165 protein-coding genes, 12 pseudogenes and 2 riboswitches (1 of these 179 running past the window's edge) are annotated in these 230,686 nt (G+C 73.5%); of the genes and pseudogenes, 60 read left to right on the plus strand and 117 right to left on the minus strand.

Features of this window, described 5'->3' with window-relative positions; genetic code table 11:
• Positions 1-633, plus strand: a pseudogene (locus C2142_RS31280) (hypothetical protein); the annotation flags it as partial.
• A gap of 181 nt (positions 634-814) precedes the next feature.
• Here the strand turns inward: C2142_RS31280 and C2142_RS31285 are convergent.
• Together C2142_RS31285 and C2142_RS31290 are read right to left on the minus strand one after the other, a co-directional pair.
• Positions 815-1,425: pseudogene (locus C2142_RS31285) on the minus strand (transposase); the annotation flags it as partial.
• A gap of 264 nt (positions 1,426-1,689) precedes the next feature.
• The gene (locus C2142_RS31290; RefSeq protein ID WP_148646185.1) at positions 1,690-2,814 is read right to left on the minus strand and encodes an IS701 family transposase; all 1,125 of its coding nucleotides are present in this window, start codon (positions 2,812-2,814) and stop codon (positions 1,690-1,692) included.
• Positions 2,815-2,947: 133 nt separating this feature from the next.
• Between C2142_RS31290 and C2142_RS31295 the strand changes: the two are divergent.
• Positions 2,948-3,348, plus strand: a pseudogene (locus tag C2142_RS31295) (hypothetical protein).
• A gap of 79 nt (positions 3,349-3,427) precedes the next feature.
• Here the strand turns inward: C2142_RS31295 and C2142_RS31300 are convergent.
• Positions 3,428-4,417 carry an alpha/beta hydrolase gene (locus C2142_RS31300; protein WP_148646186.1) on the minus strand — a complete coding sequence of 330 codons (990 nt, stop codon included), beginning with the start codon at positions 4,415-4,417 and terminating at the stop codon, positions 3,428-3,430.
• A gap of 447 nt (positions 4,418-4,864) precedes the next feature.
• Here C2142_RS31300 and C2142_RS31305 point away from each other — a divergent pair, with 447 nt between their 5' ends.
• Positions 4,865-5,386, plus strand: coding sequence for a hypothetical protein (locus C2142_RS31305; RefSeq protein ID WP_148646187.1), 522 nt, complete (start codon positions 4,865-4,867; stop codon positions 5,384-5,386).
• Positions 5,387-5,699: 313 nt separating this feature from the next.
• On the opposite strand, the gene C2142_RS31310 is transcribed toward C2142_RS31305, so the two are convergent.
• The 11 genes and pseudogenes from C2142_RS31310 to C2142_RS31355 all read right to left on the minus strand — a co-directional run.
• Positions 5,700-7,322: a sulfatase-like hydrolase/transferase gene (locus C2142_RS31310; protein ID WP_148646188.1), complete on the minus strand. Its 1,623-nt coding sequence runs from the start codon at positions 7,320-7,322 to the stop codon at positions 5,700-5,702.
• 214 nt (positions 7,323-7,536) lie between these two features.
• A complete protein-coding gene (locus C2142_RS31315) occupies positions 7,537-8,250 on the minus strand; it encodes an IclR family transcriptional regulator (protein ID WP_148646189.1) in 714 nt (237 codons plus the stop codon).
• Between the two features lie 200 nt (positions 8,251-8,450).
• Positions 8,451-8,591, minus strand: a riboswitch (SAM riboswitch).
• A gap of 183 nt (positions 8,592-8,774) precedes the next feature.
• On the minus strand, positions 8,775-10,388 hold the full coding sequence (locus tag C2142_RS31320) for an amidohydrolase (RefSeq protein WP_148646190.1): 1,614 nt from the start codon (positions 10,386-10,388) through the stop codon (positions 8,775-8,777).
• A 50-nt stretch (positions 10,389-10,438) separates the two neighbouring features.
• A complete protein-coding gene (locus tag C2142_RS31325; protein ID WP_148646191.1) occupies positions 10,439-11,356 on the minus strand; it encodes a PaaX family transcriptional regulator C-terminal domain-containing protein in 918 nt (305 codons plus the stop codon).
• A gap of 48 nt (positions 11,357-11,404) precedes the next feature.
• On the minus strand, positions 11,405-12,277 hold the full coding sequence (locus tag C2142_RS31330) for an Asp/Glu racemase (protein ID WP_277347284.1): 873 nt from the start codon (positions 12,275-12,277) through the stop codon (positions 11,405-11,407).
• Complete coding sequence (locus tag C2142_RS31335; RefSeq protein WP_148646192.1) at positions 12,274-13,227, minus strand: fumarylacetoacetate hydrolase family protein; 954 nt, start codon at positions 13,225-13,227, stop codon at positions 12,274-12,276. The genes C2142_RS31330 and C2142_RS31335 overlap by 4 nt, the downstream gene beginning before the upstream one ends.
• An 11-nt stretch (positions 13,228-13,238) precedes the next feature.
• Positions 13,239-14,351 carry a cupin domain-containing protein gene (locus C2142_RS31340; protein WP_148646193.1) on the minus strand — a complete coding sequence of 371 codons (1,113 nt, stop codon included), beginning with the start codon at positions 14,349-14,351 and terminating at the stop codon, positions 13,239-13,241.
• The gene (locus C2142_RS31345) at positions 14,348-15,391 is read right to left on the minus strand and encodes a carbon-nitrogen hydrolase family protein (protein ID WP_148646194.1); all 1,044 of its coding nucleotides are present in this window, start codon (positions 15,389-15,391) and stop codon (positions 14,348-14,350) included. Before C2142_RS31345 ends, C2142_RS31340 begins: the two co-directional genes overlap by 4 nt.
• Before the next feature lie 11 nt (positions 15,392-15,402).
• Complete coding sequence (locus C2142_RS31350) at positions 15,403-18,030, minus strand: FAD-dependent monooxygenase (protein WP_148646195.1); 2,628 nt, start codon at positions 18,028-18,030, stop codon at positions 15,403-15,405.
• Between the two features lie 53 nt (positions 18,031-18,083).
• A complete protein-coding gene (locus C2142_RS40635; protein ID WP_241003306.1) occupies positions 18,084-18,485 on the minus strand; it encodes a thioesterase family protein in 402 nt (133 codons plus the stop codon).
• A gap of 21 nt (positions 18,486-18,506) precedes the next feature.
• A pseudogene (locus C2142_RS31355) lies at positions 18,507-20,111 on the minus strand (AMP-binding protein); the annotation flags it as partial.
• 239 nt (positions 20,112-20,350) lie between these two features.
• Here C2142_RS31355 and C2142_RS31360 point away from each other — a divergent pair.
• Both C2142_RS31360 and C2142_RS31365 read left to right on the plus strand, forming a co-directional pair.
• Complete coding sequence (locus tag C2142_RS31360) at positions 20,351-20,857, plus strand: carboxymuconolactone decarboxylase family protein (RefSeq protein ID WP_241002888.1); 507 nt, start codon at positions 20,351-20,353, stop codon at positions 20,855-20,857.
• Positions 20,854-21,057 (plus strand): hypothetical protein, encoded by a 204-nt coding sequence (locus C2142_RS31365; RefSeq protein WP_148646197.1) that lies wholly within the window; start codon positions 20,854-20,856, stop codon positions 21,055-21,057. The genes C2142_RS31360 and C2142_RS31365 overlap by 4 nt, the downstream gene beginning before the upstream one ends.
• Before the next feature lie 174 nt (positions 21,058-21,231).
• Here the strand turns inward: C2142_RS31365 and C2142_RS31370 are convergent, their stop codons facing one another.
• From C2142_RS31370 to C2142_RS31410, 9 genes are all read right to left on the minus strand, one after another.
• Positions 21,232-22,845 (minus strand): glycogen debranching protein, encoded by a 1,614-nt coding sequence (locus C2142_RS31370; protein ID WP_148646198.1) that lies wholly within the window; start codon positions 22,843-22,845, stop codon positions 21,232-21,234.
• Complete coding sequence (locus C2142_RS31375) at positions 22,845-23,684, minus strand: carbohydrate ABC transporter permease (RefSeq protein ID WP_148646199.1); 840 nt, start codon at positions 23,682-23,684, stop codon at positions 22,845-22,847. The genes C2142_RS31370 and C2142_RS31375 overlap by 1 nt, the downstream gene beginning before the upstream one ends.
• A 9-nt stretch (positions 23,685-23,693) precedes the next feature.
• Positions 23,694-24,659 carry a sugar ABC transporter permease gene (locus tag C2142_RS31380; RefSeq protein ID WP_148646200.1) on the minus strand — a complete coding sequence of 322 codons (966 nt, stop codon included), beginning with the start codon at positions 24,657-24,659 and terminating at the stop codon, positions 23,694-23,696.
• Positions 24,656-25,975, minus strand: coding sequence for a sugar ABC transporter substrate-binding protein (locus tag C2142_RS31385; RefSeq protein ID WP_148646201.1), 1,320 nt, complete (start codon positions 25,973-25,975; stop codon positions 24,656-24,658). The genes C2142_RS31380 and C2142_RS31385 overlap by 4 nt, the downstream gene beginning before the upstream one ends.
• 92 nt (positions 25,976-26,067) lie before the next feature.
• A complete protein-coding gene (locus C2142_RS31390) occupies positions 26,068-26,817 on the minus strand; it encodes an SDR family oxidoreductase (protein WP_148646202.1) in 750 nt (249 codons plus the stop codon).
• Complete coding sequence (locus tag C2142_RS31395; RefSeq protein WP_148646203.1) at positions 26,814-27,920, minus strand: NAD(+)/NADH kinase; 1,107 nt, start codon at positions 27,918-27,920, stop codon at positions 26,814-26,816. The genes C2142_RS31390 and C2142_RS31395 overlap by 4 nt, the downstream gene beginning before the upstream one ends.
• Positions 27,917-29,554: an aminomethyl-transferring glycine dehydrogenase subunit GcvPB gene (gene gcvPB / locus C2142_RS31400; protein WP_174315794.1), complete on the minus strand. Its 1,638-nt coding sequence runs from the start codon at positions 29,552-29,554 to the stop codon at positions 27,917-27,919. The genes C2142_RS31395 and gcvPB overlap by 4 nt, the downstream gene beginning before the upstream one ends.
• Positions 29,551-30,963, minus strand: coding sequence for an aminomethyl-transferring glycine dehydrogenase subunit GcvPA (gene gcvPA, locus C2142_RS31405; RefSeq protein ID WP_148646204.1), 1,413 nt, complete (start codon positions 30,961-30,963; stop codon positions 29,551-29,553). Before gcvPA ends, gcvPB begins: the two co-directional genes overlap by 4 nt.
• A 9-nt stretch (positions 30,964-30,972) precedes the next feature.
• The gene (locus C2142_RS31410) at positions 30,973-33,012 is read right to left on the minus strand and encodes a beta-galactosidase (protein WP_148646205.1); all 2,040 of its coding nucleotides are present in this window, start codon (positions 33,010-33,012) and stop codon (positions 30,973-30,975) included.
• 118 nt (positions 33,013-33,130) lie between these two features.
• Here C2142_RS31410 and C2142_RS31415 point away from each other — a divergent pair, with 118 nt between their 5' ends.
• Complete coding sequence (locus tag C2142_RS31415) at positions 33,131-33,775, plus strand: GntR family transcriptional regulator (protein ID WP_148646206.1); 645 nt, start codon at positions 33,131-33,133, stop codon at positions 33,773-33,775.
• Between the two features lie 45 nt (positions 33,776-33,820).
• Here the strand turns inward: C2142_RS31415 and C2142_RS31420 are convergent, their stop codons facing one another.
• Genes C2142_RS31420 through C2142_RS31435 form a run of 4 tightly spaced genes read right to left on the minus strand, consistent with a single transcriptional unit; the run spans position 33,821 to position 43,116 of the window.
• Positions 33,821-35,032 (minus strand): hypothetical protein, encoded by a 1,212-nt coding sequence (locus C2142_RS31420; RefSeq protein ID WP_148646207.1) that lies wholly within the window; start codon positions 35,030-35,032, stop codon positions 33,821-33,823.
• 14 nt (positions 35,033-35,046) lie between these two features.
• The gene (locus C2142_RS31425) at positions 35,047-40,095 is read right to left on the minus strand and encodes a hypothetical protein (protein ID WP_148646208.1); all 5,049 of its coding nucleotides are present in this window, start codon (positions 40,093-40,095) and stop codon (positions 35,047-35,049) included.
• A complete protein-coding gene (locus C2142_RS31430) occupies positions 40,092-42,269 on the minus strand; it encodes a CHAT domain-containing protein (protein WP_148646209.1) in 2,178 nt (725 codons plus the stop codon). The genes C2142_RS31425 and C2142_RS31430 overlap by 4 nt, the downstream gene beginning before the upstream one ends.
• 19 nt (positions 42,270-42,288) lie before the next feature.
• Positions 42,289-43,116: a hypothetical protein gene (locus C2142_RS31435; protein ID WP_148646210.1), complete on the minus strand. Its 828-nt coding sequence runs from the start codon at positions 43,114-43,116 to the stop codon at positions 42,289-42,291.
• 604 nt (positions 43,117-43,720) lie between these two features.
• Here C2142_RS31435 and C2142_RS31440 point away from each other — a divergent pair.
• Positions 43,721-44,539, plus strand: coding sequence for a universal stress protein (locus C2142_RS31440; protein WP_148646211.1), 819 nt, complete (start codon positions 43,721-43,723; stop codon positions 44,537-44,539).
• Positions 44,540-44,616: 77 nt separating this feature from the next.
• Here the strand turns inward: C2142_RS31440 and C2142_RS31445 are convergent, their stop codons facing one another.
• The 3 genes from C2142_RS31445 to C2142_RS31455 form a co-directional block, all read right to left on the minus strand.
• Positions 44,617-45,606, minus strand: a complete 990-nt coding sequence (locus C2142_RS31445) for a hypothetical protein (RefSeq protein WP_148646212.1) — start codon at positions 45,604-45,606, stop codon at positions 44,617-44,619.
• 242 nt (positions 45,607-45,848) lie between these two features.
• A complete protein-coding gene (locus tag C2142_RS31450; RefSeq protein WP_148646213.1) occupies positions 45,849-46,682 on the minus strand; it encodes an ABC transporter permease subunit in 834 nt (277 codons plus the stop codon).
• On the minus strand, positions 46,679-47,680 hold the full coding sequence (locus C2142_RS31455; RefSeq protein WP_206671059.1) for an ABC transporter ATP-binding protein: 1,002 nt from the start codon (positions 47,678-47,680) through the stop codon (positions 46,679-46,681). The genes C2142_RS31450 and C2142_RS31455 overlap by 4 nt, the downstream gene beginning before the upstream one ends.
• Before the next feature lie 333 nt (positions 47,681-48,013).
• Here C2142_RS31455 and C2142_RS31460 point away from each other — a divergent pair, with 333 nt between their 5' ends.
• The 4 genes from C2142_RS31460 (at position 48,014) to C2142_RS31475 (ending at position 52,609) form a co-directional block, all read left to right on the plus strand.
• Positions 48,014-49,021: an acyl-ACP desaturase gene (locus tag C2142_RS31460; RefSeq protein ID WP_241002889.1), complete on the plus strand. Its 1,008-nt coding sequence runs from the start codon at positions 48,014-48,016 to the stop codon at positions 49,019-49,021.
• Between the two features lie 284 nt (positions 49,022-49,305).
• A complete protein-coding gene (locus tag C2142_RS31465) occupies positions 49,306-50,664 on the plus strand; it encodes a beta-lactamase family protein (protein ID WP_241002890.1) in 1,359 nt (452 codons plus the stop codon).
• A 291-nt stretch (positions 50,665-50,955) separates the two neighbouring features.
• On the plus strand, positions 50,956-52,254 hold the full coding sequence (locus tag C2142_RS31470; RefSeq protein ID WP_174315795.1) for an MFS transporter: 1,299 nt from the start codon (positions 50,956-50,958) through the stop codon (positions 52,252-52,254).
• Positions 52,255-52,384: 130 nt separating this feature from the next.
• Positions 52,385-52,609 carry an acyl-CoA carboxylase epsilon subunit gene (locus tag C2142_RS31475; RefSeq protein ID WP_148646215.1) on the plus strand — a complete coding sequence of 75 codons (225 nt, stop codon included), beginning with the start codon at positions 52,385-52,387 and terminating at the stop codon, positions 52,607-52,609.
• A gap of 87 nt (positions 52,610-52,696) precedes the next feature.
• Here the strand turns inward: C2142_RS31475 and C2142_RS31480 are convergent, their stop codons facing one another.
• A complete protein-coding gene (locus tag C2142_RS31480) occupies positions 52,697-53,356 on the minus strand; it encodes a hypothetical protein (RefSeq protein ID WP_148646216.1) in 660 nt (219 codons plus the stop codon).
• 280 nt (positions 53,357-53,636) lie between these two features.
• On the opposite strand from C2142_RS31480, the gene C2142_RS31485 reads away from it, so the two are divergent.
• Together C2142_RS31485 and C2142_RS31490 are read left to right on the plus strand one after the other, a co-directional pair.
• The gene (locus C2142_RS31485; RefSeq protein ID WP_241002891.1) at positions 53,637-54,305 is read left to right on the plus strand and encodes a TetR/AcrR family transcriptional regulator; all 669 of its coding nucleotides are present in this window, start codon (positions 53,637-53,639) and stop codon (positions 54,303-54,305) included.
• Between the two features lie 239 nt (positions 54,306-54,544).
• On the plus strand, positions 54,545-55,234 hold the full coding sequence (locus C2142_RS31490) for a response regulator transcription factor (protein WP_148646218.1): 690 nt from the start codon (positions 54,545-54,547) through the stop codon (positions 55,232-55,234).
• A 131-nt stretch (positions 55,235-55,365) separates the two neighbouring features.
• Here C2142_RS31490 and C2142_RS31495 read toward each other — a convergent pair whose 3' ends face one another.
• The 15 genes and pseudogenes from C2142_RS31495 to C2142_RS31565 all read right to left on the minus strand — a co-directional run bounded on the left by C2142_RS31495 (position 55,366) and on the right by C2142_RS31565 (position 71,974).
• Positions 55,366-56,544 (minus strand): acyl-CoA dehydrogenase family protein, encoded by a 1,179-nt coding sequence (locus C2142_RS31495; RefSeq protein ID WP_148646219.1) that lies wholly within the window; start codon positions 56,542-56,544, stop codon positions 55,366-55,368.
• Between the two features lie 253 nt (positions 56,545-56,797).
• Entirely contained in the window at positions 56,798-58,099 is a 1,302-nt protein-coding gene (locus C2142_RS31500) for a LuxR family transcriptional regulator (protein WP_148646220.1), read from the minus strand.
• 34 nt (positions 58,100-58,133) lie between these two features.
• A complete protein-coding gene (locus tag C2142_RS31505; protein WP_148646221.1) occupies positions 58,134-58,778 on the minus strand; it encodes an antibiotic biosynthesis monooxygenase in 645 nt (214 codons plus the stop codon).
• Between the two features lie 151 nt (positions 58,779-58,929).
• Entirely contained in the window at positions 58,930-59,523 is a 594-nt protein-coding gene (locus tag C2142_RS31510) for an NAD(P)H-dependent oxidoreductase (RefSeq protein ID WP_148646222.1), read from the minus strand.
• Positions 59,520-60,776 (minus strand): MFS transporter, encoded by a 1,257-nt coding sequence (locus tag C2142_RS31515; protein ID WP_148646223.1) that lies wholly within the window; start codon positions 60,774-60,776, stop codon positions 59,520-59,522. Before C2142_RS31515 ends, C2142_RS31510 begins: the two co-directional genes overlap by 4 nt.
• A complete protein-coding gene (locus tag C2142_RS31520) occupies positions 60,773-61,735 on the minus strand; it encodes an LLM class flavin-dependent oxidoreductase (RefSeq protein WP_148646224.1) in 963 nt (320 codons plus the stop codon). The genes C2142_RS31515 and C2142_RS31520 overlap by 4 nt, the downstream gene beginning before the upstream one ends.
• 85 nt (positions 61,736-61,820) lie before the next feature.
• Positions 61,821-63,392 (minus strand): acyl-CoA carboxylase subunit beta, encoded by a 1,572-nt coding sequence (locus tag C2142_RS31525; protein WP_148646225.1) that lies wholly within the window; start codon positions 63,390-63,392, stop codon positions 61,821-61,823.
• Positions 63,393-63,441: 49 nt separating this feature from the next.
• Positions 63,442-65,520 (minus strand): annotated as a pseudogene (locus C2142_RS41745) (SDR family oxidoreductase).
• A gap of 14 nt (positions 65,521-65,534) precedes the next feature.
• Entirely contained in the window at positions 65,535-66,473 is a 939-nt protein-coding gene (locus C2142_RS31535) for an aromatase/cyclase (RefSeq protein WP_148646226.1), read from the minus strand.
• Positions 66,474-66,530: 57 nt separating this feature from the next.
• On the minus strand, positions 66,531-67,316 hold the full coding sequence (gene fabG, locus C2142_RS31540) for a 3-oxoacyl-ACP reductase FabG (protein WP_148646227.1): 786 nt from the start codon (positions 67,314-67,316) through the stop codon (positions 66,531-66,533).
• A gap of 12 nt (positions 67,317-67,328) precedes the next feature.
• Positions 67,329-67,601 carry an acyl carrier protein gene (locus C2142_RS31545; protein ID WP_148646228.1) on the minus strand — a complete coding sequence of 91 codons (273 nt, stop codon included), beginning with the start codon at positions 67,599-67,601 and terminating at the stop codon, positions 67,329-67,331.
• Between the two features lie 68 nt (positions 67,602-67,669).
• Positions 67,670-68,890 carry a ketosynthase chain-length factor gene (locus tag C2142_RS31550; RefSeq protein ID WP_148646229.1) on the minus strand — a complete coding sequence of 407 codons (1,221 nt, stop codon included), beginning with the start codon at positions 68,888-68,890 and terminating at the stop codon, positions 67,670-67,672.
• On the minus strand, positions 68,887-70,167 hold the full coding sequence (locus C2142_RS31555; RefSeq protein ID WP_148646230.1) for a beta-ketoacyl-[acyl-carrier-protein] synthase family protein: 1,281 nt from the start codon (positions 70,165-70,167) through the stop codon (positions 68,887-68,889). The genes C2142_RS31550 and C2142_RS31555 overlap by 4 nt, the downstream gene beginning before the upstream one ends.
• On the minus strand, positions 70,164-70,490 hold the full coding sequence (locus C2142_RS31560) for a TcmI family type II polyketide cyclase (RefSeq protein ID WP_148646231.1): 327 nt from the start codon (positions 70,488-70,490) through the stop codon (positions 70,164-70,166). Before C2142_RS31560 ends, C2142_RS31555 begins: the two co-directional genes overlap by 4 nt.
• Positions 70,491-70,492: 2 nt before the next feature.
• The gene (locus tag C2142_RS31565; protein WP_148646232.1) at positions 70,493-71,974 is read right to left on the minus strand and encodes an FAD-dependent monooxygenase; all 1,482 of its coding nucleotides are present in this window, start codon (positions 71,972-71,974) and stop codon (positions 70,493-70,495) included.
• A 459-nt stretch (positions 71,975-72,433) separates the two neighbouring features.
• Between C2142_RS31565 and C2142_RS31570 the strand changes: the two genes are divergently transcribed.
• From C2142_RS31570 to C2142_RS31590, 5 genes are all read left to right on the plus strand, one after another.
• Positions 72,434-73,120 (plus strand): response regulator transcription factor, encoded by a 687-nt coding sequence (locus C2142_RS31570; RefSeq protein WP_148646233.1) that lies wholly within the window; start codon positions 72,434-72,436, stop codon positions 73,118-73,120.
• Positions 73,121-73,224: 104 nt separating this feature from the next.
• Complete coding sequence (locus C2142_RS31575; protein WP_148646234.1) at positions 73,225-74,829, plus strand: ABC transporter substrate-binding protein; 1,605 nt, start codon at positions 73,225-73,227, stop codon at positions 74,827-74,829.
• Between the two features lie 52 nt (positions 74,830-74,881).
• Positions 74,882-75,847, plus strand: a complete 966-nt coding sequence (locus C2142_RS31580) for an ABC transporter permease (protein ID WP_148646665.1) — start codon at positions 74,882-74,884, stop codon at positions 75,845-75,847.
• Complete coding sequence (locus C2142_RS31585) at positions 75,844-76,764, plus strand: ABC transporter permease (protein ID WP_148646235.1); 921 nt, start codon at positions 75,844-75,846, stop codon at positions 76,762-76,764. The genes C2142_RS31580 and C2142_RS31585 overlap by 4 nt, the downstream gene beginning before the upstream one ends.
• Positions 76,761-78,440: an ABC transporter ATP-binding protein gene (locus C2142_RS31590; RefSeq protein WP_148646236.1), complete on the plus strand. Its 1,680-nt coding sequence runs from the start codon at positions 76,761-76,763 to the stop codon at positions 78,438-78,440. Before C2142_RS31585 ends, C2142_RS31590 begins: the two co-directional genes overlap by 4 nt.
• A 113-nt stretch (positions 78,441-78,553) precedes the next feature.
• Here C2142_RS31590 and C2142_RS31595 read toward each other — a convergent pair whose 3' ends face one another.
• Both C2142_RS31595 and C2142_RS31600 read right to left on the minus strand, forming a co-directional pair.
• Positions 78,554-79,381, minus strand: a complete 828-nt coding sequence (locus C2142_RS31595) for an SDR family NAD(P)-dependent oxidoreductase (protein WP_148646237.1) — start codon at positions 79,379-79,381, stop codon at positions 78,554-78,556.
• 547 nt (positions 79,382-79,928) lie between these two features.
• Entirely contained in the window at positions 79,929-80,600 is a 672-nt protein-coding gene (locus tag C2142_RS31600; protein ID WP_162002600.1) for an ABATE domain-containing protein, read from the minus strand.
• A gap of 216 nt (positions 80,601-80,816) precedes the next feature.
• On the opposite strand from C2142_RS31600, the gene C2142_RS31605 reads away from it, so the two are divergent.
• From C2142_RS31605 to C2142_RS31615, 3 genes are all read left to right on the plus strand, one after another.
• Positions 80,817-82,259 carry a DHA2 family efflux MFS transporter permease subunit gene (locus tag C2142_RS31605; RefSeq protein WP_148646239.1) on the plus strand — a complete coding sequence of 481 codons (1,443 nt, stop codon included), beginning with the start codon at positions 80,817-80,819 and terminating at the stop codon, positions 82,257-82,259.
• Between the two features lie 129 nt (positions 82,260-82,388).
• The gene (locus C2142_RS41750; protein ID WP_148646241.1) at positions 82,389-83,714 is read left to right on the plus strand and encodes an alpha/beta hydrolase-fold protein; all 1,326 of its coding nucleotides are present in this window, start codon (positions 82,389-82,391) and stop codon (positions 83,712-83,714) included.
• 9 nt (positions 83,715-83,723) lie between these two features.
• On the plus strand, positions 83,724-84,245 hold the full coding sequence (locus tag C2142_RS31615; RefSeq protein ID WP_148646242.1) for a MarR family transcriptional regulator: 522 nt from the start codon (positions 83,724-83,726) through the stop codon (positions 84,243-84,245).
• Positions 84,246-84,323: 78 nt separating this feature from the next.
• Here the strand turns inward: C2142_RS31615 and C2142_RS31620 are convergent, their stop codons facing one another.
• Positions 84,324-85,511: an acyltransferase gene (locus tag C2142_RS31620; protein ID WP_148646243.1), complete on the minus strand. Its 1,188-nt coding sequence runs from the start codon at positions 85,509-85,511 to the stop codon at positions 84,324-84,326.
• 268 nt (positions 85,512-85,779) lie between these two features.
• Between C2142_RS31620 and C2142_RS31625 the strand changes: the two genes are divergently transcribed.
• A complete protein-coding gene (locus C2142_RS31625) occupies positions 85,780-86,559 on the plus strand; it encodes an SDR family oxidoreductase (protein WP_148646244.1) in 780 nt (259 codons plus the stop codon).
• A gap of 55 nt (positions 86,560-86,614) precedes the next feature.
• Here the strand turns inward: C2142_RS31625 and C2142_RS31630 are convergent, their stop codons facing one another.
• Positions 86,615-88,231, minus strand: a complete 1,617-nt coding sequence (locus tag C2142_RS31630) for an ADP-ribosyltransferase domain-containing protein (RefSeq protein ID WP_148646245.1) — start codon at positions 88,229-88,231, stop codon at positions 86,615-86,617.
• Positions 88,232-88,481: 250 nt separating this feature from the next.
• Between C2142_RS31630 and C2142_RS31635 the strand changes: the two genes are divergently transcribed.
• The gene (locus tag C2142_RS31635) at positions 88,482-89,159 is read left to right on the plus strand and encodes a macro domain-containing protein (protein WP_148646246.1); all 678 of its coding nucleotides are present in this window, start codon (positions 88,482-88,484) and stop codon (positions 89,157-89,159) included.
• Positions 89,160-89,249: 90 nt separating this feature from the next.
• Here C2142_RS31635 and katG read toward each other — a convergent pair whose 3' ends face one another.
• The 3 genes from katG to C2142_RS31650 form a co-directional block, all read right to left on the minus strand.
• Positions 89,250-91,481, minus strand: coding sequence for a catalase/peroxidase HPI (katG, locus tag C2142_RS31640; RefSeq protein WP_148646247.1), 2,232 nt, complete (start codon positions 91,479-91,481; stop codon positions 89,250-89,252).
• A gap of 289 nt (positions 91,482-91,770) precedes the next feature.
• Positions 91,771-94,365, minus strand: a complete 2,595-nt coding sequence (locus tag C2142_RS41755) for a helix-turn-helix domain-containing protein (protein ID WP_148646248.1) — start codon at positions 94,363-94,365, stop codon at positions 91,771-91,773.
• Between the two features lie 572 nt (positions 94,366-94,937).
• Positions 94,938-97,763: a BTAD domain-containing putative transcriptional regulator gene (locus tag C2142_RS31650; protein ID WP_148646249.1), complete on the minus strand. Its 2,826-nt coding sequence runs from the start codon at positions 97,761-97,763 to the stop codon at positions 94,938-94,940.
• Between the two features lie 489 nt (positions 97,764-98,252).
• Between C2142_RS31650 and C2142_RS31655 the strand changes: the two genes are divergently transcribed.
• Positions 98,253-101,126, plus strand: a complete 2,874-nt coding sequence (locus C2142_RS31655) for an AfsR/SARP family transcriptional regulator (protein ID WP_148646250.1) — start codon at positions 98,253-98,255, stop codon at positions 101,124-101,126.
• Between the two features lie 24 nt (positions 101,127-101,150).
• Here the strand turns inward: C2142_RS31655 and C2142_RS31660 are convergent, their stop codons facing one another.
• From C2142_RS31660 to C2142_RS31670, 3 genes are all read right to left on the minus strand, one after another.
• On the minus strand, positions 101,151-101,816 hold the full coding sequence (locus C2142_RS31660) for a sigma-70 family RNA polymerase sigma factor (protein WP_241002894.1): 666 nt from the start codon (positions 101,814-101,816) through the stop codon (positions 101,151-101,153).
• Positions 101,817-102,115: 299 nt separating this feature from the next.
• On the minus strand, positions 102,116-102,466 hold the full coding sequence (locus C2142_RS31665; protein WP_148646252.1) for a hypothetical protein: 351 nt from the start codon (positions 102,464-102,466) through the stop codon (positions 102,116-102,118).
• Between the two features lie 214 nt (positions 102,467-102,680).
• Positions 102,681-103,085 carry a hypothetical protein gene (locus C2142_RS31670; RefSeq protein WP_148646253.1) on the minus strand — a complete coding sequence of 135 codons (405 nt, stop codon included), beginning with the start codon at positions 103,083-103,085 and terminating at the stop codon, positions 102,681-102,683.
• Between the two features lie 233 nt (positions 103,086-103,318).
• Between C2142_RS31670 and C2142_RS31675 the strand changes: the two genes are divergently transcribed.
• Positions 103,319-104,521, plus strand: coding sequence for a hypothetical protein (locus C2142_RS31675; protein ID WP_148646254.1), 1,203 nt, complete (start codon positions 103,319-103,321; stop codon positions 104,519-104,521).
• 281 nt (positions 104,522-104,802) lie between these two features.
• Here the strand turns inward: C2142_RS31675 and C2142_RS31680 are convergent, their stop codons facing one another.
• From C2142_RS31680 to eccCa, 6 genes are all read right to left on the minus strand, one after another.
• Positions 104,803-106,128, minus strand: coding sequence for a S8 family serine peptidase (locus tag C2142_RS31680; RefSeq protein WP_162002601.1), 1,326 nt, complete (start codon positions 106,126-106,128; stop codon positions 104,803-104,805).
• A gap of 5 nt (positions 106,129-106,133) precedes the next feature.
• Positions 106,134-109,499 (minus strand): right-handed parallel beta-helix repeat-containing protein, encoded by a 3,366-nt coding sequence (locus tag C2142_RS31685; RefSeq protein ID WP_148646256.1) that lies wholly within the window; start codon positions 109,497-109,499, stop codon positions 106,134-106,136.
• A 100-nt stretch (positions 109,500-109,599) separates the two neighbouring features.
• Positions 109,600-110,943: a hypothetical protein gene (locus tag C2142_RS31690; RefSeq protein WP_148646257.1), complete on the minus strand. Its 1,344-nt coding sequence runs from the start codon at positions 110,941-110,943 to the stop codon at positions 109,600-109,602.
• A gap of 127 nt (positions 110,944-111,070) precedes the next feature.
• The gene (locus C2142_RS31695) at positions 111,071-111,514 is read right to left on the minus strand and encodes a hypothetical protein (RefSeq protein WP_148646258.1); all 444 of its coding nucleotides are present in this window, start codon (positions 111,512-111,514) and stop codon (positions 111,071-111,073) included.
• 11 nt (positions 111,515-111,525) lie between these two features.
• Complete coding sequence (locus C2142_RS31700) at positions 111,526-114,120, minus strand: hypothetical protein (protein WP_148646259.1); 2,595 nt, start codon at positions 114,118-114,120, stop codon at positions 111,526-111,528.
• A 136-nt stretch (positions 114,121-114,256) separates the two neighbouring features.
• On the minus strand, positions 114,257-118,192 hold the full coding sequence (eccCa, locus tag C2142_RS31705; protein WP_148646666.1) for a type VII secretion protein EccCa: 3,936 nt from the start codon (positions 118,190-118,192) through the stop codon (positions 114,257-114,259).
• A gap of 218 nt (positions 118,193-118,410) precedes the next feature.
• Here eccCa and eccD point away from each other — a divergent pair, with 218 nt between their 5' ends.
• Complete coding sequence (gene eccD / locus C2142_RS31710) at positions 118,411-119,796, plus strand: type VII secretion integral membrane protein EccD (RefSeq protein ID WP_148646260.1); 1,386 nt, start codon at positions 118,411-118,413, stop codon at positions 119,794-119,796.
• Positions 119,797-119,879: 83 nt separating this feature from the next.
• On the opposite strand, the gene C2142_RS31715 is transcribed toward eccD, so the two are convergent.
• From C2142_RS31715 to eccB, 8 genes are all read right to left on the minus strand, one after another.
• On the minus strand, positions 119,880-139,103 hold the full coding sequence (locus C2142_RS31715) for a protein-glutamine glutaminase family protein (RefSeq protein WP_241003310.1): 19,224 nt from the start codon (positions 139,101-139,103) through the stop codon (positions 119,880-119,882).
• A gap of 77 nt (positions 139,104-139,180) precedes the next feature.
• Entirely contained in the window at positions 139,181-139,480 is a 300-nt protein-coding gene (locus C2142_RS31720) for a hypothetical protein (RefSeq protein WP_148646262.1), read from the minus strand.
• Positions 139,473-139,919, minus strand: a complete 447-nt coding sequence (locus tag C2142_RS31725; RefSeq protein WP_148646263.1) for a YbaB/EbfC family nucleoid-associated protein — start codon at positions 139,917-139,919, stop codon at positions 139,473-139,475. The genes C2142_RS31720 and C2142_RS31725 overlap by 8 nt, the downstream gene beginning before the upstream one ends.
• Before the next feature lie 139 nt (positions 139,920-140,058).
• Positions 140,059-142,344: a hypothetical protein gene (locus C2142_RS31730; RefSeq protein ID WP_148646264.1), complete on the minus strand. Its 2,286-nt coding sequence runs from the start codon at positions 142,342-142,344 to the stop codon at positions 140,059-140,061.
• 91 nt (positions 142,345-142,435) lie between these two features.
• Entirely contained in the window at positions 142,436-142,795 is a 360-nt protein-coding gene (locus C2142_RS31735) for a hypothetical protein (RefSeq protein WP_148646265.1), read from the minus strand.
• A gap of 19 nt (positions 142,796-142,814) precedes the next feature.
• Entirely contained in the window at positions 142,815-143,114 is a 300-nt protein-coding gene (locus C2142_RS31740; RefSeq protein ID WP_148646266.1) for a WXG100 family type VII secretion target, read from the minus strand.
• 33 nt (positions 143,115-143,147) lie between these two features.
• Entirely contained in the window at positions 143,148-143,474 is a 327-nt protein-coding gene (locus C2142_RS31745) for a hypothetical protein (protein WP_148646267.1), read from the minus strand.
• Positions 143,475-143,564: 90 nt separating this feature from the next.
• On the minus strand, positions 143,565-145,025 hold the full coding sequence (gene eccB, locus C2142_RS31750) for a type VII secretion protein EccB (RefSeq protein ID WP_148646268.1): 1,461 nt from the start codon (positions 145,023-145,025) through the stop codon (positions 143,565-143,567).
• Positions 145,026-145,325: 300 nt separating this feature from the next.
• Between eccB and C2142_RS31755 the strand changes: the two genes are divergently transcribed.
• The 3 genes from C2142_RS31755 (at position 145,326) to C2142_RS31765 (ending at position 150,132) form a co-directional block, all read left to right on the plus strand.
• The gene (locus C2142_RS31755; RefSeq protein ID WP_148646269.1) at positions 145,326-148,223 is read left to right on the plus strand and encodes a BTAD domain-containing putative transcriptional regulator; all 2,898 of its coding nucleotides are present in this window, start codon (positions 145,326-145,328) and stop codon (positions 148,221-148,223) included.
• Between the two features lie 108 nt (positions 148,224-148,331).
• On the plus strand, positions 148,332-149,186 hold the full coding sequence (locus tag C2142_RS31760; protein WP_148646270.1) for an MBL fold metallo-hydrolase: 855 nt from the start codon (positions 148,332-148,334) through the stop codon (positions 149,184-149,186).
• Positions 149,187-149,349: 163 nt separating this feature from the next.
• Entirely contained in the window at positions 149,350-150,132 is a 783-nt protein-coding gene (locus tag C2142_RS31765; RefSeq protein WP_148646271.1) for a class I SAM-dependent methyltransferase, read from the plus strand.
• Positions 150,133-150,634: 502 nt separating this feature from the next.
• On the opposite strand, the gene C2142_RS31770 is transcribed toward C2142_RS31765, so the two are convergent.
• Positions 150,635-150,988 (minus strand): nuclear transport factor 2 family protein, encoded by a 354-nt coding sequence (locus C2142_RS31770; protein ID WP_148646272.1) that lies wholly within the window; start codon positions 150,986-150,988, stop codon positions 150,635-150,637.
• A 185-nt stretch (positions 150,989-151,173) separates the two neighbouring features.
• Between C2142_RS31770 and C2142_RS31775 the strand changes: the two genes are divergently transcribed.
• The 3 genes from C2142_RS31775 to C2142_RS31785 all read left to right on the plus strand — a co-directional run bounded on the left by C2142_RS31775 (position 151,174) and on the right by C2142_RS31785 (position 153,003).
• On the plus strand, positions 151,174-152,067 hold the full coding sequence (locus tag C2142_RS31775) for an IS982 family transposase (protein WP_148646273.1): 894 nt from the start codon (positions 151,174-151,176) through the stop codon (positions 152,065-152,067).
• 85 nt (positions 152,068-152,152) lie between these two features.
• The gene (locus tag C2142_RS31780; protein ID WP_153882836.1) at positions 152,153-152,317 is read left to right on the plus strand and encodes a hypothetical protein; all 165 of its coding nucleotides are present in this window, start codon (positions 152,153-152,155) and stop codon (positions 152,315-152,317) included.
• A 299-nt stretch (positions 152,318-152,616) separates the two neighbouring features.
• The gene (locus C2142_RS31785; RefSeq protein WP_148646274.1) at positions 152,617-153,003 is read left to right on the plus strand and encodes a hypothetical protein; all 387 of its coding nucleotides are present in this window, start codon (positions 152,617-152,619) and stop codon (positions 153,001-153,003) included.
• Positions 153,004-153,044: 41 nt separating this feature from the next.
• Here the strand turns inward: C2142_RS31785 and C2142_RS31790 are convergent, their stop codons facing one another.
• Genes C2142_RS31790 through C2142_RS31810 form a run of 5 tightly spaced genes read right to left on the minus strand, consistent with a single transcriptional unit; the run spans position 153,045 to position 158,935 of the window.
• The gene (locus C2142_RS31790; RefSeq protein WP_148646275.1) at positions 153,045-153,824 is read right to left on the minus strand and encodes a 3-oxoacyl-ACP reductase; all 780 of its coding nucleotides are present in this window, start codon (positions 153,822-153,824) and stop codon (positions 153,045-153,047) included.
• 5 nt (positions 153,825-153,829) lie between these two features.
• Positions 153,830-155,203 (minus strand): aldehyde dehydrogenase family protein, encoded by a 1,374-nt coding sequence (locus C2142_RS31795; RefSeq protein ID WP_148646276.1) that lies wholly within the window; start codon positions 155,201-155,203, stop codon positions 153,830-153,832.
• Positions 155,200-155,928 carry a gamma-glutamyl-gamma-aminobutyrate hydrolase family protein gene (locus tag C2142_RS31800; protein WP_148646277.1) on the minus strand — a complete coding sequence of 243 codons (729 nt, stop codon included), beginning with the start codon at positions 155,926-155,928 and terminating at the stop codon, positions 155,200-155,202. Before C2142_RS31800 ends, C2142_RS31795 begins: the two co-directional genes overlap by 4 nt.
• A complete protein-coding gene (locus tag C2142_RS31805) occupies positions 155,925-157,283 on the minus strand; it encodes a glutamine synthetase family protein (protein WP_148646278.1) in 1,359 nt (452 codons plus the stop codon). The genes C2142_RS31800 and C2142_RS31805 overlap by 4 nt, the downstream gene beginning before the upstream one ends.
• Positions 157,280-158,935, minus strand: coding sequence for an amino acid permease (locus C2142_RS31810; protein WP_241002895.1), 1,656 nt, complete (start codon positions 158,933-158,935; stop codon positions 157,280-157,282). The genes C2142_RS31805 and C2142_RS31810 overlap by 4 nt, the downstream gene beginning before the upstream one ends.
• Positions 158,936-159,146: 211 nt before the next feature.
• On the opposite strand from C2142_RS31810, the gene C2142_RS31815 reads away from it, so the two are divergent.
• The 3 genes from C2142_RS31815 (at position 159,147) to C2142_RS31825 (ending at position 162,595) form a co-directional block, all read left to right on the plus strand.
• On the plus strand, positions 159,147-159,896 hold the full coding sequence (locus tag C2142_RS31815; RefSeq protein WP_241002896.1) for a GntR family transcriptional regulator: 750 nt from the start codon (positions 159,147-159,149) through the stop codon (positions 159,894-159,896).
• 68 nt (positions 159,897-159,964) lie between these two features.
• Complete coding sequence (locus C2142_RS31820) at positions 159,965-160,324, plus strand: zinc ribbon domain-containing protein YjdM (RefSeq protein WP_148646279.1); 360 nt, start codon at positions 159,965-159,967, stop codon at positions 160,322-160,324.
• Positions 160,325-160,534: 210 nt separating this feature from the next.
• Entirely contained in the window at positions 160,535-162,595 is a 2,061-nt protein-coding gene (locus tag C2142_RS31825; RefSeq protein ID WP_148646280.1) for a discoidin domain-containing protein, read from the plus strand.
• Positions 162,596-162,736: 141 nt separating this feature from the next.
• On the opposite strand, the gene C2142_RS31830 is transcribed toward C2142_RS31825, so the two are convergent.
• The 5 genes from C2142_RS31830 to C2142_RS31850 all read right to left on the minus strand — a co-directional run bounded on the left by C2142_RS31830 (position 162,737) and on the right by C2142_RS31850 (position 165,830).
• Positions 162,737-163,102 carry a hypothetical protein gene (locus tag C2142_RS31830; RefSeq protein ID WP_148646281.1) on the minus strand — a complete coding sequence of 122 codons (366 nt, stop codon included), beginning with the start codon at positions 163,100-163,102 and terminating at the stop codon, positions 162,737-162,739.
• Positions 163,102-164,082, minus strand: a complete 981-nt coding sequence (locus C2142_RS31835; RefSeq protein WP_206671060.1) for a S8 family serine peptidase — start codon at positions 164,080-164,082, stop codon at positions 163,102-163,104. The genes C2142_RS31830 and C2142_RS31835 overlap by 1 nt, the downstream gene beginning before the upstream one ends.
• 76 nt (positions 164,083-164,158) lie before the next feature.
• The gene (locus C2142_RS31840; protein WP_148646282.1) at positions 164,159-164,395 is read right to left on the minus strand and encodes a hypothetical protein; all 237 of its coding nucleotides are present in this window, start codon (positions 164,393-164,395) and stop codon (positions 164,159-164,161) included.
• A 38-nt stretch (positions 164,396-164,433) separates the two neighbouring features.
• The gene (locus C2142_RS31845) at positions 164,434-165,489 is read right to left on the minus strand and encodes a hypothetical protein (RefSeq protein WP_241002897.1); all 1,056 of its coding nucleotides are present in this window, start codon (positions 165,487-165,489) and stop codon (positions 164,434-164,436) included.
• A 98-nt stretch (positions 165,490-165,587) separates the two neighbouring features.
• Complete coding sequence (locus tag C2142_RS31850; protein WP_148646283.1) at positions 165,588-165,830, minus strand: hypothetical protein; 243 nt, start codon at positions 165,828-165,830, stop codon at positions 165,588-165,590.
• Positions 165,831-166,255: 425 nt separating this feature from the next.
• On the opposite strand from C2142_RS31850, the gene C2142_RS31855 reads away from it, so the two are divergent.
• Positions 166,256-166,552: a hypothetical protein gene (locus tag C2142_RS31855; protein ID WP_148646284.1), complete on the plus strand. Its 297-nt coding sequence runs from the start codon at positions 166,256-166,258 to the stop codon at positions 166,550-166,552.
• A 163-nt stretch (positions 166,553-166,715) separates the two neighbouring features.
• Here the strand turns inward: C2142_RS31855 and C2142_RS31860 are convergent, their stop codons facing one another.
• The 5 genes and pseudogenes from C2142_RS31860 to C2142_RS31880 form a co-directional block, all read right to left on the minus strand.
• Positions 166,716-168,320: an MFS transporter gene (locus C2142_RS31860; protein ID WP_241002898.1), complete on the minus strand. Its 1,605-nt coding sequence runs from the start codon at positions 168,318-168,320 to the stop codon at positions 166,716-166,718.
• A 186-nt stretch (positions 168,321-168,506) separates the two neighbouring features.
• Positions 168,507-168,677: pseudogene (locus tag C2142_RS31865) on the minus strand (alkaline phosphatase); the annotation flags it as partial.
• A 99-nt stretch (positions 168,678-168,776) separates the two neighbouring features.
• A complete protein-coding gene (locus C2142_RS31870) occupies positions 168,777-168,971 on the minus strand; it encodes an MbtH family NRPS accessory protein (protein ID WP_148646286.1) in 195 nt (64 codons plus the stop codon).
• 126 nt (positions 168,972-169,097) lie between these two features.
• On the minus strand, positions 169,098-174,713 hold the full coding sequence (locus C2142_RS31875; protein ID WP_148646287.1) for a non-ribosomal peptide synthetase/MFS transporter: 5,616 nt from the start codon (positions 174,711-174,713) through the stop codon (positions 169,098-169,100).
• Positions 174,710-178,069 carry an amino acid adenylation domain-containing protein gene (locus C2142_RS31880; protein ID WP_241002899.1) on the minus strand — a complete coding sequence of 1,120 codons (3,360 nt, stop codon included), beginning with the start codon at positions 178,067-178,069 and terminating at the stop codon, positions 174,710-174,712. The genes C2142_RS31875 and C2142_RS31880 overlap by 4 nt, the downstream gene beginning before the upstream one ends.
• A 259-nt stretch (positions 178,070-178,328) precedes the next feature.
• Here C2142_RS31880 and C2142_RS31885 point away from each other — a divergent pair, with 259 nt between their 5' ends.
• From C2142_RS31885 to C2142_RS31900, 4 genes are all read left to right on the plus strand, one after another.
• Positions 178,329-178,895 (plus strand): TetR/AcrR family transcriptional regulator, encoded by a 567-nt coding sequence (locus C2142_RS31885; RefSeq protein WP_148646289.1) that lies wholly within the window; start codon positions 178,329-178,331, stop codon positions 178,893-178,895.
• Between the two features lie 207 nt (positions 178,896-179,102).
• Positions 179,103-179,411, plus strand: a complete 309-nt coding sequence (locus C2142_RS31890; protein WP_241002900.1) for a hypothetical protein — start codon at positions 179,103-179,105, stop codon at positions 179,409-179,411.
• A 144-nt stretch (positions 179,412-179,555) separates the two neighbouring features.
• On the plus strand, positions 179,556-179,999 hold the full coding sequence (locus tag C2142_RS31895) for an SRPBCC family protein (RefSeq protein WP_148646290.1): 444 nt from the start codon (positions 179,556-179,558) through the stop codon (positions 179,997-179,999).
• A 137-nt stretch (positions 180,000-180,136) separates the two neighbouring features.
• Positions 180,137-181,498, plus strand: coding sequence for a carotenoid oxygenase family protein (locus C2142_RS31900; protein ID WP_148646291.1), 1,362 nt, complete (start codon positions 180,137-180,139; stop codon positions 181,496-181,498).
• Positions 181,499-181,599: 101 nt separating this feature from the next.
• On the opposite strand, the gene C2142_RS31905 is transcribed toward C2142_RS31900, so the two are convergent.
• A complete protein-coding gene (locus C2142_RS31905; RefSeq protein ID WP_148646671.1) occupies positions 181,600-182,268 on the minus strand; it encodes a TetR family transcriptional regulator in 669 nt (222 codons plus the stop codon).
• 104 nt (positions 182,269-182,372) lie between these two features.
• Between C2142_RS31905 and C2142_RS31910 the strand changes: the two genes are divergently transcribed.
• Positions 182,373-183,314, plus strand: a complete 942-nt coding sequence (locus tag C2142_RS31910; protein WP_148646292.1) for an oxidoreductase — start codon at positions 182,373-182,375, stop codon at positions 183,312-183,314.
• 342 nt (positions 183,315-183,656) lie between these two features.
• Positions 183,657-185,030 (plus strand): FAD-dependent oxidoreductase, encoded by a 1,374-nt coding sequence (locus C2142_RS31915; RefSeq protein WP_148646293.1) that lies wholly within the window; start codon positions 183,657-183,659, stop codon positions 185,028-185,030.
• Positions 185,031-185,108: 78 nt separating this feature from the next.
• On the opposite strand, the gene C2142_RS31920 is transcribed toward C2142_RS31915, so the two are convergent.
• From C2142_RS31920 to C2142_RS31950, 7 genes are all read right to left on the minus strand, one after another.
• A complete protein-coding gene (locus C2142_RS31920; protein WP_148646294.1) occupies positions 185,109-185,981 on the minus strand; it encodes a hypothetical protein in 873 nt (290 codons plus the stop codon).
• 252 nt (positions 185,982-186,233) lie between these two features.
• Positions 186,234-187,103, minus strand: coding sequence for a nuclease (locus C2142_RS31925; RefSeq protein WP_148646295.1), 870 nt, complete (start codon positions 187,101-187,103; stop codon positions 186,234-186,236).
• A gap of 571 nt (positions 187,104-187,674) precedes the next feature.
• Positions 187,675-188,304: a DUF899 family protein gene (locus tag C2142_RS31930; protein ID WP_148646296.1), complete on the minus strand. Its 630-nt coding sequence runs from the start codon at positions 188,302-188,304 to the stop codon at positions 187,675-187,677.
• Positions 188,305-188,351: 47 nt separating this feature from the next.
• Positions 188,352-188,840, minus strand: coding sequence for an NUDIX domain-containing protein (locus C2142_RS31935; protein WP_148646297.1), 489 nt, complete (start codon positions 188,838-188,840; stop codon positions 188,352-188,354).
• Positions 188,841-189,001: 161 nt separating this feature from the next.
• Positions 189,002-189,250, minus strand: coding sequence for a hypothetical protein (locus C2142_RS31940; protein WP_148646298.1), 249 nt, complete (start codon positions 189,248-189,250; stop codon positions 189,002-189,004).
• Positions 189,250-189,453: a hypothetical protein gene (locus C2142_RS31945; RefSeq protein WP_148646299.1), complete on the minus strand. Its 204-nt coding sequence runs from the start codon at positions 189,451-189,453 to the stop codon at positions 189,250-189,252. Before C2142_RS31945 ends, C2142_RS31940 begins: the two co-directional genes overlap by 1 nt.
• 623 nt (positions 189,454-190,076) lie before the next feature.
• Positions 190,077-191,090: an IS110 family transposase gene (locus tag C2142_RS31950; protein ID WP_148646300.1), complete on the minus strand. Its 1,014-nt coding sequence runs from the start codon at positions 191,088-191,090 to the stop codon at positions 190,077-190,079.
• A gap of 83 nt (positions 191,091-191,173) precedes the next feature.
• On the opposite strand from C2142_RS31950, the gene C2142_RS31955 reads away from it, so the two are divergent.
• Together C2142_RS31955 and C2142_RS31960 are read left to right on the plus strand one after the other, a co-directional pair.
• Complete coding sequence (locus tag C2142_RS31955) at positions 191,174-191,950, plus strand: helix-turn-helix transcriptional regulator (protein ID WP_148646301.1); 777 nt, start codon at positions 191,174-191,176, stop codon at positions 191,948-191,950.
• On the plus strand, positions 191,947-192,159 hold the full coding sequence (locus tag C2142_RS31960; protein WP_148646302.1) for a DUF397 domain-containing protein: 213 nt from the start codon (positions 191,947-191,949) through the stop codon (positions 192,157-192,159). The genes C2142_RS31955 and C2142_RS31960 overlap by 4 nt, the downstream gene beginning before the upstream one ends.
• 127 nt (positions 192,160-192,286) lie before the next feature.
• On the opposite strand, the gene C2142_RS31965 is transcribed toward C2142_RS31960, so the two are convergent.
• Both C2142_RS31965 and C2142_RS31970 read right to left on the minus strand, forming a co-directional pair.
• Positions 192,287-192,808 carry a hypothetical protein gene (locus C2142_RS31965; RefSeq protein WP_148646303.1) on the minus strand — a complete coding sequence of 174 codons (522 nt, stop codon included), beginning with the start codon at positions 192,806-192,808 and terminating at the stop codon, positions 192,287-192,289.
• Between the two features lie 1,065 nt (positions 192,809-193,873).
• Positions 193,874-194,446, minus strand: a complete 573-nt coding sequence (locus tag C2142_RS31970) for a TetR/AcrR family transcriptional regulator (RefSeq protein ID WP_148646305.1) — start codon at positions 194,444-194,446, stop codon at positions 193,874-193,876.
• A gap of 103 nt (positions 194,447-194,549) precedes the next feature.
• On the opposite strand from C2142_RS31970, the gene C2142_RS31975 reads away from it, so the two are divergent.
• Both C2142_RS31975 and C2142_RS31980 read left to right on the plus strand, forming a co-directional pair.
• Complete coding sequence (locus C2142_RS31975; protein ID WP_148646306.1) at positions 194,550-194,858, plus strand: YdhR family protein; 309 nt, start codon at positions 194,550-194,552, stop codon at positions 194,856-194,858.
• 84 nt (positions 194,859-194,942) lie between these two features.
• Entirely contained in the window at positions 194,943-195,665 is a 723-nt protein-coding gene (locus tag C2142_RS31980) for a VOC family protein (protein ID WP_206671061.1), read from the plus strand.
• Positions 195,666-196,356: 691 nt separating this feature from the next.
• Here the strand turns inward: C2142_RS31980 and C2142_RS31985 are convergent.
• The gene (locus C2142_RS31985; protein ID WP_148646307.1) at positions 196,357-196,866 is read right to left on the minus strand and encodes a hypothetical protein; all 510 of its coding nucleotides are present in this window, start codon (positions 196,864-196,866) and stop codon (positions 196,357-196,359) included.
• Positions 196,867-197,187: 321 nt separating this feature from the next.
• On the opposite strand from C2142_RS31985, the gene C2142_RS31990 reads away from it, so the two are divergent.
• Positions 197,188-197,934 (plus strand): alpha/beta hydrolase, encoded by a 747-nt coding sequence (locus C2142_RS31990; protein WP_148646308.1) that lies wholly within the window; start codon positions 197,188-197,190, stop codon positions 197,932-197,934.
• Between the two features lie 221 nt (positions 197,935-198,155).
• Positions 198,156-198,626, plus strand: coding sequence for a hypothetical protein (locus C2142_RS31995; protein ID WP_241002902.1), 471 nt, complete (start codon positions 198,156-198,158; stop codon positions 198,624-198,626).
• A 111-nt stretch (positions 198,627-198,737) separates the two neighbouring features.
• Here C2142_RS31995 and C2142_RS32000 read toward each other — a convergent pair whose 3' ends face one another.
• The 5 genes from C2142_RS32000 to C2142_RS32015 all read right to left on the minus strand — a co-directional run bounded on the left by C2142_RS32000 (position 198,738) and on the right by C2142_RS32015 (position 201,964).
• Complete coding sequence (locus C2142_RS32000; protein ID WP_148646309.1) at positions 198,738-199,508, minus strand: GNAT family N-acetyltransferase; 771 nt, start codon at positions 199,506-199,508, stop codon at positions 198,738-198,740.
• A 170-nt stretch (positions 199,509-199,678) separates the two neighbouring features.
• The gene (locus C2142_RS41760) at positions 199,679-199,813 is read right to left on the minus strand and encodes a hypothetical protein (protein WP_277347285.1); all 135 of its coding nucleotides are present in this window, start codon (positions 199,811-199,813) and stop codon (positions 199,679-199,681) included.
• A gap of 75 nt (positions 199,814-199,888) precedes the next feature.
• A complete protein-coding gene (locus C2142_RS32005; protein WP_148646310.1) occupies positions 199,889-200,428 on the minus strand; it encodes a GNAT family N-acetyltransferase in 540 nt (179 codons plus the stop codon).
• A 48-nt stretch (positions 200,429-200,476) separates the two neighbouring features.
• A complete protein-coding gene (locus tag C2142_RS32010) occupies positions 200,477-200,644 on the minus strand; it encodes a hypothetical protein (RefSeq protein WP_153882837.1) in 168 nt (55 codons plus the stop codon).
• Between the two features lie 354 nt (positions 200,645-200,998).
• Positions 200,999-201,964, minus strand: a complete 966-nt coding sequence (locus C2142_RS32015) for a DUF5937 family protein (RefSeq protein ID WP_148646311.1) — start codon at positions 201,962-201,964, stop codon at positions 200,999-201,001.
• Positions 201,965-202,041: 77 nt separating this feature from the next.
• On the opposite strand from C2142_RS32015, the gene C2142_RS32020 reads away from it, so the two are divergent.
• On the plus strand, positions 202,042-202,896 hold the full coding sequence (locus C2142_RS32020; protein ID WP_148646312.1) for an alpha/beta hydrolase: 855 nt from the start codon (positions 202,042-202,044) through the stop codon (positions 202,894-202,896).
• 179 nt (positions 202,897-203,075) lie between these two features.
• Here C2142_RS32020 and C2142_RS32025 read toward each other — a convergent pair whose 3' ends face one another.
• On the minus strand, positions 203,076-203,510 hold the full coding sequence (locus C2142_RS32025) for a VOC family protein (RefSeq protein WP_148646313.1): 435 nt from the start codon (positions 203,508-203,510) through the stop codon (positions 203,076-203,078).
• A 419-nt stretch (positions 203,511-203,929) separates the two neighbouring features.
• On the opposite strand from C2142_RS32025, the gene C2142_RS32030 reads away from it, so the two are divergent.
• The gene (locus C2142_RS32030) at positions 203,930-204,133 is read left to right on the plus strand and encodes a hypothetical protein (protein WP_206671062.1); all 204 of its coding nucleotides are present in this window, start codon (positions 203,930-203,932) and stop codon (positions 204,131-204,133) included.
• Positions 204,134-204,443: 310 nt separating this feature from the next.
• Here the strand turns inward: C2142_RS32030 and lanKC are convergent, their stop codons facing one another.
• The 4 genes from lanKC to C2142_RS40680 form a co-directional block, all read right to left on the minus strand.
• On the minus strand, positions 204,444-207,056 hold the full coding sequence (lanKC, locus tag C2142_RS32035; protein WP_162002603.1) for a class III lanthionine synthetase LanKC: 2,613 nt from the start codon (positions 207,054-207,056) through the stop codon (positions 204,444-204,446).
• A gap of 782 nt (positions 207,057-207,838) precedes the next feature.
• Positions 207,839-208,510 carry a hypothetical protein gene (locus tag C2142_RS32040; RefSeq protein WP_241002903.1) on the minus strand — a complete coding sequence of 224 codons (672 nt, stop codon included), beginning with the start codon at positions 208,508-208,510 and terminating at the stop codon, positions 207,839-207,841.
• 375 nt (positions 208,511-208,885) lie between these two features.
• The gene (locus C2142_RS32045; RefSeq protein ID WP_241002904.1) at positions 208,886-209,317 is read right to left on the minus strand and encodes a hypothetical protein; all 432 of its coding nucleotides are present in this window, start codon (positions 209,315-209,317) and stop codon (positions 208,886-208,888) included.
• Positions 209,318-209,322: 5 nt separating this feature from the next.
• Positions 209,323-209,814, minus strand: coding sequence for a hypothetical protein (locus C2142_RS40680; protein ID WP_241002905.1), 492 nt, complete (start codon positions 209,812-209,814; stop codon positions 209,323-209,325).
• A gap of 150 nt (positions 209,815-209,964) precedes the next feature.
• Here C2142_RS40680 and C2142_RS32055 point away from each other — a divergent pair.
• Positions 209,965-210,898: pseudogene (locus C2142_RS32055) on the plus strand (hypothetical protein).
• Positions 210,882-211,651: pseudogene (locus C2142_RS32060) on the plus strand (alpha-ketoglutarate-dependent dioxygenase AlkB). Before C2142_RS32055 ends, C2142_RS32060 begins: the two co-directional pseudogenes overlap by 17 nt.
• Positions 211,652-212,124: 473 nt before the next feature.
• Here C2142_RS32060 and C2142_RS32065 read toward each other — a convergent pair.
• Positions 212,125-213,357 carry an MFS transporter gene (locus C2142_RS32065; protein ID WP_241002906.1) on the minus strand — a complete coding sequence of 411 codons (1,233 nt, stop codon included), beginning with the start codon at positions 213,355-213,357 and terminating at the stop codon, positions 212,125-212,127.
• Between the two features lie 157 nt (positions 213,358-213,514).
• On the minus strand, positions 213,515-214,096 hold the full coding sequence (locus tag C2142_RS32070; protein ID WP_148646315.1) for a TetR/AcrR family transcriptional regulator: 582 nt from the start codon (positions 214,094-214,096) through the stop codon (positions 213,515-213,517).
• Positions 214,097-214,171: 75 nt separating this feature from the next.
• Here C2142_RS32070 and C2142_RS32075 point away from each other — a divergent pair, with 75 nt between their 5' ends.
• The 4 genes and pseudogenes from C2142_RS32075 to C2142_RS32090 all read left to right on the plus strand — a co-directional run bounded on the left by C2142_RS32075 (position 214,172) and on the right by C2142_RS32090 (position 217,892).
• The gene (locus tag C2142_RS32075) at positions 214,172-215,188 is read left to right on the plus strand and encodes an alpha/beta hydrolase (RefSeq protein WP_148646316.1); all 1,017 of its coding nucleotides are present in this window, start codon (positions 214,172-214,174) and stop codon (positions 215,186-215,188) included.
• A 346-nt stretch (positions 215,189-215,534) separates the two neighbouring features.
• The gene (locus C2142_RS32080) at positions 215,535-216,641 is read left to right on the plus strand and encodes an IS630 family transposase (protein WP_241002907.1); all 1,107 of its coding nucleotides are present in this window, start codon (positions 215,535-215,537) and stop codon (positions 216,639-216,641) included.
• 144 nt (positions 216,642-216,785) lie between these two features.
• The gene (locus C2142_RS32085) at positions 216,786-217,127 is read left to right on the plus strand and encodes a hypothetical protein (protein ID WP_174315796.1); all 342 of its coding nucleotides are present in this window, start codon (positions 216,786-216,788) and stop codon (positions 217,125-217,127) included.
• A 7-nt stretch (positions 217,128-217,134) separates the two neighbouring features.
• Positions 217,135-217,892, plus strand: a pseudogene (locus C2142_RS32090) (transposase).
• Positions 217,893-217,956: 64 nt separating this feature from the next.
• On the opposite strand, the gene C2142_RS32095 reads toward C2142_RS32090, so the two are convergent.
• From C2142_RS32095 to C2142_RS32110, 5 genes and pseudogenes are all read right to left on the minus strand, one after another.
• Positions 217,957-218,856: a GNAT family N-acetyltransferase gene (locus tag C2142_RS32095; RefSeq protein ID WP_148646317.1), complete on the minus strand. Its 900-nt coding sequence runs from the start codon at positions 218,854-218,856 to the stop codon at positions 217,957-217,959.
• A gap of 332 nt (positions 218,857-219,188) precedes the next feature.
• Complete coding sequence (locus tag C2142_RS40685; protein ID WP_241003355.1) at positions 219,189-219,335, minus strand: hypothetical protein; 147 nt, start codon at positions 219,333-219,335, stop codon at positions 219,189-219,191.
• 88 nt (positions 219,336-219,423) lie between these two features.
• Positions 219,424-219,669, minus strand: a pseudogene (locus C2142_RS41765) (ATP-binding cassette domain-containing protein); the annotation flags it as partial.
• 146 nt (positions 219,670-219,815) lie between these two features.
• A riboswitch (SAM riboswitch) is annotated at positions 219,816-219,927 on the minus strand.
• Between the two features lie 239 nt (positions 219,928-220,166).
• Positions 220,167-220,631: a rhodanese-like domain-containing protein gene (locus C2142_RS32105; protein ID WP_148646319.1), complete on the minus strand. Its 465-nt coding sequence runs from the start codon at positions 220,629-220,631 to the stop codon at positions 220,167-220,169.
• Between the two features lie 243 nt (positions 220,632-220,874).
• Complete coding sequence (locus tag C2142_RS32110) at positions 220,875-222,332, minus strand: helix-turn-helix transcriptional regulator (protein ID WP_162002604.1); 1,458 nt, start codon at positions 222,330-222,332, stop codon at positions 220,875-220,877.
• A 330-nt stretch (positions 222,333-222,662) separates the two neighbouring features.
• Here C2142_RS32110 and C2142_RS32115 point away from each other — a divergent pair, with 330 nt between their 5' ends.
• On the plus strand, positions 222,663-225,839 hold the full coding sequence (locus C2142_RS32115) for a M28 family peptidase (protein ID WP_148646678.1): 3,177 nt from the start codon (positions 222,663-222,665) through the stop codon (positions 225,837-225,839).
• Positions 225,840-225,943: 104 nt separating this feature from the next.
• On the opposite strand, the gene C2142_RS32120 is transcribed toward C2142_RS32115, so the two are convergent.
• Positions 225,944-226,474: a hypothetical protein gene (locus C2142_RS32120; protein ID WP_148646321.1), complete on the minus strand. Its 531-nt coding sequence runs from the start codon at positions 226,472-226,474 to the stop codon at positions 225,944-225,946.
• Positions 226,475-227,206: 732 nt separating this feature from the next.
• Here C2142_RS32120 and C2142_RS32125 point away from each other — a divergent pair.
• Positions 227,207-227,410 carry a hypothetical protein gene (locus C2142_RS32125; RefSeq protein ID WP_208693243.1) on the plus strand — a complete coding sequence of 68 codons (204 nt, stop codon included), beginning with the start codon at positions 227,207-227,209 and terminating at the stop codon, positions 227,408-227,410.
• Positions 227,411-227,931: 521 nt separating this feature from the next.
• Positions 227,932-229,176: a cytochrome P450 gene (locus C2142_RS32130; protein ID WP_241003311.1), complete on the plus strand. Its 1,245-nt coding sequence runs from the start codon at positions 227,932-227,934 to the stop codon at positions 229,174-229,176.
• Between the two features lie 54 nt (positions 229,177-229,230).
• Here the strand turns inward: C2142_RS32130 and C2142_RS32135 are convergent.
• Positions 229,231-229,980 (minus strand): annotated as a pseudogene (locus C2142_RS32135) (coagulation factor 5/8 type domain-containing protein); the annotation flags it as partial.
• Between C2142_RS32135 and C2142_RS32140 the strand changes: the two are divergent.
• A pseudogene (locus C2142_RS32140) lies at positions 229,960-230,226 on the plus strand (family 1 glycosylhydrolase); the annotation flags it as partial. The pseudogenes C2142_RS32135 and C2142_RS32140 sit on opposite strands and share 21 nt — an antisense overlap.
• A 48-nt stretch (positions 230,227-230,274) precedes the next feature.
• On the opposite strand, the gene C2142_RS32145 reads toward C2142_RS32140, so the two are convergent.
• Positions 230,275-230,686, minus strand: partial view of a MarR family winged helix-turn-helix transcriptional regulator gene (locus C2142_RS32145; protein ID WP_148646323.1) — the 3' portion only. Its footprint extends 86 nt past the window's final position; 412 of the gene's 498 nt are visible here — the last part of the coding sequence; its start codon lies off the right edge, out of view; the stop codon is at positions 230,275-230,277.

The following is a 230,686-nucleotide window of genomic DNA, read 5'->3' on the forward strand; positions in this document are numbered from 1 at the left end:
GCCTCGCCTTCGGCACCGGCCTCGCCCCCCGCCACCCCGACTCCCACCCCCGCCCCGACCTCGGCTCCCACCCCCGCCCCGACCGTGACGGCCACGGTCACCGCGACCGCCTCCCCGGCACCGGCGACCCCCGCGCCCGCGACGCCTGCGCCGGCGACCCCCGCGCCCGCGACGCCTGCGCCGGCCCTGCCCGCCGCCCCCGCCGGCTTCCACTGGGTCGACGACCCGGCCGGGTTCCGGGTGGCCGTCCCACAGGGGTGGTCGCGTTCGGAGCACGGCGGCCAAATCGACTACTCGCCGGACGGCGGGGTCCACCTGCTCCGCTTCGGCGTGACCCCGGGGGCCGCGCAGTCCTCCCTGGACCACTTCGTCCAGCTGGAGCAGACCGTCGGCCAGTTCCCCGACTACGTGCGGATCGTCCTGCAGGGGAACGTCTACCAGGGCCGCGACGGCGCCGTGTGGGAGTTCACCTACACCGATCCCCAACGCGGCCCCCGGCACGCGATCGACCAGGCCTTCATCGCGTCGAACGGCACCGAGTACGCGATCTACATGTCCTCGCCGGCGCAGGAGGACTGGACGACCACCCAGCAGCGCTTCGACACCGTCTTGAACACCTTCATGGTGAAGTGACGGAGCGGGGCGCGAACGCCGAAGGGGCAGGCCCTCCCCGAAGGGAGGGCCGGCCCCTTCGGGCGTTGACCGGGTCGCGGCCGACCGGGCGCTGGCGGAGCGGGTGGAAGCGCGCAGCGGGGCGGTGCGCGACCTGCTCGCGGAGACGGACCTTCTTCAGCACGGGGATGAACTGCGGGCTGTCGGCGGCTTGTCCCTCGGTCAGGATGAACGCCAGCGGGCGGCACTTCCGGTCGCCGGCACAATGGATCTTGCTGGTCTGTCCGCCTCTGGAGCGTCCGAGCAGGGCGGCTTTCAGCCGGAGCTTGCGCCGGCGCCGGATTCGTCGCCGCTCTTCCCGGTCCTGGTCGTCAGAGACGTCCTGCCCGTCTTGTCCTTCCGGGCCGCCCCCTTTTGCCGGGCCTTCTCCGCCTCGTCGGCGGCCTTCTCCAGGGCGGCCAGCGCGTCGGGGGCCAGGTTCATCCCGGCGGCGTCGTGGTGTGCCCGCACGGTGGTGGAATCCACGCTGACCAGCGACAAGTCCACCTCACCCCGCTTCGCGGCCTCCGCGATCAGCCCCTCCAGCAGGGCTTCGAAGACGCCGGCGTCCCTCCAGACCCGGAAGCGACCGTAGACGGTCGGCCAGGGACCGAACTTGGAGGGCATCTCCCGCCACTGGGCGTCGGAGCGGAACCGCCAGATCACGCCCTCGAACTGATCCCGCAGCCTCTCGGGGTACGGGCCGTACTCGCCGATCGGCAAGTACGGCTCGATGAACGTCCACTGCTCGTCGGTGAGTTGCCTACGCGTCACACACAGCGTCCTACCGGATTCCACCCTCGGGCGGGCACGAAACCGCAATGTTGATCACGACATCACACAGCCCCTAGTACTGCAATCACAGTTATGGGGTGTGACCTCGGCGTTTGTAGTGGCTGAGGCGGGCTCGGGTCTGGCTGAGGCGTCGCCACCATGACCAGTGCAGATGATGCGTCGGAGTGAGGTGGTGGGGGTGGAGGAGCAGGCCGATGAGGCGGCGAATCTCCGCGACAGACAGCGGGATCAGGTCGTTTTGTCCTAATCGGCAGCCCCTTTTTCCAGCTCGTGGGCGCGGATCGCGGTCAGCGCGGCGAGGGCGGCCATGGACAGGGTGATGTGTCGGTACCAGGCGTCGTAGCGGCGGACCTGGTAGTGGTCCAGGCCGCACTCATTCTTCGCGACCTGGAACGACTCTTCGATCGCCCACCTCGCCGCGGCGACCTTGACCAGGTCTTTCAGTCGGGTGGCTACGGGTCCGTAGCACACGTAGTGGGCGATCTCGGTTGGGTCGCTGACCGAGCGGCGGGCCAGGACCCAGTGCCCGACGCCGTCCTCCCACACCGGTCGGATCGCCACCCGGGCCCAGTCGTAGACCCGCTCGCCGTGGGAGCCCTTGCCGCCGGACAGGCGCTTCCACGCCTGCCGCGGCAGCGAGGCGACCAGCTCGTCGACCCGGACCTCACGCCACCGCGTCGTGATCACGGTGTCGTTGACCCTGGTGGCCAGCACATACCCGATGCCGCGTTGTTCTAGCCAGACCCGTAGGTGCTTGACCTGCCCGTAAGCCTCGTCCGCGGTCACCCACGCGAACGGCACCCCAGCGTCGATCGCACGCTGCAGCATCCACCGAAAATGCTCGTTCTTCGTCGCGAACGGCACCTCATCGGGCACGCCGGCCGCCCGGCAGCGCTCGCGGTCGTCCGTCCACGATGCCGGCAGGTACAGCTCCCGATCGATCAGCGCGCGGCCCTTCGCCGAGGCGTAGGCCAGGAACGTGCCGATCTGGGAGTTCTCCGTCCGCCCCGCAGTCCCCGTGTACTGGCGCTGGACCCCGGCCGACCGCGAACCCTTCTTCAGGAAGCCGGTGTCGTCGCCGATCAGGATCCCGTCCTTGGTACCGATGGCCTCCACGACGAAGTCCCGCACATCGTCACGGACACCGTCCGCGTCCCAGTCCGCCTCACCCAGCAGACGCTGCATCCCGATCGGATGCCCCTCACCCGCACGCTCCGCGAGCGTCCACCCGTTCTTCCGCTCCAACGGCGCGATCAGCCCCGCCATATACGACAGAGCACGCGAACGCGGCTCCGACCTGGAAAAACGCCCAGCGAACCGCGCGTGCAGACCACCCAACACTTCACGCCAGGCCTCGACCTGACCCACCCCGAGATCCACAGACACGAGCCAACCCAATCACAACGAGCCCACCCATAACTGTGATTGCAGTACTAGGAACCCGCCGCCGGCCGGCGACGCCGGGTGAAGCGGCCCTGTTGGCCGTGGCAAGGGAGATACCGTGTCCGCCGTCGTGCTACTGCCGACCGGGAAGGCGCTGACGGTCCGAACGGCGGCCGACGCCTTCCTCGACTCGCTCGCCAACCCGAGCACTGTCCGGAACCACGGCATCGCCGTCGGGAAGACCGCCGAACGGATCGGCGAGGGCCGGCCGCTCGTCCCGGTGGCGGACGACGAGATCGGCGAGGCGCTGGAGCCGCCGTGGGGCGGCTCGGCCGGGACCTGCACGAGTGGCGGCACTCTTCACCGACCCGCCTCGGGGAGCAGGGTGCGTCCCTGCTGATGCCGATGGCCGAGTCGAGGCACAAGAAGGCGGAGAACGTCCGACGGTACTTCAAGCCGTCGGCGGAGGCCATCGCCGAGGTGACCAGCCTGCTCGCGCCGGCGGACGCGCGGCGCTGAGCGGGCGTGAGGTCCGGGCGCTGCCCCGGGTGTGCCGACCGGGGTCCTCCTGCGACGGAGGCCAGGCACACCCGCCGGTTCACTCCTGGAGGGAGGCGAGCCAGGCGGTCAGCAGGCGGTTGACCTCCTCGGGACGCTCCTGCTGGATCCAGTGCCCGCAGCCGTCCAGGATGTGGGTGGAGGCCAGGGCGGGGAGGGTGGCCGGGTAGGCGTCGATCGCGTCGGCCATCCAGGTCGTGGAAGCGTCCAGGGCGCCGCCGATGAACAGGGACGGCTGCTTGATCGGGGCTCCGCCGTACTGGGCGAGGTCCTCCCAGTCGCGGTCCATGTTGCGGTAGCGGTTGAGGGCCCCGGTCATGCCGGTGCGCTCGAACTCCCCGGCGTACACGTCGAGGTCGTCCTCGGTCAGCCAGGCGGGCAGCCTGCCGCCGGGGAAGCGGTCGCGCAGCCGGCCGCCGGCGCGGGCCACGAAGTGCGGGTCGGGCTCGCCCTGGGCGGGCATGGTGTCGGCGGACATGGCCGCGTAGAAGCCCGCGAGCCAGCCCCGGAGGTCGGGCTCCATCTCTGCTTCGGCCCGGCCGGGCTCCTGGAAGTACGAGACGTAGAACTCCTGGTCGCCGCCCATCTGCGCGAAGACGTCGGTGGGGCGGGGGCCGCCGGGCGGCGCGTAGGGGACGCTCAGCAGTCCGACGGCGCGGAAGACCTCGGGGTGGAGCAGGGCGGAGGCCGCCGCGATGTTGGAGCCCCAGTCGTGCCCGACGACCACCGCCCTCTCCTCGCCCAGGGCGCGCACCAGGGCGAGGTTGTCCTCCACCAGGTCGAGCATCCGGTAGGCGTCCGTCGCGGCCGGCTTGGAGGAGCGGCCGTAGCCGCGCACATCGAGCGCCACGGCCCGGTACCCCGCCGCCGCGAGGGCCGGGAGTTGGCGGCGCCAGGAGTACCAGGACTCGGGGAAGCCGTGGACGAGCAGGACCAGCGGTCCGGTGCCCTGCTCGACCAGGTGCAGGCGCCCGGCGGGTGCCTCGATGGTGCGGTGGCGCAGGTCGGCGGACGGCGCGGGCTGGTGCATCGCTTCTCCTCGGTTCACGGGCGGCCGCGGTTACCCACCGATCATGCGGCGCGGCGGCCGCGCGACGCGAGCACCCTTGCCATCCTGGCAAACTGGCAGGACAGGGCGGTGGAGGCGGCACGGCCGGAGGGAGCGGGGCGACGGTGACGGACGACGGCACAGCCGACACGCTGGCGGCCGACCTGCGCGAACGGCTCCGGGCCCAGCCCCACCCGAGCGCCGAGACCCGCAGTTGACCGCCACGATCAAGTGCTTGGCGCCAACGGCTGTACCGCGGGTCCAAGGGCATATTGACGTCCAGTCGGAGGACCTGAAAACTGGCACCACCCTGGCGCGGCATCATCCCCGGCGCCGCCGCCCCGGAGTGTTCGGCTCGTAAATGTCCCTTCTTCGCAGCCCGCCACCGGAGCATCCGGCTCCCCAGGCGGCCGGTCCAAGGAAGCAGTCATGAGCAACGACACCCACCCCTTCATCCGACGCGCCGCCCTCGGCGCCTGTGCGGCTGCCCTGGCCGCCCTGGTGGTGCCGAGCACCACCGCGCACGCGGCCACCGCGCGCCCGGCCGTCACCCTGGCCAAGCCGGGCAGCGGCGCCACCGTCCTGACCCTCACCGTCCCCGCCACCCGCGCCGGGGCCGCGCCGCAGACGATCAACTGCACCGTGACCCCGTCGACGCCCTTCCGCTACTACGGGGGCCCGTACGGCGGAGGGGAGGAGGGCCTGGCGAGCGTCAGCTGCACGGCCCCCGTCTACAAGATCCAGCTCGGTGTGGCGCTCTACTACAACGGCTCCCAGGTCACCTACAACTCCACCACCGTGTACAACGCGCTGAGTTCGAGCGCCGACACGGAGTACCCGCTGAACCACGGCACGTACCAGACCGGCGCGCAGGCGACCATCACGACGGCCTACGGCGGCACCCCGGTGACCAGCCCCGTCTACGGAAGCTCGACCGTCACCCTGCCGTGAGCCCGGATCCGATCTCCCGCACGGCGCCGTGCCGCTGACCGAGCGGCGGCCCGCGACCCCGCTGGGCGCGACCAGGGCCCGTGACAGCAGCCGCCGGTGCGGGCCCCACCGGCGGCTGCTGTCCGGCCCGCTGGTCACCGACCCGCCTCAGGGCAGGGCGGTTCGGGCCGGACGAGGTTCCACCGACCCTCCGCGCCGCGGCGACGCCGCCGTCCGACGGGCCCGCGTCCGGCACCGGGTAGACCGCGCCACGGGCTGCACCCGACCCGCCGTCCCGACCGCCGTCACGACCCGCCCCAGGTTCGACGTGGGTTCAGCGCCGGGCCGTGCCGGCCGCCGCTGCGGGCTGGTCGGTGTCGCCGTGCCAGGTGGGCCAGCCGAGCAGACGGGGGCGCTCGGTGACCCAGGCGCGGGTGTCGGTGCCGATCTCGGCGGTGATGAGGTTCTCCAGCAGCGTGCTGTACCGGGCGACGAGGTCGCGGTGCGCGGGGTCGGCGGCGAGGTTGCGCGTCTCGGCGGGGTCCTCGGCGCGGTCGTAGAGGACGACGTCGTTCAGCGCGTACAGGGCCTCGGGGCTGGTCGGGCGGTTGGGGCTGAGCGGGGAGAAGTAGCGGCCGAAGGTGTACCGGCCGTCGGTGTAGCAGCGCAGGAAGCCGCGCTTGGTCCAGTCCGGCCGCAGGTCGCCGGACTGGATCCGCCCGGGAGCCTCGGGGTCGGCGAACTCGAACCAGAAGGAGGCGTCCAGGGCGGTGACCGACTCGATGGCGGTGAGCACACCGTCGCGGACGGTGCCGCCGTCGAGCACCGGACGCAGGGAGCGGCCCTTGAGCGCGGGGTGGCGGGTGGCCAGCCCGGACGGGTCGACGCCGGCGAACTCCAGCAGGGTCGGGGCGATGTCGACGGCGGAGGCGAGGGCCTCGGTGCGCACCCCGCGCGGGAAGTCGGGGTGGCTGAGGATGAAGGGGACGTGGAGGTTCTCGTCGTAGACCAGGCCGCCCTTCTGGCGCAGCCCGTGCGAGCCGGCCATCTCGCCGTGGTCGGAGGTGAAGACGACGACGGTGCGGTCGGCCTGCCCGGAGGCCTCCAGCGCGTCGAGGACCAGCTCGATGCTGCGGTCGACGTCGCGGATCGCGTTGAGGTAGAAGTTCAGGCCGTCGTACCAGTGCTGGTCGTCGGCGACCGGGCCGAAGACGGTGTCGAGCATCCGCGCGAACTCGGCCACCGCCGGGGCCGCGCCGGACAGGTCGTCGTGCAGGCTGGCGGGCAGGTCGAAGTCCCAGCGGCGCCGGTACACCGGGATGTCGGGGGCCGGCCTGGTCACGACGGCGTGGGCGAGGCCGAACGGGAGCTGCACCTGGGACGAGCCGCCGTAGTCGAAGCTCATGATGTCGTGCGGATTGACGAAGTTGACCGCCATGAACCACGGCTGGTCCGCCGCCACGACCGGGGCCCGGTTGCGCAGCCACTTCACCGCCTGGCCGGCGATGACCGGGTCGATCTTGAGCCCGGCCCAGGCGCCGCCGTCGATGTCGCCCCAGTCGTTGAACTCGCTGAATCCGTAGGGCTCCAGCGCGTCCGTGGTGGGGCCGGGGTTCTGCGGGGTGACGTAGGCGTTCGACAGGTGCCACTTGCCCTGGTAGGTGGCGTAGTACCCGGCCTCGCGGAGCATCGTGCCGAGCGTGCCCAACTCGGGCCGGAGCGGGCGGATGTAGGGCATGTTGTCGTTGTCGTAGATCTCGGTCAGCGGCAGGTGCTGTCCGGTGTAGAGGACGGACCGCGCGGAGCTGCACATCGCCGACGCGGTGTAGTACCGCTCGAAGGTCGTGCCCCGCTCGGCGAGCCGCTCCCGCGCGGGGAGCGCGAAGCCCTGCGGCCGGGGGATCGTGGCCCGCTCCTCGTCGGTGACGATCAGCAGGATGTTCGGACGACGTGTCATGGCCACCTGTCCTTCGGGGAGATGCCCCCACGTGCGCTCCGGGGCGCACGGGGAGGACGCGGACGGCACGGAAGGTGCAATTCACCCGAATCTAGGTTCTGCTCCCGCACGGCGTGCGCGAGGACACGGCCGGCCGGGGCCGTCCGGGTGAGCCACGCCGCCGGGTCGCGGTCCCGGTTCCCCAGTGGACCGGCCGGTCGGGGACACCGGCCGGTCAGGGGTGGCACAGGGCTTCGGTGAGGAGCTTGGCCGCCTCCGTGACGGCCTGGGAGAGGTGCGCGCCGGGGTGGCGGGTGAGCCGTTCGATCGGGCCGGAGACGGAGACGGCGGCCACGACCCGGTTGGACGGGCCCCGGACGGGCGCGGAGACGGAGGCGACCCCGAGCTCGCGTTCGCCGATGGACTGCGCCCAGCCGCGGCGCCGTACGCCGCTGAGGGCCGTGGCCGTGAAGCGGGCGCCCTGGAGGCCTCGGTGGAGGCGCTCGGGCTCCTCCCAGGCGAGCAGGATCTGGGCGGCGGAGCCCACCTTCATGGGGAGGGTGACTCCGACGGGAACGGTGTCCCGCAGGCCGGAGAGCCGCTCGGCGGCGGCCACGCAGATCCGGATCTCGCCCTGCCGGCGGTAGAGCTGCGCGCTCTCGCCGGTGACGTCGCGCAGGTGGGTGAGGACCGGGCCGGCGGCGCCCAGCAGGCGGTCCTCACCGGCGGCCGCCGACAGCTCGGTGAGCCGGGGGCCGAGGACGAACCGGCCCTGAAGGTCCCGGGCGACCAGGCGGTGCTGTTCGAGTGCGACGGCGAGCCGGTGGGCCGTGGGCCGCGCCAGGCCGGTGGAGGCGACGAGTCCTGCCAGGGTGGCGGGACCGGCCTCCAGGGTGCCGAGGATCGAGGTGACCTTGTCGAGCACGCCGACGCCGCTCGTGTTTTCCATGAATGGGTACTCCGTCTCAAATCCCGCGAGCAGCGGGTGGGCGCTGCTCACGGAGGCTCCGGGCGGGGAGCCGGGGGGTGTGGTCAGCGAGGGCAGGCCGAAGAGGTCGGCCGATAGCCTGCGCCGGGCACGAGACGGGTACGCGGAAGGGCCGGGGTGGGAAGCGCCCGGGCGAAGGACAGCACAGAGAGCACCGTGTCTCCTCATCTTTCCCGCGCCACAGTGGCGACAGGCCGGAGTTGGCACTGATCCCGGTCGGTGCGGCGCACTTTGGACGCCGGGTCGACCGGGGAGTTGCCGGGGCTTCGTAGGGCCGGTCCCTCCACCCCTCTGGATGATTCGCGAGGAACGATACAAGACTCCCGGGGCAGCCCGCCAAACGGCCCCCACCCCGCACGCGGGCGCTTCACACCCACCGGGATGCCTGCCCGGCGGGCCGGCCACCGCGGAACTCCCCACCCCGCCGCCCCGTGACCGCGCCCCGGTGGCCGTCCGACCGTCAGATCCGGTGCACTGTCCGACCGTCAGGTCCGGTGCACCGTCCGGCCCCCGAGCACGACGCGGACCGGCCGCAGCCCCGGCAGCTCGTCCGGGGGGCAGTCCAGCGGGTCGGCGGGCCAGAGGGTCAGGTCCGCCAGCGCGCCGGGCCGCAGGCTGCCACGCGTTGCGCTCTCGCCGACCAGCCGGGCCGCGTCGACGGTGTGCAGCGCGATCGCCTCGGCCCGGGTGATCGCGTGCTCGGCGCCCTGCGCACCGGCCACGGTCTGCCGGGTCGTCATGCCCCACACCGAGACCATCGCACCGTAGGGCCCGACGGGGAAGTCGGAGCCGGCCGCGAGCAGCGCGCCCTCGTCCAGCCACTCGCGCAGCGGGAAGATTCCGCGAACCCGCTCGGCGCCCCAGGCCCGGATCTGGGCGGTCGCCGCATCGTGCAGCAGCGGGTGCTGGACGGTGACCGGGATGCCGAGCGCGATCGCGCGCGATCGCTGGTCGGGGCGGGCCAGTCCGCCGTGCTCGACCACCAGGGTGCCCGGGGCCAGGCCGGGGCGGTCCTTGAGCACCTGCTCGAAGACGTCCAGCAGCGTACGGAGTCCGCGGTCCCCCCACGCGTGCACGCCGACCCGCCAGCCGCGCGCGACCACCCGGTCGACCGCCGCGGCCAGCTCCTGCGGTTCCCAGAGGAGGGTGCCGTGGTAGCACGGGCGGCCTTCGTACGGCTCGTCCAGCGCACCCGCCTCGATGCCGCCGTCGATGCCGAACTTGACGCCCCAGACGTTCAACCACGCGTCGCCCTCGGCGCGCCAGGGCTCCATCCGGGCGAGCAGTTCGTCCACCTGCCCGGGCGTGCGGGCGCCGAAGCCGGAGACCAGGGCGCGCACCCGCACGCTCAGTGCACCGGCCTGCCGGGCCGCGCGCAGCACGTCGAGGTCCTCCACCGGGACCAGGCAGTCGCGGACCGTGCCGATCCCCGTCGCGGCGTAGTCGGCCGACGCGGCCCGCAGGCCCTCGATCCGGTCGGCGAGCGCGGGGCGCGGCAGTACCCGTTCGGCCAGTGCGACCGCCTTGTCGACCAGCCGGCCGGTCAGCCGGCCCTGCTCGTCCCGCTCGATCACGCCGCCGGGCGGGGGTTCGGTGGCGGCGGTGATGCCGGCCAGTCGCAGCGCGGGCGTGTTGAGCACCATGTTGTAGGCGCCGCGCCGCACCAGCACCGGGTGCCGGTCGGTGGCCGCGTCCAGCTCCTCGGTGCGGGGCAGGCGCTGTTCGGCGAGGTTGACCTCCTGCCAGTTGATCGTGGTGCGGATCCACTGCCCGGGGGGCGTGTGCGACGCCCGCTCGCGGATCAGGCCGAGGAGCTCGCCGAGGTCGCGGGCCCGGTGGACCGGCACGTCGTGGACGCTGTGCGCGGCGAGGATCAGATGGGTGTGGGTGTCGTCGAAGGCGGGCAGCACGGTGGTGCCCGGCAGGTCCAGTACCTCCGTCCCCGGGCCGGCCAGGTGGTCCAGGCCGTCGGCTGCGGCGGACAGTGCGGTGATCCGGTCGCCGGTGACGGCCAGCGCACGACGCGGCGCCTCGCCGGGGACGAGCGTGTGCACGGTGCCGGAGCGGATCAGCAGGTCGGCGGGGGCGTGGTCGGTCACGGCGGCGTCTCCTCCGGCGTCATGGCGCCTGGTCGGGCTGCGGGTTGGGGCTACGGCTGCGGACAGGTCTCCGGCTCGGGCTGTGCGGTGAGCGCCGGCTCGGGCTGCATGATGAGCCCCGGCTCGGGCTGCGTGCTGAGCCCCGGGCGCGACAGTCCGGTGAGCTGCTCGACGTGCCGGAAGCCGGGTTCGGCGAGCAGCCCGTGCAGTTCGGTGAAGACCGCGCGGGCCGCGACGGCGTTCCACTCCGGCGGCAGCAGCGGCGTCGGCAGTCCCGGGTCGAGGTAGGGCAGCCGGCGCCACTGGGTGAGCATCGGCACGTAAGCGCGGAACGCCTCGACCGGCTCGATCCGCGGGTGCGGGCGCAGGCCGGCGGCCACCTGCCCCCAGGCCTCGGTGAACTCGGCGTACTGTGCCTCGATCGCCGGGAAGTCCCACCAGGAGCCGACCGCCGAGCGCAGTTCGGCGAACCCGGCGTACTCGGACAGGAAGAGGTGGACGTACGCACTCAGCCCGAGCCGCTCCAGCAGCCGCCGGGCGTCCGGCAGCACCCGGGCGGGCGCCAGCCAGACCCCGGGGGCGGCGTTGCCGAAGCCGAGCCAGCTCAGCCGCGAGCGCAGCTGGTGGCGGCTGGCCCGCTCCGACTCGGGGACGGAGAAGACCGCGACCACCCAGCCATCGGCGAGTTCGGCGGGCGCCAGGCTGTGGAAGATCCGGCGGTCGCCCTCGTCGAAGACCGGGCCCATCTCCGGGCTCAGCCGGTAGCCGGTGCCCTCGCGCCGCTCCTGCAGCAGGGTGCCGGCCTTCTTCAGCCGCGAGATCGCCGACCGGACGGCGGGCGCGTCGACGTCCAGTTCGGCCATCAGCGCGATCAGGTCGGCTATCGAGATCCAGCCGCCGAGCCGCCGGACGAACTCGCCGTAGATCGTGTGGATCAGGGAGCTGGGGCGTGACGTGTTCTCCGGCATGGCGGCCCTCCTCCCGTCGTGGCCGCTCCAGCCGGCCGTCCGGCGTGATCATACTGTCGGAGCGCAGCCAAGGGGTCCGGACGGCGGCGCGGCGGGCGGCTGCGGGACGGCTGCCGGTGTCCGGGACACCGGTGCGGCGGGCGTCGGCCCCTGGACCGGTGACGTGCTCCCGGCGTAGGCACCGGAGAGCAACGCCCCCGCCCCGGGAGCGAAGGCGGGCAGCCCGAGCGCGCGCAGCAGCTGGTGGACGGTGCAGATCGCCGCGGAGACCACCGGCTTGCCGAGCTGCTGCTCGGCCTCCTCGACGGCCGCCAGCGAGGGCATCTGCACGCAGGCGGAGAGCACCACGGCGTCCGCGTCGGCGTGCGCCAGGCGGGCGGCGATCCCGGGCAGCCGGGCCGGGTCGTGGGCGGCGACCGCCAGGTTGTCGGGGATCTCCAGGGCCGCGTGGTCGGTCACCGTGATGCCCTCGTGCGCCAGGTAGTCCACCACCGTCCGGGCGAGCGGTCGCAGATAGGGCGCGACCAGCGCGACCTTCTTCGCCCCGAGGACGTGCAGCCCGGCCACCAGGGCGCCGGCACTGGTCACCACCGGCGCCGGTGCGCCGTTCTCGACGGTGCGCCGGTGCAGCCGCTGTTCGGACTCCCGGTGGTAGCCGGGCCCGGTGCTCATGACCGCCACCAGGCAGGCGTAGCCGAGCACGTCGACCCGGGCGTCGGAGAGTTCGAGCGCACAGCGGTCCGAGTCGGCGTCCATCGCGCGCAGTTGCTCGGGGGTGACCCTGGTCATCCGCATCCGGCTGGAGTGGAAGGTGAAGCGCTCGGGGGCGACCCTCTCCCTGGCCCGCAGCAGGGCCGGGACCTCGGTCTCCATGGTGACGTTGGAGCTCGGGACGATCTGGCCGATCCGGTAGGTGGTCATGCGCCCGCCCCTTCGTCGTCGGCCTCGTCGTCGGCCTCGTAGCCCGCCTCGTAGCCGCGGGCGTCGACGACCGGGTTGGCGAGCGTGCCGATCCGCTCGACGGTGGCCTCCACCAGGTCGCCGGGCTGCAGGAACTGGGGCGGGACCAGGCCGGCGCCGACGCCGGACGGCGAGCCGGTGGCGATCACGTCGCCGGGCTCCAGGGTCATGCCGGAGGAGATGTCGGCGATCAGCCGGGCGACGCCGAAGAGCATGTGTCGGGTGTTGGAGTCCTGCTTGGTCACGCCGTTGACCTTGAGCGAGAGACCGAGGTTCTGCGGGTCGGGGATCTCGTCGGCGGTGACCACGACCGGCCCGAACGGGCAGTAGGAGTCCTGGCCCTTGGAGAAGAACCACTGCCCGGAGCGGCGCTGGTCGCGCGCGCTGACGTCGTTGACGATGCTGTAGCCGAAGACGTGCCGCAGCGCGTCGGCCTCGGTGACCCGGCGGGCGGTACGGCCGATCACCACGGCCAGTTCGCACTCCCAGTCGAGCTGCTTGGTCAGGTCGGCGTTGTGCAGGATCGGCCCGCCGGGTCCGGTGACGGCGGTGGCCGGCTTGCCGAACAGGACCGGGCGGTCGGGCAGTTCGCGCTCGGTGTCGAGCGAGCGGTGCGACTCCTCGACGTGCTCGACGTAGTTGAGGCCGACTCCGACGATCTTGCCGGGGCGCAGCGGCGCACAGAGCGTGACCCCGGCGAGCGGCAGCCACGCGTCGGCCGGTGCCGCGGCCAGCAGCGCGCGGGCGGTGGCCAGGGCGGGTTCGCCGGCCCGGATCAACGCTGCCAGATCGCCGGGCAGAGCGGCGCCGGCGGCGGTGGCGAGCGCCGCCAGGTCGGCCACGCGCTCGCCGGTCCGCGCGCCGAGGCGCGGCGCGCCGCTGCCGCCGGTGCGGTAGCTGAGCAGGTGCATCGGAAAGCTCCTTACGAGAGGACGGCCTGGTGGCCGCCGTTGTCCGGGTGGGCCTCCTCGCGGTACATGCCGAGCGAGCGCATCACCGGGAAGTCGTTGAACGAGAAGAGGCAGGCGTCCTCGCCCGGGTCGGAGTTCGCGTGCTCGTGCCAGGCCCAGGACGGGACCACGAAGATGTCGCCCTGCTGCCACGCGAAGCGCTGCCCGGCGATCACCGAGACGCCTCGGCCCTTGGCCGCGGTGTAGACGACCGAGCCGGTGTGCCGGTGCGCCAGGGTGGCCTGGCCCGGGCGCAGCAGTTGCAGGTGGGCGCTCATGGTCGGCATCACGGAGCCGCCGGTGACGGGATTGGCGTACTCCATGATCACGCCGTCGTACGGGGACCCTTCGCCCGTCCGGGCCAGCCGGCACAGCGCCTCGTAGCTGGGCTCCCAGGGCCAGCCGAGCAGGGGGGAGTAAGGGCGGCTCCACTGCTCGGCTCCGTACGGCAGCAGGGTGCCTGCGTAGCGGAGCAGCGAGGAGTTCACCACCGTGCCGGGCTGCTGGTAGAGCTCGGGATGGACTTCGTAGAAGCCGGCGTCGAGCGCGTTGACCAGCGGGATGTCCAGTCCGTCCTGCCAGATCACCGGTTCGTCCGAGGCCTCGTTGCCGTGCTCGTGCCAGGTGTTGTTGGGCGTGATCGCGAAGTCGCGCGGCCCGACCTTGAGCTTCTGGCCGTCCACGATCGTCCAGGCGCCGGTGCCCTCGTGGACGAAGCGCAGTGCGGCGGCCTGGTGGCGATGGGCGGTCATCGCCTCGCCCGGGCCCATGATCTGCAGGCCGGTGTACAGCAGGCCGACGGCCGCGCTCAGTTCACGCCGGCCGGGGTTGACCAGCATCACCACCCGGCGTCCGGCGTCGTCCGCCCGGACCAGCGGCAGCGCCTTGCGGACCAGCGGTGCCAGGTCCGCGTAGCGCCAGAGCACCGGGACGGACTTGGGCTGCGGGTACCAGGGTTCGATCTCGTTCGCCACCGTCCAGAGCGCGCCCGCCTCCTGCTTGGCCAGCTCCTCGTAGTAGGCGGCGAGTTCGGGGCTGTCCCCGACCCTGGCCCGGCCCAGCCGGGTGTCGTCGTAGTCGTTCACACTTCCTCCTGTGGGGTGCCGCTCTGCTGCACGGGGTAGGGCCGGTGGCCGTCGGGCCGGGGGCCGTAAAGCCGGTGGCCGTCAGGGAGGTGCACGGGCCGGTGCGGGCGGTTGTCGACGTGCAACCGGAAGACGTCGAACCGGTTGTAGTGGCCGACGATGTCGTGCATCTGCTTGGGCTGGACGCATCGCGCGAGGTCGACCTCGGCGTAGACGATGCCCTCCTCGTCGACCAGCGGCTCGGTGACCGGGCGCCCGTCCGGGCCGAAGACGCCGGAGAGCGCGGCGCGCGGACGGGCGAGCTGCTTGCGCACCTGCTGGTCCTCGCCGGCCACCAGGTCGATGATCTCGGGCGAGATCGTCGAGCAGGACACCACGGTGAACACCTTGCCCTCGAAGCAGTGCGCGGCCGCACGCAGCGCGATGGCCTCCGCCATGTCGTAGTCGTCGGGCGCCACCGGCAGCGCGATGTAGCTTGCGGCGTGGACGAGTTCGCCCTGCGCGAGCAGGGTGAAGCGGGCCAGCGGGTTGGTGTTCTCGCCGCAGGCGAGCGCTCCCAGCGGGCCGACCGGCGTGCGGTGCACCACCAGTGAGCTGCCGTCACCCGGGGCCCAGGTCAGCTTCTCGGCCCAGGTCGGCACGAGCTTGCGGTGCACGCCGAGCAGCCGGCCGTCCGGGCCGATGGTGAGCAGCGTGTTGTACAGCGTGCCCAGGCCGGGCCCGCCGCGTTCGTTGACGCCGATCACCAGGACCACGCCGGCCCGCCGGGCGGCCGCGCACAGCGCCTCCACCTGCGGGCCGGGGACATCGACCGAGGCCAGGTAGAGGCGTTCGAACCAGGGCGAACCCTGGACGGGGTTCATCGTCCAGTTCCAGTAGGGGTAGCCGGGCACGAAGACCTCGGGGAAGACCACGAGTTCGGCGCCGTGCTCGGCCGCCTCGGTGATCAGGGCGACGGCCTTGTCGACGGTGGCGTCCGGGTCCAGGTAGACGGGGGCGGCCTGGACGGCGGCGGCGGTGAAGCGGGGCAGGTGGGGCATCCGGTCCTCCCTCAGTTCGGCCAGTTCGGCACGGCTTCGGTGGGCTTGTGGCCGTCCCGCTCGTCCGGGCGGTGCGGCGGCAGCCCCGGCGGGCCGTCAGGACGGCCGGTGTCAGGAGGGCCGGCGTCAGGAGGGCCGGCGTCCGGGCGGTGCGGCGGCAGCCAGCGGCGGTGCACCGGTGCGGCCGCCTCCGGCAGCAGCCGCAGCCGGGGCGCGACCCGGTCCGCGCCGGGCCCGGGCGGCCGGCGGCTGCCCGGCTGCCAGGGCTGCGGCCAGCGCGCCCCGGGGCCGGTGTAGCCCTGCTCGGCCGCGGCGTGCAACGTCCACAGCGGGTCGTACAGCTGGGCCCGGCCGACCGCGACCAGGTCCGCCCGTCCGGCCAGCAGGACGGAGTTGGCGTCGTCGTGGCCGGAGATCGCGCCGACCGCGATGGTCGGGATCCCGGTCGCATGGCGGATCAGGTCGGCGAACGGCACCTGGTAGCCGCGCCCGTACGGCACCTCCTGGTGCGCGACCACCTCGCCGGTGGACACGTCCAGGGCGTCCGCGCCCGCGTCGGCCAGTGCCCGGCAGATCGCCACCGCCTCCGCCTCGGTGGTGCCGCCCGGCGCCCAGTCGGCGGCCGAGACCCGGACCACGACCGGCTTGCCGGCCGGCCAGACGGCCCGCACCGCGGCGAGCACCTCCAGGGCCAGCCGCAGCCGGTGCTCCAGCGGGCCGCCGTAGCGGTCGGTGCGCTGGTTGGTCAGCGGCGAGAGGAACCCGGAGACCAGGTGTCCGTGGCCGAACTGCAGCCCCAGCACGTCGAATCCGGCCCGGTCGGCGCGGGCCGCGGCGGCCGCGAAGTCGGCGGCCACGCCGGCCAGTTCCGCCGGACCGGCCGGGCGCGGCGGCGGGCCCGCCGCCTCCCAGGGCAGCGGCGAGGCGGCCAGCGTCGGCCAGCCGTCCGCGAGGGGGCGCCCGATCCCGTCCGGGCCGGGCACGGTGCTCGACGCGCGCCGCCCGGCGTGTGTCAGCTGGATACCCAGCGGGGTGTCGCCCAGCTCGCGGACCGCGCGCACGACCGAGCGCCAGGCCGCCTCCTGGGCGTCCGTCCACAGGCCCGGGCAACGCTCGGTGGCCCGGCCCTGCGCGCTGACCGCGGTCATGCCGGTGAAGACCAGGCCGGCGCCGCCGAGGACCTGTGCGGCGAGCTGGGCCCGGTCGAAGCCGCTGGGCAGCCCGTCCACGGCGGTGAAGGTGGCCAGCGGCGGTACCACGATCCGGTTGCGCAGCCACAGCCGGCCCAGCCGCAGCGGCCGGAACATCGGCGGAACGCCCGCCCTGCCACCGCCGCCGCCGGGGGCCGTACCGCCGGGGGCCGTGCGGGCAGCGGTCGCATCGCCGGACGTCACGTCGCCGGACGTCGAGCCGCGGCCCGCCGGCTCGCCGCCCGCATCGCCGCCCCCCTCGTCCTCCGCAGCGCCGCCGTAGGCCGCGTCGACGGCGTCCACGAAGGCGGCGTCCCGGGCGCGCAGGTTGCCGTAGGTGACCCGGCGGCTGCGGGTGAGCAGGTTGAAGGCGAACTGCTCGGCGCCCTGGCCGGTGTGCCGGCCGACGGTCTCGAACCACTCCAGGCTCGCCTGCGCCGCCCGCTGCGCGGACTCCACCACCGGCCGCCGCTCGGTCTCGTAGGCCGCCAAAGCGCCTTCCAGCGTCGGGGTCTCCTGCAGTGCGGCGGCCAGCGCGAGGGCGTCCTCCAGGGCCAGTTTGGTGCCCGATCCGATCGAGAAGTGGGCGGTGTGCGCGGCGTCCCCGAGCAGCACCACGTTGCGGTGGTGCCAGCTCGCGTTGCGCACGGTGGTGAAGCGGATCCAGCGCGAGGCGTTGGGGATCAGCCGGTGCCCGTCCAGGTGCGGTGCGAGCAGCTGCTCGCACCGCCGCACGCTCGGCAGGTCGCTCTGCCCGCGCCCCGGCTCCCGCCCGGCCGGCTCCTCGAAGCCCGCCTTGCGCCACGCCTCCTCGGCCATCTCCACGATGAAGGTCGAACGCCGGTCGCTGTACGGATAGGCGTGCACCTGCAGGGCGCCGAAGTCGTACTGCTCCACGATGAAGGTGAAGGCCTCGAAGACCTTGTCGGTGGCGAGCCAGATGTAGCGGCAGTGCCGCTCGTCCAGTTCGGGCCGGAAGGCCTCCGCGAGGGCTGCCCGGCTCGCCGAGCGCACGCCGTCGGCGGCCACCACCAGGTCGTACCCGGCCGCCAGCCGGGCGACCGGTGGCGCGGGTGTCCGGTAGCGCACGTCCACTCCCAGCTCGGCGCAGCGCTGTTGCAGGACCGCACGCAGCCGGTTGCGGTCCAGTGCCGCGAAGCCGTGCCCGCCGCAGGTGCGCACCTGGCCGGCGTACCGGACGTCGATGTCGCTCCAGCGGGCGAACTCGGCGGACAGCGCGGCGAAGACCGGCGGGTCGGCCTGGGCGATGCCGTCCAGCGTCTCGTCCGAGAAGACCACGCCGAAGCCGAACGCGTCGTCGCGGGCGTCGCGCTCCCACACCGTGATCTCCCGGTGCGGCGCCAACTTCTTGGCCAGTGCGGCGAAGTAGAGTCCGCCGGGCCCGGCGCCGATCACCGCGACCCGCTGCGCCGCGGAGCCTGCCGGCACCCCTGCGCCGCTCGCCGGTCCTCCTGCGGCACTCGCCGGCGCCGCTCCCCCGGTCACCGGTAGCCCTCCGCCTGCTGCGGCCCGGACTCGGCGAGCGCCCGGCGCACCTCGGCGGGCCAGGGTTCGGTGCCCTTGGCCTGCGGGGCGGCGTGCACCACGGACATCCGCCCGGCGGCGGCCAGGCCCTGCGGCCCGTGCACCTCGAAGGCGTAGTGCAACGACGAGCCGCCGACGCGCAGGACCCGCAGCTCGGTGCGGACCTGGTCGCCGAACCAGAGGCGTTCGCGGTAGTCGGCCTCGAAGTGCACCCGCGGGATCCGGCCGAACAGCCCGGCCAGCCCGAGCCGGCGCAGCAGCACCGCCTCGGCGGCCTCGACCCAGCGCTGCACCGCCGAGAAGTGGTAGTGCCCGGCCGCGTCGGTGTCCGACCACTCCACCCGCCGCTCCACCGCCACGCTGGCCGGGTGCGCGGCCGCCCGGCGGCGCAGCTCGGCCCGGTGCAGCTTGCCGGTGGCGGTGCGCGGCAGTTCGGTGACGAACTCGACCTCGCGCGGGTACTTGTACGGCGCGATCGTCCGTTTGACGTGCTCCTGGAGTTCCCGGACCGTCTCCGGCCCGGCCGGCACGCCCTCGCGCAGCACCACGTACGCCTTGACCACGCTGCCGCGCCGCTCGTCGGGCGCGCCGACCACCGCGCTGTCCAGTACGTCCGGGTGGCCGGCCAGCACCTGTTCGACCTCGGGCCCGGCGATGTTGTAGCCGGCCGAGACGATCATGTCGTCGGTGCGCGCCTGGTACCAGAAGTAGCCGTCGCGGTCGCGCACACAGGTGTCGCCGGTGAGGTTCCAGCCGTTGCGCACATAGCCGGCCTGGCGCTCGTCGCGCAGGTAGCGGCACCCGGTCGGGCCCTTGACGGCGAGCAGGCCCGGGGTGCCGTCGGGCACCGGCGCGCCGTCCGCGTCGAGCACGGCGGCCCGGTAGCCCGGGACCGGCCGGCCGGTCGCGCCGGGGCGGATGTCGCCGTCGGCGGCGGAGATGAACACGTGCAGCAGCTCGGTGGCCCCGATGCCGTCGACCAGCCGCTGCCCGGTGGCCGCGTGGAAGGCCTGCCAGACGGAGACCGGCAGGTGCTCGCCGGCCGAGACGCAGCGCCGGACGCCCTCCAGCCGGCCGGCCAGCCCGGCGGCCAGGATCGCCCGGTAGGCGGTCGGCGCGGTGAACAGCATGCTGACCCGGTGCCGGGCGACGTGCTCGGCGAGCTCCTCCGGGCCGGTCCGCTCCAGCAGCAGCGCGGCGGCGCCGGCCCGCAGCGGGAAGACCACCAGCCCGCCGAGGCCGAAGGTGAAGGCGAGCGGCGGAGTGCCGGCGAAGAGGTCGTCCGGGGTGGGCCGCAGCACGTGCCGGGAGAAGGTGTCGGCGTTGGCGAGGACGTCGCGGTGGAAGTGGAGGGTGGCTTTGGGCCGGCCGGTGGTGCCGGAGGTGAAGGCGATCAGCGCCACGTCGTCGGCGGCGGTGGGCACGGCGGTGAAGCGGCCGCGCCGGGCGGCGCAGCGGGCGGTCAGGTCGTCCGGTCCGGGGCCGCCGTAGGCCAGGACGGTCAGGCCCGGCGTGGCGGCCCGTTCCAGCTCGGCCAGGTTGCGGTGGTCGCACAGTGCCGCCACCGGGAGGCTGATCTCGTGCATCGCGGTCAGCTCGGGTGCCCGCAGCAGCGGCATGGTGGTGACCGCCACCAGTCCCGCCTTCAGCACCCCGAGCCAGCATGCCACCAGCCAGGGGGTGTTGGGGCCGCGCAGCAGCACCCGGTTGCCGGTGGCCAGGTCGAGGTCCTCGGTCAGGACCCGGGCCACCGCGTCCGCGTTCTCGCGCAGTTCGCCGTAGCTCCACTGCTCCGTCGGAGTGAGCAGGCACCGCCGGTCGGGGCCGAGGCGCTCGATCGTCTCGTCGAGCAGCGCGTGCGCGCAGTTGAGCCGGTCGGGATAGGCCAGCTCGGGCAGTTCGAAGAGGAGTTCGGGCCACTGGTCGGGCGGCGGAAGGTTGTCGCGGCAGAACGTGTCCAGATGCGCTGAGGGTGTGAGCTCCATGGGGCGGCACCTCTTCGGCGAGCGGGGAGTGAGGCCAGTATGGCGCTCTGGTGACGCCAGTCAAGAGAGCGATACAAACTTCGGGGCGCCGGCGGGCGCGCGCCTGCGGGGCCGCCTCCGCATCGGACCGCCGGGGCGCGGCCGGCCGCCCTTGACGCCAAACGGCACCGGTCGGTACCGTCTTGCTGTCGGTACCGATCGGTACCGTTTCCGGGGGGCGCCACACATCGGGGGAAGCCGTGCAAACATCCGTGGACAAGGGCGAGTTGCTCGACCGGGTGCAGAAACAACTGGGGCGGGTGCCGAACCTCTACGCCTCGATGGCCGAGGCGCCGGCCGCCCTGGAGGGCTACCTGGCGATGCGCGACCAGCTGGGCCGCGGCGTGCTGCGGGCCAGGGTGCGCGAGCAGCTCGCCCTCCTGGTCGCCCAGGAGAACGACTGCACCTACTGCGTCAGCGCCCACTCGCTGCGCGGCGGCACGATGGGACTGAGCAACGAGGAACTGCTCGCCACCCGCGACGCCTCGGACGCGGACCCGCACACCCGGGCGCTGCTGGCGCTGGCCCGCGAACTCATCCGCACCCGCGGGCGGATCGGCGACGAGACCCGCGCGCTGATCGACGCGGCCGGCGTGACGGACGCGGAGGCCGGCGAGGTGGTGGCGCACGTGGCGCTCAACACGCTCTCCAACTACTACAACCACCTGGCCCGTCCGGAGCTGGACTTCCCCGAGGTGAAGGCATGAGCGAGGACTGGGCCGAGGCGGCGGTCGAACTGAACGCCGGCTACACGGTGGTGGACGCGGACGGCACGGCGGTCTCGTCCGTCCCCCGGGCGCTGGTGGCCCTGCAGGGCGGCTTCGCCAAGCTGCGCCTGCCGGGCACCGGGACGGTGCAGGTGGTCTCGGCCCCGGCCGTCCGCCTGATCACTCTCGCCACCGCGTGACCCCCTGGCGGTCGGGCTCCGACCGCCACCGCGTACTGGACGGCTGCACGGCCGCCCGGCCCGGGACGCCGGGCAGCCGTCGGCCTTTTCGGCGCCGTGCCGCGGGCCCGGGACCGGTCCGCCGTCGTGGGGAACGCGGCCGGGCGGGCCGTCCGCATCACGGGGCCCCGGACATCATCGCCGGTCGGCCGTGGGCCGGATGGCGAGGTCGAGGAAGAGGGCGGCCGACCAGCCGAAGCCCGAGGTGGCGCGGGGGGCGCGGGCGCCGGTCAGGGGGTTCCAGTACTCGTAGAGGCCGCCCGCGTCGCGGACCATGGCGAGGGTGCGGTCGCGGAGCTCGTCGGCCGTGTCCGGGAAGCCGGAACGGCGCAGGCCCTCGACGAGCAGGTGGTTGATGTTGAGCCAGACCGGTCCCCGCCACATCGTGTCCGGGTCGAAGGCGGGGTCGTCGAAGGCCACGGTCGGAACGGGGCGCTCGCCCCAGTAGGCGGGGGAACGCAGGGTCCGCTCCAGGGCGCCGGCGACCTCGGCGGGCAGCCGGCCGGTGAACAGCGGCATGAGGTCGAGCGCGGTGCGGACGGGGACGGGGGCGCCGGCCGACAGCGTGGTGAAGCGGGTGCCGTCCCAGCGCCGGGCCACCAGGAGTCCGGCGTGCGCGGCGGCGCGCGAGCGCCAGCGGGCTGCGTCGGCGGGGCGGCCGAGGGCGTGGGCGATGTCGGCCAGGCGGTCGGCCTCCACGACCAGGTAGGAGTTGAGGTCGGGGGGCTCGGCGCGGGGGCCGTAGTCCCAGACCGGGCTGTCGTCGAGGCCGGACGAGTAGGGGTGCAGGTACTCGGGGAGGCCGTCGCCGTCCGGGTCGGAGCCGGCGAACCACCATGCGTGCGCGCGGACGAGCCGCGGGTAGACGGCGGCGAGGAACGGGACGTCCGGGTCGCTCTCGTGGACCTTCCAGACGGCCCAGGCGGCGAGCGGCGGTTTGGTGACCGGCACCGGCGCGCGGCTCGCCCGGGCGCCGTTCGCGCTGCCGACGTGCCCGGCCAGGCGCTCGTGGTCCGCTCGCGGCAGGTCGGTGGTGTCGGCGAGCACGCCGCGGTCGTGGACGACGTCGGGGAGCCGGCCGTCCGGGAGCTGGTGGTCGAGGAGGAGCAGGATCTGGTCGCGGGCGAGCGCCGGGAAGGCGTGGCGCAGGGCGACGGCGTGGAAGAGGGCGTCCCAGTTCCAGACGCCGACGTACCCGTACTTGGACGGGACGAGCCCCTCGCGGCCGGCGATCGGCAGCAGGTTGACGGCCAGCGTCCACCAGGCCATCCGGGCGCGCTCCGCGAGGTCGGCCCGGACGGGCGGCAGGCGGTCGAACCACGCCGTCCAGCGGGCCTCGGCGGCGGCCCGCACGGCCGGTGCCGACCACGTCCCTGGCGGGCCGGCCAGGACGTGGCAGCCGTCGAGCGCGAGCGTCCGCTCCGTCCCGTCGGGCAGCCGCCAGGAGGCCCGCGCGTCGCGCCCGGCGAGCACCAGGGTCTCGTGGTCGGCGAACAGCAGCGACACCCCGCCCGCGAAGGCCACCTCGGCGGGCGTCGCCCGCACGACGGGCAGCGGGCGTCCGGCGGGGTCGCGCACGACCAGCGCGGTGAGTTCCGTGGTCGCGGCGAGCGGCGTCTCGTACTCGGCCCGGGCGACCCGCAGGCCGTCGGGGCCGGCCGTGACCAGCAGGCGCGAGCCGCGTTCGGTGAACGGCCGCTCGACGAGGTCGAGTTCGACCGGGCCCGCGGGGGGCCTCGGTGCGGACATCAGCGCCCTCCCAGGCCCGAGGAGGCCATGCTGTTGAGGATCTTGCGCTGCCCGACCAGGAAGGCGATGAGCATCGGCACCACGGTCATCGCGGACAGGGCGGCGGTGAGTCCGTAGTCGACGCCGCCGCGCTGGGAGTTGAAGGAGTCGAGCAGCAGCGGGACGGTGAACAGCTCCGAGGAGTTCAGGAACACCAGCGGGAAGAAGTAGCTGTTCCAGCTGGCCAGGAAGACGATGATGCCGAGCGTCCAGAGGCCGGGGCGGATGTTGGGCAGGATGATCCGCCAGAAGACGGTCCAGCGGCCCGCACCGTCGATCCGGGCCGCCTCCTCCAGTTCGACCGGCACGGCCCGGATGAACTGGCGCAGCAGGAACACGGCGAAGGGGTTGGCGACCGCCGGCAGGATCAGCGCCAGGTGCGAGTCGATCAGTTGCAGCCTGGCCAGCATGATGTAGAGCGGCACGATGGTGACCTGGGCCGGGACCATCTGGGTGGCGAGGAAGAGGCCGAACAGCGGCCCGGAGCCGCGGAACGGGATCCGGGCGAAGGCGTAGGCGGCCATGGCGCCGGTGAACAGGGTGGCGGCGACGGTGACCGCCGCGATGTACATGCTGTTCCAGTACGCCCGCCCGATCGGGACCTCGTCGAGCACGTCGGGGTAGTTCCGTGCGCGCCAGGGGGCGGGGAGCCAGGACAGCGGGTCGTTGATCATCTGTCCGACCCCCTTGAAGGAGGTCAGGACCATCCAGACGAACGGGAACAGCATGAGCAGGCCGCCGAGGGCGAGCCCGGCGTGCAGGAGGAGGCGGCCGGGGGTGGTGGTGCTCCGTACGGTCATGGCGGCGCCTCAGGACTCGTAGTGGACGAGGCGCTTCTGCGCCTTGAACTGGACCGCCGTGACGACGAGGGTCAACAGCAGCAGGAGCAGCGCGGCGGCGCTCGACAGGCCGAAGTGGAACTCGCGGAAGCCCTGCTGGTAGACCTTGTAGACGATGGTCTGGGCGCCTTCGTTGTGGTCCGGGTTGACCAGGACGTAGACGAGGTCGAAGGCCTGGAACGAGCTGATCACCGACACCACCACCGTGAAGAAGACGGTGGGCGAGAGCAGCGGCAGGGTGACCGAGCGCAGGGTCTGCCACGGGCCGGCGCCGTCGATCCGCGCGGCTTCGAGCAGGTTCGGCGGGATGGTCGCGAGCCCGGCCAGGAAGATGACGACGTTGAGTCCGAGCGAGGACCAGATCGTCACGACCGCGATGGCGGGGACGACCCAGTCCGGGTCCGCCAGCCAGTCGGGCAGGGTGACCCCGAAGAGGTCGTGCGCGGTGCCGTTGAGGATGCCGTCGGCGCCGCCGCCGAGGATCATCTGCCAGATCACCGACACCGCGACCGAGCTGGTCACGACGGGCAGGAAGTAGACGACCCGGTAGACGGTCCGGCCGCGCACGCCGTGGAGGGCGAGCGCGATCAGCAGGGCCAGGGCGAGCCCGCCCGGCACGGTGATCAGGCCGATCTTGAGGGTGTTCCACACCGCGCGGCCGAACTCCGGGTCGGTCAGCTGGGTGCGGTAGTTGTCCAGGCCGACCCAGGTGGCGTCGCCCAGGCCGTCCCAGCGCATGAAGGAGAGCACGACGGCGAAGCCGAGCGGGCCGGCCAGGAAGACCAGCAGGCCCAGCAGCTGGGGGGCGAGGAAGACGAGGGCCCACCGCCGGTCACGGCGGCGCCAGAGCGGCTCGGGGCCGCTGCGGGCCGCGGGGGCCCGGCCGGCGGCGCGGCGCCCGCCCCGCCGGGCCGCGGGCTGGGTGACGGCGCTCACCCCTGCTTGCCCTTCATGCCGTCGACCAGGGCCTGGAGCTGGGTCATGCCCTCGTCGAAGCCGGTCTTGCCCTCCCAGATCTTCATGAGCTGGTCGTTGATCGCCTTGGTCAGGCCGGGGACGGCGGCCTCGTCGGGGTAGTTGGCGAAGCCCCGGTCGCGCAGGTCGAGGAAGGTCTTCGCGTGCGCCGGGTAGTTGCCGTCGGTCACCAGGTTCTCGGCGCCCTTGACGGACGGGACGGCGCTGCCGCCCTTGAGCCGCAGCTGCTGGCCCTCCTTGCTGACGAACTCGGTGAGGAAGGTGAACGCCTCCTTCGGGTGCCTGGTGTTCTTGTTGACGGCCAGGTAGGAGGCGGCGACGGCACCCGGGATCGGCCGGCCGGACTCGGAGGGGAACGGCACGATGTCGTAGCCGCCGCGGTCACCGCCCTTGTCGATGCTCTCGATCACCCAGCGGCCGCCGGCGTAGAAGCCGGCCTTGTGCTTGATGAACTGGGTGGCCGCGCCGTTGCCCTCGGGCAGCAGGTCGGCGGAGGCGAACGTCTTGTCCCGGTAGCCGTCGGCGAGGGTCCTGAACGCCTGCCGGGTCTTCGGGTCGGACGTCGCGACGAACCGGCCGCCGTCCCAGACCTTGCCGCCGAAGCCGTTGACCACGCTGTAGTTGGCGCCGTACCAGTTCCAGAAGATGGAGCCGTACTTGCCGGCGGCCTTGAGCTTCGCGTTCATCTCCAGGTACTTGGCCATGGTCCACTGCCCTGACTCGTTCAGCACGGCCGGGTCCTCGGTGATCCCGGCGTCGGCCAGGGCCTTCTTGTCGAACCAGAGGACCTCGGGGTTGGTGTCGTTCGGGACGCCGTAGGTGACGCCGTCCTTCTTCGCACCGCCGTAGATGCCCTCGAAGAAGTCGGCGGGCCTGCTGCGGCTCTGCGGCCCGGCGAGCTGCTCGTCGAGCGGGGCGAGCACGCCGTCGGCGACGAGCTTGCCGATGTGGTCGTCGCCGACGTAGACGACGTCGGGGGCGGTCCCGGAGGTGAGCTGGGTGAGCAGCTTGGGGTGGTAGTCCTCGTAGGAGGAGACCTGTTCGAGCTTGAGGGTGATGTTCGGGTGCTTCCTGGTGAAGTCGTCGGTGAAGGCCTTGAAGGCCGCGGTGTCCTCGGCCGAGCCCCAGGTCGACCAGCGGATGGTGACCTTGCCGTCCTTGCCGTCCTTGCCGTCCGAGGCGGGGCCTGCGCCGCCGGACCCGCTGCACGCGGACGCGGTGGTGGCCAGGGCGACCGCGGCGGCGAGCAGGGCTGTTCTTCTCGTGAAAGCGGACATCGGATGCCTCCTGGGCTTTCGTGAGGACTGAGGGGTGCGGGTGGGGTGCCGGTGGGGGCGTTGTGGCGGGCGGGGGGATGCTCCTACGGCTGTCAGGCGAGGCCGCCGCCGTCGACGACGAGGGCGGAGCCGGTCATGTAGCTGCTCGCGTCGCCGGCGAGGAACAGCACGGTGTTGGCGATCTCCTCGGGCGAGCCCGCGCGGCCCATCGGCCGGTCGGCGGCGTCCTTCTCGAAGGCCGCCCACTCCTCGTGGAGCTGGCGCGCCTCGTCGCGGAGCATCGGGGTCAGGGTGTCGCCCGGGTTGACCGAGTTGACGCGGATGCCGGCGGCGGCGTGGTCGATCGCCAGGGCGCGCGTCATGTTGACGACCGCGGCCTTGGAGGCGCAGTAGGACAGCGCGTTGCCGCCGCCCTTCAACCCCCAGCCGGAGCCGGTGTTGATGATCGAGCCGCCCCCCGTCATCGCCGGGACGGCGAAGCGGCACATCAGGTAGACGGACCGGACGTTGACGGCCATCACCCGGTCCCAGTCCTCGGCGGAGATCTCCAGCGCGGTCTGGCGGCGGATGATCCCGGCGTTGTTGAACAGGACGTGCAGGCCGCCGTACGTCCGGACCGCGATGGTGACGATCCGTTCGCAGTCGGTCTCCGAGGAGACGTCGGCCCGCACCGCCACCGCCCGGCCGCCCGCGGCCTCGATCTCGCGGACGACCGGGCCGGCGTCCGCGAGGTCGGCGATGACCACGGCGGCGCCCTCGGCGGCGAACAGCACGGCGGTGGCGCGGCCGATGCCGGAGGCGCCACCGGTGACGATGGCGACCTTGTTGCGCAGGGTGTTCATGGGAGCTCCTCACTCGCCGACTGGATGCGGTACAGAACTGATTCACGGTGTCCGGTGACGACCCGGACGTGGCCGTCGAGCGCGGCGTCGGCCTCCTGGTCCCCGCTGTCCGCGAGCAGGGGCCGCCCGCCGAGCCCGGCGAGCTTCTCCCGGGTGGCGAGGACGACGATCCCGGCGAGCCCGGCCAGCACCCGCGGGCTGAACTGCTGGTTGCCGCGCCCGATCACGAAACCCTGCCCACCGATGACGGACAACACACCATGCGTCACCTGTGACATGGCAATGGTGTGCAGCTGCCGCTCGGTGACGTCGGAGGCCAGCAGGGCGCCGTCCCGGACGACGTCCACACCCAGCGGCGTCAACTCCAGGCCGAGTTCCCGCCCCACGGCGAGCGTGGTCGCGCCGGGCCCCAGCGCGTAGGCGGTACCGGGCCGCATGGCCGCCACCACCGCCCGGGCGATGGACTCCGCCGTGCCCGGCGGCGCCGCCGAGGAGCCGCACTTGCGGCCGCTGAGCCGCGCCCGCTGCGCCGGCACCCGGAGGGTCCCGTACAGCCGGGCACCGACCCGCCCCGCCCGGTACGCCTCCTCGTCCAGGTCGACGACCTCCGCCTCGACCGTCCTCCCGTCGAACCCGGCGGCGGCCGCCCCCGCCGCGAACGGACTGACGGCGAAACAGCCCGAGTAGACCTTCACCCCGGCCGGCACGCCGAGCACCGGCGGGCGCGGCCCGGCGTCCAGGACGTCCCGCGCCGTGCCGTCGCCGCCCGCGAACAGCAGCAGGTCCACCGTGCCGAGCGCGGCCACCGCCGCCCGGGTGTCCACCGCGCCGGTGGCGGCCCCGGAGCGGGCGCGGTGGGCGGTCTCGTACGGGACGGCGGCGGCGAGCGCGCTGTCCTCCCCCATCGGGCCGGCGACGGTGCGGACGAGGACGTCGGGACGCCGCGAGTGCAGGGCGCGCAGCGCGGCCGCCGCGCGGCCGGCCGCCCGCGGGACGGCGCCCAGGGCGAGCGCCCTGGCCTGGACGCCGGGCCCGTCGCTGCCCTTGAGGGCGACGGCTCCGCCGAGGCCCGCGACCGGGTTCACGATCAGACCGACGATCATCCGCCGTGCATCCCCTCGTGGTTCCCGCCGTGCTTCTCCCCGTGCATCCCCTCGTGGTTCCCGCCATGCTTCCCGCCGTGCTTGCGGCGGTAGGCGCGCCAGGAGGGCGACCACTGCGCCGGATCGTCCAGCGGGCCGGGGTCGATCCGGTGGACGCTCTGCCGGTAGGGCGCGCCCCGCACGAAGTCGGGGTCCTCGCGCGCCTCGGCGGCGACGTGGGCGAGGATCGCCGCGTACTCGTCGAGGTCCTCCCGGGAGTAGGACTCGGTCGGCTCCAGGGTGAACGGCTCGGGCACCACGTACGGGTGGTGGCTGGTCCAGTAGTGCACGCCGAAGTCGGCCGCCCGGACGCCGATCTCCTCCGAGTGCACGCCGGTCTCCGCGGTCAGCTCCTGCCAGGAGTAGCGGACCTGTTCGACCCGCCGCCGCTGCGCCCACGGGACGGAGGCGCCGGGGATCCGCAGCACCTTGCTCATCAGGTAGTTGTTGTTGAGGACGGCCGTCTCCGCGACCTCCCGCAGGCCCTCCGCCCCGAGCGCCATCACCCAGGCGTAGGCGCGGACGACGTTGGGCGTCACCCCGAGGAACGGCCGGATCTTCCCGACCGAACGCTCCGGGGCGGTCAGCGTGTACGACCCGCCGTCGAGGTCGACGACCGGACCGGGCAGGAACGGCACCAGCGCCTCGGCGACGCCGCACGCGCCGGCCGCCGGCCCGCCGCACGCGTGCGGCGTCGAGAAGGTCTTGTGCAGGTTGAAGTGGCACAGGTCGAACCCGGCGTCCCGGGCCCGGGTGATGCCGAGGATGCCGTTGGCGTTGGCCTGGTCGTAACAGGCCAGGCCGCCGGCCTCGTGGACCAGGTCGACGAACTCGCGGATCCGCGGGTTGAAGATCCCGGTGTCCTCCGGGTTGGTGATCAGGAGCGCGGCGGTGCGCGGGCCGACCGCCGCGCGCAGCGCCTCGATGTCGGGGCAGCCCTCGGCGTCCGGCATGAGGGTGACGACCTCGTACCCGGCGACCTTGGCGCAGGCCGCGTTCGAGGGGTGGGAGAACATCGTGGTGATCACCTGGTCGCGCTGCTCCCCCTCGCCCCGGGCGGCGTGGTAGGCGCGGATCATGGCGATGTTGGCGTAGATCGCCGCGGAGCCCGCGCCGGGCTGGAGCGAGACCCGTGCCATGCCGGAGATCTCCTTGAGGATCTGCTCCAGCCGCCAGTAGATCTCCAGCACGCCCTGCACGGTGTCCTCGGGCTGGAGCGGGTGCAGCCCGGCGACCCGCGGGTCGCGTACGAGGGCGTCGTTGACCTTGGGGCTGTACTTCATCGTGCAAGTGCCCTGGCCGACGTCGATGTTCAGGTCGGCGCCGAGGGTCTCCTGCGACAGCCGCAGGTAGTGCCGGACCACCTGGTTCTGCGACAGTTCGGGCAGCGCGGGCGGGGTGCGGCGGGCGACGCCCTCGGGCAGTTCGACCAGCGGCGCGTCCGGGGCGGGGACGCCCACGCCGCGCCGCCCGGGCCGGGACAGCTCGAAGACGATCTCCTCGTCCCAGCGGGCCTGGTGGAAGCGGCGCAGGGCGGGCCTGGCCCCGATCGGCAGGGTGGCGAACGGTTCGCCGGTCGTTCCGTGCGAGCTCACGCGGTGCCTCCGGTGGCGGAAGGGACGTCGATGGCGGCGGTGCCGGAAGGGGCGTCGGCGGCGGGAGGGGCGTCGATGGCGGACAGCGCGTCCTTGACGGCCGCCGCGAGGGTGTCGATGTCGGCGACGGAGTGCCGCTCGGTGACGCAGACCAGCACCTCCCGGGGCCCGAGCCGCACGCCGCCGAGGACGTCCCGGCGTCGCAGGGCGGCGAGCAGGGCGTCGGCGTCCGGCACCTCGACGGCGAACTCCCGGAAGTGGACCGCCTCCTGGTGGCGGACGACGGCGCCGGCGGCGGCGAGCGCGCGCATCGCGTACCGGGTGCGGGCGAGGATCGTCTCGCCGATCTCCCGCATGCCCTGCGGTCCCATCAGCGCGAGGTAGACGCCGGCGGTGATGCCCCACAGGGCGGCCGCCGTGCCGACCCACTCCTTGCCCTCCTCGCGCAGCGCGAAGGAGGTCCGGTCGTACAGGACGTCGCCGAAGCCGTACTCGCCGGGGACGGCGGTCGGGGCGATGCCGAACAGCCGGGACGGGAACTCCGCGACCAGGCGCTCGTCGTCGTGCGCGGCGATGAACCCGGCCTGGCCGCCGCCGTACTGCGGGTGCATGCCGAGGGACTGGATGTCCCCGCAGACCAGGTCGGCGCCGTAGGAGGCCGGCGGGGCGAGCACACCGAGCGAGATCGGGTCGGTGGAGACGACCAGCAGGGCGCCGACGGCGTGCGCCAGGCCGGCCAGTTCGCGGCCGCGGGTCTCGACGACGCCGTGGACGGTGGGCGTCTCCAGGTAGAGGGCGGCGAAGGTGTCGTCCAGCCGGACGTCGCCCATCTCCCCCGAGTCGCCCACCGGGGCGAGCAGCACCTCGACGTCCGGGGCGAGGTAGTCGCGGATCTTGGCCAGTTTGTCGGCCGCGACCGCCCCGCTGACCAGCACCCGGTTCCGGCCGGTGCGGCGCGCGGCCATCCGCAGGGCCGTCCCGGCCGCCTGGAAGCCGTCGTAGGTGGGGACGTTGACGACGTCCATCTCCAGCAGCTCGGCCATCATCGAGACGTACTCGAAGAGGGCCTGGAATCGGCCGTGGTCCTCGTAGGGCTCGCCCGCGTAGGCGGTCAGGAACTCGCCGCGCCCGTTGACCTCGTCGCACACCGCCGGGACGTGGTGCGGGTAGCAGCCGTGGCCGAGGAAGCTCAGCAGCTCGGCCGGGTCGGTGTTCCGGGCCAGCAGGCCGCGGACGTGCCGCGCCAGGCCGTGCTCGTCGGCGAACGGCGCGGGCAGGTCGAGCGGGCGGTCGAGGCGCAGGTCGGCGGGGATGTCGCCGTAGAACTCGGCGACGTCGGGGGCGCCGATCTCGGCGAGCATCGCCGCCCGCGTCTCGGGCCCCGCGTTGGGGATGTAGGGATGGGCCACGGGCACTCCTCAGGGCTTCAGGACCACGGCGTCGCGTGGCGCGATGGTCACGGGGCCGCCCGGCAGCGGACGGCCGGTCAGCAGGTCGGTCAGCGGGGCGGTCTGGGGGGCGGTCAGCGGGGCGGTCTGGGGGGCGTTCGGCGGGCTGCTCTGCGGGCTGCTCTGCGCGGCCGGCAGCGGGACGACGGCCGGCTCCGTCCCGTGGTTGAGCAGGAACAGGTACGGGCCGCGGCGGCAGGCCTCGACGCCTTCGGGGAGGCCGGCACCGGTCACGCCGGTGATCCCGGCGGCGGCCAGCGCCTCGTCCAGCAGCGGCGCCGGGTCCTCGGGCAGGAAGCTGAGGTAGGTGGCGGCGCCGCGCCGGGTGACGGCCGGGCGGCCGTCCAGCGGGCCGCCGCGGTAGCGCGCCACCACCTCGGCGTCCTCGGCGGTCAGCCACTCGCTCCAGGTGCGGGCGAGCAGCCGGGTGCCGTCCGCCGTCACGACCTCCTGGGTCCCGCCGTCGGGGATCGGCCGGCACTCCTCCACGCGCACGCCGAGCAGGTCGCGCAGCGGTCCGGGCGCCCCGCCGTCGTGGACGTGGTCGGCGGCGTCGACCACCCCGCTGAACGGGCCGACCAGCAGCCGCCCGGGGAAGGCGGCCAGGTTGGCGGCCTGCCCGGCGGTGCACAGGTAGAGGTTGGGGGCGATGACCAGCCGGTAGGAGGAGAGGTCGCGGTCCGGCGGGGCCAGGTCGACGGCGATGCCGCGGGCGTGCAGCGGCGCGTACCAGCCGAGGAGGAGCTCGTGCAGCCGGAGCCGGTCGGACGGCATCGACTCGGGGGCCTCCAGCCCCCACCAGCTGTCCCAGTCCAGCAGGAGGGCGACGTCGGCCTCGGTGGTGGTGCCCGCGACCTCGGCCAGCCGCCGCACGTCCGCGCCGAGGGCCACCGTCTCCCGCCACTGGCGGGTCCGGGTGCCGCCGTGCGGGAGCATCGCCGAGTGGAACTTCTCCGGGCCGTACCTGGCCTGGCGCCACTGGAAGAACATCACGCCGTCCGAGCCGTGGGCCAGCGCCTGGAGGCCGTGCAGGCGCATGACGCCCGGGTCCTTGGGGACGTTGACCGCGCGCCAGCTGACCGCGCTCGGGGCGGACTCCAGGAGCAGCCACGGCTGCCGTTTCAGCGAGCGCATCAGGTCGTAGCTGAGCGCGGCCCTGACGTGGGCCCGCGGGTCGGCCGGGTCGGGATAGGCGTCGTCGCTGACGAGGTCCTCGGCGGCGGCCCACTTCCAGTAGTCGAGGTCGCGCAGGACGCTCATGAAGTTGGTGGTCACCGGGACGTCCGGGGTGACCTCCTTCAGGACCTCGCGCTCGGCCTCGAAGCAGGCGAGCAGCGCGTCGCTGGAGAAGCGGCGCCAGTCCAGCACCTGGGTGGGGTTGACCGGGCCGGGGGCCTTGCGGGGCGGTTCGACCTGCGCCCAGTCGGTGTAGTGCTGGCCCCAGCACGAAGTCCCCCAGGCGGAGTTGAGGCCGTCGAGGGTGTGGTGGCGCTCCTGCAGCCAGCGCCGGAAGTCGCGGGCCGACTCCTCGCAGAAGCACTCGGCCGTGTGGTCGGCGTACTCGTTGCCGACGTGCCACAGCGCGAGCGCGGGGTGATCCCGGTAGCGCTCGGCCAGGGCGCGGGCCAGCCGGACGGTGGCGGCCCGGAACACCGGGGAGGAGGGGCAGTAGCCCTGCCGCGAACCGAACTCCAGCCGGGTGCCGGCGGCGTCGACGGGCCGGATCTCCGGGTGGCGCCGGACCAGCCAGGGCGGCGGTGTCGCGGTCGCGGTGGCGAGGTCGGCGGCGACGCCGTGCGCGTGGAGCAGGCCGAGGACGCGGTCGAGCCAGCCGAAGTCGTAGGCGCCGGGCGCGGGTTCCAGCCGGGACCAGGAGAAGACCGCGACGGTCACCATGGTGACGCCGGCCTCGGCCATCAGCCGGACGTCCTCCTGCCAGACCTCCTCGGGCCACTGCTCGGGGTTGTAGTCGCCCCCGAACAGCAGTCCCGGCACGCGTGTCAGACCCATGCTCCGCCTCCCCTGGGGACCAAGGGCCCCGCTCCGGCATTTTGTATTCAAAATGCATAGTGCAGTACACTGCATGCGGTCAAGGGGTATGCTGCAGATCCGAAGATGGGGGATCCCGATGGCGATCGAGCGCCGCCCGCTGCGCGAGCAGATCCGCGACGAGCTCATGGAGCGGCTCACCCGCGGCGAGTTCTCGGCGGGCGCCGATGTCAACGAGGCCGTGCTCGCCGCCGAGCTGGGCGTCAGCCGCACGCCGCTGCGCGAGGCCCTGATCGCCCTGGCGGGCGAGGGCGTGCTGGAGAGCAACCAGGGCCGCGGCTTCCGCTTCGCGCCCGTCAGCCGCAAGGAGTTCCGCGAGCTGGTCGCCATCGTCGCGGCACTGGAGTCCCTGGCGCTGGAGTCCTCCGACCCGGCGCACCTGCGGACCATCGCCCCGCGGCTGCTGGACCTCGCCCAGGGCTTCCCCGACCAGGTCGCCACGCACGCGACGGTCGACCGGCGCGACGACGAATGGCACGGCCTGCTGCTCAGCGGCTGCTCGAACGAGCGGCTGCTCGACCTCCTCACCCGGGTCAAGGCCGGGATGCGGCGCTACGAGAACCTGGTCGTCGCCGAGGACGAGCCGGTGGCCCGCGAGTCGGAGGAGCACTGCGAGATCGCCCGCCGCCTCCTGGACGACGACCTGCCGGGCGCCATCACCGCCCTGCGGGCCAACTGGGTGGGCGGCATGGAGCGCATGCTCGCCCATATCCCGGCGGACTGACCGGGGCGCGGGTGGCGCGGGCGGCTCTGCCCTCTCCCCCGGCCGTCACTCAGCCCCGGCCAGCAGCGCGGCCAGGGCGTGCCCGGCCGCCGCGCCGGCCTGCCGGGCGCCGTCGTCGGCCGCCGCCTCGGCCGACCGCAGGCCGACCGGCCGGCGCGCCAACACCTCCCTGCACACCCGCGCCCCGACGTTCCCCCGGTCGTACTGGGCCGGGTCCAGCAGGAAGGCACGGGCCGCGGCCGCCAGCGCCGCCCGCGGGTCGCGGATCTCCGAGTCCAGGCCGTTCAGCAGGTTCAGGGCCGGAGGCTCCAGCTCCAGGGCCTCGGCGCAACCCAGGGCGTCCCGCAGGGTCCGGCCACCGAGCTGCGGGTAGCCGTCCGCGGTGAGCGCCTCGACGACGGCCGCCACCTCGCCGGCCGGGGCCGGCCCGGACGAACCGAGCACGGTCCGGCAGATCCGCAGTCTCAGCAAGGACGGCGGGTAGGCGGCGCTCCTCCTGGTCCCGACGGCCGTCAGGGCGTCGGCCAGGGTGTCGGTGTAGGCCGGCCCGCAGGCGAGGCAGGCGCAGACGTCCGCGAAGACCTCGCCCAGCCATCCGTCCCAGATGATCAGCCGCCCCGCGTCGAGCCCGCTCGTGTGGAGCCTGTCCCGCAGGGTGCCCGTCAGCCCGAGGTCGTCCTCGACGTGGTGGCCGACCTCGTGGGCGACGGCGAGCAGGCCCGGAAGGTGCTCGGTCTGGTACCAGGGCACACCGATGATGGGGAACGGCAGCTGCTGTGCCGCCTCCTCGCCGGTGTGGGTGCGCACCCCGCTCGGCAGGAAGGCCTTGTAGTCGCTGCCACGGGCGAGGGCGAACGGGGCCTCAGCCCGGTTGAGGAAGAGCAGCGGCGGCACGGGCCTGGCTGCCGGACCGTCAGCCGGCCAGGCCGGCTCGTAGCAGGCCCAGGCGAGTTCGTCGGCGGTGTCCAGGAACGCCTGGTACTGCGGGAGGCAGCGCAGGATCAGCTTGCTGCGGAAGAAGTCCCACACGTGGTGCAGGTCCAGGATGCGCTCCCTGGACTCGTCGTCCGGCAGCTCCCCGAGGTCGCGCCGGCAGGCGTCGAGCATGCCGGCCAGGCAGACCACCTGGCTGTGGTGCTTCTCCAGCAGGGGGCTCCGCCTCGTGGCCTCCACCCAGTGGGCGACGTCACGGTCCAGGCTCGCGGCGAGGTGCCGGTGCCGGGCCCGGCCGCGTTCCTCGTAGCCCGCGCCGGTCATGACGGTGGACCCGCTCAGGACAGTTCGTAGGTGGCGTTGTAGGTGGCGGGTGCGGCGAACAACGCGGTGCCGCCCGCGGCGAGCAGCTCCAGGCCCGTCAACCCGGGCTCTGACCGGTACAGCACGAGCTCGCGGAAGGCCTCCGCCAGCGGCCGGGCCTCCGCCACGGCCGAGGCGACGAGGTCGGCGGACCGGTAGGCGTGGTGCTCGTCCAGCCCGATGCCGATCACGGCGGCGGCGGGGAGTTCGGCGAGCAGCTGGGCCGCGAAGAGGTTGCGCCCGATCAGCTGCTCCGGGATGTCGCGCGGGGAGCCGGGAAGCGGCGGATCGAGCACCACCAGGCAGTCCGGCGCATCGCGCAGCCAGCGGGCCAGGGTGGGGGCCGACAGGTCGAAGCCCCGCGACCGGGTCGACACCCGCGACTCCGGCTGCCGGGCGGAGGACAGGTCGAAGTACGGCTCGGCCGCGGTCGACTCCAGCGGGGCGCTGACGTGGACCAGTCTCGGCTGAGAGCCCGGACGCCGGAGACTGTCGACCGACTCCGCCAGCGTGATCTCGAACCGCCGGGAGGCGTAGACGTCGGCGAGGTCGACGCCGGACAGCAGGTGACTGCCGCGCGACTCGTACTGGACGTCGGAGGAGGGGGCGACGATGACCACGCTCGGCCGTTCGGTCGGTGCCGTCGGCTCGACGGGGTCCGCCCCGGACATCAGCCGGGTGAGCGCCTGCCTGGTACGCGGCCCGAGGAACCCGTCGACGCGCAGGCCCGGATCGATCAGCCTCAGCGTCGTCTGGAGGTGCAGGATGTTGCCGGCGTCGGCCGCCGCCGGCAGGCTGCGGTAGCAGCCGACGGGGAGATCGGCGACGGCGAGCTCCCACGGCAAGGCGTGGACGAACGGGTCGTCGGATTCCAGGCGGAGCACTCGGATCTCCTCGCCCAGCGCCTGCACCGGGACGGAAGCCTCCGCCAGGAGGTCCGACAGGTACCCCACGACGCCGTCCTGGTCGTGGAGCAGGGCCCGCTGGAGCGCCTCGGGGTCGTAGACGGGCAACTGCCCGGGGAACGGCAGGGGAACCGCCAGCTGATCGGCGGGCTCGCCGGGCCGGCGGCCTTCGCGGGGGGCGGCCGCGGACCGTCCCTGCGGCCGGCCGAGGCGTTTGCAGAGCCGGTCGGCCGTCTGCTGGGCGTGCGCGTCGCCGGTGGTCTCCGCGAGTCTGCGGAACGCTTCGGCCGTGTACCGGTTCGTCCGGCCGACCTGGCTGGACACCTCCACGGCCAGGGCGACCAGGTCGGGTTCGTTCAGGTCGGGTTCGTTCCCGGGGGCCGAGGCCGCCAGCCGGAGCAGGGCCGCCGCGTACAGCAGCGGGTGCCGGTCGGCGATCATGGGGGGAAAACCGGACCGCGCCGGTTCGGGTGCGGCGCCGAGCCTGGCCCGCAGCTCGAACCAGCGCCACCATGCGAGCGGGTCGGAGTCGGCGTGGAGGGCGCGTCGGGCTTCGTCCGCGGCCGTCACGGCACGCCCCGGGCGGTGTCCCAGCCGGTCCAGCTCGGCCAACAGCTGGCGCCGGAGCGCCACGTCCTCCGGGTGGCCGCCGTCACCGCGGGCCTCCTCCAGAACGCCACGAAGCCGGCCGATCGTCGGGCCGGAGGACCCGCGCGGGGTCGGGCAGCGCCGCAACTCCTCCAGTACGAAGAGCCGGGCGGACGGGGGCTCGATCGCACCGAGCGCCTCCACCAGGGCGGGAACCGACTGCCGGCCGCGCCACCAGGTCTCGACCAGCTGCTGGGTCGCCAGGAGTGCGCTCTGCCGGGGCGTCATCGGCGAGGCCGGGCCGACGGGCTCACCGGCGGGGGCGTTTCCCGGGGCCTCCGCCAGCTGGAGTTCGCGCTCCAGGAGCTCGGTGCGGAAAACGAACTCCTCATCGGGGACAGGGAGTTCACCTAATGGCTGGAGCCGGCGCCGACGGTTGGCGGTGAGCAGCTGGCGGGTCTCCGCGAGGTCGCCGACGTCCCTGAGCAGGAAGCGGGCGTACAGGTACCGGCACTCGGGGTGGCCTGAGCGGTACCCGAACTCCGCCCAGGTGCTCTCGGCCTGGCGGAAGTACTGCTCCGCCTCGTCGATGTCGAGCCTCTCCCCGAGGACGGCGCCGCGGAGCTGGTGGATCCGGGCGTCGAACCGGTAGCGGCCCGCCCCGGGGATCCCGGTGGCGGCCTCGTCGGCCCGGTCGAGGGCCCGGAGCGCCCGCTCGCTCCGGCCCAGCATCAGCTCCGCCTGCGCGCGCAGCAGCGCGGCTTCGACCAGCGGCTCGCAGGCGGACCGGAGCGTCCACTGGACCATGCCGGCTGTGGGCGACGGCTGCGGGAGTCCGTCCAGGGCTTCCGCCGGCCGGAAGCAGGCCAGCAGGAGCCGGGCCCGGGTCAGGGTCACCCGGTCCGCCCCGGTCGTCTGCCGGACGGCGGCGCGGTCGCACCAGCGGAGCGCCGCGTCGAGCCGGCCCTGTTCCTCCCGTTCGCGGGCGAGGGCGAGGGCGAGGTCGGTGGTCAGGACCTCGCGTCCCTGGCGCAACGCCAGTTCGTACGCCTGCCGGTACAAGCCCTCGGCTCCCGGGTCGCCGGCGGCTGCACGGCCGTCGGCGAGCACCCGCAGCACGTCGACGCGCTCCTCGTCGTCTGCGCCCTCCAGGGCTTGTTCGGCGGTCGCGACCGCCCGCTCCGGACCGTCGGCGAGGCCCGCGAGCACGGCTCGGAGGGACTTCTCCAGCCCCGACACCGGGATCGGCTCGTGCGAGTACTCCCGAAGCAGCTTCACGTGGTCCAGAGCCTGCCGAAGGCCGTCCCACCGCGGGTCCGACGCCTTCGCCCGGTCGCGCAGCGCCCTCCGGCCGATGATGTACGCCTCCTGCAACCGGGCCTCGGCCAACGCGGCGTACGCGATCAGCGGTCTGCCGTGCCGGCTTCGCCAGGGCCTGCCCCGGCCGTCCAGGTAGTCGCCGCCGAGGACCTCGCCGGCGAGCGTGTGCAGGTCGTCCAGCGCGTCGGCGTCGCGGGCCCGGCGCAGGGCCGACCGCCAGTGGTCGACGGCCTGCGGGTCGCGCAGCTGGAAGCGGTGGTAGACGGCCTCGCGCGTGTGGTCCGCCCACTGGCCCGGGTCCTTCTCCGCGAGTTCGTCGAAGTACCGGGCGTAGGCCTGGTGAAGCTGCCAGAACACCGGCTTGTCGGAGATGAGCCGCCGCTGCGGCGCGACCAGCTCCGGGTGGAAGACCACCACCGACGGGTCCCCCGCCACCTCGGAGACCCAGGACGAGCCGCCCGCGTAGTCGAGCAGGCGGTCCCAGATCTCGGCGAGCGCGGCGTCGTCGGCGGGCGGGGCGGTGAACGGGTAGGCGCTCCGGCCTTCCAGGCCGTGCATGTCCTGGCGGGGATCGTCGTTCCTGGTCGGCCGGCCCATGTTCCGCAGGAACGGGCGCATCACGGTGAACAGGTCTTTCCGTCGCAGTTTGCGCGGGACCACCCCGTAGCGCACCAGCCACCGTACCCTTTCGTCCTCGATCCGCCGGATCACCCGCCGGATGAGCAGGGTCGTCAGCGGTCCCTGCATCCGTTGCAGGGTCTTCGTGCTCAGCCCCGGGTCCTGGACGATGGCGTCGGCGAAGAGCGCGAGCGTGAGCGGCCGTCCGTTGGACCGGCACCGCGCCACCTCGCGTTTGGCGGGGTCGTCGATTCCCCGGATCTCCCCGAGGTACCTTTCCGCCTGCTCGTCCGTGAACGGCTCGACCTCGACGCCGACCACCCTTCCCAGCACGTCGAGTGCCCCGGGGAACCGTTCCTCGATGTCGTAGCGCCCGGCCAGGACGAGGCGCAGCTGGGGGCAGCCACGGAGCACCTGCCCGAGCAGTTCCAGGAAGCCCTTGAGGTCCTCCCCGCCGCGGAGCAGCAGCTCCTCCAGCGTGTCGCAGACCAGCAGGGCCGGGCGGTCGTCGGCGGCCTCGTTGAACCGGTCGACGAAGAGTTCCGTGACCTCCGACCGCACCTGGCCGGTGTCCTGGGTGCCCAGCCCCTGTGCGGCCGTGCTGCTCAGGCCGGAGGCGCGCCGGTCCAGCAGGCTGCGATAGGGCGCGAACCGGTCGAGCCGGCCGAACGTCCCCTGCGGCCACCGGTTGCCGAACTGCGCGGCGGCCTCCAGCAGGACCAGCCACGGGTGACGGGCGACCGCCGCGGGGGACACCACGTCGAAGTCGATCCGGGCGCACGGGACGTCCCGTTCGGCGGGGGCGCAGTAGCGCGTGACGAGCCAGCGCAGCTGCATGGTCTTCCCCATGCCGGCCGAGGCGAAGACCTGCCACACCCTCGCGCCGGTGCCGCTGAGGAGGGCCGCAGCCCGCTTCTCCAGGCCGGGCGGAGCCAGGTACTGGGCGCACCGGGCGTAGTCCACCGCCCAGTAGCCCTGTGTCCCGACGTACGCCGCACGGTCCTTACGGCGGTGCGCGACGTCCGGCCCGGCCAGGGTGAGCCGGTCGGGGTCGTCGAGGACGTCCAGCAGGTCCTGGCACCGGGCGAAGTCCCGCGCCCCGTCCGCCTCGACGAACAGTTCGTCGAACAGCTTGAGCGCCTGCGCCGGGTCGGCCACCAGCAGGTGCCGCAGCTGCTCGGCCCGGTCGCCGCTACGCCCGCGGTGGTCGGCGAGCCTCCGTTCCAGATCGGCCAGCTCCGCCGGTGCCGTCGGGCGGCCCTCCCACTCCACCCTCCAGGCCTGCATGTACGCGGCCTGGTCACCGTCCGTCAGCCGGTACTGGCCGGGTTCGTCGGGCACCGGCTCGGCGATCCCCAGCTCGGTCAGCCGCTCCAGGGTGGGCGAGTCCGCTATGGCCTCCGCTCCGGCTGCCGGCCGCAGCACGCCTTCCAGCAGCTCCTGGTCGAAGGTGCGTGCGGCCGCGCAGGCCTTGAGCAGCGGCTCCCACGCGCCGGGCCACAATGAGCGGCGGATCTCGGCGGGGCTCGCGCCGACGGCGATCCGGGCCTTGATCTCCTCCAGCACCGCGAGTCCTTCGGAAGACCAGGTCATAGCGGCTCCCCCTGTTCCTTGAGTTTGATCAGCGAATCCCCGATGCTGCCGAACATCTGGACCGGTACACCGCGCGCAAGCGTTGGTCTGTACCCCGCGAAGACTCCCCTGGCCTCGGCGGAGTGCAGGCCGGCCCGCTCGCAGAATTCGTCGGCCAGACGCATGAGGTGCGCGCAGTCGAAGTCCCTCAAGGTCAGCGGCGGCCCCCACAGGCCGCTGTCCTGCTCCGGCAGGGCCTTGCCGATCCAGGTGGGCGTCGCCACCAGGAGGAGCCGGAGTGCGCCCGGTGCGGTTCCTCCGGCGACCGGCTCGATCAGCTCGGGATAGACGATCTGTCGGCAGTCCCAGTCCGTCAGACGGTCGGCATGGTCGAGGGCAAGGACGTGGACCCGGTCGTCCCCTGGCGGCGTCAGCGTCTCCAGGAAGACCCGGAAGATCCTCCGGCGCCGCTCGTCCGACCGCCCGACATTTTCGTCGAAGGCCCCTCCCTCGTCCTCGACCACGCCGGTGCTCCCGGCATCGCCGCCCTGCTCGGGCAGCGGAATGCGGCCCTTGACGAGGGCGTTGAGCTCGGCGTTGAAGCGGGAGAAGTCCTCCGGCCGCCACGTCTCCGCCTGGCTGCTGTCCAGGCAGGCCGTACGGACCGCTCGCAGCAGTTCCAGCCAGTCCTTGTTCCCCTTGCGCGGACTACTGCCGCCGTCCGCCGGCAGCCTGCTCCGGAGGTCCACGTAGGTGATGCGGTGCCCCCGGAGGAAGCAGGTGACCAGGCAGGACAGCGTGAACAACGTCTTGCCCGTGTGGGGATAGTCGGTGTTCCACGACGCCCCCGACACCACGAGCAGTCGGCGGTGGGAGACCGACTCACTGGGATCGAGCGCCCGCCACGCCGTCCGCCGCTCCTCCGACCGGTCCACGAAGAGCTTCAGATCCCGGTACCCCTTCCCGTCGCACAGGTGGTCGACGGCGGCCCGGGTCTGCGCATGGTGGATCGCCAGGACGCCCTTGGGGTCGCCGGACGCGGCGAGCGCGGGAAGCGCCCAGAAGCCCTCCTTGGTGTAGCTGTCGCGCAGCATCTGACGGGCCTCCCGGACCGCGCGGTCGATCGGGGTACCACGCGCGACCTGGCGGTACAACTCGTCGGCGAACACGGCGCACACCGGCGAGTCGATGTCGGCCAGCATGGACACCACGGCCCCCACCCGGGCAGCAAGAAAGGCCTCCGCCAGGCCGCCGCGGCGGTCCTGAAGGTCGGCCGCGGTCCGGCAGGCGCTCAGGACGACGAGCCGCGGCTGCCATGACTCCAGCAGCTCGTGGACGATCGACGACTCCAGCCTCCAGTTCTCGCGACCGGACTCCACCCCGTCGCGCGCCCAGTTGATGGGCAGTGCGGCTTCGTCGCCCGCCACCGCCGGCATGCCGTGACCGATGAAGTGCAGGACGTGCGGGTGCCAGGTGTTGAGCTCGTCGACCAGGGTCACACGCGTCGGACCCTCCAGGAACTGGACGTGGGCGCAGGGCGTGATCCCGAGGGCCGCCGCGATCCTGGCGCGTTCCTCGTCGGCGCGGTCCTTGCCGTCATCCGGATTGCAGACCACCACCAGGACCCGCAGGGGTCCCAGCTGGCTTCCGTGCGCGGGTGCCCCGCCCGGCCCCGCCCCGGGGCCGCCGCCCGCCCGCAGCCGCGAGCAGAGGAACCTCGGGTCGTGGAAGAACCACGTCAGGTCCCCCCGGAGCAGCTCCCACGGCAGCGGCCGCAACTGCGGCACATCGATCTCCACGCTCAGCCGTAACGGCTCGGCCTGCGTGCCGCAGACCCGGACCCGCCGCCACAGCAGGCCGACCCTTCCCGGCGTCAGGCACGCCATCAGCAGGTCGCCGGCCGCCTCCCGGTCCGCCGGCGTCGCCTGTGGACGCATCGCCGTGAGCGTCTCGCGCAAGGACTTGGCCTTCTCGGGGTCGACCTGATCGGAGGCTTTCTCGTCAGAGGCCTCCTGGTCCTGGTCGGAGTCCTCCCGGTCGGACGCGGCCCGGTCTGCCGGGTCTTGATCGGCCTCGACGCGACGCGCCTCCGGGCAGAGCCCCTGCACGTCCAGGCTTACCTCCAGATCCGTCCACCAGTCCCCGTCCTCCGGCACGGACGGACCGGCGGTGAGACGGAATCGAGCAATCGTCACCACGACCTCCGCCCTTCCCTCAGCCCGGCTCCCCGGTGGCGAACGGCAGCTGCTCCTCCGGGTCGGCCACCGTCAGCACGGCGTCGGGATCGTCGCGGATCTCCTCGACCACAATCGGCGGGAGCGCGCTCGCGAAGGCCCCACGACCGGGCTGCGGCGGACCGAAGTCGGCCTTGAGCTTTCCCAGCCAGGTCTCACGCAGCCGGACCACCTGGTAGAAGGGGGTGAGCTCCGGGCCGGTCCACTCGGCGCCGAGGGCGTTGCGGCGCACCACGGACGCGCCGACCGCGAGGTCGAGGACCTCGGTCGGGCCGCCGGCACCGACCGCCCCCGACAGTCTGAGCTCCGCGGAGGCGCCCGCCGCGGCCGCGGTGAGCACCGTCCCGGCAGCCACGGAGAGCACGCTGGTCACGGCGCGCAGCGATTCGTCCCAGGACTTGTTCACCCACCCCTCGGTCAGCGTCTTCGCCAAGGCACGGACATCGGCGACGTCCGTCTGGGAGATCCCCTGGAACGCGACGAAGGCCGTCCTGTCCCGGCGGAACTCGACGGCCGCGCCGGCGTCGGCCTTGGTCAGGGCGGACAGGGCGGCGGGGCTCTTCCCCGAGGCCTTGAACGTCACCGCCACCGAGCCCTGAGAGTCGTAGGCGTACGTGGCGGGCGGTGTCCCGTCCTCCGTGGTGAAGGTGATGCCGCGGCCGGCCAGGTCCCCCGCTCTGCGTAACGCGTTCCCCTGCACCTCGTAGACGTCGCCGAGTCTGATGCGGTTCGACAGCGGCCAGTTGACCCACCAGTCCCACCAGTGGTCGCCGGACATGGCCGCGCGGTACACGTCGTAGCCGTCCATCGCGAACTCCCGGGTCCGGGAACCGCAAAAACCGACCGGACCGACTCCTACGGAATCCCGGGTAGTCGGAGAACTGTTCAACACGGCTCGGAAAAAGCCGCCTGTCAATCACGCTAACCATCCCGGGTGACACTGTCAAAGCCCCCGGAACGGCCTGGTCGAAGGCCTCCGAACGGCCGGTCCGGTCACGTGCGCGGCGTGCGTACTCCGGCTCCCGTCCCCCGGCTCCGTGCCTGCCGCGGAGGGGTGATCGGCAGGCCGGTGCTGCGGGTTCGGCGAGTGGTTCGGCGTCCCCGGCTGCGGGCCCGAGGCCGCGCAGGAGGTGGATGAGGAGGTCGTCGAGGACGGATCCCCAGGATGGCCGCCCACGGCGCCACGGCGCGACCGAGGCGTACGTCCTCTCCTTCACCGGAGCGCCGGCGCACGAACTGCGCGGCAGCGGCGTCCGGGCCTCGCCGTCCGCCCGGGCGCCACCGACACTCCCTTCTTAGCCGTCGCCGGCGGCAGGGCCGTTGCCCGGCCGCTGACCGGCGGCGGGGCGGCCGCGGGCATAGCCTGAACACATCGGACGACCGCTGCCGCCCGCGGACTGGGAGGAACGGCGATGAACGGACCCGTCACCGTGGGAGTCGACGCCTCGGAGGCCAGCCAGGCCGCCCTCGACTGGGCCTGCGACGAGGCCGCGCTCCGGCGGCTTCCGCTGCGGCTCGTACGATCCCCCGAACTGCCCTCCGGCCGGCAGGAGGACGCGGCGCTGCTCGCGGTCGAGCGCTCCCGGGCCACCGCGCGGCGCCCCGAGGTGAGCGTCACCGCCGACCTCGTGGAGGGCAAGGCGCGCGAGGTCCTGACCGAGGCGGCGGCGGACGCTGCACTGCTGGTCGTCGGCGCCCGCGGCTCGGGCGGGTTCCCCCGGCTCCTGCTCGGCTCGAACACTCTCTACGTGGCGGCGCACGCGCCCTGCCCGGTCGTCGTGGTGCGCACCCCGCAGGCGGCACCCGACGCCGCCGTGGTGGTCGGTGTCGAGGGCGGCGAACACGAGGAGCCGGTGCTCGCCCACGCGTTCCTCGCGGCCCAGCGGCAGGAGCTGCCGCTGTTCGTCGTCCACGCCTGGACGTATCCACTGCTCCTCGGGCCGGGCCACGAAGTCCCGGTGGTCTACGAGGAGTCGCACGTCGCGGCCGAACACGACCGGCTGCTCGCCGAGGTGCTCACGGGCTGGCGCGAGCGCTTCCCCGACGTCCCCGTCACGACGTCCGTGGTGCGTTCCAATGCGGCACGGGAACTGGTGGCCGCCTCGACCGGCCGGCAGCTCCTCGTCATCGGCCGCCACGGGAAGCCGCGCGGGCCGCTCGGCCGGCTCGGCTCCACCAGCCAGGCCGTCGTCCAGCACGCGGAGTGCCCGGTCGCGGTCGTACCGGTCTGACACGTCACGCGCCCGTCGTAGGGCCGGGGCCGGCTGCGGCGGGCGCGGGGGCCGGGGCCGGGGCCCGACGCCGGTCCCTACGCGGGCGCCGGGTCGTCGAGGATGTCCTCGGTGCGGCGGCGCGGACTCGGTGTGCCGGGCGGGCCGTAGCCGAGGCGCAGCACCAGCTGCACGTGGCCCGGGCCGTCGTCGGGGTCGCGCAGCCGCCAGCGGGTTTCGGGGATCTCCACGGCCTGGTGCAGCACGGATGCGCGCAGTCCGTGCGCGGTCGCGAGGAGCCAGATGCGTTCCATCGCCTGGCCGGCGCGCAGCCAGTCGGCGGGGCCGTCGAGACGGGTGGTGAGCAGGCCCAGCTGCGGCAGCGCCTCGAAGCGCCCGGCCGGGGTGGAATGGCGGGGCGGGTGCCCGGCGAAGCCCCGCATCGGGACGCGTGCGTCGCGGTCGTGCGATCCGAGGGCGGCGAGCGGGATGCCGTCGAACGCCGGTTCCAGGCGGAGCCAGCGGCGGGTCTCGGCCTCGCGGGTGACGTCGGCGGCGATCAGGGCCTCGGCCTCGGAGGTGAGGGCGAGCACGCGTCGCACGCCGTCCTCCTCCAGCAGGGCGAACGTCGTGCCTTCGTCCTGCGCGGCCTCGACGAACTCGGCGAGGAACCGCTCGGGGACGTCCCGGTTGGTGAAGGGTTCACGGCTGGAGTGCCGTCGGGCGATCGCCGCGTGGAGATCGGCGCCGAAGGGCCGCGTCGTCCGGGCCGGCGCGGCGAGGTCGAGCACCGCGCACGGCTCGGTGCCGGGGCCGGCGGGGAACAGCCGTACGGAGGCGTCGCGACGGAGGTGTGCGGCCGCCACCCGCAGGTTGAACAGGGCCGCGCCGACCGAGATGTGCAGGGCCCGGCCTTCCGGGTCGGCGGCCGGAACGGCCCGGCTCCGGTCCGCCCGCACCTCCAGCCCGGTCAGGTCCGGCGTCGGGCGGAAGCGCCAGGGCTGGCTGTTGTGCAAGGAGGGTGCGGCACCGCCCGCGGCGGCCAGCAGCCGCAGGTCCGTGAGGGTGAGGGCGAGTTGGGTGGTCATGGTGGGTCACTCCCTGTCGGCGGGTGGCGCCGGTACCACCAGCATCGGGCCGGCCCGCGGCCCCGGGCGAGGGCCCAACGGCCCTGGGCGTACGGCCGAACGGCTCGGCGTGGCCGAACGGCTCGGCACGGCCGGGGAGGACGCCGGGCAGGAGCGGCGCACCGGGGAGGACGCCCGGCAGGAGCAGGCACCGGGGTGGTGCGGCGCGCCCGGGAGGCTTGCCGCACCGCCGATGTCCGCGCTCAGATCGCGAGGTCCCGCCGCTCCAGCAGGCGGAAGGCGGCCGCCAGGCCGGCCAGGCCGACGGCGGAGAGGACCGCGACCGACGTCCACGGGACACTGCCGTGGGCCAGGGCGTCGCCGGGCGTGTAGTAGTGGAACGGGCTGAGGTAGCGCAGGGGCGCGGCCGGGGACCACGCCAGAGCCACGAAGTTGAGCGCGAAGCCGACCGCGCCGAGGGCGACCGTCGCGCCGACGACGTGGGCCCGGCGCCGGCTGACGGCCGAGACGGCCAGCACCGGTCCGGTCAGGCAGAGCGCGAAGGCGCAGCCCAGCAGCCCGGCCGCGAAGACCCCGCCCACCGGGACGGCGGCGCGCAGGTCCGGTGAGAGGGCGACCCCGACCGCCACGGTGACGGTGGCGGCGGCGTTGAGCAGGACGGAGGCCGCGGCCAGGGCCGCCGTCCGCTCGGCCAGCAGCCGGCGGCGGGAGAGCGGACGGGTCATCAGCAGCTCGATGGTGCCCGACTCGACGTCCGCGGCGACGGCGGCCGCGCCCAGGGAGCCGATGGCGGTGAGCTGGAGGGCGATCCAGAACGGGTGGGTGAGGCCGGCCCCGAGCAGGCCGGGGTAGCTGGCGATGGAGACGTCCCCGTTGGATCCGCTGAACGCCTTGAAGGCGTCCGGCGGGGTGCGTCCGCCGCCGAACAGGTCGGCGGGCGGGACGGTGCTGGTGATCACGACGATCAGCGCCTCGAAGACGACCATGCCGAGCACCAGCGCCAGCAGCATCCGGCGGCGGCGGTGCAGTGCGAGCCAGACCAGCGGCAGCCGGCGGCTGACCGTGCCGCGGCTCATGACCGGTCCTCCTCGACGGGGGCCGCGGCCGGCGGGTCGCCGAGGGGCGCGTCAGCGGTGGGCGCGCCGCCCGTGGGCGGGCCCTCGGCGGGCGCGCCGCCGGCAGGCGGGCCGGGTGTCCGGTAGAGGTCGAGGAACGCCTCGTCCAGGCCGGCCTCCTCGACGGTGAGGTCGGCGACCGGCTGCTCGGCGAGCAGCCCGCGCACCGCCGTCACCACCTCGTCCGGGGGCACCAGCAGCTCCACCCGCGTGCCCTCCCAGCGGGGTGACCAGCGTTCGGCCGCGCCGAGCGGCCGGGCACCCCGCCCGTCGCCGAGGACGAGCCTGATCCGCCGGGCCCGGGCCCGGCGCAGCCCGGCCACCGACTGGACGGTCACCAGCCGGCCGCCGCGGACGATCGCCACCCTGCCGCAGGCCCGCTGCACCTCGGGCAGCACGTGGCTGGAGAGCAGGACGGTGCGGCCGGCGGCGGTCTCCTCGGCGAGGAGTTCGAAGAACGTCTCCTGGACCAGCGGGTCCAGCCCCTCGGTCGGCTCGTCCAGCACGGCGAGCTCCGGGCGGTGCTGGAGCGCCTGGACGAGGCCGAGCTTCTGCTTCATCCCGCGCGAGTACTCCCCCACCGCGCGGTCCAGGTCGGTGTCCGACAGGTTGAGGCGGGCGCAGAGTTCGGCCTGTCGCGGGACGGCGGCGCCCTGGAGGGCGGCCAGCAGGTCGAGGGTCTGCCGCCCGGTGAGCTCGGGGTAGAGGCGCAGTTCCCCGGGCAGGTAGCCGATCGCGGGTGCGAGCCGGCGGTGGTCGGCGACCGGGTCCAGCCCCAGGACGCGGACCTGCCCTCCGCTGGGCCGCAGCAGTCCGACGAGGCAGCGCAGCGTGGTGGTCTTCCCGGCGCCGTTCGGGCCGAGGAGCCCGAACACCTCGCCGGCGCCGACCTCGACGTCCAGTGCCTCGACGCCGACCGTCCGTCCGTACCGCTTGGTGAGTGACCGGAGTTCGATCACAGGTCTCCCGCTGCCGGGCATCGCCCCACCTCCCGTGGTGACCGCGGCTTCATGGTGCCCCCGGCGGGCCGCCGCGAACCGCTCCACCGTGCCGGGCCGGCCGCCCCCGGGCACAGGGCCGGGCGGCCCCCGTCACCGGCCCCGCCCGGCCCTGTGCCCGGCGGCTCGGGCGCCGTTGGTCCCGGGACCTCCGGGGCCGTTGGTCCCGGCCGGACCGTGGCGGCGCGTGCGCGGAAAGGGCCGAACGACCCCAGACAGCGCCCGGCGGCCCACCTACGGTGACGCTACCTACGCAACCGTAGGTTTCGACCCACGTCCCGGAAGCTGGCACCTGTGAGCATCACCTCCTCCCGCACCGCCCTGTCCGACGCCCGGCTGCTGCACGACCTGGAGGAGGTGGTCGAGCGGGAGCTCAACCGTCACCTGCGGGTGTTCAAGGAGTGGATGCCGCACGAGTACGTGCCCTGGGGCCGGGGCCGGGACTTCGACGGACCGCTGGGCGGCGAGCCGTGGTCGCCCGAGCAGTCGCCGCTGACCGAGGTCGGCCGGGTCTCGCTGGTGGTGAACCTGCTGACCGAGGACAACCTGCCCAGCTACCACCACGAGATCGCCACCCTGTTCGGCCGTGACGGCGCCTGGGGCACCTGGGTGCACCAGTGGACCGCGGAGGAGGCCCGGCACTCCATCGTGCTGCGCGACTACCTGCTCGCCTCCCGCGCGGTGGACCCGGCGGCCCTGGAGCGGGCCCGGATGTCGCACATGCGCAACGGCTTCGTCTCCGACAACGGGCACTCGCCGCTGCACACGGTCGCCTACGTCGCCTTCCAGGAGCTGGCCACCCGCGTCTCGCACCGCAACACCGGCCACGAGTCCGGCGACCCGGTGTGCGACCGGATGCTGGCGCAGGTCGCCAACGACGAGAACCTGCACATGGTCTTCTACCGCAACCTGCTCAAGGCCGCGCTCGAACTCGCCCCCGACCAGGCGATGCAGGCGGTGGCCGAGGTCGTGACCGGCTTCCGGATGCCCGGCCACGGCATGCCGGGCTTCGAACGGGCCGCCGCCCGGATCGCGCTCGGCGGCGTCTACAACCTCCGTATCCACCACGACGACGTCCTCCAGCCGGTACTCCGTCACCTCAGGATCATGGAGACGGCCGGGCTCGGCCCGGACGGGCTGAGGGCCCAGCAGCAGCTCGGCGACCACCTGGACGCCCTGACCGCCCAGGCCGCCAGGTTCGACGAGCGCCGGGCCGCGCTCCTCGCCCGCCGCGCCGCGGCGGCCGGCGGATCCGACCCTGGTGCGAGCGGCGGCGGGCACGACCGGTGGGCCGGCCGGTGACACACCGTCGGTACACCTCGACGGACGCTTCGACCACGTGGTCACCCTTTCGGGGGCCACCGTCGCCTCCTGACCGCCCCTGACCAGGCCCGACCTCCCCCGAGCGCCCCGGCCGGGCCCCGGGCCCGGCCCGCGCAGGCCGCGCGCGCCGGGCCTCCTCCTGGTATCCGGACCGGTTGCCGACCCCTCGTCACCCGGACAGCCCGTCAGGGTCGTCGTGGCGGGCGTTTGCCGCCGACGATCTCCTCAAGAGCTGGACGCAACCCGGAACGAGGACCATCGAGATGACCCGACCGCTTTCCCACCGACGCAGGACGACGGCCCACCGTGGCCTGGCAGTGGCCGCGATGACCGTCGCCGGACTCCTCCCGGTGGGGGCGATACCCGCGAGCGCGGCCGCGCCCGCCCTGGTGACCGCCCACGGACACGACCACGGACGCGACCACCGCCACGGGCACGGCCACGGACACCACCACGGACACGGCCACGCCCGCGGGGACGACCACCGCGGCGACCGCGGCCGGTACACCGACGTCAGCTCCGACGCCGGGGACGACGCCGGCTCCGACGAGGACTGCACGCAGGAAGAGCTGAGCCCCGAGCTCGCGGCCCAGCTCGACGCGGCCGTCAAGCAGGTGATGAACCAGACGGGCGTTCCCGGTGTCTCCGTCGGCCTGTGGCTGCCGGGCAAGGGCCGGTACGTCCGCTCCTTCGGCGTCGCCGACAAGAAGACCGGCGCCCCCATGTCCGACGACCTCTTCATGCGGATCGGCAGCGTGACCAAGACCTTCACCGCCACCGCCGTGCTGGAGCTGGTCGACGACGGGCTGGTCGGGCTCGACGACCCGATCTCGGACTACGTGAGCGGCGTCCCCGACGGCGACCGGATCACCGTGCGCAACCTCGCGGAGATGCGCAGCGGCCTCTTCCCGTACTCCTCCGACCCGGGCTTCGTCACCGCGCTGGAGTCGAACCCCACCAGGCCGTTCACCCCCGAGGAACTGCTCGCGTACGGGTACAAGCACCCCAACGTCGCCGCGCCGGGCACGCAGTTCCAGTACAACAACAGCAACTACATCCTGCTCGGCCTGGTCGTCGAGAAGGTGAGCGGCATCCCGCTGGCCGAGTTCATCCACGACCGGGTCACGAAGCCGAGCGGCCTCGACGACACCGTGTTCCCCGCAGGGGCCGAGTTCCCGTCCCCGCACGCACACGGGTACACCAACCAGACCCTGAACGGCGCGACGGTCGACGCCACGGACTGGAACCCGAGCTGGGGCTGGGCCGCCGGCGCGATGATCTCCGACCTGGACGACATGAAGCGCTGGGCCAAGGACCTCGCGGACGGCACGCTGCTCTCGCCCGAGACGCAGGAGCAGCGCACCAGGTACCTGTCCACCGGCCTCCCCGGCGCGGGCTACGGGCTCGGCATCTTCAGTGTCCAGGGGTGGGTGGGGCACAACGGCTCACTGCCCGGGTACGAGAGCCTCGTCCTCCACATGCCCGAGACGGGCGCGACGCTCGTCGTGCTCCTCAACACCGACATCCTCCACGAGGGCATCGAGCCGAGCACCCTCTTCGGACAGGCGATCACCAAGATCGTGACACCCGACAACGTCTTCTTCATCCCCGCCACGAAGTAGACCGCCGCCGGTCGCGGCCCGCGGGGGCCCGGCGGCCCGCACCTGCCCGCGGAGGGCGGTGCGGGCCGCGATGACGACGCCCTGACCTCCGGTTGGCGGTTGCCGGACACGGCGGCACAGGACTTGCCGAACCTGACCGAGTCCTGAACCTCCGCGCCTTGAGCGGCGACCGCGTCCCGTGGAGGCTTGGAACGGAGATCCGGCCCGTTGTCGTCCCGAGGGGGAGGTACCCGCCGTGCACAGGACCTGCGCCGCCGCGCCGCGGCGAGCCCCGAACGCGACCGCCCGCCCATGACCAGGCTGATCGGCCGTGCCTTCGGCTCCCTGACGGTCCGGAACTTCCGCCTCTTCGCGACCGGCCAGATCGTCTCGGCGGCGGGCACCTGGATGATGGTCGTCGCCCAGGACTGGCTGGTCCTCGACCTGACCGGCAACTCCGGCCCCGCGCTGGGCGCCGTGACCGCGCTCCAGTTCACCCCGGTGCTGCTGCTGACCCTCCACGGCGGCCGGCTCGCGGACCGCCACGACAAGCGCCTGCTGCTCACCGTGGCCAACCTGGCGGCCGGTGCGCTCGCCCTGGTGCTGTCGCTGCTGGTGCTCGCGCACGACGTCCGGCTCTGGCACGTCTACGGGCTGGCGCTCGGCCTGGGCGTCGTCAACGCGGTCGAGGTCCCGACCCGCCTCTCCTTCGTGAGCGAGATGGTCGGCGCCGAGCTGCTGCCGAACGCCTCGGCGCTCAGCGCCGCCTACTTCAGCACCGCGCGCGTCGTCGGCCCGGCGCTCGCCGGGCTCCTCCTCACCGCGCTGGGCACCGGCTGGGTCATGCTGGTCAACGCGCTCAGCTACCTGGTCACGGTGACGACCCTGCGTCTGATCCGCCCGGCGGAGCTGAGGCGCGGCCCGCGCACGGACGCCCACCCGCGGGTGCGGGACGGCCTGCGCTACGTCTCGGGACGCCGGGACCTGCTGCTGGCCCTGGCGCTGGTCGCCGCGGTCGGCCTGTTCGGCATGAACTTCCAGCTCACCCTTCCGCTGCTGGCCAAGACGGTCTTCCACGCGGACGCCGCCTCCTTCGGGCTGCTGTCCAGCGCCTTCGCGGCCGGCTCACTCGTCGCGGCGCTGGCCACCACCGGGCGCCGGCGCCGGCCGTCGGGCCACCTGGTGGCCGGATCCGCGCTCGCCTTCGGGGTGCTGGAAGGCCTGACGGGGTGGGCGCCCTCGTTCGCCGTCGCCGCCGTGCTGCTGTTCCTGGTGGGCTTCACGGCCATCCACTTCGCGCAGGCCGCCAACCACCGCGTCCAGCTCGGCAGCGACCCGCGGTACCGCGGTCGCGTGATGGCGCTCTACACCCTGATCCTCCAGGGGTCCACGCCGCTGGGCGCCCTGGGCGTCGGCTGGCTGGCCCAGCACTGGGGTGCGCGCTCCGGGCTCGTGCTGGGCGGGCTGGGCTCGGCGGCCGCGGCGGTCTGCGCCCTCGGGTACGAGCGGCGCGACCGGGCCGGGCGGGAGCCGGGGCGCGACGGTCCGTCCGGCGGCCGGCAGGAGGCCGGCGACCCCGGCGCACCCGACGACGTGCGGGCCCTGCGGTGACCGCCGTGGCCTCAGGAGCATCCGAGACCACGGTGACCTCGGTGGCCTCGGTGGCCCCCGCGTCGTCCGCCACTCTCCGGCCGGCTCTCCCGGGCCGGCTCCACCACCCCCCGACCGGAAGGGCGTTGCGATGACCGGGCCGAACGATCCCCGCCTGCTCCGCGTGGAGCGCGGCGATCCGTCCCCCGACGAGCTGGCCGCGGTGGTCGCCGTCCTGCTCGCCCGTGCGGCCGTCGGCGCCGGCCCGCCGCCTGCCGACGAACCGGCGCCGACGGCCCGGTGGCGCCGCCTGGAGCGGGTGTACCTCTTCGACGCCCCCCGGGTCTGGCGCACGTACCAGCGCGCCGACGGCTGAGCCGTCCCGGTGCGGCCCGGCCTCCGCCCGGGAGGGCGTGGGCCGGGCCGCGCCGCTCCTCGGGTCGCTCGGACCGCCCGGACCCGCTCAGGCTTCCGGGAAGAGGCTGCGGTAGTGCCGGTACAGGGTGCCGGTGCCGCCGAGCTCCTTCAGCACCGGCTCCCAGACCGCCTCGATGTGGGCGACCGCCTCGGCCTCCGACACCCACTCGGAGAAGCTGAGGATGCTCGTCCCGTCGACACTGATGTGCATGTTCGCGGATATCCCGCCCGGGTAGTCACGATCCTCGCCCTCGGTCCTCTCCTCGGCTGCCAGGAGGCCGTCGATCCACTCACGGGCGGCCTGGTCGTTCTCCGCGCCGAAGAAGGCCACGGGGAAGGACTCGGCGACGGGGGCCGGGCCGGCGACCCCGCCCCCGTGCACCGCGCGGTACAGCCGGTAGGCGACGGGCGCCGGTGCACCGGTGCCGGCACCCGTGTGGTCGGAGATCCCGCCCTTCTCCCCCAGCGACCGCTGCAGCGCCTCCTCCGAGGACCACTGGGCGTACGTCAGCACCGGCCCCCCGTCGCTGCTCGTGTAGGCCGTGAGTGACAGCAGTTCGGCGGGCCAGGGGCTGGACTCCCAGTGCGCGACGACGGCCCGCGCGACCTCCGGCTGCTCCCGGCCGTCCGCCGGCACCGTCCCGACCAGCACGATGTCGCTCTTCGGGTTCTCGATGACGGGCCGCTGGGCAGGGGTGACGGACATTCTCGGGCTCCTCGGGTCGGGGTGGCTCCACGACGGCGCGGGGCCACGGCGTGGTACCGACAATTCTCCGACCGGCCGTCACCCGCGACCAGGAAGCCCGGCTCAGGGTTCTGAAAAGAACGTCAATTCCGTTTCAGAAAAGGTCAATTCACGTGTACGACACCGGACCGGCCCGGCATCGGGGAAATTTGCACTGATCAGTGCAGATCACGGAACCAATCGGTCAGCGGCATTGAACTGATGGATGCAGAACCGCCGACCCGACGGTTATGCTGCGCGGGTGGACGGAACTGCGACATCGGCGTCTGCCAGGCGGACGGCCTCCCGGGGACGCATCGACAAGCGACAGGCGATCCTGGGCGCGGCGTTCACCGTGTTCGCCGACCAGGGCTACGCCCGCGCGGGCATGGACGGCATCGCCGAGGTGGCGGGCGTCGCCAAGCACACCGTCTACAACCACTTCGGCGACAAGGAGAACCTCTTCCACGCCGCGTTGGCGGCGACCGCCGACGCGGTGATGACCGAGAACCTGGCCATCGTGGAGGAGTTGACGTTCGAGTGCGGCGAGGGGGCCGAACCGGTCCGCTCCCGGCTGGAGGACGTGGGCTACCGCCTGCTGCTCCAGTGTTGTGATCCCCGCTCCTGGGCCCTGCGCCGGCTCCTCCAGGCGGAGATCACCCGCTTCCCCGAACTGCTGGAGATCGTCCGCGGGTTCGGCTCCGACCGGCTCAGGCAGGGCCTGGCCGACCGGATGGCCCGGCTCGCCCTCGCCGGCAGGCTGCGGATCTGCGATCCCGTCGAGGCGGCCGAGCAGTTCCTCGCCCTGCTCACCGGGCCGATGGAGGCCCGCTCGCAGCTCGGCACCCGCACCGTCCCGGAGAGCGAACTGCGCGCCGTTGCGGGCGCTGCGGTGGGCACGTTCCTCCGGGCGTTCCACGCCGGCCCCTGACCCGCGGACACCGGCGGCCGCGCACCGGCCCCGGGCTTCCGGCACCCCGGAAACCCGGGAGCCGGCCGGCGCGTCCCGTCCCGGCGCGTGGGAACGGCCCGGCGGCAACCGACGACAGCGGTCCGGGGGCGTCCCCGCCGAGCAGTACGAGGCGGGGTCACCCGGACCGGCAGGGAGGCAGGCAATGGGGCTTGCGACCGTGAAACCAATCCGACCCGTGCTACCCCAAGGGAGATACCGTGCGAATCCTCGTGGTGGAGGCCCAGAAGCACGAAGCGATGATCCTGACCCGCAGTCTTGAGCGGTACGGCCACGAAGTCACCACCGTCCACACCGGGACGGCCGCGCTGGAGAACCACCGGCAGGCGGACTTCGTCCTGCTCGACCTCGACCTGCCGGACGTGGACGGCCTGATGGTCTGCCGCAGAATCCGTGAGAGCGGCGGCGAACCCGTCCCGGTGATCGCGCTGACCGACGGCGGCACCGAGCAGGACCGCGTCCTCGGCCTCCGGGCGGGCGCCGACGACTGCCTCGACAAACCGTACGAGATACGCGAGTTGGCGGCCCGCATGGAGGCCGTCATGCGCCGCCGGGAGCCCCGCCAGCCGGTGCCCGCCCCGAAGACGACCGTCTCCATCGGCGCCCTCCGCATCGACGCGGCCTCACGCGAGGTGCAGGTGTACGGCAGGCCCGTCGAGCTGACCCGCAAGGAGTTCGACCTCCTGTACTACCTCGCCCGGCACTCCGAGGTGGTCGTCACCCGGCAGCGCCTGATGGCGGAGATCTGGGAGATCCCGCCGGCACAGGCCCAGGGCGCCCAGGCGAGCCGCACCGTCGACACCCACGTCAGCTCGCTGCGCAACAAGCTGGGGCGCAGCAGCTGGATCGTCACCGTCCGCGGGGTCGGGTTCCGGGTCGGCCTCGGCTGACCGGCGGCACGCCCGGACCGCGTCCGACGGCCTCCCCGACCGGCTGCCGGGCCCCGTGCGCGCGCACGCTCCCGGGCAGGGCGTGCGCGCGCACGGCGGGCGGACGTGATCCGCTCACGCGTGCCCGCGGCTCACAGGTACACCGTGTTGGGCTCCAGGCCGCTCAGGAGCCGGCCGTAGAGCTCGATGTTGGTGCTCGGCGTGATCAGGGAGTGCAGGGACGTCGCGTGGACGTCCCGCTGGATGCGGGTGATCGGCACGTCCTGGAAGATCGAGGAGCCGCCGCTCGCCGCGGCCAGGATCTCCACCGCCTGCTTGGCCTGCCTGGCGATCCAGCCGATCTGCACCCGGGAGAAGACCCGGTCCTCCTGGGACCACGGCTCGTCCCGGTCGATCTTGCGCGCCAGCAGGTCGGCGAACCGGTGGGCCCGCGCCTCGGCGTCCTCGACCAGCAGGGCCGCCTCGCCGACCTGGAGGTGGGTGACCGGCGCCTCCCGCTGGCTCGGGTAGCTCGTGTACGTCAGCGGCCGGCCGGGGAGGCGCTCCAGGAAGGCCGCCAGGGCGTACTTGGCCGCACCGACGAGCTGGCCCGTCTGCATCGCCGTCGCGGTGACCAGCATCGGCACCCGGTAGGCGGGCTTCACCGCGTTCACCTGCGACTTGGAGACGTTCTGGTAGAACTCGGCGCCGCTGATCACGCGCCGGTCCGGCACGAAGACGTCCTTCGCCACGGTGGTCACGCTGCCCGAGCCCTGGAGCCCGATGGTGTGCCAGTCGTCGACGATCTCCAGCTCGTCCACCGGCACGAGGGAGAACAGCGGGAAGGTCTCCCCCGCAGGCCCCTCGGGCATCGCCGCGGTGATCTTCCAATGGCTGTGCAGCACACCGCTGTTGAATCCCCAGCTGCCGTTGAGCAGATAGCCGCCGTCGACCCGGGTCGCCGTGCCGGTGGCCGCCGTCGTGCCGCTCACCCGGACGTGGGGCCGGGCGAACACCTCGTCGAGGGCCTCGTCCGGCCAGAGGCCGACCATCCAGGTCAGCGAGGCGTAGATGGACATGCAGAAGGCCACCGAGCTGTTGCCCTTGGCGACCTCGGCCAGCACGTCGACGAACGAGCGCACGTCCGACTCGTATCCGCCGTACTGGGCGGGCACCTGCATGCGGAGCAGCCCGGACTCCTCGACCGCCTCGATGACGTCCGGGGGCAGCCGGCGGTTCTCGTCGATCCAGAGCGCCCGGGAGCGCAGCAGGGGCACCAGCTTCCCTGCCGCCTCGACGAGATCGCCCCGGGTTGGCACGGTGGTTGACATGATGGGTTCCTCCCGGTGTGGGTGACTCGGATGCCCCCGTCGTCGGTCCTCGGAGTCCCGGGCGACGGGCGCAGGTCTGTTTCTGGCGGGCGGGGATCTCGGATTCGGTGGTCCGGCGGGCGACTTGGCCACGCGGGAGGTCACGGCGGGAGCGCCGTCGACGAGCCGATGTCCGGATCCTCGCACCGCCGGTCCGCGGGCGGCAAGGGAAGTCCGGAGAACCTGCGGGCGGCCCGCAGGTCCCGGCGGGCCGTCAGAACTGGCCCAGTGCCACGAGGAGTTCCCTCCTGCCGGAGATGGAGAGCTTGCGGTAGACGCCGGACAGGTGGAACTCGACGGTTCTGACGGTCAGGGAGAGGCTCTCCGCGATCCGCCGGTTGCTGTACCCGGCGCGGGCGAGTTGCGCGATCCTGGCCTCCTGCCGGGTGAGCGGGGCGCCGTCCGGCCCGCTCATGCGCAGCGCGGAGTCGGCCCGGTGGGCCCAGAACGCGTTGCGGCAGGTGCGCGCCACCGCGCCGGCCGCCGCCAGCCGGCTCCGCCCGCCGGCCACGTCCCTCCGCTCGGCCTGCATCGTCCCGAGGTCGTAGAGCGCCTGCGTCAACTCGCCGCGGGAGCCCGCCAGATCGAGCAGGTCGACGGCCTCCTCCAGCAGTGCGGGGGACGTCTCGTCCCGGCGCGAGACGGCCACGGCGTGCAGGGCGGTCCCGATGCCGCGGGCCGACCCCCACCTCCGGGCGGCGATGAGCTCGTCCGTGCCCAGCGCCAGTGCCAGGTCGTACCTACGGGCGGCCACCGCCCCGAGCGCGCCCCTCGAACGCCAGGCGATGACGGCGGGGTTGGCGACGTCGCGGGAGGCCAGCAGCCGGCCGCAGGCCAGGTGGTCGTCGATGCCGTGCCGGAACCGGCCCGCGGCCAGGTGCAGCGCGCCGCGGGCGGCCAGGACGTCCGCCCCGTCCGGGTGTCCGGCGTCGAGCGGGCCGGCCAGCCCGTGCTCCAGCAGCACCCGGTGCGCGCCGTCGAGGTCGCCGGTCCGCACCAGTGCCTCGATCAGCCAGGCGGCCGCGAGGAGGCCGGGTGTCTCCGGCCGGCCGGAGGCGAGGACCGCGCGCAGGAGCCGCGCGGCCCGGTCCGCGTCACCGGAGAGCATGCCGAGCCGGGCCCGCAGCAGGGCCAGCGTCTCGCGGTGGCGGGCCGAACCGGTCCAGAGCGGGTCCCGGACCAGCCGCGCGCAGTGCGCGCCGGCCGAGGCCGTGTCCCCGGCGTGGAGCAGGCTCAGCACGGCCGGCCACACACAGCGCGGGTCGGCCCGCCACTCGTCCACGGCCAGCACCCGCTCCGCCCGCCGCACCACGAGGGGGCGGTTCTCCCCGCGGTTCGCCAGTCCGATGGTGTGCAGGGCCGCGGACACCCCGGGCGGGACGTGTGCGCCCTCGTCCGGGCGGACGACCCCCGGCACGTGTGTGCGGACCGGGGCGGGCTCCCCGTCGCGCCGCGGGCCCGCCACCGGTGCCCCGGCGGTCCGCGGCTGCGCGGGCCGGTCGCTGCCGCCCTTCACGATGCACTCCGTTCGGTAGGAGAGGGACGGTCCCTCAGGCCGTGATGCCGTGGCGCAGGTGGTAGCGCTTGAAGCCGATCGGGCGCACGCCGGGCGTCTCGTGGGTGGCGCGCAGGGTCGCCGTCCGCGTCGCGCCGTCGAGGAACGCCTGGTGCGCCTCGTCGCTGGTCCACTCGGCGTAGTTGAGCACGCGGGTGCCGTCGGTGCTGAGGTGGAAGTTGGCCGAGATCATTCCGGGGTGCTGTCCGGCCGGGGCGCGTTCGAGGGCGCCGGTGATCGCCTCCACGATGCGCCGCTGCGGGCCCGGGCCGTCGACGTCGAAGCCGGCGACGACGAAGCTGGCCGGCGCCGGCGCTCCGGGCTCCAGCACGATCGCGTGGTGCAGGATGTACTCGACGGTCGCGGCGCCGGCCAGGCCGGCCAGGCCCGCGGTGAAGGCGCGGTGCGCCCCGGGGCCGGCCGTCTGGACGTACGTCAGCACGGTGTCCCCGTCGGTGCCGAGGTAGGCGCCGGCGGAGAGGATCCCGGCCGGCCAGGCGGCGGCCCGCCACTGCCGCGCGGTGTCGTCCAGGGCCTCGACGCCGGCCGCACGGCCGGGGACGTACCACTGGGCCACGTGGACGGCCGTGCTGTCGGCACGGCGGACGTCCGGCGGTGCGGACGAGTTCTGCTGGGGCATTGCCGTCCCCCTTCCGGGGTGGGGTCGCGGGGTGTCAGGGATGCCAGGCGTACCCGGGCCGGCAGGGGCGCCAGGGCTGCCAGGGCCGGCAGGGGTACCGGGGGCTTTGGCGGGGCCGGCAGGGGTACCGGGGGCTTTGGCGGGGCCGGGGTCAGCGCGGGTACGGGCTCGCGCCGCGGGCGGTGCGCAGGGCCCGGCCCCACCACCCGAGCTGGTCGAGGAGCAGGTTGGCCGACCGGACGCTCGGCTCCGGGTCGGACAGCCGGCCCTGCTCGTCGAAGCGCCGCCCGGCGTCGGGAAGCGCGACGTTCTCCCGGACGGTCAGCGTGTGCACCTCGGCGAACACCTGCCGCAGCTGCTCCACCGCCCGGATCCCGCCGCTGAGGCCGCCGTAGGAGACGAACCCGACCGGCTTGGCCGCCCACTCCTCGTAGAACCAGTCGACGGTGTTCTTCAGGGCGGCCGGGAAGCTGTGGTTGTACTCGGGCGTGACCACGACGAAGGCGTCGGCTGCCGTGAGGACGGCCCGCAGCGAGTCACGCACCCGGGCCGCCCTTGCCGGGAGGTCCCCGCCCGGCTCCGGCAGGACGAGCGGCAGCGGGTGGTCGGCCAGGTCGACGTCGTGCACGGCGAACTCGGGGCGCTCCTTGGCCTGGGCCAGGAACCAGTCGGCCACGGCCGGCCCGAGCCGCCCGGCCCTGACGCTGGCGGTGATGACGGCGAGTGAGAGCTGGTCAGCTGTCATGGTTCGACCTGTCTGTGAGAGGAGCGGAGTCCGGTCAGGGCGGCCAGCAGGCCGGCCACACCGACCGCGGTGATGAAGAGCAGTGCCGGGCGGTGGCCGTGCCGGGAGCCCAGCAGCCACGCGGTGACCGGGAGCATCAGCACGGCGCCGAGCTGGACGGCCGTCTGGTAGAGCGGGACGGCCGCCGCCCGGTCGGCGGCCGGGAGGGCCGCCGTGGCCTGCATGTTGAGGGCGGCGAAGGAGAGCACGAAGCCCGCGCCGACCAGGAGCAGGGTCGGCAGCATCGCGGTGAGGTACGAGCCGTCGTCGGGCCGCCACAGGTAGAGGGCGTAGCCCAGGACGGGCGTGGCCGCGCCGAGGGCGACCAGCCGGGCGGTGCCCCAGCGCGCCGTCATGGCCGCGGCGAAGGGCACGGTCACGGCCAGCGGCACGCAGGCCGGCAACAGGGCGACCGCCGACTGCCAGGGGGACCAGCCCAGTTGGCGCTGGGTCTGGAAGACGAGCAGCAGCAGCAGGCTCTGGTAGGTGCCGTTGAGCGTGGCCGCGCCCACGGCGGAGCGCAGCAGCGGGCCGCTGCGCAGGAGTGCGGGCGTGATCCGCGGCGCCGGGGCGGGGCCCCGGTCGGGCGGGATGAGCCGCAGGCCGAGGAGCAGCAGGACCAGGGCCACCGGTGCCGGGAAGAGGAACGTCCAGCGCCAGCCCGCCGCCAGGAGCGCGCCGGACAGCAGCAGCCCGACCGTGAAGCCGGCCGCGCCGAACAGGGAGTAGGTGGAGACGGCCCGCCGCTGCTGCGGTCCGTTCGGGAAGGTGGTGCCGATGATGGCGAGGCCGGTGGGGGCGGTGAGCGCCGCGCTGAGGCCCTTGACCACCCGGGTGGCGATCAGCAGGGCCGCGCCGTCGGCGAGTCCGCCCACGACGGAGGCGGCTGCGAAGAGCAGCATCGCGGCGAGGTAGACCCGTTTGCGGCCCAGCCTGGCGTTGAGCCTGGGTCCGAGGACGAGCAGGGCGGCGAAGCCGAGCGCGAATCCGCTCATCAGCCACTGCACCGTCCAGAGGTCCGTTCCGAGTGCGGTGCCGATGGACGGAAGGGCGACGAGCACCAGGGAGACCTCGACGGCGTCGAGGATCATGTTGGCCGAGAGGATGAGGAGGACGGCCCAGAGCCGTGCGTCCCAGTGCGCCGGCTCCGCGGCTGGCCCGGTGGCGGACGAGGTGGACGGGGTGGATGGGGTGGACGAGGTGGAGGCTGTCATCGGAGCAGTGGGGGGAGCTTCTCGGTCACCAGTCGGATGTTCTCCGTGACGAGGTCGTCCGGCATGCCGGCGATGCTCGCCCAGAAGATGAGGTGCCTGACGGGCAGGTCCTTCGTCAGCTCCCGGATGCGCACGGCCGCGTCCTCGGGCGTGAGGATGTCCAGCAGGCCCCGGGTGTCCTGGGCGTTCGGATCGCGCAGGTCCTCGGCGGTGAGCAGCGGTGTGCTGCGGCCGGTGCCCTCCACCGATCCCTGGCGGTAGGAGTTCACCTGGTGGGCGAGGTGTGGTGCCACGCGGTGCCAGGCCGCCTCCGGGTCCTCCGCCAGGATGATGGGCAGCAGGTCGGAGACCCGCGCGGACCGCGGGTCGTGGCCGCCTTCGGCCAGTCCCTCCCGGTAGTGCCCGAACATGGCGTGCGAGATGTGCAGCAGGCCGATGCCGAGGCGCCCGGCGATCCTGGCTCCGCGCGGCCCGTAGAAGCCGCCCCAGACCGGGGGCGGGTCCTGGATCGGCAGGGGGGTGACGGCCTTCTCCTCCCAGAGGCGCAGGATCTCGCGGATGTTCCGTTCGGTGCCGGCGAAGCGTCGTTGGAAGTCCGCGCCGAACAGCTGGTACTCGGGCAGCCGGTAGCCGGCGCCGAGGCCGAGTTCCAGCCTGCCGCCGCTGACGAGGTCGACGAGCGCGGCCTGTTCGGCGAGGTCGACGGGGTTGTGCAGGGCGGGCAGCACCACCGAGGTGCCGATCCTGGCCCGGCGGGTGCGGGCGGCGACGGCGGCGGCGAAGGTCAGCGGCTGAGGAAGGTAGCCGTCCTCGAAGAGGTGGTGTTCGGTGAACCACAGGCCGCCGGCGCCGCGTTGGTCGGCCTCCTCGCAGAGTTCCAGGGTCCGGGCGTAGTGGTCGGCCCACGGCCGGTGCCACTGCGCGGGGTTGCGCAGGTCGAAGAGCAGCCCGACGTCCAAGGCGTGGTTCCTCCATCCGGTGTCGGTGGTGCTGACGGGGTCGGTGATGTTGACGGGGTCGGTGAGGTGGGCAGGGTCGGTGGGGTCACTGGGGCGGGTTGCCGTGCTTGCGGTGCGGCAGGTCGGCGGCCTTGGCGGTGAGCATGGCCAGGGCGCGGCAGAGCAGGGGCCGCGTCTGCCGCGGGTCGATCACGTCGTCGACGAGGCCGCGTTCGGCCGCGTAGTACGGGTGGACGAGCTCGCTGCGGTACTCGGCGATCTTCCGGGCGCGCATCGCCACCGGATCCTCGGCGGCGGCGATCTCGCGGCGGAAGACCACGTTGGCGGCCCCCTCGGCGCCCATCACCGCGATCTCGTTGGTGGGCCAGGCGAAGGCCAGGTCGGCGCCTATCGAGCGGGAGTCCATCACGATGTACGCACCGCCGTAGGCCTTGCGCAGGACCAGTGAGATCCGTGGCACGGTGGCGTTGCAGTAGGCGTAGAGCAGCTTGGCGCCGCGCCGGATGATGCCGTCGTGCTCCTGGTCCACGCCGGGCAGGAAGCCCGGCACGTCGACCAGGGTGACCAGCGGGATGTTGAACGAGTCGCAGAACTGGACGAACCGGGCGCCCTTCTCGCTGGCCCTGATGTCCAGCACGCCGGCCAGGGCGGCGGGCTGGTTGGCGACCAGGCCCACCACCCTGCCCTCCAGCCGGGCCAGCGCGCAGACCAGGTTGGGGGCGAAGGCGGCGTGCACCTCCAGGAACTCGCCGTCGTCGACGATCTCCTCGATCACGGCCCGCACGTCGTAGGAGCGGTTGCCGTCGGCGGGCACCAGGTCGAGCAGGGCGCCGGACTCGCGGTCGGGCGGGTCCGCGGTGACCGCCCGGGGCGGCAGCTCGCGGTTGTTGGAGGGCAGCAGGGAGAGCAGGTAGCGGACCTCGGCCAGGCAGGTCTCCTCGTCGTCGTAGACGAAGTGCGCGACGCCGGAGGTTACGCCGTGCACGTCGGCACCGCCCAGGCCGTTCTGGGTGATCTGCTCGCCGGTCACCGCCTGGACGACGTCCGGGCCGGTGATGAACATCTGCGAGGTCTCCCGCACCATGAACACCAGGTCGGTGAGGGCGGGGCTGTAGGCGGCCCCGCCCGCACACGGGCCGAGCATCACGCTGATCTGCGGGATGACCCCGGAGGCGGCGGTGTTGCGCCGGAAGATCCCGCCGTAGCCGGCGAGCGCCTGGACACCCTCCTGGATCCGGGCCCCGGCACCGTCGTTGAGCGAGACCAGCGGCGCCCCGGCGGCGATCGCGAGGTCCATCACCTTGTGGATCTTCTCGGCGTGCGCCTCGCCCAGCGCTCCCCCGAAGATCCGGAAGTCGTGGGCGTACACGAAGACCGTGCGGCCCTCCACCGTGCCCCAGCCCGTCACGACGCCGTCGGTGTGCGGTTTCCTCGCCTCCAGGCCGAAGCCGCTCGCCCGGTGCCGCCGCAGGCCCTCGACCTCGGTGAAACTCCCCTTGTCCAGGAGGAGTTCGATGCGCTCCCGGGCGGTGAGCTTGCCGCGTGCGTGCTGTCGTTCGGTCGCCTCCCGGTCCGGTCCCTCCCGGACCAGTTCCTTCAGCGCGCCGAGTTGTGCCGTGCGTTCCGAGACGCTGCCGGAGACCTCCGTCGTCGGCATGCCGGGCCACCTCCAGTTCGTTCGGTTCGGTCGTCACCCTCGGGGCCGCTCAGCCCAGCAGGGTGCCGCCGGTGGCGTCGATGAAGGCGCCGGTGATCCAGCGGGCCTCGTCGGTGGCCAGGAAGGTGACCACGTCCGCGACGTCGCCGGCCTGGCCGACCCGCTTGAAGGCCGAGAGCTGCGCCATCTGCTCGACCGCCTCCGGGATGCCGAAGACGGCGCCGCCGTTGTCGGTGATCCCGGGTGCGACGCTGTTGATGGTGATGCCGCGCGGGGCCAGCTGCCGGGCGAGGTGCAGGGTCAGCTGCTCGATCGCCCCCTTGGTCATCGCGTACGCGGTCTGGTCGGGGTTGGAGACCCTGGTCAGGCCGGACGAGATGTTGATGACCCGTCCGCCCTCGGGGATCTGCCCCAGCGCGCGCTGCACGATGAAGTACGGCGCCTTGGCGTTCACCGCGAAGAAGCGGTCGAACTCCTCCGGGGTGAGGTCCTCGGGGGCGACGCCGCTCGCGCTGGTCACCCCCGCGTTGTTGACCAGGATGTCGAGGGTCGTCCCGCCGGTCCGCTCCTTGAGGCCCTTCTCCAGGCCGAGGAAGAGCTCGTGCACGTCGCCGGGCACCCCCAGCTCGGCGCGGACCGCGAACCCGTGGCCGCCGTCCTTCTCGATCAGCTCGACGGTCTCCCCGGCCGCGGCCTCGTCGGCGGTGTAGTGCACGGCGACCAGCGCGCCCTCCCGGGCCAGCCGCACGGCGGTGGCGCGGCCGATGCCGCGGCTGGAGCCGGTGACGAGGGCGGTCTTTCCGATGAGCCTGCTCATGGTGCCTCTCCTGGGTCGAACTCGGTCGGGTGTGAAGTCGGATGGGTGTGAAGTAGGTCCGGTGTGAACCCGGATGGGGTTGGGATCGGTTGGGGTTGAGATCGGTGGGAACCGTTCGTGAGGTCAGGTGCCGTCGCTCGGTGGGCCGCCGTCCGGGGCGGCGGGCTCCGGGTGCCCGAGCCCGCTGATCGCGCGTGCCAGGTGGCGCCGGGCCGAGCCGATCTCCAGCAGTTCGCCGAAGACCGACCGCAGCCCGTCCACCTCCGGGCCGCCGAGCAGCAGCCGGGCCTGGGCCTGGATGTTGGTCAGCGTCGCGGCGCCGATCCGGTGGCGGGTCTCGTGGTAGCTGTCCAGCTGGCCGGCGCCGCCGGCCGCGGCGGGCCGGGCGACCTCCTCGGCGAGCTTGCACCCGAGGTCCGCGGCGTCCTGGAGGCCGAGGTTGAGCGCCTGCCCGCCGACCGGCATCTGCACGTGGGCCGCGTCGCCCGCGAGCAGGATCCGGCCCTTCACGTACCGGGTGGCCTGGCGCCCGGTGTTGTCGAAGGCGTTGAGCCAGACCGGCGTACCGGCGCCGATGTCCTCACCGGTCACCGTGGCCCAGGCCGCGACCACCTCGTCCAGTCCCGGTGCGCCGGTGCGCCGTCCGGGCCGGCTGCCGTGGACGTGCACCATGACCCGGGTGGTGCCGTCGGGCCAGCGGAAGGCCGTGGCCAGCCCGTTCGGGTGCCGCTCGAACCGCCGGTTCGGCACGTCGATGCCCGCGAGGTCGGCCCGGAGCATCTCCAGGGCGCCGTCCTCGCCGTCCATCTCGAACCCGGCCAGCTGGCGCACGGTGCTCTGCTCGCCGTCGCAGCCGACCAGGTAGGAGGCGGTCAGGACGGCCGGCTTCGAGCCGAGTGCGATGAAGCCGGCCTCGACCCGGTCCGCGCGCGAGCGCAGGCCGGTCACCACGTGCCCCCGCCGCACCCGGGCGCCCAGCTCCGTCGCCCAGTCGTACAGGACGGCCTCCAGGTGCGCCTGCGGGCACTTCCACTGGCCGGCGTGGCGGTGGCCGGGGGCCGCCGCGGCCAGGTCCAGCGGCAGGCCGCCGAAGTGGCCCGGCCCGCCGCCCGGCAGGGGGCCGAGCCGCTCCAGCAGCCCGTGCCCGGCGAGGATCTCCATCGTGCGGGTGTGCAGCGTGGACGCCCGGGACTCGGTGGCCGGCTCGGTGAGCTGCTCCAGCACGGTCACCCGCGCTCCGGCCAGGCGCAGCTCACCGGCGAGCAGGAGGCCGACGGGGCCGGCCCCGACCACGATGACGTCGGTGTCCAGTGGGCCCGCCACGGTCAGCGCCGCGCTTCCGCGTACTCCTTGGCGTGGTTCAGCGTGGCGCGGCTGTTGTTGCCGAGCGCCTCGCGGATGAACCGGCGCGCCTCGGGGACGCCCGCCTCCGGGCCGAGCACCTTGCCGATGTTCGCGGCGTCGAGCACGACGGTGTGCTGGGAGGTGGCGGTGGTGACGCCGTCCGGGCCCTCCTCGAAGGTCCAGTAGCCGGTGTGCAGGGCCAGCAGTGCGGGCAGCGTGGTCTGCTTGTAGGCGATCTTGCGGTGCGGGAAGCAGACCCGGACCGACTCGGTGGTGTGGGTCGAGCCGTCCTTGGTCAGGGTGTCCATCCGCAGGGTCTGGAGGCCCGGGGTGTCCTCGATGAGCTCGACCTTGTCGACGTGCGGCAGCCGCTCCGTCCACAGCTGCGCCTCGTTGACGAAGTCGAAGAGGTCCTGGGCCGCGCCCTCCACCCGGACGCTGTCCTCGAAGGAGAGGCTGAGCTCGGCGTCGTGCGCCGACAGCTCCAGGTTGGCCTTCAGGCCCGGGAGTTCGGCCCGGCTGTTGCGGTCCACCGCCGCGTCGATCCAGCTCAGGCCCTCGGGGTTGTCGTCGATCGCGCGGTAGGTGTGCAGCAGGCGCACCCGGGTCTCCCGCTCGCCGAGCGGTTCGATGATCCAGGTGCCGGTCATCTCGGCCACCGGCGGCGCCGGGACCTCCTGCCAGAACCGGATGCGCAGCGCGTCCGGGTCCAGCGTCCGCCGCGAACTCCAGTTCTTGGCCTCGCCGTTGGCGGTGGCCCAGATCCGGATGCGCTCCTCGTTCCCGTCGCGTTCGAGGTAGTCGACGTAGACGGACGGCGGGAAGAGCCGGGGCCAGTTCTCGACTTCGGCGAGCAGCCGGTAGACGTCGACGGCGTCCGCCTGCACGGTGATCTCGTGTTCGACCTCGCGGGTCGTCATGGTCGCAGCTCCGATCGGTGGTGGAGGAAGGGCGGTTGGGGCCGGGAGGCCGGCCGGTCAGAAGTTGCCGAGGCCGCCGCAGACGTTGAGCGCCTGGGAGGTGATGGAGGCGGCGGTGTCGGAGGCGAGGTAGCCGACCAGGCCGGCGACCTCCTCGGGCGAGGAGTAGCGGCCGAGCGGGATCTTGGCCTCGAACTTCGCCAGGATCGCCTCCTCGCTGGTGTCGTAGGCCGTCGCGTAGCCCTGGCGCACCCGCTGGGCCATCGGCGTCTCCACGTAGCCGGGGCAGACGGCGTTGACGGTGATCCCGGTGGGGGCCAGCTCGTTCCCGAGCGCCTTGGTGAAGCCGACGACGCCGTGCTTGGAGGCCGAGTACGGGGCGCCCAGCACCACGCCCTGCTTTCCGGCGGTGGAGGCGATGTTGATGATCCGTCCGCGGCTCTTCTCCCGCAGGCCGCCGGCGTTCAGCACCTCCCGGGTGACCCGGAAGACGCTGTTCAGGTTGGTCTCGATCACGTCGTACCACAGCTCGTCGGGGATGTCCGCGGTCACGCCGCCGCCGCTGCGCCCGGCGTTGTTGACGAGCACGTCGATGGTGCCGAAGCGGTCGACGGCCGCCTGGACGAACGACCTGACCTCCTCGTCGCTGCGGATGTCGACGGCGGCGCCCTCGACCTCCAGGCCCTCGGCGCGCAGCTCCTTGACGGTCGCCGCCACGTTCTCGGCGTTGCGGGCGCCGATGAACACCCGATGGTCCTGGCCGGCCAGCTGCCGGGCGACCGCCAGGCCTATCCCGCTGGTCGCACCGGTCACCAGGGCGACCCGTCCGCCGTTCGCTGTCATTTGCCGTGCTCCTCAGGCGTTCGACGCAGCGGAGAGCTGCGTGTTGACGGTGTCGATGAGACCCCGGGGGGTGGCGGCGTCGGCCACGGCGGAGTCGTCGAGCGAGATGTCGTACTCGCGCTCGATGCGGCCGCTGGTCTCCAGCAGCGCGAGGGAGTCGTAGCCGAGGGCCGTGAACTCGGTGTCGATGATGTCGCCGGTCAGGTCGACGCCGTCTTCGGCGCCGGCCCCCTCCAGCAGGATGCGCCGGAGGTCGTCGAGGGTGAACGGACTGCTGGTGGGCATGGACGGGCCTTTCGTGAGTGGGGGTGTTGTCGGGGCGGGCCCGGGGCGCACGGGGCCGGGCCGAGGTCTCAGCGGCCGGCGGCGCGGACGACCAGGGCCGAGTTGAACCCGCCCTGGCCGCGGGCCAGCACCAGCGCGGTGCGCACCGGCGCGGGGCGCGGGGCACCGACGACCAGGTCGATGTCGTAGGCGTCGGCCGGGGAGGTGCCGATGGTCGGCGGGACGACCCCGTCGCGGATGCTCAGCAGCGCGGCGGCGACGTCCAGGGGTGCGGCGCCCGAGTAGAGGCGCCCGGTCATGGTCTTGGGGGCCGTCACCGGGACCCCGTGCGGCCCGAAGGTCCTGGTGATCGCCTCGGCCTCGACGCGGTCGAGCTCGGGGACCGCGGCGGCGTCCGCGAAGACCACGTCCACCTCCGCGGGGCCGATCCCGGCGTCCCGGAGCGCCTCCCCGATCGCCCGCTCGATGCCCGGCGCCCGCCCGCTGCCCGGCTTGGGGTCCATCGTGGCGGCGTGCCCGGCGAGCTCGCCGTAGATCTTCCCGGCGCCGCGGGCCCGCGCGTGGCCGGCGTCCTCGACGACCAGCAGCGCGCCGCCCTCGCCGGGGACGTGGCCGCGGGCGGCGGGATCGAAGGGCAGGTAGGCGCGTTCGGCGTCCTCACCGGTGGCCAGTCGGCCGCTCGCCAGCTGGGCCACCCACCCCCAGGAGCAGATCGACGCGTCGACGGCGCCGGCCACCACCAGCGAGGTGCCCTTGCGGACCTGGCGCCGGGCGTGGGCGAGGGCGTCGAGGCCGCCGGCCTGGTCGCTGATGACGACGCTGCTGGGGCCCTTCATCCCGTGCCGGATGGAGATCTGGCCGCTGTTGACGGCGTAGAACCAGGCGAAGGACTGGTACGCGGAGACGTACCGGCCGCCCTTGCTCCACAGCTCCTTGAGCTCGTTCTGCCCGAACTCGAAGCCGCCGGAGTGGCTGGCCGTGATCACCCCGGCCTGGTAGTCGGCCAGTTCCGCGGGGTCGATCCCGGCGTCCGCCAGCGACCAGTCGGCGCTGACCAGGGCCAGCTGGGTCATCCGGTCGGTCTGGAGCAGCAGCCTGCCGGGCAGGTGGTCCCGGGCGGTGAATCCGCCGATCTCGCCGGCGAGCCGTGACGGGTAGTCCGTGGGGTCGAAGCGGGTGATGCGTCCGATGCCGCTGCGCCCTTCGAGCGTCGCCGCCCAGTACTCCTCCAGCCCGAGGCCGTTGGGGGCGACGATGCCGAGCCCGGTCACCACCGGGCGGGCCGTCACCGGGCGCTCCGGTCGGGCCGGGCGAGCACCACGGCGCTCTGGAACCCGCCGAAACCGCTGCCGACCGAGAGCACCGCGTCGGTGCGCCAGTCGCGGGCGGTCAGCGGCACGTAGTCGAGGTCGCACTCCGGGTCGGGGTTGTGCAGGTTGGCCGTGGGCGGCACCACGCCGTGCTCCATCGCCAGGACGGAGGCCGCGATCTCGATCGACCCGATGGCGCCCAGCGAGTGACCCACCATCGACTTGATCGAGCTGACGGGCGTGCGGTAGGCGTGCTCGCCCAGGCTGCGCTTGAAGGCGGCGGTCTCGTGCCGGTCGTTCTGCTTGGTGCCGGAGCCGTGCGCGTTGACGTAGTCGATCTCGTCGGGGCCGAGCCGGGCCTCGTCGAGCGCCACCCGGATCGCCTCGGCCATCTCGGCGCCGTCCGGGCGCAGTCCGGTCATGTGGAAGGCGTTGGACCTGGTCGCGTAGCCGGCCACCTCGGCGTAGACGTGGGCGCCCCTGCGGCGTGCGCTCTCCAGCTCCTCCAGGACGAAGACGGCCGCCCCCTCCCCGAGGACGAACCCGGTGCGGCTGGCGTCGAAGGGCCGTGAGGCGTGCTCCGGGTCGTCGTTGCGCGCGGTGGTGGCCTTGATCGCGTCGAAGCAGGCGACGGTGATGGGCGAGATCGGGGCGTCGCTCGCCCCGGCCACCACCACGTCGGCGGCCCCGTCCCTGATCAGGTCGGTCGCGTAGCCGACGGCGTCGATGCCGGAGGTGCACCCGGTGGACACGACGGTGCCGGGACCCTCCGCGCCGACGGCCCAGGCGACCTCGGTCGCGAACGAGCTGGGCACCAGGTAGTTGTACAGGTGGGGTACGGCGTACTCGTGGTCGACGAGGTCGAGGCGGCCGCCGTCGCTGACCGCGCGGTACTCCTGGTCGAGTCCGGTGGTCGCGCCGACGGCGCTGCCGATGGCCACGCCGATGCGGTGCGGGTCCAGGGCGGCGAAGTCCAGTCCGCTGTCGGCGACCGCCTCCCGGGCGGTGACCACCGCGAACTGGGCGGCGCGGTCCATCCGGCGGATCTCCTGCGGGGAGAGCCCGGACAGTTCGGCGTCGAAGTCCGCCTCGGCCGCGATCTGGGAGCGGAACGGCGAGGGGTCGAAGAAGGAGATCCGCCGGGTCGCGGTGCGTCCGTCGGTCAGCAGCTGCCAGAAGTCCTTGGCCCCGATGCCGCCCGGGGCGGTGACGCCGACTCCGGTGATGACGACCCGGCGGCCGGGCGGGCGGCTCACGACGCGCTCCAGTGGTAGAAGCGGCGGGCCATCGCGTCGGCCGGGGAGCGCCAGGTGGCGGGGTCGTAGGCCTCGATGTGCGGTTTGAGGTCCTCGCTGATCCGGACGAACCGGGGGTCGGTCCTGGCGCTCTGGATGCGCCCTCCGCCGTCCTCGCCGTCGAAGTCCTGGAGGTGGAAGTAGAGGCCCCGGTACGAGAAGAGCTCGCGGCGGCGGGTGCCCATGAGGTGCGGCGTCTGCCCGGAGTCGAAGGCTCGGAAGAGCTCCGCGACCTCCTCGGCGGAGCCCGGTTCCATGCGGGCGACGATCAGTGTGCTGTACATCTCTACCTCTCTCGGGATTCGCGTCGGGCGGGACCGAACCAGCGGTCCAGTGCGGTGGGAAGGTCGTGGTGGCTGCCGGGGCCGGCCCAGGCGACGTAGCCGTCCGGGCGGACCAGCACGGCGGTGGTGCCGTCGAGCGGGGTCCCGCCGCCGTGCGGGGTGGCGGTGACGATGTCGATCCGCTCGCGCCAGGGCGCCGCGCGGCGTCGCAGGTGCGGGTTGTCCGCGAGGTCCAGCAGGACGCCGCGGCCGGCGCGGAGCAGCGCGGTACTGCCGACCGCGCGCCCCCGCACGGTCAGTTCCAGGTGCGGCAGCCGCGCCCCGAGCAGGGGGTTGGCGCCCGGCCCGACGTCGTACCTGATCGCCAGCCCGCTGACCTTGGCGGCGAGGTGGCGGCTGACGTCCTGGTAGCCGGTCAGCTCGGCCAGGACGTCGCGCAGCGGCTGCGCCTGCGCGCCGCCGAGGATCAGCCGGCCCTGGGCGGCGGTGTCGGCGAGCAGTTGCCGGCCCACCTCGTGCCGCTCGTCGTGGTACGTGTCCAGCAGTGACTCCGGTGCGGTGCCGTGCAGGACGGCGGCGAGCTTCCAGCCGAGGTTGACCGAGTCCTGGATGCCGGTGTTCATGCCCTGGCCGCCGGCCGGCAGGTGGATGTGCGCGGCGTCGCCGGTGAGCAGGACACGGCCCCGGCGGTACTGGGAGACCAGGCGCGCCGCGTCGGTGAAGGCGCTGACCCAGACCGGTTCGGCGTGCGAGATGTCGTCCCCGGTGAGCCGCTTCCAGGTGTCGGCGACCTCCTGGTAGGTCGGCGGACCGCCGCGCCTGCGGGGCGCCGCGCCGCGCTCGCCGACGATGACGCGGTGGACGCCGCCGGGCAGCGGCGCGGACATCACCATTCCGTCGGACAGCAGCTCGCCGGTCATCCGGGGTCTCACGTCGATGCCCCGGACGTCCGCGAGCAGCAGTTCGGTGGTGGCCGCGCTGCCGGGGAAGTCGAAGCCGCCGGCCTTGCGGACGGTGCTCCGCCCGCCGTCGGCTCCGACCAGGTAGTCCGCCCGCAGGGTGCGTTCCCCGGCCGGGGTCCCGACCCGCACCAGGACGGAGGCGCCCTCCTCCCGGTAGGAGCGGAACTCGTGGCCGCGCCGGATGTCGGCGCCGAGCTCCACCGCCCAGTTCTCCAGGACGGTCTCGGTGACGGACTGGGGCACCGTCTTGGCGGCCCGGTACGCGCCGCCCAGGACGCCGAGGTCGACCGGGACGCCGCCGAAGTGCCCCTGGTCGCTGGTGCCGAGGTCGCCGAAGCGGCGCAGCAGCCCGCGCTGGGCGAAGGTCTCGACGGTGCGGATGGTCAGCCCGATTCCGCGCGATTCCACGGTCCGCCGGGAAAGGCGTTCCAGGACCACGACATCGATGCCCGCCAATCTCAGTTCGCCGGCGAGCACGAGCCCGGCCGGCCCGGCTCCCGCAATGACCACCGAAGCGCTCATTCACCTCTCCCGTTCGAAGCGGCAATCGCGTGTGAACTCTTCCCGGGTTCAGTAATTCACGAGGGTTCGCAATGACCCGGAAAGCTCCGCCCGGGTTTCCGCCGGACACGAAAATCTTCCGCCACGGCCGGTGCAGGATTCAAGCAAAAAAGTCAAGGTTATCTGCAAATACCTGTCAGGGAAACGTCAGGCCACCCCGGGCGGAACCTGTCATTCCGCTGCCGCGGCCGCTGCCGGGAGGCCTCGGGAGCCCCCCGGGAGTTTTAAGGAACCGTCAGGGGAACGGCATGCCCCTTGACGCTCGGCCGCCACTCCGTGCCTGCCAACTAGGCTTATGTGCACGACAGTTGCCAGAACTTTGCAGCAGCGTTAAATGCCTCGCCAGACCTTTGACGCACACCGGAACGGGGCTAACCTGCTCAATGCGATTCGAACGATCTTCACGGGGGCTTGAGAGTCATGCAGGTACTGGTAGCGGATTCCGACACGATCGGGGTCGACGGCCTGAGTGCCGCCCTACGGCGCCACGGATTTGACACCGACCATTGCCGGACCGGAGCCGAGGCGCTCGAAAGGTATCCGAAGTCCGATTTCTTCCTGATCGACCTTGCACTGCCCGATATCGACGGACTGGAGGTCTGCCGGCTGCTGCGGGCCGCCAGTGACATCCCCATCATCGCCTTCACCGAGCCCGGCACCGACCTCGACCGCATCCTGTCCCTCCAGGCCGGCTGCGACGACTGCATGGCCAAGCCGCTCGGCTTCCGGGAACTCCTCGCGCGCATCGAGGCCGTCCTGCGGCGCGCCGGCTCACGGCCGGCGGCCCTCCCCCGGTCGCAGCCGATCGCGATCGGCTCCCTGTGCATCGACCCGGACACCCGGGAGACCCGGATCAACGGCCGGCCGGTCAAGCTGACGCGCATCGAGTTCTCCCTGCTCCACCAACTCGCCTCGAAGCCGCAGACCGTGTTCTCCCGCGCCCAGCTGATGGCCGACGTCTGGGACTACCAGTACGACGGCCGGCCGCTGGGCGCCAAGGCCAGCCGGACCATCGACACCCACGTCAGCGCGCTGCGCAAGAAGCTGGGCGACCCGTGCTGGATCGTCACGCTCCGCGGGATCGGGTTCCGGATGGGGCACGCCTGACCGGCTCCCGCGAACGGGCGGCCACCGGCCGCCCGCGCACGTCCCGGGGCGGCGGGCCCCCGCCGCCCCGCCTCACACCACCTAGCGCCCGAAAGGCCCCGCCCATGCCTGACTCACGCCACCCCGCCGGCCTGCTCACCTCGGCCGTCGTCCTGTCGCTGGCGCTGGCCGCCTGCTCCTCGGCCCCCTCCGACGGCGGCGACCGGGCCGAGCCGCACGCCGGCGGTCACCTGACCTTCGCGCTGGGCTCGGACCCGACCTGCGTCGACCCGCACCAGGCGGTCACCAACGACGCCGTCTACGCCGCCCGCGGGCTGGTGGACTCGCTGACCGACCAGGACCCGGCGACCGGCAGGATCGTCCCCTGGATCGCCGCCTCCTGGGACGTCAGCCCGGACGCGTCGGCGTTCACCTTCCACCTGCGCGACGGCCTGACCTTCGGCGACGGCACGCCCATCGACGCGCAGTCCGTCAAGGAGAACCTCGACGCCGTCTTCCAGCTCGGCGCCAAGTCGATCCCCGGCTCCGGCTACCTCAGCGGCTACCGGAGCACCGAGGTCGTCGACACCCACACCGCCAAGGTCACCTTCGACCAGCCCAACGCCCAGTTCCTCCAGGCCACTTCCACCTCCACGCTCGGGCTGCTGGCCCCGTCCACGCTCAAGCGGAGCCCCGAGAGCCTCTGCGCCGGCCCGCTGACCGGCTCCGGCCCCTTCAACCTGGACGGCTACACGCCCGGGAAGTCGGTGGAGCTGAGCCGGCGCGCCGACTACGCGGGGGGATCCTCCCTGTGGAGACACGCCGGCCCCGCCTACCTGGAGCGGATCAGCTTCACGGTGGTCCCGGAGTCCGGGGTGCGCACCGGCAGCCTCGGGTCCGGGCAGATCCACGCCATCGCCGGAGTCGCGCCGCAGGACGAGGCGGCGCTCAAGGGCCTGGGCGTGACCCTGCTGGCCCGCTCGAACCCCGGCGTGCCCGTGGCGCTGAGCATCAACACCTCCCGGCCCCAGCCGGGCGACATCGCCGTGCGCAGGGCCCTGGAGATCGCCGTCGACCGCAAGGAGGTCGTCGACACCGTCCTGAGCGGCAACTACCGCCCGGCCACCAGCTCGCTGTCCAGCACCACCACCGCCTACCAGGACAACTCCAAGCTCCTGGCCCACGACCCGGCGGCCGCGGGACGGCTGCTGGACGCGGCCGGCTGGACGCCCGGCCCGGACGGCATCCGCGCGAAGAACGGCGTGAAGCTCGACCTCAAGGTCATCCTCGCCACCAACTTCGGCCCCAACAAGTCCGTCCTGGAACTCGTCCAGCAGCAGGTGAAGCAGGCCGGCATCGGGATCACGCTCAGGGTCCTGACCATCCCCGACTACCAACTGGCCCAGAAGAGCGGCGACTACGACCTCGCCTGGGGCAACGGCACCAGGGCCGACCCGGACATCCTGCGCAGCGCCTTCTCCGACAAGCTGCTCAACCTGTCCCACATCCAGGACCCGGAGCTGCAGGCCCTGCTGGACGCGCAGGCCGCCGCGGCCGACCCCGCCAAGCGCGCCGACCTCGTCGCCAGGGCGCAGCGCCGGGTACTCGAACAGGCCTACCAGATACCGGTGTTCGAGATGACGAGCGTGTACGCGCTGAGCACCGGGGTGCACGGCGTCAGCCTCGGCTCCTCCTCCCAGGTGCAGTTCCACGACGCCTGGCTCTCCTGACCGGCCGGCCCCTTCCCGCACACCTCCCCCACCCGGCCTCCCGAAGGCGATGATGAGGAACTATCTCCTACGACGGCTGTTCCAGGCCGTGTTCGTACTGTGGGCCGCCTACACGCTCTCCTTCGGCGTGCTGTACCTGCTCCCCGGCGACCCTGCGACGATCATGGCCTCGGGCGGCGGCGACGCCAGCACCGTCACCCAGGCGCAGATCGATGCGCTGCGCCACCAGTACGGGCTCGACCGGCCGGCCGCCGACCAGTACGCCACCCGGCTCCTGCACGCCGTCCAGGGCGACCTCGGGCGCTCCGTGCAGAGCGGTGTGAAGGTCACCGACCTGCTCGGGCAGGCACTCCCGACGACCGTCCAACTGGCCGCCGCCGCCATGCTGCTGGCGGTGACCCTGGGGACCGCCCTTGCGCTGGCCGGCAGCTGGACCAGGCGCGGCTGGCTGCGCCAGCTCCTCCTCTCGCTGCCGGCGCTGGGGGTGTCCGCCCCGACCTTCTGGGTCGGCCTGGTGCTGGTACAGCTCCTGTCGTTCCGCTGGCGGCTCTTCCCCGCCTTCGGCGACGCGGGGCCGGCCGCCCTGGTACTGCCGTCCGTCACGCTGGCCCTGCCGGGAGCCGCCCTGATCGCGCAGGTCCTGGCGAAGGGCCTGCGGACGGCGCTGGCCGAACCGTACATCCAGACCGCCCTGGCGAAGGGCGCGAGCCGGCGGCGGGTCCTGTTCGGACACGCCCTGCGCAACGCGTCGGTCCCGTCCCTGACGCTGGCCGGCATCATGGCGGGCAACGTCCTGGGCGGCGCCGTGGTCGTCGAAACCGTCTTCGCCCGTGCCGGGATAGGACGCGAGACGGCGGCCGCCGTGACGGCGCAGGACATCCCGGTCGTCCAGGGGGTGGTCGTCCTCGGCGCCGTCACGTTCGTCCTGACCACCCTCGCCGTCGACCTCCTCCAGCCGCTGCTGGACCCCCGGATCACCACGACGACCACGACGACCAGGCCGGCGGTGCGGACATGACCGAACCGACCGTCCCGGACGCGGACGCCCCGGCCTCCGCGGGGGACCTTCCACGGGCCGCCGCCGCGGAGCCTGCGGGGGCGCCGTCCCCGTTCCGCCGCCACGCCCGGTTCTGGCTGCTCCGGCCCGGCCTGGTGCTCTCGGCGCTCCTGGTCGCCGTCCTGGTGACGGCCGCGTTCCTCCCCGGCCTGCTCTCCCCGTACGACCCGCTGGCCGCCGCGCCGCGGGAGAAACTGCTGCCCCCCGGCCCCGGCCACCCGTTCGGCACGGACCAGCTGGGCCGGGACCTCCTCGCCCGCGTCGTGCACGGCGCCCTCCCCACCGTGCAGGCGGCCGTGCTCGCCGTGGCCGTCGGACTGGTCGCCGGCTCGCTGGCGGGGCTGCTCGCCGGCTACCGCGGGGGCGCCGTGGACGACGTGGTGATGCGGCTCACCGACGTCCTGCTCTCCGTCCCCGGCCTGCTGCTCTCGCTCGCGCTGGTGACGGCGCTCGGGTTCGGCACCCTCAAGGTGGCGCTGGCGGTCGGGGTGACCAGCGTGTCGACGTTCGCCAGGATCATGCGCGCCGAGGTGCTGAAGGTCAGGCGGTCCACCTACGTGGAGGCGGCGCGGGCGTCCGGCAACCGGTGGCCGGCGGTGCTGCTGCGGCACGTGCTGCCGAACTCCGCGGGGCCGGTGCTGGTCTACGCGGCCATCGACTTCGGCGCGGTCGTCCTCCAGGTCTCCTCGCTCTCCTTCCTCGGCTACGGCGCGCAGCCGCCCGCCCCCGAGTGGGGCTCGCTCGTCTCGGACGGCCGCAACCACCTCGCCACCGCGTGGTGGCTCACCACCCTGCCGGGGCTCGTCATCGCGGCCACCGTGCTCGCCGCGAACCGCATCGCCCGCTCCCTCGACGGTGAAGACCAGGAGGCACGATGACCGACGGACCGCTGCTGGACATCCGGCGGCTGCGGATCTCCTACCGGAGCAGGGCCGGCACCGTGCCCGCCGTCCGGGGCGTCGACCTGAGCGTGCGGCCGGGCGAGGTCGTGGCGCTGGTCGGCGAGTCGGGCTCCGGGAAGAGCACGGCGGCGCACGCGGTGCTGGGGCTGCTGCCGCGTGGCGGCTCGCTCGACGGGGGCGCGATCGTGTTCGCCGGAACCGACCTGGCCCGTGCCGGGGACGCCGCCCTGCGCGGGCTCAGGGGCCGCGAGATCGGCCTGATCCCGCAGGACCCGATGGTCGCGCTCAACCCGGTGCAGCGCATCGGACGCCAGGTCGCCGAGGTCCTGCTGATCCACCGGCTCGCCGCCCGGCCGGAGGCGGCCCGCCGGGCCCTGGAGCTGCTCGGCGAGGCCGGGCTGCCCGACCCGGAGTCGGTCGCCCGCCGCTACCCCCACGAACTGTCCGGGGGCATGCGCCAACGGGTGCTGATCGCCATCGCGCTCGCCGCCCGCCCGCGGCTGGTCATCGCGGACGAGCCCACGAGCGCACTGGACGTCACCGTCCAGCGGAGGATCCTCGACCACATCGGTGCGCTGACCCGCGAGCGCGGCATCGCCGTCCTGCTGATCACCCACGACCTCGGCGTCGCCGCCGACCGGGCGGACCGGGTCGCCGTCATGGAGCGCGGCGAGGTGGTGGAGAGCGGCCCGGTGCGGCAGGTCCTCGACGCTCCCGCCCACCCCTGCACGCGCGCCCTGCTGGCGGCGGCCCCGGGCGGGAGTCCGACGACGGACCCCGGCCCGGACCGGCCGCGGGCGGCGCTGCGGAGCCGGACGGCGGCCGCCGGGGACGGGGCGGACGGGCCCGGGGACCGCCCGGCCGGCGCGGGGGACCTGCTCCTGGCCGAGGACCTGGTCAAGGAGTTCCCCGGCCACCGGGGCGACCGGCACCCCGGGGCGCGGGCGGTCGACGGCGTCAGCCTGCGGATCGGGCGCGGAGAGACGCTCGCCCTGGTCGGCGAATCCGGATCGGGCAAGTCGACCACCGCGCGCATGCTGGTACGCCTCACCGACCCGACCTCCGGCCGGATCACCTTCGACGGGCAGGACGTCACCCGCCTGGGCGGCGGCGCACTGCGCGGGCTGCGCCGCCGGATGCAGTTCGTCCACCAGAGCCCCTACGCCTCGCTGTCGCCCCGGCTGTCCGTCGCCGAGATCGTCTCCGAGCCGCTGCGCGCCTACCGGATCGGCTCCCGCGCCGAACGCGCCGGCCGGGCCGCCACCCTCCTCGACCGGGTGCGCCTGCCCGCCGCGCTGCTGGACCGGCGCCCCGCCGAGCTCTCCGGCGGCCAGCGCCAACGCGTCGCCATCGCCCGCGCCCTGGCCCTGGACCCGGACCTGCTCGTGTGCGACGAGCCCGTGTCGGCGCTCGACGTGTCGTCCCAGGCACAGATCCTGGACCTGCTCGCGGAACTCCGGGCCGAGCTGGGGCTCGGCCTCCTCTTCATCTCGCACGACCTGGCGGTCGTCCGTCAGATCGCCTCCCGGGTCGGCGTGATGCGCGGCGGGAGGCTCGTCGAGACCGGTCCGGTGGAGCAGGTGTTCGCGTCGCCCTCGCACCCCTACACCCGGGAGCTGCTGGCCGCCGTGCCGGGCGGTCTCGCCCGGTGAGGGCCCCGGCGGCGTCCGCCCTTCGCCGGCCGCCTCCGGGCGCCCGGGAACGCCGGGGACCGGGCCCGGCGGAACACGTCCGCCCGGCCCGGTCCGGGGTCACCCGCCGCCCGTCACCGCGGCAGGTCGGCGAGCAGCTTCTCGGTGATCGTGTGCAGGCGCTCGGCGGCCGCGGGGTCGAACGCAGGGGTGTCGGTGGGCAGTTGCCTGCCCTCCAGGACGGCCGTGAGCCGGGCCGGGGGCGCGTCGAGGTACGGGAGGATCTGCGCGACGGCCAGGGAGACCGGCTTGCCCGACGTCCGCAGCCCGTCGACATGGGCCGCCGTGAAGGCGTCGTACTCGCCGGCGAAGCTGGTGGAGACGACCCCGGGATGGTTCAGCACGTAGTGGACGGGGGTGTCGGCGTAGGCCCTGGTGAAGTGGACGCCGAGGAGGTCGCAGAGCGCCGCGCCGTGGCCGAGGGCGCCCGTGCCGGGGTAGTTGCGGCGCAGCTGCAGGTCGTTCCAGCGGACGGGGCCGGTGAGGCCCGAGCCGCCGAAGTTGAGCACGGTCGCGCGCTCGGCACGGCCGAGGAGCCCGACCAGGCCGTGGCTGAGCAGGTAGCGACTCAGGTAGTAGAGCGCGAAGTTGCTCTCGAACCCGTCCGGGGTCTCCGCCCGCGTCGACCGGTGGTAGCGCGCACCCAGCACCAGGACGTCGACCGCCCGGTACTGCTCCGCGATCCGGTCGATCACGCGGCGGTTCTCCGCGACCAGGCTGAGGTCGGCCTGGAGGAACCGCGCCCGGTCGCCGGCCCCGCGCCGGCCGGCCGACTCCACGAACGCCCGGCCCTTCCCTTCGCTGGTGCCGACGATCAGCACCTCGTGGCCGCGGTCCAGGTAGGTGTCGGCGAGAGCGCGGCCGATGCCGTCGGTCCCGCCCGTGATGACTGCTGTGGCCATGGGTTCCCTCTCGGATGACGGTGGTTCGGGGTCTCCTGCCGACGGCTGCGGCGGGAGCGCCGCCGGCGCCGGCCGCGGTGGTCCGCCCGTGATGCCCGGTACGGCGGTGGTCCGGCGGTGGTGCCCGGTACGGCGGCGGTCCGCCCGTGGCGCCCGGTCCGGCGGGCAGCGCCGCACGCGGGTGTGCCGGGCCGGTGTACGGGCGCGAGCCGGGCACGGGATGCGGGCTCGCCGCGGGCCGGCGGGCGCGCCGGGGATCCGCGCCTTCGTGACCCGGGCGCCGGAGACCTACCCCTTTAGTTTGAGCAATCAAACCATATGGCCGACGATCCGTCACCCGGGCCGGGGCACGCCGGATCGGACGGCCACGCCGGAGCAGGACGGGCCGGAGCAGGACGGGCCGGAGCAGGACGGGCCGGGACAGGACGGGCCGGGACAGGACGGGCCGGAGCAGGACGGGCCGGAGCAGGACGGGCCGGGACAGGACGGATCAGGACAGGACAGGCCGGGGCGCTCCGGGCCGGGCCGGGGCGGATCAGGCGCCCGGTCAGGCCACCGGGTCCGACTCGACCTGGCGGCGGGCGTGGTGGCGCGCGACCCGGTTGCGGTTGCCGCAGGCCGGAGTGCACCAGGCACGCCGCGGATGGTCCTTGACGAAGAACATCGGGCAGCCCTCGGCCGGGCAGATCCGCACCAGCGGCCGCAGCGGACCGCCGAGGACGTGGACGGCGGACTGGGCGATCGAGGCCATGGCCTCGGCCACCGGATCCGTCCCGGTGCCGCAGACGATCTCGATCGACGCACCGCAGTCGAGGACCGGCCAGCGCGGCGACAGCGCACTGGCCGTGTTGATCACCGCACGCGCCGGGCCGGGTATCTGATCGTCCGTCACCACCGCGTGGAGGGCGTCCCGGACGGCGTCCCGCAGGCCGACCAGACGGGCCAGGCCGGCGTCGTCCAGCCCGCCCGCCCCGCCCGCCGCGAGTGCCGGACGGAAGGCGCCGGCCCTGTCCTGCAGCCACTGCGCGGCCGCGGTCCCGTCCCGCAGGTGATCCTGGAGGACACGCCGGTGGGGATAGATCGTGTTGGCGAACTCCACTGCCAGCGGCCCCCCTTGAGCCGTCACCAGGACCAGACCGCCCTCGACCGTCACCACGTCACCCACTCCCTCGGCACTCCCGCAACGGCGCGGCGGCTCCCGGGGCACCTCGCCGATCATTAACAGATTGTAACCAATCGTTGCGTCATCGTCCGGCACGGGCATACTCTCCTAATGGAACGGGGGCTCTCCAAGTATTAGTCAGCTTCCGGTGCCTCCTCAACGGCGCGCCCTCTCCCCGCCCGACCGGCCCGGTGGCCCCGTCGCTCGGCCCGGCGCACCGTCCTCGCCATTCGCACCCTTCATTCGCACCCTTCTCACGGGAGACGAACCTTCATGACCGCTGCGGCAGACGACCGTCTGGAACCCGCGCTCAGGCGACTGATCAGCGTGATCCTTCTCGGCGGGACGATGGGCATCATCGACGGCACCGTGGTCGCCGTCGGCGTGAACACGCTCGCCCAGCACTTCCACACCTCGTTGAGCACGGTCGGCTGGGTGTCCACCGGCTACCTGCTGGCCCTCACCGTCGCGATCCCGGTGACGACCTGGGCCGTCGGACGCTTCGGCGTGAAACGGCTCTGGCTCTTCGGCCTGGTGCTGTTCCTGGCCGCCTCGCTGGCCGCCGGGCTCGCGTGGAACATCGCCAGCCTCATCACCTTCCGCGTCGTCCAGGGCCTCGGCGCCGGAATCCTCGACCCGCTCCTCCTGATGATCCTGGCCCGGGCCGCCGGCCCCACCCGCGCGGGACGCGTCATGGGCCTGATGGGCGTGGTCCTCTCGTCCGGCCCCGTGCTCGGTCTGATCGTCGGCGGCGTCGTGCTGGAGGCCCTCGACTGGCACTGGATCTTCTTCATCAACCTGCCGCTCGGCGCGGCGGCGTTCCTCGGCGCCCTCCGGGTGCTGCCCGTCGACGAGCCCGCCGGGCAGGAGAACCCCGTCCGCCTGGACCTCGTCGGCGTGGCACTGCTCGGCCCCGGCTTCGCCCTGCTCGTCCTCGCCATGAACCAGGCCGCCGACCATGCGGCGTTCACCGTCTGGCCGGTGCTGGTGCCGCTCGCCGCCGGGGCCGCACTGCTGGCCGCCTACGCCGTCCACGCCCTGCGGGAGCGCGGCACGCCACCCCTGATCGACCTGCGGCTGTTCACCAGGCCGAGCTTCTCCGCCGCCGTCTCGGTGATGACCCTGATCGGCATGGCCACCTTCGCGAACCTGTTCATCCTGCCGCTCTACTACCAGCAGCTGCACGGGCGCGGCGCCCTGGGCGCCGGCCTGCTCCTGGCGCCCTACGGCATCGGCTGCGCCGCCGCCATGCCGCTGGCCGGCCGGCTCTCCGACCGGCTCGGACCGCGCGCGCTCGCCCGCTGGGGTGCCGTGGCGGGGGCCGTCGGGGTACTGGTCCTCACCACGATCGGCTCCGGGACGTCCGACGTCTGGCCGGTGCTGGGCGCCGTCGTGTTCGGGGTCGGGCTCAGCTTCGTCGGCGCCCCGACGATGGGCTCGCTGTACCGCACGCTGCCGCCCCACCTCGTCCCGCAGGGCAGCTCGGCCCTGTTCATCCTCAACCAGCTCGGCGCGGCGGTCGGCATCGCGGTGATCACCCTGATCCTGCAGACCGTGGGCGGCGGTTCCACCGCGGGCGGGTTCCACGGCGCCTACTGGTTCGTCTTCGGTGCGGTGGCGCTCATCCTCGGCGCGAGCTTCCTGCTGCCCGGGCTGCCGGAGCCCGCCCCCGCCGCCGAGCCGTCGCTGGAGGAGGCCGCCACGCAGGCGGGTTGAGCCGAAAGCCCACGCCCCCATTGACCGGCGCCACTCCTCTGCCCGGTGCCCCGCCCCTCCCCCGGGGCGGGGCGCCCGGCCGCAACGGCCGCCGGTCCCGTCCCACCGACCACGCCGCAGGGAAGCAGGATGACGAACGATGTTGTGAGGCCCGACCGGGCCGGGCCGTGGCGGACGGTCCTGAAGAGCCCTCTGCTGGCCGAACTCACCGCCGGGGTGAACACGTTGGCGGCCTCGGCGGAGTTCTGGACGGTGGTCGAAGCGGCCACCACGCCGCTCGTCGAGCCGATCGCCGGCGACCCCTCGGCCGTCTGCGTCACGTTCCTGCTCCGTGCCCCGGCGGCGTCCGGTCCGTGGACGCTGTGCGACGGGGTGTCCCCCGCCGCGGCGGCGGAGTTCGAGCTGGCCAACCTCGCGGGGACGGACATCTGGCACGTCAGCCTGCGGCTGCCGTGCGACACGCGGGTCACCTACGCCTTCACCCGGGACGTCTCCCCCGGGTCGGCCGGCGGTGCCTTCGACTGGGCCGCCCACTTCGCCGGCCGCCGGGCCGACCCGTACAACCCCAGGGCCGTCCACCACCCCGACCAGGGGCTCCCGTTGTCGCCCTGGGGTCGCACGGTCTCGCTGCTCGACCTGGCGGCCCCGGCCCGCCCGGCCCACCCGGACCGGACCGGGGCCGGGGCCGGGGCCGGCCGCACGGCCGTCCACGAGGTCGGCAGTGCGGCGCTGGGCCGCCCGTCCCCCGTCCACACCTACACCCCGGCGGGGCTGGTGCCCGGCGAGGACACCCCGGTCGTGGTCCTGCTGGACGGCTGGGAGCTCCTGGAGATCGGTTCGATCGCCGCCGTGTTCGACCGGCTCGTCGCGGCCGGGGACGTCGTCCCGTTCATCGCGCTGATGCCCGACCCGCGTGAGCACCGGCCGCGCGACCTCCACCTGTCGGACGCCTACTGCACGTTCCTCGGCGAGGAGCTCCTCGCCTGGGCCCGGGAGCGTTTCGGTGTCCGGCCCCGGCCGACGACGACGGTCGTCGGCGGCGCCAGCCTGGGCGGTCTGACGGCCATGTACGCGGCGTGGCGCCGGCCCGACGTCTTCGGGAAGGTGATCTCGCTGATCGGCGCGTTCGGCGCGAAGCGGGACGGCCGACCCGACTGGCTCGCGCGGCAGTACGCCTCCACGGAGCGGCTGCCGCTGGAGTTCTACCTGGCGGCGGGACTGCTCGACGACGACGTCTTCCCCAGCGGCCTGGCCACGATGCTGGCGTCCAACCGGCACCTGCGCACCGTGCTGGCCGGCAAGGGCTACCGCCTCACCTACGACGAGTTCCCGGGCGGGCACGACTGGGTCTGGCTCCCGGGGAGGTTCGCCGACGGGCTCGCGACGCTGCTCGGACCTCCCGGGGGCCCGGCCGCCGCGCACCGCACCGCTCGTGGCGGGCAGGCCCCGGCGTAGCCTGGTCGGATGACCTCACCCAGGACGGCGCCCCGAGCGACACCGAAGAAGCCCTCCGCCGCACCGGAGCTGGCCCGCCTGGAGGTCGCGCTCTCGGCGGCGGTGCGGTGGAGCGAGAGCAGGCACGTCCGCGCCGAGGTGGCCCGGCTGTCGGACAGTGACCTCTCGCCCAGCGCGCTGCGGTTGCTGGAACACTTCGACGTCGCCGGGGCGATGCGGGTGTCCGACCTGGCGGACTGTCTGCACGTCGACGTCTCGACCGTCTCGTTGCAGCTCCGCCCGCTGAAGGCCGGCAACCTCGTCGGCCGCCGCACGGACCCGGCCGACGGCCGCTCGGGGCTGATCGCGATCACCCCGGACGGCCGCCGGGTCCTGGAGCGCGTCCGGGCCGCCCGCTGCGAACTGCTCGCGGAGGCCTTCGCGCAGGCGCTGCCGGGTGAACTCGGCCGCGCCGCGGACGTCCTCGTCCGGGTTCAGGACCACATGCTCGCGGCGATGGCCGAGGCGGGATACGTGACGGCGCCGGACTGACGGGCGCACGTGCGACCCGGACGCGTGGGTGTCCTGGCCGCACGTGCGGCGCCCGACCTGTCAGGGGTGGCCGACCTGTCAGGGGTGGCCGGCCGCCGACGACGGCGCGGCGGCACGACGCCGGGCACGCGAGACGGCGAAGCGGCGCATCCCCGGCACCTCCACCCGGGCGTGGAGCAGCCAGGCGGCGAGCTGGCCGAGGACGAACACCAGGACGACCAGCAGCGCGTTCGGCCAGCTCTGCGGCAGGTAGTGGTACAGGGCCATGAACGCCGTGAAGTGCAGGAGGTAGAACGCGTAGGAGATGTCCCCGAGGAAGACCGCCTGCGGCGACCGCAGGAGGGACCGGGTCGCGTTGAGGTCGGCCGCGGCGGTGGCCCGGATGAGCAGGGCGAGCGGCACCACCGTGACCGCCGTCAGCAGGAACACCGACGACAGCACGTGCGGGCCCGCCGCCAGGACGGCGACGACCAGGGCGGCCGAGGGGACGATGCCGACCCGGGTCCGCGGCCGGTGCACCGCGAGCCGGGCGAGCACCATGCCCAGGACGAACTCGGGCAGCCGGCCGACCGGCCAGAAGTAGGCGTAGAAGAGCTGGTCGACGGAGAGATCGGCCCCCAGCGGGCTGCCGGTCGCCGCTCCGCCGAGACCGAGGGCGAGCAGCGGGACCAGCCAGGCGGCGGCGACGGCCGCGACCGCGCCGGCGACCAGCCACTCGGGCCGAATCCGCCGGACGAGGGGCAGGAGCACCGGGAAAAGCGCGTAGAAGAACAATTCGCAGACGAGTGACCAGGCCACCCCGTTGCCACCGTCCACCGACCACCACCCGGGCGCGACGGTATTCACCAGGAAGAGGTTGGCGAGGTCGTGCGAAAGCGGCGGCGCGGAGCCCGGCGGGACCCTCGGGACGTTCCCCGCCCAGATGAGGAGCATGACGGCGGTCCAGGCGACCAGGTGGGCCGGATAAATCTTTACGAACCGCCGGCGCCAGAAGGCCGGGGCGGTGTCCCCGCTCCGGGCGGAATACGTGAGGACGAATCCGCTGAGGATGAAGAACAGCGAGACGCCGAGGGCCCCGAGCGGGTAGAGGACGGAGTAGTCGCGGCCGGTGCGCAGGGCGCCGAACAGGGCCGCGTGCGAGGCGAAGACGACGCAGATGGCGACGAAGCGCAGCCCGGTCAGGGAGGGGAGCCGCGCCAGGGCCGACGGTCCGGCCGCGCCGGCGGTCCGCTGCTCCTGGGGGACGGTACCGGAGGGGGTGGGCATGCTGGTCCTTTCCGCTTCGAAGACGCCGTGAAACCGTCAACGTCGATGGGACGATCGGGAACTCGCGGAGAACGTGGGCGACCCCATTCGCGAAATTCGGACGGCCGGTCGAACGTAACAATGCGCTCCGAGCGGGTCAACGGGCCTTTCGACAAATGAATCATAAGAATGTGTCAGCTCCGGGTGAGGCCGGCGGACGCTTGACAGGAATACCTCAGGGACCGATATTTGCGACGCGTCCGTTTCCCCGCCCAGAGCCGGAGTAGCCATGTCTGCCAAGTCCCCGAATTCCCCCGGTTCCCCGGTCGCACTCGTCACGGGCGCCAACAAGGGAATCGGTTTCGCCGTGGCCCGTGAGCTCGGCCTGCTGGGCGGGACCGTCTACCTCGGCACCCGGGACGCCGCCCGCGGCGAGTCCGCCGGGCGGGCGCTGCGGGCGGAGGGCATCGACGCACGCGTGCTGGCGCTGGACGTCACCGACGACGCCTCGGTCGCCCGGGCGGCCGGGCGGCTGGCCGGCGAGGTCGAGCGGCTCGACGTCCTGGTGAACAACGCCGGTGTCGCCGGCCCGGAGGTCCTGCCGAGCGAGACCCCGGTCGCCGAGGTGCGGGCCGCGTACGAGACCAACGTCTTCGGCGTCGTGCGGGTCACCAACGCGGTGCTGCCGCTGCTGCGCCGCTCACCGGCCGGCCGGATCGTCAACATGAGCAGCGTGCTCGGCTCGCTCGCCCACGGGGCCGCGAAGGACGACCCGACCGGGGTCTTCCCGCCCGGGGTCTTCCCGGCCCTGCTCGCGTACAACACGTCGAAGGCCGCGCTCAACGCCGTCACCGTGACCTACGCCAACGAGCTGCGGGACACCGCGATCCTGGTCAACGCGGCCGAGCCGGGGTTCGTGGCGACGGACCTCAACGGCCACCGCGGCCGGCTCACCGCCCGGCGGGGCGCCCGCATCCCGGTGCTGCTCGCGACCCTGGGCGACGACGGCCCGACCGGGACGTTCCGCGCCGAGGACGGCACCCCGGACGGCGTGGAGCTGGCCTGGTAGGCCGGTGCGGCCGGCCCGCCGCCCGGGGCGGCGGGCCGGGTACCCGGGCGGACGCTCAGGAGACGAGGGTCTGATCGTCCAGCTCCGTCAGGCGCACGGTGCACAGGCCGCTGCGCTCGGTCTTCACGTCCGTCACCTTGAGCTGCGTGCCCGGCAGGAGGATGAACTCCTCCTCGCCGGTGAACGCCGAGAAGCTGCGGATGCCCACCGCGCGGGCGGGTTGCACCTCGAAGAGCGTCCGCTTGCCGCGGCTGCCGAGGAATCCCCGTGCCACGCCGGGCTCGGACGTGCACGAGGAGACGCCCCACCACGTCACGGTCCGCCCCAGCGGGTACTGGGCGCGCAGGTCCAGCGACACCCCGCGCCACAACGGCTCGGTGCGCAACGGCAGTTGGGACACCGCCGAGAACAGCAGCCGCAGGTAGGGGAGGTACGGGACGAGCCTGGCCCGGTCCGGGGAGCGCAGCACGGCGTTGATCTCCCGGTAGAACGCGGACTCGCAGGTGTAGAGGTGGAGCGCGGCGATCGCGTCGGCGGAGAGGCCGCCGGAGGCGCCGTCCACCCGCGCCCGGCCGAACTCGTGCGACTGCCCGACGTGCCGGTCCAGCCCGGCGAGCAGCCCGGCGACCGGGGCGACGGCCTCGCGGAAATCCATCAGCGGGGTGTCGAACACCCCGGTGATCTCCGGGAGGACGAGCCCCTCGTCCTTGACGCTCGCGAGCCGTTCCAGGTAGAGCTGGTGCAGCTCCATGGTGGAGGCGATGAAGGCGCCCATGCGTTCGGCGGTGCCGCCGTCCGCCCCGCCGGCCTCCGCGGCGCGCTCGTTCCAGCCCTTGCTCGGGAGCCAGTCGATCTCGTCGGCGCCCTGGGAGGCGAGGGCCGCGTTCACGGTGGTGAAGTGGTCGTCGTCACAGAAGATGTCGCCCTGCGCGGCGGGGTTGGCGTGGTCGATGTGCCGGACGTCGACGTCGGGGTACTTCTCCTGGAGCCGGAGGACGACCTTCTTCAGGTTGCGCGCGTGGGCCCCCCACCACGCGAAGACGACGCCACGGTCCTCCTCGTCGGCGTCCTGCTTCGCCCTGAGGATCTCCTCGACAATCCGCTCGGCGACGGGCCGCCAGAAGACGGCGTGCCGGTCGGTCCCCCGTGCCTCGTCGCTGCCGGCGGTGAGCGAGGCGTTCAGCAGCAGGACACCCTGCGTCAGCATCGCCTGGAACCACTCCGGCGGCTGGACGGTGTCCTCCTTCTTCAGCAGCGCGCGTATGTCGGCGATCGGGGTCTTCTTGGGGATGCCGTACTTCCACATCGCCGCCGCCTTGATGATGCAGCGGATGCTGACGACCCTGCCGAACTGGCTGTCCTTCCAGTCGTGGAAGGTGTTGTCGAACATCGCGATGCCGGTGGCGCTCTCCGGCCTCGGGTACGGGTTCTGGCCGAAGACCACGACCTTCCACTTGTGCGGCGCGTGGGGCTTGAGCGCCTGGAAGGTCAGTTCGCGGACGGGGACGACCTGCTGGCCGCGGCCCGGGCCGATGAACGCGGCCGCGTCCGGCTGCGCCTCGATGACCGGCTTCAGCAGCGGGAGCCACGGTTCGCCGCCGCCCGCGAAGAGCTCCGCGAGGGCCAGCGGGTCGGCCGGGTCGGGCGTGGCGGGGGCGTTGGCATCGCTCATGGCGGAGGACTCCGAACTGTCGGACGGTGCTGCGGGAGGGGGACGACCGGCGCGTCGGCCGCTCTCCCCGTGACGGTTCCGGACACTACGTCAGCCCACCGACAGCCTGCGCCGATGCGGGGATCCGGGCTCTGCGCCGGTCGGCGGGAGCGCCACGGCCGGCGGGAACCCGGCCACGAGTACCGGTGTCAGTGGGGCCCGCTAGCTTCGTGACCGGTAGAAGGACCGTGCCTCGAACGGGGAGTGAAGCATGAGCGTGAACCGCGTACAGCCGCCGCTGAAGGTCGTACTGAGCGACGTCAGCACGACGGTGGTGGAGGCGTGGCGGGCGGCGTTCGCCGGCAACCCCGAGATCGCGATCCGCCAGGGCTCGATCCTCGACCAGCAGGTCGACGCCTGGGTCAGCCCGACCAACTCCCGGGGGCGGATGGACGGCGGGGTGGACGCGGTCGTCAAGCGGCACCTCGGGGCGGGCATCCAGCTGCGCGTCCAGCGGGCGATCCGCGCCGGGTTCGGGGGGCGGCTCCCGGTGGGGAGCGCGGTCTGCGTGCCGTCCGGGGCGGCCAACCCGAGGTTCCTGATCTCGGCGCCGACGATGGAGGAGTCCTCGCAGAACGTCAGCGAGACCCTGAACGTCGCCCTCGCGTGCGCCGCCGCGTTCCAGGCGGTCCACCGGCAGAACGCGCAGACGCCCGGCAGCATCGGCTCGGTGGCGCTGGTCGGCATGGGCGCGCGGACCGGCCGGGTGCCGGCGCGGGTGTGCGCCAACCTGATGTGGTCGGGCTACACGCTCTTCAACGACCACTGCTTCGAGGACTACGACGACCTGCGCAGCACGATCGTCGCCCAGCTGGACGACATCGAGAACGCGCCCGTCGAGAAGCCGGTGCGGATAGCGCCGCCGGCGCGCCGCACCGCCCGGCGCTGAGCCCGGTGCTGAGCCCGGCGGCCGGCCCGAGGTCCGGCCCCGCGCGGGGTCCGGGCCGACCCGGCACGGGGGCCGGCCCGGACACCGCGGTCAGGAGAGGTCGAACCGGTCGAGGTTCATCACCTTGTCCCAGGCCGCGACGAAGTCCGTGACGAACTTCTCCTTGGCGTCGTCACTCGCGTAGACCTCGGACACCGCGCGCAGTTCGGAGTTCGACCCGAAGATCAGGTCGACGCGGCTGCCGGTCCACCTGAGCTCGCCGGTGGCGGCGTCGCGGCCCTCGAACGTGGCGGCGTCCTCCGTCGCCGGCGTCCAGGCCGTGCCCAGGTCGAGCAGGTTGACGAAGAAGTCGTTGGTCAGGGAGCCGGGGGTCGCGGTGAGGACGCCGAGCGGCGTCTGCCCGTGGTTGGCGCCCAGGACGCGCAGGCCGCCGACGAGGACCGCCAGTTCGGGCGTGCTCAGGGTCAGCAGGTTGGCCCGGTCGATCAGCCGGAACTCGGCCGGCAGCTGGTCGCCCTTGGCGATGTAGTTGCGGAACCCGTCGGAGCCGGGCTCCAGCGCGGCGAAGGACTCGACGTCCGTCTGCTCCTGCGACGCGTCCGCGCGGCCCGGCGTGAACGGGACCTCGATGTCGAAGCCGGCGTTCCTGGCCGCCTGCTCGACGCCCGCGGCGCCCGCGAGCACCACCAGGTCGGCGAACGAGATCTGCTTCCCCCCGGTCCGCTCCGCGTTGAAGGACGTCCGGACGCCCTCCAGGGTACGCAGCACCGTCGCCAGCCGGTCGGGTTCGTTGACCTCCCAACCGCTCTGCGGCTGGAGGCGGATGCGTCCGCCGTTGGCACCGCCGCGCTTGTCGCTGCCGCGGAAGGAGGAGGCGGCCGCCCACGCGGTGGACACCAGCTCGGACACCGACAGGCCGGAGTCGGCGACCCGGGCCTTGAGGGCGGCGACGTCCGCGGCGTCGACCAGCGGGTGGGTCACCGCCGGCAGCGGGTCCTGCCAGAGCAGCTGCTCGGTCGGGACCTCCGGGCCGAGGTACCGCGCGACCGGGCCCATGTCACGGTGGGTCAGCTTGAACCACGCCCGGGCGAAGGCGTCCGCCAGCTCGTCGGGGTTGGCGAGGAAGCGGCGCGAGATCGGCTCGTAGACGGGGTCGAGGCGCAGGGAGAGGTCGGTCGTGAGCATCGTCGGGGCGTGGCTCTTCGACGGGTCGTGGGCGTCGGGCACGGTGCCGGCCCCGGCGCCGTCCTTCGGCTTCCACTGGTAGGCGCCGGCGGGGCTCTTGGTCAGCTCCCACTCGTAGCCGAACAGGGTCTCGAAGAAGCTGTTGTCCCAGCTCACCGGGGTGGCCGTCCAGGCGCCCTCCAGGCCGCTGGTGATCGTGTCGCCGCCCTTGCCGGTGCGGAAGGTGCTCTTCCAGCCGAGGCCCTGCTGCTCGATCGGGGCGGCCTCCGGGTCGGGGCCCACGTTGTCCGCCGGCCCGGCCCCGTGGGTCTTGCCGAAGGTGTGGCCGCCGGCGATCAGGGCGACCGTCTCCTCGTCGTTCATCGCCATCCGGCGGAAGGTCTCCCGGATGTCGCGGGCCGCGGCGATCGGGTCCGGGGTGCCGTTCGGGCCCTCCGGGTTGACGTAGATCAGGCCCATCTGGACCGCGCCGAGGGGGTTCTCCAGCTCGCGGTCGCCGGTGTAGCGCTCGTCGCCGAGCCAGGTGGTCTCGGGGCCCCAGTAGGTGTCCTCCTCCGGCTCCCAGGTGTCCTCACGGCCGCCGCCGAACCCGAAGGTGCCGAACCCCATCGACTCCAGGGCGACGTTGCCGGCCAGGATCATCAGGTCGGCCCAGGAGAGGCTGCGGCCGTACTTCTTCTTCACCGGCCAGAGCACGCGGCGGGCCTTGTCGAGGCTGACGTTGTCCGGCCAGCTGTTGATCGGGGCGAAGCGCTGCTGGCCGTCGCCGGCACCGCCGCGGCCGTCGCTGATCCGGTAGGTGCCCGCGCTGTGCCACGCCATCCTGATGATGAGCGGGCCGTAGTGGCCGTAGTCGGCCGGCCACCAGTCGTGCGAGGTGGTGAGCGCCTCCGCGATGTCCCGCTTGACGGCCGGCAGGTCGAGGGCGAGGAACGCCTTGGCGTAGTCGAAAGACCCGCCGAGCGGGTTGGCCACGGCGGGGTTCTTGGCGAGAACCTTCAGGTTGAGCCGCTCCGGCCACCACTGGCTGTTCCCGCCGCCCTGGGTCGGGTGCAGGGCCCGCCCGTGGGGGACCGGGCAGCCGCCCGCGTCCTCGGTCTTCGCATCTACGACGATTGCATCGTGGTTCTCAGACATGGGAATCCTTCCGTACAAGGCGGATCACGGTGTTCAGGAACTCGAGCGGTGGAACATCCGGGGAGCGGGCCCCTGTCGTCCCCTGCCGTACTGGGGTCTTTCTGTCCCCAGGCTATCCCCGGAACCGGTCCCACGATGGACGGATTGCAGGTCGGGAAGCGTGTCAGCCCCTATCCGATCGGAAATCGGATATCCATTTGATGGGCTTCCGGTTTCCCGTCGGCCTGAATTGGTGAACCGATATGGGCGGCCTTGCGGGGCGGCCGCGGGGCGCGCCGCCCCCGCCCGGTCACGAGGGCGTCGTGGCGCCCGGGCGGGTGGTGTGGCGGGCGCGGGAGCGACCGTTGTCGGCACTGAGGTCGGTCAGGGCCTCGGTGAGGATCTCGCGGGCCTCGTCGGCGCGGCCCTGCTCGATCAGGGCGGTGCCCAGCTCGGTGAGCGTCTTGGTCATGGAGTCGGGGCGGCCGACCGCCTCGAAGTGGTCCAAAGCCTGCCGGTAGGCCTTCTCGGCGGCGGGCCAGCGCTTCAGCGCCGCGCGGTCGAGCCCGAGCTCGTGGGCCGCGAAGGCGGCCATGAGGTGCGGCAGCGGCGAGGACCAGAGCTCCACCAGTTCCAGCGCCCCGGCCAGGGCGAGCCGGCGGTACTCCACCGCCTCCTCGACCCGGCCGGACTCGCGCAGGCAGTTGGCCGCGCCGCGCAGGGTGACCAGCCGGCCCAGCAGGGCGGACCGGCTGGACACCGTGGCGAACACCTCGGCGGCCTGGTGGTACGTGTCGATGGCCTCCTGCTGCCGGACCAGGAACCGCAGCGATCCGGCCAGGTAGATCAGCGCCCAGCCCTCCTGCTCCCGGTCGCCGATCTGCCGGGCCGACTCCAGGGCCTCGCCCGCGAGTTCGGCACCGCGCCGGTACTGGTGGAGACAGGTGAAGTAGGTCCAGGCGAGGTAGTTCAGGTGGACGGTCTCGGCGAGGCGGTCGCCGCAGGCGCGGGCCGCGTCGACGGAGAGCTGGAAGACCTCGGCCCAGATGTCCCAGCTGATGAGCCGGTCCGAGAACCAGTGCATCGCCTCCGCGGTGTCGATGACCTCGCGGTGCCGGCCGGCGGCGAAGGCCTGCCGCATGGCGGCCAGCCACTCCGGGCCCTCCTCCTCCAGCCAGCGCGCGGCCTCGCGCAGCGCCCCCGGGGCGATGGCCGATCCCGGTACGGCGCCGAAGCCGCTGCCGGGGTCCTGGCGGAGCTCCTCACCGGGGCCGGCCCCGCGGGCCTGGGAGCCGGAGCCCGAGCCCGGGTCGGAGCCGGAACCCGAGCCGGGTCCGCCGTCGGCGACGTCCGGGTCGAAGAGCCGGCCGGCCTCGGTGGCGCGGCGCAGCAGCCAGCCTCCCGCCCGCGCGCGGACGGCGTCGAGACCCTCCGGGGTCTCCTCGGTGGCGAGCAGCTCGCCCGCGTAGAGCCGGACCAGGTCGTGCAGCCGATAGCGCTCCGGGGTCGACAGCTGGACCAGCCCGGCGTCGGTGAGCTGCTCCAGGTGCCGCTCGGTCCGCGGGACGGACAGGTCCGCGTAGGCCGCGACCACGGCGGCGGAGACGTCGTACCCGGCGGTGAGGGCGCAGCGGCGCAGCACCAGCCGGGTCTCGGCGGGCAGCTTGCGGTAGGAGAGGGCGAAGGCCGGCCGGACGGCCAGGTCTCCGGTCGCCAGCACGTCCAACCGGTCTTCCTCGGCCGCGAGTTGGCGCACGAGGTGGCCCACGGTCTGCTGCGGGCGGGCGACCAGGCGCTGGCCGGCGATCCGCAGGGCGAGCGGCAGGTAGCCACAGAGACCGGCGAGCTCGGCGGTGGCCTCGGGCTCGGCGGCGATCCGGTCGGGGCCGGCGATGCGGCCCAGCAGGAGCGCGGCCTCGGCGGGGGTGAGGGCGTCGAGCCGCAGGCGGTGGACGGATTCGAGCCCCGGCAGGGTGTGCCGGCTGGTGACGATGGTCAGGGCCGGGCCGGAGCCGGGCAGCAGCGGCCGGACCTGGCCCTCGTCGGCGGCGTTGTCCAGGACGAGGACGAGCCGCCGCTCGCGGACCAGGGCGCGGTAGAGGCCGGCCCGCTCCTCCGTGCCGGCGGGCACCGTGCCGTCCGCCACACCGAGGGCGCGCAGGATCTGGCCGAGGGCTTCGCGGGCGGTGACGGGCTCGGGGGCCATGCCACGCAGGTCGAGAGAGAGCTGCCCGTCCGGGAAGAGGTGGGCCAGGGTGTGGGCGGTGTGCAGGGCGAAGGCGGTCTTGCCGAGACCGGGCTGACCACTGATCAGAACGACCCGGGGGCGGGCTGGTTGGCCCTCCCCGACCCCTTCGCCGTCGCGGGCGGGTAGGCCTTCGCGGGCAGGTGCGCCGTCGCGGGCGGGTGCGCCGTCGGCGGCCAGGGTCCCGATCAGGGCGAGGGCGTCATCGCGGGCGGTGAAGTCGGCGATGTCGCGGGGCAGGGCCAGGGCGTACGTCCCGGCGTCGCCGCCCCCCGCGGCGGCGGCCACCGTGGGGGCTGCGGGCGCGGCGGGGGTTGCGGGCGGGGCAGGGACTGCGGGCGCGGCGGGAACGGCGGGTGCGACGGCGGCCGGGGCACCGGCGGCGCGGGCTCCCCGGGGGCGGCCGGCCCGGGCGGCCTCTTCGAGCGCGGCGGCCCGGCCCAGGTCGAGCCGCAGGGCCCCGGCCAGCGCCTGCACCGTCCGGCGCTGGGGGCCCCTGGTACGGCCGCGCTCCATGTCCCCGACGGCGCGCAGGCTGATCCCGCTCGCCGCGGCGAGCTCCTCCTGCGTCAGCCCCGCCCGCACCCGGTACCGGGCCAGCAGGCGGCAGAACTCACCGGCCTCGTCGGTGTCCGCCCCCGTGCCGTCCGGACCAGCCATGTTCCGCCCCGCTACTGCCACTACTTCTGCCCCCACTCGTGCCACATCGGCCGTGTGAGGCAGAAGTATGCCCCGTCCGCCCCGGTCCACCACCATCGGCCCAGGTCAGAGCGGTCGAGCCCACCCCGGCGAGACGGCCGGCCGGGGTCTCGGGGCGGCAGTTCCACCTCGTGGATCTGCCGGTAGTTCTGCCTGTGGAGGCGGTTGGGGGAGGACCCCGCGGGGCCATCGCCTTGGCCCCGTTCCGGCAGGCGTGTCCGGGGAGGGGGCCGGCGGGTGGCCGAGATGACGGGTCGGTGCTCGCGCGGGCCGCCCTGCGGGGCGCGCCGGAGGGCGGCCGTACCGGACGCAGCGTCAGGAACCGCCCCCGGAGGGCGTGTACGGGCGTGTGCGGGCGCGTACGGGCACGGCACGGCACCACCATGCCGCACGGGCGGGCCCGGGAGCGGCACGGCCGGCCCCGGGCGCGGTGAGGAGCGGCCCGGAGCGGCGGTCCGTCGTGCGCGGCTCGGTCAGTGGTGGGCGGCGAGGTCCGTCGTGCGCGGCTCGGTCAGTGGTCACCGGTGACTCGGTCAGTGGTCACCGGTGAGGAGTGCCTCGGCCTGGCGCCGGACCGCCGCCGCCTCGGCCGTGCGGCCGACCGTCTGGAGGAGGTCGGCGAGCAGGGAGTGGGAGCCGTGCTCCAGCGCGGCGTCGCCGACCGTGCGCCCGAGTGCGACGGCCAGCTGGGCCGAGGCCAGGGCGGGGCCCGGGCGGCCGAGCGCGTCCAGGGCGCGGGCCCTGCTCTGGGTGGCCAGCACCGCGTCGGCGCCGCCGGGGCGGGCGGTGGCGGCCTGGAGTGCCTCGTCGGCGTGGGCGAGCGCCGGGCCGGGTGCGCCGGCCAGCACCAGGGCGTCGGCGAGCGCGGCGAGCGCCCCGGCCAGCTGGTGGCCGGCGTCCGGCGTCCGGGCGTCGGCCACCAGGGCGGTCAGCAGTGGCACGGCCTGCTCGTACCGGCCGGCCCGGACCAGGGCGTCGGCGACCCGGACCCGGCAGCGGTGGCGCAGCCCCGGGTCGCCGGCCCGGTCGGCCGCGGTGACCGCCCGTTCCAGCTGCTCGGCGGCGCCGCGGAACACCCGCCGGTCGACCAGCAGGACGGCGAGGTCGGTGGAGAGCCGGGCCACGGCGGCCGGATCGGCGCAGGCGCGGGCGGCGCGCAGGCCGGCCTCGACGGTGGTCCGCCAATGGGTGCGGTCGAAGTCGGTGCGCTCGTAGAGGCGGCCGGCCCGGTGGGCGAGCCGCCAGGCCTCGGCGGTGCGGCCGTGCTCCTCGGCGCAGAGCACCACCGCCCGCACGGCGCCCTCCTCCCGGTGGAACCAGTCCTCGGCGTGCCGTGCGGCGGCCGGGCCGGACGCGGCCGCCGGGGTGCCGCCGGGGGCGTCGGGCTCGGTCGCCGTCAGGTAGTGGCCGATCAGCCGGTCCAGGGCGGCGAGCCGCTCGTCGCAGCCGAGGTCGGCGGCCAGCCGGGCACCGTAGCGGCGGACCAGCCCACGCCGGGCGTAGCGGCCCGGGGTGGTCTCCTCCAGCAGGTGGATCGCGTCGAGCCGGGCCAGCAGCGTCCGGGCGGCGGCCGGCGGCAGGTCGGCGAGCGCGGCGGCGGTGCCGGTCCCGACCATCCGGCCGGGGTGCAGGCCGAGCAGCGTGAACAGCCGGGCCGCGGCGGGCGGCAGCGCACGGTACGTCAGGTCGAGGGCGGCCGTGATGCCGAGCGGGCCGCCGGTACCGGCGAGCGCGGCGTGCCCCGACTCGTCGTCGGAGAGCTCCGCCGCGAGGTCGCCGAGCGTCCAGCCGGGGCGGGCGGAGAGCCGGGCGGCCGCGAGGCGCAGGGCCAGCGGCAGGCGGTCGCAGCGCTCGGCGAGGTCGACGGCGGCCTGCGGCTCGGCGGCCACCCGGGCCTCGCCCAGGGTCCGGGCGAGCAGGTCGCCCGCCTCGGCGGGGGTCAGCACGTCCAGCGCGAGCGGGGTGCCGCCCTCCCGGGCCAGCAGACGGCGCAGCCGGCTGCGGCTGGTGACGACGGTGACGGGCCCGGGACGGTCGGCCGGGGAGGCGGACCCGGCCCGGGAGCCGAACCCGGCCGGGGAGGCGGACCCGGCCGACGGGTCGGACTCGGCCGGCGGGTCGGACTCGGCCGGCGGGTCGGGCAGGAGCGGGGCGAGTTGCTCGTACGAGCGGGCGTCGTCCAGGACGAGCAGCAGCCGACGGCCCGCCAGCAGCTCCCGGTGCCGGCGGGCCCGGTCGTCGAGCGAGTCGGGCAGCTCGTCCTCGGGGACGCCGAGGGCGGTCAGCAGGGCACCGAGCACCTCGGCGGGGTCGCGGGGCCCGTCCTCGGCGAAGCCGCGCAGGTCGACGTGGAGCCGGCCGTCCGGGAAGCGCTCCGCGGACCGCTGCGCCCAGTACTGGACCAGGCCGGTCTTGCCGACCCCGGCCGGCCCGGTGACCAGGATCGGCCGGCCCGCGGGGCCGGCGGCGACCGCCGCGTCCAGCCGGTCGAGCTCGGCCGTCCGGCCGACGAAACGCCGGTCGGCGGGCGGCGGCCAGGCCGGTGGCGGCCCCGCGGGCGCCGGGGGCCCGGGCCGGCCCGCCGGGTTCACGGGCCCCGTGCCGGCCGCCGGCCGCCGGCCGATCCGCTCGCCGGCCAGGCGCAGTTCGGGGCCGGGGGCACCGGGCAGCGCGGACACCGCCCGGTCGTACCGGGCCGACGCCTCGTCGTACCGGCCCGCCTGGTCGAGGCAGACGATCAGCCGGGCGGCCAGGGTCTGCCGGGAAGGGTGGGCCGCCGCGGCCTCGGTGAGTTCCGCGACGAGCTCGCCGCCCCGGCCCGCCCGGCAGAGGCCGTCCGCCAGCCGGTCGAGGACGCGCAGCCGCAGGTCGGCCAGGTGCGGGGCGGTCCGCTCCCGGAGCAGGGCGGAGCCGCAGTCGGTGAGCGCGGCGCCGCGCCAGAGGGCGAGGGCGGTGCGCAGGAGCGGGAGCGCCGGGTCGTCCGGGTGCGCGCCGGGGTCGGTGTGGCCGGTGTGGCCGGGCAGTTGCAGGCCGGCCCGGTCGCAGAGCTGCTGGAAGCGCAGGGCGTCGACCCGTTCGGGGTCGCCGGTGAGGACGTAGCCGGTGCCGCGGGTGCCGAGGGTGAGGGTGCCGTCGTCGAGGACCCGGCGCAGCGCGGCGACGTGTCCCTGGAGGGCGGCGCGGGCGGTGGGCGGCGCGGTGGCGTCCCAGACCAGTTCGATCAGTTCGTCGGTGGCCACGAGCTGGTCGAAGCGGACGGCGAGCGCGCTGAGCAGCGCGCGGCGCTTGGGGGCCGAGGGCGTGACCGCCGTCCCGTCCTCGCGCCGGACGGCGACCGGTCCGAGCAGGTCGATCCGCATGCGGCCGCTTCCCCCCTCCCGCGCCGGGCGGGCGGTCCGCCGGGCGGCGTCTCTCCGAGCGGCCGGAAGCAGCTCGTTTCGCCTGTTGGTTCGTCTGACGGCCCGTCTGCCGGTCCGATCGGGACGGGCGCCGCAGCCGGTCCCGTCGGCCGGACGGCCACGAGGTGCCGTCCGAGGTCGTCCGGTGCCTCCGGTGCGCCCGGTGCGCCCGCATCCGGTGCGCCCGGCCCGTCCGAAGGATAGGCCCGAGCCGGCCACCGGCACGCGCCGGGTCCGCCGCTCCCCCGGCCGCACCCCTCGCCGCTCCCCCGGCCGCACCCCTCGCCGCTCCCCCGGGACCGCTCCCCCGGGCCCGCCGTCGCGGCCCGTCCCGGTCCGGCCCTCGGACGACACCTGGTGGCACTACACTGCACCACCCGGGAGAAGCCCGGGCCTGGTCGCGACGGTCGGAAAGTGGGGGTACGGGTGCGGATTCGGCTCCTCGGTCCGGTGGAACTGCGGACCGGAGCGGCCGACTTCACGGCGCTGCCGGGGGCGCAGCGCCGGGCCGTCCTGGCACTGCTGGCCCTGCGGCTGGGGCGGGTGGTCGCGGTCGACGCCTTCTGTGAACTGCTCTGGGGCGAGTGGCCGCCGGCCAGTGCCCGGGCGGCGCTCCAGGGGCACGTCGCCGCCCTGCGCAAGGCGCTCGCCGCGACCCCGTTCGTGCTGCACACCCGGGCGCCCGGCTACCTGCTCACCGGGCCGGCCGACGAGGTGGACGCGCTGCGGTTCGAGGAGCTGGCGGGCCGGGCCGCCGGGCACGCCGGCCGCCACGACGGCTGCGCGGGCGCGGCCGGCTGCGCGGACCCCGACGGCTGCGCCGGCTGTGCGGCGGACGGCGCGGCGGTCGCCGGGCTGGAGCAGGCGTTGCGGCTGTGGCGCGGTGGTGCGCTGGCCGACCTGCCCGACACCGCACCGCGCCGCGCCCTGGTGGAGCAGCTGGACCAGGTCCGCACCCGGGTGCTGATCGCCTGGGCCGGGCTGCGCCTGCGGCAGGGAAGCGGCGCGGCGGCCGTGCCGCTGCTGGAGCAGAGCGTCCGGGCCGACGGGCTGCGCGAGGAGGTGGTCGCGCTGCTGGTCCGCTGCCTGCACCAGGGCGGGCGGCAGGCGGACGCGCTCGCCGCGTACCACCGGGCCCGCACGCGGCTCGACGGCGAACTCGGTATCCGGCCCGGACCTGCTCTCCAGGCGGCGTTCGCCGAGGTGCTGGCCGGGGGCGGGGGTGCGCCGCCGGCGCCCCGCCGGTCCCGTCCGGCCGGGCCGGCACCGACCGCACCGGGCCCCGGCCGGGCGGCGCCGCAGGCCCACCCGGCGCCACACCAACTTCCGCGCCGGCCGGTGGACTTCGTCGGCCGGGAGGCCGAACTCCGGTGGCTCGACCGGCTGGCCGACCCGGACCGGGCCGACGACGGCCCGGCCCTGGTGGTCGGACCGGCCGGGGTCGGGAAGAGCGCCACCGTCCTGACCTGGGCGCACCGGGCGGCCGGGCAGTTCCCGGACGGCCGGCTCTTCGCCGACCTGCGCGGCTTCGACCCGGACGGCCCGGCGGACCCGGCCGAGGTGCTGGGCCGGTTCCTGCTCGCGCTGGGGGTGCCCGCCTCCGAGATCCCGCCCGACGGGGCCGGCCGGGCCGCCCGCTTCCGCGACCGGACGCACGGGCGCCGGCTGCTGGTGGTCCTGGACAACGCCCTCGACGCCGAGCAGGTCTGCGACCTGCTGCCCGGCGGGGCGGGCTGCGCCGTCGTGGTCACCAGCCGGGGCTCACTGGAGGGGCTGCTGGTCGCCGAGGGGGCCGCCCTGCTGCGGCTGGCCCCGCTGGGCGAGGCCGACGCCCTGCGGTTGCTGGAGCGCGGCCTGACGCCCGCGCGGGTGCGGGCCGAGCCGGCGGCCGCCGCGCACCTGGCCGGACTCTGCGACCGGCTGCCGCTGGCACTGCGGATCGCGGTCGCCCGGCTGGCCGCCCGGCCGGAGTGGACGATCGCCGAGCTGGCCGACGAACTCGCCGACGAGCACACCCGCCTGGGTGCGCTGGAGGCCGACGGGGTGGCCGGCGTCTGCGAAGCGCTGGAACTGACGTACCGTCATCTTTCGCTCGACGCAACGCTGTTGTTCACCCTCCTGGCGGCCCACCCGGGCCGGGAGGTGGACACCACGGCGAGCGCGGCGCTGCTCGGCGCGGATCCGGCCCACGCCCGCGACACGCTGGGCGAACTGGTCGCGCACCACGTGCTCGCCGAGACCGCCCCCGGGCGGTACAGCCGGCCCGGCCTGGTCCGCCTGTTCGGCGTCCAACTGCTCACCGAGACCCCCGAGGGGTTCCGGCGCATCGGCACCGAGCGGCTGCTGGACTACTACCTGGAGGCCGCCCGGCACTGCGGCGAGCAGCTGGAACCGGGCCAGGACCGCTACGGCGAGCCCGTCCACCCGCCGGCCGCGCTGCCGACGGCGGCCGGCACCCGCGGCGCGCTCGACTGGTTCGCGGCCGAGGAGCCGGCGATCCGCGCCCTCGTCACCGCCACCGCCGCCACCGACCCCGGACGGTCCTGGCGGCTGGCCGCGGCCGCCTGCCCGCTCTACTACGGGTCCAGCCGCTTCACCGACTGGCTGGACTGCCTGCGCGCGGGCGAGCAGGCCGCCCGGGCCTGCGGGGACCGGGTCGGCCTCGCCCTGCTGCGCGGCGCCGTGGCCAACGCCCTGCTCGGACTGGAGCGCCGCCAGGAGGCGGCCGAGGTCGCCCGCAGGGCGGTGGACGACACCACCCCCGCCGACGGCGCCGCACACCTGCGGGCGCTCGCCACCCTGGCGCTGGCCTCCGCGCTGACGGGCGACCCCGGCGAGGCCACCCGGCTGGCCGCCACGGCGGCCGCGCTCGCCGACGAGGGCGGCGACCCGCGGCACCTCTCCTACGCCCTCGGCTACCAGGCCGGGGTGAGCCTGCTGGCCGGCGACGGCGAGGGGGCGCTGCGCCGGGCCCGCGAGGCCAGGGCCCTGCTGCCCGGCCGTCCGGCCTCCAGCATCCAGCTCTGGTCGATGCTGACGGAGGCGCAGGCGTTGCAGGCGCTCGGCCGGTACGAGGCCGGCGAGCTGGCCTGGCACCGGGTGCTGGCCACCTGCGAGGAGGCGGGGCTGCTGCACCTCCAGGCGCTCGCCGAGCAGTACTACGCCGCCTTCCTGGTGGACCGGGGCCGCGAGCCCGAGGCGGTCGGGCGGATGCGCTCGGCTCTCGGCCGCCTCCGCTCGTGCGGCCATCTGGCCGGCGCGACCAGCGAACGGGCCGCCGCCATCGAGGAGGCGCTGAACGCGCGGGCCGGACGGATGCCCTGAGGAGCGGTCAGGTGGCGCCGTCCGTCACGCACCCACCCCGGGTCGTACGGTCGCCGCCGGCGCGGTGCGGGTCTCCTTCGGGCCGTAGCCGTGTTCGGCCGCCAGGACCGGGCGCAGTGCGCGGATCGCGTAGAAGTTGCGGGACTTGACCGTGCCGGGCGGCACCCCGAGCCGGGTCGCGGCGTCCGCCACCGACCGGTCGTTCAGGTGCAGCTCGACCAGTACGGCGCGGTGGTGGTCCTGGAGGCGTCGCAGCGCCGCGTCGACGTCCCGGGCGACGACCACCTGGTCGTACGGGTCCTCGGCGACCGGGCGGTCCGTCGACTCCTCGCCGAGCACCTCGCGGACGCGGGCGGCGGCCATCCGGTAGTGGTCGATGGCGATCCGGCGGGCGACCGTGAACAGCCAGGGCCGGCTCTGCTCGGGCCCGGCCGCCAGTGCCTCGGGGTGCTGCCAGGCGCGCAGCAGCGTCTCCTGGAGGATGTCCTCGGCCTTGCCGCGGTCGCCGCCGGTCGCCCGCATCAGCGCGCGCATCAGGTAGCCGCCGTGCAGCCGGTGGATCTCGGCGACGGTGTCCGGGTCGAGGGTCGGCCGGGACCTGCGCGCCGCGGCAGCGGCGGCCTTGACGTCGGCGGTCGCGGCGGCGGCGGTCGCGGCGGTGGCGGTCGCGGCGGTGGCCTCCGTGGTCACGGCGGTGGGCGGCTCGCCGGCCCCGGGGGCGGCCGCCTCGGGGGCGACGGACCGCGACCGGGGACCGGGCTGCGACGGAATGGTCGGACGTGCCGGGTTGGCCAGGCGGGACGGGTTGGCCGGATGTGACGAGGTGGCCGGATGTGACGGGGTGACGGGCGGCATGGGGAAGCGCTACCTCTCGGGTCGGGCAAGGGCAGGGCAGGGACCGACCGGATTCCCCCCGGCGGCCGGACAACAGGCTGCCGGGGGCCGCCAAGAGTGCACCAACATTCCGCCAACGCGTGAACCGCGCCCGCTCACCCCCCGTTGAGCGCGCCGACCAGCTCCTCGACCCCGTCCTCGCCGCGGTGCTCGATCAGCACCGCCACCCACCCGGCCAGCCGCTCCCGCTCGGCCTCCGACCAGGCCGGGGCGGACGGGTGCTCGTCGACGACCAGCGCCGTCGCGAGCCGCAGCAGCGTGGGCGCCGGCGCCGGACCCGGCCGCCTCTGCGGCCGGGCGGCCAGGGCGAGCCGCCGGGCGGCGGCGATCACCTCGTCCGCCGGCGCCGCGGGGACCGCCAGCGCGGGCGGACCGGGCAGGACCTCGGCCCCCTCGCGCACCAACGCCGCGATGAACTCCCCTGGTCTCCGTCCGTCCGGCTCCATCGTTCTCCCTCCCCCGCCCCGAACCGGGACGCACGCCGACACTCCTCGGTGGCGCCGGCCGCAGGCCGGGCACCCCCCGAGGAGACGGTATCGAGTGGCCGCCGGATCCAGCAGCGGATTTCCGGCGGCCGTCCGCACGGCCGACGGCCTCGGCAGCGGCCGGACGGACGATGGCCTCCCCCCGCCGCCCGCCCGGCCGCTGCCGAGACCCGTCCTAGAACGTCGTCCAGTCGTCGTTGTCGGGGGTGTTGAGGGTCTTGATGCGCTCGCCGTCGGGGAGGTCGAAGGTGTCGGTGCCGATCTTGAACTTGCTCCCATCGGCCTTGCGGCCGTAGATCACGACCGTCTCACTCCCCCGGCCGCTCAACGACACGCCGACGCAGCGCCCGGACTCGGCGACCGCCGTGGACATGTTGCCCCGCTTCGGGAACACCGCGTAGGAGGCGTAGTTGCCGTACGAGCACAGCACGAAGTTCTTCCCGGCGGGGATGTTCGGCTGCTTCGGCTCCGTCGGATCCAGGTCCCCGGCGTGCGCGGAGGTGGCGCCGGTGAGACCGATCAGACCGGTGGCCATGAGCAGGCCGACCGTACGGACGGCGTGGGTCGTGGTGGTACGCATCTGGTGCTCCAAGCGCTACGGGAGCGCCGCGTGCGCCCGATCCGCTCAACGGGCCCGCCGTCTGAAGCGGTTCACCGCCGCCTCCGGCATTCCGGGAGCGGCCGACGGGAGCAGCCGGCGGGAGCAGCCGGCGGGGGCGTCCGGCCCGGGCCGCCGGGTGAACCGGGACAGGCGGACAGCCGTATTCCTGACTGGACGGGCCGACACGGCGGACACCCCGGGAGGGACACGGCATGACGTTCGCGGACGACAGCCCCGGCCAGGTACGACGCCCCGGCCCGGAGGACCACCCGGACTACACGCCGGCCGACTGGCCCGTCCCCGTGCCGGTGGTCGCCCGGCGGCCGCTCGACACGCTGGGAACCCAGCTGATCCCGCCCCCCGAACGGTCGTTGTTCGTCCGTGCCGCGGCCGCCGGGAACCCGCCCGCTCCGGCGGACCCGCCCCCGACCGGCCCGGCCCCGGCCGCAAGCCCCGTACCGGCCGCGGTTCCGGCCGGACCTGCGTCGCCGCCGGCACCACCCGCCGCGTTCACCGGATTCCCGCCCGCGGCTGGACCGCAGCCGCCGGGAGCGCAGCGACCGCGCATGCTGCGGCTGCCCTTCGCGGGCGGCGCGGAGGCGCGACGGCTTCTGGTCGACCGGATCCGCACCCCGCTGCTCGGCTGCCACCGGATCGCCGTCCTCGGCCGGCCGGCCGAGGACCGTTGGACCGGCGTCCCGGTGACGCTGGGTGCCCTGCTCTCCCGTCACCGCTGGGACCGGCTGGTCGTCCTCGGCCTGGAGGACCGGGGCCCTCGCCGGAGTGTCGCCGGTCCACCGGAGGGCGTACCGGCGAGCCTGTGGGCCGTGGGCGACGTGTTCGCGGCGGTGCCCGGGCCGGACGGTCTCACCCGTCCGGCGGACCGACTCGAAGTGCTGACGACGCGTCCCGGCCCGTGGGCCCCCGTCCTCGACGCGGACCGCTACCGGCACGCGGCGGGACTGCTGGGCGCGGACTTCCCGCTGATCCTCAGTGACGCCACGGCCGCGGCGGACGACGTCCGGCAGGCCGCCGTCGAACTCGCCGACCAGCTGGTGATCTGCGCGAGCACCTCGGCGGCCGACGCGACAGCCGTGTCCAGCCTGCTGGCGGGTCTGGTCGCGCAGGGGCACGGCGCACTCGTCCGGGGCGGCACCGTCGTCTTCACACCGTGCCCGCCCTCGGCGGCGGGGGCCGATCGCCCGGTACCGGCCCGCCAGTTGGTCGCACACTTCGGCACCCGCTGCCGGGGCGTCGTCGTCCCCTCCGGCCGCAGGCCCGCGTCGGCCGGGACGGCGATGCTGGAACTGGCCGCTCTGGTCGGCGACGCGCTGCCCGCGACCGTCCCGTGGGCCGCTGCCAGGCCGTACGCCGCCGTGGCCGCCACCGCGGGCCTGCCGGTCGCCGGGCACTGACCCACCGCTCCACCCGCTCCGCCGGCACCGGCCCCCGCGAACGCTCCGCCGGTACCCCGCCGCTGCCCGCCGTGCACAGCACCCACCGGACGACGCTCCCGGCCTTTCCGGGGAGCGTGCACCCCCTCGGCGGGGCGCAGGCGCCCTGTCCAGGGCGTGCCCGGCGCTTCTCCCGGCCGGCAGATGACGATCCCCCGACCGCCGGGCCGGGAGGCGTTCCGCCCGCTCCTCGCGACGCACGCCCCGCAAGCCCGCGCGCGCAGGGGACCGCTCCGCACGCCCTACCCGGTCCCGGCTCCCTGCTCGGGCCTCGATGGCTGCCAGCCGCGGGCCCGGCCGCGCGGGCCGACGACCGCGCCCACCGCGACCAGGCCGATCACACCCATGGCGCCCAGCGCCACGACGACCGCCTGGTGGGGGGCGGCGGAGTCCGGCCGGCCGGGCGGCATGGCCACGGCGGCCGGACCGGCGGTGACGGCGGCGGCGGGCGGCGACGGCTGTTCCTGCGGGAGGAGGGCGGTGACGGCCGCGACCGGGTCGACCGTGCCGTGGCCGACCTCCGGGTCGGGCACCGGGCCGGCCGTCCGGTAGGCGGTCGCCTTCAGACGCTGTGCCAACTGGTCCGCGGTCAGGCCGGGCCGGTAGCCGAGCACCAGGGCTGCGGTGCCCGCCACGAAGGCCGTCGCGTAGCTGGACCCGGTGCCCGTGTAGTAGCCGCCCGGGTTCGGGCCGATGCTCATCACCGCGTCGCCGGGGGCCGCCAGATCCACCCGGCCGCCGACCACTGCCCCGTCGCCCTCCGGGAGCGCACCGCCGGGTGCGAGGTCACGGACGGCCAGCGCCTCGGGATAGGCGGCCGGGTAGACCGGTTGCGGCTTCGCCGCGTCTCCCTGATTGGGGGGCGGCACGTCCGGGGCCACCGGGGCGACGACCAGCGCGCCCCGGCTCCGGGCCTGCCGCACCGCGGCCGCGAGCGCGTCACTGCCCGCCGGGACGGTCACGCCCACGTCGATGACGCGCGCGCCCCGCTCGACCGCGGCCGTAATCCCCTGGGCGAGGAGATCGGCGGTGGTGGCTCCGGTGTCGTCGGTGACGCCCACCGCGAGAATCCGGGCGCGCGGGGCCAGGCCGGCGAATCCGGTGCCGTCGCGCCAGGCCGCGGCGATCAGTCCGGTCAGGAAGGTCCCGTGCCCGACGCAGTCCGCGGCCGGGTCGCCGGCCCCGGGCAGCTTGGCCGCGTAGCCGATCCGCCCGGCGAGCGTGCCGGCCCCGTCGGACACCCCGGAACCGAGCACCGCGACGGTGACGCCGTCGCCCTGGCTCAGTGGCCAGACCCGGTCGGGCCGCAGGAAGGTCTGCGGCCAGGGGGTGAGCTGGGTGCCCTTGGCCGAGGCCGGCAGGCAGCCGGCCGGGCGCCCGGACGGGTCGCGGCGCAGCTGGCTGACGCCCGGTAGCGCGTCGGCCGGGGCGCCCGCCGCTGCGGGCGCACCCGACACCCCAGGTGACCCCGGTGCCGCCGACGGTCCGTGCGTGTCGGCCAGTGCCGTACCCGCCGTCAGCAGGCCGCAGGCCGACAGCACCAGGGCCCCGGCCAGCGCCGCGGCCACCGGCCTCACAGGAAGCTGCCGATCCGCTCGGCCGGGATGTCCTGCGGCAGCAGCAGGCTCAGTTCGGCCAGGTCGGCAATGTCCAGCCGGGCCAGGCGGCCGGCCTGGCGGGTGATCATCGACTCCAGGACCTGCCGGGCGAAGCGTCCGTTCCCGAAGCTCCGGTCGCGCGGGACGGACGCGAACCGGACGCCGAGCGCCGCCAGGGTCTCCGGGGTGCAGCGGTAGCCGCCGGCCTCGGCCTGGAGCCGCACGATGGTGAGCAGTTCCTCGTCGCTGTAGTGGTCGAAGGTGATCTCCCGGGAGAAGCGCGACGCCAGACCGGGGTTGGAGGCCAGGAAGCCCCGCATCTCCTCCTGGTAGCCGGCCACGATCACGACGACCTCGTCGCGGTGGTCCTCCATCAGCTTCATCAGGGTGTCCACCGCCTCCTGGCCGAAGTCCCCGCCGGCGCCGTGGCGTGGTGTCAGGGTGTACGCCTCGTCGATGAAGAGCACGCCGCCGCGGGCGCGTTCGAAGGCGTCCCGGGTCAGCTGGGCGGTGTGGCCGATGTACCGGCCGACCAGGTCGGCGCGGGCGGTCTCGATCAGCTGGCCGCTCGGCAGCACGCCGAGTTCGGCGAGCAGCTCGCCGTAGAGCCGGGCGACCGTGGTCTTTCCGGTGCCGGGCGGGCCGGAGAAGACCAGGTGGTGGCTGATGACGGCGGCCGGCAGGCCGGCCTCGACCCGGCGCCGGGTCTGCCGGGTGAGGTTGACGAGGTCCTCCACCTGTTCCTTCGCGGCAGCGAGCCCGACCATCGCGCGCAGCCGGTCGAGCAGGCCGGGCTCCTCGGACTGCTCGGTGCCCGCGGCGGCGCGGGCGGCCGCAGTGGCGGCGTGCTCGTCGACGTCGGACGGGACGAGCAGGGCGAGGTCGGCGTTGTCGATGCTCTCCAGCTCGGCGAGCCGGGAGGCCTGGCGGTCGACCATCTCCTCGAACACCTTGCGGGCCGCCCGGCCGTTGCCGAAGTCGGCGCCCCTGGGCATCCGTTCGAAGTGCTGGGCGAGGGCCTCGCGGGTGCCGTCGGCGAGTTCGTAGCCGTGGCCGGCCGCCGCGCGTTCGACGATGGTGGTGAGTTCGTCGACGCTGTAGTTCGCGAACTCGACGGTCCGGCTGAACCGGGAGGCGAGGCCCGGGTTGGAGGCGAGGAAGGCGCGGATCTCGGCCTCGTAACCCGCCACGATCACCACCAGGTCGTCGCGGTGGTCCTCCATCAGTTTGACCAGGGTGTCGATCGCCTCGCGGCCGAAGTCGGGCCCCGTCCCGCCGGAGCCGGCCGACAGGGTGTAGGCCTCGTCGATGAAGAGCACCCCGCCGAGGGCCTCCTTCACCACCTCGGTGGTCTTGAGCGCCGTACCGCCGATGATCGAGGCGACCAGGTCGGCCCGGGCCACCTCGACCAGGTGGCCGCTGCGCAGCACGCCGAGCTCCGCCAGGATTGCGCCGTAGAGCCGGGCCACCGTGGTCTTGCCGGTGCCGGGCGGGCCGGCGAAGACCAGGTGCCGGCTCATCGGCAGGGCCGGCAGCCCGGCCTGTTCGCGGCGTTTGGCCAGCTTGTTCAGGTTGACCAGGGTGGCGACCTGCTCCTTGACGCCCTCCAGGCCGACCAGCGTCCGCAGGACGGCCTGCGGGCCCTGCGGGCCGGCGTCCGGCCGGGCCGGGGCCGCGCCCTCGGAGGCCGCGCCCTCGCCTTCGGGGGTGTCGGCCGCACCGGCCGCGGCGGTGGCGGTGCCGTGGGCGTCCGCCGTGCGGTTGTCGCGGCTCTCCAGGTTCTCGACCGACAGCCGTTCGCTGGACTCGCTCTGGCGCAGGCCGGCGCCCTGGTTCTCGGCGACCACGCAGTCGGTGAGCCGGACCGGCTCGGTGGACTCCGAGCGGATTCCGTCCACCGTGTTGCCGGTCAACCGGCACCCGGTCAGGGTGGCCCGGGAGCCGGACAGCAGGTGGAGGCCGTGCCGGCGGTTGGCCCGCAGCCGTGACCTGGTCGCGGTCAGCTCGCCACCGCGCTCGACGCTCACGCCGTCGTACTCGTTGTCGGCCGTCTCGACCTCGCGCAGGGTGGCGACGCCGTCGGCGCCGACCGAGATCCCGCTCGCCCGGCTGCCGCGCACGGCGCCGCCGCCGAGGTAGGTGTTGGCGCCGTCGGCGATCCGGACGCCGGACTTACCCGCGTCGAGCACGGTCGCCTCCTCCAGCCGGCCGCGCCCGTCCCGCACCACCTCGACGCCGTGTCCGCGCGCACCGGAGACGATGATGCGGCGCAGCAGCGGGTTGGCGCCCTCGCGGACGACGACGCCGTTGCCGGCCGCGTCGCGCACCTCCAGGCGGTCGAACTCGGCGGCGCTCTCCCCGCTCAGCTCCACGCCGTCGGCCTCGCCGTCGCGCACCACGGCCCGGACCAGGGTGGGGCCGGAGGACTCCCCGACGAAGATGCCCGCCTGGGCGGCGGAGGTGACCTCGAAGTCCTCGAAGGTGCCCCGGGAGCGGCCGGCGACGTGCAGGCCGTGGCCCTGGGTGCGGACCGCCCGGCAGCGGCGCAGCAGCGGGTCGGTGCCGTTGGCGAGGACGAACCCGTGACCGCGCACGGCGGTGACGGTGCACTCCTCCAGCACCACCCGGGCGGTGGAGCCGAGGAAGACGCCCTGTGCGCTGTCCCGGACCTCCGTCCGCACCAGCCGTGTGGTGCTCTGCTCCTCCAGTGCCACGGCGGGCTTGTCGGTGGCGGAGATCTCGCAGTCCTCGATCACCCCGCGGGCTTCGCCGTTGGCGCAGACGCCGTTGCCGCGGGCGTCGCGCAGCACGCAGCGCCGCACGACGGGGTTGGACCGCTCGCCGATCACCAGGGCGGACGTGCCCAGGTGCTCGATCACGCTGTCCTCGACGACGCTGGTGCCGTCGGAGGTCTCCACCAGGCCGGCGCCGGCCGGGTTGGTCACCCGGCAGCCGCGCATCGCCAGCGAACCCTGCCGGCGGGTCAGCACGGCCGTCCACGAGTTGCCGATCACCTCGCAGTCCTGGAGGGCGAGCTGGCCCTGCGGCACGTCCACGGCGGGCAGGTCGTCGTCCTGCCCCTGGATCACCAGTCCGGTCAGCTGGACCGCCTCGGCGAGGACCTGGACCACCGAGCCGCGCCGCGGGCTGATCCGCACGCTCCCCCGGACGTCCTCGGCCGCGATGGTCACCATCTTGGTGACCACCAGGTTCTCGTCGTAGCGGCCTGGGCGCACCGAGATCACCGCCCCGCTTCGGGCGACCTGGAGGGCTTCACCGATCGTGCGGTAGGAGCCGGCCTCCCGCTGCTCCGCGCAGACCGTCAGCACCGGGCGCGACATGCCAGGGGTTCCCTTCGTCGGGGTGGGTTCACCGGCTGGGTCCGCCGAAGCGGGGGCACCGGGATGGGTGGGTGCGGCGGACCGGGTGGCCGGCGCCGGCTCAGGAGGTGCAGGTGGCCTTGACCGCGGAGGCCGCGTGGTGGGCGTTGGCGCCGGCGCCCCAGTCCTCACCGCGGGTGTGCAGCGTGACGGTGAGCGGGCCCTGGTAGGCGTACGCCGTCTGGTCCACCCAACGGCCGCGGTTGGCAGTCTGGTTGATGACGAAGGAGCCGGACGTACTGCCGCTCTTCACGGTGTAGAGCGTCGCCTTGCCGCCGACCTTCTTCAGGTCGCTGTCGCCCGGGATGTAGACGGACAGGGTGCAGCTCTTGACGCTGCCGAGGCTGAACGTCCACACCACGGAGTTCTTGTCGTCCGTCTTGGCGTCGCCGGACATCGGCACCGAGACGTACGTCCCGTTGCAGCCGTCACTGCTCCAGCCGCCGGAGTTGTTCTTCCAGCCCGAGTCGCCCTGGTCGTACCAGCCGAACGGGGCGTAGGTGGCGCCGCTGCTGCCCTTGCAGTACGGGCCGGCCACCGCAACCACGGGGGCCGGGGCGGGGGCCTTGGAGGCGGCGGGCGGCGGCGGGGCCGACTGCTGTGCGGCGGGCGGCGGCGGGGCCGTCCCCTGGGCGGGCGGCGGCGGGGCGCCGCCCGCGCTGCCGCCCGAAGCGCTGCCACCGGACCCGCTGCCGCCGCCACCCCCGCCTCCGGCGGCGGGGGGCGAGGCCGCGGCACCGCCGGGGGTCGCTGCCCCGCCGGAGCGGGGCGCGGGCTTGCCGGGGGCCGGGGAGCCACCGCCGGGGGCGGCGGTGCCGGGCCCGGGCGCCGACTGGCCGGCGGCCGGGTCGGGTGCGGGCGTGCCGGTCTCCCCGGCGGGCGCGGGCGTGCCGGGGACGGCATCGGGCGAGACCGGGGCACCGGTGGGGGCACCGTGCTGGTCGAACCCGGGGACGAAGCCGCTGCCGCCGTCGCCGTTCTCCGGGCCGTAGCCGGGCGGGGCGTCCGCCCGGGCCGGCCCGTGGTTCGGCTCGGACCCGCCGAGCCGGGTGGCCACCACCGACCCGCCGACCAGCACCAGCCCCACGGCCACGGCGGCCGCGATCATCGGCCGGGAGACCCGGCCCGGCTTCGGGCCGGCCGCTTCGGCCTCCCCCGCGATATCGGGGTCGGCGGGGGCGGCGACGGTGATCGCCGCAGCGGCGCCGCCGGCGGGCGGCGTGGCCACGGAGGCGCCCGCGCCGGGCGCCGGGGGCACGGGCGCGGTGGCACCGAGTGTGGTGCCGCGGCCGGCTCGGGTGGCGGTGGTGCTGGTGGTGCCCGGGCCGGACGGGGCGGCGGCCGGCTCCCCCCGGTCCGGCGCGGGGGTCTCCTCCTCGGCCTCGACCGCCACGGCCCAGTTCACCGCGGGGAGCTGAAACCCGGGCGTCGCCCGCTCCCCTGCACCGCGATTCTGCTCGCCCACCGTCATCCCCTGCGCTCGGCTCGACAACACTCCTGTGGGGAGGTACGGGCGGCGTGGCCGTGGAGGTTCAGCCCTGCTGCCCGACGGTCCAGACGGCGGCGTCCGCCGGCTCCGGCGGGGTCAGCAGGAACGCCACCGCCCGCTCCAGCACCTCCGGCACCGGAATGGCCGGCGGCTCGTCGGCCCGGGACAGGACGTGCCGCAGAAGACCCGGTTCGGGCGCCAGACCGTACTCGTCGAGGTAGTACGTCACCGTGTCGGTCCAGATCCACTGCCCGTCGGTGCGGAAGCCCATCGGCACCACGCCCCGGCGCTCCTGGTCCACCACGTCGTCCATCAGCATCGGGGTCAGCAGCACGGGCGTCCCCGCGCTCAGGTAGCGGGCGACGGCCTCACGCTCGGCGCCCGCCGCGAGCCGGGGGTGTCCCGGCTCGTAGCCCGGGCCCGTCACCGGATCCACGTGATCGAACACCGCTGCGAGCTCGAAGCCCGCCCGCACCGTCTCGGACATCCCTGCACTCCTCACGATTCGCCGGTCCTCCCTTCCTCCGACGGCCCGCCGGTGGCCGGAGGTTCACCGGCCGGCCCGGCGGCGCCGCCCAGGTCGATGCGGAAGCGGTCGGGGGCGGCCGGGCGGATCCGGTCGGCGGGCGCGACGGCGTCCCGTCGGCCGAGCCAGGTGCGCAGGCGCTCCGGCGCAGGGCGGATGGCACCGACCTCGTGGAGCAGCACCCGCGCGGGGCGCCCCGCGTCGGCGTCCGGCGGCTCGACGGCCACCACCTCGAAGCTGCTCCCCGGTGCGAACACCACGGTCGGCTGCTCACCCGGCTCACCGAAGGCCGAGGTGCGGCGTCCGCCGACGGACCAGATGGCGAACTCGATCCCGACGTCCGCGCCGAGATCGGCACCCGCGGCGGTGATCCCGCTGACCGGGGCAGGCTCGGTGAGGACCGTGCCGGGGACGTAGGCGGCCAGGTCGGTGCGGCCGGCCGGGGCGGCGGCCAGCACTCCGCCGTAGTGGCTGGGCAGCCGGCGCAGGCCGGCGGCCAGGCAGCGCAGGTACACGGCGGGCGGGCCCGGCACCCCCGCCCGCGCCGCTGCGGCGAGTTCCGCCCGGCCGGCCGGCACGCCCGCGTCGGTGTGGTGCAGCAGGACGGCGACCAGCTCGGGCCGCGAGTCGTCGTCGTCCGTGAACGAGCGCAGTCCGGGCAGCCGGGTCGTCGCGTCGTCGGCGCGGCTGGCCCAGCGCTGGTAGGCGGGCCCGAGAGCGGCGACCAGCGCCGCCCGGTCCTCGGCCGCAGTGGCGGGCGCGGCCTCGTCCGGCAGCGGCGCGGGGGCCTCGGGGCGGAGCGCGGCCGCCGCGGTCGCGCCGGGCTCGGGTGCCCCGGGCCGGGGTGCCCCGGCGGCCTCTGCTGCTGGCTGCGGGTCGGGGGCGGGCGCCGGTTCGGGGGTCGGGACGGGCTCGGGGAGGGTCTCGGTGGCGGCCTCCGGCACCGGCTCGGCACCCGCGGTGGAGCCGTCGGCGCCCGGCTCCGACGGTCTCGCGGCCGTCGCCACGACGGCGGTCGTCGTGGCAGGGGCCGTCGTGGCAGCTCCGGACGTCGTGGCCACGGTGACCGGCCCGGGCGGGACGGCGGGCACACCAGGCGCGGCGGGCGGCTGCACCGGCTCCGGCCAAAGCGGCAGGACGGCGGTCACGTCCTCGGCCCCGGCCGGCGGCTCGGACAGCCGCACGGTCACCGGACCCGGCACGAACGGCGGCGCGGCCGGCGCCATGGGCCCGGCGGGCGCAACGGGCGCAACGGGCCCGGGGACGGGCACCGGCGCCACCGGTCCGACCACGCCCTCCGGGCCCAGCCAGTCGAGTCCGTGGATCCGCGCGCAGAACCGCCCGACCGCGTCCGAGGCGACGTCCGGCTTGCCCGCCACCACGAGCGCGAGCCGGGGCGGCCCGACGGGTGCCGGGCCCGGCGGCGGGCCGAGCGGCGCCGCACCGAGCGGGGGAAGCCCGGCGAGCACGCCGCCGAGGTGCGCCCAGACGTCCTCGGTCACCGGCCGGCCGGGGTCGCCGATGAGCAGGACGGGCTGCCGGGGGTCGGGGCGGCGCAGCCGCGGGCCGCGGGCCGCCGTCCCTTCCGGGTGCAGCCAGAGACCGGCCGCGACGGGCTCCAGCTCCCAGCCGGGGAAGGCCGGATAGCGTACCGGGCCGTCGTCCTGGGGGGCGCCCGGCCGGGTGCGCCGGCCGACGGCGGTCACCGTCCGGCGGACCGGGCAGGCGGACAGTTCGGTGAGGTACGGCTCCCAGCCCGGTGTGCCGTCGGCGGCCAGGTGCACGGTCCGGTGGCCGGTGGCGTCGGCGATCGGGAGGCCGACGGCCGCCCGCACCTCGCGGCCGAGCGAGGAGGCCAGCACCGCGGCGAGTTCGATCAGGTCGACCGGCTCTGCCCAGGGGAGGCTGAGCAGAGGCCGGTCGGCTCCGACGGTGTCGAGCAGGAGGGCGGTGGCGTTCGCCAGTTGGACGGCGGTGGGCAGCCGCCCGTCGGGCTCGCCGACCACGAGCAGGAGGGCGGCGCCCGGGGCGGCAGCCCGGTCGAGTACGGCCGGGCGGGTGTCCGGGGCGGCGGCGGTCACCCAGAAGCCACCGCCGGACAGCGGAGTGATCGTCGCGGCGGCCGGCCAGCGTTCGCCGAGTGCCTCGGCCGGCCCGCCGCCGGGCCGGCACCACCACCAGCAGCCACCCGGCGCCACGAGGGTGCCGTCCTCCCCGACGGAGACCACCGCGTCCGGCGCGACGACCGTCAGCCCCGTCCGCCGGGCGAGCTGTTCGGCGGGGCGGCGGCCGTCCGGCCCGGTCGCGGCCAGTCCGGAGGCGGCCAGCACCAGGGTGCCGGCGCCGCGGGCGGCGGCGGTCCGGGCCAGTTCGTCCAGGGACCCGAGCAGGACGGGTGCGGCGTCGGCCGCCGCGGCCAGCAGCAGCAGGGTGCCGGGCTCGGCCCGTACCGGATCCAGGGCCGCCGCCAGTCCGGCCGCCTCCGCGTCGGGCGGGGCGATGACGAGGTGCGGGCCCACCGCGCGGAGCGTGGACCGCTCGGCGGTGCCGGATGCCGGCGGGGTCATGGACCGGCCCCCTTTCTGGTGGTTGCGGCTGGTCGGCTGCTTGCGGCCGGTCGGAGCGGGGCGGCGCGCCCGGACCCTGACGGCCCGATCGTCGTCGGGTACCGGCCGGGCCGCCGGGACGGCGCGCCTGCCGGGACTACGGCCCGGACGGGTCCAGCGGTTCACCCTCCGCCGCGGCCAGCCGGCCGGTCTGCACCTGCACGGTGCGCCGGCGGGTGATGTAGAGGCCGCGGCCGGCGGGGAACTGGCGGGGCTTGAGGTTCCCGAACAGGTAGCCCTCGGACGGCGGGCAGGAGAGCAGCAGCGAGGGCGAGTTGACCTCCTGGAGCTTGCGCAGCAGCGGGTCGCCGAGGGCGCGTCCGATGCCGTTGGCGCCGCGGGCGACCACCAGGTGCAGGCCGATCTCCGAGCCCTGGGCGAGGTCGTCGAGCAGCGCCGCGAACGGGTGGGCGCCCGAGCCGGTGCCGACCAGGTCGTAGTCGTCGACCAGGATGAACAGCTCCGGCCCCTCCCACCAGTCGCGCAGCTTCAGCCGCGCGGGCGTGATGTCGGCGGAGGGGATGCGGTTCTTCATCGCCCGGGAGGCGCCGTCGACGATCTGACGGAGCATGTCCACCGCGACGGCGTAGCCCAGCCGGTACTCCTCCGGCACGCTGTCGTACAGCTCGCGCCGGTAGTCGACCAGCATGATCCGCGCCTCGGAGGGCGTGTACGCGGTGGTGATGGCGTTGATCATGAGCCTGAGCAGGTTGGTCTTGCCCGACTCGCTGTCGCCGACCACCAGCAGGTGCGGATTCTCCTCGAAGTCGTGCCAGAGCGGCGCGACCTCGGTGTCCTCCAGACCGATCGGCACCCGCAGGCGGCCTTCGGGGGTGGGCAGTTCGGCGGCGTCGAGGGTGAGCGGCAGCATCCGCACCTCGGGGGCACGCGGGCCGGTCCAGTGCGCGGCGACGGCGTCCACCAGGTCGGCGACGCCGTCACCGAGGTCGTCGGCGTGGCTTGCGCCGTCGATCCGGGGCAGGGCGGTGAGAAAGTGCAGCTCCTCGTCGGTGAGGCCGCGGCCGGGCACCTTGGGGACCTTCGCCGCCGCGCGCATGTTGATCACCGAGTCGACGGAGTCGCCCAGCCGCAGTTCGAACCGGGTCTGCAGCTGGTCGCGCAGGCCGCCGACGATCTCGCCCCACCGGGTGGTGGCGATGACCAGGTGGACGCCGTAGTTGATGCCGCGCTGGGAGATCAGGGTGAGCGGCTGGACGAGGTCGCCGAACTCCTGGCGCAGCGTGTTCCAGCCGTCGATCACCAGGAAGACGTCCCCGTGCGGGTCGTCGGGCAGTGCACCGGCGGCCTTGCGGCGGCGGAAGGAGGTGATCGAGTCGATGCCGAGCTCGGCGAAGTACTTCTCCCGCCGGGTGATGACGCTGTTGATCTCGGCGACGGTGCGCAGCACCCGCTCCCCGTCGTGCCGGCCGGTGACCCCGCCGACGTGCGGCAGGCCGCGCAGGGCGGAGAGCGTGCCGCCGCCGAAGTCCAGGCAGTAGAACTGGGCCTCCTGCGGGGTGTGGGTGAGTGCGAGGCCGGTGATCAGGGTCCGCAGCAGGGTGCTCTTGCCGCTCTGCGGCGCGCCGGCGATGCCGACGTGGCCGCCGGCCCCGGCGAGGTCGGCGGTCAGCAGGTCGCGCAGTTGCTGGAACGGGCGGTCGATGACGCCGACCGGAACGCCGAGCGCGCCGTGGCTCCGCGCGTCGGCGGTGGTCAGGCCGCGCTCTGCGTGCGGGACGAGCGGCGGCAGCAGCTCGTCCAGGGTGGGCGGCGCGGCGAGCGGCGGAAGCCAGACCCGGTGGGCGGGCGGACCGGCGTCGCGCAGCCGGCCTGCCGCGATGTCCAGCAGCGAGCCGGCCGCAGCCTCCTCCACCGGCTCGGCCGCCGGCTGCGGCACCTGCCGCGGCGTCAGGTACTCGGTGCCGTAGCCGACCACCTGGCCGGCCAGGGCGGCCTGCTGGGCGGCGCGCCGCTTGGGCCGGTAGGGGCCGGAGACGTACGCGGCCTTGAACCGGGTCAGGGTGGAGATGTCGCTGCGCAGGAAGCCGTTGCCGGGCTGGGAGGGCAGCTGGTAGGCGTCCGGCACGCCGAGGACGCCGCGGCTCTCCATCGCGGAGAAGGTGCGCAGGCCGATCCGGTAGGACAGGTGGGACTCCAGCGCGCTCATCCGGCCCTCGTCCAACCGCTGCGAGGCCAGCAGCAGGTGTACGCCGAGCGAGCGGCCGAGCCGGCCGATCATCACGAACAGCTCCATGAAGTCCCGGTGGGCGGCGAGCAGTTCGCTGAACTCGTCGACCACCAGGAAGAGCGTCGGCATCGGCCGCAGCGGGGCCCCGCCCTCCCGCGCGGTCTCGTACTCCAGCAGCGAGGCGTGGCCGGACTCGCGCAGCACCTCCTGGCGGCGGATCAGCTCCCCGTGCAGCGCGTCGCGCATCCGGTCGACCAGAGCCGCCTCGTCGGCGAGGTTGGTGATCACGGCCGAGGTGTGCGGCAGGGTGTCCAGGCCGAGGAAGGTCGCACCGCCCTTGAAGTCCACCAGCACGAAGTTGAGCACCTCGGAGGAGTGCGTCATCGCCAGCGCCACCACCAGGGTGCGCAGCAGCTCGGACTTGCCGGAGCCGGTGGCACCGATCAGCATGCCGTGCGGGCCCATGCCGCCCTGCGCGGACTCCTTGAGGTCGAGGTCCACCGGGCGGCCGTCCGGCCCGAACCCGAGCGGCACCCGCAGCCGCTTGGGGATGCCGCGCTGCGCCCAGAGCGCTTCCACGTCCAGGGCGTGCAGGTCGGGGATGCCGAGCAGGGCGGTCAGGTCGAAATCGGTGGCCAGCGGCTCGGAGACGTCCACGGTGTCGGCGATCCGGTAACGGGCCAGCAGGGCGGCGAGCCTGGTCGCGGCGGACAGCCCGAGGGCGTCGGGGCGGCCGAGGTCGGTTTCGACGTCCTTGCGGTTGCGGTCCGCGCCGACCATGGAGAGCCGCCCGCCGTCGATCCGCAGCCGCAGCGTGGTCCGGGCCGGACGCCACTCCAGGCTCTCGTCGAGGTCGATCAGCACGGTGTTGCGGTAGCCGGCCAGGGCGGCCCGGCTGCCGGTGTGCGCGCCGGGGCCGTCCAGCACCAGGACGGTGAACGGCTCGTCGCGGCTGGGCACGGACTCCGGCTCGTAGCCGGGGCGGCCGGTGAACTCCTCGCCGAGCAGCTGCTCCACCTCGACCAGGCTGCCCGCGACCAGCCGGACCGGGCCGGCTCCGTCGGTGTCGCTCGGGTGCAGCGCGTGCGGCAGCCACTTGGCCCACTCCCACTGGGCCCGCCGCTGCGGCTCGGCGACGACGGCGATCCGCAGCTCGTCCGGCCCGTGCACCACGGCCAGCTGGGCGAGCATCGCCCGCACCAGCGCCCGCGCGGCGTCCGGGTCGTCGGCGCGCAGCAGCAGCCGGGCGAAGCCCCGCAGGTGGATCGCCATCGGCTGGTCGGCGACCGTGCCGTAGGCGTGGATGAAGCGCCGCAGCGCGTGCGCGCAGAGCGGCTCCAGATCCTCCACCGGCTTGGTCGCCAGCGGGGCCAGTGGGGTCGCCAGGCGCTGGGCGCCCAGACCGATCCGGACGTCGCTGAAGTCCGGGTGGGTGGAGCGCCGCTCCCAGAGCCGGGTGGTGCCCACCAGGGACCAGAGCTCACCGGGCGCCGGGTGTCGCCAGGCGAGGGCCTGTCGTTGGGCGTCGATCGAGCGCCTGACCTGCCGGCGCACCTGGGACAGGTAGCGCAGGTAGTCGCGCCGCTCGGCGCGCAGCTGCTGCTTGCGGTCGCTGGAGCCGCGGATCAGCTGGGTGACCAGCATGCCGACCGCCGAGAGCGCCATCATGCCGACCGCGACGTAGCTGAGCGCGCCGCCGCCCTCGCTGCCGCCCGGGTGCAGGAACATGAAGACCATCGACAGCGAGCCGAGCGCCATCGGCATCATGCTGATCACGCTGGCCATGCCGCTCTGCTTCTCGGGCAGGCTCGGCGGCTCCTGCAACTGCACCTCGCCGTCGGGCATCTCGGGCCCCGGACGCCGGGGCGTCCGGTTGATCAGCACCACACTCACGTCAGGGCTCCTCACTGCCACGGCCGTCCTCCCAGGCTGACGGGCCGCGAGCCTCCCGGGGTTCAGCAGGCGCCTGAACGCTGCACGGCGCCCCGGCCGTTCGACAGGACGAGAGGCAGCACCAACACCGCACGAAGACAGCGCGGACGGACCCGCACCCGAGGAGTGGCGTGAGCAGCAGTGTCGTGGCAGGACTGTGCCGATTGAGGTTCCACGCGCCGGGGGCGGTCTTCGACCTCGCCGTCCCCGCCGACGTTCCGCTCGCCGACCTGCTGCCGGCCGTCCTCGGCCACGCCGGCGCCCACCTGGCCGAGGAGGGACTGGAGCACAGCGGCTGGGTCCTCCAACGACTCGGCGAGGATCCACTCGACGAGGAACAGAGCCCCGAGGCGCTGGAGTTGCGCGACGGCGACGCGATCCACCTTCGGCCGCGCCACGAGGCCCTGCCGCCGGTGCACTTCGACGACCTGGTGGACGGCGTGGCCACCGGCATGAACGAACGCGGCGACAACTGGCGCCCCGCGCTGACCCGCCGCCTCGCCCTGGCCGTCGCCCTGCTGGCGGTGGCCGGCGGCTGGGTGCTGCTCGCCCTGCCCGGCCCGGCCGGCCTGCGGGTGGCGGCTTCCGCCGTCACGGCGGTCCTGCTGCTCCTCGGCGCCCTCAGCGCCTCCCGGGCCATGGCCGACGCCGGGGCCGGCGCCGCCCTCGGCGCCGCCGCCGTCCCCTACCTGGGCCTGGCCGCGCTGCTGCTGCCCGGCGGACCGGGCGGCCCCGACCTGCTCGGCGCCCGCATCCTCGCCGCATCCTCGGCGGCGGCCGGCGCGGCGGTCCTGGCCCTGGCGGCCGTCGGCGCCGCCGCACCGCTCTTCCTCGGGCTGCTGCTCGTCGGGGTGTTCGGCGTGCTGGCCGGCGTGCTGGTGCTGGCCGGGATGGAGCCCGACCAGTTGGTCGCGGTCGTCACGGTGGTGGCCGTCCTGGTCGGCTCGTTCGTCCCCTCGTTCGCGTTCCGCCTCTCCGGCCTGCGGCTGCCCATGCTGCCGCGCAACGCGGAGGAGCTCCAGGAGAACATCGACCCCTTCCCGGCCGCCGCCGTGCTGCCCCGCAGCCTCGTCGCGGACGACTACCTGATGGCCCTCTACACCGCGATCGGCGCGGTCTGCGCCACCTGCCTGGCCGTGCTCGCCGCCACCGCCGGCTGGGCGGCGCCGGTCCAGGCCGCCGCGCTCAGCCTGCTGCTGCTCCTGCACGGGCGCGCCATCGGCAGCATCCGCCAGCGCCTCAGCCTGCTGCTGCCCGGCATCTTCGGCGGCGCCGCCCTGCTCGTCCGTCTCGCAACCGGCGCGTCACCGACGGAGCGGCTCGCCGCCCTGCTGGCCGGGCTCCTGGCGCTGGCGGTCGCCCTCCTCGTGGTCGCCTGGACCGTCCCCGGCCGCCGCCTGCTGCCCTACTGGGGCCGCCTCGCCGACATCCTGCACACCCTCACCGCCCTCTCCCTCCTCCCGCTCGCCCTCCAGGTCTGCGGCGTCTACCACACCCTCCGCGGCCTCGGCGGCTGACTCGGGCCGCCCGCTCCCCGGGCCCCGGCCGCCACGCGGCCGGGGCCCGCTGCTGTCCTGGGGGTCGGGCGCCGTCCGCGGGGTCAGGGGTTGCCCCTGCCCCGGCCACCACCGCGACCACCCCGGCCCGGCGGGTTGCCGCCGCCGCGACCACCCCGGCTGGGCGGGTTAGCACCGCCACGACCTCCCCGGTCACCACCCGGACCGCCGTCCGGCGGGCGCTGCTCGGGCGGTGCGGTGGGGTTGGTGCCGCCGCCGGGCTGCCTGGCGTCCGTGCCCGGCCTCCCCGGGCCGCTGTTATGACCTCCGCGTGTGGCATTGCTACTGCCCCGCGGCTGGATTCCCTGCTGAGGCTGCGACGCAGGCGTGCCCCCCGCCGACGGCTGCGACTGCGACGACTGGGACTGGAGCTGTGCGTTGCCCGAGGCCCCGGTCGCCGCCGCGGGCCTGCCCCACGCCGGCTTCGGCGGCTCGACCGACCTGGTGTTCCGATCGGCCGGGCCGGGGGGAGAGTAGATCGTCTTGTGCGCGATGGTCTGATTCTTTCCGTCGACCCTGACGTCGATCGTCCCGTTCACGTCGTCGTACCCGTACCGGAGGCCGACCTCGATCTTCGCTCCCTTCCACGTCAGATCGCGGGAGTTCGAGACGTTCCCGTCCTCCAGATAGGCCGCCATGATCCGAATGCCGGGGTAGCTGTTCTTGAAGTCCCCGACGACGAACTTGCAACTGTCGCAGGTGCCCTTGGTGGAGAGGACCACGAACGTACCGGTCACACCGGAGTTCTTCGCGCCGAAGCCCCACGCATTCATCTTCGCGTAGGCCGCGTTCAGCACACTGACTTCGGCGTCCTTCCTCTGGTATCCGAAGGTGTCCTTGTCGCTGGCCTGCTTGAGGTCCTGAGCCAGCCTCCTCTCACTGTCCGCGTAGACCCGCAGCTTCGCGACGAGCTTCGTGAGGGGCCCCGCCAGCGACTCGGACAGGGGGCCGAGCTCCGCCTCCGGTTTCCTCTCCCCCTGAGCGACCCGCAATTTCTGGAAGGCCTCCTTGACCTCACCGAGCAGTGTGTTGGCCTCGTTGTGGTACGAGCCTGCTGACGCGGCTCTGCTCCAGAGCGACGTGTCCGTTCCCTCTTCGCGTTCCTTGTGTTCTTTGATCTCGTCCCGCGCCCGCTGGGCCGCGTTCAGCGCGGCCTCGGCCTGCGGCCCCGCAAGCCTGATGAGCTTGTCCGCCTTCGCCCATGCCTCGCCGTTGCCGGCCCAGTCCTTCTTGCTCTCGATCACCGTGGACAACGACGTGGCCACCTCGGTCAGCTTCACGGCCGCTGCCCGCTGAGCCTCCACCACGGAGTCGAGCACGTCCTGGACCTTCTGCGCCCGCCACTTGTCCGCGCTCTCGTAGCCCTTCCCCGCCCTGAGCGCGTTCTCGAGCGCCCGGTCGACCGGCTCTTCCCTCCGCGCGTCGATCGCCTCGCGCGAATTGATCCCGTGCATCTGGACGGTGCCGTTGTTGTGCCGGGGGGATGTCCACTCGTAGGGGTTGCCGTCCTTGTCCTTCCCCACGATGCGCAGGTGCCCGACGGCGAAGGTCATGCCGGAGTGCGGGCTCGGAAGAATGGTCTCGGTCAGCGGCCTGATCAGCTCTGCGTCGCTGGGGACGACCTCGGTGGCTTCCTTCTCCGTCTTGTTCGGTGCGCCCAGCTGCTCCATGACGTGGAGTGTCGCGGCGGGCAACCCGGCCTTCTCCTCGGCCCCGTTGTCCTTGTCCCCGAGCACCACCAGTGGCGGCCGGTCCGGGTCGAGCGGCGCCTGCTCGGTGACCTCGGCAATCCGGTCCGTGCCCGCGGGGACGGTCAGCTCCTGGCCGTGGTCGGTGACCCGGATCGTGCCGTCCGCCGCCACCTCCAGGAGGTGCCAGGTACCCGGGGCCTCCACCCGGGGGACACCGTTGGCGTCGTACCCCGCACGGCCGGCGACCACCAGCCGGGCGCGGTCACCGGGAATGACGGAGACGTTGTCCGACGGGGCGTAGGCGCGCAGCGGGAGGAGCTGCTGAAGGCTCGGGTCCAGGGTCTCGCCGAGGTGCTCGGCGAGGGTGCGCCGGGCCGCGATCGCCGCGCCGACCTCGGCCAGGACCTGACCGGCGTACGAATCGGCTCCGCCCCGGCCGGAGTTGCAGGCGAAGAAGCGCAGCGGCTCTCCCTGCCACTGACCACTCGCCGCCAGCCTGATGAGCGCCTGCGCCGCCTGGGCAGGCGGCAGCGGGCGGTCGAGCCAGGCAGGAGCGCCGTTCGCCGGGTCGCCGTGGTAGGCGATGGTGAAGTACTCCGCCTCGTGCGGAAGTTGCTGAAGGGTCGGCAGGATGCTCCGGTCGCCGGACAGCTGTCGCTCGGCCGGGTCGGCCAGCCAGTGGATGCCCGGGGAGACGGGGGCGGCGAGCGCCGAGGCGACCGCTTCGGCGGTGGAGCCGCGGCTGATCGTCTCGCCCTCGGGGTGGAGGGGCGAGAAGAGCACCCGCTGGTTGCTCGCCGATGCCAGTTCAGTGGTCTCGCTGTGCGGGATCTCCATCTCGATCGGGACCAGTCCGCGTTCGGTCCGGGTCGTGCTGCCGTCGCGGAAGGTCAGTTCGACCGACGCGTAGCCGGTGTAGCGGGCCATCTCGGTGGGGAACTTGGCACCGGCGACGGTCTTTCCGGTGGTGCCGGCCGCCGGCCCCTCGCGGTGGCGGTGACCGCCGCCGAACAGGGCACTGGTGGTGACCTCGGCGGCGCCCTTGGCGCCCGCCTGGGCGCCGAGCTGCCCCTGGAGGTTCCACTGCCGCCAGTCCAGCCGGGTGCTCCGCCCGCCGCCGGTGGAGTCGTTGGCCGGGCTGAGGTTGGCCCGCGAGCTGTCGCCCCGGTGTTCGAGCTGGACGATGGAGACCGTGGCGCTGATCCCGGCGTCGGCGACGAACAGGCGGTTGCCGACGGACGGGGTGGTGATGGCCCGGCCGTCGGGCAGCACGACGTCGCGCGGTTCGTGCGCCGGCGCGCCGGCGTCACCCACCGGGGCGCCGGCCTCGGGCGCCGGGACGTGGCGGCCGCGGGCGACGGATCCGAAGAGGGAGGAGAGCTGTGCGTGGCTGTAGCTGTCGCGGGCGACGTGCTCCAGCCACCCCCAGGTCCGATGCCCGAAGAACCGCTCGCCGTACGCGCCCAGCAGGTCCTGGACACCCGAGCTGTCGCCGAGCCAGCGCAGGACGTCGCCTCCGCGCGGGCCCTCGGTGAACAGCGCGGCGGGCGGCCGGCGCACCGCTGCCGGGCTCACGGGGACGGCGGGCGGGAGCGGGCGCAGCGGCCCGGCGGTGAGGTCGGTCGACGGGACGGGCTCGGCCCGGCCGGTCTCCGTGAGCACGTCCGCGTGGATCACGGCCTGCGCCTCCACCCGCCGGTACGAGCCCTGGCTCAGCAGGACGTCCCCGGCCCTGACCAGCCGACGGGTGACGGCCTGGAACGGCGACGCCGGCGCGGGGGTGACCGGACCCTCCGGGGACTGCGGCCGCGCGGCGTCGTCCGCCGCCCGCAGGCGGTCCTCGGTGCGGAACATCTGCTCGCGCGCCGCCGTGTCGGGGCGGATGGCGTCGTGATCCCGCCCGAAGAGCCGGATCACCGGCCGCTGCTCGAACCTGACCCTGATCCGCACCTCGGCCTGGTAGGCGTCGGCGGCGAGTTTGGTCTTGACGGCCGTTCCGGCGACAGTGACGTCGCTCCGGTGCTCCATGCGGTCGACACCGCGGGCGACGGTGAGGTTTCCACCGCCGACGACGGCGGCACCCGCCCCCAGCGGGTCGGTGGTGGCGAGGGCGCCGAGGCTGAGCGAGTCGCCGTGGCCGCCCCCGGTGTTGGTGCCGCCGTCGGAGCTGGTGAGCGAGGTCTGGGCGCTGCTGCCGATGTTGAACTCGACCTGCGGGGCCTCGCCGGTCCGGGTCAGCGGGCCGACCTCGGCGGTGATCCGGGCCGTGGTGCGGCCGTGCCGCACGTCGATGGGGTGGCCGGACGTCAGCGACTTGAGCTGGGTGTGCAGCCGGTCGAAGCCCAGCTCGGCGGCGAGCTTCTCGGCCACGCCCGGCCAGTCCCTGCCCAGGAAGGCCCGGGCGGTGGGCGCGAGGTCCGCGACGACCTGGTGGACCGTCCCGTCCTCGCGCGTGCCGTCGCTGCGGTAGACCCGGGTGACGATGTCCGAGGAGCCGAGCCGGTGACCGGGCAGCCGGACCGCCGGCGCGGGCGGGACGGCCTCGCGGTGCGGCGTCGCGACCACGACCGGCACGGTGATCGGCTCGGTGATCGGCGGCAGCCGGCGGCTCCACCGGCCCGGCTCGAAGGTGACCGTGAAGTCCGCGGAGCCGGCGAGCACGTCGGCCTCCTCGACGCTCTTGCCGCGGCTGCCGGTACCGCCGGTGCGGTCGACGGTCAGCCCCTGCAGGGAGTCGTGGGTGTGCGCGTACTCGCCGCTGACGGTGACGTGCGGCAGGGTGCCGCGGAGCTGGACGCGGATCCGGTGCCGGGTGCGCCGGTCCCAGGTGAACCCGGTCGTGCCGCGCTGCTGGCTGCCCAGCTCGAACTCGAACCCCGGCACGGACTCGCGGTGCCGGAGCCCGCTCAGCGCGGCCGTGACCACCACCGTGCCCGTCCAGTTGCCGTGGTCGACCGGGATCCGGATCGCCCCGCCCCGGCTCAGCCCGGACAGCGCGGCCTTGAGGGCGATCGGGTCGAGCTGCCGGGCCAGCCGGGCCGACAGCTGCGCCGGCACCGCCCCGAGCTGCCCGAGTGCCCCCTCCACCCGCCGCAGCACGGCGGTGTCGCCGGCTCCGAAGCTGAGCACCACGTCGGACTGGCCGAGCCGGTTGCGGCCCACCTCCGGACCGAGCGGCGGCTGCGCCACCGGTGGGGCCGGGTGATCCGTACGGGCCGGGCCGGTGAAGCCGTGGAGGTCGTCCGCGCCGACCAGCCGGGGGGCGGTGTGGACGCGTTCCAGGCTCAGTTCGGCGGCGATCCGGACCGGATCGCCGGCGTCCCGGACGCCGTTCACGGTCAGGTCGAGCCGCACCTCGGTGTCGTACAGCTCCTGCGGGCTGCGGTACTTGCCGCTGGCGTAGCTCTTCGTCGACGTGCCGCCCCGCCAGCCGTCCCGGCTGCGCACCTCGCGGCTGACCGTCGCCCCGCCCTGGAAGCCGTCCTTGAACGGCTTGCCCTCGGCGTCGAGCGCGTGGTCGCGGACCTGCGTCACCGCCTTGCCGCCACCCTGGATCTGCCCGCTCGTGGTGTCGGAGCGCAGGTAGCGCCGGGACTCGACGGTGCCGCCCTCCCGGACGGGGTTGAGGTCCGCCGAGTCCTGCCCGCGCCGGTGGGCCATCCGGACCACCTCGGCGGTGAGCGTCATGTGCAGGCCCTTCAGCGGGCCGAGGGTCACCTCCGGGGTGCGCAGCCCGGAGCCGCGGGTCATCGCGACCAGGTGGGCGCTGACGGCGGCGTGCGAGAAGCTCTGGAGGACGTCCGCCCGGACCGCCTGCCAGCCGCGCTCGCCGAGCTGCGCCCGGCCGATCTCGTCGAGCCGCCGGTGCAGCGGTGCGATGTCGCGCAGGTCGCGGACGGTCGTGCCGTCGGGCAGGCCGGTGTGCCCGGGGCCCGGCCAGACCCCGTCGGGCGGCCCGGGGACGCTGGTGTCGAGCAGGTGCGGGGTGGGCTGCGGGGGCGTGAACTCGGACGCGAGCGTGAAGGCGGGCGGCTGCGAGCGTTCCTGTGTCTGCGGGTCGACGGTGATCGGCACCGGCACCGCATCGTCCCGGTCGATCACGCTGCGGAAGCCCACGGTGGTGTCGAACGTCGCGTCCGCGGGCCGGTCCAGCCGGCTCTGCCAGCCGAAGCGGACCTCGATCCGCGCCTCGCCCTCGAAGGCCACGGCCGGCGACTTGACCTTGGTGGAGAGCGACAGCTCGTCACCGCTGCCGCGCAGCTCGACGTGGTCCCGGCCGGCCCGGCCGGCCACCCCGAGCCCGGCGGACCAGCTCTTGCCGGTCCCGTTGCCCACGCTGGACGGCAGCGTCTGCCACTCCTTGCTGCCGGTGACCTGCTCGACGTGCGCACGGGCCGTCCCGGTGCCGATGTTGAACTCGGTGGACGGCAGATTGGCCACCTGCTGCATCCTGCTGACGGTCGCCCGCCGGAGGGTGACCACGGCGGTGGGGCCGGTGAGGCTGTCCAGCGTGACGGTCAGCTCCTGGCCGGACATCAGCGCCTTGAGGTCCTGGTGCAGGGTGCCGAGGTCGATCTCGTCGAGCAGCTTCGCCTTCAGCTCGGGCCACCGGTCGCCGAAGTACCCGGCGGCGTCGTGCTCGAACCCGGCCACCACCTTGGCCATGCCGGTCAGGGCCGGCCCGGTGGTCAGCCCGGCGGTCGGAGCCGGGGCGGAGCCCGCGCCCTCGCCGACGGGGACGAGCTCGATGCCGCCGGCGCCCTCCCGTGCCGGGACGGCGGCCGGAGCCGCCGGAACGACCGGGCGGTCGAGCGCCCACACGTCGGTCACGATGTGCGAGCCGGCGAGGCGCCGGTGCTCGGCGATCCCGTGCGGGACGGCGAAGTGCAGGTCGAGCCCGGTCGGCGCGTTTCCGGTCTCCCGGAGCGGCACGGCGACCTCCCCGGTCAGGTCGAGGTGGACGGGTTCGGTGACCGCCACCGGCCGCGGGACGCCGCGGTAGTGCGCCTCCGCGAACTCCACGCCGACGCGGAACCCGGTCTCGAACACGGCCGCGGTCTCGCTGGTCTTCCCCCGGGCGAGCGTCCGGCCGGCGTCGGCCGTGCTCGTGCCGGTCATCCACCCCTGCTGGTAGCCGAGGGTCTCGGTGAGGTCCCCGCCGCTGCCGAACTTGCCCTTCACCTGGAGGCCCAGGTTCGCCTGCCACAGTCCGTCCGCGGTGACGCCGACGGTGGTCTGCTGCTCCGAGCCGTACTCGAACTCGAAGTTCTCGATCGTCCGGCGGTGCACGCTGGTGCCGACGGTGGCCGTGATCCGGATCGTGCCGGACCAACTGCCGGCCGAGAACGGCACCTCCCGGACGTCCCCGCGGGACAGCACCGAGAGCAGCGGCCGTAGCACCTCGCCGCCGAACAGGCTCTCCGCCAGCGTCTGCGCGGCGGCCCGCTCCCCGGGAAGCGCGGCGGTGAAGTGCTCGGTGAGCTGCCGGAAGACGGCCGCCTCGTCGTGGCGGAGGCTGACCAGGACGTCGGAGGCGCCGAGCCGGTGCTCGCCGAACCGCGCGGGTGCGAGGGGCACCGGCGGCGCCGGGGGCACGGCCGGCTGGAGCTGCTGGTCGGCCGCGGGGCGCGGATCCACCACCGGGTGCGGGCCCGGCGCGTCGCCGGAGCCGGCCAGGTCGCCCGGCGGCCGGGCGTTGACCACCGCACCGTGATCCTGCCCGGTCTGCTGGAACCTGCCCGAGTCGCCGTCGGACAGGCCGTAGCGCTCCCGGGCGACGTTCGACGGAACCGCACCCGGAGGCGCGGCGAGATGACCTGGCGCTGCCGAGGAGGAGGACGCGGCGCCGGGCGACTCCGTCAGGCCCGAGGGGTCGGTCCGTGGCGGCGCCGGAGGGGCGACCTCGCTGATGTCCATCGGCTCGTGCTGTTGGAACTGCTGGTAGTACGCCTCGACGGCGAGGCGCCGGTATTCGGTCCACATGGCCGGCAGGCCGGGCAGCCTCTCTGCGACGAGCCTGTTGTAGAAGGCCTCGGCCCGTCCCGGCTTCGGCCTGGTCGTGAAGTCGTGGTCGTTCCAGGACCGGAACGAGTTCATCGCGGCACTGCCGTACGTGAAGTTCGCCACGTTGCCGAGCAGAGCCTGGTACCGGCGTTGGAGGTGCTCGACGCGGTCGGCGAAGAACGCCTCCCGGCCCGCGGCGCGGTCGACGGCCGGCAGGTTCAGGCGCCTGCGAATGACGTCCAGGTCGTTCAGCCCGAAGCCGCGCTCCTGGCTGTAGACCTCGACGGGCTTGCGCCACATGGCGTCCACCGACGGCGGCTGGTAGTTGTCGCGGGCCCAAGCGCGCTCGAACTGCTTGGAGTGCCGGCCCGACGCGGTGGGCGGCGTGGAGACGAGCGCCCGCTCGTAGCCCGGCGCCATGCCTCCCATCGCGGTGGTGATGGCATCCGGAACATCGGTTCTCCGGTGCCACCTCGCCATCCGGTCCGATCCGGTGGCGCCGAAGTCCTCCAGGTACGTGACGCGATGACCGACCAGGGCCGCGGCCTCCAGGTTGCCGGACCGGAACCCGAGGTGGTCCACGCCGTAAAGGCGGTTCAGGTAGTCGTACAGCCGGAGCTGCCCGGTCCTGTCGTTCCCCGTCCAGGAGGTGACCTCCGGTCCGGCGTCCCGCCAGAAGCCGGTGATCTGGTGGATGTTGGCGTGGCTCAGCTCGGAACTCATCTCGGCGACCAGCTGCTCCCACTTGCCGTCCCTCTCCGCCCGGGGGTGGGGGTCCCCGGTGATGACGACCGCGTCGTACTCGCGGGCGACGTCACGCAGAATCTGCCGCACGCCCTGGAAGCTGGTGTCGTGCTCCATCCGGCCGCGCAGGGTGGACCAGTCGGCGGCTTTCCCGGTGAAGCGCGACCAGAGCACCAGCACCTTCCGCCCGGTGGGGACCGGCAGGGCGATCCCGCGGCCCTCCAGCCACGACCTGATCTGCGGGTCGTACCTGTCCGTCAGCCCCCAGGCCTCGCGAACCGTCTCCCGCAGCGTCGGTGAGAAGTGGGCGGCGACGTGGTCGGTGCCCGCGGTGACGTCCCGGATGTCGGCACTGCGCTTCGGGACGTGCCACTCCTCCTTCGCGATCCGCTTGGCCTCGTGGTTCAGGGCGCTCCAGACAGTCTTCTTGTCCAGCCCCGGGGCATCCACGAAGCGGATCCGGTCGCCGCCGATCCCGGTGGACCTGTAGAACGCCGCGATCTCCTCGGACTTGTCCCGGCCCTCCACGTATCCCGCCGCCCCCGGCTGCGGGCCGCGGGCGATCAGGACGTGCCCGTTCCGGTCGTGGAGCAGGGCGACCGAGATGCCGAACTGGTCGCCGGACGCGTAGCCGGGCTGCTGGATCAGCCAACGCTCGGGGTGAGAGACACCGGAAGCGCTCTGCGTACCGAACATCTGCGGGACCACGACGGGCGGTTCGGCAGGCCGCGCAACGGCCTGCGCCGCCTGCTTCAGGGGATCGGAGACCGGGTCGACCCAGGTGTGGCTGCGCTCGTGCGACGGCGCCCCGGCCCGGGCCTGGTCAAAGGTCAGGTCGTGCCTCCCGGTCACGTGCGGGGCCTCCACATGACCCACCACGGACGAGATCAGCTGGAGATGACGGTCCCGCAGACCGCCCTGACGCAGCCCGTCCGGAGCCGGCGACCGGTAGTCACCGAACAGGCTGCCCTTGACGTCCGGCCGGTGCGACAGGTCAGTGGTGCGGTACTCGTCGCGCAGTCCGAGCTGGTGCCCCAACTCGTGCGCGTAGTCGACCGGCTCGGCGTCCGGCCACCACGACCGCTGGTCCATGCCCCGGTCGCGGCCCACCAGGTCCACCGTCAGGTGCGGCCGCTCGTCCGCCCCGGCACGCACCACCGTGACGTGCAGCCGGTCGCCGTTGGCCAGCCGGTAGCCGGGCGCGTTCAGGTACTCCTCCACGCCACGGACGGCCTTGCCCCACACCGAACCCGCGTCGTGCCCACCGCCCTCACGGAGAGCCACCCGGACCGTCAGATCCGTCACCGGTCCACCGTCGTGCTCGAACCGCCGCGCCTCGAAACCCGACCGCACGACGAAGCGCGGCGTCCGGTCGAAGCTGCTCCGGGGCGTCAGGGAGTCCACCACCGGAGAATCCGGCTCCGGCGTACGGACCACCGTCTCCACCGCCTCGGTGGGCGTGAGCCGCGGGGCGACTTCTTCGAGCGGTCGGGCCCTCTTGCCGGCCGAGCCCCCCTGGTCCGTCCCGTTGTCGTCGCCGCCGTCCTCGTGGGGCCGCTTCAGTCCGCCCTCCGCCTCGGCGGGCCGGTCGGGGACGAACGCGGAGTAGTGGTCCCCGGCAAGCGCGAGGTGGACGTCCCGGGTGGCCTGCTGGCCGTTGAGCGGTTCCAGGACGTGAGTCTGCGCCCCGTTCTGGTGGATGTGCAGCCGCACGCCCAGGGCCGAGGCCACCACCCTCGGGGCGAGGTCCCCGGCCGCGGTGTTCCAGTTGCCGGTGAGGCCGATGGTGAGGGCCAGATCGTTGATCGTCGTCCCGTGCTCCGCCGCGAACGTGGTGACCGCGAGGAGGTTGTCGTTCTCCAGCACCCAGTCGAGGACCCGGGTACGCAGTGCGAGCGCGTCGGGGACACCCGGGAACAGCACGGTGTTGACGGCGTGGTAGAGGCAGTCACCGTCCGGCGGCACCCGCACCGGCGAGAACAGCTCGACCGGGTGGTCCTCGGCCGACCAGGTCTGTCCGCTGCCGGTGGGCTGCGCGAGCAACCGGTCGAAGGACCGCATCAGGCCGTTGATCCGGCGGTCGTCGGTGCCGTCCACCTCCTTGTCCCGGAAGTGGCGCTCGGAGGCTTCCAGGCTCGCGCCGTCGGGCTGACCGCTGCCGCTGGACGCGGCCAGGTAGTACGTGTGGCGCTCGGTGGTGTGGTGGGTCGCCACGCCGATGGGGTATCCGAGCGGGTCGGTCTCCAGAGCGGTGTTGTTCCGGAACCCGGTCAGTTGTGAGGTCACGTCCGCGTGTGAGGAGCCGATGTCCATCGAGGTGCCGACGCGCACGCCCATGCCGGCGATCCAGTGGTCCACCAGCAGCGGCCGATCGGCCATCGAGGGATCGAGGACCATCGCGTGCCGTCCGCCGTCCCCGTTGACGTCGACATCGACGACCACGGCAACGTGCCAGTCCCACCTGACCGTTCCCGCCGCGTTCGCGGTGGCGTCCGCCGCGTTCATGGAGGCGACCGCCAGACCGGGCGTGTCCGGCGCCGTCTGGTACCGGACGAAGACCTTCTGGCTCGCGACACCGAGTTCGGTGAGCCGGACGGCCATCAGGTGCGCCCTGTTGAAGCAGCCGTCGTCGGGGAAGTCGAAGGGGACCTGCTGGCTCCCTTCGGTCGTGTCCTCGTAACGGAGGTTCTGCATGTCGTGGAAGAGGCCCATGACCTCCGCGTGATCGACGACCTGACGCTCCAGTACCCCTCCGCCCATCAGGTAGGAGGTCAGGTCGCCCGCCTCGGGGTACCTGGTCCGGACCTCCTCCAGGAGCGGACGGCCGGTTCCCCGCTCGTAGATGTCGATCACCCGCCACAGCGTCCGGAGGTCCTGCCGCAGCGGGCTGATCACGCCCAGCAGGTCGTCGAGGCTGCCGTCGCGGAGCGCCGTCCGGATCTGCCCGGCCCGTGCCAGGTCCTGCGGATGCCGGAGCATCATGGCGAGGTCCGCGGGCGGACGGACGTCCGCACGGCCGAACAGTGCCGGTACGAGGTCCGCCGTGAGGAGGCCCAGGGGCCCGTGCTGTGCCGCTGCGTGCAGCAGCGGCACCACGTCCTGCCCCGCGTTCTCCTCGGCGAACCGGATCACCAGCCGGTCGAAGTGCGCGCGCTCCGTGCCGAGAGCGCTGATGAGCACCGCGATCGCGTCCCGGTCCGGCGTCGCAACGGCCAGGTGCGCCATCAGACCGCGCGCCACCGACTCGACGGTGGCATCGTTGACCGGCGTCGGGATCCAGGCCTGCTGGTGGCCCGCGGTGACCTGGTGCTGGGTCGGGGGCTCCGGGTTCCGCGGCACCGGCGGGGCGGCCTCGCCGGCACCCGTCCGCGGAACGGAGACCGGGTCCACCCAGACGTGGCTGCGCTCGTGCGGGGTCGCCGCCGTGCGGGCCGCCTCCCAGGTGCCGGGGTGCGACCCGGCGGTCGCCGGGGTGTCCAGGTGGCCGACCACGGCCGAGATCAGGTCGAGGTGCCGGTCGCGCAGACCACCCTGCCGCAGGCCACCCGGAGCCGGCTCGCGGTAGTCGCCGAACAGACTGCCCTTGACGTCCGGCCGGTGCGACAGCTCAGTGGTGCGGTACTCGTCGCGCAGTCCGAGCTGGTGCCCCAACTCGTGCGCGTAGTCCACCGGCTCGGCGTCCGGCCACCACGACCGCTGGTCCATGCCCCGGTCCCGGCCCACCAGGTCCACCGTCAGGTGCGGCCGCTCGTCCGCCCCGGCACGCACCACCGTCACGTGCAGCCGGTCACCGTTGGCCAGCCGGTACTCGGGCGCGTTGAGGTGCTCCTCCACCCCACGGACCGCCTTGCTCCACACGTCCGCGGTGTCGTGCGCCCGGCCGCTGTCCCGGAACGCCACCCGGACCGTCAGATCCGTCACCGGTCCACCGTCGTGTTCGAACCTGCGCGCCTCGAAACCCGACCGCACGACGAAGCGCGGCGTCCCGTTCGGCGTCATCCGCGGCGCCGGGGAGTCCGGCTCCGGCGTACGGACCGCCGTCTCCACCGGCTCGGTGGGCGTGAGCCGCGGGGCGACGTCGCGATCCTGGGCGGACTCGTGCTCCTGGAACCACGGGCCGGGGCCGAACTCGGCCTGGCTGAGCAGGACGTCGTCGACGGTCAGCAGGGCGACCTCGTCGGCCGAGGCCTTCCCGTCCACACCGACGCCGAAGCTGAGCACCAGCGGGGCACCGTCCTCGGTCCGGCCGGTGGCCAGGGCCACGTGACTGAGGTCGTTGCGGAAGACGACGACGTCGCCGGCGCGGGGCAGCGGGCCGGCGCCGGAGTCGTACGAGGTCCTGCCGAGCGGGAGCAGCCGGTCGCGCAGGTGCGCGTCCCACGCGGTGTCCCCGAAGCCCCGGTAGGTCTCGCGGATCCACTCCTTGGGCAGCAGACCCGCGTGGTGGGCCACCAGCATGACCGATTCCCAGCAGTTGAGCGTGGTGCTCTCGGCCAGCGGCGGTGCGTCGTCCCTGGCTCCGGTCGCCCAGAGGTTGAAGTCGCTGGCGGGGTGCGGCGGGTTGGCACCGGACACCCTCCAGGTCATCCTCAGGCCCGGCTCCCCCATGGCCGCGACCAGCCGGTGGCCGCCGTCCGGCGCGGGCAGGTCCAGCCGCCCGGCCAGGTGGTCGGCGCGCAGCGTCAGCGCGGCGTCGTGCAGCGGCCCGAGCGGGTCCGTGCCCTCGGGGGTGGGCCGGCCGTCCAGGTGGTCGGCCAGCCGCTCGAACGCGTCGGTGCCGAGCCGGCCCCGGCCGCGCAGGTGCTCGGCGAGTGCCCGGACGTCCGCCCGCTCGTTCGGCGCCCCGGGGCCGACCTCGCGTTCGATCCGCACGCCCAGTCCGCTCGCGTGGTCCGGCCGCAGGACGGGGCCGAGGTAGCCGGCCGCCGCCGTCACCACGGGCTCCACCAGGTCGAGTTCGCCGGCGCGCAGCCGGCGGGCGTGGCCGACGGGCAGCTTGGTCTGCCACTCGGGGACGGGTCGCCTGGACTTCGGCTTGGCGAGCTCCTTGTCGTGCAGCGCGTCGAGACCGGCCTTGGTGCCGGGGTCGAGCAGGCCGAGGCCGGTCAGCCGGTCGGCCAGGCCGCGGACGTCGGCCAGCATGTTGTGGCCCGGCTCGTCCAGGCCGACGTACCGGCCGGAGGACATCTGCAGGCCCCTCATGGCCTCGGGCCCGCCCAGCACCTGGTTGACCCGGGAGAGGGCGAGTTCGGGGGTGTCGGGGGCGGACGTGTCCGGCCGGGCGGGGGTGCGGTCGCCCGGGTTCTGCGGCCCGGTGACTGCCTGGACGGCTTCCTGGGCGACTTCCCGGTGGGTGGCGGCCGCCTGGTCGGCGGGCGCGTCGGACCGCGGCGGGGCGGCGGGCGCCACCTCGCCGGTCTGCGGGCCGTCCTCGGTACGTGGGGCCACCTCGTCGGTCTGCGGGCCGTCCTCGGTACGGGGCGCCACCTCGTCGGCGGCGGCCTCGGGGCGGTTCGCTGTCCTGCCGGGGCGGCCGGGACCGTCCGGGGTTTCGAGGCCGGTCCGGGGCGGTTCGCGGAGGGTGAGGGCGAGGGCGATCTCGTCGGCCGCGTCGCCGGCGCGCTGCCCCGCCTCGCCGGACTCCCGCTCCGGCGCGCGGCCGAACACGTCCTCGTGGGCGGCCTGGTGCCGCCGCCAGCCCGCGCCGTCCAGGCCCGCCGGGCCCCAGAGCTCGCGGTACTGCTCGAAGAAGTCGTCGCCGTAGTCGCGCCGCAGGGAGTTGACCAGTTCCTCGCTGAGGGTGTGCCGGGCGGCGAGCTCCTGGTATCCCTCGGCGGCGTCGCGCAGCGCGGGCATGACCTCGGCCTCGAAGCGCACGCGGTCGGGCAGTTCGTCGGTGAGGCGCCCGTGTTCGGCGAGCCACTGCTCGTGCCGGCCGGCGGCCTCGGGGCCGGCCAGGTCGGCCGGGGTGCGGAACGCCCGGTCGAAGGCCTCCCCGATCCGGTCGGAGTGCCCCGTCCGGACGCGGTCGGCGGAGTCCGCGGACAGGCCGCCGCCGTGCTTCCCGGCGGCCTGCCGGGCGGCCTCTTCGGCCGACCGGATGACGGCGAGGCGAGCACCCTGGTGGCTCAGCCGGTCGTGCAGGCCGGCCGTGGCGGTGAGTCCGGCGAGGTCCTCGGCGAGGGCCGGGTCCGGCTCGTTCCGGTCGGGGCGGTTCAGGTGCTCCACGAGCCGCCGGTCGAGTGCCTCCGCCACCTCGCGGCCCACCGTGGCCCTGGCCCGCTGGACGTCGTGCTCGGTGACGCCCAGGCTGCGGGCCCGCTCGCCGTTCCCCTCGCTCCCGGCCCAGCTGTCGGCCGCCTTCTCGGTCTCCTCGGCCGCCCGGCGGATCACCGCCTCGCGGGCCGCCTGGACGGCGAACTCGTGCGGCAGGGCCTCGGCGTGGCCGGCCAGCGTCTGCGCCAGCAGGTCGGCGGCGGTGCGGCGGTCCCGGCGGGGCCCGGCGGCGCCGTCGACCGGCCCGGCCGTGCTGTCGAACTCGGCGGTGAGCCGCTCACGCAGCGACTCCCTGATCAGGGTCAGGCTGTCGGGGGAGAGCTCGGGCCGTTCGGTCACTCCGGCGGAAGCCAGCAGCTCCCGGTCGGCCGCGTCGATGCGGTCGAACCAGCCACCGTCCGCCCGGTCGACGATCCGGTCGGCCCGGTCGAGCAGCAGCTCCCGGCCGGCCCGGTGGTCGAGTTCGCCGCTCAGGTGCTCGGCCATCCGGTCGAGGGTGCGCGCCGCCTCGGCGTTGCTCGCGGCCGTCAGGTGCTCGGCCGTGGCGTAGATCCGGGTGATCTGCTCCTCGGCCCGGGTCCGGAACTCGGCGGACGCCTCACGACGTATCAGGTCGACTGTCGCGGCCGGGAGTTCGGCGGGCCGGTGCCGCGCCGCACCGCCGTCGCCCTCGCCCAGCACGCGCGGCGGTGCGCTCCACTCGGTCACCGTGTGCTCGAAGCGCTGCATGGCCACCCGGACCGCCGCCTCGCGCACGGAGGCCAGCTGGGTGATCCCGTCCAGGCCGGCCAGGATCTGCGCGCGCTCCTCCGGGCGGGCCTCCAGCTCCGCGTACATCAGGTCCCGCGCCCGCTGCCGGACCAGCACGGGCAGATCCGCCGGGGCGTCCTCGGGGAAGCGGACGGGCCCCTCGGCGAGGGACTTGCCCAGCGCCTCCTCGGCCTCGGTGTCATGGGGCCGGCCGCTGCCGTCCGGGTCCTGCTGCTGCTTCTCCGCCGCCTCGGCGAGCTTGGCGTCGTAGGTGTCCTGGAGGTCGCGCTGCGCCTGCTCCCACTGTTCGTGCCGCGGGTCGGCCGCGTCGGCGCGGGCGTGCTCGGGCGCGGGGGTGAGGCGGTAGGCGGCCCCGGCGGCGGTGTGGTCCGCGGACGGCCCGTCGCCGGGCCTCATCGTGCCTTCGCCCGTCAGCTCGCCGGGGTGGGCCTCCCGCTGGGAGTCGCCGGCGTTGTCCGTGAGCGTCTCCCCGTTGTCGTCACGGGCCCGTCCCTGCTCCTGCGGGAACCGCGCCTTCGGGTCGGTGCCGAAGGCGACGGCCTCCTTCATGTCCCGCGTGACCGTCCCGGCCGTGTAATCGACCGGGAGGTCCGAGGCGTACTCGTGCACCGGCGGCCGGTCGCCCGCCTGCCGGACCAGGCCCTCCGCGGACAGCGGGCTGACGTACTCGCGCCAGCTCCCGCCGCCCTCGACCACCGGCCTGCCGGTCGGGTCGAAGCCGACCTTCGACGCGACGACGACGTGACCGGACCCGGCCTCCGTCCTGATCCGGCCACCCGGCTCGACCCCCGGTGCCACCCACACCGGACCGTCGGCCGCCACAGCCCTGATGTCCCGCAGCCTCGGGTTGGCCCAGACGCGGTCCATCACCTCTTGGACGTAGGTGGAAGAAGCCCTGCCGAAGTCGCACGCGACGAACTCGACGGTGCGCCGGCCCGGGGGCAGGTGCCCGTTCTGCTCCAGCCCGCGCACCAGATCGGCCATGACTTCCGGCCTCATCGGCTGCCCGTTCTGCGTCGGGCCCCCGTTCGCGTCGGTGTGCATCACCACCCGGTAGTGGGACTCACTGACCGGGAGGAGCCTGAGCGTGCCGGCCACGCGCGAGTACGCTTCTTCGCGGCCGATGAACCAGCCTGCCCGCGCACCCGATTCCAGGGGTTGGCCGTAGTACTCCGGGGTGCCGGACTCGTCGCTCTCCAGGTACGCCAGCTCGTCCTCCGACCGCTGCGCGTCGGCCCCGTCGTGGTCCTCGCCGCGGTGCGACGACGTGCTGCCCGCCCCCGCGGCGGGCTGGGACTTCTCGTGACCGAGGGGCGGCCCGGCCGGCCCGTGGTCCACCGCAGCATCGGATCCCTGGTGACCCACCGACGACCGGGGCTGCTCAGGCACTGGAACAGGCTCAGACCTGTCACGACCCACCGACGACCGAGGCTGCTCAGGCACCGGAACGGGCTCAGGCCTCTCACGACCCACCGACGACCGGGGCTGCTCAGGCACCGGAACCGGCTCAGGCCTCTCACGACCCGCCGACGACCGAGGCTGCTCGGGCACCGGAACGGGCTCAGGCCTCTCACGACCCGCCGACGACCGGGGCTGCTCGGGCACCGGAACGGGCTCAGACCTGTCACGACCCACCGACGACCGGGGCTGCTCGGGCACCGGAACGGGCTCAGGCCTCTCACGACCCACCGACGACCGGGGCTGCTCAGGCACCGGAACCGGCTCAGGCCTCTCACGACCCACCGACGACCGAGGCTGCTCAGGCACCGAAGCGGTCTGGTCGTGCCTGGGTGCCGACGGCTCCGGAGTGTCGGTCTCGTGCCTCCGGGTCGGACCGGATCCGTTGCCGCCGCCCTCGGTGGCGGTCCGGACCTGGACGGGGATGTCCTGGTCCTCCTCCCCGGCGCGGGACTTCCCCGGCTGGTCCTTGTTCCCGGTGTGCGCCCGCTCCGAGGTGTGGGACGCGTCGGTGTTGCCTTCCGAGGACGTCCTGGGCTGCGACGTCTCCGCCCCTGGCTTCGGCTCGTGCGCCGAACCGACCGACGGCTTGCCGGACGACTCCGTGCCGACGGGCGTCGGTGTGTCGAGGCCCAGCGCCGCGCGGGCCTTGGGACCCATCGGCCGGGGGATCCACAGCGACGTCGGGTGGCCGCTCAGGTTCGCGGCCAGCGCCAGCAGGGTGCGGGTGTGGAACGGGCCGTAGTACGGGTCGTCGCTGGTGGCGGCGGACTTGGCGTCCCACTTCTGCACCTTGTTCTGGAACTTGAGCTGGAGCGGTGCGGTGATCTCGTGCCCGAAGTGGGTGATCGCCCCCATCGAGACTCCGGCGACGAAGCTCTCCCAGGTGACGTGGAACTCGTGGTCCTCACTGTAGATCGCGTTGTACGTGCCCTCGGTGAGGATGTTCTGCACGCCGCCCTTGACGTACATGCCGATGCCCTCGCCGAGCTTGTAGAGGAGCTGGAGTCCGGTCTGGGCACGCAGGCCGCTCGCGAGGTTCATGGTGCGCTGGGCCAGCTCGCTGATGACCTTCTGCTCCTCCTTCGATGCCCCCTTGAGGACGGTGTCCAGGAGCTTTCGGACGGTCTGCTGGTCCACGGCGTAGCGGGCACCGTTGGTGGCCAGCGTCTTGGCGAAGTTCTGGCCGGCCTGGTTGGCGACCTCCTTGCCGATGCCCAGCTTCGAGAGGCTCTCCTCGAAGCTCCTGCCCATCTCCTGGGTGAACTTCTCGGCGTTCGAAAGCTTCTTCTCGGCGTCCTTGGCCACCGCGGCGCCGGTCTCCGCGGCGACGGCCTTTCCGGTGGCGGCCTTCGCCTCGGCGCCGGCTGCCTTCCCGCCGACGGTCTTCGTCGCCCCCTTGGCGGCGCCCGCCGCCGCGGCCCCGGCCTCCTTCTTGACCGTGCTCCCGACCGCCGCCTTGAGGTCGCCCTTGAGCGCGCCCCCTGCCGCAGCCTTGAGGTCTCCCTTCAGGACGCCGCCCGCCAGGGCCTTGACGTCGTTCTTCGCCACGTTCCCGGCCGCACCGCCCAGCCCCTTGGTGAGGCCCTTGAGGTCGGCCCTCAGCAGGTTGCCGATGCTCCCGCCGAACAGCTTCCCGAAGAGCTTGCCGAAGCCGAAGGTGAGCAGTTCCAGCGGCCCGGCGATGAGGCCGTTGATCGCCGCGAACTTGAGCGTCTGGAGCGTGGCCTCGCCGTCCCACTCCTTCCGGTGCCCCTTGCCGATCTGGATGCCCTGGATGATCACGTCGAGCATCAGGCCGGTGGTGACGCTGAGGAACTCGTGCAGCGCGATCTGCCTGAGCAGCCAGAGGAAGACCTGCTTGATGATCTGCGCCGCCGCCTCCCGGGCGGCGAAGATCGTCGCGAGCGAGGCGCCGAAGGTGAGCGGGATGTTGGCGATCGCCCAGGCGATCTGGGCGAGCAGCTGGATGAGCTGGCCGATGATCATCCACTTCGTGTACTCGACCTGGTTGGCCACCTTGTGGGCGAACTCGCCGAGTTCCTTCGCCGACGCCTCCGCCGCCTTGAGGTAGTCGACCCCGTCGTTCCCCTCGACCCCCCCGATGAGCTGGAGCATCCGCGCCTCGAACTGGTCGGCGGCCTCCCCCTCGAACTCCCTCTTGCAGCTCTTGATCAACTCGACGATGTAACCGCGCAGCTCGGGCATGTCATTCCCGATCGCCAGGTAGTCGTCACCGGCCGTGCGGAGGTCGTCCTCGTTGGCCTCGGGCCACTTCATGCCGCTCACGAGGGAGAACACCTTGGCCAGCCCCGGGGGCAACATGATCGACACGGTCGGTACTCCTGGCGGTTCGTGGGTCGGGGCTACGGCGGCGGCCGGTGCCGGACGGGCGGCGCGCGTCAGACCACGCTGTTGGCGTCCTCGTTGGCGTTGTCGAACAGGGCGGCCGCGTGCTGTCCGCTCGTTCCCGCGCTGTTGAGCGTGTTGCGCACACCCTTGATCAGCGAGTGCAGGATCTGGGTGGGTGCGTCGGCGTTCTTGTGGTAGGTCTTCCCGATGTCGTCGTTTCCGGCCGAGTCCCGGTTGAACCCGTCGATGGCGTCGGCCCTCGTCCCCATGAGGTCGACGAGGGCCGACAGCTCGGGGAACTTGGCGAACGCCGCGTAGAGGTCCGACATGGCGGTGAGCTGCTTAGCCACGGAACTCCTCCTGCCGCCCGCGCTTGCGACGCTCCTCCGCGGCCGCGTCGGCGTGGCCGGGCCGCATCGAACGCAACGGCTCCAGCAGGTCGTCCAGTTCGGTCCCGCCGGTCATCGAGCTGCGCAGCATCTCGCCCAGGCCGCTGAACGCGCTCATCCCCTCGATCACCCGCTCGCCGATGTCGGCCCGGGCGGTGTTCAGCACCTCGGTGAGCACCCGGCCGAGCTCGGCCGGCGCCATCGAGCGGTAGGCCGAGGTGTGGAAGGTCAGCGAGACCACCTGCCCCTGCGCCCCGACCACGGCCGTGACCATCCGGTCCTTGGAGGTCGCCGAGGCGGTGGCCGCCTCCAACTCCTTGGCCGTCGCGGCCATCCGCGCCTGTTGCTCGGCCAGGGTGGCCATCGCCTGTTCGATCTGCTCGGCGTACGAGAACGACATCGCCGGCACCTCCGTCTCTTTCCCGTGACGTGTTCCGGGCCCCACGGGGGCAGGACCCGGAACACGCCGGCTTGTGGGCTGTCCGTTCCGTTCTACGGACGGACGCGGCCCGGAGGTTCGGCCGGTCGCGGGAAACCGCTCAGCGGCCGATGACCCCGGTCACGCCACCGGCGTCGGTGCCCCAGACCTCCTCGTCCTCGGCCAGCCAGGTGGTGCGCTGCCGTTCCTTCTCGCCCTGGCCGGCCGCGCCGCCGGCGCCGCCCGGCGGCGGCATCATGGGTGCGCCCGCTCCGCCGGTCGTGGCGACCCGGCGGCCCATCAGCTCGGCCTCCTCCGCGGCGGTGGCCGCCGCGGCCCGCTGGGCGGAGGCGCTGCGCTGCGCGGCCGTCTCCTCGGCCATCGCGGCGGCGCCCTTGGCGACGCCCAGGGTGGTGGCCATCTTGCCGCCGACCCCCAGCGACGGCGGACCCGCGGCCGCGATGCCGCCGCTCGTCCGAAGTCCCGGACCGCCGCCCGACGATTCGCCGAACAGGTCGGTCCCGGTGCCGGTGCCACGCAGTCCGCTCGTACCGCCCGTCCCGAACGTCTCGCCCAGCCCGCCCCACGAGAGGGGCGGACCGGTGTATCCGCCCGTCCCGCCGCCGCCACCCATGAACACACCCCCGGTCGAGCCGCCGGTGGCCACGCCGCCGCGCGAGGCGAGCGCCTGCTCCTCGTCCGACAGCAACTGTTCCAGCGGCGACACGGGCCGCCCGGCCGCGTCCCGGACGATGCCGTCCTTGTCGATGGTCGAGTTCTTGCCCAGCACGACCGGGTTCCCGTTCGCGTCGCGCAGCTTGGCGCCGTCCGGCCCGGTCACCGTGCCGTCGGCGTTCATCTTCGACCCGACCGGGACCCTGAAGACGCTCCCGGTCGACGTCGGCTGCCCGATGGTGGTACCCGCCGGCACGTGCCGGGGCTTCCCGTCGGAGCCCAGCAGGGGCTTGCCGTCGGGCCCGATCAGCTCGCCCTTGTCGTTGACCTTGGTGCCGGGCGGCACGGTCAGGGGCTTGCCGTCCTTGCCCAGCAGCGGCTTGCCGTCCTTGCCGAGGAGCGGCGACTGACCGTTGCCACCGCCGATCCCGCCGGTGCCGCCGCCGATGCCGCTGAGATCGCCCTTCGCGGGGGGCGGCGGCCCGATGTCGGCCTTCGGCGGCGGGGGGAGACCCCCTCCCTTGTCCCCGCCACCGAGATCCGGGCCCTTGCCGCCACTCGATCCGTCGCCTCCGGTCCCGGGCGGGGCGTCCGGGCCGGTCTTGGGCGGATGCTCGGTCGGCAGCGTCATCGTCGGTGCGGTGAAGGTCCCGAGGTAACCGCTCGTGGTGTTGTAGAGCGGGGTCAGGGCCGAATTCGCCTTGTCTGCCGCCGAGTCGAGCTTTTCCACGATCCAGCTTTTCCACTTGTCGACGGCCGTCCTCTCCAGCCAGTCGATGAAGCCGTCACCCGCCATGTCCGTGGGCGGCACGAGTACGCCGGTCTTGGCGGTACTGCCTTTCGCGACACCGAGAGCAAGTGCGAAGTCGGCCTCGTAATTGGCATTGAGGGTGGGTATCACCTGGGCGACCCCCACGGAGAACGCGTACCGTATGCAGGCGTGCGGCCAGAGCCACGATTCCGGGACATCCGGGTGCGTTTCCTCCTGGAGTACCCAGCTGCCGGTGCCCTCGTACGTGGGCTTGCCTCCCCAGGCGGTGTAGCCGTCCATGTAGAGGCTCGCCACCGCGCCGTGCAGCCCGTCACGAGCCTTTTCGATCTGCTGCGCGATGACTTCGCCGTCCCCGCCGAGCCGGATGTGGAGCTCCTCGAACTCGCCCCTCAGCCCGACCAGGATCTCCTTGAACCGGCCGGCCGCGCTGCCCTGGAATTCACTGCCCGCACCGTCGACGGAGTCGGCCCACGCCTGGATCTTCGCCCGCTGGTCCGCGATCCATTTGTCGAGGGTCCTGATACTCGTGGCCGCCGTGGTGAAACTCTTCTCGCTCGTCTTGTCGTTGGCGAGGACGTTGCCCCACAGCAGCGGGCCCAGGACGAGGTCCGCGTTCCGCCTGAAGCTGCCGAAGGCGCTGTACGTGGCCCCCGCAGTCGGTTCGTCCCAGAACGGCCAGTTGCAGGTGACGCCGAGGAGGGTGCTGTACTCGGTTGCTCCTCCCTTGGTGGGGTAGACCCACTCGGCCCACATGTCGTAGCCCGCGACGTCCTCGCTACCGACCGTGCCCTTGACCTTCCGCAGGTCGTTGGTGGCCTTCGGAGCCGTCGTGAGCTTGTGGCCGGTGATCCACTTCTGGGCCGTCACGGCATCGCGGTCCGTGATGCTGGTGTGGTCGGAGCCCGCGAAGGCCCTGATCATGGTTTCCCAGGGGTACGACTTCGAAGGCGCTTCTGCCATGGTTTCATCCCGGTGAGTCGGAGCGGGTCGGGGCGGCTTCACAGCAACGGGCCGGGCGGGCTCTCAACCTCGCCCGGCCGTCGGTGAATCCTCAGACGGTCGTGGTCGAGCCCGTACCGCCCATCAGGTCCTTGAGGATGTCCAGCATCTGCGCCTCCGTGAGGGAGTCGTGCTCCCCGTCACCGAGCTTGCGACCTGCCCTCAGCAGATCCATCCTCAGGAGGTCGATGTCGCCGTGGAGCTTGCCGACGGCTCCGATGACGCTCGTCCGGTACTCCTCGTAGGCCTTCTTCAACGAAACGGCCGGAGCGAACGAGTCGCTCCCGGGGAGCAGCGGCGGAGTGTTGCTCTGATCAGCCTTGTAGCTGTTCACCTCCACCGCGAACTCGAACAGCTTCGCCGCGAACGCCTCCAGGCCGGGGAGCGAGACCTTGATGGTTTCGCTGCTCATGCGCGGTCACCCCCCGCTGCTAGTGGAACCCCTTCGAGGCGTCCGAGTCCGACTGCTGCATGATCTCGTGCATGGTGTTGAGCTTCCTGGCCGCGGCGGCGATGTCCTCGTCCATCTGGCGCTCGTTGTTGGACACCACCCGGGCGAACTCCTCGAACGCGGTGGCCGCCGCGCCCTGGAAGTGGCCGCCGTCGATCACGTTGCTCAACTGCTTGACCAGGGTGTCGAGATTGCCCGACATCATGGACCCGGCCTTCTGGAGCTCCTGGACCGCCTGGGCCACCGTCTCGTGGTGAAGCTGGATGTTTCCGAACTGCATCGGTGTACTCCTCTCGATTCTTCCAGCGGGCCGTCAGGCGCCCTGGAGCCCGTCGTAGATGCCGTCGGCGGCGTGCATCCTGGCGTCCTCCTCGGCCTGGCTGAGGATCTGGTTCGCACCCTGGGTGCTCTGGACGAAGTGCTCGAAGGCCCCGATGACCGTGTTGTACCGCTGCATCCAGTCGTCGATCTTCGCCTGGAAGGTGCTGCTCGCCCCGGAGATGTAGCCGGCGGCGACCTCCTCCTTGATCCGCTCGACCGTGCGGCCGGCGGTCACCATGTTCTCGATCTGCGTCTCCAGGCTCGCGAGGACCTGGCGGATCGCCTCGTCTTCCTTGACCAACATGGGCGGGGTGGACATCGCTGGTGCTCCTTCCTTCTGCTCACGGGGCCGCGGGTGCGGCCCCGCACACGCGTCATCAGGGTCAACGGGTGCTCTGCGCGGGCGGGTTCACCCGCACGCCGAAGAACCCGGGCCGGTCGTCGGCGCGGCCACGACGCCGTCGGCCAGCGCGGCCGGGTCGAGGGCCGGCCCGGCGGGCAGCAGGCCGAGGACCGCAGCCGGAACGGCCACCGGGGCGGCGTTCGCGTAGCCGAGCTGCTTGAGTGCGGCGGCGGACGGCAGCGGGTACTTCACGCCGCCCTCGGTGACCAGGTAGGCGGTGCTGCCCGTGCCCGCGCCGGACAGTGACCGGACCAGCGCTCCGCGGCCCGGCGGGACGGCGATCCGGTCGGCCACCGGACAGCCCGCCGCCACACCCGGCTGGACGGCCGGGGGGCGGCCCGCCGCCGCCTCCGCCCCCGGCAGCACGGTGACGGTGCCGGTGGGTGCGCCGGCACCCGCGTGCAGGTCGGCGCAGACGCCTTCGCCGCGCCCGGGCACGACCAGGGCGGGCGGCGCTTCGGGCAGGGCGGGCGGGGCGGCGGCAGAGACGGGCGCCTTGTGGGCGGCGAGGTCGGCGGCCCCGATCTCCGCCACCGTGGGGGCGGCGTTGCCGTAGGCCTCGCTCTGGGTGCGCGCGTCGCCGCGCAGCAGCTCGAACTGGGTTCTGGTGAGCGGGGCCAGGCCCTCCGCCAGGAGGACGTAGTGCGCACCGCCGGGGGCCTGGAAGAGCTGGCCGGTCCGGGTGGCACGGCCGGCGAGGGCCGGCCCCGGACCACCTCGCCCGGGGACGGCCGGGGCGGCCAGGTCCGGCCCGGCGGGCAGCGCGTTGACCAGGCCGGCCTGTACCCGGAACGGCACGGTGCCGCCGTAGCCGAGCGCCTGCAGCGCCTGGTTGGCGGTGTCGACGCGCAGCCGCTGGCCCTGCCAGAGCAGGTAAACCGTGCCGTCGGGCGTCGAGACCAGGACACCCTGCGCCGGGGCGAGGGCCTTGCCCTCCTTCGCCGGGTCCACCAGCAGCGCCAGTTTCGGGACGACCGGGCTTCCCGGGCCGTTCGGCCCGGGCTGGGTGGTGCCGCAGACGAGCCAGGTGGCACCGGCCAGTTGGGCGGCGGACGGCAGTCCGTCGGGCGCGCCGAGGATGCCGACCGGGCCGCCGCGTGGGGCGCTCTCCAGGGAGTCGCGGCCGACCTGTCGGACCGCCATCTCCTCGCCCGCCACCAGCTTGGCGCTGGTGTCGTTGAGCACGGGGTGCAACTGCCCGCCGAGGTAGAGGTAGCGGGCGCCGTTCTCCTTGACCACCACGAGCGTGCCGGGTTTCGCCCACTCGGTGTCACCGCCGGGTTTCATGACTCCGTAGACGGCCACGCCAAGGCCGATCAACACGGCCACCGCCAGCCCGGTGAGGGCGCCTCTGGTGGTGCGGCCGGTGGGGGTATCGGGCGCGTCGGGCTCGGCCCGCAGCATTCCGGAGGCGAGCCTGTTCATCACGAACAGGTGTGCCTGCACCTGGTCGCGTCGGGACTGCATCCAGTTCCTCCCTGGAGCTCCGGGACGCCGGACCGCGCCCCCGGGGGATGCCGGACCGCGCCCCCACCCCGCTGTACGGCCGCGGCCGGCCGGGAAGTTCACCCGGCCCTGCCAGGGCCGTACGGGCCGGCACCCGGGTCGAGGTGCACCGGCCACCGCCGGACCGCGGCCCACCCCCGCCGGACGAACGGCCGCCCGCCCGGCGAACGGCGGGTGCCACCACCGGCCTACCCGCCGGTAGGCTTCCCCTCGCCGTGCGGGGCGGCGGCGGGACCAGCACGGCTGAGGGTGGCGGGAAGCATGGGGATACGGCTGCTCGGCCCGGTCGAGCTGCGGCTCGCGGACGGCGAGGCCGCCGGGGTGGGCGGCGCGCAGCGGCGGGCGGTGCTCGCCCTGCTCGCGCTGGAACTCGGGCGGGCGGTGCCGGTGGACCGGTTCTTCGAGCTGCTCTGGGCCGACGCGCCGCCGACCCGCGCGAGGGCGGCCCTGCAGGGGCACGTCGCGGCACTGCGCAAGGTCCTGACCGGTTCGGGGTTCACGCTGCTCACCCGGTCGCCCGGCTACCAGCTGACCGGCGAGCCCGGGGCGGTGGACGCGCTCGCCGCCGGGGCGCTGGCCGCGCGCGCCGCGACGACCGCCGACGACGCGGCCGCCGCCGCCCTGCTCCAGCAGGCGCTGCGGCTCTGGCGGGGTGCGGCCCTCGCGGACCTCCCGGCCACCCCGCTCTGCGCCGCCCTGGCCGACCGGCTCGACGACACCCGCACGGAGACCCTGACCGCGTGGGCCGAGCGGCAGCTGCGGCTCGGGCACGGCCACACGGCCGTCCCCGCGCTGGAGCAGAGCGTCCGTGCGGACGGGCTGCGCGAGCCCACCACGGCCCTGCTGATGCGCTGCCTGCACCAGGGCGGCCGGGGTCCGGACGCGCTCCGCGTCTACCACCGGGCCCGCGTGCGGCTGGACGAGGAGTTGGGCGTCACGCCGGGCCCCGCGCTCCAGGCCGCCCTCACCGAGGTCCTGACCGCCGACCGGGCCACCGAGCAGGGCTTCGGCCGAACCGCCGGGCAGCGCTCCGGCCGGCCCACCGACCAGGGCTCCGGCCGGACCACCGAGCAGCCGACCGGTCCCGCCACCGGGGCCTCCGGACCGCCCGCCGTGCCCGTGGCCGGCCAACTGCCCTCCCCGCCCCGGGGTTTCGTCGGCCGTGCGACCGAGGACGGCTGGCTGGACCAGCAGTGCGGGCCGGACCGCAGCGGGGACGGCCTGGCCGTGGTGACCGGCCCGGCCGGCGTGGGCAAGACCGCTCTGGTGGTCCGTTGGGCGCACCGCGCGGCGGCGGGCTTCCCGGACGGCCGGCTCTTCGCGGACCTGCGCGGCTTCGACCCGGCCGGTCCGGCCGATCCCGGGCAGGTGCTGGGGGGCTTCCTACGGGCCCTGGGTGTGCCCGAGACGGCCATCCCCGAGGAGCGGGACGCTCGGGCGGCGCTCTTCCGGGAGCAGACCGGTCGGCGCCGGCTGCTCGTCGTGCTGGACAACGCCCGGTGCGTCGGCGATGTCGCCGGCCTGCTGCCCTCCGGGCCCGGCTGCGCCACGGTGGTCACCAGCCGGAACAGCCTGGAGGACCTGGTGGTCACCGACGGCGCCGCCCTGCTCCAGCTCGACGCGCTGCCCGCCGGGGACGCCCGCCGGCTGCTGGAGCGGCAGCTGACGGCCGAGCGGGTGGCGGCCGAGCCGGACGCGGCCGGGCGGCTGGTCGGGCTCTGCGACCGGCTGCCGCTCGCGCTGCGGATCGTGGCCGCCCGGCTCGCCGCCCGCCCCGGCTGGCGGGTCGCGGACCTGGTGGAGGAGCTCTCCGACGAGCGGACCCGGCTGGCCTCCCTGGGCACCCCGGGCGGGGTGACCAGTGTCCGGACGGCGCTCTCCCTGACCTACCCGCACCTGCCGGACGGCGCGCGGAGCCTGCTCGCGCTGCTGACCGTGCACCCCGGCACCGAGGCCGACCCGTACGCGGCGGCCGCCCTGCTCGGCACGGACGCCGCCGCGGCCCGGCAGGCGCTCGGCCCGCTCACCGCCCACCACCTGCTGACCGAGCCCTCACCCGGCCGCTTCGGCCGGCACGACCTCGTCCGGCTCTACGGCGCGGAGCTGTTCGAGCGGCTCCCCGCGGAGCGCCGGCGGCAGGCGTTCCGGAGCCTGGCCGACTACGAGCTGGTCGCCGCCGGCCTGGCCGTGCGGCGGATGAACCCGTTCCACGAGCCGTTCCGGCCGGCGGGGCCCGGGCCGTTGGCGCTGCCGCGGCTCGCCGACGCGCCGTCCACGCTCGCCTGGTGCCACGCCGAGGAGCCGGTGCTGCGCGCGCTGGTGACGGCCGCCACCGACCGCGGCGAGCACGAACGCGCCTGGCGCCTGGCCCGGGTGACGGCCACCCTGTACTACGGCGCCGGACGCGTCTCCGACCGGCTCGGCTGCCTGCGGATCGGGCTGCGGGCCGCCCGGCTGGACGGCGGCCGCGAGGGCCTCGCGGCCATGGAGGCGGCGACGGCCTGCGCGCTCGGCTCCGCCGGACACGTCGCCGAGGCGCTGCCGCTCGCCGCCCAGGCCGTCGCCCGGACCACCCCGGACGACGGTGACCTGCACATCCACGCCCTCTCGGTACGCGCCTCCATGGCCGCGCTGTCCGGCGACCCGGCCGGGGCCGACCGGCTCTCGCGGGCCGCCCTCGACCTGATCCGGGCGAGCGGGCTGCGCGAGCACGCCGCCACGGTGCTCAGCAACGCGGCGGCGGTCAAGGTCGTCCTCGGCGAGCCGGCGGCGGCGCTGGACCACGCACGGGAGACCCGCGCCCTGCTGGCGGGCAACCCGACGGCCAACGCCCATCTCTGGGCGATGGTCAGCGAGGCCCTCGCCCTTCAGGCGCTGGGCGAGCGGACGGCGGCCGAGCGGGTCTGGCGGGAGGCGCTGCGGCTGTGCCGGTCGACCGGGAACGTGCGGCTGCACGCCCTGACGCGGCGGCACTTCGCCGGGTTCCTGGCCGGGACGGGCCGGGCCGACGAGGCCCGCGAGCACCTGCGGGCGGCGGGCGAGCTCTACACCGCGCACGGGGACGCCCGGCCGGCCGAGGAGCTGGACCGGCTGCTCGCACCGCCACCCGCCGCCGCGGCCGACGACTCCCGGGGCCGCCGCCGGATGCGGATCGCGTGAGCCCGTGCACCGCCCCGGACGACCGAACCCGACCCCGACCCCGATCCCGAACCCGACTCTGACCCCCGACCCCAACCCGAAGCCCAACCCGAACCCGCCGGAGACGACATGACCATCCATCACCTGGACTGCGCCACCATGTGCCCGGTCGGGGGCAGGTTCCTGCTGGGCGCCGGCGGACCGCTGGTCGGACACCTCTCGGCCCACTGCCTGCTGGTGGAGGGGGCGGAGGGCCTGATCCTGGTCGACACCGGCTTCGGGACCGCCGACGTCGCCGACCCCCGCCGGCTCGGGCGTGCCTTCCTCGGCACCGTCCGGCCCCGGCTCGAACCCGCTCGCACCGCGCTGCACCAGGTCCGCGCACTCGGCCACGACCCGCGCGACGTCCGGCACATCGTGCTGACCCACCTCGACCCCGACCACGCCGGCGGGATCGGCGACTTCCCGCACGCCGAGGTCCACGTCCTCGCCGACGAGCTGCGGGCCGCCACGGCGCCGCCGACCCGCGGCGAGCGGGACCGCTACCGCCCGGTCCAGTGGGCCCACGGTCCGCGCTGGGCCGAGCACCGGGCGGACGCCGCCACCGAGGACTGGTACGGCTTCCGGGCGCTCCCCGTCCTGCCGCGCGAGGCGCCCGGTCTCCTGCTCGTCCCGCTGGCGGGGCACACCCGGGGACACTGCGGCGTCGCCGTCCGGGACACGGACGGCTGGCTGCTCCACTGCGGCGACGCCTACTTCTCGCGCACCGACACCGACCCCGCCTCCCCCCGCCGGCCGCCCGCGCTGACGGCCTTCCAGCGCATGATGGCCGTCGACAACCGCGCCCGTCTGCACAACCGCGAGCGCCTGCGCGAGCTGCGCCGCACCCGGCCGGACGAGGTGCGGCTGATCTGCGCCCACGACCCCGCCGACCTCACCCCGTTCCGGGCCGGCCAGACCCGGCCCGGTGGCCGACCCGGCTGACCCGGCCGACCCGGCTGACGGCTGCGGCCGTCCGCCGGGGCCTCGGCGCCTGGGCCCTTGCCCGCGCCTGACCACCTCGCATGCGCGCACGGAGGCGCCGCGTCCCCCGCACGCGGCGCCTCCACACCCTTCCCCCTGGCGTCCACGTACTACGGTGGAGTACATGTCCGAGCTCTCCGTGCGGGATTTCTACGACGACCTGGCCCACGACTACCACCTGATCTTCCGGGACTGGGACGCGAGCATGGCGCACCAGGCCGAGGTACTGGACGGTCTTCTCGGCCGGTGTCTCGGCGCGGGACCGCATACCGTCCTGGACTGCTCGTGCGGGATCGGCACCCAGGCGATCGGGCTGACCTTGGCCGGGCACCAGGTCGTCGGCAGCGACCTGAGCCCGGTCGCCGCCGCACGCGCCGCCACCGAGGCGGCGGCCCGAGGCGGCCGGCTTCCGGCCGCTGCCGCCGACATGCGCGAACTGCCCTTCAAGGACGGGACCTTCGACGTCGTCCTCTGCGCGGACAACGCACTTCCGCATCTGCTCTCCCCGCAGGATCTCCGGACAGCACTCCTCGGCATGGGACGGGTGCTCCGAGACGACGGCCTGTTGCTGCTGACCGTCCGGGACTATGACGAGGCGCGCCGGAACAGGCCCACGGCAACACCTCCCCAGGTCTCGGACACACGCGACGGCCAGGTGATCACCTTCCAGCTGTGGCACTGGCACGAGGACGGCGAGCGCTACGACCTGGAGCACTTCCAGCTCACCCCCGCAGAGGGCACCTGGGCTGTCCGGGTCCGCCGGAGCACCTACTGGGCGCTGACACGCTCGCAGTTGACCGAGTTCGTGGCTGAAGCCGGCTTCACCGGCATCACCTGGCACAGTCCGGCCTCCAGCGGGTACTACCAGCCCGTACTCACCGCACGGCGCGCGCACTCCGTGCGGTAGTCCGGACACCGGTTCCGTCCCCCGGGCTCCCTGGTCATCTGTCGCAGGCCGGCGAACGCTGCCGGTCGGAGCCCTAGCGAGTAGTTCCGAAGTCGGCTGGGTTCGCCGGTTCTGCCTCGGATGTGCAGGGAAGGCGTCCAACATCGGGTTGGTGACGACCACAGAGCTGGACACTCTCCCGACCCGGCCGTGGCGCTGGCCGCTGGCGAGGCCTTCTCCGGCGTCGGCGAGACCCGGAGCGGCAAGCCCGACATTGATCTTCGCTGGTCTGTGGTGGTGCTCGGTGCCTGCTTGTCTGCGTGCGGCGGCCCGCAGCCATCCCAGAGCTGGCGGCCTCCATGCGATCGGAAGCCCAACACGACGGAAGCGCAAGCGCGCCGCCGTCTGACCAGACACCGCAAAGCCCAGACAGCACATCGGTTCCGGTCGCCGGTGATGGCCCGGCTTCCGGGCTATTGCTGCGGCGGGCGGGGCGCGGTGACCGCGACATCCACGGGTCGGGTCAGTGCGGCAGTTGGCTGTCCATGCTGCCCCACAGTTCGGCGATTCGGCCCTCGGTGACCCTGAAGATCTCCAGCAGGGTGCCGCCAGCCGCGTCTGGGTCGGCGGAGAAGCCGTAGACGGTCGAGCGCAACGCCACCCGGTCCCCGTCGACCAGTATGTCCTCGACGACGCTCCGCGCGGATGGGTATGCCGTAACCATTGCCGCCCAGGCGGCCTTCAGAGCTTCGAGGCCTCCCCGCAGCGGGTGACTGTAGAAGTCGGGCGCGAAGATCTCGTCCGCGGCGGCGATGTCCCGCGTGTTGAAAGCCTCGTGCATGCGGTGTGCGAGCTGATGGGAGTCGGGGCTCGTCATGAACGCTTCCCTCCTTACAGGCGGGTACGAATTGTGTCACTGCTCGCAGCAACGTGTCGTGGAAATCCTTCGAGCGTACGTGTGTTGATGGTCAGTCATGAGTACCCGTGCTGGGCGTGGTCGCTGTAGACAAGTAGTCCGAAGTTCTGCCCCGCCAAAGGGACGAGGGTGTCCAAGATCAGTTTGTGACGACCGACCTGGACACCCTCTTGACCGCACTCTACGTGAAGATCGACGACGAGATCGGAGGAACGCGGTGGCTGGGCCGCCCGCCTCTGCTCAGCGACTCCGAACTCGTCTGCCTCGCGGTGGCCCAGGCTCTGCTCGGCTACCACTCCGAGGCCCGCTGGCTGCGCTACGCGCGCAAGCACCTGTCCGGCATGTTCCCGTACCTGCCTCAACGCGCGGGCTACAACAAGCGCCTGCGGGCCGCACTTCCGCTGGTCAAACGCACGATCCGGGAACTGGCCCGGGACAGCGACTTCTGGACCGACACCGTCTGGATCACCGACTCCACCCCCGTACCGTGCGGCACGTCGCGCCCCACCGCCCAGCGATCCGACCTGGCAGGCTGGACCGGCTACGGCTACTGCGCCTCCCACTCCCGGTTCTTCTGGGGCCTGCGCCTGTACTTGGTGTGCACGCCGACTGGCATGCCGATCCTGTGGGCGCCGGCCAACCCGAAGATCGACGAGCGCGAGGTCCTGGCCGCGATGCTCAAAGTCGACGCCGAGCTGGTCGCCCGGCGCGACGGGATCCTGCTCATCTCCGACAAGGGCTTCGCCTCGAAGGTGTTCGAGCGGGAACTCGCCGAGCTGGGCATCGAGTTGCTGAGGCCGTCGTTCAAGCGCGAGAAGCGGCGGTTCGGCGAGCCGATGCTCAAGAAGGTCCGCCAGCTCATCGAGTCGGTGAACGACACCCTCAAAGGCCAGCTCGACCTGGAACAACACGGCGGGCGGACCTTCGAGGGCGTCGCGATCCGGGTGGCCCAGCGACTTTTGGCGATGGCTGCCGGGATCTGGCACAACAACCAGACCGGCGCCCCCGTCACCCGCTCCCTCATCGCGTTCGACCACTGATCACATCGGATCTACTCGTCTAGAAGTTCGCTGAAAATCAGGGGTTCTGGCTCCGCGTCACTCGGTGTGGGGCCAGACTGCTGGTGTGCAGGGACAGTGGGATGGGGAACTGGTCGGGCCGGACGTCTGGGAGACCTGCCGGGAGCTGATCCCGGTGGGGAGCGTGTTCGCGTTCCTGGCCGAGCACATGGTCTTCCACCGGCCGGACGATCCGCGCGCGCCCCGCCCCGGCGCGGCGGCCCGGGGCTGAGCGACCGTGCTGGACGTCGTCGAGCTCACCCTCGGACAGCAGCCGGCCGGTGGACGGGCCGCCGGTGAGCGTGATCTGGCTGCACGGCATGGGCCAGGACCCGTCCGCCCTGATGCCGACCGCCCGGCTGCTCGGCCCGCCCGGGCCGGCCCCGCGCGGGCTGTTCCCGCGGGCGCCGGAGCAGCCGGGCGGGCTGGGCGGCGGCCGGGTGGTGCGCGCCTGGTTCCCGCAGAGCGTCTTCAGCCTCGACCGGATCGGCCTGCCCGACGTCCTCGCCATGGCCGAGCGCCTGCGAGGTGGTGGACGCCGAGACGGCCCGGACCGGCACGGGCCGGGTGCTGCTGGCGGGCTTCTCGCAGGGGGCGGTCATGGCCCTGGTCACCTGCCTGCTCCACCCCGCCCCGCTGGCCGGGCTCGCCCTCAGCGCCCCCTACCTGCCGGGCGGCCTCGCCGCCTGCCTGGCCGAACGCCGCACCCCGGCCAGCACGGCGACCCCGGTGTGGATCGCCCACGGCGCCGACGACTGGGTGATCCCGCCCTCCGCCGGCGCCCACGTCCGCGACACGCTCCTCGCCTGGGGCCATCCGGTGAGCTGGCACCACCTCCCCGCCGGTCACACGCCCTTCCCCGCTCCGCCGGCCGCTCTCCTGCGCTTCCTGACCGCCTGCCGGTCCGGTCGTGGCTGACCGGCCGGGGTCCGCGGGCCCCGGCCGGTCGGCGGGGACGGCTACTGGGGGGTGACGTAGGCGCCGGAGATACCGCCGTCGACGAGGAAGGTGTTGGCGGTCATGAAGGACGAGTCGTCGGAGGCCAGGAAGGCGACCGCGGCGGCGATCTCCTCCGGCTCCGCGAAGCGGCCGAGCGGGATGTGGACGAGGCGGCGGGCGGCGCGCTCCGGGTCCTTGGCGAACAGCTCCTGGAGCAGCGGGGTGTTGACCGGGCCGGGGCAGAGGGCGTTGACGCGGACGCCCTCGCGGGCGAACTGCACGCCCAGCTCGCGGGACATCGCCAGGACGCCGCCCTTGGAGGCGCTGTAGGAGATCTGCGAGGTGGCGGCGCCCATCACGGCCACGAAGGAGGCCGTGTTGATGATGGAGCCCTTGCCCTGGCGCCGCATGTGCGGGATGGCGTACTTGCAGCAGAGGTAGACGCTGGTCAGGTTGACCTCCTGGACGCGCTTCCAGGCGTCCAGGCCGGTGGTGAGGATGGAGTCGTCGTCGGGCGGGGAGATGCCCGCGTTGTTGAAGGCGATGTCGAGCCGCCCGTACTCGTCCACGGCCCGCTGGAAGAGGGCCTCCACCGCCCGCTCGTCGGTGACGTCGGCCTCGATGAAGAGGCCGCCGACCTCGTTGGCGGCCTTGGCGCCCGTCTCCGGGTCGAGGTCGACGCAGACCACCTTGGCCCCCTCGGCGGCGAACCGCCTGGCGGTGGCCAGGCCGATGCCGCTGCCGGCGCCGGTGATGACGGCCACCCGGCCGGCCAGTCGCTCGTTCAGTCGCTCGGTCATGCTGATCACTCCTCCGTGGAGATGAAGACGTTCTTGGTCTGGGTGAAGGCGTCGAGGGCGTCCGGGCCGAGCTCACGGCCGAGGCCGGACTGCTTGAAGCCGCCGAACGGTGTCGAATAGCGCACCGAGGAGTGCGAGTTGACGGAGAGGTTGCCGGCCTCGACCCCGCGGCAGACCCGCAGGGCGCGGCCGACGTCCCTGGTCCACACGGAGCCGGAGAGCCCGTACTCGGTGGCGTTGGCGATGCGCACGGCGTCCTGCTCGTCGCGGAACGGGACGACGGTCACGACCGGGCCGAAGATCTCCTCGGTGAACGCCCGGTCGTCGTGCCGCACGGGCGCCAGCACCGTCGGCGGGTACCAGAAGCCGGGCCCGTCGGGGGCGCTGCCGCGGAAGGCGACCGCCGACCCGTCCGGTACGTAGGAGGCGACCCTGGCGCGGTGGGCGGCGGAGATCAGCGGGCCCATCTCGGTCTTCTCGTCGGCCGGGTCGCCGACCCGCACACCCCGGACGGCGGGCTCCAGCAACGCCATGAACTCGTCGTAGGCCGAGGCCTCGACGAGGATCCGGGAGCGGGCGCAGCAGTCCTGGCCGGCGTTGTCGAAGACGGCGTAGGGGGCGGTGGCGGCGGCCTTGGCGAGGTCGGCGTCGGCGAAGACGACGTTGGCGCTCTTGCCGCCGAGTTCGAGGGTGACCGGCTTCACCTGGGCGGCGCAGCCCGCCATGATCTCCTTGCCGACCCGGGTGGATCCCGTGAACACCACCTTCCGCACGTCCGGGTGGCTGACGAAGCGCTGACCGACCACCGGGCCGCGGCCGGGCAGGATCTGCAGCACGCCCTCGGGGAGGCCCGCCGCGAGGGCCAGTTCGCCGAGGCGCAGGGCGGTGAGCGGGGTGAGCTCGGCCGGCTTGACGATGACGGTGTTGCCGGCGGCGAGGGCGGGGGCCAGCGCCCACGCGGCGATCGGCATCGGGAAGTTCCACGGCACGATGACGCCGACGACGCCGAGCGGTTCCTGGAAGGTGACGTCGAGACCGCCGGCGACCGGGATCTGCCGTCCGAAGAGCCGTTCCGGGGCGGCGGCGTAGTACTCGATGACGTCGCGCGCGTTGCCGGCCTCCCAGCGGGCGTTGCCGATGGTGTGGCCGGCGTTGGCGACCTCCAGTGCGGCGAGGTGCTCGCGGTCCGCGTCGACGGCGGCGGCGAAGGCGCGCAGCAGGCGGGCGCGGTCGGCGGGGGTGACGCGGCGCCAGGTGTCGAAGGCGGCGCGGGCGCGGGCGACGGCGGCGTCGGTCTCGGCGAGGCCGGCCAGCGTGACGGTGGTGATCACCTCCTCGGTGGCGGGGTTGACGACCTCGAAGAGGTCCGGTTCGGTCATCGTGCGGTCTCCCTGTGGCTGGTGGTGGCGAGCGCGGCGGTGCTGAGCGCCTGGAAGAGGCGCAGGTCGTCGGGGTCGGTCTCGGGGTGCCACTGGACGCCCAGCGCGAATCGGCGGCCGGGCAGTTCGAGTGCCTCGACGGTGCCGTCGGCGCTGTGGGCGGTGGCGACCAGCCCGGTGCCGAGCCGGGCGACGGCCTGGTGGTGGTAGCAGGAGACGTCGGCGGCGGGCCCGAGCACGGCGGCGGTCCGGCTGCCGTCGTGGACGTCGACGCGGTGGCGGACGAACCCGGCCGGGACGATCTGGTGGCTGCGCTCGGGCAGGTGCTGGAGGAGCGTGCCGCCGAGGGCGACGTTGAGCAGCTGCATGCCGCGGCAGACGCCGAGCAGCGGCAGGTCGCGCTCCAGCGCGCCGAGCAGCAGGTCGTTCTCCCAGTCGTCGCGGGCCCGGTGCGGCGGGCCGGTGTGCGGGCCGGCGGCGGCCGCGTAGCGGGCCGGGTCGATGTCGGGGCCGCCGGCCAGGACCAGCCCGTCCAGTGCGTCGAGCAGGTGGCCGACGCCGCCGGGCTGCGGCGGCAGCAGGACGGGCGTGCCGCCGGCCCGGGCGACGGCGTCGACGTAGGTCTGCGGGACGAGCGAGGCGCGCTGGTGCCAGACGGCCCAGGCGGCCTCGTCCTGGTAGCTGGTGATGCCGATCAGGGGGCGTCGGCGGTGGTCGCGGTTCACAGCCGCTCGAATCCGCGGCGCCGCTCCCAGTCGGTCACCGCCCGGTCGTAGGCGGCGAGTTCGACCCGGCCGGCGTGGGTGTAGTGGCGGACGACGTCCTTGCCGAAGGCCGCACCGGCGGCGGCGCTGCGCTCGAAGGCGGTGACCGCGTCGCGCAGCGTGGCCGGCACCCTGGGGGCGTCGGAGGCGTAGGCGTTGCCGGTGAACTCCGGTTCGAGTTCGAGCTGTTGCTCGACGCCGTGCAGGCCGGCCGCGATCAGGGCGGCGACCGCGAGGTACGGGTTGACGTCGCCGCCGGGGACGCGGTTCTCGAAGCGCAGCGAGGGGCCGTGGCCGACCACCCGCAGGGCGCAGGTGCGGTTGTCCCGCCCCCAGGCGATCGCGGTGGGCGCGAAGCTGCCGGGCACGTAGCGCTTGTAGGAGTTGACGGTGGGGGCGAACAGCAGCGAGAAGTCGGCCAGGCAGGCGAGTTGGCCGGCCAGGAAGTGCTCCATGGTGCGGGAGAAGCCGTGCGGCCGGTCGCCCGCGAACACGGGGGTGCCCTGCTCGTCACGCAGGCTGAGGTGGATGTGACAGGAGTTGCCCTCGCGTTCGTCGTACTTGGCCATGAAGGTGAGGCTGTAGCCCTCCTGGGCGGCGATCTCCTTGGCGCCGGTCTTGTAGACGGAGTGGTCGTCGCAGGTGGTGAGGGCGTCGGCGTACTTGAAGGCGATCTCGTGCTGGCCCAGGTTGCACTCGCCCTTGGCCGACTCGACGGTGAGGCCGGCGCCGGCCATCCCGTTGCGCAGCCGGCGCAGCAGGGGTTCGATCCGGCCGGTGCCGAGGACGGAGTAGTCCACGTTGTACTGGTTGGCCGGGGTGAGCCGGGTGTAGTCCTTGTCCCAGGCCTGCTCGTAGGTGTCGCGGAAGACGATGAACTCCAGCTCGGTGGCGGCGTGGGCCTGCCAGCCGTATCCGGCCAGCCGGTCGAGCTGGCGGCGCAGGATCTGCCGCGGGGAGACGGCGACGGGCGTGCCGTCGTGGTGGGCGACGTCGCACTGGACCATGACGGTGGCGGGGTGCCAGGGGACCGCGCGCAGGGTGGCGAGGTCGGGGCGGAGCACGAGGTCGCCGTAGCCGCTCTCCCAGGAGGAGATGTCGTAGCCGTCCACGGTGTTCATGTCGACGTCGACGGCGAGCAGGTAGCCGCAGCCCTCGGCGGCGTTCGGGACGACGTCGGCGAGGAAGTACGGCGCGGCGACGCGTTTGCCCTGGAGGCGGCCCTGCATGTCGGTCATCGCGAGCACGACGGTGTCGACGGACCCGTCGGCCACGCGGGTGCGCAGCTCGTCGAGGGTGAGCCGGGGGCTGTTCAACGGATCTCCAGTGCGTCTTCGGCGTCCGGTGCGGCCGGGCCCTGCGGTGTCTCGTGGATGCGGGGGCCGGTGAACCAGTGACGGGCGGAGGCGAGCCACCAGAGGCCGGCGAAGCCGACGACCACGGCGACGGCCACGGGCGTGTAGTTGAAGCTCTCTGCGGTGATCGGGTTGACGGTGGGGAGCATGAACAGGACGGTGATCACGGCCGTCCAGCCGACCGCGACGGTGCCGATCATCCGGCTCCAGCGGCCCAGGTGCCAGGGACCACGCGGGAAGGCCTCGCCCTGGCGCAGCCGCAGGTAGACCGGGATGACGTAGGAGATGTAGAGGCCGATCACCGAGATCGAGGTGACGGCGGTGTACGCGGTGGTGTTCCAGAGCGCGGGCAGGCCGAGCAGCAGGGCGCCGCCGGTCGCCAGCCAGACCGCGTTGGTGGGGGTCTGGGTGCGCGGGTCGATGCGGTGCCAGAGGGCCGAGCCCGGCAGTGCGCCGTCCCGCGAGAAGGCGTAGATCATGCGGGAGTTGGCGGTGACGGAGGCCATGCCGCAGAAGAACTGGGCGCCGATGACGATCAGCAGGAGCAGTTCGGCGCCGTTGACGCCGATCGCGTCGATGAAGATCTGTGCGGGTGCCACGCCGGTGTCGCTGGCCAGCGCGCCGTCGTAGTCGCGGATGGCGAAGGTGATGCCCAGCAGCAGGATCCACCCGGCGACCAGGGAGACGGTGATGGCGTTGACGATGCCGCGCGGCCCGGAGCGGGCGGCGTCGTGGGTCTCCTCGGTCATGTGGGCGGAGGCGTCGTAGCCGGTGAGGGTGTACTGGGCGAGCAGCAGGCCGAGCATGGCCACGTAGAGCTGGTTGTGGAAGCCGGTGTTGTTGACGAACTCGGTGAACACGAAGGAGGCGGAGGCGTGCTGGTCGGGCAGCAGGACGAGCGCGCCGACGATGACGGCGACGCCGACCAGGTGCCACCAGACGGACAGGTTGTTGAGGAAGGCGACGAGGCGCACGCCGCGGGTGTTGAGCAGGCCGTGCAGGAGCAGGATGACGGCGAAGATCTCCACCGTGTGCGCGGGGCTCGCGGCGAAGCCGAACTGGAGGCTGAGGAAGGCGTTGGCGAAGAACGCGGCACCGTAGTCGACGCCGGCGGTCACCGCGACCTGTCCGAGGAAGTTGAACCAGCCGGTGAACCAGCTCCAGGCAGGTCCGCTGCTGCGGGCCAGCTTGGCCGACCAGTAGTACAGGCCGCCCGCGGTCGGGTAGCTGGAGCAGATCTCGGCCATCGCCAGCCCGACGCAGAGCGTCAGCAGGCCGACCACCGGCCAGCCCCAGACGATCATCGCGGGGCCGCCGGCGTTCATCCCCGTCCCGTAGAGGGTGAGACAGCCGGACAGGATGGAGACGATGGAGAAGGAGACGGCGAAGTTGGAGAAGCCCGACATCGAACGGGCGAGCTCCTGGGTGTAGCCGAGCTCGCGCAGCCGTTGTTCGTCGGCGGAGAGCCCACCGGCGGAGGCAGCGGTGTCGGAGGAGGAGGCGGTGTCGGAGGAGACATGGGCGGAGGCAGGATCGCCGCCGGCGGTAACGGGGGATGTGCCTGCCGGAAACACCGGCGGGGCAGGCTGGTCGGGTGAGCGTTCGTCGGTCATGGGCACCCCTGGGGGTTGAGGGTGTGCCGGCGGACGGGCGGCCACGGCGGTGTGGCACGCCTCCCCCGGCGGGTGAGACGGTCGGACAGCTCTTCAATGGCCTGGATTCAGACCATTGGGGTGGTGAGCAGCATCGTTCACCCCCCGCCCGGGCCGCGTCAAGGGTGGTGAGGGGGCGGGTCCGGGAGTCACTCATAGGTACGATTCCGGCGTGGACGTCGACGAGGTACGCGAACAAGCGCGCGTGGACTGGCAGGCCGGGGCGATCTTCCGGCCCGTCCGGACCGGCAACGCCTTCGAGGAGACCGTCGAACGCCTCCTCCAGGCGATCAAACTGGGCGTCTTCGGCCACGGCGACCGGCTGCCCGCCGAACGCGACCTCGCCACCCGGCTCGGGGTCAGCCGCGAGACCCTGCGCGAGGCGCTCCGCACGCTCCAGCAGGCCGGCTGCGTCGAGTCGAGACGCGGCCGCTACGGCGGCACCTTCGTCACCTACCGGATGCCGCCGCCGGACGTCGCCGAGCTGCGCCGGGCCGCCCGCGACCTCGGCGGCGAACTGGAGGACGCGCTGACGTACCGTCTGGTGCTGGAGACCGGCGCCGCCGAGGCGGCCGCCCGGCGCACCCTCTCCGCCGACCAGCGCGCCTATCTGGAGAGCCGGCTCGCCGACCTGGAGGGCGCGCCCCCGGAGCAGTACCGGCAGCTGGACTCACGCTTCCACCTGGCCGTCGGCGAGCTGACCGGCTCCCGCACCCTGGCCGCTGGCATCGCCGAGGCCCGGATGCGCCTGAACGACCTGCTCAACGCCATCCCGATGCTGGATCGCAACATCGAGCACGCCGCCGACCAGCACCGCGCGATGGTCCGGGCGATCCTCGACGGCGACGGCGAGGCCGCCCGCCGCGCCACCGAGGAGCACCTCGCCGCGACCGCCGCACTGCTCCGGGGCTTCCTGGCCTGACGGTCGCTCTCCGCCCCCAAAGCGACTACGGAGCGTGATATTCGCCGGTGGTCCGATATTCTGGCCCGGTGAGCGAGAACCTTCCCCCCTGCCCCCGGTGCTCCAGCGAGTACACGTACGAGATGAACGCACTCATGGTCTGCCCCGAGTGCGGCAACGAGTGGGTGCCCGCCGAGGGCGGCGCCGACGAGACCGGCGCCGCCGGCGAGCGGGTGATCAAGGACTCGGTCGGCAACGTGCTGAGCGACGGCGACACCGTGACCGTCGTCAAGGCGCTCAAGGTCAAGGGCAGCCCCTCGGGCATCAAGGCGGGCACCAAGGTCCGCAACATCCGCCTGGTCGACGGCGTCGACGGCCACGACATCGACTGCAGGATCGAGGGCTTCGGCCCCATGCAGCTCAAGTCGAGCGTAGTCAAGAAGGCCTGAACCCCCGCGAGGGCGCCCGCGTCGGACCTCGACGCAGGGCGCCCTTCACCATTTGTCAGGTCATCCGTCCCGGCCTATTGACTCGGATTCCAACAGTGGCGATTCTCGTCACACCGAGTACGCGGGACATGACAGTCGGCCGGACGGCGGTTGCCCCGCACCGGTCCGCCGTCCCACCGCGTCATCCGCTCCCCGACCCGAGTGGTGACCATGACCCAGCTCCCCCACAGCAGGCTCCGACTCGCCACCCTCCTGGCCTCGTTACTCGCCCTGATCGCCGTGGCGCTCGCCGCGCCGGCGCCCGGGGTCGCGAGCGAGCCGGGCTGGTGGAACCCGATCGCACGGCCCTCGCCCGACTCGCAGATCAACGTCACGGGCGAGCCCTTCAAGGGGACGGACGCCCAGGGCAAGGTCCGCGGCTTCGTCGACGCGCACGACCACATCATGGCCAACGAGGCCTTCGGCGGCCGGCTGATCTGCGGCAAGGCGTTCTCCGAGGCCGGGGTCGCCGACGCGCTCAAGGACTGCCCCGAGCACTACCCCGACGGCTCCCTCGCCATCTTCGACTTCATCACCAAGGGCGGGGACGGCAAGCACGACCCGGTCGGCTGGCCCACCTTCAAGGACTGGCCCGCCCACGACTCGCTGACCCACCAGCAGAACTACTACGCCTGGATCGAACGCGCCTGGCGCGGCGGCCAGCGGGTGCTCGTCAACGACCTGGTCACCAACGGGGTGATCTGCTCGGTCTACTTCTTCAAGGACCGCAGCTGCGACGAGATGACCTCCATCCGGCTCCAGGCACAGAAGACCTACGAGCTCCAGGCCTACATCGACACCATGTTCGGCGGGCCCGGCAAGGGCTGGTTCCGGATCGTCACCGACAGCGCGCAGGCCCGCGAGGTCGTCAAGCAGGGCAAACTGGCCGTCGTCCTGGGCGTGGAGACGTCCGAACCCTTCGGCTGCAAGCAGATCCTGGACGTCGCCCAGTGCAGCAAGGCCGACATCGACCGCGGCCTCGACGAGCTGTACGGGCTGGGCGTGCGCAGCATGTTCCTCTGCCACAAGTTCGACAACGCTCTGTGCGGGGTCCGCTTCGACGAGGGCGCGCTCGGCACGGCGATCAACGTCGGCCAGTTCCTGTCGACCGGCACCTTCTGGAAGACGGAGCAGTGCGCCGGACCGCAGCACGACAACCCCATCGGCCTCGCCCCGGCGCCGGCCGCCCAGCAGCAACTGCCGCAGGGCGTCGCCGTCCCGTCGTACGCCACCGACGCCCGGTGCAACACCCGCGGGCTGACGGATCTCGGCGAGTACGCCGTGCGCGGCCTGATGAAGCGCAAGATGATGCTGGAAGTCGACCACATGAGCGTGAAGGCGGCCGACCGCTCCTTCGACATCCTCGAATCCGAGTCGTACCCGGGCGTCCTCTCCTCGCACAGCTGGATGGACCTCGACTGGACCGAGCGGGTCTACAAGCTCGGCGGCTTCGTCGCCCAGTACATGAACGGCGCCGAGGCGTTCAGCAACGAGGCGAAGCGCACCGACGCGCTGCGCGACAAGTACCAGGTGGGCTACGGCTACGGCACCGACATGAACGGCGTCGGCGGCTGGCCCGGCCCGCGCGGCGCGGACACCGCCAACCCGGTGCGGTACCCGTTCCGCAGCGTGGACGGCGGCTCGGTCATCGACCGGCAGACCGCCGGCTCCCGCACCTGGGACATCAACACCGACGGCGCCGCGCACTACGGCCTCGTCCCGGACTGGATCGAGGACATCCGGCAGGTCGGCGGCCAGGGCGTGGTGGACGACCTCTTCCGGGGCGCCGAGTCCTACCTCACCACCTGGGGGGCGTCCGAGCACCACCGGGCCGGCGTGAACCTGGCCACGGGGTCGCCCGCCTCGGCCTCCTCGACGGAGTGGAACCCGTTCGTCAGCTACGCCCCCGGGCGGGCCGTGGACGGCGACCTCGGGAGCCGCTGGGCCAGCGACTGGAGCGACGACCAGTGGCTCCGGCTCGACCTCGGGTCCACCACCCTGGTCGGGCGCGTCACCCTGGACTGGGAGCGCGCCTACGGCAGGGCGTACCGCATCGAGGTCTCCACCGACGGCACCGACTGGCAGTCCGTCTGGTCCACCACCACCGGCGGCGGCGGACTGGAGACCGCGCGGTTCGCCGGCGTCCCGGCCCGGTACGTCCGCGTCCACGGGGTGCAACGCGGCACCCAGTGGGGCTACTCGCTCCACGAGGTCGGCGTCTACAGCACCTGACGGCCGTCCCGCCCCGTCGCCCCGGTACCCCGGTCCGCCGTGACCGGGGTGCCGGGGCAACGGCGTGCCGGGGTACCGGAGCCGGGGTGCCGGGGTGCAGGGGTGCAGGGGCAACGGGCGGCGGCGGCGGGCGGCGGCGGATCAGCCCCGATCGCCGTCCGGCCAGTGCGAGATCGGGCTGAGGGAGCCCTCCACCGTGGTGATGGTGGTGCCGCCCGGCACGAACGACTCGAAGTCGATCCGCGGATCGCCGATGTCGACGGTCACCAGCAGCAGGTAGCGGTTCATCCGGGACACCACGTCCTCACCGAACAGCTCCACCTTCTCCACGTTGCCGAAGGCGTGGGGCGGCCGCTCCGGCAGGGCCTTGAAGTGGGGCGACACGGCGTCCAGGAAGGCCTGCCGGGCCTCCTTCTCCTCCTCGATCTGCTCGGGGGTGGGGTTGCTCGCGTCGCCCTTGAGCTCGTTCCCGGTCGGGGGTGCGTCGATACGGAAAACAGTGATCATCAGCGGAACTCCAGTTCATCGGGGACCGGCCGCCGCACGGGAGGTGACCCGCCGGCCCTCCGGTCCGCGAACGGACTGCTGCGACCCGGGCGGTACGGGACACGCAGCAGCTCGGTGTACGCCGCCCAGGCGTCCAGCAGGGGCGGCACCACCGTCCGGCGCCGCCCGGACCCGGTGCGCAGGACGGCCGCCCGCACCTCGGCCGGCGACGCCGCGGGGAACTCGGACAGCAGCAGGGCGACCGTGCCCGCCACGAACGGGACGGCGGCGCTGGTACCGGTGAGCACGAGCCGACGGTCCCCGGGGCCGAGACCCGTGACGGCCTCGCCCGGTGCACCGATGCCGCGCCCCCCGATCGATCCCCCCAGATTGGAGAGGTTCATCGGCCGCCCCCGCCGGTCGTAGGCGATCACCGGGATCGTCCAGGGGTGCCGGGTGAGGACGGAGGTGCCGACCGCGCCCTGGTTCCCGGCGGCCACCACCGTGATCACGCCGCGGTTGGCGGCGTGGTCCAGCGCCCACTCCAGCTCGCGGTGCCCCGTTCCGGCGGGCCGGTCCGGGCCGACGCTCAGGTTCAGCACGCGGGCGCCCGCGTCGACCGTCTCCACGACGGCGGCCGCGAGGTCCTCCAGACTCGTGGCGGGGGCGGCGCGGGTGGCGGGGCGGTCGGCCGCGAAGACGGGGCGCACCAGGAGCGTGCAGCCCGGGCAGATGCCCGGCGGCTCCCAGCCGCGCCCGGCGCCGAGCAGGCCGACGACGAAGGTGCCGTGGCGGCAGGCCGGGCCGCCGCCACCCGCGCGGCTGCACGCGCCGCCGCGTCCGCCGGGTCCGCCATACGTCAGGAAGTGCAGCCGCTGCCCGGCGAGGCCCGGGTGGTCCAGGGCCACCAGGCCGTCGATCACCGCGACGACGACCTCCGGCCGGCCGGCGCCGCGTGCCATCAGCCGTGTGAGCCCAGCCTGTTCGAACGGTGTCGTCATCGGGTCGTCCCGTGTGCGCGGTCCCGCCGGCCTGCCTCGGTCCTCGGCCCTCGGCCGGGTCCGGTCGGGTACCGGATCACTGGAAGCGGCTGGTGTCGCAGGTGTCCAGACAGTCCTTCCGACACTGTCGGCACTCCCGACCATTGGGGTTGTTCCGGCACGGGCCCAGGCATTCGGCCCGGCACTCCACCGCACAGAACGACCACTGCCCCTCGATCACCTGCGGGCCCCGCGCGGAGCCGTGGCGCGACACCCGGTAGTGCCCGCCCGTGTGGTGGAGCGCCGACTCGGCGGTGAATCCCGGGATCGTCATCTCCCACACCTCCTCCTCCCGCGCCCGGCCGGCGCGGCTCAACGGTCGTAGTAGGGACACAGCTTGTTCACCAGGAAGGGGAACTCCTCGGTGACGTCGACCCGGACGAAGAACTTCTCGGTGACGTCCGTCCGGCGGTCGGTGTAGCAGAACAGGACGTCGATGATCCTGCGGGCGCCGCTCAGCCGGGAGTCGCGGAAGCTCACCGCGGTCAGCGAGGAGTCGGCGGCGAAGGCCTCCACGGTCTTCTCGTAGATGCGCGGGTAGCGGACCGCGAGGTAGTTCAGCGCGCGGTGCTCGTCGGTGTCGCCCGCGTTGTCCCCCAGCTGCATCACCCGGTGCAGCAACTCCCTGGAGGACGTCGCGAACAGGTCGTCGTCCATTCCCGCGGGCCGGTCTATCGCCGCCACCAGCTCCTCGGTGTCGAAGGAGTAGATCTGGTCGAAGGAGACGACCGGGAGCGTCAGGCCGTTGCAGAGGTCGGGCGGGGCGAGCGGCCCCCGGTGGCCGATGACGACGTCGAGGTCGGAGCCCCTGGGTTCCGGCCGGACGGCCGCGACCAGGCGGTCGAACTCCACCGGGTCCCGCGGTCGCAGGAGGTAGGTCTCGATCCCCTGGACGCTCAGGACGTAGCACAACTGGCGTGCGAGGTAGCGGTTGTCGGCCTGTGAGACGACCGCGTGCACGGCCTGCCGGTCGGTCAGCTCGGCGCTGTCGGACCGGTACACGGCCTGGGCGACCTCCTTCTCGACCGCCAGGCTCGGGAACCGGTAGTCGACCTGGCCGAGCACGTAGACATAGCCGCCACCGTGACCGCGGCCGCCCCGCCCCGAGTCGTCCCCGGCCGCCTCCACGGTCGTGTCCCCGCTCCCGCACCCGTGGCCGCAGCGGTAGTCCGGCATCGAGGCGGCGGTCACGGTGGCGTGATCCGGCATCGAGGCGGCGGTCACGGTGGCGTGATCCGGCATCGAGGCGGTCGGGGAGGCGGCCGCAGCGGTGGCGGCGGGCGGTGCGAGGACCGGCTTGAGCTGGTCGGGGTCGTCCGCCGGCCGGTCGTCCACCAGGTCGGGGTGCTCCTGGTACTCCTGGTCCATCGGTGACTCCTCACGTCATGCCTCACGCGTCACGCCTCACGCCTCACGTCACGCCGTCCGGACCGTCGCGGCATTCACGTCACGGTCCGTCACCACGCTCACGGTTGGTGAGCGCGGCCCCGCGACAGGACCACCCGGCGGTTGAGTGCGGCCGCGCGCCGCTCGCAACCACCGCAGGGCCTCCTGATCCCCATCGTGCTCGTCACACGCCTGACCGCGTCCCCGAGGCCGATCTCCTCGTCGGTGACGAACCCGGGGACGAACCCGGGGACGCGCACCCTGCGCGGACGGCGGGCCTCGCCGCTGGGGGCGGGGTCGTCCCGCCACTCACCGTCGGTCATCGGCCATCTCCCTCACCGTCACCGCCCGTGCGCAGCTCCGTGGCAGCGGGCCGCGGCCCGCCCGGGTGCCGCGGGAACGGGGGCGTGAAGACATGTCGGGTCGTGAAGTGTGTCGGGTCGTGAAGTGTCGGGTCGTGAAACATGCCGGGCCGTTCGGACGCGAGGGTTGCGTTCACTCGCGTGGGGGGAGCCGGGGAGACCCTGGCTTCGGTCGCCCGCGGTCATCCACTACTTCCAGGCTGCTCCTGCCCGGCCCGACGTGCACCTCGGCGGGAGCGCGGCCGACCCCGGGGGCGGCGCGGCCCGACGGCGTAGCCTGGACGGAGCGGGCCGTTCGCCCGGTGCCCCCGGGGAGGCCCGCGAGGGAGCGCCGGCCGACCGGTGGCCGGAGGTCTCCGTCCGGACCACGTGACGGGAGCACCATCATGGCCATTCCCGGCTTCCACGCCGAGGCGTCCGTCCGACCGGGCCCCGGCCGGCACGCGACGACCCGGTACGCGACGACCCGGCCGGCGGCGAGCCCGCGCAGCGGCGCCACCGGAGAGCAGATCGTCGTCCCCATGTTCACCGAGGAGGAGCGGCAGCAGCGGATCAGGTGCGGCCAGAGCCTCGACTCCTGCGACCAGGAGTGCCAGCCCCAGCTCGACATGGGCGACTTCTTCCAGTGGCAGCGGTGCCACGACGAGTGCAACCAGCAGTACGACGACTGCATGCAGAGCTGAGTTCCGTACCTGAACCGGACGCGGACACGCGGACACGCGAAGGCGGACACGCGGACACGCGAAGGCGGACACGCGGACACGCGAAGGCGGCCGGTCTCGGGGAGACCGGCCGCCCTCGTCACGCTGCCGGTGCCGCGGGGGCCCGGTGTGTTCGCCGTGCGGCTCAGGCGCCGGGCGCGGCCACCCGCTCCTCCTGCCCGGCGGCCGGGGCCGGCTCCGCGGTGACCCGCGTGCCGGGGTGGAGCAGCGCGCACACGAACGCGACGCCGAGCGCCGCCGCCATGCCGTACAGCACCGGGCCGTTGGCCTCGGCGAAGGCGTGGCGGACGGCGTCGATCATCTCGGCGGAGGCGCCGGACGCGCCGCCCTGGCCGCCGCCCTCGCCGTGGCCGGTGATGCTCTTGGTGATCTCCTCCGCGGTGCCGTGCGCGACCTCGGCCGGCACGCCGTGCGCCAGCAGGGTGTCCTGGATGTTCGCAGTGGTGCTGTGCAGCAGGACGGTGCCCAGCACGGCCATGCCGAGGCTGGCCGAGTAGTTGCGCACGGTCTGGGTGATGCCGGTGACCTCACCGTACGAGGCGCCGATCGCGCGGTTGACGGCGTCCGTCGAGGCGGGCGTGAGCAGCAGGCCGATGCCGAGGCCGGCCAGCGCGATGTACGGCCACTGGGCGCCCAGCGACAGGTCGGTGATCTTGCCGGCCCAGAGCGCGAAGCCCACGGCGCCGACCGCGGTGCCCACCATCATCGGCGGCCGGGCGCCGACGCGGTCGAGCAGCCGGCCGCCGAGCTGCGAGCCGGGGGCGAAGCCGGCGAAGAACACCAGCAGGTAGAGGCCGGCGTCGTTGGCCGACTGGTTGAGCGCCACCTGCGAGTAGACCGAGGCGAAGAAGAACACCGGGACGAACGCGATCATCGCGAAGAACAGCACCGCGTTGTCGGCCGCGAAGGCGCGGTCGGCGAAGACCCGGAGCTTGATCAGCGGGTCCTGGGTGCGCAGCTCGAACAGGACGAACAGCACCATCACGGCGAGGCCGCCGGCGATGCAGAGCCAGGTGGCCGGGCTGTCCCAGCCCCAGGTCGCGGCCTGCTGGAGGCCGAGCACGCTCAGGGCCATGCCGACCGCCACCAGCGCGGCGCCCACCCAGTCGATCGGCTCACGGCGCGGGGTGTTGCGGATCTTCGCCATCAGCGTCAGGACGATCGCGATGACGGCCATCGGCACGTTGACCCAGAAGATCGCCCGCCAGGTCCAGCTGGTCAGCCAGCCACCGAGGATCGGGCCGACCGCGGTGAGACCGCCGGCCACGCCGAAGAAGAGCGCCAGCGCGCGGCCGCGCCGCTGCACCGGGAAGACCTCCACCACCACGGCGAGCGCGGCCGGGAACATCAGCGCCGCGCCGAGGCCCTGGAGCGCCCGGAAGACGATCAGCCAGGTCTGCGCCGCGCTGCCGGTGGGCACCGCGCCACACAGGGCCGAGGCGGCCACGAAGGTCAGCGTGCCGACCAGCGCCATCCGCTTGTGGCCGAGCACGTCCGCCAGCCGCCCGCCGAGGGCGAAGAACGCCGCCAGCGCCAGCAGGTACGAGTTGACCACCCACTGCATGCCGACCGAGGAGAGGCCGAGTTCGTGGATGATGTCGGGCGCGGCGATGGAGACGATGGTCTGGTCGATGAAGGTCATCGAGACCGCGAAGAGCATGCCTGCCAGTGTCAGTGACTGACTGGCGGCCACAGGTGTCGAGGTGGCCGGAGCGTTCTCGGACCGCACGGGTTCCCGTCCCTTTCGTTCGATGGGTATGGCGGCAGGGCTCCGCCGCCGGTTCACCCCGTCCGGCCCCGCCCGTACCGCGAACTGACACGGCGTCTCGCCGGTCAGCGGACACTATGTCACCCGGATGGCCGCCCCGCACGCCGGAGGGACGGCCGAATCGACACCGGTGTAGTTTACGGGCCGTCAGACCTCTCGGAGTCCCGGGCTCCCGGCCTCGGTCACGAAGGACGCGGCGGTGGCCAACGTCCCGTCCGGGGTGGTGATGTGGGACACCGTCCGGAAGTCGGCGCGGGCGTGCTCCGGGGTGAGGGTGACCGTCGTGTAGCCGCGCAGTCCGTTGTAGAACCGGACGTTTGCCGCACCCGCCGCGCAGGAGCGCGGCGCCCGGGCGGCCGGACGCCCGGGACGGCCGAACACCCGGGCACCGGCGATCCGGAGCCCGGGCGGCGGCGGTCAGCAGCTCAGACGGCGGCGCAGGCTGAGCGGGCGGATGTCCGGCCAGACCTGGTCGACGTGGGCGGTGCACTCCTCCTCGCCGCCGCTGAAGCCCTCGGCCCGCCAGCCGGCCGGCACCGGGGTGCCGGCCGGCCAGAGTGCGTGCTGCTCCTCGTCGTTGACGACGACCTGGTACTGGGCTTCGGTGCTCACGGAGTACTCCTTGCCGGAGGGGGTGGGAGCCCGGCGGCCGGGGGGCCGCCGGACGTCGGGCGTCGGGATCGGGGTCGGGCTTGGACGTCGGGCGACGGATCCGAGGCGTCCGGGCGGTCGGACGGGTCAGCCGGAGAGCGCCTCGGAACGGTCGGCCTGCGCGGCCCTGCGGGCGGCCGCGAGGCGGGCGCGCTCCCGCAGGCCGACCAGGTCGTCCGGCTCCGCGTCGGGCACGTCCCGGTCGAACCGGGCCAGGGCGGGCAGGCGCAGGCCGACCGCCACCAGGACCAGCATCGCCAGGCCGAACAGCAGGTACATCACCGCGATGCCGCGTCCGGGCCCGGTGCCGATCAGCGGGCCGAAGACCCCGGCGAGCGCACCGCCGTCGTCCATCAGCGGGCCGAACACCGCCGAGCCCAGCGGGGCGATCACGCCGTGCCCGAGCGGCAGGGTGGACCAGGCGACGAGCGTGTTGAGCGCGAACACCCGGCCGTGGAACCGCTGCGGCACCTTGACCTGGACGATCGTCGAGTAGACGCCGTTGACCAGCGTCAGCGCGAAGGACATCCCGAACGCCCCGGCGGCGATCACCCAGAGCCCGGCGTGCAGGCCGGTGAAGGCGCAGGCCAGCGAGAGCAGCGCGGCGAGCCCGAGCATGCCGCGCAGCCGGTGCCGGCGCGGCCCGCCCCAGAAGCCCATCGCGATGCCGCCGAGCAGCGCCCCCGCCCCGCCCGCGACGGCCACCCGGGCGGCGCCGTCGAGGTCGGAGAAGGCCAGCACCATCGGGGTGACCAGCAGGAACAGCGGCGCCAGGAAGACGTTCAGGCCGGCGAACCAGAGCAGCATCGAGCGGAAGCCCCGGTTGTGCCAGGAGTAGCCGAAGCCCTGCCGGATCTCCTCGGTGAGCGACTCGCGCCTGGTCCAGGGCAGCGTCCTCGGGAACCTCACCGCGAGCAGCACGCCGATCGCCAGCGCGTAGCTCACCACGTCGATGACCAGGATGCCGCGCAGGCCGATCGCCGCCATCAGCGCGACCGCCACCAGCGGGACGACGAACTGTGCCGCACCGAAGGCGAGTTGGACGATTCCGTTGGCGTGGCCGAGGTACTGCTTGGGCACGATCTGGGGCACCGCGGAGGCGTAGGCGAGCCGTTGGAAGGTGAGCGCCACGGAGAGCACGCCGAGCAGGACGTAGACCTCCCAGGAGTGCAGCTGCCCGGCGACCAGCAGGGCCAGCATCCCGGCCTGGGTGGCCCCCGCCGCGACGTCGCCGGCCAGCATCACCTTCCGGCGGTCCAGCCGGTCCACCAGCGCGCCGGCCAGCGGGCCGACGAGGATGCCGGGCAGCATGGCGATCACCGCGTAGAGCGCGTACCGGGCCATCGAGCCGGTCTCCAGCAGGATCCAGACCGGCAGGGCGAACTCGGTGAGCGCCGAGCCGGTGATCGAGACCAGCTGGCCGGCGGCGACGGCCAGGAAGCGGCGCATGCTGGGCTGCGGGCCGTCGTCGGCCACGGTCTGCGCCGCAGGCTCCGGGCCGTCCGCGGCGGGGGCCGGCGGACCGGTCTCGCCGTGGAACCACCAGGAGGAGTCCGGACCCGGCGCGGGCAGCCGGTCCGTCGCGCCGTCCAGGACGGCCCGGTGCACGGTGGTGACCGCCTCGGCGACCTCGTCCGCGCGGTACTTGACGAAGAAGTGCCCGCCCTGGTCGAGCACCGCGACGGCCGAACGCTCGGCGAGCAGCAGCCACTCGCGGTAGCGCTCCTGGTAGAAGTCGGCGGCCGGGTCGCGGTCGCCGACCAGCGAGATCATCGGCGCCCTCAGCCGCGGCGCGCCCGCGTCCACCTCGGCGATGGCCCGGGTGAAGTACTCCTCGGCGGCCTGGGAGTCGCGGCGCATGTTGCCGACGATGAACCGGACCTGGTCCTGGTCGAGTTCGGAGGTGTCGACGCCCATGCCGGTCAGCCAGTTGACGTAGACCCGGTCGCCGAGCAGCGGCTCCAGCGAGGCCAGCCGGCTCAGCGTGGTGAGCACCTTGCTCCGCGGCTTGGCGAAGGGGAACTGCGCGCCGGCGTAGACGGCTTCGAGCTCGCGCCCGGAGGCCTCCAGCAGCCGGGCGGTGGCGACGGCGAGCGCCGTGCCGACCCCGCAGTGGCCGTAGACCACCACCGGGCCCTCGACCCGCTCGCGGACCTCCCGGGCCAGCTGCTCGGCCAGTTCGTCGAAGGGCAGGTGCTCCTCGGTGACGCCGATGTCGTGGCCGGGGATGGCCACCGCCCACAGCTCGGTGCCGGCCGGCAGCAGGTCGGCGACCGGCTGGTAGACCACCGCGCTGCCGCCGCCGTACGGGACGCAGACCAGGGTGAGCCGGCGGCGGTCGGCGGGCACCGGCCGGGTGAGCCGGTGCAGCAGCCTGCGCGGGCCGCGGTCCTGCTCGGAGAGGTCCGCCAGGGCGGCGAGGTCGCGCACCGTCCGGCAGGTGAAGAGGTCCATCACGGAGATCGGGCGGGCGCCGGCCTCGGTGAGCCGCTTGCGGGCCTTGGCGACCACCTGGGTGGCGAGCAGCGAGTGGCCGCCGAGGTCGAAGAAGTCCTCGTCCGTGCCGACCTCGGGCAGGCCCAGCACCTCGGCCCAGATCCCGGCGAGCACCCGCTCGGCCTCGGTCACGGGCTTCTGCACCCCGCCCCCGGCCCGGCGCAGCTTCGGGGCGGGCAGGGCGCGGCGGTCCAGCTTGCCGTTGGGGGTGAGCGGCAGGGCCGCCAGCACGGGGAAGGCGGTGGGCACCTGGTGGTCGGGCAGCGAGAGCTTGAGCGTCGAGCGCAGGGCGGCCGGATCGGGCTCCTCGGCCCCCGGCTCCAGAAGGACGTAGCCGACCAGGCGCTTGTCGCCGGGGTTGTCCTCGCGGACGATCACGGCGGCGTCGGCGATGCCGGGCTGGGCGCGGAGCAGGGCCTCGGTCTCGCCGGGCTCGATCCGCAGGCCGCGGATCTTCACCTGCTGGTCGATCCGGCCGAGGTGTTCGAGGGTGCCGTCGGGGCGGCGGCGGGCGAGGTCGCCGGTGCGGTAGAGGCGGGAGCCGGGCGGGCCGTAGGGGTCGGGGACGAAGCGGGCGGCGGTGAGGCCCGGGCGGCGGTGGTAGCCGAGGGCCACGGCGGTGCCGCCGATGTGGAGTTCGCCGGGGGCGCCGGGCGGGACGGGCCGCAGCGCCCGGTCGAGCACGTAGAGGCGGGTGTTGTCGATCGGCAGGCCGATCGGGACGGTCTCCAGCGGGCCTTCGCACTCCCAGGAGGAGACGTCGACGGCGGCCTCGGTCGGCCCGTACAGGTTGGCGAGCGCGCAGCCCGGCAGCCGGGCGGTGAACTCCCGTGCGGTGTCCGGTGGGAGGGCCTCGCCGCTGCAGACGACGCGGCGCAGCGCGGTGCACTTCTCCACCTCGTCCTCGGCGAGGAACACGGTGAGCATGGCGGGCACGAAGTGGGCGACGGTGACGCCGGCGCGGGCGATCAGGTCGCGCAGGTAGCCGGCGTCCTTCTGTCCGCCGGGCTTGGCGAGGACGATCCGGGCGCCGGTGGCCAGCGGCCAGAAGAACTCCCAGACGGACACGTCGAATCCGGCCGGGGTCTTCTGCAGGACGGCGTCGCCGGGGCCGATCCGGTAGGCGTCCTGCATCCAGCGGAGCCGGTTGGCGATGCCGCGGTGGGTGTTGGGCACGCCCTTGGGGCGGCCGGTGGAACCGGAGGTGTAGATCAGGTAGGCGGTGTCGTCGGGCGCCGGACCGGCCGGGCGGGTCTTCGCCCTGGGCCACTCGGCGGGGTCGTCGAGCAGCAGCACGCGGGCGGTGCAGCCCTTGGGGGTGGGGAGTCCGCGCTGGGTGAGCAGGACGGGCGCGGCGCTGTCCGCGAGCAGGAAGGCCAGGCGTTCGGCGGGGTACTCGGGCTCCAGCGGGGTGTAGCCGGCGCCGGTGCGCAGCACGCCGAGCAGACCGGCGACGAGTTCGGGCGAGCGTTCGGCGCCGACCGCGACCAGGCTCCCCGGGCCGATCCCTTCGGCGGCCAGGCGGGCGGCGATCCGGTCGGCGGCCGCGTCGAGTTGACGGTAGGTCAGTGCGGGCCGGTCCTCGAAGGCGACGGCGACCGCGTCCGGGGTGCGGGCGATCTGCTCGGCGATCATCGCGGTCAGCGTGGTGTCCGGGCGGTCGACCGTCGTCCGGTTGAACTCCTCAAGCTCGAAGGCGCGTTCGTCCTCGGCCAGCTCGTCGAGGGTGGAGACCGGCGCGTCCGGCCGGGCGGCGACGGCGGCCAGCAGCCGGCCGAGGTGGCCGCCGAACCGGGCGATGTCGTCCTCGGTGAAGAGGTCGGTGTTGTAGTTGAAGGCGCCGGCCAGGCCGTCGGGCCACTCCTGCAGGAACAGCTCCAGGTCGAACCGGGTGCCGCTGGCGCGAACGCCGAACGGCTCGACCTCCAGCGGGAGTTCGCCGATCCCATCGCGGGTGGTGGCGTAGTTCTGCACGGCCAGGACGGCCTGGAACACCGGCGGACGGCTGACGTCGCGGGGCACCTTCAGCTCGGTGACCAGCTGGGCGAAGGGCAGCTCCTGGTGGGCGTAGGCCTCCAGGCAGGTCTCCCGGGTGCGCCGCAGCAGCTCACTGAAGGACGGGTCGCCGCCGAGCCGGGCGGGCAGCGCCAGCACGTTGACGAACATGCCGACGAGCGGTTCGAGTTCGGGCTCGGGGCGGCCGGCGATGGGCGAGCCGACAGCGAAGTCGGTCTGGCCGCTGTAGCGGGCCAGCAGGGCCTGGAAGGCGGCCAGCAGCACCATGTGGACGGTGGCATCGTGGCGCCTGCCGAGGGCGGTGAGCTCGTCCAGCAGGGCCCGGTCGACGCGGAAGCCGTGGCCGGCGCCGTCGAAGGTCTGCCGGGGCGGGCGGGGGCGGGAGAAGGCCAGTTCGAGCGGCTCGACGCCGGCCAGCTCACCGGCCCAGTGGGCGACCTCGGCGGCGAGCCGGTCCCCGCTCAGGCGTTCCCGCTGCCAGATCGCGAAGTCACCGTACTGGACGGCGAGTTCCGGCAGCGGGTCGAGTCTGCCGGCCGCGTAGGCGGCGTAGCCGCGGAGCACCTCGCCGACCAGCACCTCGCTGGACCATCCGTCGCTCACGCTGTGGTGGACCACCAGCAGCAGGAGGTGGTCGTCCTCGGCGAGCCGGACGAGCAGGGCGCGCAGCAGCGGCCCGGCCTCCAGGTCGAACGGCACGGCGGCCGCGGCGTCGACCAGTCGGCCGGCCTCGTCCTCGTCCGCCGCCTCGGCGGTGACCAGGTCGAACGGCGCGGGCTCGGCGATCTCCAGCACCGGGCGGCCGTCCTCGGTGGCCGGGTAGCGCGAGCGCAGCGTCTCGTGGCGGGCGACCGAGGCGTCCAGCGCGCGGCGCAGCGCGCCGGTGTCCAGCGGGCCGCGCAGCCGGCGGGTGACCGGGATGTTGTAGGCGGAGGTGCCGGGCGCGAACTGCTCCATGAACCAGAGGCGTTCCTGGGCGAAGGAGAGCGGCACGGTGGCGTCGGCGGCCCGCCGCGGGACGGCCTGGCGGGGCGCGGTGCGCGCCTTGAGGCGGCGGCTGAGCAGCTCCCGCTTCGCGGCGGAGAGCTTCGCCGGGGACGGCGCCTCCGCTCCCGCGACGGGGGTGCCCGCGCCCCCCGGTGCGCCCGCGCTCACTGGTGTGTCGGCACTCACTGGTGCGTCGGTGCTCATGACGGGGTCGTCCCTTCCGGGGAGTCCTGCGCGGCGAGCAGTTCCTCTGCGGCGTCCTCGGACAGCTCGGCGAGTTCGGCGACCAGGGCGGCTTCGACGGCGTCGGCGAAGGCGGCCACGGTCCGGTGGGTGAACAGGGTGCGCAGCGGCACGGCCAGGTCGACGGTCGAGCGGATGCGGGCGACGACGCGGGTGGCCAGCAGGGAGTGGCCGCCGAGGTCGAAGAAGTCGTCCAGGGCGCCGACCTGCTCCAGGCCGAGCACCTCCTGCCACACCTCGGCGACCAGCTCCTCGGCCTCGGTGCGCGGGGCGAGGAAGGCGGCGCGCAGTTCGGGCCGGCTCTCGGGGGCGGGCAGGGCGCGGCGGTCGAGCTTGCCGTTCGGGGTGAGCGGCAGCGCGTCCAGGACGAGCAGGGCGTTCGGCACCAGGTGGGGCGGGAGGGTGGCGGCGAGCCCGGTGCGCAGCGCGTCCGGCACGGGGGCGGGGCCCCCGGCGGCGGGCACCACGTAGCCGACCAGGGCGTCGCCGCGGACGGTCACCACGGCCTGGCCGACGCCGGGCAGGGCGAGCAGGGCGCTCTCGGTCTCGCCGGGCTCGATGCGGAAGCCGCGGACCTTGACCTGGCTGTCGAGCCGGCCGAGGAACTCCAGGGCGCCGTCGGCGCGGCGGCGGACGAGGTCGCCGGTCCGGTAGCGGCGGGCGCCGGGCGGGCCGTCCGGATCGGGGACGAAGGCGCGGGCGGTGGCGCCGGGGCGGCCCAGGTAGCCGTGGGTGACGCCGTCGCCGCCGATGACCAGCTCACCGGGGGTGCCGGGCGGGACGGGGTTGCCGTGCCGGTCGAGGACGGCCGTGGTGGTGGCGCCGATCGGCCGGCCGATCGGCGGGCGGGCGGTGGCGTCGGCGGCGCCGAGTTCGGCGGTGGTGGCGATGACGGTGGTCTCGGTGGGCCCGTAGGAGTTGACCACCCGGACGGTGTCGCCGAACCAGGCGCGCCAGGCGGCGACGGATTCCGGCCGCACCTGGTCGGCGCCGAGGATCAGCAGCCGCAGGGCGGCCGGCCAGGGCGTGGCGTCGAGGTCGGCGACCAGCTGGTGCCAGTACGGGGTGGGCAGGTCGAGGACGGTGAGCCCGGCGGCGGAGGGCTCGGCGAGCTGCTCGGGCAGGGCGGCGCCCGGCTCGGCGACGACGAGGGTGGCGCCGGCGGCGAGCGCCGGGAACACCTCCTCGGCGCAGGTGTCGAAGGAGAGCGAGGCGAACTGGAGCACGCGGTCGGCGGCGGTGATCCCGTAGCCCTCGCGCATCCAGGCGACCCGGGCGGCCAGCGCGCGGTGCGGCACCAGGACGCCCTTGGGGGTGCCGGTGGAGCCGGAGGTGTAGACGAGGTAGGCCGGGTCGTCCCCGCCGACGGCGGGACCCTCCGCCAGGGGCGCCTGCTCGGCGGAGGCGGCCACGGCGAACGGTTCACCGGCGACGGAGTCGGCCGCCGCAAGCGGTTCACCCGCACCGGAGACGACCGCCGCAAGCGGTTCACCCGCACCGGAGACGACCGCCGCAAGCGGTTCACCCGCACCGAAGTCGGCCGCCGCGAGGACCGGGACCTCCGTCGGGAGGCCCTCGACCGGCCGCCCGTCGGCGGTGACCAGGACCTTCGCCCCGCTGTCGGCCAGCATGAAGGCGAGCCGCGCGGCCGGGTACTCCGGGTCCAGCGGCAGGTAGGCGGCGCCGGCCCGCCAGGCGGCCAGCATGGTGACCACCGCACGCGGCCCGCGCGGCAGGCAGAACGCGACGACGTCCCCGCGCCGCACCCCGGCCGCGGCCAGCCGGGCGGCCAACCCGGCCGACTCCTGCGCCAGTCGGGCGCGCGAGAGCCGCTCGCCGCGGCTCTCCAGGGCGGGCGCGTCCGGGGCTTCGGCGGCGGCGCGGTCGATCGCGGCGAGCACCGTCTCCGGATGGGGGGTCGGGGTGGGGCCGACGGTGACGGCGGCTTCGGCGAGCTCCGCGGCGTCCAGCAGGGCCAGTCGGTGGACGGGCGTGTCCGGCCCCGCCAGGGCGTCGCGCAGCAGGCTCTCGAACCAGCGGCCGAGCCGGGTGATCCAGGCCTCGTCGAGCAGTTCGGTCTGGTATCCGAAGATCGCCAGCAGGTCGTCGCCGTCCCACCGGACGTCCAGGGCGAGTTCGAACTTGGCCGCCGTGTAGCCGCCGTCGAGTTCGGTGCAGCGCAGGTCGGCGAAGGCGTGCTCGTCGAGCGCGCCGCCGCTCTGGGTGTGGACGGTCAGCAGGGTCTGGAAGACCGGCGTGCGGCCGGGGTCGCGCTCGACCCGCAGCTCCTCGGTGAGCTGCTCGAACGGCACCTGGCTGTGGCCGAGCGCGCCGAGCCAGTCCTTTCGGGTGCGGCGCAGCAGGTCGGCGAAGGTCGGTGCACCGGCGAGGTCCGCGCGCAGTACCAGGGCGCTGGAGAAGTAGCCGACCGTCTGCTCGGCCTCGACGGTGGTGCGGGCGGCGGTGGGCACGCCGATGCAGAAGTCGTCCTGCCCGGTGCAGCGTTGCAGCAGGGCCTGGTAGGCGGCGGCCAGCACCATGAACGGCGTCATGCGGCGGGCGCGGGCGAAGGCGTCCAGTTCGGGGCCGAGGCCGCGCAGGGTGCGGGTGTGGAAGGCGCCGGCGCTGCCCGGGTGGGCGGGCCGGGGCCGTTCCAGCGGCAGTTCGAGGGCGGGGGCGTCGGCGAGGCGGTCGCACCAGTAGGCGAGCGCCGCGGGCGCCTCCGGTCCGGCCAGCCACGCGCGTTCGGCGGCGGCGTGGGCGAGGTAGGAGGGCGGCGGCGGCAGGTCGAGCGGCCGGCCGGCGCGGTGCGCGGCGTAGCGGTCGGCGAGTTCGGTGCGCAGCAGGCCGAGTGACCAGCCGTCGGCCGCGATGTGGTGCACGGCCAGGCAGAGCACGTGTTCCTGTGTGCCGGTGCGGAACAGGGCGGCGCGCAGCAGCGGGCCGGCGGCGAGGTCGAAGCCGCGGTTGGTGCGCTCGGCGAGGGCCGCGGGGAGCCGGTGCGGCTCGCCCCGCAGGTCGACCACCTCCAGCGGGAGCGGTGCCGGGGGGTCGACCACGGGCGCCGGGCGGCCGTCCTCGTTCGGGAACCGGGTGCGCAGCGCCTCGTGCCGGGCCACCACCCCGTCGAGGGCGGCACGCAGGGCGGCCGGGTCCAGCTCGCCGGTGAGCCGCAGGGCGAGCGGGATGTTGTAGGAGGCGTCCCCCGGGTCCAACTGGCCCAGGAACCAGAGGCGTTCCTGTCCGATGGTCAGGACGGCCGACGCCGGGGAGACCTGGTCGGGCCCGTGGGGTGCCGCATGGACGGACGTGCTCATCGTGCTCCTCATGACGCGCCGGCGGTCGACAGACGGCAGGGCTCGGACGTGGTCCGGCCGCGTGCCCTGTCGGTGGGAGGGAGCTGCGCGCTCGGCGAGGCGGCGGGCCCCCGTATGGCCGCCGCAGTGCGGATCATGCTAGGGAGCGGGGTCGGCGAGCGTCAATGGTCTGGACCAGCTATCCGCCGGGTGATTGCCGGACCGCCGCCGGAGCTGACGGAGGGTTGACTCGGCAGGGTGTGAGTGATTGAGTACTCACATGAAGAACGAACGCCCCCGCCAGTTGTCGACGGCCGAGGAACGCCGTGAGACGGTGCTCCGCACCGCGATCGGAGCCTTCGCCTCGCGGGGGTACTTCGGCACCACGACCACCGAGGTCGGCAAGGCCGCCGGCATCTCCCAGGCCTACGTCTACCGCCTCTTCCCCAACAAGGAGGCACTGTTCGTCGCCGTCGTCGAGCACTGCTTCACCCGGGTCCGGGCCAGCCTGGAGGAGGGCGCGGCGCAGGCCGCGAGCAGCGCACCGGAGGCCGTCCTGCACGCCATGGGGGACGCCTACGCCAAGCTGATCAGCGACAACGACCTGATGCTCGTCCAGCTGCACGCCCAGGCGGCAGCGGTCTCCGAGCCGGCGGTCCGGGACGCCGTCCGGGCGGGCTACGCCCGGCTGGTCGAGTACACCCGGGGCGCCTCCGGGGGCGACGAGCACCAGATCCAGGAGTTCTTCGCCACCGGCATGCTCTGCCACCTGCTGGTGTCGATGGGCGCCGAAGAGGTCGACGCACCCTGGACGCGCACCCTGACGGCCGGGATCACGCACTACTGAGGCACCGCGCCACCGCAGCACCCCGCCACTGGGCGCCGGGCCCCGGACACCGGGACCCGACCGGCGGACACCGACCGGCGGGCCCCGAGCCCGCACTCACGCCACACCCCGCCGCGGCGGGGCGGCGGCCCGCACTCCCCCGGGGGCCGCCGCCCCGCCCATCCTTTGGGCATAAGAGTGAGTGGTCAACCACATATAGGAGCTCTCGTGACCGCACCCGGCACGGAAACCGGTACGAACAGCGCTTTACGGCCCGGTGCCGCACTCGCCGCCCTGGCGGGCGCCCAGTTCACCGTCGTTCTCAGCACCTCGATCGTCAACGTCGCCCTCCCGGCCGTCCGGGACGGCGTCGGCCTCTCCGACAGCGGCATGTCCTGGGTGGTCAACGCCTACGGCCTCGCCTTCGGCGCACTGCTGCTGCCCGGCGGGCGGGTGGCGGACCTGCTCGGCGGGGTGCTCACCGAGCGCCTCGGATGGCCCTGGGTCTTCCACGCCCTCGCGCCGGCCCCGCGCTGAACCGCACTGAACCGCACTGAACCGCACTGTCGCAGCCCAGGCCCGGCCCCGACCCCGACCCCGACCCCGGCGCACCACCACGTCCGTCCTGCCAGTTCCACGCCGCACGTTCCCCTTCGCAGATCCACTCAGGGAGAGACCACCATGACCGTCCACACCATCGACGAGAACGCGCCCGTCATCGCCCGCCTGACCACCACGATCCACGCACCGCTCGCCGTCGTCTGGTCCCTGCACACCGACATCGACTCCTGGGCCACCTGGCTCCCGGACGTCGACCGGGCCCGCCTGGACGGCCCGCTCGCCCCCGGCGCCTCGTTCCACTGGCAGACCCACGGCCTGGACATCGCCTCCACCGTGCTGGAGCTCGTCCCCGGCCGGCGGATCGTCTGGGGCGGTCCGGCCAACGGCATCGACGGGGTCCACGTCTGGACCTTCGCGGAGACGGACGGTGCGGTGACCGTCCACACCGAGGAGTCCTGGTCCGGCGCGCCGGTCGAGGCGCAGCCGGCCGAGCTGGAGGCCGCGCTGCGGGCGTCCCTGGAGAGCTGGCTCGACCGGCTCAAGGCCGAGGCCGAGCGCTGCTGAACAGCCACCGAGCCCGGCCGCCGGCCCGCTCCCACCGTCCCCGCTCCCCCCGTTTGACCCCCGCCTGATCCCCGCCCGACCCACACGCCCCGCCGCCATCGCCGGTGCCGCGACACCGAGAACCCGAGGAGTCCGCCATGACCGCCGCCGCCAAGCCCTACCTGACCGGCCACTACACCCCCGTCGCCGACGAGATCACCGCCACCGGCCTGACCGTCGAGGGCCACCTGCCGCCCGAGCTGACCGGCCGGCTGATCCGCAACAGCCACAACCCCAAGCCCGGCATCACCCCCACCCACTGGTTCAAGGGCAGCGGCATGGTGCACGGCATCCGGCTGCGCGACGGGCGCGCCGAGTGGTACCGCAACCGCTGGGTGCACACCCCCGCCCTGGACGGTGCGCCGTACATGACCGAGCACGGCCCCGACCTGACCGTCTCCACCGCCGGCACCCACGTCATCGAGCACGGCGGCCGGCTGCTCGCGCTCTGCGAGTCCGCGCTCCCGTTCGAGCTGACGCCCGAACTGGAGACGGTCGGCGCCTTCGACTGGAACGGGCGGCTCACCTCCGCCATGACCGCCCACCCCAAGGAGGACCCGGTCACCGGCGAGCTGCACTTCTTCGCCTCCTCGCCCTTCCCGCCCTACCTGGTCCACCACGTCTCCTCCCCCGACGGCACGGTGCTGACCAGCCAGGAGGTCCCGGGCGCGAGCGCGGCGCTCAAGCACGACTTCGCGATCACCGAGCACCACGTGGTCTTCCTGGAGGGCTCGGTCGCCCTCGACCTGTCCGAGCACTCGGGCATCCCGTACGGCTGGAGCGACGCCCAGGTCTCGCGGATCGGCGTCATGCCGCGCGGCAACGGCGGTGCGGCGAAGGTCCGTTGGTTCGAGATCGGCCAGGGCTTCGTGATGCACCTCGCCAACGCCTACGAGGACGCGGCCGGCCGGATCGTCGTCGAGGGCCCGGCGGTGGGCCGGGAGGGCTGGCAGCGCTCCTGGAACTGGTGGGTCGGCGCCCCGGACCGCGGCGCCGAGCCCACCTCCGGTTCCCTCAGCCGCCGCTGGACCGTCGACCTGGCGGCCGGCACGGTCCGGGAGGAGCAGACCGACGACCTCACCGTCGAGTTCCCGACCATCAACGAGGCGTTCCTCGGGCGCGAGCACCGCTACCAGTACGCGCTGTCCTTCCCCGACGACCGCGGCATCGGCAACCACTCCCTGGTCAAGTACGACCGCGGCACGGGCGCACGGCAGTTGCTGCCGGTCGGCACCGGGCAGCTCCCGAGCGAGGCGGTGTTCGTCCCGGCCGGGGGCGCCGGCGGCGAGGACGCGGGCTACCTGCTCACCGTCGTCAGCGACCTCAACGCCGACGCCTCCCGGCTGCTCGTCCTGGACGCCTCCGACCTCTCCCTCCCGCCGGTCGCCACCGTCCACCTCCCGCGCCGGGTGCCGGCCATGATCCACGGCTCCTGGATCCCGGACGCCGACCTGGCCTGACCCCCGCGTCGTCGTCGACGTCCCCGCCCTCAACGACGTCCCCACCCCGACGACGTCCCCGTCCGCGTCCGCCCCGGCTCTCCCCGCCGGGGCGGACGCCCTCATGCGCGGGCAGCGCCCACGGCACTCACGGTGTCCGCGGCGCCCAGGACGTCCACGGCGTCCACGGCGTCCAGTGCCGGGGCGAGGACGGCGAAGGCCCGGTCCAGCAGGGCCGCCGGGTCCTCGGCGCCGTCGCTGGCGCTCCACCTCCGGAGCACCGCATCGAAGGCCGCCAACGCCATCCCGGCGGCGAGCGGCGGGTACATCGCGGTGGCCGGGTCGAGCCCGAGACGGTCCGCCAGCTCCGCCGCCAGCTCCTCGCGCCACTGCGCCTGGCGTTCCAGGAAGCGGGCCAGAAGGGGCGGGGTCCGCAGGATCAGCTGCACCACCCGCAGGGCGCGATCGTCGTGGTCCGCCCGGCCCGCCTGGCCGGGGCGGTCGGCGCAGGCGGCGAGGGAGATCCAGACGGCGTGCCGCAGCGCGGCCGCGGGCCGCTCCCCGGCGGGCCGGGCCGACAGCTCCGTGCACATCCCGGGCCCCAGGTCGGCCAGGACCTGGACGACGACGTCCTCCTTGGAGGCGAAGTAGCGGAAGAACGTCCGTTTGGAGACGCCGGCGGCGGCCGCGATCTCGTCGATGGTGACGGCGTCGAACCCCTTGTCCGCCAGTAGTTGGAGGGCGGCTTCGGCCAGCTCGGCGGCGACGAGCCGGCGCTTGCGCTCGGCCATGGTCAGTTCGGGGCGGGTGGTCACCCCGGCATGGTATCGCGATGCCCCGCATGGCACTCAGAGGCGCCTTGACACCAAGTGACAGGCTCGGCAGCATGTGCCGCATGACAGAGCATCAGAGCTGGAGCGCCGAGCACATCCCGGACCAGACCGGCCGGATCTTCGTCGTCACCGGGGCCAACAGCGGCCTCGGCCTGGCCACCACCCGCGCTCTGGCCCGCCGGGGAGCACAGGTCGTCCTGGCGGTCCGCGACGAACGGAAGGGCCACCGCGCGGTCGCGGAGCTGCACGCCGCACAGCCGGACGCCCGGCTGGAGGTCCGCCCGCTCGACCTCGCCGACCTCGACTCGGTCCGCGCCTTCGCCCGTGACCTGCGGGCCGACCACGGCCGCCTGGACGTGCTGGTCAACAACGCCGGCGTGATGGCCCCGCCGCGGACCTTGAGCGCCCAGGGCCACGAGCTCCAGTTCGCCGCCCACCACCTCGGCCACTTCGCGCTCACCGGCCTGCTGCTCGACCTGCTCGCCGAGGGGCGCGACCCCCGAGTGGTCACGGTCACCTCGATCAACCACCGGCGGGGCCGGATCCACTTCGACGACCTCGACGGCCGTCACCGGTACGCGCCGATGGCCTTCTACAACCAGTCCAAGTTCGCCAACGCGGTCTTCGGCCGGCAGCTCCACCTCCGGCTCTCCGGGGCCGGCAGCCCCGTCCGCAGCCTGCTCGCCCACCCCGGCTTCTCCGCCACCAACATCGTGACCGACGGGCCGACCGCCCTCTACCAGCTGCTCTTCGGCCGCCTCGCCCGGCCGCTCGCCCAGAGCCCCGACCGGGGCGCCCTGCCCCAGCTCTACGCGGCCACCGAACCGGGCGCACGAAGCGGGGAGTTCATCGGCCCGGACGGCGCGGGCGAGCTGCGCGGCAACCCCACCCGGGTACGGCTGTCGCCCACGGCCGCCGACCCCGGGACCGGCCGCCGGCTCTGGGAGTTGTCGGAGAAGCTGACCGAGGTCACGTACGACCTTCCGGACACCACCGTCGGCTGACCGGACCGCCCCCGCCCGGTGGTGGGTGCGGCGCCGTGGGGCGCGTGGAGTGGGAAGTCGGCCGGGCCGGCCGGTTCAAGCTGCCGCCTCGGAGCGGGCGGCCCGGAGCGGCGCGACCCGGGGCGGCGCGGCCCGGGGCGGCGCGGCAAGCGGGGCGGAATGATCATGTGACAAGGTGCGCCGTGTGACGGCCCGTCACTGGTCGCCGCGGGTCGGTGGGGCGCTGGTCGGCGTGTGACAGTGCGGCGCTCCGACCGGGACCCGGAAGGACCCGGTTGCCGATCGAAGATCACCAAGCAGTAGGCTCGCTCCGCAACACGACGCGAAGCGAAGGGGAGCTCAGTGGCGCGGGTTGCGGTGATCGGTGGCGGTATCAGCGGGCTTGGGACGGCGCTCATGCTCGGCAGACGGGGCCACACGGTCACGTTGTTCGAGCAGGACACCCGGGCGGCCGGGGAGGACCTGAACCAGGACTTCTTCCGCTGGAACAGGCCCCGCGTCCCGCAGGCCGTCCAGCCCCACTCGTTCCTCGCGCCCGTACGCACCGTCCTGCTTGCCGAGACCCCTGACGTCTACGCGGACCTGCTGGCCCGCGGAGCCCGGGAGTACCACGACTTCGACTGGTTCGGTGAGCATCCGCCGCACCGGGACGGCGACGAGGACCTGGTGACCCTGCGCACCCGCCGCATCGTGCTGGAGGCCGCCCTGACCGCGGCCGTGCGGCAGGAACGGACCGTTGACGTGCGGCGGGGCTGCCGGGTGGACGCCCTCACCGTCGAGGAGGGCCGCCCTCCCCGGGTCACCGGTGTGCGGGTGGGCGCGGCAGTGCACCGGGCGGACCTCGTCGTCGACGCGTCCGGTCGGCGCTCACCGGTTCCCGCCTGGCTGACCGCGGCCGGCTGCCGCCCGCCCGTGGTCGAGAGCCACCGCGCCGGGATCGCCTACCTGTGCCGCTGGTACCGCCTGCGTGCCGACGGCCCCCGCGACCCCGGGCGGGTGAAGCCCGGCTCGGCCGCGCCGTTCGCGCTCGCCGGCGTCTTCCCCTCCGACAACGACACCTTCGCGGTGAACGTGGTGCTCTCCACCGGCGATCCGACCCGCGGCGCGCTCACCGACCCCGACGTGTTCGAAGCCGTCGCCCGCCGCTTCCCCGCCACGGCCGCCTGGCTCGACCTGGACCCCGAGCCGCAGTCGCCGGTCCTCGCGATGGCCGGCCTGGACAACCGCTGGACCTCCCTCACCGACGACGACGGACCCGTCGTCACCGGCCTGGTCAACGCCGGGGACAGCCTCGTCCACACCAACCCCACCCTGGGCCATGGCGTGGCCCTCGGCCTGCGCGCCGCCCAGCACCTCGCCGCCCATGCCGACGACATAGCCGCGGACCCGGCCGGCTACCACGCCTGGACGGCGCAGGCCCTCCGCCCGTGGTTCGACGCACAGGTGACGGCCGACCGCGCCAACGAGGAGCGCCTCACCGAGAGCGCACCGCCCCCGGACCGGCGGGCTGCCGCCCTGGCCGCCTGCGCCTTCGACGACCCCGTCGTCATGAGGGCCCGTGCCCAGGTGCGCCATCTCCTGCAACCCGCCGAGGACGCCTACGGCACCGACGAGGTGGACCGGCACCTCGCCGCCTGGCTGGCCGCCCACCCGGAGTTCTCGCCGACGCACGACGGCCCGACCCGGGACCAGTGGGACGCGCTCGTCCCCGCCTGAGCACGCGCCCGGCCCACAGGTGCCCGGTGCCGGCAACCCGGGCCGGCACCGCACCGGGTGCAGCACGGGACGGCGGCATCAGACCCGGTGCCGCCGCCCGTCGGCGCCGGCGTCCCGCCGGACCTCCGCGGGCCGATGGCTGTAGTGGACGGCCCCGTGTTCGAGTGCGACGTGCCGAAGGCGGGGGTTTTCGGCGAAAGGCCGCAGGTCACCGTCCCGGACGACGGTGGTTCCGGTGAGCGCCACCCCGGTCAGGGACGGGTGGCCGGCGAGCGGGGCGAGCGAGTCCAGGGGACCGCAGTTCTCCAGGATCAGCTGCGTCAGGTGGGGCAGCCGGGCCGCGAACTCCACGGACGAGGTCTTCGCGCCGATCAACCGGACCTCCTCCAGACGGGCGGCGGCGGAAAGGCAGGCGGTGTCGCGCAGGTGGCCGTCGTAGATCCACAGGGTCCGCAGCTCCGGCAGGCCCGCCGCACCCGTCAGGGCGACCTCGCCATTGCGCAGGCACTCGATCCGCAGGAACCGCAGCCGCGGGTGGGCGCCCAGGAGTTCCAGCGCGCCGTTGCGCCAGCCGAGTGCGGTGAGGGATTCGAGGGCGGGCAGAGCGGCCGCGCTCTCCAGGACGATGCCTGCGGGTGCCTCCAGTTCCGTGAGCGACACCAGTCCGGAGAGGTCGACCCGCCCCTTCTGCCGACTGCCGAGGTGCAGGACGGCGAGCCCGTGACAGGCGGACACCGGCCCCGGGTCGCGGACGCCCAGACCGAGCCGGAGCGAGCGGAGGTTCGGCAGGGCGGGGGCGAAGGAGAGGTCCAACGAGGAGCCCGGGCGATGGCAGCCGACGAGCAGGCCGTCGCAGCCACCGGAGCGGAACGGCTCGGCGTACTCGGGCTGCCAGTCCTCGCAGGTGAGCTGCATCTCGGTGGTCCCCGAGGCGATCTTTCTGATCTTCATACTGCGACTGGCTCCGCTCGCTGCCTGCATCCCGACCGGCACCCTGCCACAGGCTACTGACACCGCTGCGGGGCCGGGGGAAGGGTCCGGCTACGACAGCCCGAGTCTCCCCTCGACCCCGTCACCCCTCAGCCCGTCACCCGAAGTGGGAAGTCGGCCGCGTCGACTTCCCACTCCACCCCGCCCTGGATGACCGCCGCCGGCCGGCATCTGCGGCGTGGCCGGCATCGGTCATGGCCGGACGCCCCCGGCTCACTTCTCCTCGAAGAGCAGGTCTTCCACGGGGTGGGTGAGCCGCAGGGTCTGCCCGTTGGTGATCTCCAGGATGCTGTGCAGCCCGGGGAGCTGCTTGCCGTCGGGGAGCGTGAAGACGTCGTTGGCCCCGGCCAGGAACGAGGGGAAGCAGGCCAGCGAGTCGCCGCCGAGGTCCAGGTAGTCCTTGAGCCGCCGGAAGAGCTTGGGGAGGATCACCACGTCCGTGTTGATCGACTTCATGTTGACGATCTTCGCGCCCGTGGTCGTCGCGTCCTGCGACCAGAGACCGTTGGCGGGGGGCGCAGCGGCCTGCACCTGGTGGACGAGGTTGGTCAGGACGCGGCGCAGGTCCTGGGGGAATCCCTGGTAGAAGGTCGGGTAGGCCAGCCCCTTCGACAGCAGGTGGTAGTTGGCGGTCTTCGCCAGGAGCTTGTCGTCCACGTTGATCTCGTAGCCGCTGGCCCCCGGCGCGTGGCCCCGGCCCACCAGTGCCACGCAGCGGCCGAGGCTGTCGGTGCCGCGGGTGAGGATGTAGCCGGCCACCCGGTCGGGCGTGACGCTGACGGTCTCGTCCTTGTGGCGCTGGATGTCCACGAAGCCGAGCCAGTCGAGCAGTTCGTCCGCGGCGGCGTCGGCGTACGTCAGGGGCTGGTGCTCGTCGTGCTGGTTGGCGCCCGGGTAGTGGGTCTCCAGGGCGTCGATGGCCTCCAGCCGGACGTTGACGTGGCCGTCGGCGGAGGGCCGGAGCGGCTTCCCGTGGACGAGCTTCCACTCACCCACGTAGTCGGGGATGAACCCGATCGTGTCGCCGTCCGGCTTGGCCTGCGCGGAGATGTGGAACGAGCCCTTGATCAACAGCATCGACATGGTGACTCCCTGATGCTCTGTGCTGCTTGCTGGGGTGCTGCTCTGCTGGGGTGGCGTGCGTGCCCCGGTGGTGGCCGTGCCGGAGAAGCCCTGCTCCCGGGCGGACGCCCCGTGGGGCCGGCCGCGGTCGGGATCCGTTCGGGTGACGGCCCGGGCGGCGTCCGCCTCGGATCGCGGACGTCGGGCGGGCGGACGCTCCCGGCGGCCCGGGCGGGGTCCCGGCCGAACCGGGCCCCGGGTGACGGGACGCTGACCACATGCTCCGGCAGGGGCCGGACGGCCGCGAGCCGGCGCGGGACGATCGGTGGTCACGCCGTCGCAACCGGTGCACACTGCCGTGAATATTCGTACACGGCTCTTGGTGTCGCAACCGCGCCCGGACGGGAGTCCCGGGGCGGGTGCGACGTTCACCCGCGCGCGCTCGCCCCCACGCGATACACCCACGTGATACACCCACGTGATTTCACCCGCTGTCCGACTCACCCGCTCTCCGATGCACCCACGCAGGGATGCCCCGAGGTGCGCGCACCCCGGGGCGCCCACCGGGGCCAGGCCGGCTACCCGTAGCCGGTTACCCGTAGGTGGGCCGCTGCGGCCAGCCCGCCGGCGAGTCCTCCCAGTCCTCCTGGCGCCCGTAGGGCGTGAGGTCGAGAACGCTGTTGCGGAAGACCAGCCGGTCCACCCCGCGCGAGTACGTGCTGTACGTCCGGTAGACGTCGTCCCCGTCGCACAGGAACACGCTCAGCAGGAAGCCGCCGCCGGCGCCGGTGTCCTCGGCGAACGAGGTGCCGTGCGACGAGACGAACGGCAGCGTCCAGCCCGCCCGCTCCCTGTGCGCCTCGATCTGCGCGAGCGGCATGTTCGACACGTGCACCCAGGTGACCCCGCGCTCCGCCAGCCCGTCCAGGGCATCCACGGGGATGTTGTCGGTGAAGCCCTTGCAGCCCGGGCAGATCCGGCCCGGCCCCCGGTCCATGAACTGGTAGACGACCAGCTGGTTCCGGCCCTCGAACAGGTCGAGCAGGGTCTTCGTCCCCGCCGGGGAGTCGAAGGCGTAGTCGTTGGCGAACTTCACCATCGGCAGACGGCGACGGCGTGCCGCGAGCGCGTCCTGAGCGCGCGTCAGTTCCTTCTCGGCCTTGAGCAGTTCCTCGCGCGCGAGCTGCCACTCCTCGGCCGAAACGATCGCGGGTTTCTCCATGCGGGGATTGTGACGCGAGGGACCGACAATCGGCCGCCGACGAGCCGTCAGGCCGCCCGCTGGCCGTGGACGAGGAGCGGAAGGGCGCGCCCGAGATTGGCGAGGGCCTGCTGGACGCGGGCGTTCTGCGCGGGGCTCATGAGGGCGGAGAGGTGCGCGAGGTCGGCGAACCGGGCGCCGTGGAGACCGGAGCGGCATCGGGGAGGGACGGTGACGCGCTGCTCCTCGCGGTCGGTGACGACGCCGCCGTCGAAGACCAGGTTGAGGCGTTCGAGGTAGCGGTCGGCGGGGGTGAAGTCGACCGCGAGGAGCTGGGTCACGCGGCGGAGCAGACCGGTCTGGGCGTGCAGGTGACGGGCGGCGGCGAGATGCGGCGGCTCGTTGGGGAGGGCCGGGCCGCCGGGGAGGAGGAGGCCGTCCAGGTGGTCCGGGTCGACGAGGAGGACGTGGCCGGCCTGGCTGCGGAGGAGGACGAGGGCCCCGAGGCGGCAGGCGGGGAGCTTCGCGAGGAGCCGGGGGTAACGCGTGGGGCGCAAGGTCGTGCTCGCTTTCCGGGGCGGTGCAGCGGCGGGAGCGTGAGGGGTGATGGCGAAGGCGGATGTGTAGGCGGAGGCGGAGGCGAAGGTGGAGGCGAAGGCCGGCGAGAACGGTGGCGGCGAACAGCAGCCACCAGAGGAAGCGGCCAACCAGCGCGACGTCACTCAGTGCCGGCCCCCCGCTCGTGACGCAGGCCCTGCCGGAGGAGATCGGTGATCCGGAGGATCTGGGCGGTGCGGGCGGAACCGAGGTTGATCAGGTAGGCGCCGGTCAACCGGCCGTACTCCCAGTCGACTTCGACGGAGGGGAGCTTGGCATCGGCGAGCGCGAGGACGGCGATCAGCTCCTCGACGGCGAGGGCCGCCTCCCGCCGCTGCTCGGCGGTCGCGCGGTTGAGGATGGGCCCCATCAGACGGCCCGCCGGCGGGGCTCGAAGGCACGGTAGGCCGCCTCGGCGGCGGAGAAGGAGGAGAAACCGGCAAGCCGGCCGGAGGAGTCGAGAAGCCACTCCCCCGTCATCTCGTTCCGCACCCGGTAGGCCCGGGCCGCCGGATCCCAACGCACGCCGTAGCCGTGGAGTTTGGTGGTGGGTTGGGTACGAGTGGCATGCATGGGCACTCTCCGCAGTTGGAGTTTCACGGTCTGTGTCCATCCTGACCTGATCTCAGGTAGCATCGGAAGCGAAGTTGGTCTTGACTTTCCGGCTGGCCAAGTTGGAGCAAGCATGGTGAACCGCAAGGAACTTGATCCTTCAGCAGGACGCTGGGCCCCCTTCGGCGTGCAACTCCGCACCCATGAGGGCCGGGCCTGTCAAGCGCGCGTAGGTGCCTGGCCTCGGGTTTTGTCCTGTTGGTGCCGGGGCTGCGTGGTCTTCGGGGCTTCCTCGTAGTCGCTGTTTCCGCCGCCGTGTGGGAGGAGTCCAGTTGGAGCGCCCGGAGCCCGGTGAGGGACGAGCGGGCGAGGACGAACGAGCTGGACACCGATGCGCGGTGGCGGACGATGGACGGCTGAGGAAGCGTGAAGTTCATTTGGGAGGCGGATCGTTGGCGCCCCGGGCAGGTGGTCTGCGTGTGGTGTCACATGCACCCATCCGGCGTCTGGCCGGGGTGGGCCGGCGCCATGACCGTGGTCCGGGGACCGGGCTGCTCAGTCAGGTCATCGAGCGCGGCGGAGCCGTCTCATGCGTAGTTGCGAGCGCACCCGGGGGTCTGTGGGCGATCCGCGCGGCGGCGGTGTCATCGCCGTGGTCGCTTGCGCTGGTCCTGCTCGGCGTCGAGGTCGCGCAGGAGGTGGTAGGCGCGGGTGAGGAGTTTGCGGGCGATGGCAGTGGTGGCGATCTTCTTGCCGCGTCGGGCAGCGATGGCTTGGTAGGTGTCGGCGAAGGCGGGGCTGCGCTTGGCGGTCTGGGCGGCCTCGCACAGGATCCAGCGCAGCCACGCATCGCCCTGCTTGGAGATGTGCCCCTGGTGGACGGTGAGGTCCGAGGCCCGGACGGTGGGGGTCAGGCCGGCCCAGGCGGCGAGCTTGCGCGCGGAGGGGAACCGGGTGACGTCACCGACCTCGGCGAGGATCACCAGCGCGGTGAGCACTCCGACACCGGGCAGCTCCATGAGGCCCTTCACCCGCGGGTCGCCCCGGGCATGCGCGGCGAGCTGCTTGTCCAGGGCGTCGATCGGCACCTGCAGCGCGTCCATGAGCTGCAACAGGTCGTCCACCACGCGGCGGGAGGCGTCCGGCAGCTCCAATGACGCGAGCCAGTCCCGGCCGGGACCGGTGAAACAGCCGCCGGACCGGTCCTGGCCCAGGTCGGCCAGGACCGCGTGGACCCGGTTGCGCAGGAGCGTGCGCAACCGCACCAGCTGGAAGCGGTGGCGGAGCAGGGCCCGCTGCTGGCGCACGTCCAGCGGGGCGATCCACGCCTCCGGCAGGAGATCGGCACGCAGCAGCTGTCCCAGGATCGCGGCGTCGACCTTGTCGTTCTTCAGCCTGGCCGAGGCGATCGCTTTGCACCGCAGCGGGTGGACCAGGTGGGGCTCGTAGCCGTAGTCCTCCAGCAGTTCGACCAGCCAGCCCCAGCCGTAGGCGGCCTCGAACGCGACCGGGGTGCCGACCGGCAGGTCCCCGATCACCCCCAGGACCGTCTCCACGCCGTTGGGGACGTTGCGGTTGACCCGCACCGCGCCGCCCTCGTCGATCACGGCGATCTGGGACCTCTTGCGGTGCACGTCGATACCAACGTAGACAGACATTGAGGGCCTCCTTCCCGAGCCCGTGTACCTACCCGGACGATAGGCATCGCCCGGATGAGCAGGGAAGGGGGCCCGGCCCTCATATGGTCAGGTCACGCGAGGCAGCGGGCCTCACGCAGGCCCAGTTGGCGGAGCTGACCGGGTTCCACTACTCGACGATCTCCTTCGCCGAACTTGCCACGAAGCAGCCCTCGCTGCGCCTCGCCCGTGCGGCAGACGTGGCCCTCAACACGCAGGGCACCCTGGCTCTCATGTGGCAGCAGGCTTCCAACTCGGCCGGCCTGGCCGAGGGGTTCACGGAGTTCACGCGGCACGAAGCGCAGGCCGCCGAGATAAGGCTGTTCGAAATCGGCCTCATCCCCGGCCTGTTCCAGACCCGGGCCTACGCCGAGGCCGAACTTGCCGGGGCGGTGGGACGGGGCGAGGTCACGGCCGACCAGGCGGACGAGCGCCTCAGCTTCCGCCTGGCCAGGCAGAAGCTGTTGACCCGTACCCCTCCACCCCTTATCTACGCCGCCCTCGACGAGAGCGCCCTGCGGTGGCAGCTCGGCGGCCCGGCCGTCATGGCCGAACAACTTGATCGCCTCGCCGAGCTGGCGAATGAGCCGCACATCCTGCTCCAGATCGTCCCGTTCAGCATGGGAGGCCTCCGCTCGTTCCGATCGGCCGTCACCCTGCTGACCCTCAGCGACCACGGCCAACTCGGCTACACGGAAACGCTGCACCGCGGATTTCTTGAGAGGGACAGAGCGACTGTCGCGATCTGGCGCAGGAGATACGATCGGCTTCAGGTGGACACGCCATCCCAGGCGGAATCCCTGGCCCTGATCAGCAGAATCCGGAAGGAACTGGCACCATGAGCTCCAGCCTTGACCTGTCCTCGGCCCGCTGGATCAAGTCCTCCCACAGCTCCGACGGCGGCCAGTGCATCGAGGTCTCCCCCGGACACCCGGGCGTCATGCCCGTCCGAGACTCCAAGGACCCCAACGGGCCCGCCCTCGTCTTCCCCTCCGCCGCCTGGCAGTCCTTCGTCACCGCCGTCCGCGCCGGCGAGTTCGACGCCACCTGAGCAACCGGCACCCCACAGGCCCCGCCGCCCCTCCCCAGGGGCTGCGGGGCCTTCTCGTTCTCCTCCCCACCGGCGGTCGAAACCCGCGAGTGCAGAACCGGAGGAACAGGCCGTCCCGGGTGTCCCGCTACGGGAGGAAGATCTTGCCCGGCTTCTGCTTCAGGCTCTGCAGGCAGAGGGTGTACTTGTCGCTGCCCCGCTTGTAGGTGAAGTAGCCGTCGGCGTCGGGGAAGGACCTCCGGCACACGCCCTCGCCGTCGTTGGTGTCGTCCTCGCGGCCCACGACACGGGCCTCGGCCCTCGCGTCGGAGCAAGGGACCACTTCGACATCGGGGTTGCTGTCGATGGCACCGGGCAGGACGATCGAGTTCTTGTTGTGGATGCAGTCGCCGGCCTTGGCGAACTCGGGGTCGCCCTTCTCCACGAGGACGATCAGCGAGATCAGGATCGCCGGGATGAGCACACCGAGGATCGTGGGTCGCAGGTACACCGGCTTGCCCGGGTTCGCCGGCGGGCGGGGCGCCCCGGGCAGCGGCTCCGGCAGCTTGTTGATCTTCAGGCGCTGCGGGACGTTGATCAGCATGACGATCGGGTTGACGATCATCGAGGGGATGCCCCACCAGCCCTGCCAGAGGCTGTCGGAGGTCATGTCCCGATGCGCGGCGATGCCGCAGCTGCGGCAGTACGGTCCCCGGCGCTTCAGGTACCTCATGATCACAATAAAGCCCTGGTGCCCGCGGAAGGTCGCATCCACGGCCGGGACGGAGCCGCAGTACTGGCAGCCGAGTTGTCCCTCGCCGTAGACGGGCAGGCCCGAGGCCGTGGCGTCGGAGGCGGGCTCGGTGGGCGCGGTGGGCTTGGTGAGCCCGATGGGCGCGGTGGGCGCGGTGGGCGCGGTGGGCTCGGCGCCGTGTGGCAGCTCGGCAGACTGAGTGGAAATGGTGGATCCCCCGTGACGATCAAGGTGTTTGCCTCGGCAACCTACCGCTGCTCGAACGCCAGGGCGGGTGATTTAAACCTCGGCGGGCGGAAGGTCGCCGAACCGTGATCACAAATCAGTCGATCGATGCCGAAACTCCCCGGGCGCGAGAGCTGCACGCGCGCACGCGCTGTGGCTGAGCACTTCGGCCGGCGAATCGTCATGGTTGGCGCAGTCCCGAGCCACGGTGGAGGAACGCCCGTGGCCACGGGCGTCATACGGCCTTGTGTACGAATGAGGTCTGGGCGGGTTGGCCTGGCGGGTTGTCTGATTGGTGCTCACCCCTCGGCGGAGCGGTCGGAGACCAGGGCGGCGACTGCCGCGTAGGTCTCGTCGAAGTACTCGCGGCGTCCGAGGTAACGGTGGAGGGTTCGCCACTGCTTGTGTTCAGCGTTGGCGTGCTCGACGCAGATGCGCTCCGAGGACTGCTGGTGGCGGGCCGCGTCCCAGGCGGCGATGTCTTCGGGCGGGGCGCCCTTCTTCGGTTTGAGCGGCGGGGCTTGGACCTGGTCGGGGAACTGCTTGGCAAGTCCGCGATAGCCCGCGTCGACCTTGGCCCTGACCTGGGGGTACTACTCGAACAGGTCGCAGATGAGGCCGGTGAAAATACGATGGGACAAGCCCGTGCGGCCAAGGTATTCCGTCACAACAACACCCGACCCGCACAGCCCTGTTGACGCCATGACAGAAGCATGGTCGTTACAGCGCGCCACGTCGCCGGATTCTGACACCGGGTCATCCGGAGCTCGGGAGAGCGGAGAGCAGGGCCGCGGCGGCGCTGTCGAAAGGCGCGATGCTGCCCGCTGCGCGACAGAGGATGTGGGCGCCTTCGAGTGTGACGATCATGAGGGTGGCCAGATCGGCGGCCTGGGATGGACTCATTCCGGCGTGGGTGAGCTTTCCGGTGAGCTCGCCGACCCAGCCGGCGAATCCTTCGGCCGCGACAGTGCGCAGGCTGCTCTGGTCGGCGATGGCCGCACCGCCGTCGATGGTGACCGCCGCGACTGCGCAGCCGCCGCCGTCGGCGGACGCCTGCACCACGGGGCGGACGTTGCCAAAGAACGCCTCCACGACTTCGCGTGGTGTGCGGGCCGGCAGTTCGTGCAGGTGACCGCGGACGTCCTCCGCGTTGCGGCGAGCGGCTTCGAGCGCGAGTTGCTGTTTGCCGCCCGGGAAATGGTGATAGATCGCCCCGCGCGCGGCCCCGCTCTCGGCCAGGACGTCATTGAAGGTCATCGCGGCCAAGCCGTGGCGTCGCAGCAGTCCGATTGCTGCGCTGATCATGCGGGACTTCGTGTCCGTGGCCATCGCGACCCCCTTGACTAGTACGTCCATCCTAGTTCATGCTCACCCACTAGGACGCACGTACTAGTAGCGTGGGCTGGACAGCCCCCGAAACCGGAGGTTCGTGATGGGCAAGACGTTTCTCTACACCGAGATCCAGGCGGCAGTGCCGTTCGATCAGTTCGACTGGCACCAGATCAACGCGGCACTGAAGACCGCGCCGGGCCTGATCCGCAAGACGTGGCTGTCCGGCATCGGGACGCACACCGTCGGTGGCTTCTACGAGTTCGACAGCGCCGAGAACGCCCTGGCCTTCGCACAGGGCCCCTTCGCCGAAGAAGCCCGCCGTGCCGGAGCCCCGGCAACGACACGACTGTTCGACGGCGACATCGTCAAAGACGCCAGCCTCGACCTGAACTCGCCGTACTACACCTGACACCGCAGATCGCCGCCGGGTCAGCTCTGAACACCGCCTCGCCCTACTGCCGGGGCGAGGCGGCCCCAAGGGAGAGGCATCTCGATGGACATCACGCGGCACCCCGAGAACACCGTGAGCTGGATCGACCTCGGCACCCCCGACATGGAGACGACGACGGCGTTCTACACCGCGCTGTTCGGTTGGACCGTCGCCCCACCGGACCCCAACGGCTACCGGCTCTGCACACTGCGCGGGCATCTTGCCGCCGCCTTGGGTCCGGCCGACGACCCCGGCGCACCCTACTGGACGATCAACGTCACCGTGTCGGACATCCAAACCACCGCCACCCGCTTCACGAGCTTGGGCGCCCAGATCATCGTGGCACCCACCCGGGTCGGGGCACTCGGCCACGCCGCCGTCGCCCTCGACCCCGTCGGCGCACCACTGTCACTCTGGCAGCCCGGCACCCACACCGGCATGCAGCTGGCCCACGAACCGGGCACCTTCGCCGGCATCAGCCTTCTCACCGACCACCCCGAGCAGGCTGCCGCCTTCTACCGACCAGCCCTGCACTGGAGCTCCAACCCCGAGCACACCGAGTTCCGGTTGCCGGACAACTCCACCGCCGCCACCAACCCGCCGCCAGGGAAACCAACGGCGCAACGATCACTCTGGCTGGTCAGTTTCGCCAGCAACAGACCCGATGCCGACGCCAGGCAGGCCCGACAGCTCGGTGCGACCGAAGTCCGCCAGGACTCCAACGGAGACGTGGTCCTGCGCGATCCCACCGGCGCTCTGTTCGGCCTCACCCAGCGCACCCGATAGCTCCGACTCCGTCCGAACGCGTTGCCCAGGCAATCGCGCACCAAGTTGATAGCGGATGACGCGGTACCCCAGGCCCGCGAGCCACGAGAACTGCTCGTCCCACATGTGCAGGTCGAGCATGCCGCCGTGGAGCAGAACGACGGGGGGTCCTTCGCCGGCCGACTCGTAGAAGAGCTCGCCCGCCTCGACGGGTACGGTGGCGGCGGTGACGGCGTGTGTCCATGCATGCGTCATCGTGGGTCGTCTCCTCGATCCGTGGGGTGTGGCGGGGCCTGTGCGAGGTCCTTGAACTCCTCGCCAAGGCGACGGGGTACGTGCAGAGCCGTCGTGACGTCACCGGCGGTGAGATCGGACAGCCGGCGCCGCAGTTCGGCTTCCTCGGCTTCCTGGATGCCCCTGATGGTGGCTTCCCCTTTCGGGGTGAGCCGGGTCAGGCACGAGCGCCGGTGCTCCGGATTCGGGACGCTCTCAGTCGGCCCCAGGGCCGTCGCACGTACTGTTCTGATGATCCATCACATTACTTTTCGGACACCGTAGATCTGGCGGCGGCCCCACAGCCGATCGCCGACCCCGGACTCGGCCCGGACTCAACCCCGACCGGCCGGGTGGCGCACAGGAAGTCGGCGGGTCCGACTTCCTGTGCCGGGCGCGCTCCGGGAACCACGAAGGGCTCCCCTCCTCGCTTCCCCGCTCAGCGGTGGCGGCGGTAGTACGACACGGTCACGGCGGCGAGCAGCGGACCCCAGAGGACGAGCGGCTGGTAGAGGGTGCCGACGATGGTGTGCCACGGCCCTTGCATCGCCGGGGTCTCCTCGACGCTCCACCAGAACACGAAGCCGCTCCAGATGCAGACCAGGGCCGCCGCGCCGAGGGCGGCGGGGACCACCGCGGCCAGCGGATGGACGCGCCGGCCTCCGATGACCGGGATCCAGCGCGGCACCACCTCACCCCAGGGCCGGACCAGACCGAGCGTCAGCAGGGCGAAGGCCTCGGAGACCACGCTGAGCCCGATCACGTAGACCACGCCCCAGCCGGGGATGTCGAAGTTCTCGCGAAGCACCTCGTCGCTGTAGCCCACCGGAAGGCCGAGACCCAACGCGATCCGCCAGAGCCCCGAGGGAACGGTGGTGAGGGCGGCGGCATGTGCGGCGCGGACGGCCCAACGAGGCGCCGGAGCAACGGTGTTCGCGGGAGAGGACATGCCCCCAGCCTCGCCCGTGCACGACGCGGCCGCGTCCTCCCGCCGGCTCGGACCGCTCCCCCCGCCGGGGGAGGTCCCGGCTCGCGCCCCGTCCCCGGTGGGTGCAGCCCCGCTCCCGGCGGATGTTCGCCCCCGGAGGGAGGCTCGCAGCGGCGGAAATGCCCGCGCCGACGTGAAGCGGCTCGTGATACGTTCTGCGGCGCACCATGCTGCCGCGAACCGAGGAGGTGAGACCGATCAACGCTGTGACAGGTCGGGGCTCCCTCTCGCGCGTGGTCCAGGGAGCGCCCGCAAAGGCATCCCGAAAGGCTTGAAACGCAGATGCGCTTCACCTCCCAGACGTCGTCCGACGGCGTCACCGAACAGCTCTTCGCCCTCCCCTTCACCTTCGGTGCGATCCCCGGCGTGCTGTGGACGCCGGACACCGCCGTCGGCGCACGCCCGCTGATCCTGATGGGACACGGCGGCGGTCAGCACAAGGCGGCCCCCGGCATCGTGGCGCGTGCCCGCCGGTTCGCGGCCGAATGCGGTTTCGCGGTGGCGGCCGTCGATGCGCCCGGCCACGGCGACCGTCCGAGGAGCGAGGAACTCGACCTGCTCATCACCGAGATGAGGGCCCGCATGCAGAACGGCGGTGACGTGACCCCGGTGCTCGCCGATGTCCATGCCCTCATCGCCGGCCAGAGCGTCCCGGAGTGGCGCGCGGTGCTGGACGCGCTCCAGGATCTCGATCACGTCGGCGCCGGCCCGGTCGGCTACTGGGGGCTGTCGCTGGGCTGCGGGCTCGGCGTTCCGTTCGTCGCCGCCGAGCCCCGGGTCCGCGCTGCGGTCCTGGGTCTGAACGGGGATCGGCAAACCTCCACCGAGGCGGCCGCGCGGATCACCGTCCCGGTGGAGTTCCTGGTGCAGTGGGACGACGAGCGGGTCCCGCGGGCGGAGGCCCTCACACTGTTCGACCTCTTCGCCTCGGCCGAGAAGACGCTCCACGCCAACCCCGGCCGGCACGGGGACGTCCCGCTGTTCGAACTGGACAGCTCGGTGCGGTTCTTCACCCGGCACCTGGGCTGACACCCCGTCGATCGCGACGCGCCGGCCGGGTTCCCCCCGGCCGGCGCACCCCCGGGCAGCACGGCCGGCGCACACCCGGGAGGCGCGGCAGGCGCGCCCCGGGCCGGCGTGACGGTCTGACCGGCGTGCGTGGGCAGTTGCGAAAAGCAGACGGAAATCCGGGTGCGGAGGGACGGCCGTTCCTGGCACCATGGCGCCCGTGATCACGTACCGAAAGGCCGATGCCGCGTAGACGGCCGCGCGCCCTGCGCGCTGGACAACAGGTCTCCCGCATCTGGGGGCCGGCCCCGCCGTTCCGGATCCACGGACTCTCCGCCGGAGCGAGTCTGGCCGTGCGCCGGGTCGAGTTCCTGAGCGGCAGTTTCTACATCCGCCCGGGCGCCACCGAGCACGCATTACGGCGGTACCGCGACTTCCTGCACCCGCTCGGCACGCGCCCGCTGTACCCGCAGGAGGCGGCGTGCCCGTGCCCCGGGTGCGCCTTCGACGATGTCAGGTACGCACGCGACGTTCTGGAGGAAGTCCTGGAGCGACTGCCGGCACGGGCCCGCGCTGAGCTCGGCCGCCTCGTGAAGCCTCTGGACGCGGTGTTCCTGCGCCGCACCCTGCCGGACCCGTTCACACACCGACGCCAGTGGCGGACGCAGTTCTGGTGGTACCGCCGCCTGGCCGAAAGGTCGGAGTGGGGGTGAGGGAACCGGTGGAGGAAACAGCGGAGGGACCCAAGCCGGCCCGCACCGACGTGGGATGACCTGCTTCCGCTGGAGGGGGCCAGCGCCGCGACGACGGGTCGCCCGCTCCGGTCAGGTGCGCTCGAAACCGTGGGTGCGGCCGATGACGGTGAAGCCGCGTCGCTCGTACCAGCGGCGCGGCCAGTCGTCGGCATCGGCGGTCAGGAAGCGGCTGCCGCAGCCTGCGGCGGCCGCCCGGCGCAGGGCGGTGCCCAGGACCGCGTCGGCGTGTCCGCGCCGCAGGTGGGCCTCGGAGGTCATCACGTCCTCGATCTGGGCGATGCCGAGCCCGGGTTCGAGATAGAGGTCGGCCCAGGCGGCCACCTCGCCGTTCTCCGCCCTGGACCCCAGGAACTGCACGACCTCGGCCCCGCGCCGGCGCGTCTCGCGGCGGTCGACCAGCATGGTGATCACCTCGTCGGAGGCCTCCGGCAGCCAGGAGCGCCAGCGCGCCGTGAGCGGTTCCCGGATCGCCTCCAGATCGACGTCCTCGGCCGGGCGTCCGCCGGCGGCGGGCGCCGGACCGGTGTGAAGCATCACCAGGTAGGTGTGGTGCCGGTACCCGGCGCGCTGGAACGGCCCGGTGCACATGTCCCCGAAGTCCCCGTCAAGGACCGAGACGAGACGGTACGACCGGTCCCCCATGGCCTCGTCCACCAGAGCGGGCAGTGCGGCCGGGTCGACACCGCCGCGGTCGACGACGACCTGGTTGTGCGACCACGACTCGGCGAACCGGTCGTCGTACACCGCGAACCCGCACGGGAGTTCGGTGGTGCGCCCGGCCTGCCGACGGGCGAACCCGGCGAGGAAGGCTCCGATCCGCTGCAATCCGGAGTCCGGCATGAGCCCCACCCTAACGTGAGCTTCAACCACCGAGGTCGCACGATCCACCGAACCTGCCCGAGGTCGTGGGCCCTGGCGAGCCCCTTGCGGAAGGGCAGCGGCCTTCCCGGCGGCGAGACACCACCGGGAAGGCCGCCGTCGACGGGAGAGCGCTGCCGACGATCCGAGGGCTACGCCTCGGACTCCTCCGAGTCGCCCGGCTCGTCCGACTCGTCCGGCCGGCTCGGTGTGTCCACCGGGTCGATGCCGTCCTCGGTCTCGTCGACCGGCGCGACACGGCTCCCGACGCGGCCTGGATCCACCATGGTGTCCTCCTGTTGTGATTGCGCATGAAAGCGCTTGGTGATCGCCGATGGAACCCGGTTGGGTTCCCGGCAGGTTCACGAGGGGCGGCGCAGCTGCTCACCCGACATCCTGAACAGCAGAAAGTCGGCGTGGATGCCACGCTGCTCCACGTACTGGTTCTCCCGGCCCTGCTGTTCGAAGCCCACTCGTCGAAGGAGCCTCGCGGACGCCGTGTTGCGGGCGTCGCAGCTGGCCGTGATCCGTTGCACGCCCGCGGCGAAGAGGCGGTCCGCCACAGCGGTCATCGCTTCGGTCGCGTAGCCGCGATGATGCACGTCCGGCGCAAGCGTGACGCCCACCGTTGCCTGACCCCCGCCGGCCTCGATCGCGACAGCGAGATCACCGATCAAGCCGGGCCGCTGCGACCGCTCGATCGCGTACTGGAAGAAGCCGGGCCCGTCGGGAGTCTCCGTGAGATAGCCGGCAACGATCGCCTCTGCCTCCGCTCGATCGATCGGCGAGCGCCAGCTCTGGTAGCGGGCGACGCCGGGGTCAGAGCGGTAGCGAGCCAGAACCGGCGCGTCCTCACGGCTGAACCGCCGTAGCCGAAGCCGACGCGTCACGAGATCGGTCATCCGCCCCTCCCCTCGCACGCCGGATCCCGGACCTGCTACTGCGGCCTGTCACGTACAGCCCGAGGGACTGCCGCTGCAGCCTTCGGGGACCGCCAGGTTGGCGGCCTCCACCGCGACGCGCGGGGCCGAACCCGCGTGGGCCGGCGCACCGGCGACGGCGAGCACCAGAGCCGCCACCACACCACCGACCACCACCCGAACTACCCGTGTGAGCACGATGATCCTCCTCGACCGCGAACGGAGCACTGACTCTCAGTAGGCCCGCTGCCTGTAGACAACCGGTCAACACCCGGTACACAGAACGCCGTCGGAATCAACCAGTGAGGTGTTACCCCCGCCGGGCGATCGCCGAGCAGGACCGCCCTGGGTGATGGCCGGCGCATCAAGCAGCGTTCGCCCTGTGCCGGGCCCGTGCTGGGGGGTGGACGCGGCGAGGATCGCCGAGTGACGTTCACCAGCGCGAACTGGCTCTGTTCACGAGATCGGGTTCTGGTCCAAGTCCGCTGACTGCACCGGCAGGTCAGGCCCGGTGGTCGGTGAGGAAGGGGCGGGAGCGCTGCCCGGCCTGGGTCAGCCCGATGCTTCGGCCGTGAGCGCCGTGCCTGTCCGGGTGCGCAGGTGTACGGCCGTACGGCCCGTGCGGCGGGTCGTCACCAGCCCCGCACCGCGCAGAGCGCCGAGGTGCTGGGAGACGGCACTGGCGGTGACACCCAGGCGGGCGGCAAGGTCGGGGGTGCTCAGCGGTTCGCCGAGCTCTGCGAGGAGTGCGGCGCGGGTGCGGCCGAGGACGGCGGTGAGGCCGGCGGACGTCGGGCGGGGCTGTTCCCAGAGCAGCCCGACGCCGGACGCCGGGTAGCGGATGGAGGCAGCGGTGCGCGGGGAGTAGTCGACGATCACATCCGGCCAGCCGAAGACGGACGGCATCAGCACCAGCCCGTGCCCGCCCGCCTCGACTGTCCATACCGCACCCGAACTGCGGCGCCCGTGCACCACCAACTCGCCCTCCCGCCAGACCACATCACCGTGCAACTGGGCGAAGAGCCCCTCCACCCCGCCGTCCACCAGCGCCACCGCCCGCCGGCCCAGGTCCGCCTCCAGCACGGCCCGCATCCGCCCCCAGTGCGGGGCCACCAGCCGAGCGTGGCAGCGCGTCAGCGCATCGGCGACCCGTTCCAGCAGGACCGCCGGCCCCGGCAGATTCCCGGCCTGGGCACCCAGCGCGGCAGCGCACTCCGCCGCAACGTACGCCGGGTCCGTCGCCCGCAAGCCCGCCAACTCGGCCTCGAACGCCGGCAGGCGCTCCCCCGACACCGGGAAGAGGAACGACGGCAGGCAGCCTTCGAGCAGCGTCCGCAGCAACGGCAACTCCGGCTCCCCCGCCAGCACCGGCTGCGCCTCGCGCACCCACGGCCGGTGCACCTCGTGCCCGCCGACACCGAGCGCCGCCCGCACCCCGAGCACCGTCTCGGCGAGCGGCGACACCGCGAGCCGCACCCGCGCCACCTCGGCCGCCGAGAGCCGGATCTCCACCGCCATGTCCGCCCTGTCCTCTGTTCGTTTAGCCGTGGCTGAACGATAGCCAGGCCCGACCACCACCCCCCAGGCTGTCCGCCATGGAATTCCTCACCTCGTACGACGGAACCACGCTCGCCTTCCGCACGCTCGGCGACGGCCCGCCGCTGCTCTGCCTCCCCGGCGGCCCCGGCCGCGCAGCCGAGTACCTCGGCGACCTCGGCGGACTGTCCGCCCACCGCACCCTGATCCTGCCCGACACGCGCGGCACCGGTGGCTCGGCGATGCCCGCCGACCTCGCCACCTGCCGAGTCGACCGCCTGGTCGCCGACGTCGAGGCGCTGCGCCACCACCTCGGCCTGGAGCGCGTGGACCTGCTCGGCCACTCCGCCGGCGGCAGCCTGGCCATGCTCTACGCCGCCGCCCACCCCGACCGGCTCACCAGCCTGACCCTGGTCACCCCGTCATTCGCCGCCGCCGGACTGCCCTCCGACACCGGCGTGGAGGAGGTGATCACCGCCCGCGCGGCCGAGCCCTGGCACGCGGAGGCCGTGGCGGCGCACCGGCACATGAAGACTGCGAACACCTTCGCCGAGGCCGCGCCGTACCGATTCGCCTTCGAGCCGCTGATGTACGGCCGCTGGGACCACGCCGCCCGCGCCCACGCCGCCGCCGACCCCGCCCAGCGTGCGCTCCCCGTCAGTGAGCACTACTACAAGGACTACACGCCCGACACCGAGGAACTCCGGCGCCGCCTGGGCGCTCTGCCCTGCCCGGTGCTGCTCCTCGCGGGCGAGGTGGACCTGTGGCCCACCGCCAAGTCCGCCGCCGATGCCGCGTCGCTCTTCCCCGAGGTGACGCTCGCCGTCCAGCCGGGTGCCGGCCACTACCCGTGGCTGGACGACCCACAGGCGTTCACGGCGACGGTAGAGGGCTTCGTCTCCAGGGTCAGCTGACAGCCCGCTCCGAGCAGCGTGCTGCTCCCCTGTCCGAGCGCCGCGGGATCGAGAAGACCGCCAAGTCCAGGCCTGGAGTCCAGACCTGCCGAACACGGCCTGCCCCTTCACGGCTGGAGCCTGGCCACGGTGGCCACCTTCCTGGCCGCCGCTCTCCGTCTCACCCTCTCGGGGGAAGCTCAGTCGAGACAGAACTCGTTGCCCTCGATGTCCTGCATCATCAGGCACGACTCGTTCTGCTCATCGGCAAGCATCAGTCGCACGCGTACCGCGCCGAGCGCGACCAGTCGTTCGCATTCGGCCTCAAGCGCGGCCAGGCGCTCTTCACCCACGAGTCCGGTGCCGACCCGTACGTCAAGGTGCAGCCGATTCTTGACGACCTTGCCCTCGGGAACGCGCTGGAAGAGCAGTCGCGGGCCCACGCCCGAGGGATCACTGCATGCGAAGTATTGAATCCGATCCTCAGGTGGCAGCGAGCGGTCGTAGTCGTCCCATGTGGCAAACCCCTCTGGTGGTGGCGGTACGACGTACCCCAACACCTCGCACCAGAAACGAGCGACGCGCTGAGGCTCTGCGCAGTCGAAGGTGACCTGGAACTTCTTGATCGCTGACATCGGCCCACCGTAGCAGGAGGTCTTTTCTGCTCAATTCTCTTTAGGGGCACACATGTTGACGGACGGAACGTCCTTGCGGACCGCTGCTGTGCCGTGGCGGGCGCAGGGGGTGAAGGGATGTCGGTGACTGCAACGGATGCACTCGGGTCCCGGGCGGGAAGCGGAGAACGCCGTGCACCCTGGCAAGCTGAGGGCATGGCTTCCTCCGGCAAGCAAGAACTGAGCGCAGCGATCCGGAATGCGCCTCTCCGGCCTGGTCGGATCGCGCGGCGGCCGGGCGAGAGCTCGCGGCATCGGACAGGATCGACGAAGTCGCGGATGTCATCCACCGTCTGCTCCTGGACGCTCAGGACACGGCGGTCACCCAGGAGACCGCCGAGGCCCTGCTGGCACGCAAGGACACCGTCGGCCTCCGCTGCGTGCTGCTGGCCAGGAGCCAGGCCGCCGAGACCTGGACCGCAGACGAGATCCAAGCCGCCCTGGACTGCGACCCCGACTGGATGACGACCGAGGGCGCGGACCGGCTGATCAGGCAGGTGCACGAGCTGGCGGCAGACGAAGACGCCGACGTCCGCGACGAAGCCCCACGGATTCTCGCGAGGTTGCGACCGCGCTCGCGGTGAGGATGCCCCGGACGGCGCCAGCACCCCGGTGTCGCCCCGGTCGTCCCGGTCATCCCGGCCGCCCCGGACACCCCGGACACCCGGCGAAGACGAACGCGGTGCCCCACCCCTCATGGGGGCGGGGCACCGCGTCAGTTCGTCACTGCACGCGTCACATGCAGGCGCGCGAGGACCAGTGGCTGCACCAGAGCGACTCGACGATGGACTCGGACTCCTCGTGCAGGCCCTGCAGGTCGAGGATGAAAGCCATGACACACCTCATTTCTCTGTTGGGACCGTTTCCCTGCTGGGAACGGCGGTGGTGCTGTGTTCACCGCGACGACGGAGTGCCGCGGTGGTCCAGGAGGGGAAGGGCGCTGACGCCCTTCCGGGTCGACGCCGCGTGGAGCGCCAGGAGGACACCGGCCGCGCCGGTGGCCAGGTCGGTGGAGAGCCGGTAGAGCTGCTGCCCGGGCACGGCCACGCGGTCCTGATGGCGGACCAGGTGCCAGGAGAGCCGGTCGACCTGGTGGTCCAGGTGCGGGGAGTCGCCGGTGGCGAGGGCGCAGATCAGGCCGGCTCGGCCCTCGAAGAGGCCGGGCATCAGGAAGAACTCGGCCGCGCAGGCCCGGTCCAGCTGCTCGGCCGCCTCCGCGAACCGGGGGTCGGGGCGGTGCCGGAGCAGGGCGCGCACAGCGATCACCGCGCCCGCCGACCCCGATCCGAGGTAGGCCGTGGACTGGTTGTCCTGGGTGAGGAGCAGCCCCTTCTCGTCCAACCGGGTACTGGCCAGATCGCGGGCCAGGGCTCCTTCGGCGAGGTCCAGCCAGCGCTCCTGCCCGGTGTGCTCGTACAGGCGGACCAGGAAGAGCGCCACCCCCGAGCCGCCGTGCAGCAGTCCGACCCGGCCCTTGCCCAGGGGCGGGCCGCCGGGCGCGGCGAACTCCTCGCCGATGGCGAGCGCCTCCTCTGCCAGTCCCGGATCGGCGTGGCGGTCGGCGAAGTGCAGCAGGTTGAGGCCGATGCCGGCCAGGCCTCCGGCCAGGTCCGCTCCGAAGACGCCGAGCTGCCGCCGGTGCCCGGTGAGCTTGCGGGCCCGGGCGAGGACGTCCATGGCCTCCGCCTCGCAGCCGACCTGGTCGAGGGCGAGGGCCGCGCCGTGCAGACCGTCGTAGAGGCCGGGGCGGACCACCTTCGGATCGCGGGCGGCCCGCAGCAGCCAGTCGACGTGCTCCTTGGGGACGGGGTAGCCGACGGTCGCGAGGGCGTGGATCACCCCCGAGGCACCGTGGGCGAGGTCGATGCCGGCCCGGTTGAACTGTTCCGGGTCGCCCGGGTACAGGCGGTCGGTGCGCGCCGGGGTCGCGGCGGCCAGGATGCCCTCCGCCAGCTCGTCCATGACGCGACGCCGGTCCGCCGGGGTGGTCGGGACGGGTAGCGGGCGGCCGGGGCTGGTGCCCGCGCTGCTACCGGTACCACCTCCGACGCCGGTCCGCTCGGCCGCCCCGGGCGGAAGGGTGCCACCGGTGGCGGCGGACAGGTCGCGGACCAGCTCGGCGGCCCAGCCGGCGGGCAGGCCGAAGCGGTCGGCGGCGGCCTCGGCGAGCTGGGCGGCCTTGCCGGAGTCCAGCTCGATCAGGAAGGTGAGCGGGAGGAAGAGGAAGAGCCGCATGCAGGCGAGTGCGTAGTCGTCGATCGACTTGCCGGTGCGAGCAGCCGGGGAGATGAAACCCGGTGCGCCGAACCCGGGCGGGGTTCCGCCGTCGAGGTCGAAGGCCAGCTCGAAGTCGACCAGGGCCAGCCGCCCGTCCGGCCGGACCATCACGTTGCCCGGATGGAGGTCGCCGAAGGCGACGCCGTGCCCGTGCAGGGTGCGCAGCATCGCGGTCAGCTGCCCGGCGAAGTCCAGTGCGGTCGCGGCGTACTCGGCGAGCGCGGCCTCGGTCGGCTCGGCCCGCAGCAGCGGGTGACGGCCGGTGAAGAGGTAGCGTTCGAGCTTCTCCCCGTCGATGAACTCCTCGACCAGGTACTCGTGTTCCCACACCTTCAGGTGGTCGAAGAGCTGCGGGACGAAGTCCAGCCCGGCGAGCCGGCGCAGCATGTCGGCCTCGCGGTGGAGGCGTTGGACGGCGTCCGCTCCGTGCTGGTCGAGTCCGGCCAGCGGCCGGGCCTCGCGCAGGACGACCGTCCGGCCGTCGCGGCGGTCCCGGGCCTTGTAGACGCCGCCGCCGTTGGAGAAGTGGAGCGCCCGCTCGATGTCGTAGGGGAAGTCCTCGGGGGCGGCCTGGCGACCGCGAGCGGCGATCTGTTCGGCCAGGAAGTCCGGGATCTCCACCCACTCCGGGACGGAGAACACCGGCCGGCGCAGGTCGGGGACCAGGGTGCCGGTGGCGTCGCGCAGGGCGGAGACGGTGCGGCCCTGCTCGTCCAGGCAGTACAGCTGACGGAAGGCGCCGTAGCGGAGGTAGAGCAGGCTCTCGCGCCAGCGCAGGTCGCTGAGGATGTACGGGCCCTGTCGACCGGCCAGCAGCGGGGTCAGCCCGTCGAGAAGGCGGCGCAGCTCGTCCGGGTCGCGCGGATAGAGGGTCAGCAGTTTTCCGCTGGAGCCGCGCGGCGCGTACTTGGAGTTGGCTTTGAGGACGGTTTCGCGGCCGGCCAGGAATTTCGCACTGATTCGCTCGGTGCGGCAGAATTCCAGGACGGTCTCGATGATTTCGGGGGCCTCGTCCAGGCTTCCGGAGACGTGGACCTTCCAGCCCTGGTCGGGCAGCGTGGTGCCCTCCGGGTGCAGGTAGACCCAGACGGTGTCCCGGCTGCGCTCCCACCCTTCCGGCACCGGCCGGGTGGCGGGCGGGTACAGGTCGGCCGCGTCGTCGCCCGAGCCGGGCTGGTCGTAGAAGACCGGGTCCGTCTCGCAGAACTGCCCATAGTCCGCTGGCCGCATTCCGGGGATCCCCCTCACACATTTCTCGGCGGCCCGTGCGGGTTTTGCCAGGCCGTTTGTCATCGCGTCGGGCGGTCCGGCCCGGCGATGGCACAGGTATATCCGGTATCCGGAGAGCGGCTCAAGGCTTGCGGGAGCAATAACGGCGTGTTAAGCGGAGGTGCTGGTCGCGAATTCTGCCCGAATTGCCAGTGTTTCACGTTGGCCGAAAGCCGGTGAACCGCCCGCCTTCGTCCGTACGTGGCCGCCGGCCACCGGCGTTGGGATCCACCCTGGTCGGCGGCCGCGCCCGCCCCTGTCGTGGTGCGGCGACAAGAGTTCCGGCCACGGCCCCACCGGCGGACGACGATGGTTTCAAGCCAACCGGCCGACAATCCATCGGCAGGACCCGGCCACGGAACACGCGGGCAGCGGCGGGTGCCCGATCAGGCAGACGGCGATCCGATACCCCCCGCCGTGATCACCTTGGCCCCCCCGGAGTGGAAATCCGGCCCGGACAACACCCCACCCCTGCTGCCGCAGCGGCCCGGTCCTCGGCAGGCACGGCTCTCGGCAGGTCCGGTGCTCGGCAGGCACGGTGCTCGGCAGGCACGTTCTCGGCAGGCTCTGCTCCGGTGCGACGTGAAGCAGGGCCGTGGGACGGCGCTTCGGGGCGGCGCGATGGGGCGGTACTGCGGGGCGGTACCGGCGGGCTGCGGCAGGGTCAGAGCCGCTGGTCCAGGCGATGGTTCACTCCCGTACGGACGGGGTCGCCGGGTTCGCGCTCACCGGGGACCGGCGTTTCACCGGCCGCCTGCCGGCATCGGAGCGAGCTCGCCGGGACGAACGGTCAGGTCGCCGGATATGACCGGGGCGAACGGTGCCGGGGCCATGCAGGTGCCGACCTTGCCCTCCACCGGCCGGCCGGGATCGGTGTCGTCGACGTTCACCACGCCCCACGAGAAGCCGACCCGGTCGGGGTGACGGGGCGAGCCGCCGTCGAGGACGCTGAAGCCGCGACGCTGGCCGACGGTGTCGGCGACCTCGGGGTCGGCCCGGGTGATGACGGCGGTGAACGACGCCGTCCGGTCCCCCGTCACCAGGCAGTCCACGGCCGCCTCCGAGGTGACGGCGTGGTCCGCCCCGGCGACGTGGTGGGAGATCCGGACAGTGCCGCGCGCGTCGGTCGGCAGACCCTTCGGCAGCCCGGGCAACGGCCGGGTGAACGGTGCGGCCTCCACGTCGAAGGTGAAGCGAATGTCGTCGTCGGGCGAGTAGACGAAGGAGATCCGCGCCGAACCGCTCACCTTCGCCTGCGCTGCCGCCATCGCGCCGCCCGCTCCCAAGCCGTCGGGCGCCACCCCGGCAGCGGCGGGGGACGATCCCGCGCCGATGCCTGCGGCGACCAGCAGGACGGCGGCGGCGGCGAGCGCCCCGGAGACCTTCGAGCGGGTGGCGGTGAAGAAGGCGGACATGGTGAACTCCTCTGTCTGCTGGGCCCGTCGGCCGTTGGCCGGGGCTTTCGTCCTGGTGACGTGTCCAGCTTCTCGCTCGCCCGCAGGCCTGCCCAAGTGCCGATCGGCAGGTTCTGGAGGCTCGCAGACGGCCCGTCACCCCTGCCGTTCGGCAGGGGTGACGGGCCGCTGAGGAGCTGTCCGCGCAGACCGTCCACCGTCGACCCGCCGGTCTCTCCGGGCTGTTCGCGAAGAACTCCAGGCCGCGCGAGCTGCCGACCGGCAGCTGATCAGCCGGCTCGACACCAGTCACTGACTCCCGGAGAGGGGCCTGGCGGGACGGGAGTCACTGTTCCGCCACGCCCTCGTCGGCGGGCCGGAGCGCCGGCCCGTCACTCACGACTGTGCCATCAGGACGCCGCCCGAAGGCGGCCGCAAGAACGACAGGCAGGTCCTCCTCGGGGACAGCGGCGCGCGCCTCCGCGAGGACATCGGGAAAGCCGGCGTCGTGAATGACACCGAAGTACTCCTGCCGCAACCGGTGTACGACCTCCACGAGCTCGGCCGCAGCTGCATCCAGGCTCGGGACATTCGGATCTCTTCCTCGACCTGGTCCATGAACCAGCGCATGACCGCATACGGGATGTCCAGGTGTCGCCCACGGGGATCGAAACACACCGTGGGCTCGCGCGCCGGGTCCTCGTCGGGGACGACGGCGGTCACGACGGCCCGTTGCTCCCGCACGAGGTCCAGTTCCAGGTACCAGGCGTCGTCGGGCACGGAGTACAGCGCGGTGATCGCGTAGTCGCCGCTCGGGTGCGCCGGCATCGCCCTCACGCCTTCCCCTCGGTCTTCGGCGCTGTGGTGCGGACCTCAGCGTCCGGCGTCAGCCGCAGACCGGCCAAGGAGAGGAAGTCGGCGAGCTCGATCCGGCCGCCATTGGTTCCGTCGTCCCAGCTGGTCCAGAGCCTCGACTCCCCGCCGTCCCAGGTGTCGGTGTCCTCACTCGGGTGCAGCTCGACCGTCCCCTCACCGTGCCGGTACCGCAGATACAGGTACTGGCCTCCGGTCGTCCAGGCGTCCCACTGCGAGGGGCAGCCCCCGCAGGTCTGCACCACTCGGGCGATGATCACGTCCTCGTGCAGGTGGGCCTCGACAGCGCCCAGATGCTGGTCGTGCGCGATGAGGAGGTCGTCGTCGAGTCCGAGCAGGCGGACGCTCCCGGCGGGGAACTGGAGCGTGAGGCCGGCAGTGAAATCGGCACGGCCGTCGCTGTAGCCGATCTCCCGAACCGAACGCACCCGCTGCCCGACGAATCGGGTCACCGGAACATCCGGCGAATCGTCGACCACGGACACCCTGCCGTGCTCCTCCATCGAATACCCTCCGTGCGGCTCATCGAGAAACACGGGCCGTCCGCCCGGCCTCACGACCCCGCCGAGCAGCTCCGCACACCGCCCGTACAGCAGAACCCGTTGCCCGCTGTCGAGCACCGTGACGGCGTCGGCGTGTACTACCGCCGCTTTTCGGACTCGACGCCGATCACTTCGGACGGATCCGTGCGGAGCACGCGTTCCAGTCCCTGACGGAGTCCACCAAGCCCGGAACCGCCCATCGCAGCGGAATCTATCTGACGCCCGTCACGCGAAACGGTGACGAACTGCACTTCCGCCTGCTGCGGTGCTCCACGAACCTCTCGGGGCCGACCGAGAGCTTCGCCCGACCGACACGCGCATCGTCGAGGCCCTGAACCGCGAGGCCGCCGCCGTCTTCCGGTACCAGGCACCGCTGAATCACGTCCTCGCCCAGATCTACCACAGCACCCTTGCCACGGCCGAGCGCAAGCAGTCCAAGGCCAAGATCTCGGCCCATGCCGACAAGATCAAGGACATGCCCGCCAACGGCATCATGGCCTTCTGCACCTTCTACGACCGGCTCGACAAGCTGCAGCCCGTGGGCGAAGACGCCTTCGACTACGGCGTGAAGGGCGCCAGCGGGCTGACCAAACTCCACTTTCGCCTCAAGGACCGGACCGAGGAACCCGGCGGGGTCGCGCTCCCCCCGCAGTTCACCGTGACGCTCTACCCCGGCTCCGTTTTCTTCATGCCACTGTCCACCAACCGCCTGTGCACGCACGAGATCCGGCCCTCGACGTTGGACGCCGAGTTGCTCCCGACCCGCCTGGGATACGTGGTGCGCTGCTCGAACACCGAAGCCGTTCACAAAGACGGCCACACGTTCCTCGAACTTGCCGAAGACCTGGTGAAGCTGGGGCCACCCACACCGGCCGGCATGGACGAGCTGCGCAGGCTGTACGCCGAGGAGAACAGGACCTCGTCCTTCGTTGATTACGGTGACGAATTTCGCTTCAGCATGAACACGGGAGACTACATTGCCCCCCGAGTCTAGGATCTCGGAGGAGATCCTCTCATACACTATGCCAATTGAGGAGAATCTCTTTGCAGAGCTGTCCGCGTCGGCCCGCTTGGAAGACGTAGGAAAAGGCCGGCGCGGCGCCGTGCTCACCAGGATCGACGAGGCGGGTGGCATGCCTCTCGTGCGTACTACCACTCGATACGGCAGCCCGGCGCAGCGTTTCAGGCGGTGCACGAACGACTGGCGCAACAGATCCAAGAGCATGCGGCGCTTCCGGCCGGCTTCAACAACGCGCTCATCGAGAGCTACACGAACGCCTACACAACCATGGGCAGCCACTCCGACCAAGCCCTCGATCTGGCCGACGAGTCGTTCATCGCCGTCTTCTCCTGCTACCAGCATCCCGAAGCGAGCCCGCCGAGGAAGCTGATCTTCGAATCAAAGGGGTCCGATGGCGAGAAGTTCGAGATTCCCCTGACCCACAACAGTATCGTCGCGTTTTCCGTCGAATCGAATCGGCGAATCAGGCACAAAATCGTCTTGGACACGCCCGCCCAGAGGGCGGACAACCAATGGCTGGGCGTCACCTTTCGAACGTCAAAAACATTCGTCCGGTTTCGCGAAGGACATGCACTCCTCCCGCAGGGTGCACGCCTCATGTCGGCCGACGATGAGCAGAGGCACGAGTTCTACCGACTGCGGCGCCGCGAGAACAAGGAAACGGACTTCGTCTACCCCCTGCTGACGTACACCATCAGCGAGAGCGATCTGATGCCGCCCGTCTGACCTTGAGGGCTTTTGACCAACCCTCCGGACACCGGTGAGCTCGTTGAGTTCCCGGTCCCACACATCCGTCGGCAGATCATTGCTCACAACGGTGCCCCCTCCGCGCCGCTGTCACTACATGCGGCGCGGCCACCCTTTGGCGGGACGTCCACAACAACGCCGCCCCGCCCACGCGGAAATCCCGCCAAACTCCCCGCTACTGGGGGCCTTTATGGGAACGAGCGCGGCCGCCGTTGATCATCGTCGGTGCGTGGGCTGACGCCGGAACGGCGGCCGCTCCACAGCGTGGATCCCACGTCCGCACTGTCGGCCGGCATGACGCCGGGCGCCGGCAGGCGGTCCGGGCCTGCCCCCTCGGACCGGACCGCTTGCCGCGTGCTACTCCTCGCGAAGTAGTCGGTTCCCGAAGTCCTTCGGGGGTTGACTCCGGGTGGCTGCGCGACGTCGCGCGGCCGCGTCTTGACCGGTGTTGGTCAGCGCCGCAGGCTGGGTGCAGCCACTGGCTTGGTCGACCTGCGCTTCCTTGGTGCGCGACGTTGTGGTAGCCGGGCGGACTCCGGTGTCACACGAAGGTGCAGCGCGGCGAGCAGTAGGCAGAACGCGGCCATTGCGGACCACAGTGCGGTCGTCCCCGCGTGGGCGAGCAGCTGGGTGCCGAGGACGGGTGCGAGCGTCGCGGCGATCCCCCAGCTGGTACCGAAGACGGCCAGGTAGCGGCCGCTGGCGCCAGGTGGTGCGAGGTCGGTGACGAGCGCGTAGATGCGGCCCATGACCAGCAGATCGCCGAGGCTCATCACAGTGGCTGAGGCGAGCAGCGCCGGCAGGGTGCGGGTGAGGGCGTAGCCGGTCAGCCCCGCGGCCAGGAGAAGATGGGCGAGTGCGAGTGCGACGGGCGTGGTGAGCCGGGTCGCACAGGGCAGGCGAATCAGCGGCTGGGCGAGCACGGTGGTGGCCGCGGCTGCGGTGAACAACAGCCCGGCGTCGGCGGCGGGCAGCCCCTGCCGTGCGAGTGCGAGCGGCAGGGTGATCACGGTCTGTTGGTTGATCAGGGCGTAGGCGGTGCCGGTGGCCAGGACGCTCAGCAGGGCTCGGTCGCGCAGCGGTCGTACGGCGGTGTCGTCCTGGTCCTCGCCGGGAGGTTCGGGACGGTCGCGAGGGAAGGCCAGCCGGATCAGCAGTGCGCAGGCAAGGCAAGTGGCGGCGTCGGTGACGAAGAGCCAGCGCAGGTCCCAGCGGCCGAGCAGGGCGGCGAGCAGCCCGGCGCCCATGCCGCCCGCCGCGAGCGCGGCGCTGAACAGGCTGAACGCGCGCACCCGGTGCCGCTCCGGCACGGACTCGCCGATGATCGCCTGGCTCGGGGGCTCGTAGAGCTCGAAGGCCAGCCCGAGCAGCACCGCCCCGGCGACCGCCCAGGTGAGCGATGCGGAGGCCGCGATCGCCAGCTGTGCGACGGCGCATCCGCAGAGCCCGAGCACGATGGTCGTGCGCCGGCCGATCCGGTCGGCCAAGTGTCCCCCGGCCAGCCGCGAGGGGATCGTCGCGAGCCCGAAGGCGGCGCTGACCAGCCCAGCAGTGGTCAGGCTCGCGCCGTGGTCGGCGCTGATCAGCGCGGTGAGAAAGGGCAGTGAGAAGGCCCCGAGCCGGTTGACGACCCGGGCGAGTAACAGCAGACGGACGGTGCGGGGCAGTGGTTCGGAGCGCGACACGGCGCCTCCCTCTACTCGTGAATCGTCAATGTGAGTGATCAGCGGGCGGTACGTGAGCGGAGGTCCGTCTCGTCGACGCGTGACCTCCAAGCCCTGCTCGGCGCCGTCGGCTCCGCCCGCCCCATCGGTCTGCGCTGCCCGGGTCGGCGATCCGCCGTCAGGTCGGACCGGCGCCGTCGGCGAAGTGCGGCAGCATCATCGCGACCAGGGCGTCGACATCGGCATCGACCATCGGTTCGCCGGTCATGCCCATCCGGTGGAGCAGGGTGCCGACGACGACGTCGATGAAGAACAGGACCCTGTGCTCGGGTTCGTCGAGCGTGTTCTGGAGGGCGAGGCGGTAGGGGTCCTGCAACCGTGCGGAGAGGATCTCGCGCAGGGCCGGGTCGCTGACGGCGTCGCTGAACACGCCCGCGAACGCGTCGCCCACCCCGGGCTCGCCGATCGTCGCTGCGATCCAGCGGATGGTCGAGGACATGAGCTCGGCCCGGTCGGCGCCCTCCTTCAGCGGAACCGGGCCGAACGCGTCGAGGAGGCAGTCCACTATCAGCGCGCCCTTCGACGGCCAGCGGCGGTAGACCGTCGACTTCGCGATGCCGGCCGCGGCGGCGATGCGCTCGACCGTGGCGCGCGCGTAGCCGATTTCGTGGACCGTGCTCAGGGTGGTGGTGAAGACCTCGGCGTCGAGGCCGGCGCGCGGGCGTCCGGGCGGTCGGGCGGGAGGAGGCGTTCTAGTCATTCCCTCACCATAGCTAGTTCCGCTACCTTAGGTATCGATACCTAAGGTAGCGGAACTATTCGGGGAGGAGAAGGCATGAGCGGGGACAGCGGTGCGCGGCAGCCGTCGGCGAGCAGTAGCGGGTTGCGGCAGCAGGCATTGGGGGGCGAGCCGGACTGGGCGGCGATGACCGCCGAGGAACTGGCCGGCTACCGCGAGGCGGAGAACCGCAGGCGGGCGTCGCCTGCGATGCGCGCGATCACCGGGATGCCGCACCCCGGGGCCGCGATCGACTGGCAGTCGCTGGCGCTGCCCGGCCGCCGCGTGCCGGTCCGGGTCCACCGGCCGGCGCGCGAACGCCGCGCCGGCTCCGCCGACCGGGCGGCGCCCCTGCCCCTCGTACTCCACGTCCACGGCGGCGGGTTCGTGGGCACGGCGGTGCAGAGCGACTGGATCAACAGCCATCTCGCCGCCCAGTTGCCGGCCCTTGTCGTCTCGGTCGAGCACCGCCTCCTCGCCCCGGACACTGTGCTGTCGGCCGCAGCCGACGACGGCTGGGACGCGCTCGACCACCTGGTGCGGCACGCCGCCGACTGGGGCATCGACCCGACGCGCATCGCCGTCTTCGGCGAGAGCTGCGGCGCACTGATCACCGCCCTGGCCGCTATCCGCGCCAGGCAGGCAGACCTGCAACTGCGGGCGCAGGTGCTGGTCAACCCCGTCGCAGACGTGACCGGGACAATGTTCGACCACCTCTCGGTCACCGAGCACGCCCACAGCCCGACCCTGACCGTTCCCCAACTGCGGCTGTTGCACCGGCTCGCCGTCCCCTCGGGAACCGATCCCCGTGCGCTGTCTCCGCTGCACGCCGACAACCTCGCCGGGCTCGCCCCGGCGCTGGTAGTGGTGCCGACCCATGACCCGCTGGCCGACCACGGCCGCCGCTACGCCGAACGCCTGCGCGCAGCCGGGACGCCCGCGCGGCTGACCGAGTTTCCCGAGGCCGCCCACGCCTTCGTTAGCATGCCGGCCGTAGTGCCGCAGGCCGAGGCGGCACGGGTGGAGATCACCGAGTTCCTCCGCGACACCCTCGGCCGCCCCGGCGGCCGCTGACCAGGCGACTCCGACGGACGGGCCGCGGCGTCCGCCAGCGGCCCGCGCCCCGAACCGAGCGGTCAACGTCACCTGTCAAACGGTCAAGATCACCTGTCAGAGGGCAATCGGTACCCCATGCGGACACAACCTGTGGGCCCTCGCGGCACGCAGGGACCAAGTGCAGGTACTCCGCTGCGGCCAACACGTGCGGGCGTGCCCACATCCTGTCGGACGGGCCGGGGAGAGGACACGGCAGGCTACGGCCCGTCGTGATCCACTTCTCTCGATCGGCCTTTGCCCCATGCCCGTTGCCCCGGCCCGTCCGATAGCCCCAACTGCCGCCGAGCGCGAACGGCTGAAGGAGTTGGCCTACGGCCACAAGACCGAGTACCGGCTGCGTGTCCGGGCGCAGGTCGTGCTGCACGCGTCGCGCGGGCGCTCCAACGCGCGCATCGCCCGCGAGACGGGGCTGCATCTGGACACGGTGCGCAAGTGGCGGGGGCGGTTCGCCGAGCTGGGTCTTGCGGGCTTGGCCGATCGAAAACGCACCGGCCGCCCGGCTTCCTTCACCGCACTGCAGGCCGCCCGGGTCAAAGCGCTGGCCTGCCGACTGCCCGCCGAGACCGGGGCGCCGCTGTCGCGCTGGTCGTGCCCGGAGCTGGCCCGCGAAGCCATGGTCCAGGGCATCACCACGTCCGTGTCGGCCTCTACCGTGCGCCGATGGCTGGCCGAAGACGCGCTCAAGCCCTGGCAGCACCATTCCTGGATCTTCATCACCGACCTGGGTTTCCAACCCAAGGCCGAGCGTGTTCTGGACCTGTACGCCCGTACCTGGGGCGGCGTCCCGCTCGGGGAGGATGAGTACGTCGTCAGCGCCGACGAGAAGACCTCCGTCCAGGCCCGCTGCCGCTGCCACCCCACCCTCGCCCCGGGCCGGGCGAGAGCGATGCGCGTCAACCACACCTACGGACGCGGCGGAGCACTGGCCTACCTGGCCGCCTACGACGTCCACGCCGCGAAGGTGTTCGGCCGCACCGAACCGCGCACCGGCATCGACCCGTTCATGAACCTGGTCACCCAGGTCATGAGCACCGAACCCTACGCCAGCGCCAAGCGGGTCTTTTGGATCGTCGACAACGGCTCCTCACACCGAGGCAAGAAGGCCGCCGATCGGCTGACCACCGCCTTCCCGAACGCCGTCATGGTCCACACCCCTATCCATGCCTCCTGGTTGAACCAGGTGGAGATCTACTTCTCCGTCGTCCAGCGCAAGGTCGTCTCACCCAACGACTTCACCGACCTGGCCCAGGTCGGGGACCGGCTCCGAGCATTCGAAGACCGCTACAACGCCACGGCACAGCCGTTCCAGTGGAAGTTCACCACCTCCGACCTGGACGATCTGCTGGCCCGGCTCGACCGGCACACGCTCACCGACCGACACCAAGAATCCTCCGTTGCACTGGCCGCCTGATCAACCCCCGAAGGACTTCCAGCGTCGACCACTAAGGTTGTCCCGTAACCCCCTGGTTGAGCCGCGTGGCTGAGGCTCCAAGGACCGGGTCCTCGGCCGGATATCCGCGCGACTTCGGCCCTCCGGCTATGGCAGCCTGCTGACATGCCAGCAGAGCTGAGAGAACACGCGGGCCGTCACTACGCCGTCCTGTCCTTCTACGCGGGACCTGACGACGCCTGGACCCTGGAGCTGAGCGAGGCCGTGCCAGCGCCGGCAGCGTGGGCCGAAATCCCCGGTAGGCCGACTCATATGCACGGGGTTGGCTTTCTGGCGGCGTTCGTCCCTGACGAGGATCCGACTCTGGAACCGACCGTCCACATCCACAGCCATGACGAGCACGTCATCCCGTACGAGATCATGTGCTGGTTCATGGAGCAGGTCACCGAGCAGGTCGAACGCTGCCGGGCCGCCTACGCGCAGGAGGATCCTGAAGCAGTGGAATGATCTTGGCATGGCTGGTGTGATCACGGCGTCGGAGTCGTCCTGGATAGCCCCGTTCACCGGGCTGAGCCCACGCGAGTTCCACACGCTGATGACGATGCTCCGCCGTGAAGGTGGCGACACCGTGCGGCCCGGCCGACCCTGGAGTCTTCCACTGGAAGACCGGGTCCTGCTGGTCGCGACCTACTGGCGGACCAACCTCACGCTGAGGCAGATCGCGCCACTGTTCGGTGTGTTCAAGTCGGCGGCCGACCGCATCGTGGACCACGTCGCCCCCTTGCTCGCACTGAAGCAACGGAAGCGGTTCGCCAAGGGCACGGTACTGATCGTCGACGCCCCCCCGGGGACCACACCATCGCCGAGAAGTCCAAGAACTACAGGTACTCCACCAACCACCAGGTCGTCGTCGACGCCCACACCCGCCTGGTCGTCGCAGTCGGCAAACCCGTTCCGGGCAACCGCAACGATTGCAAGGCATGGGCCGAGTCCGGCGCCAAAGCCGCTGTCGGCAGGACCACCACCATCGCCGATGGCGGCTATCCCGGCACCGGCCTCGTGATCCCGCACCGCCGGCCCAAAGGTCGCGAGCCGACCGAGTGGCAGACCGAGCACAACCGTGAGCACAAGCAGGTCCGTGCCCGTGTCGAGCACGTCTTCGCCCGGATGAAGACCTGGAGGATCCTTCGCGACTGCCGCCTCAAGGGCGACGGCGTCCACCAAGCCATGCTCGGCATCGCCCACCTCCACAACCTCCTCCAGGCCGCGTAGTCCGGTCTGCCATCGATGGGCGAGACTGCCCTGCCACCGTCAAAGATCAATTGCGGGACAGCCCTTAGGCCGATCGGCCCGCCGGGTGGAAGTTGATGCGTTCACGGATGACGGGGAAGCCGGCCTTGGCAAAGTTCGCGGCCATGGGGAAGTTGGCCTGGTCCGTCGCTCCGCTGACGAACTCCGCGCCCTGCTCGACGAGGAAGTGGGTGCACTCCGCGAGGAGGTCGTAGGCGTAGCCGCGGCCGCGCTGTTCCGGGACGACTCCGATGAAGCCGATGGTCGGGCCGGAGGGGTTGTGGGCCGGGATGTGGATGCCGGCCAGGTCTCCCTCCGGCGTGTGTGCGATCTGCCACCACTCCCGTGGGGAGGGGCACCAGTGGAAGAAGTCGAGTTCCTCCTGGGCGGCTTGGTCGAGGCCGCCCTCCTCGATGGCCCTGAGCGCGTGGGCGTCCAGGGTGGCGGAGTGGATGCGGCGCAACGCGTCGAAGAACACGGTGTCGTCGGGTTCGGCACTGAAGTGCAGGCGTCCGGGCCGCTCGGGCAGACCTCGCTCCGGGGTCCAGCGGTACAGGAAGCGTTCCACCAGGAGTTCGTACCCTGCGGCTCGTGCGGCGGCGAAACGCGCCTCGGCGCCGGCGCGCAGGTCGGTCTCTTCTCGCCAGCCGCCGGGCAGGTTGATCTCGAGTTCGACCTGCCAGGGAGCGGAGCGCAGGAGTTCGGCCCCGGCCTCCTCCTCGCCCTCGGCCACGTCGAACCAGTTGATGTTGACGGGCTCCGAGTCGTCGGGGCCGCCCCACCACGCGCCGCGTGCGACGACCTCGCCGTCGCGCAGGGCGACGCGCTTCCAGTCGGGGCGGAACTGGGTACGCCGATGGCCTTCACGGGCGCCCAGGGGGTCGGGGAGTGCGTCGAAGAGATGAGCGTCGCTCGCGGAGAGCGCGCGGATGACCGGATCGGTCATGGATTCCTCCGGGATACAGGCTGCTTGGAGCGCTCCCGGTCAGAACTCACGAACCACGCCGGGGCAGCGGAAGAGGGAGCGCTGGAAAGGTGTGAACTGCACGGCACTCGCCTCCTTCCGTTCATCTCAGGGCGTGAAGCCACACAGTACGTGGTCTTCCGTGGGTCCGTCCACGGATTTCCGCGCTCCTTGAAGGAGGGTTCGCGGGACGATGCAGAGCGCTCTCAAAGAACCCCGGGGGGGGCTAAAAGGCAAAGCCAAGACGCTGCTCAGGCCCCGGCCGTGGGCGCCCGCCCGACTGTGCAGGTCGCAGGTGGCGGACAGCGTGCCGTTCACGTCCGGGCCTCCACGGGGGCTGCGGCGGCTGCGGCGGCGAGGAGTTGGCGGGTGTAGTCGGCTGCGGGCCGGGCGAAGAGCTCGTCGACGTCCCCGGTCTCGACCAGGTGGCTGTCCTTCATGACGGCGACACGGTCGGCCAAGTGCTGGACGACGCCGAGGTCGTGGGAGATGAAGAGCAGGGCGAGGCCGAGGTCGCGGCGCAGGTCGGCGAGCAGGTCGAGGATCTGGGCCCCCGAACATGACCGCCACCCGGTCGGCGAGCCGGGCGGCCACCGACAGGTCGTGGCTGATCAGCAGTAGCGCCGCGCCCTGGCGGCGGAGCTCGTCCAGCAGGTCGAGCACCTGGGCCTGGACGGTGACGTCCAGCGCGGTGGTCGGCTCGTCGGCGATCAGCAGGTCGGGTTCGGCGGCGAGCGCGGAGGCGATCAGGGCGCGCTGGCGCAGGCCGCCGGAGAGCTGGCGCGGATACCGCCCGGCCGGCGGGCCGGCGTCAGCGACAAAGGGAGCTGGCGTGCCGCAGCAGGTCGACGTCGAGCCTGGCCACCAGCCCGAGGCCCGCGCGGTGCCGCCCGCCTGCCCGCTGTTCCACGAGCTTCTCCGCCCCTCGCCCGCCCGGGCCATGACTGCGCTTGCGACATGACGTCATGCCGCCAGGCTTACCCCCGGGGCACCCCACCGCAGTGTGGGGGTTGCCAGCCAGCCGGCCGGGGCCTCGGGCTGACATTCTTCGCCGTTCCCGAGTCCAGGAAGGCGTCGGCGATCCCGTCAATCGGTGTCCGGCCCGTCAGCAGCCATGACACGGCGGACCGGACACCCGGCGACGGGCTCCCGCAACACGACGCAACACCGTTGCCACAGAAGCCCGGTGGGCGGCTGCCGGATTCCGGCCAGGGCGTAATTGACGGATCGTCAAAAACGGCGCAGTGCCCCGGCGGACGAATCCGCCGGGGCACCGGGGCCGGGGAGCGGGCTCAGCAGGCGCAGGAGATCCCGGAGCGCGGCGCGGTCAGGTCGTCCACCGGCCGCTGCTCGGTGCCGTGGTCGGTGTCGTACGCGAAGCCCTCGCGCGCCCAGTACTCGAAGCCGCCCAGCATCTCCTTGACCGGGAAACCGAGCCGGGCGAAGGCGAGCGCGGCCCGGGTGGCGCCGTTGCAGCCGGGGCCCCAGCAGTAGGTGACCACGGTCGCACCGGGGGCGATCAGCTGCGGCGCGAGCTCGGCGATCCGCGCGGTGGGGATGTGCACCGCGCCGGGGATCCGGCCCTGGGCCCACGCGACATCGCTGCGGGAGTCGACGACGACCACACCGGCCGCACCGGCCATCAGGTCCGCGTGCACGTCGGAGACGTCGGCCTCGAAGGCCAGGCGGGCGAGGTAGTGGGCGGCGGCGACGGCGGGGTCGGCGGCGGGGACGCTGAGAACGGCGCTGGTGGTCATCGGGGTGCTCCTCGGGGCTCGTGCCTGGGCGGACTCGTACCGGGGCGGAGCCGCTCCGGCACCCGCCCCGTCCGGCGGTGGTTCGATCTTCGCCGGTCCGGACCGGGGCCCGCGAGCGGCGGGATCGCCCGTCACCGTCAAGATCCCGCCACGCCGGACGCCGCCCGGACGCCACGCCCGGGCCCCCGCCGGGCTACGGCCCGAGGCGCCCCCGCCAGCCGCCGCCCGCCGGCCCGAGGCGCCTCAGCCCACCGCCAGCCCGGCGGCGGCCGGCCGGGCCCGCAGCCCGCGCAGCTCGTGGCGGGCGAGGGCTGGGAGCGCGGCGGCGTCCGCCAGCAGCGGGGCGAGCAGCGCGACGGCGGCCTGCGGGTCGTGCGCACAGAGGTAGCAGTCGGCGATCCGGATGGTGAACAGCGTCCGCGTGGTGGGGAGTTGGTCAGGGGCGAGGAGGCGCAGCGCGGTCTCGGCGGCGTCCACGGCCCGCAGCCCGAGCCGGGGGTCGTCGACGGACGCGGCGGCGTCGCGCAGGGCGGCGGCGGCGCCGGACTCCACCCGCAGGCGCATCGAGGCGATGCCGAGCCAGGCCGCGTCGGCCTCGTCGTGCTCGCCGATGTGGTCGAGGTGGAGCCGGGCGCGGGCGATGTGCCGGACGGTGGCCCGGACGTCGCCGGCCAGGCCGTGCGCGCGGGCCTGGCCGATCTGGGACATCGCCCCGGCCCAGTGCCGGCCGGGTGCGGCACGGGCGATCTCGCGGGCGTAGCCGAGGGCGGCGGCCGGATCGCCGTCGAGGCGGGCCAGGGAGCTCATGTCGCTGAGCGCGGCGACCTGGGTGGCCGGGTCGTCGGCCAGTTCGGACCAGCTGAGCGCGCGGTCGAAGCAGGCCATGGCGGTGGCGTAGCGGCCGTGCTGCATCCGCAGCCCGCCGGCGGCGTGCGCGTACTCGGCGGCGAGCCGGGCGAGCGGGCGGCGGGCATGGGCCGAGCGGGTGCGGGTGAGGCGGCCGAGGATGACGCGCAGGGTCTCCTCGACAACGGCCGTGCCGGGCCCGGCCGTTGTCTCGCCGGCCCGGAGGCGGGCGGCGAGCAGGCCGGTGAGGGCGTGGGCGGTGTCGGCGTCGAGCGGCGGCGTGGTGTCGGGGCCGGCGGCGCAGAAGGCGGCGTGCAGGGCGGCCAGGTCGCCGGGCACGGGGACGGCGCAGCCGGCGGCGCCGTGCAGCGGGCAGAGCAGCCCGTAGTCGGGCAGGTGGCGGGGCGGTCGGCCCCCGCCGAGGAGTGCGGTGAGCGGCGCCGGCGGCGGGGCGAGCAGTGCGGCGAGCGGTGAGGCCGGTGGTGGGGTGGCGGTCTCCGGGGTGCCGGTGTGCCCCGGCAGCGGCGGCCGTGCCCAGGCGGCCGGCCCGGCGGGCGGGGCCGGGGTGGCCCGGGCCCGCGGCGGCCCGTCCTCGGCCCGCCGGCAGGCGGCGCGCAGTTCGCCACCGGCCGCGAGGAGGTCGTCCAGCCGGTCGGCGACCCGCGGGGTGGTCCGGCGGGTGCCGTGTTCGAGTTTGCTCACGGCGGTGTGGTCGTAGCCGATCTCGGCGCCGAGCTGGGCCTGGGTGAGTCCGGCGCGGCGGCGCCAGTGCCGCAGGAGTGTGCCGAAGGCCCGCCACAGTGCGTCTGCCGACGGTCCGTCACCGGCGGCTTCGCCGTTGTGGTTCCGGTGCACGGGGCTGCCCTCCCGAGTCCGATCCCGGTCCTTCCGATGAGAAGGACGGTACTGGAGCGCAGCCGCCCCGTACATCCGGTGGCCCCAACTGGTCTTGACCTCTTGGTCTCAACCTCTGCACGAAACCCGCAGCTTGACAGAACTTGCCAACCGCACGGACGGCCTGCCGGAGCCGTTGACCGGGGCATGACGGCGTGTGAGGGTTCCGGCACCCGAACGCGGACGACCGCACGGCCGTCCCCCGATGCGGCCCGAGGTGAGCGCCTGTCAGGCGCTCCTTCCGCGTACAGGCACCCCCACGTTCGAGGAGCCCCAGTGAAACGCAGACTACTGACGGCGGGAACCACCCTGACCGTCCTGGCCGGCATGCTCACCGCCACCGCGGTCGGGCCGGCCGCCGCCGAACCGGGCCCGGCCGTCTCGGCACCGCCGAGCGCGCTGGCCGCCGCCGTCAACGCCGCCGACCAGGCGGCCGCGGCGGGCCTGGACGCCCTGGCCAAGGGCCCGGGCGAGACCTACGAGCGCCAGTCCGCCACCCCCTGGCTCGGCGGCCTCTACTCGGTCGCGTACGAGCGCAGTTACCGGGGCCTGCCGGTGGTCGGCGGCGACGCCGTCGTGATAGCCGACGGCCAGGGCAAGGTCCGCGGCCTCACCTCGGCCGCCACCGGCCCGGTCGGCGGTTCGACCACGCCGCTGGTCAGCGCGGCCAACGCGGAGAAGACCGCCCGCACCAGGCTGGCCGCGGTGGACGGCGTCGACTCCCGCCGCCTGGTGGTGAAGGTCCAGGACGGCGCCGGGCGCCTCGCCTGGGAGACCGTGCTCACCGGCCGCGCCTCCGCCGCCCCGAGCAGGCTGCACGTCTTCGTGGACGCCCGCACCGGCGAGGTGATCGACAGCTACGACGACGTCAAGGCCGGCACCGCCAACAGCAAGTGGAACGGCCCCGCCCCGGTCACCATCAGCACCACCAACTCCGGCGGCTCGTACTCGCTGCGCGACCCGAACCGCCCCGGGCTGAGCTGTGCCGACTACAGCAGCGGCCAGGTGTTCTCCAAGTCCGGCGACTCCTGGGGCACCGGAAGCCCGACCAGCAAGGAGACCGGCTGCGCCGACGTGATGTTCGCGGCGCAGAAGGAGTGGGACATGCTCCGCGACTGGCTGGGCCGCAACGGCCACAACGGCAACGGCGGCAGCTGGCCGGTCAAGGTCGGCCTGAACGACGTCAACGCCTACTGGGACGGCTCCTCCGTCTCCATCGGCCACAACAACGCCAACGAGTGGATCGCCTCGATCGACGTGGTCGGCCACGAGTTCGGGCACGGCATCGACCAGTACACCCCCGGCGGTGCCAACAACGAGAACGGCCTCGGCGAGGGCACCGGCGACATCTTCGGCGCGCTCACCGAGGCGTACGCCAACGAGCCGGCCCCGTACGACAACCCGGACTACACCGTCGGCGAGATGATCAACCTGGTCGGCAGCGGGCCGATCCGGAACATGTACAACCCCTCGCTGGTGGGCAACAACCCGAACTGCTACTCGTCCTCGATCCCGAGCACCGAGGTGCACGCCGCGGCCGGCCCGCTGAACCACTGGTTCTACCTGCTCGCCGAGGGCTCCAACCCGGGCGGCGGCAAGCCCACCAGCCCGACCTGCAACAACTCCTCGGTCACCGGCGTCGGGATCAAGGACGCCGGGCGGATCTTCTACGGCGGCATGCTGCTCAAGACCAGCGGCATGACCTACAAGAAGTACCGCGTCTCCACCCTGACCGCCGCCAAGAGCCTCGACGCCACGTGCGCCCTGTACACCCGGACCAAGGCGGCCTGGGACGCGATCAGCGTGACCGCCCAGAGCGGCGAGCCGACCTGCACGCCGTCCGGCAACAACGACTTCTCGCTGGCCGTGAACCCGGCCGCCGGCTCCGTCCAGCCCGGCGCGTCCACCACCGCCACGGTCAACACCTCGGTCACCTCGGGCAGTGCCCAGAGCGTCGGCCTGAGCGCCTCCGGCGCGCCGAGCGGCACCACGGTCACCTTCAACCCGTCGTCGGTGCAGGCCGGTTCGTCCTCGACGCTGACCGTCGCGACCTCCGCCTCCACCGCGCCGGGCACCTACGTCATCACCGTGACCGGCACCGGCACCGGCACCCACACCGCGCAGTACACGCTGACGGTCGGCGGCGGCAACCCCGGCGGCAACGCGCCCGACATCAGCGTCGCCAACGTCCAGGCGCACCTGGTCCAGCTCAACACCATCGCCTCGCAGAACGGCGGCAACCGCCGGGCCGGCACTGCCGGGCACAGCCAGTCACTCGCCTACATCAAGGGCAGGCTCCAGGCCGCCGGCTACACCGTCGCCGAGCAGACCTGCACCTCCTGCAGCTACCAGTCCAACAACCTGATCGCCGACTGGCCGGGCGGCCCCGCCGACCAGGTCACCATGTTCGGCGCCCACCTGGACAGCGTCAGCGCCGGCCCGGGCATCAACGACAACGGCTCGGGCTCCGCCGTCCTGCTGGAGAACGCGCTCGCCCTCGCCCAGCAGAACCCCACCCTGACCCGGCACGTCCGGTTCGCCTGGTGGACCGGCGAGGAGCAGGGCCTCCAGGGCTCGCAGTACTACGTGAGCCAGCTGGGCTCCGCCCAGCGCAGCGCCATCAAGGGCTACTACAACTTCGACATGGTCGGCTCGCCCAACGCCGGCTACTTCGTCAACAACCTCAACTCCGCCGCGTCCGCGCCGATGAAGGCCTACTGGGACTCCCTGGGCCTCCAGCCGGAGGAGAACGTCGAGGGCCGGGGCCGCTCCGACGACTACTCGTTCCAGCAGGCCGGCATCCCCACCTCCGGCTACGCGGCCGGCGCCGGCGACACCAAGACCGCGGCGCAGGCCGCCAAGTGGGGCGGCACCGCGGGCCGCGCGTACGACTCCTGCTACCACTCGGCGTGCGACACCAGCAGCAACATCAACGCGACCGCGCTGGACCGCAGCGCCGACGGCGTCGCGTACACCCTGTGGAAGACCTCGGTCGGCGGCGGCCCCGTGCCGGCCAACGACTTCTCGCTCGCGGTGAACCCGGCGACCGGCACCACCACACCGGGCGGCAGCACCACGGCGACCGTCTCCACCGCCACCACCTCCGGCTCGGCCCAGACGGTGAACCTCTCCGTCTCGGGCGCGCCCGCCGGCGTCACCGCCACGGTCAGCCCCTCCTCGGTGCAGTCCGGCGGGTCCGCGACACTGACCCTCGCGGTCGGCTCCGGCACCGCGTCGGGCACCTACTCCGTCACCGTGACCGGCACCGGCTCGGCCACCCACACCACCACGTACTCCCTGGTGGTCGGCACCGACCCCAATCCGGGCGGTACCTGGACGCCGGGCACCACCTACCAGGCCGGTGACGTGGTGACCTACAACGGGGTCAGCTACCGCTGCATCCAGGGCCACACGGCCCAGGTCGGCTGGGAGCCCAACATCGTCCCGGCCCTCTGGCAGCAGATCTGAGCGGACGGATCGGCACCAGCCGACGGGACAGGCCGTGCCGCGGTTCGTCGAGGGGGACGAACCGCGGCACGGCCGCGTCGGGGCCCGGACCGGGCGGCGCCGGATCAGCCCGGGTGGAAGACGATCCGGACGTTGGCGTCGACCGGGAGGATCAGCACGTTGCCCGCGTCCCAGGTCCAGTCGTGCGGGATCAGGAACATCCGGCCGTTGGCCTGCGCCAGCAGGCGCAGGCCGCGGTAGCGGAAGCGGAAGCGCTGCCCCGCCCCCGCGTCCGGCAGCGCCCGCTCGTCCACCCCGGACCACTGCAGGTAGAGCCGCTCGGTGGTGTCGAGGACGACGGCCGGGCGCAGCGCCAGGTTGCCGGCCAGCCGCTCGGCGTCCGCCTCCCCCTTCTGGTGGGCGAAGCCGCCGGCGGCCCAGAACGAACAGAGCACGATGAGCGCCGCGCTGATGCCGAGCGCCGCCCGCTCCCCGGTCAGCGGGTAGGGGGCGCCGGTGGCGCGGACGGCGAGCAGCCGGGCCAGCACGACCAGCAGCAGGGCGCCGCCGAGCAGCAGCGGAGTGCCCATCGGCCCCGCGTCGATCACCTCGAACCCGGCCAGGAAGCCGAGCACCACCAGTGGGACGACCAGCACCGCGACGGCCCGGCAGGCCCGGCGGACGGTGCGCCGGCCGTCCGTGCCGGTACGGACGGTCCGGGTCGCCAGGTGGTACGCGAGCGCGGCCAGCAGGGCGCCGCAGAGGACGACGCCGGCCGGGAGGTAGAGCGCGGGCGAGCTGCGGAGCAGGAGGTCCTGGGTGCCGAAGCCGATCGTCGCGGCGTCCAGGCCGAAGTAGTGGTAGAGCGAGTCGGTGTAGGCGAAGCCGAAGAAGAACAGCAGCGCGGTGATGAGGGTGGTCGGCGCGACCCAGGACGCGACCAGGCCGAGCCAGCTGCTCCACGAGCGGCCGGCGGGCGGCTCGGGGGCGGGCTCAGGCGGCTCGGGGGCGGGCTGCTCGGCCGGCCCGGGCTGCCCGGCCGCGGCGGCGGACCCGGCGGTGGGCGGCTCCTCCTCCGCAGGGCTCAGGGCGTGCTCCCGCTGCCCGCCGACGCGTTGCCGGCGCTGGTGCCTGCCGAGGACCCCCCGTTCTCGTTGCCGCCGTTCCCACCGCCCCCGCCGTTCTGGCCGCCTCCGTTCTGGCCCCCGTTCTCACCGCCCCCTCCGTTCTGGCCACCCCCGTTTTCGGTGTCATGCTGCACTGTCAGCCCGTTCGAGGCTTGAACCGACTGGCTCTTTCCGCCCGCGGTCAGGGTGAAGCAGACCTTGGCCCCCTCGGAGGTGGGCTTCGGGCCGGGAAGTTCGACCGTGGCGCTTGCCGCGCCTCCCGTGAACTCCACGCTCGTGGACCCCGAGGACTTCGCGCCGCCGGCACAGTCATTGACCTGGCTCACCTTGGCGGTGAAGGTGCTCGCCACCGAACTCGTGAGCGTCAGATGGGCCGTCGGCCAGATTCCCGTGGCGCTCGCCGACACGTTGCCCGCTCCGGTGAACCCGCCCTGGTTCCCGCCCGCCTGCGTCCGCTTGTCCTGAGGCTGCTGCCCCGAGCCCTCCGCCGGGGGCGTGTCCGCCGGCTCTGCCGCGCCGGCCGCCGGGCTCGCCGCGCCGGATCCGGAACCGCCGCCGCCTCCCCCGCAGGCGGCCAGCGCCGGCAGCAGCAGGCCTGCGGCCAGCCACCGGGCCGGTCTGCCGGCGCGAGGACGGGGCGTGGTGGGCGGAGTCCCGGGCATGCATGTCTCCCGTCGGTGGGCGAGCAGCGGTGAGGGGCCGGGGCGGCCTCGCCGAACGGTACCCGTTCGCACACGGCGTGACTGTCCGCCGCCCGGGTGGCATCGACCCGCCCGGCCCCCCGGCCGGAGCAGCGGTCCGACCCCGGGGCGCGGTCTGACCGGTGACCACCCGTTGACGTACAGTCAGGTGCGCCCGGCACCCGTCCGAGTGGTCGATCCAGTCGTCAGAGGAGCACCCCCGTGGCCACGGAAGCCCACCCCGCCCCCGTACCGCCGCCCGCCGGCGGGGCCGCAGACAGGGCGGCCGGCCGTCCCGTACCCGAGCTGCCGGCCGAGGCCGTCGCGCGGTGGCAGGCCGAGAAGGCCGACCTGGTCGAGCTGTTCGCGCGGGCGCAGCGCGAGCTCGGCGGCGTCGCCGCGGTCCGCCTCGGGCCGCGGCCGACCGTCGTGGTCACCGACCCGGAGGCCGTGCAGCACGTGCTCGGCCGCCACCCGGACCGCTACGTCAAGCGCTCGCACCGGGCCCGGATGCTGGCCGGGGAGGGCGTCCTCTCCGCGACCGGCGACGCCTGGAAGCGCCAACGGCGCATGCTCCAGTCCCAGTTCACCGGCACCGGGATGCGCCGCTACGAGCAGCGGATCGCCGAGGCCGCCCGCCACGCCGCCGACCGCTGGGCCGGGTACGCCCGTACCGGGGAGCGGTTCGACGTCGGCGAGGAGATGCGGCGCTTCGCCCTGGACACTATCTGGCGGGCGCTTACCGGCCGCCCGCTGGACGACCGGACGGACCGCGAACTCGCCGCCGTCGCCCGGGTGGTGGCCGCGATGCCGACCCTGCCGGCCGACGCCGCCGGGATCCCCGAGGCGGTCGCCGCGGACCTTGCACGGATCGACGCGGTCGCGCACGCCGCGATCGACGCCGCCCGGCGCGGCCCGGCCGGGGACGGGCTGCTGCGGGTACTGGTGGAGGCGGGCGAGGAGGACCCGGCGTACACCGACCGGCTGATCCGCGACGAGCTGGTCACCCTGCTGGTGGCCGGGCACGAGACCACCGCCACCACGCTGACCTGGCTCTTCCTCCTCCTCGACCGCCACCCCGAGGCCCGTGTCCGGGCGCTGGCAGCCGGGCCGGAGGGCTCGCCGGAGCGGCGGGAGGCAATCCAGGCGCTGGTCAGCGAGACGCTGCGGCTCTACCCGTCCGCGTGGATCCTGCCCCGGCACGCGGCCGAGGACGACACCCTGCTGGGCCACCGGGTCGAGGCCGGCACCGACGTCATCGTCAGCCCCTACCTGACCCACCGCGACCCGGCGCTCTGGCCGGACCCGGAGCGCTTCGACCCGGACCGGTTCACCACGGCCGGCGCCCGTCCGGCTCACCTCGGTGCCTACTACCCCTTCGGCCTGGGCGCCCGCGCCTGCCTGGGCACGCAGTTCGCCGTGCGGGAGACCACCGCCCTGCTCGAAGTCCTCCTCCCCGCGTACGCGCCGCGCTTCCTCTCCACCCCCGCCGGCGCCGCCTACGGCATCACCGTCCGCCCGGACGGGCCGGCCCCGGCGGTGCTGGGCTGAGCAGAGCCCCGGTCGTGCCCGCGCGGGCACGACCGGGGCGGGGTCACGCCGGGGTCAGGGGTAGGCGACCACGGTGGACGGGGTGGTGGAGGTGCCCGACGTCGCGGCGCCGGTGCCGTTGACCACGTGCTCGTACTGGCCGTTGCCGCCCAGCGAGACGACCAGCAGGTCGTGGAACCTCACGCCCGGCCGGACCGGGGCCTCGAAGCCGTGGTCCATCCGGATGGTCGGGTCCACGTTGAAGTAGCAGTAGCTGCCGAGGCCCCACCCCTCGTGGCTGGTCACGGTGTCGTCGACCTTGTAGGCGGCGAAGCCCTTGGTCGCGCCGTTCTGGACGGCGGCCTGGTTCGGCGCGTCGTCCGCCTTCTCGTTCTGGAAGAAGATCGTCCGCCCGCGCTCGCCGGACCACTCGACGTCGTACTTCTTGAAGTGCTCGACGAAGAGCCCGGTGCCGGGCACGTCGTCGCCGCGGACGAGCAGGCCGTAGTCGGCGGGGTTGGTGTTCCAGCCGACGCCGGCGCCGTGGTCGGCGCGCCAGATCCAGGTGCGGTCGATGATCACGTCGTCGCTGTTGACCACGGCCCCGGCGGTGGCCGAGCCGGGGCCGGCGCCGCCGACGCGGATGAAGACGTCCTGGAGGGTGGTCGGGTCGGCCGCGTGGTGGGCGGTCGCGTTGTCCGGGCCGATCTGCACCAGCACCGGCGAGTTGACCGGGCCGGCGTCGACCAGCAGGCCGGCCAGCCGGACACCGTCCACGTCCGCGACCTTGATCGCCGTCACCCCGTTGTCGGGGACGACGGTCGCACCGTCCACGACCCCGAGCGCACCGCCTACCTCGAACAGCACCTCGCCGCCTGCGCCCGCGCCGCCGCCCAGGGCGCCCCGCCGGCCGGGTACTTCGCCTGGTCGCTGCTGGACAACTTCGAGTGGGCGTACGGCTACGACAAGCGGTTCGGCCTCGTCCACGTCGACTACGCCACCCAGCGCAGGACGGTCAAGACCAGCGGCCACCGCTACGCGGAGCTCATCGCCGCCCACCGGGCCCGCTGAGGCCGGGCCGCTCGGGGCCCCGCCCTGCACCACCGGGCCCTGGACGGCTCAGCGACCGGCTTCCCGGCCGCCCGCGGCCCGGTGGCGCAGCCCCTCCTGGGCGGCGACGTACTTGAGCATGAGACGGGCGAACTCCAGGCGTTCGCGCTCGGTCCACCCTTCGGTGACCTGCTCGAAGGCGGAGCGCTGGTGCCGCCGGAAGCGCGTCATCAGGTCCCGGCCGGCGGGGCTGAGATGGAGGACGGTGCGGCGGCCGTCCTGCTGGGAGGCGGCACGGATCAGATAGCCGGCGGTGATGGAGTCGGTCACCATGCGGCTGGCCACCGACGGGTCGACGCCCAGGTGTTCCGCCACCGCGCCGACGGTGACCTCGCGGGCCTCGTCCTGCTCGGCCTCCAGGACGATGTTCAGGACCAGGGTGCGACCGAGGTCCTTCTGGGCGATCGGGTTCTCGACCTCC

Origin of the sequence: Streptomyces sp. CB01881, from assembly GCF_002953255.1 — a bacterium.
Lineage (GTDB): Bacteria > Actinomycetota > Actinomycetes > Streptomycetales > Streptomycetaceae > Kitasatospora.

Excerpts from the sequence above, each read along its gene's own strand:
- C2142_RS31300 (WP_148646186.1), bottom strand. The coding sequence starts at position 4,417 with ATGCACCAGCCCGCGCCGTCCGCCGACCTGCGCCACCGCACCATCGAG.
- C2142_RS31305 (WP_148646187.1), top strand. The coding sequence starts at position 4,865 with ATGAGCAACGACACCCACCCCTTCATCCGACGCGCCGCCCTCGGCGCC.
- C2142_RS31310 (WP_148646188.1), bottom strand. The coding sequence starts at position 7,322 with ATGACACGTCGTCCGAACATCCTGCTGATCGTCACCGACGAGGAGCGG.
- C2142_RS31315 (WP_148646189.1), bottom strand. The coding sequence starts at position 8,250 with ATGGAAAACACGAGCGGCGTCGGCGTGCTCGACAAGGTCACCTCGATC.
- C2142_RS31325 (WP_148646191.1), bottom strand. The coding sequence starts at position 11,356 with ATGCCGGAGAACACGTCACGCCCCAGCTCCCTGATCCACACGATCTAC.
- C2142_RS31330 (WP_277347284.1), bottom strand. The coding sequence starts at position 12,277 with ATGACCACCTACCGGATCGGCCAGATCGTCCCGAGCTCCAACGTCACC.
- C2142_RS31335 (WP_148646192.1), bottom strand. The coding sequence starts at position 13,227 with ATGCACCTGCTCAGCTACCGCACCGGCGGCAGCGGCGCGCCGCGCCTC.
- C2142_RS31345 (WP_148646194.1), bottom strand. The coding sequence starts at position 15,391 with ATGCCCCACCTGCCCCGCTTCACCGCCGCCGCCGTCCAGGCCGCCCCC.
- C2142_RS31365 (WP_148646197.1), top strand. The coding sequence starts at position 20,854 with ATGAGCGAGGACTGGGCCGAGGCGGCGGTCGAACTGAACGCCGGCTAC.
- C2142_RS31370 (WP_148646198.1), bottom strand. The coding sequence starts at position 22,845 with ATGTCCGCACCGAGGCCCCCCGCGGGCCCGGTCGAACTCGACCTCGTC.
- C2142_RS31375 (WP_148646199.1), bottom strand. The coding sequence starts at position 23,684 with ATGACCGTACGGAGCACCACCACCCCCGGCCGCCTCCTCCTGCACGCC.
- C2142_RS31385 (WP_148646201.1), bottom strand. The coding sequence starts at position 25,975 with ATGTCCGCTTTCACGAGAAGAACAGCCCTGCTCGCCGCCGCGGTCGCC.
- C2142_RS31390 (WP_148646202.1), bottom strand. The coding sequence starts at position 26,817 with ATGAACACCCTGCGCAACAAGGTCGCCATCGTCACCGGTGGCGCCTCC.
- C2142_RS31395 (WP_148646203.1), bottom strand. The coding sequence starts at position 27,920 with ATGATCGTCGGTCTGATCGTGAACCCGGTCGCGGGCCTCGGCGGAGCC.
- C2142_RS31410 (WP_148646205.1), bottom strand. The coding sequence starts at position 33,012 with ATGGGTCTGACACGCGTGCCGGGACTGCTGTTCGGGGGCGACTACAAC.
- C2142_RS31415 (WP_148646206.1), top strand. The coding sequence starts at position 33,131 with ATGGCGATCGAGCGCCGCCCGCTGCGCGAGCAGATCCGCGACGAGCTC.
- C2142_RS31420 (WP_148646207.1), bottom strand. The coding sequence starts at position 35,032 with ATGACCGGCGCGGGCTACGAGGAACGCGGCCGGGCCCGGCACCGGCAC.
- C2142_RS31425 (WP_148646208.1), bottom strand. The coding sequence starts at position 40,095 with ATGACCTGGTCTTCCGAAGGACTCGCGGTGCTGGAGGAGATCAAGGCC.
- C2142_RS31435 (WP_148646210.1), bottom strand. The coding sequence starts at position 43,116 with ATGGACGGCTACGACGTGTACCGCGCGGCCATGTCCGGCGACCACTGG.
- C2142_RS31440 (WP_148646211.1), top strand. The coding sequence starts at position 43,721 with ATGAACGGACCCGTCACCGTGGGAGTCGACGCCTCGGAGGCCAGCCAG.
- C2142_RS31445 (WP_148646212.1), bottom strand. The coding sequence starts at position 45,606 with ATGACCACCCAACTCGCCCTCACCCTCACGGACCTGCGGCTGCTGGCC.
- C2142_RS31450 (WP_148646213.1), bottom strand. The coding sequence starts at position 46,682 with ATGAGCCGCGGCACGGTCAGCCGCCGGCTGCCGCTGGTCTGGCTCGCA.
- C2142_RS31465 (WP_241002890.1), top strand. The coding sequence starts at position 49,306 with ATGACCCGACCGCTTTCCCACCGACGCAGGACGACGGCCCACCGTGGC.
- C2142_RS31470 (WP_174315795.1), top strand. The coding sequence starts at position 50,956 with ATGACCAGGCTGATCGGCCGTGCCTTCGGCTCCCTGACGGTCCGGAAC.
- C2142_RS31475 (WP_148646215.1), top strand. The coding sequence starts at position 52,385 with ATGACCGGGCCGAACGATCCCCGCCTGCTCCGCGTGGAGCGCGGCGAT.
- C2142_RS31480 (WP_148646216.1), bottom strand. The coding sequence starts at position 53,356 with ATGTCCGTCACCCCTGCCCAGCGGCCCGTCATCGAGAACCCGAAGAGC.
- C2142_RS31495 (WP_148646219.1), bottom strand. The coding sequence starts at position 56,544 with ATGTCAACCACCGTGCCAACCCGGGGCGATCTCGTCGAGGCGGCAGGG.
- C2142_RS31505 (WP_148646221.1), bottom strand. The coding sequence starts at position 58,778 with ATGCCCCAGCAGAACTCGTCCGCACCGCCGGACGTCCGCCGTGCCGAC.
- C2142_RS31510 (WP_148646222.1), bottom strand. The coding sequence starts at position 59,523 with ATGACAGCTGACCAGCTCTCACTCGCCGTCATCACCGCCAGCGTCAGG.
- C2142_RS31515 (WP_148646223.1), bottom strand. The coding sequence starts at position 60,776 with ATGACAGCCTCCACCTCGTCCACCCCATCCACCCCGTCCACCTCGTCC.
- C2142_RS31525 (WP_148646225.1), bottom strand. The coding sequence starts at position 63,392 with ATGCCGACGACGGAGGTCTCCGGCAGCGTCTCGGAACGCACGGCACAA.
- C2142_RS31535 (WP_148646226.1), bottom strand. The coding sequence starts at position 66,473 with ATGACGACCCGCGAGGTCGAACACGAGATCACCGTGCAGGCGGACGCC.
- fabG (WP_148646227.1), bottom strand. The coding sequence starts at position 67,316 with ATGACAGCGAACGGCGGACGGGTCGCCCTGGTGACCGGTGCGACCAGC.
- C2142_RS31545 (WP_148646228.1), bottom strand. The coding sequence starts at position 67,601 with ATGCCCACCAGCAGTCCGTTCACCCTCGACGACCTCCGGCGCATCCTG.
- C2142_RS31560 (WP_148646231.1), bottom strand. The coding sequence starts at position 70,490 with ATGTACAGCACACTGATCGTCGCCCGCATGGAACCGGGCTCCGCCGAG.
- C2142_RS31565 (WP_148646232.1), bottom strand. The coding sequence starts at position 71,974 with ATGAGCGCTTCGGTGGTCATTGCGGGAGCCGGGCCGGCCGGGCTCGTG.
- C2142_RS31570 (WP_148646233.1), top strand. The coding sequence starts at position 72,434 with ATGCAGGTACTGGTAGCGGATTCCGACACGATCGGGGTCGACGGCCTG.
- C2142_RS31575 (WP_148646234.1), top strand. The coding sequence starts at position 73,225 with ATGCCTGACTCACGCCACCCCGCCGGCCTGCTCACCTCGGCCGTCGTC.
- C2142_RS31580 (WP_148646665.1), top strand. The coding sequence starts at position 74,882 with ATGAGGAACTATCTCCTACGACGGCTGTTCCAGGCCGTGTTCGTACTG.
- C2142_RS31585 (WP_148646235.1), top strand. The coding sequence starts at position 75,844 with ATGACCGAACCGACCGTCCCGGACGCGGACGCCCCGGCCTCCGCGGGG.
- C2142_RS31590 (WP_148646236.1), top strand. The coding sequence starts at position 76,761 with ATGACCGACGGACCGCTGCTGGACATCCGGCGGCTGCGGATCTCCTAC.
- C2142_RS31595 (WP_148646237.1), bottom strand. The coding sequence starts at position 79,381 with ATGGCCACAGCAGTCATCACGGGCGGGACCGACGGCATCGGCCGCGCT.
- C2142_RS31600 (WP_162002600.1), bottom strand. The coding sequence starts at position 80,600 with ATGATCGGCGAGGTGCCCCGGGAGCCGCCGCGCCGTTGCGGGAGTGCC.
- C2142_RS31605 (WP_148646239.1), top strand. The coding sequence starts at position 80,817 with ATGACCGCTGCGGCAGACGACCGTCTGGAACCCGCGCTCAGGCGACTG.
- C2142_RS41750 (WP_148646241.1), top strand. The coding sequence starts at position 82,389 with ATGACGAACGATGTTGTGAGGCCCGACCGGGCCGGGCCGTGGCGGACG.
- C2142_RS31615 (WP_148646242.1), top strand. The coding sequence starts at position 83,724 with ATGACCTCACCCAGGACGGCGCCCCGAGCGACACCGAAGAAGCCCTCC.
- C2142_RS31620 (WP_148646243.1), bottom strand. The coding sequence starts at position 85,511 with ATGCCCACCCCCTCCGGTACCGTCCCCCAGGAGCAGCGGACCGCCGGC.
- C2142_RS31625 (WP_148646244.1), top strand. The coding sequence starts at position 85,780 with ATGTCTGCCAAGTCCCCGAATTCCCCCGGTTCCCCGGTCGCACTCGTC.
- C2142_RS31630 (WP_148646245.1), bottom strand. The coding sequence starts at position 88,231 with ATGAGCGATGCCAACGCCCCCGCCACGCCCGACCCGGCCGACCCGCTG.
- C2142_RS31635 (WP_148646246.1), top strand. The coding sequence starts at position 88,482 with ATGAGCGTGAACCGCGTACAGCCGCCGCTGAAGGTCGTACTGAGCGAC.
- katG (WP_148646247.1), bottom strand. The coding sequence starts at position 91,481 with ATGTCTGAGAACCACGATGCAATCGTCGTAGATGCGAAGACCGAGGAC.
- C2142_RS41755 (WP_148646248.1), bottom strand. The coding sequence starts at position 94,365 with ATGGCTGGTCCGGACGGCACGGGGGCGGACACCGACGAGGCCGGTGAG.
- C2142_RS31650 (WP_148646249.1), bottom strand. The coding sequence starts at position 97,763 with ATGCGGATCGACCTGCTCGGACCGGTCGCCGTCCGGCGCGAGGACGGG.
- C2142_RS31665 (WP_148646252.1), bottom strand. The coding sequence starts at position 102,466 with ATGGAGCCGGACGGACGGAGACCAGGGGAGTTCATCGCGGCGTTGGTG.
- C2142_RS31670 (WP_148646253.1), bottom strand. The coding sequence starts at position 103,085 with ATGCGTACCACCACGACCCACGCCGTCCGTACGGTCGGCCTGCTCATG.
- C2142_RS31675 (WP_148646254.1), top strand. The coding sequence starts at position 103,319 with ATGACGTTCGCGGACGACAGCCCCGGCCAGGTACGACGCCCCGGCCCG.
- C2142_RS31685 (WP_148646256.1), bottom strand. The coding sequence starts at position 109,499 with ATGTCGCGCCCGGTGCTGACGGTCTGCGCGGAGCAGCGGGAGGCCGGC.
- C2142_RS31695 (WP_148646258.1), bottom strand. The coding sequence starts at position 111,514 with ATGTCCGAGACGGTGCGGGCGGGCTTCGAGCTCGCAGCGGTGTTCGAT.
- C2142_RS31700 (WP_148646259.1), bottom strand. The coding sequence starts at position 114,120 with ATGACCCCGCCGGCATCCGGCACCGCCGAGCGGTCCACGCTCCGCGCG.
- eccCa (WP_148646666.1), bottom strand. The coding sequence starts at position 118,192 with ATGCCCGACGGCGAGGTGCAGTTGCAGGAGCCGCCGAGCCTGCCCGAG.
- C2142_RS31715 (WP_241003310.1), bottom strand. The coding sequence starts at position 139,103 with ATGTTGCCCCCGGGGCTGGCCAAGGTGTTCTCCCTCGTGAGCGGCATG.
- C2142_RS31725 (WP_148646263.1), bottom strand. The coding sequence starts at position 139,919 with ATGTCGTTCTCGTACGCCGAGCAGATCGAACAGGCGATGGCCACCCTG.
- C2142_RS31730 (WP_148646264.1), bottom strand. The coding sequence starts at position 142,344 with ATGGCAGAAGCGCCTTCGAAGTCGTACCCCTGGGAAACCATGATCAGG.
- C2142_RS31735 (WP_148646265.1), bottom strand. The coding sequence starts at position 142,795 with ATGAGCAGCGAAACCATCAAGGTCTCGCTCCCCGGCCTGGAGGCGTTC.
- C2142_RS31740 (WP_148646266.1), bottom strand. The coding sequence starts at position 143,114 with ATGCAGTTCGGAAACATCCAGCTTCACCACGAGACGGTGGCCCAGGCG.
- C2142_RS31745 (WP_148646267.1), bottom strand. The coding sequence starts at position 143,474 with ATGTCCACCCCGCCCATGTTGGTCAAGGAAGACGAGGCGATCCGCCAG.
- eccB (WP_148646268.1), bottom strand. The coding sequence starts at position 145,025 with ATGCAGTCCCGACGCGACCAGGTGCAGGCACACCTGTTCGTGATGAAC.
- C2142_RS31755 (WP_148646269.1), top strand. The coding sequence starts at position 145,326 with ATGGGGATACGGCTGCTCGGCCCGGTCGAGCTGCGGCTCGCGGACGGC.
- C2142_RS31760 (WP_148646270.1), top strand. The coding sequence starts at position 148,332 with ATGACCATCCATCACCTGGACTGCGCCACCATGTGCCCGGTCGGGGGC.
- C2142_RS31765 (WP_148646271.1), top strand. The coding sequence starts at position 149,350 with ATGTCCGAGCTCTCCGTGCGGGATTTCTACGACGACCTGGCCCACGAC.
- C2142_RS31770 (WP_148646272.1), bottom strand. The coding sequence starts at position 150,988 with ATGACGAGCCCCGACTCCCATCAGCTCGCACACCGCATGCACGAGGCT.
- C2142_RS31790 (WP_148646275.1), bottom strand. The coding sequence starts at position 153,824 with ATGACCGAGCGACTGAACGAGCGACTGGCCGGCCGGGTGGCCGTCATC.
- C2142_RS31795 (WP_148646276.1), bottom strand. The coding sequence starts at position 155,203 with ATGACCGAACCGGACCTCTTCGAGGTCGTCAACCCCGCCACCGAGGAG.
- C2142_RS31810 (WP_241002895.1), bottom strand. The coding sequence starts at position 158,935 with ATGACCGACGAACGCTCACCCGACCAGCCTGCCCCGCCGGTGTTTCCG.
- C2142_RS31825 (WP_148646280.1), top strand. The coding sequence starts at position 160,535 with ATGACCCAGCTCCCCCACAGCAGGCTCCGACTCGCCACCCTCCTGGCC.
- C2142_RS31830 (WP_148646281.1), bottom strand. The coding sequence starts at position 163,102 with ATGATCACTGTTTTCCGTATCGACGCACCCCCGACCGGGAACGAGCTC.
- C2142_RS31835 (WP_206671060.1), bottom strand. The coding sequence starts at position 164,082 with ATGACGACACCGTTCGAACAGGCTGGGCTCACACGGCTGATGGCACGC.
- C2142_RS31840 (WP_148646282.1), bottom strand. The coding sequence starts at position 164,395 with ATGACGATCCCGGGATTCACCGCCGAGTCGGCGCTCCACCACACGGGC.
- C2142_RS31845 (WP_241002897.1), bottom strand. The coding sequence starts at position 165,489 with ATGGACCAGGAGTACCAGGAGCACCCCGACCTGGTGGACGACCGGCCG.
- C2142_RS31850 (WP_148646283.1), bottom strand. The coding sequence starts at position 165,830 with ATGACCGACGGTGAGTGGCGGGACGACCCCGCCCCCAGCGGCGAGGCC.
- C2142_RS31855 (WP_148646284.1), top strand. The coding sequence starts at position 166,256 with ATGGCCATTCCCGGCTTCCACGCCGAGGCGTCCGTCCGACCGGGCCCC.
- C2142_RS31875 (WP_148646287.1), bottom strand. The coding sequence starts at position 174,713 with ATGAGCACCGACGCACCAGTGAGTGCCGACACACCAGTGAGCGCGGGC.
- C2142_RS31880 (WP_241002899.1), bottom strand. The coding sequence starts at position 178,069 with ATGAGCACGTCCGTCCATGCGGCACCCCACGGGCCCGACCAGGTCTCC.
- C2142_RS31885 (WP_148646289.1), top strand. The coding sequence starts at position 178,329 with ATGAAGAACGAACGCCCCCGCCAGTTGTCGACGGCCGAGGAACGCCGT.
- C2142_RS31895 (WP_148646290.1), top strand. The coding sequence starts at position 179,556 with ATGACCGTCCACACCATCGACGAGAACGCGCCCGTCATCGCCCGCCTG.
- C2142_RS31900 (WP_148646291.1), top strand. The coding sequence starts at position 180,137 with ATGACCGCCGCCGCCAAGCCCTACCTGACCGGCCACTACACCCCCGTC.
- C2142_RS31905 (WP_148646671.1), bottom strand. The coding sequence starts at position 182,268 with ATGGCCGAGCGCAAGCGCCGGCTCGTCGCCGCCGAGCTGGCCGAAGCC.
- C2142_RS31910 (WP_148646292.1), top strand. The coding sequence starts at position 182,373 with ATGACAGAGCATCAGAGCTGGAGCGCCGAGCACATCCCGGACCAGACC.
- C2142_RS31920 (WP_148646294.1), bottom strand. The coding sequence starts at position 185,981 with ATGAAGATCAGAAAGATCGCCTCGGGGACCACCGAGATGCAGCTCACC.
- C2142_RS31925 (WP_148646295.1), bottom strand. The coding sequence starts at position 187,103 with ATGTCGATGCTGTTGATCAAGGGCTCGTTCCACATCTCCGCGCAGGCC.
- C2142_RS31930 (WP_148646296.1), bottom strand. The coding sequence starts at position 188,304 with ATGGAGAAACCCGCGATCGTTTCGGCCGAGGAGTGGCAGCTCGCGCGC.
- C2142_RS31940 (WP_148646298.1), bottom strand. The coding sequence starts at position 189,250 with ATGGGGCCCATCCTCAACCGCGCGACCGCCGAGCAGCGGCGGGAGGCG.
- C2142_RS31945 (WP_148646299.1), bottom strand. The coding sequence starts at position 189,453 with ATGCATGCCACTCGTACCCAACCCACCACCAAACTCCACGGCTACGGC.
- C2142_RS31950 (WP_148646300.1), bottom strand. The coding sequence starts at position 191,090 with ATGTCTGTCTACGTTGGTATCGACGTGCACCGCAAGAGGTCCCAGATC.
- C2142_RS31955 (WP_148646301.1), top strand. The coding sequence starts at position 191,174 with ATGGTCAGGTCACGCGAGGCAGCGGGCCTCACGCAGGCCCAGTTGGCG.
- C2142_RS31960 (WP_148646302.1), top strand. The coding sequence starts at position 191,947 with ATGAGCTCCAGCCTTGACCTGTCCTCGGCCCGCTGGATCAAGTCCTCC.
- C2142_RS31965 (WP_148646303.1), bottom strand. The coding sequence starts at position 192,808 with ATGACCTCCGACAGCCTCTGGCAGGGCTGGTGGGGCATCCCCTCGATG.
- C2142_RS31970 (WP_148646305.1), bottom strand. The coding sequence starts at position 194,446 with ATGGCCACGGACACGAAGTCCCGCATGATCAGCGCAGCAATCGGACTG.
- C2142_RS31975 (WP_148646306.1), top strand. The coding sequence starts at position 194,550 with ATGGGCAAGACGTTTCTCTACACCGAGATCCAGGCGGCAGTGCCGTTC.
- C2142_RS31980 (WP_206671061.1), top strand. The coding sequence starts at position 194,943 with ATGGACATCACGCGGCACCCCGAGAACACCGTGAGCTGGATCGACCTC.
- C2142_RS31985 (WP_148646307.1), bottom strand. The coding sequence starts at position 196,866 with ATGTCCTCTCCCGCGAACACCGTTGCTCCGGCGCCTCGTTGGGCCGTC.
- C2142_RS31990 (WP_148646308.1), top strand. The coding sequence starts at position 197,188 with ATGCGCTTCACCTCCCAGACGTCGTCCGACGGCGTCACCGAACAGCTC.
- C2142_RS31995 (WP_241002902.1), top strand. The coding sequence starts at position 198,156 with ATGCCGCGTAGACGGCCGCGCGCCCTGCGCGCTGGACAACAGGTCTCC.
- C2142_RS32000 (WP_148646309.1), bottom strand. The coding sequence starts at position 199,508 with ATGCCGGACTCCGGATTGCAGCGGATCGGAGCCTTCCTCGCCGGGTTC.
- C2142_RS41760 (WP_277347285.1), bottom strand. The coding sequence starts at position 199,813 with ATGGTGGATCCAGGCCGCGTCGGGAGCCGTGTCGCGCCGGTCGACGAG.
- C2142_RS32005 (WP_148646310.1), bottom strand. The coding sequence starts at position 200,428 with ATGACCGATCTCGTGACGCGTCGGCTTCGGCTACGGCGGTTCAGCCGT.
- C2142_RS32015 (WP_148646311.1), bottom strand. The coding sequence starts at position 201,964 with ATGGCGGTGGAGATCCGGCTCTCGGCGGCCGAGGTGGCGCGGGTGCGG.
- C2142_RS32020 (WP_148646312.1), top strand. The coding sequence starts at position 202,042 with ATGGAATTCCTCACCTCGTACGACGGAACCACGCTCGCCTTCCGCACG.
- C2142_RS32025 (WP_148646313.1), bottom strand. The coding sequence starts at position 203,510 with ATGTCAGCGATCAAGAAGTTCCAGGTCACCTTCGACTGCGCAGAGCCT.
- lanKC (WP_162002603.1), bottom strand. The coding sequence starts at position 207,056 with ATGCGGCCAGCGGACTATGGGCAGTTCTGCGAGACGGACCCGGTCTTC.
- C2142_RS32040 (WP_241002903.1), bottom strand. The coding sequence starts at position 208,510 with ATGTCCGCCTTCTTCACCGCCACCCGCTCGAAGGTCTCCGGGGCGCTC.
- C2142_RS32045 (WP_241002904.1), bottom strand. The coding sequence starts at position 209,317 with ATGCCGGCGCACCCGAGCGGCGACTACGCGATCACCGCGCTGTACTCC.
- C2142_RS32070 (WP_148646315.1), bottom strand. The coding sequence starts at position 214,096 with ATGACTAGAACGCCTCCTCCCGCCCGACCGCCCGGACGCCCGCGCGCC.
- C2142_RS32075 (WP_148646316.1), top strand. The coding sequence starts at position 214,172 with ATGAGCGGGGACAGCGGTGCGCGGCAGCCGTCGGCGAGCAGTAGCGGG.
- C2142_RS32085 (WP_174315796.1), top strand. The coding sequence starts at position 216,786 with ATGCCAGCAGAGCTGAGAGAACACGCGGGCCGTCACTACGCCGTCCTG.
- C2142_RS32095 (WP_148646317.1), bottom strand. The coding sequence starts at position 218,856 with ATGACCGATCCGGTCATCCGCGCGCTCTCCGCGAGCGACGCTCATCTC.
- C2142_RS32105 (WP_148646319.1), bottom strand. The coding sequence starts at position 220,631 with ATGACCACCAGCGCCGTTCTCAGCGTCCCCGCCGCCGACCCCGCCGTC.